General features: G+C 71.3%; 198 protein-coding genes and 8 pseudogenes (1 of these 206 cut by a window edge). 112 read left to right on the top strand and 94 right to left on the bottom strand.

What is annotated here, in order from left to right; translation table 11 throughout:
* Positions 1-14: 14 nt before the first annotated feature.
* Entirely contained in the window at positions 15-866 is an 852-nt protein-coding gene (locus ACZ63I_RS06555) for an ANTAR domain-containing protein (RefSeq protein ID WP_469335993.1), read from the bottom strand.
* Between the two features lie 149 nt (positions 867-1015).
* On the opposite strand from ACZ63I_RS06555, the gene ACZ63I_RS06550 reads away from it, so the two are divergent.
* Both ACZ63I_RS06550 and ACZ63I_RS06545 read left to right on the top strand, forming a co-directional pair.
* Positions 1016-2833: a thiamine pyrophosphate-requiring protein gene (locus ACZ63I_RS06550; RefSeq protein WP_469337012.1), complete on the top strand. Its 1818-nt coding sequence runs from the start codon at positions 1016-1018 to the stop codon at positions 2831-2833.
* On the top strand, positions 2830-3810 hold the full coding sequence (locus ACZ63I_RS06545; RefSeq protein ID WP_469335991.1) for a YihY/virulence factor BrkB family protein: 981 nt from the start codon (positions 2830-2832) through the stop codon (positions 3808-3810). The genes ACZ63I_RS06550 and ACZ63I_RS06545 overlap by 4 nt, the downstream gene beginning before the upstream one ends.
* 63 nt (positions 3811-3873) lie before the next feature.
* Here the strand turns inward: ACZ63I_RS06545 and ACZ63I_RS06540 are convergent, their stop codons facing one another.
* From ACZ63I_RS06540 to ACZ63I_RS06520, 5 genes are all read right to left on the bottom strand, one after another.
* Positions 3874-4374 carry a hypothetical protein gene (locus ACZ63I_RS06540; protein WP_469335989.1) on the bottom strand — a complete coding sequence of 167 codons (501 nt, stop codon included), beginning with the start codon at positions 4372-4374 and terminating at the stop codon, positions 3874-3876.
* Positions 4358-4849, bottom strand: coding sequence for an RNA polymerase sigma factor (locus ACZ63I_RS06535; protein ID WP_469335987.1), 492 nt, complete (start codon positions 4847-4849; stop codon positions 4358-4360). Before ACZ63I_RS06535 ends, ACZ63I_RS06540 begins: the two co-directional genes overlap by 17 nt.
* 161 nt (positions 4850-5010) lie before the next feature.
* Complete coding sequence (locus ACZ63I_RS06530; protein WP_469335985.1) at positions 5011-5634, bottom strand: class F sortase; 624 nt, start codon at positions 5632-5634, stop codon at positions 5011-5013.
* Entirely contained in the window at positions 5631-5993 is a 363-nt protein-coding gene (locus ACZ63I_RS06525; RefSeq protein ID WP_469335983.1) for a sortase-dependent protein, read from the bottom strand. Before ACZ63I_RS06525 ends, ACZ63I_RS06530 begins: the two co-directional genes overlap by 4 nt.
* 263 nt (positions 5994-6256) lie before the next feature.
* Positions 6257-9421, bottom strand: a complete 3165-nt coding sequence (locus ACZ63I_RS06520; protein ID WP_469335981.1) for a discoidin domain-containing protein — start codon at positions 9419-9421, stop codon at positions 6257-6259.
* A 201-nt stretch (positions 9422-9622) separates the two neighbouring features.
* On the opposite strand from ACZ63I_RS06520, the gene ACZ63I_RS06515 reads away from it, so the two are divergent.
* The 4 genes from ACZ63I_RS06515 to ACZ63I_RS06500 all read left to right on the top strand — a co-directional run bounded on the left by ACZ63I_RS06515 (position 9623) and on the right by ACZ63I_RS06500 (position 12290).
* The gene (locus ACZ63I_RS06515) at positions 9623-9961 is read left to right on the top strand and encodes a YciI family protein (protein ID WP_469335979.1); all 339 of its coding nucleotides are present in this window, start codon (positions 9623-9625) and stop codon (positions 9959-9961) included.
* Positions 9962-9963: 2 nt separating this feature from the next.
* A complete protein-coding gene (locus tag ACZ63I_RS06510; RefSeq protein ID WP_469335977.1) occupies positions 9964-11139 on the top strand; it encodes an RNA polymerase sigma factor in 1176 nt (391 codons plus the stop codon).
* A gap of 120 nt (positions 11140-11259) precedes the next feature.
* On the top strand, positions 11260-11823 hold the full coding sequence (locus ACZ63I_RS06505) for a YceI family protein (protein ID WP_469335976.1): 564 nt from the start codon (positions 11260-11262) through the stop codon (positions 11821-11823).
* A gap of 8 nt (positions 11824-11831) precedes the next feature.
* A complete protein-coding gene (locus ACZ63I_RS06500; protein WP_469335974.1) occupies positions 11832-12290 on the top strand; it encodes an ester cyclase in 459 nt (152 codons plus the stop codon).
* Position 12291: 1 nt separating this feature from the next.
* Here the strand turns inward: ACZ63I_RS06500 and ACZ63I_RS06495 are convergent, their stop codons facing one another.
* Entirely contained in the window at positions 12292-12930 is a 639-nt protein-coding gene (locus tag ACZ63I_RS06495) for a LysE family translocator (RefSeq protein ID WP_469335973.1), read from the bottom strand.
* A gap of 154 nt (positions 12931-13084) precedes the next feature.
* Here ACZ63I_RS06495 and ACZ63I_RS06490 point away from each other — a divergent pair, with 154 nt between their 5' ends.
* A complete protein-coding gene (locus tag ACZ63I_RS06490) occupies positions 13085-14167 on the top strand; it encodes an aldo/keto reductase (RefSeq protein WP_469335972.1) in 1083 nt (360 codons plus the stop codon).
* 65 nt (positions 14168-14232) lie between these two features.
* Here the strand turns inward: ACZ63I_RS06490 and ACZ63I_RS06485 are convergent, their stop codons facing one another.
* Together ACZ63I_RS06485 and ACZ63I_RS06480 are read right to left on the bottom strand one after the other, a co-directional pair.
* A complete protein-coding gene (locus tag ACZ63I_RS06485; protein ID WP_469335970.1) occupies positions 14233-14670 on the bottom strand; it encodes a hypothetical protein in 438 nt (145 codons plus the stop codon).
* A gap of 69 nt (positions 14671-14739) precedes the next feature.
* The gene (locus ACZ63I_RS06480; protein ID WP_469335968.1) at positions 14740-15915 is read right to left on the bottom strand and encodes a M20/M25/M40 family metallo-hydrolase; all 1176 of its coding nucleotides are present in this window, start codon (positions 15913-15915) and stop codon (positions 14740-14742) included.
* 217 nt (positions 15916-16132) lie between these two features.
* Here ACZ63I_RS06480 and ACZ63I_RS06475 point away from each other — a divergent pair, with 217 nt between their 5' ends.
* Entirely contained in the window at positions 16133-17086 is a 954-nt protein-coding gene (locus ACZ63I_RS06475) for a LysR family transcriptional regulator (protein WP_469335966.1), read from the top strand.
* Here the strand turns inward: ACZ63I_RS06475 and ACZ63I_RS06470 are convergent.
* Positions 17083-21069 (bottom strand): family 78 glycoside hydrolase catalytic domain, encoded by a 3987-nt coding sequence (locus tag ACZ63I_RS06470; RefSeq protein WP_469335964.1) that lies wholly within the window; start codon positions 21067-21069, stop codon positions 17083-17085. The genes ACZ63I_RS06475 and ACZ63I_RS06470 overlap by 4 nt on opposite strands.
* Before the next feature lie 252 nt (positions 21070-21321).
* Between ACZ63I_RS06470 and ACZ63I_RS06465 the strand changes: the two genes are divergently transcribed.
* Positions 21322-23526: an alpha-L-rhamnosidase-related protein gene (locus tag ACZ63I_RS06465; RefSeq protein WP_469335962.1), complete on the top strand. Its 2205-nt coding sequence runs from the start codon at positions 21322-21324 to the stop codon at positions 23524-23526.
* A 21-nt stretch (positions 23527-23547) separates the two neighbouring features.
* Here the strand turns inward: ACZ63I_RS06465 and ACZ63I_RS06460 are convergent, their stop codons facing one another.
* The 3 genes from ACZ63I_RS06460 to ACZ63I_RS06450 form a co-directional block, all read right to left on the bottom strand.
* Positions 23548-24330: an SAM-dependent methyltransferase gene (locus ACZ63I_RS06460; RefSeq protein ID WP_469335960.1), complete on the bottom strand. Its 783-nt coding sequence runs from the start codon at positions 24328-24330 to the stop codon at positions 23548-23550.
* A 142-nt stretch (positions 24331-24472) separates the two neighbouring features.
* Positions 24473-26020 (bottom strand): M81 family metallopeptidase, encoded by a 1548-nt coding sequence (locus ACZ63I_RS06455; RefSeq protein WP_469335959.1) that lies wholly within the window; start codon positions 26018-26020, stop codon positions 24473-24475.
* Positions 26017-27261, bottom strand: coding sequence for an ROK family transcriptional regulator (locus ACZ63I_RS06450; RefSeq protein WP_469335957.1), 1245 nt, complete (start codon positions 27259-27261; stop codon positions 26017-26019). Before ACZ63I_RS06450 ends, ACZ63I_RS06455 begins: the two co-directional genes overlap by 4 nt.
* A gap of 303 nt (positions 27262-27564) precedes the next feature.
* Between ACZ63I_RS06450 and ACZ63I_RS06445 the strand changes: the two genes are divergently transcribed.
* From ACZ63I_RS06445 to ACZ63I_RS06420, 6 genes are all read left to right on the top strand, one after another.
* A complete protein-coding gene (locus ACZ63I_RS06445) occupies positions 27565-29376 on the top strand; it encodes a peptide ABC transporter substrate-binding protein (RefSeq protein WP_469335954.1) in 1812 nt (603 codons plus the stop codon).
* A gap of 107 nt (positions 29377-29483) precedes the next feature.
* Positions 29484-30443 carry an ABC transporter permease gene (locus tag ACZ63I_RS06440; RefSeq protein ID WP_469335953.1) on the top strand — a complete coding sequence of 320 codons (960 nt, stop codon included), beginning with the start codon at positions 29484-29486 and terminating at the stop codon, positions 30441-30443.
* A complete protein-coding gene (locus ACZ63I_RS06435) occupies positions 30440-31354 on the top strand; it encodes an ABC transporter permease (RefSeq protein ID WP_469335951.1) in 915 nt (304 codons plus the stop codon). The genes ACZ63I_RS06440 and ACZ63I_RS06435 overlap by 4 nt, the downstream gene beginning before the upstream one ends.
* Entirely contained in the window at positions 31351-33054 is a 1704-nt protein-coding gene (locus tag ACZ63I_RS06430) for a dipeptide ABC transporter ATP-binding protein (protein WP_469335949.1), read from the top strand. Before ACZ63I_RS06435 ends, ACZ63I_RS06430 begins: the two co-directional genes overlap by 4 nt.
* Positions 33051-34034 (top strand): ROK family protein, encoded by a 984-nt coding sequence (locus ACZ63I_RS06425; RefSeq protein WP_469335947.1) that lies wholly within the window; start codon positions 33051-33053, stop codon positions 34032-34034. Before ACZ63I_RS06430 ends, ACZ63I_RS06425 begins: the two co-directional genes overlap by 4 nt.
* A gap of 11 nt (positions 34035-34045) precedes the next feature.
* Positions 34046-34477, top strand: a complete 432-nt coding sequence (locus ACZ63I_RS06420) for a glutaredoxin domain-containing protein (protein ID WP_469335945.1) — start codon at positions 34046-34048, stop codon at positions 34475-34477.
* 79 nt (positions 34478-34556) lie between these two features.
* Here the strand turns inward: ACZ63I_RS06420 and ACZ63I_RS06415 are convergent, their stop codons facing one another.
* Complete coding sequence (locus ACZ63I_RS06415; protein ID WP_469335943.1) at positions 34557-35618, bottom strand: saccharopine dehydrogenase NADP-binding domain-containing protein; 1062 nt, start codon at positions 35616-35618, stop codon at positions 34557-34559.
* Positions 35619-35735: 117 nt separating this feature from the next.
* Here ACZ63I_RS06415 and ACZ63I_RS06410 point away from each other — a divergent pair, with 117 nt between their 5' ends.
* Together ACZ63I_RS06410 and ACZ63I_RS06405 are read left to right on the top strand one after the other, a co-directional pair.
* Positions 35736-36302, top strand: a complete 567-nt coding sequence (locus tag ACZ63I_RS06410; protein WP_469335942.1) for a TetR/AcrR family transcriptional regulator — start codon at positions 35736-35738, stop codon at positions 36300-36302.
* 246 nt (positions 36303-36548) lie between these two features.
* Positions 36549-38012, top strand: coding sequence for a polysaccharide pyruvyl transferase family protein (locus ACZ63I_RS06405; protein ID WP_469335940.1), 1464 nt, complete (start codon positions 36549-36551; stop codon positions 38010-38012).
* Positions 38013-38032: 20 nt separating this feature from the next.
* On the opposite strand, the gene ACZ63I_RS06400 is transcribed toward ACZ63I_RS06405, so the two are convergent.
* Entirely contained in the window at positions 38033-38695 is a 663-nt protein-coding gene (locus tag ACZ63I_RS06400) for a TetR/AcrR family transcriptional regulator (protein ID WP_469335939.1), read from the bottom strand.
* A 63-nt stretch (positions 38696-38758) separates the two neighbouring features.
* Between ACZ63I_RS06400 and ACZ63I_RS06395 the strand changes: the two genes are divergently transcribed.
* Complete coding sequence (locus ACZ63I_RS06395; RefSeq protein ID WP_469335938.1) at positions 38759-39385, top strand: class I SAM-dependent methyltransferase; 627 nt, start codon at positions 38759-38761, stop codon at positions 39383-39385.
* A 52-nt stretch (positions 39386-39437) separates the two neighbouring features.
* Here ACZ63I_RS06395 and ACZ63I_RS06390 read toward each other — a convergent pair whose 3' ends face one another.
* Together ACZ63I_RS06390 and ACZ63I_RS06385 are read right to left on the bottom strand one after the other, a co-directional pair.
* On the bottom strand, positions 39438-39791 hold the full coding sequence (locus ACZ63I_RS06390; protein ID WP_469335936.1) for a DoxX family protein: 354 nt from the start codon (positions 39789-39791) through the stop codon (positions 39438-39440).
* A 120-nt stretch (positions 39792-39911) separates the two neighbouring features.
* The gene (locus ACZ63I_RS06385) at positions 39912-40298 is read right to left on the bottom strand and encodes a VOC family protein (RefSeq protein ID WP_469335934.1); all 387 of its coding nucleotides are present in this window, start codon (positions 40296-40298) and stop codon (positions 39912-39914) included.
* A 145-nt stretch (positions 40299-40443) separates the two neighbouring features.
* Here ACZ63I_RS06385 and ACZ63I_RS06380 point away from each other — a divergent pair, with 145 nt between their 5' ends.
* Positions 40444-41190 (top strand): TetR family transcriptional regulator, encoded by a 747-nt coding sequence (locus tag ACZ63I_RS06380; RefSeq protein WP_469335932.1) that lies wholly within the window; start codon positions 40444-40446, stop codon positions 41188-41190.
* 20 nt (positions 41191-41210) lie between these two features.
* Here the strand turns inward: ACZ63I_RS06380 and ACZ63I_RS06375 are convergent, their stop codons facing one another.
* Positions 41211-43406 carry an acyl-CoA dehydrogenase gene (locus ACZ63I_RS06375; RefSeq protein WP_469335930.1) on the bottom strand — a complete coding sequence of 732 codons (2196 nt, stop codon included), beginning with the start codon at positions 43404-43406 and terminating at the stop codon, positions 41211-41213.
* A gap of 282 nt (positions 43407-43688) precedes the next feature.
* Between ACZ63I_RS06375 and ACZ63I_RS06370 the strand changes: the two genes are divergently transcribed.
* The 4 genes from ACZ63I_RS06370 to ACZ63I_RS06355 are packed head-to-tail and all read left to right on the top strand — an operon-like array spanning position 43689 to position 48472.
* Positions 43689-44960: an ABC transporter substrate-binding protein gene (locus ACZ63I_RS06370; protein ID WP_469335928.1), complete on the top strand. Its 1272-nt coding sequence runs from the start codon at positions 43689-43691 to the stop codon at positions 44958-44960.
* A gap of 13 nt (positions 44961-44973) precedes the next feature.
* Entirely contained in the window at positions 44974-46992 is a 2019-nt protein-coding gene (locus tag ACZ63I_RS06365; RefSeq protein WP_469335926.1) for an ABC transporter permease, read from the top strand.
* Complete coding sequence (locus ACZ63I_RS06360; RefSeq protein ID WP_469335925.1) at positions 46989-47750, top strand: ABC transporter ATP-binding protein; 762 nt, start codon at positions 46989-46991, stop codon at positions 47748-47750. Before ACZ63I_RS06365 ends, ACZ63I_RS06360 begins: the two co-directional genes overlap by 4 nt.
* Entirely contained in the window at positions 47747-48472 is a 726-nt protein-coding gene (locus ACZ63I_RS06355; RefSeq protein ID WP_469335924.1) for an ABC transporter ATP-binding protein, read from the top strand. Before ACZ63I_RS06360 ends, ACZ63I_RS06355 begins: the two co-directional genes overlap by 4 nt.
* 97 nt (positions 48473-48569) lie before the next feature.
* On the opposite strand, the gene ACZ63I_RS06350 is transcribed toward ACZ63I_RS06355, so the two are convergent.
* From ACZ63I_RS06350 to ACZ63I_RS06330, 5 genes are read right to left on the bottom strand one after another with little or no spacing between them, the layout of a single operon-like run.
* The gene (locus ACZ63I_RS06350; protein WP_469335922.1) at positions 48570-49778 is read right to left on the bottom strand and encodes a CaiB/BaiF CoA transferase family protein; all 1209 of its coding nucleotides are present in this window, start codon (positions 49776-49778) and stop codon (positions 48570-48572) included.
* Entirely contained in the window at positions 49775-51103 is a 1329-nt protein-coding gene (locus tag ACZ63I_RS06345; protein WP_469335920.1) for a multidrug effflux MFS transporter, read from the bottom strand. Before ACZ63I_RS06345 ends, ACZ63I_RS06350 begins: the two co-directional genes overlap by 4 nt.
* A 13-nt stretch (positions 51104-51116) precedes the next feature.
* Positions 51117-52022 carry an SDR family oxidoreductase gene (locus ACZ63I_RS06340; RefSeq protein ID WP_469335919.1) on the bottom strand — a complete coding sequence of 302 codons (906 nt, stop codon included), beginning with the start codon at positions 52020-52022 and terminating at the stop codon, positions 51117-51119.
* Positions 52023-52068: 46 nt separating this feature from the next.
* Positions 52069-53223 (bottom strand): thiolase family protein, encoded by a 1155-nt coding sequence (locus ACZ63I_RS06335; RefSeq protein ID WP_469335917.1) that lies wholly within the window; start codon positions 53221-53223, stop codon positions 52069-52071.
* Entirely contained in the window at positions 53220-53636 is a 417-nt protein-coding gene (locus ACZ63I_RS06330) for a Zn-ribbon domain-containing OB-fold protein (RefSeq protein WP_469335916.1), read from the bottom strand. The genes ACZ63I_RS06335 and ACZ63I_RS06330 overlap by 4 nt, the downstream gene beginning before the upstream one ends.
* Before the next feature lie 140 nt (positions 53637-53776).
* On the opposite strand from ACZ63I_RS06330, the gene ACZ63I_RS06325 reads away from it, so the two are divergent.
* The 5 genes from ACZ63I_RS06325 (at position 53777) to ACZ63I_RS06305 (ending at position 59421) form a co-directional block, all read left to right on the top strand.
* Positions 53777-55087, top strand: coding sequence for a CoA transferase (locus tag ACZ63I_RS06325; RefSeq protein WP_469335914.1), 1311 nt, complete (start codon positions 53777-53779; stop codon positions 55085-55087).
* The gene (locus ACZ63I_RS06320; RefSeq protein ID WP_469335912.1) at positions 55084-56469 is read left to right on the top strand and encodes an amidohydrolase family protein; all 1386 of its coding nucleotides are present in this window, start codon (positions 55084-55086) and stop codon (positions 56467-56469) included. Before ACZ63I_RS06325 ends, ACZ63I_RS06320 begins: the two co-directional genes overlap by 4 nt.
* 124 nt (positions 56470-56593) lie before the next feature.
* Entirely contained in the window at positions 56594-57745 is a 1152-nt protein-coding gene (locus ACZ63I_RS06315) for an amidohydrolase family protein (protein WP_469335911.1), read from the top strand.
* A gap of 70 nt (positions 57746-57815) precedes the next feature.
* The gene (locus ACZ63I_RS06310) at positions 57816-58340 is read left to right on the top strand and encodes a DoxX family protein (protein ID WP_469335909.1); all 525 of its coding nucleotides are present in this window, start codon (positions 57816-57818) and stop codon (positions 58338-58340) included.
* Positions 58341-58350: 10 nt separating this feature from the next.
* Positions 58351-59421: an enoyl-CoA hydratase/isomerase family protein gene (locus ACZ63I_RS06305; protein ID WP_469335907.1), complete on the top strand. Its 1071-nt coding sequence runs from the start codon at positions 58351-58353 to the stop codon at positions 59419-59421.
* Between the two features lie 29 nt (positions 59422-59450).
* On the opposite strand, the gene ACZ63I_RS06300 is transcribed toward ACZ63I_RS06305, so the two are convergent.
* Positions 59451-60356: a VOC family protein gene (locus ACZ63I_RS06300; protein ID WP_469335905.1), complete on the bottom strand. Its 906-nt coding sequence runs from the start codon at positions 60354-60356 to the stop codon at positions 59451-59453.
* Entirely contained in the window at positions 60349-61452 is a 1104-nt protein-coding gene (locus ACZ63I_RS06295; RefSeq protein ID WP_469335903.1) for an MBL fold metallo-hydrolase, read from the bottom strand. The genes ACZ63I_RS06300 and ACZ63I_RS06295 overlap by 8 nt, the downstream gene beginning before the upstream one ends.
* Positions 61453-61589: 137 nt before the next feature.
* On the opposite strand from ACZ63I_RS06295, the gene ACZ63I_RS06290 reads away from it, so the two are divergent.
* The 16 genes from ACZ63I_RS06290 to ACZ63I_RS06215 all read left to right on the top strand — a co-directional run bounded on the left by ACZ63I_RS06290 (position 61590) and on the right by ACZ63I_RS06215 (position 77967).
* Positions 61590-62780 carry an MFS transporter gene (locus ACZ63I_RS06290; RefSeq protein ID WP_469335902.1) on the top strand — a complete coding sequence of 397 codons (1191 nt, stop codon included), beginning with the start codon at positions 61590-61592 and terminating at the stop codon, positions 62778-62780.
* A 6-nt stretch (positions 62781-62786) separates the two neighbouring features.
* Entirely contained in the window at positions 62787-63824 is a 1038-nt protein-coding gene (locus tag ACZ63I_RS06285) for an LLM class F420-dependent oxidoreductase (protein WP_469335900.1), read from the top strand.
* 166 nt (positions 63825-63990) lie between these two features.
* Positions 63991-64947 (top strand): DUF2889 domain-containing protein, encoded by a 957-nt coding sequence (locus tag ACZ63I_RS06280; protein WP_469335898.1) that lies wholly within the window; start codon positions 63991-63993, stop codon positions 64945-64947.
* On the top strand, positions 64947-66068 hold the full coding sequence (locus ACZ63I_RS06275) for an acyl-CoA dehydrogenase family protein (RefSeq protein WP_469335897.1): 1122 nt from the start codon (positions 64947-64949) through the stop codon (positions 66066-66068). Before ACZ63I_RS06280 ends, ACZ63I_RS06275 begins: the two co-directional genes overlap by 1 nt.
* 31 nt (positions 66069-66099) lie before the next feature.
* Positions 66100-67203 carry an acyl-CoA dehydrogenase family protein gene (locus ACZ63I_RS06270; protein WP_469335895.1) on the top strand — a complete coding sequence of 368 codons (1104 nt, stop codon included), beginning with the start codon at positions 66100-66102 and terminating at the stop codon, positions 67201-67203.
* Positions 67200-68396: a thiolase family protein gene (locus tag ACZ63I_RS06265; RefSeq protein WP_469335893.1), complete on the top strand. Its 1197-nt coding sequence runs from the start codon at positions 67200-67202 to the stop codon at positions 68394-68396. Before ACZ63I_RS06270 ends, ACZ63I_RS06265 begins: the two co-directional genes overlap by 4 nt.
* A gap of 82 nt (positions 68397-68478) precedes the next feature.
* Positions 68479-69699, top strand: coding sequence for a CaiB/BaiF CoA transferase family protein (locus tag ACZ63I_RS06260; protein WP_469335891.1), 1221 nt, complete (start codon positions 68479-68481; stop codon positions 69697-69699).
* 38 nt (positions 69700-69737) lie between these two features.
* Positions 69738-70688, top strand: a complete 951-nt coding sequence (locus ACZ63I_RS06255) for an SDR family oxidoreductase (protein WP_469335889.1) — start codon at positions 69738-69740, stop codon at positions 70686-70688.
* A 1-nt stretch (position 70689) separates the two neighbouring features.
* Complete coding sequence (locus tag ACZ63I_RS06250; RefSeq protein WP_469335887.1) at positions 70690-71547, top strand: MaoC family dehydratase; 858 nt, start codon at positions 70690-70692, stop codon at positions 71545-71547.
* A complete protein-coding gene (locus ACZ63I_RS06245; protein WP_469335885.1) occupies positions 71544-71966 on the top strand; it encodes a Zn-ribbon domain-containing OB-fold protein in 423 nt (140 codons plus the stop codon). The genes ACZ63I_RS06250 and ACZ63I_RS06245 overlap by 4 nt, the downstream gene beginning before the upstream one ends.
* Positions 71963-73099: a thiolase C-terminal domain-containing protein gene (locus ACZ63I_RS06240; protein ID WP_469335883.1), complete on the top strand. Its 1137-nt coding sequence runs from the start codon at positions 71963-71965 to the stop codon at positions 73097-73099. The genes ACZ63I_RS06245 and ACZ63I_RS06240 overlap by 4 nt, the downstream gene beginning before the upstream one ends.
* A gap of 31 nt (positions 73100-73130) precedes the next feature.
* Entirely contained in the window at positions 73131-73955 is an 825-nt protein-coding gene (locus tag ACZ63I_RS06235) for an enoyl-CoA hydratase/isomerase family protein (RefSeq protein WP_469335882.1), read from the top strand.
* Positions 73956-74073: 118 nt separating this feature from the next.
* Positions 74074-74385 (top strand): hypothetical protein, encoded by a 312-nt coding sequence (locus tag ACZ63I_RS06230; protein WP_469335880.1) that lies wholly within the window; start codon positions 74074-74076, stop codon positions 74383-74385.
* 15 nt (positions 74386-74400) lie between these two features.
* Complete coding sequence (locus ACZ63I_RS06225; protein ID WP_469335878.1) at positions 74401-75900, top strand: class I adenylate-forming enzyme family protein; 1500 nt, start codon at positions 74401-74403, stop codon at positions 75898-75900.
* Positions 75901-75920: 20 nt separating this feature from the next.
* Positions 75921-77192: a class I adenylate-forming enzyme family protein gene (locus ACZ63I_RS06220; RefSeq protein WP_469335875.1), complete on the top strand. Its 1272-nt coding sequence runs from the start codon at positions 75921-75923 to the stop codon at positions 77190-77192.
* A gap of 43 nt (positions 77193-77235) precedes the next feature.
* Positions 77236-77967 carry a hypothetical protein gene (locus ACZ63I_RS06215; protein ID WP_469335873.1) on the top strand — a complete coding sequence of 244 codons (732 nt, stop codon included), beginning with the start codon at positions 77236-77238 and terminating at the stop codon, positions 77965-77967.
* 79 nt (positions 77968-78046) lie between these two features.
* On the opposite strand, the gene ACZ63I_RS06210 is transcribed toward ACZ63I_RS06215, so the two are convergent.
* The 4 genes from ACZ63I_RS06210 to ACZ63I_RS06195 form a co-directional block, all read right to left on the bottom strand.
* Positions 78047-78871, bottom strand: a complete 825-nt coding sequence (locus ACZ63I_RS06210) for a DUF4253 domain-containing protein (protein WP_469335871.1) — start codon at positions 78869-78871, stop codon at positions 78047-78049.
* Between the two features lie 97 nt (positions 78872-78968).
* A complete protein-coding gene (locus ACZ63I_RS06205; RefSeq protein WP_469335869.1) occupies positions 78969-79865 on the bottom strand; it encodes an RNA polymerase sigma-70 factor in 897 nt (298 codons plus the stop codon).
* A 242-nt stretch (positions 79866-80107) separates the two neighbouring features.
* Entirely contained in the window at positions 80108-80581 is a 474-nt protein-coding gene (locus tag ACZ63I_RS06200; RefSeq protein WP_469335867.1) for a carboxymuconolactone decarboxylase family protein, read from the bottom strand.
* A gap of 85 nt (positions 80582-80666) precedes the next feature.
* Positions 80667-81266, bottom strand: coding sequence for a TetR/AcrR family transcriptional regulator (locus ACZ63I_RS06195; protein WP_469335865.1), 600 nt, complete (start codon positions 81264-81266; stop codon positions 80667-80669).
* Between the two features lie 102 nt (positions 81267-81368).
* Between ACZ63I_RS06195 and ACZ63I_RS06190 the strand changes: the two genes are divergently transcribed.
* Positions 81369-81665 carry a hypothetical protein gene (locus tag ACZ63I_RS06190; RefSeq protein ID WP_469335863.1) on the top strand — a complete coding sequence of 99 codons (297 nt, stop codon included), beginning with the start codon at positions 81369-81371 and terminating at the stop codon, positions 81663-81665.
* Complete coding sequence (locus ACZ63I_RS06185; RefSeq protein WP_469335861.1) at positions 81662-82063, top strand: alpha/beta fold hydrolase; 402 nt, start codon at positions 81662-81664, stop codon at positions 82061-82063. The genes ACZ63I_RS06190 and ACZ63I_RS06185 overlap by 4 nt, the downstream gene beginning before the upstream one ends.
* 25 nt (positions 82064-82088) lie before the next feature.
* Here ACZ63I_RS06185 and yicI read toward each other — a convergent pair whose 3' ends face one another.
* From yicI to ACZ63I_RS06155, 6 genes are all read right to left on the bottom strand, one after another.
* Complete coding sequence (yicI, locus tag ACZ63I_RS06180; protein WP_469335859.1) at positions 82089-84398, bottom strand: alpha-xylosidase; 2310 nt, start codon at positions 84396-84398, stop codon at positions 82089-82091.
* Positions 84395-85810, bottom strand: a complete 1416-nt coding sequence (locus tag ACZ63I_RS06175) for a GH1 family beta-glucosidase (protein ID WP_469335857.1) — start codon at positions 85808-85810, stop codon at positions 84395-84397. Before ACZ63I_RS06175 ends, yicI begins: the two co-directional genes overlap by 4 nt.
* Positions 85811-85899: 89 nt before the next feature.
* Positions 85900-86715, bottom strand: coding sequence for a carbohydrate ABC transporter permease (locus ACZ63I_RS06170; RefSeq protein WP_469335855.1), 816 nt, complete (start codon positions 86713-86715; stop codon positions 85900-85902).
* Positions 86716-86720: 5 nt separating this feature from the next.
* Positions 86721-87680, bottom strand: a complete 960-nt coding sequence (locus tag ACZ63I_RS06165) for a carbohydrate ABC transporter permease (protein WP_469335854.1) — start codon at positions 87678-87680, stop codon at positions 86721-86723.
* Positions 87681-87693: 13 nt separating this feature from the next.
* Entirely contained in the window at positions 87694-88929 is a 1236-nt protein-coding gene (locus ACZ63I_RS06160) for an extracellular solute-binding protein (RefSeq protein ID WP_469335852.1), read from the bottom strand.
* Positions 88930-89167: 238 nt separating this feature from the next.
* Entirely contained in the window at positions 89168-89638 is a 471-nt protein-coding gene (locus ACZ63I_RS06155) for a Fur family transcriptional regulator (protein ID WP_469335850.1), read from the bottom strand.
* A gap of 209 nt (positions 89639-89847) precedes the next feature.
* Between ACZ63I_RS06155 and katG the strand changes: the two genes are divergently transcribed.
* The 6 genes from katG (at position 89848) to ACZ63I_RS06125 (ending at position 98230) form a co-directional block, all read left to right on the top strand.
* The gene (katG, locus tag ACZ63I_RS06150) at positions 89848-92079 is read left to right on the top strand and encodes a catalase/peroxidase HPI (protein ID WP_469335849.1); all 2232 of its coding nucleotides are present in this window, start codon (positions 89848-89850) and stop codon (positions 92077-92079) included.
* Between the two features lie 181 nt (positions 92080-92260).
* The gene (locus tag ACZ63I_RS06145) at positions 92261-93979 is read left to right on the top strand and encodes a glycoside hydrolase family 13 protein (protein ID WP_469335847.1); all 1719 of its coding nucleotides are present in this window, start codon (positions 92261-92263) and stop codon (positions 93977-93979) included.
* Positions 93980-94020: 41 nt separating this feature from the next.
* On the top strand, positions 94021-95019 hold the full coding sequence (locus tag ACZ63I_RS06140; protein WP_469335846.1) for a TIGR03885 family FMN-dependent LLM class oxidoreductase: 999 nt from the start codon (positions 94021-94023) through the stop codon (positions 95017-95019).
* Complete coding sequence (locus ACZ63I_RS06135) at positions 95016-96710, top strand: alpha-amylase family protein (RefSeq protein WP_469335844.1); 1695 nt, start codon at positions 95016-95018, stop codon at positions 96708-96710. Before ACZ63I_RS06140 ends, ACZ63I_RS06135 begins: the two co-directional genes overlap by 4 nt.
* Before the next feature lie 105 nt (positions 96711-96815).
* A complete protein-coding gene (locus tag ACZ63I_RS06130) occupies positions 96816-97535 on the top strand; it encodes a DinB family protein (protein WP_469335843.1) in 720 nt (239 codons plus the stop codon).
* Between the two features lie 32 nt (positions 97536-97567).
* Positions 97568-98230 carry an O-methyltransferase gene (locus tag ACZ63I_RS06125; protein WP_469335841.1) on the top strand — a complete coding sequence of 221 codons (663 nt, stop codon included), beginning with the start codon at positions 97568-97570 and terminating at the stop codon, positions 98228-98230.
* Here ACZ63I_RS06125 and ACZ63I_RS06120 read toward each other — a convergent pair.
* The 11 genes from ACZ63I_RS06120 to ACZ63I_RS06070 form a co-directional block, all read right to left on the bottom strand.
* Positions 98208-99308 carry an HAD-IIIC family phosphatase gene (locus tag ACZ63I_RS06120; protein ID WP_469335840.1) on the bottom strand — a complete coding sequence of 367 codons (1101 nt, stop codon included), beginning with the start codon at positions 99306-99308 and terminating at the stop codon, positions 98208-98210. The two genes, ACZ63I_RS06125 and ACZ63I_RS06120, sit on opposite strands and share 23 nt — an antisense overlap.
* 29 nt (positions 99309-99337) lie before the next feature.
* Positions 99338-100444: an acyl-CoA dehydrogenase family protein gene (locus tag ACZ63I_RS06115; RefSeq protein WP_469335838.1), complete on the bottom strand. Its 1107-nt coding sequence runs from the start codon at positions 100442-100444 to the stop codon at positions 99338-99340.
* Complete coding sequence (locus ACZ63I_RS06110; protein ID WP_469335836.1) at positions 100437-100739, bottom strand: acyl carrier protein; 303 nt, start codon at positions 100737-100739, stop codon at positions 100437-100439. Before ACZ63I_RS06110 ends, ACZ63I_RS06115 begins: the two co-directional genes overlap by 8 nt.
* A complete protein-coding gene (locus ACZ63I_RS06105; RefSeq protein WP_469335834.1) occupies positions 100736-101632 on the bottom strand; it encodes a 3-hydroxyacyl-CoA dehydrogenase family protein in 897 nt (298 codons plus the stop codon). Before ACZ63I_RS06105 ends, ACZ63I_RS06110 begins: the two co-directional genes overlap by 4 nt.
* A 59-nt stretch (positions 101633-101691) precedes the next feature.
* Positions 101692-102798, bottom strand: a complete 1107-nt coding sequence (locus ACZ63I_RS06100) for a Rieske 2Fe-2S domain-containing protein (protein ID WP_469335832.1) — start codon at positions 102796-102798, stop codon at positions 101692-101694.
* A gap of 10 nt (positions 102799-102808) precedes the next feature.
* Positions 102809-104266: a cytochrome P450 gene (locus ACZ63I_RS06095; RefSeq protein WP_469335830.1), complete on the bottom strand. Its 1458-nt coding sequence runs from the start codon at positions 104264-104266 to the stop codon at positions 102809-102811.
* On the bottom strand, positions 104263-105315 hold the full coding sequence (locus ACZ63I_RS06090) for a 3-oxoacyl-[acyl-carrier-protein] synthase III C-terminal domain-containing protein (protein WP_469335828.1): 1053 nt from the start codon (positions 105313-105315) through the stop codon (positions 104263-104265). The genes ACZ63I_RS06095 and ACZ63I_RS06090 overlap by 4 nt, the downstream gene beginning before the upstream one ends.
* A gap of 25 nt (positions 105316-105340) precedes the next feature.
* Positions 105341-111463, bottom strand: coding sequence for an SDR family oxidoreductase (locus ACZ63I_RS06085; protein WP_469335826.1), 6123 nt, complete (start codon positions 111461-111463; stop codon positions 105341-105343).
* A complete protein-coding gene (locus ACZ63I_RS06080; protein WP_469335825.1) occupies positions 111460-113007 on the bottom strand; it encodes an acyltransferase domain-containing protein in 1548 nt (515 codons plus the stop codon). Before ACZ63I_RS06080 ends, ACZ63I_RS06085 begins: the two co-directional genes overlap by 4 nt.
* A 545-nt stretch (positions 113008-113552) precedes the next feature.
* Entirely contained in the window at positions 113553-114254 is a 702-nt protein-coding gene (locus tag ACZ63I_RS06075) for a 2-phosphosulfolactate phosphatase (protein ID WP_469335823.1), read from the bottom strand.
* A gap of 31 nt (positions 114255-114285) precedes the next feature.
* Entirely contained in the window at positions 114286-115500 is a 1215-nt protein-coding gene (locus ACZ63I_RS06070; RefSeq protein WP_469335821.1) for an MFS transporter, read from the bottom strand.
* A gap of 99 nt (positions 115501-115599) precedes the next feature.
* On the opposite strand from ACZ63I_RS06070, the gene ACZ63I_RS06065 reads away from it, so the two are divergent.
* Positions 115600-116685, top strand: coding sequence for a DUF5937 family protein (locus tag ACZ63I_RS06065; protein WP_469335819.1), 1086 nt, complete (start codon positions 115600-115602; stop codon positions 116683-116685).
* Positions 116686-117091: 406 nt separating this feature from the next.
* On the opposite strand, the gene ACZ63I_RS06060 is transcribed toward ACZ63I_RS06065, so the two are convergent.
* The 4 genes from ACZ63I_RS06060 to ACZ63I_RS06045 form a co-directional block, all read right to left on the bottom strand.
* On the bottom strand, positions 117092-117886 hold the full coding sequence (locus ACZ63I_RS06060; RefSeq protein WP_469335816.1) for a MerR family transcriptional regulator: 795 nt from the start codon (positions 117884-117886) through the stop codon (positions 117092-117094).
* Between the two features lie 14 nt (positions 117887-117900).
* Positions 117901-118662, bottom strand: a complete 762-nt coding sequence (locus ACZ63I_RS06055; RefSeq protein WP_469335814.1) for an ABC transporter permease — start codon at positions 118660-118662, stop codon at positions 117901-117903.
* Positions 118659-119477: an ABC transporter ATP-binding protein gene (locus ACZ63I_RS06050; protein WP_469337010.1), complete on the bottom strand. Its 819-nt coding sequence runs from the start codon at positions 119475-119477 to the stop codon at positions 118659-118661. The genes ACZ63I_RS06055 and ACZ63I_RS06050 overlap by 4 nt, the downstream gene beginning before the upstream one ends.
* Positions 119478-119779: 302 nt before the next feature.
* On the bottom strand, positions 119780-122944 hold the full coding sequence (locus ACZ63I_RS06045; RefSeq protein ID WP_469335812.1) for a penicillin acylase family protein: 3165 nt from the start codon (positions 122942-122944) through the stop codon (positions 119780-119782).
* A 307-nt stretch (positions 122945-123251) separates the two neighbouring features.
* Here ACZ63I_RS06045 and ACZ63I_RS06040 point away from each other — a divergent pair, with 307 nt between their 5' ends.
* Complete coding sequence (locus ACZ63I_RS06040) at positions 123252-124820, top strand: diacylglycerol/lipid kinase family protein (RefSeq protein ID WP_469335811.1); 1569 nt, start codon at positions 123252-123254, stop codon at positions 124818-124820.
* A gap of 131 nt (positions 124821-124951) precedes the next feature.
* Positions 124952-125107 (top strand): hypothetical protein, encoded by a 156-nt coding sequence (locus tag ACZ63I_RS06035; RefSeq protein WP_469335809.1) that lies wholly within the window; start codon positions 124952-124954, stop codon positions 125105-125107.
* Here ACZ63I_RS06035 and ACZ63I_RS06030 read toward each other — a convergent pair.
* Both ACZ63I_RS06030 and ACZ63I_RS06025 read right to left on the bottom strand, forming a co-directional pair.
* Positions 125104-126600, bottom strand: a complete 1497-nt coding sequence (locus tag ACZ63I_RS06030) for a pyridoxal phosphate-dependent decarboxylase family protein (RefSeq protein ID WP_469335807.1) — start codon at positions 126598-126600, stop codon at positions 125104-125106. The genes ACZ63I_RS06035 and ACZ63I_RS06030 overlap by 4 nt on opposite strands.
* Positions 126590-128011 (bottom strand): MFS transporter, encoded by a 1422-nt coding sequence (locus tag ACZ63I_RS06025; protein WP_469335806.1) that lies wholly within the window; start codon positions 128009-128011, stop codon positions 126590-126592. Before ACZ63I_RS06025 ends, ACZ63I_RS06030 begins: the two co-directional genes overlap by 11 nt.
* Positions 128012-128259: 248 nt before the next feature.
* Here ACZ63I_RS06025 and ACZ63I_RS06020 point away from each other — a divergent pair, with 248 nt between their 5' ends.
* Positions 128260-128922, top strand: a complete 663-nt coding sequence (locus tag ACZ63I_RS06020) for a lysophospholipid acyltransferase family protein (RefSeq protein ID WP_469335804.1) — start codon at positions 128260-128262, stop codon at positions 128920-128922.
* 1 nt (position 128923) lies between these two features.
* Here ACZ63I_RS06020 and ACZ63I_RS06015 read toward each other — a convergent pair whose 3' ends face one another.
* On the bottom strand, positions 128924-130048 hold the full coding sequence (locus tag ACZ63I_RS06015; RefSeq protein ID WP_469335802.1) for an LLM class flavin-dependent oxidoreductase: 1125 nt from the start codon (positions 130046-130048) through the stop codon (positions 128924-128926).
* A gap of 122 nt (positions 130049-130170) precedes the next feature.
* On the opposite strand from ACZ63I_RS06015, the pseudogene ACZ63I_RS06010 reads away from it, so the two are divergent.
* The 3 genes and pseudogenes from ACZ63I_RS06010 to ACZ63I_RS06000 form a co-directional block, all read left to right on the top strand.
* Positions 130171-130365, top strand: a pseudogene (locus ACZ63I_RS06010) (iron chelate uptake ABC transporter family permease subunit); the annotation flags it as partial.
* Between the two features lie 38 nt (positions 130366-130403).
* Positions 130404-131453, top strand: a complete 1050-nt coding sequence (locus tag ACZ63I_RS06005) for a phosphotransferase enzyme family protein (RefSeq protein WP_469335801.1) — start codon at positions 130404-130406, stop codon at positions 131451-131453.
* 51 nt (positions 131454-131504) lie between these two features.
* Positions 131505-131825, top strand: a complete 321-nt coding sequence (locus ACZ63I_RS06000) for a GatB/YqeY domain-containing protein (protein WP_469337008.1) — start codon at positions 131505-131507, stop codon at positions 131823-131825.
* A gap of 92 nt (positions 131826-131917) precedes the next feature.
* On the opposite strand, the gene ACZ63I_RS05995 is transcribed toward ACZ63I_RS06000, so the two are convergent.
* Genes ACZ63I_RS05995 through ACZ63I_RS05985 form a run of 3 tightly spaced genes read right to left on the bottom strand, consistent with a single transcriptional unit; the run spans position 131918 to position 133741 of the window.
* Positions 131918-132352: an SRPBCC family protein gene (locus ACZ63I_RS05995; protein WP_469335799.1), complete on the bottom strand. Its 435-nt coding sequence runs from the start codon at positions 132350-132352 to the stop codon at positions 131918-131920.
* 37 nt (positions 132353-132389) lie between these two features.
* Positions 132390-132863, bottom strand: a complete 474-nt coding sequence (locus ACZ63I_RS05990) for a MarR family winged helix-turn-helix transcriptional regulator (protein ID WP_469335797.1) — start codon at positions 132861-132863, stop codon at positions 132390-132392.
* Complete coding sequence (locus tag ACZ63I_RS05985; protein WP_469335796.1) at positions 132860-133741, bottom strand: N-acyl homoserine lactonase family protein; 882 nt, start codon at positions 133739-133741, stop codon at positions 132860-132862. The genes ACZ63I_RS05990 and ACZ63I_RS05985 overlap by 4 nt, the downstream gene beginning before the upstream one ends.
* Before the next feature lie 183 nt (positions 133742-133924).
* On the opposite strand from ACZ63I_RS05985, the gene ACZ63I_RS05980 reads away from it, so the two are divergent.
* Positions 133925-135022: a hypothetical protein gene (locus tag ACZ63I_RS05980; RefSeq protein WP_469335794.1), complete on the top strand. Its 1098-nt coding sequence runs from the start codon at positions 133925-133927 to the stop codon at positions 135020-135022.
* A gap of 85 nt (positions 135023-135107) precedes the next feature.
* Positions 135108-135977: a DUF3592 domain-containing protein gene (locus ACZ63I_RS05975; protein WP_469335793.1), complete on the top strand. Its 870-nt coding sequence runs from the start codon at positions 135108-135110 to the stop codon at positions 135975-135977.
* Positions 135978-136008: 31 nt separating this feature from the next.
* Here ACZ63I_RS05975 and ACZ63I_RS05970 read toward each other — a convergent pair whose 3' ends face one another.
* Entirely contained in the window at positions 136009-137511 is a 1503-nt protein-coding gene (locus ACZ63I_RS05970; protein ID WP_469335791.1) for a glycoside hydrolase family 3 protein, read from the bottom strand.
* Positions 137512-137958: 447 nt separating this feature from the next.
* Between ACZ63I_RS05970 and ACZ63I_RS05965 the strand changes: the two genes are divergently transcribed.
* From ACZ63I_RS05965 to ACZ63I_RS05940, 6 genes are read left to right on the top strand one after another with little or no spacing between them, the layout of a single operon-like run.
* The gene (locus ACZ63I_RS05965; protein ID WP_469335789.1) at positions 137959-139074 is read left to right on the top strand and encodes a phytanoyl-CoA dioxygenase family protein; all 1116 of its coding nucleotides are present in this window, start codon (positions 137959-137961) and stop codon (positions 139072-139074) included.
* Positions 139056-140387, top strand: a complete 1332-nt coding sequence (locus ACZ63I_RS05960; RefSeq protein ID WP_469335787.1) for a DUF6271 family protein — start codon at positions 139056-139058, stop codon at positions 140385-140387. Before ACZ63I_RS05965 ends, ACZ63I_RS05960 begins: the two co-directional genes overlap by 19 nt.
* Positions 140384-141574 carry a type III PLP-dependent enzyme gene (locus tag ACZ63I_RS05955; RefSeq protein WP_469335786.1) on the top strand — a complete coding sequence of 397 codons (1191 nt, stop codon included), beginning with the start codon at positions 140384-140386 and terminating at the stop codon, positions 141572-141574. The genes ACZ63I_RS05960 and ACZ63I_RS05955 overlap by 4 nt, the downstream gene beginning before the upstream one ends.
* Complete coding sequence (locus tag ACZ63I_RS05950) at positions 141571-142116, top strand: GNAT family N-acetyltransferase (RefSeq protein WP_469335784.1); 546 nt, start codon at positions 141571-141573, stop codon at positions 142114-142116. The genes ACZ63I_RS05955 and ACZ63I_RS05950 overlap by 4 nt, the downstream gene beginning before the upstream one ends.
* 4 nt (positions 142117-142120) lie before the next feature.
* Positions 142121-143347, top strand: coding sequence for an MFS transporter (locus ACZ63I_RS05945; protein ID WP_469335782.1), 1227 nt, complete (start codon positions 142121-142123; stop codon positions 143345-143347).
* A 13-nt stretch (positions 143348-143360) separates the two neighbouring features.
* Positions 143361-144383, top strand: coding sequence for an LLM class flavin-dependent oxidoreductase (locus tag ACZ63I_RS05940; RefSeq protein WP_469335780.1), 1023 nt, complete (start codon positions 143361-143363; stop codon positions 144381-144383).
* A 65-nt stretch (positions 144384-144448) separates the two neighbouring features.
* Here ACZ63I_RS05940 and ACZ63I_RS05935 read toward each other — a convergent pair whose 3' ends face one another.
* Together ACZ63I_RS05935 and ACZ63I_RS05930 are read right to left on the bottom strand one after the other, a co-directional pair.
* Positions 144449-144853: a nuclear transport factor 2 family protein gene (locus tag ACZ63I_RS05935; RefSeq protein ID WP_469335778.1), complete on the bottom strand. Its 405-nt coding sequence runs from the start codon at positions 144851-144853 to the stop codon at positions 144449-144451.
* Positions 144854-144858: 5 nt separating this feature from the next.
* Positions 144859-145305 carry a nitroreductase family deazaflavin-dependent oxidoreductase gene (locus tag ACZ63I_RS05930; protein ID WP_469335776.1) on the bottom strand — a complete coding sequence of 149 codons (447 nt, stop codon included), beginning with the start codon at positions 145303-145305 and terminating at the stop codon, positions 144859-144861.
* A gap of 222 nt (positions 145306-145527) precedes the next feature.
* Here ACZ63I_RS05930 and ACZ63I_RS05925 point away from each other — a divergent pair, with 222 nt between their 5' ends.
* Positions 145528-147033, top strand: coding sequence for a dihydrolipoyl dehydrogenase family protein (locus tag ACZ63I_RS05925; protein ID WP_469335774.1), 1506 nt, complete (start codon positions 145528-145530; stop codon positions 147031-147033).
* Between the two features lie 242 nt (positions 147034-147275).
* Here the strand turns inward: ACZ63I_RS05925 and ACZ63I_RS05920 are convergent, their stop codons facing one another.
* The gene (locus tag ACZ63I_RS05920; protein WP_469335772.1) at positions 147276-147881 is read right to left on the bottom strand and encodes a muconolactone Delta-isomerase family protein; all 606 of its coding nucleotides are present in this window, start codon (positions 147879-147881) and stop codon (positions 147276-147278) included.
* 123 nt (positions 147882-148004) lie between these two features.
* Between ACZ63I_RS05920 and ACZ63I_RS05915 the strand changes: the two genes are divergently transcribed.
* Together ACZ63I_RS05915 and ACZ63I_RS05910 are read left to right on the top strand one after the other, a co-directional pair.
* The gene (locus ACZ63I_RS05915) at positions 148005-148616 is read left to right on the top strand and encodes a GPP34 family phosphoprotein (protein ID WP_469335770.1); all 612 of its coding nucleotides are present in this window, start codon (positions 148005-148007) and stop codon (positions 148614-148616) included.
* A 78-nt stretch (positions 148617-148694) separates the two neighbouring features.
* Entirely contained in the window at positions 148695-149315 is a 621-nt protein-coding gene (locus tag ACZ63I_RS05910; protein WP_469335768.1) for a dihydrofolate reductase family protein, read from the top strand.
* A gap of 19 nt (positions 149316-149334) precedes the next feature.
* Here the strand turns inward: ACZ63I_RS05910 and ACZ63I_RS05905 are convergent, their stop codons facing one another.
* Positions 149335-150096 carry an SDR family oxidoreductase gene (locus ACZ63I_RS05905; protein ID WP_469335766.1) on the bottom strand — a complete coding sequence of 254 codons (762 nt, stop codon included), beginning with the start codon at positions 150094-150096 and terminating at the stop codon, positions 149335-149337.
* 265 nt (positions 150097-150361) lie between these two features.
* On the opposite strand from ACZ63I_RS05905, the gene ACZ63I_RS05900 reads away from it, so the two are divergent.
* From ACZ63I_RS05900 to ACZ63I_RS05890, 3 genes are read left to right on the top strand one after another with little or no spacing between them, the layout of a single operon-like run.
* Positions 150362-151528 (top strand): FAD-dependent oxidoreductase, encoded by a 1167-nt coding sequence (locus ACZ63I_RS05900; protein WP_469335764.1) that lies wholly within the window; start codon positions 150362-150364, stop codon positions 151526-151528.
* Complete coding sequence (locus ACZ63I_RS05895) at positions 151525-152589, top strand: Rossmann-fold NAD(P)-binding domain-containing protein (RefSeq protein WP_469335763.1); 1065 nt, start codon at positions 151525-151527, stop codon at positions 152587-152589. The genes ACZ63I_RS05900 and ACZ63I_RS05895 overlap by 4 nt, the downstream gene beginning before the upstream one ends.
* A gap of 37 nt (positions 152590-152626) precedes the next feature.
* Positions 152627-153316, top strand: a complete 690-nt coding sequence (locus ACZ63I_RS05890) for a hypothetical protein (RefSeq protein ID WP_469335761.1) — start codon at positions 152627-152629, stop codon at positions 153314-153316.
* Between the two features lie 9 nt (positions 153317-153325).
* Here ACZ63I_RS05890 and ACZ63I_RS05885 read toward each other — a convergent pair whose 3' ends face one another.
* Genes ACZ63I_RS05885 through thpR form a run of 5 tightly spaced genes read right to left on the bottom strand, consistent with a single transcriptional unit; the run spans position 153326 to position 157345 of the window.
* On the bottom strand, positions 153326-153898 hold the full coding sequence (locus tag ACZ63I_RS05885) for a YbhB/YbcL family Raf kinase inhibitor-like protein (protein ID WP_469335759.1): 573 nt from the start codon (positions 153896-153898) through the stop codon (positions 153326-153328).
* Positions 153895-154458, bottom strand: a complete 564-nt coding sequence (locus tag ACZ63I_RS05880; RefSeq protein ID WP_469335757.1) for an isochorismatase family protein — start codon at positions 154456-154458, stop codon at positions 153895-153897. Before ACZ63I_RS05880 ends, ACZ63I_RS05885 begins: the two co-directional genes overlap by 4 nt.
* The gene (locus ACZ63I_RS05875; protein ID WP_469335756.1) at positions 154455-156218 is read right to left on the bottom strand and encodes an MFS transporter; all 1764 of its coding nucleotides are present in this window, start codon (positions 156216-156218) and stop codon (positions 154455-154457) included. The genes ACZ63I_RS05880 and ACZ63I_RS05875 overlap by 4 nt, the downstream gene beginning before the upstream one ends.
* Positions 156219-156248: 30 nt before the next feature.
* Positions 156249-156689: a MarR family winged helix-turn-helix transcriptional regulator gene (locus tag ACZ63I_RS05870; RefSeq protein ID WP_469335754.1), complete on the bottom strand. Its 441-nt coding sequence runs from the start codon at positions 156687-156689 to the stop codon at positions 156249-156251.
* Positions 156690-156748: 59 nt separating this feature from the next.
* The gene (thpR, locus tag ACZ63I_RS05865; protein WP_469335752.1) at positions 156749-157345 is read right to left on the bottom strand and encodes an RNA 2',3'-cyclic phosphodiesterase; all 597 of its coding nucleotides are present in this window, start codon (positions 157343-157345) and stop codon (positions 156749-156751) included.
* Positions 157346-157565: 220 nt separating this feature from the next.
* Between thpR and ACZ63I_RS05860 the strand changes: the two genes are divergently transcribed.
* The 5 genes and pseudogenes from ACZ63I_RS05860 (at position 157566) to ACZ63I_RS05840 (ending at position 163392) form a co-directional block, all read left to right on the top strand.
* Positions 157566-158318, top strand: coding sequence for a (5-formylfuran-3-yl)methyl phosphate synthase (locus tag ACZ63I_RS05860; protein WP_469335751.1), 753 nt, complete (start codon positions 157566-157568; stop codon positions 158316-158318).
* A gap of 7 nt (positions 158319-158325) precedes the next feature.
* Positions 158326-159729, top strand: a complete 1404-nt coding sequence (locus ACZ63I_RS05855) for an aldehyde dehydrogenase family protein (RefSeq protein WP_469335749.1) — start codon at positions 158326-158328, stop codon at positions 159727-159729.
* Positions 159726-160817: pseudogene (locus tag ACZ63I_RS05850) on the top strand (NAD(P)-dependent alcohol dehydrogenase); the annotation flags it as partial. The gene ACZ63I_RS05855 and the pseudogene ACZ63I_RS05850, both read left to right, overlap by 4 nt.
* Positions 160818-160869: 52 nt before the next feature.
* On the top strand, positions 160870-161778 hold the full coding sequence (locus tag ACZ63I_RS05845; RefSeq protein WP_469335747.1) for a class I SAM-dependent methyltransferase: 909 nt from the start codon (positions 160870-160872) through the stop codon (positions 161776-161778).
* Between the two features lie 216 nt (positions 161779-161994).
* Positions 161995-163392 (top strand): discoidin domain-containing protein, encoded by a 1398-nt coding sequence (locus ACZ63I_RS05840; protein ID WP_469335745.1) that lies wholly within the window; start codon positions 161995-161997, stop codon positions 163390-163392.
* Positions 163393-163510: 118 nt separating this feature from the next.
* Here ACZ63I_RS05840 and ACZ63I_RS05835 read toward each other — a convergent pair.
* Positions 163511-163615: pseudogene (locus tag ACZ63I_RS05835) on the bottom strand (dehydrogenase); the annotation flags it as partial.
* On the opposite strand from ACZ63I_RS05835, the pseudogene ACZ63I_RS05830 reads away from it, so the two are divergent.
* The 3 genes and pseudogenes from ACZ63I_RS05830 to ACZ63I_RS05820 all read left to right on the top strand — a co-directional run.
* Positions 163613-164370: pseudogene (locus ACZ63I_RS05830) on the top strand (LysR family transcriptional regulator); the annotation flags it as partial. The pseudogenes ACZ63I_RS05835 and ACZ63I_RS05830 overlap by 3 nt on opposite strands.
* 208 nt (positions 164371-164578) lie before the next feature.
* Positions 164579-166237 (top strand): phosphodiester glycosidase family protein, encoded by a 1659-nt coding sequence (locus tag ACZ63I_RS05825; RefSeq protein ID WP_469335744.1) that lies wholly within the window; start codon positions 164579-164581, stop codon positions 166235-166237.
* Positions 166238-166423: 186 nt separating this feature from the next.
* Positions 166424-166966 (top strand): nitrobindin family protein, encoded by a 543-nt coding sequence (locus ACZ63I_RS05820; RefSeq protein WP_469335742.1) that lies wholly within the window; start codon positions 166424-166426, stop codon positions 166964-166966.
* On the opposite strand, the gene ACZ63I_RS05815 is transcribed toward ACZ63I_RS05820, so the two are convergent.
* Entirely contained in the window at positions 166893-167303 is a 411-nt protein-coding gene (locus ACZ63I_RS05815; RefSeq protein WP_469335740.1) for a cytochrome P450, read from the bottom strand. The genes ACZ63I_RS05820 and ACZ63I_RS05815 overlap by 74 nt on opposite strands.
* A complete protein-coding gene (locus ACZ63I_RS05810; RefSeq protein ID WP_469337074.1) occupies positions 167200-167928 on the bottom strand; it encodes a cytochrome P450 family protein in 729 nt (242 codons plus the stop codon). The genes ACZ63I_RS05815 and ACZ63I_RS05810 overlap by 104 nt, the downstream gene beginning before the upstream one ends.
* A 107-nt stretch (positions 167929-168035) precedes the next feature.
* Here ACZ63I_RS05810 and ACZ63I_RS05805 point away from each other — a divergent pair, with 107 nt between their 5' ends.
* Positions 168036-168524: a GNAT family N-acetyltransferase gene (locus ACZ63I_RS05805; protein ID WP_469335738.1), complete on the top strand. Its 489-nt coding sequence runs from the start codon at positions 168036-168038 to the stop codon at positions 168522-168524.
* Positions 168525-168528: 4 nt separating this feature from the next.
* On the opposite strand, the gene ACZ63I_RS05800 is transcribed toward ACZ63I_RS05805, so the two are convergent.
* Positions 168529-169794, bottom strand: a complete 1266-nt coding sequence (locus ACZ63I_RS05800) for an FAD-dependent monooxygenase (protein ID WP_469335737.1) — start codon at positions 169792-169794, stop codon at positions 168529-168531.
* An 80-nt stretch (positions 169795-169874) separates the two neighbouring features.
* On the opposite strand from ACZ63I_RS05800, the gene ACZ63I_RS05795 reads away from it, so the two are divergent.
* Complete coding sequence (locus ACZ63I_RS05795) at positions 169875-170435, top strand: TetR/AcrR family transcriptional regulator C-terminal domain-containing protein (protein ID WP_469337006.1); 561 nt, start codon at positions 169875-169877, stop codon at positions 170433-170435.
* 92 nt (positions 170436-170527) lie between these two features.
* On the opposite strand, the gene ACZ63I_RS05790 is transcribed toward ACZ63I_RS05795, so the two are convergent.
* Both ACZ63I_RS05790 and ACZ63I_RS05785 read right to left on the bottom strand, forming a co-directional pair.
* Positions 170528-170881, bottom strand: a complete 354-nt coding sequence (locus tag ACZ63I_RS05790; protein ID WP_469335735.1) for a VOC family protein — start codon at positions 170879-170881, stop codon at positions 170528-170530.
* Positions 170882-170967: 86 nt separating this feature from the next.
* Complete coding sequence (locus tag ACZ63I_RS05785; protein ID WP_469335733.1) at positions 170968-171645, bottom strand: NUDIX domain-containing protein; 678 nt, start codon at positions 171643-171645, stop codon at positions 170968-170970.
* 86 nt (positions 171646-171731) lie between these two features.
* Here ACZ63I_RS05785 and ACZ63I_RS05780 point away from each other — a divergent pair, with 86 nt between their 5' ends.
* Positions 171732-172490: a DeoR/GlpR family DNA-binding transcription regulator gene (locus ACZ63I_RS05780; protein WP_469335732.1), complete on the top strand. Its 759-nt coding sequence runs from the start codon at positions 171732-171734 to the stop codon at positions 172488-172490.
* Between the two features lie 43 nt (positions 172491-172533).
* Here ACZ63I_RS05780 and rph read toward each other — a convergent pair whose 3' ends face one another.
* The 4 genes from rph to ACZ63I_RS05760 all read right to left on the bottom strand — a co-directional run bounded on the left by rph (position 172534) and on the right by ACZ63I_RS05760 (position 177593).
* On the bottom strand, positions 172534-175131 hold the full coding sequence (gene rph, locus ACZ63I_RS05775) for a rifamycin-inactivating phosphotransferase (protein WP_469335731.1): 2598 nt from the start codon (positions 175129-175131) through the stop codon (positions 172534-172536).
* A gap of 304 nt (positions 175132-175435) precedes the next feature.
* Positions 175436-176329 carry an NAD-dependent protein deacetylase gene (locus ACZ63I_RS05770; protein ID WP_469335729.1) on the bottom strand — a complete coding sequence of 298 codons (894 nt, stop codon included), beginning with the start codon at positions 176327-176329 and terminating at the stop codon, positions 175436-175438.
* A gap of 98 nt (positions 176330-176427) precedes the next feature.
* Entirely contained in the window at positions 176428-177045 is a 618-nt protein-coding gene (locus tag ACZ63I_RS05765) for a TetR/AcrR family transcriptional regulator (protein WP_469335727.1), read from the bottom strand.
* A gap of 98 nt (positions 177046-177143) precedes the next feature.
* On the bottom strand, positions 177144-177593 hold the full coding sequence (locus tag ACZ63I_RS05760; protein WP_469335726.1) for a nuclear transport factor 2 family protein: 450 nt from the start codon (positions 177591-177593) through the stop codon (positions 177144-177146).
* Positions 177594-177714: 121 nt separating this feature from the next.
* On the opposite strand from ACZ63I_RS05760, the gene ACZ63I_RS05755 reads away from it, so the two are divergent.
* Positions 177715-178482, top strand: coding sequence for a class I SAM-dependent methyltransferase (locus tag ACZ63I_RS05755; protein WP_469335724.1), 768 nt, complete (start codon positions 177715-177717; stop codon positions 178480-178482).
* Positions 178483-178562: 80 nt separating this feature from the next.
* On the opposite strand, the gene ACZ63I_RS05750 is transcribed toward ACZ63I_RS05755, so the two are convergent.
* Together ACZ63I_RS05750 and ACZ63I_RS05745 are read right to left on the bottom strand one after the other, a co-directional pair.
* Positions 178563-179804: a COG1361 family protein gene (locus tag ACZ63I_RS05750; protein WP_469335722.1), complete on the bottom strand. Its 1242-nt coding sequence runs from the start codon at positions 179802-179804 to the stop codon at positions 178563-178565.
* A gap of 139 nt (positions 179805-179943) precedes the next feature.
* Positions 179944-180564 carry a CGNR zinc finger domain-containing protein gene (locus tag ACZ63I_RS05745; protein ID WP_469335720.1) on the bottom strand — a complete coding sequence of 207 codons (621 nt, stop codon included), beginning with the start codon at positions 180562-180564 and terminating at the stop codon, positions 179944-179946.
* A gap of 154 nt (positions 180565-180718) precedes the next feature.
* Here ACZ63I_RS05745 and ACZ63I_RS05740 point away from each other — a divergent pair, with 154 nt between their 5' ends.
* The 4 genes from ACZ63I_RS05740 (at position 180719) to ACZ63I_RS05725 (ending at position 184415) form a co-directional block, all read left to right on the top strand.
* Positions 180719-181684 carry a pyridoxamine 5'-phosphate oxidase family protein gene (locus ACZ63I_RS05740; protein ID WP_469335719.1) on the top strand — a complete coding sequence of 322 codons (966 nt, stop codon included), beginning with the start codon at positions 180719-180721 and terminating at the stop codon, positions 181682-181684.
* Positions 181685-181836: 152 nt separating this feature from the next.
* Complete coding sequence (locus ACZ63I_RS05735) at positions 181837-182487, top strand: hypothetical protein (RefSeq protein WP_469335717.1); 651 nt, start codon at positions 181837-181839, stop codon at positions 182485-182487.
* Between the two features lie 68 nt (positions 182488-182555).
* Positions 182556-183287: a 2OG-Fe(II) oxygenase gene (locus ACZ63I_RS05730; RefSeq protein ID WP_469335715.1), complete on the top strand. Its 732-nt coding sequence runs from the start codon at positions 182556-182558 to the stop codon at positions 183285-183287.
* A 63-nt stretch (positions 183288-183350) separates the two neighbouring features.
* Positions 183351-184415 carry a lipoate--protein ligase family protein gene (locus ACZ63I_RS05725; RefSeq protein ID WP_469335713.1) on the top strand — a complete coding sequence of 355 codons (1065 nt, stop codon included), beginning with the start codon at positions 183351-183353 and terminating at the stop codon, positions 184413-184415.
* A gap of 130 nt (positions 184416-184545) precedes the next feature.
* Here ACZ63I_RS05725 and ACZ63I_RS05720 read toward each other — a convergent pair whose 3' ends face one another.
* Positions 184546-185799, bottom strand: coding sequence for an amidohydrolase family protein (locus ACZ63I_RS05720; protein ID WP_469335711.1), 1254 nt, complete (start codon positions 185797-185799; stop codon positions 184546-184548).
* 136 nt (positions 185800-185935) lie between these two features.
* On the opposite strand from ACZ63I_RS05720, the gene ACZ63I_RS05715 reads away from it, so the two are divergent.
* Positions 185936-186430 (top strand): MarR family winged helix-turn-helix transcriptional regulator, encoded by a 495-nt coding sequence (locus ACZ63I_RS05715; RefSeq protein ID WP_469335709.1) that lies wholly within the window; start codon positions 185936-185938, stop codon positions 186428-186430.
* A gap of 36 nt (positions 186431-186466) precedes the next feature.
* On the opposite strand, the pseudogene ACZ63I_RS05710 reads toward ACZ63I_RS05715, so the two are convergent.
* A pseudogene (locus tag ACZ63I_RS05710) lies at positions 186467-187306 on the bottom strand (TerD family protein); the annotation flags it as partial.
* A gap of 5 nt (positions 187307-187311) precedes the next feature.
* On the opposite strand from ACZ63I_RS05710, the pseudogene ACZ63I_RS05705 reads away from it, so the two are divergent.
* Positions 187312-187502 (top strand): annotated as a pseudogene (locus ACZ63I_RS05705) (ATP-binding protein); the annotation flags it as partial.
* Here ACZ63I_RS05705 and ACZ63I_RS05700 read toward each other — a convergent pair.
* The 6 genes from ACZ63I_RS05700 to ACZ63I_RS05675 form a co-directional block, all read right to left on the bottom strand.
* Positions 187496-189010: a glycoside hydrolase family 88 protein gene (locus ACZ63I_RS05700; RefSeq protein WP_469335707.1), complete on the bottom strand. Its 1515-nt coding sequence runs from the start codon at positions 189008-189010 to the stop codon at positions 187496-187498. The pseudogene ACZ63I_RS05705 and the gene ACZ63I_RS05700 sit on opposite strands and share 7 nt — an antisense overlap.
* Before the next feature lie 256 nt (positions 189011-189266).
* Positions 189267-189659 (bottom strand): peptidase inhibitor family I36 protein, encoded by a 393-nt coding sequence (locus tag ACZ63I_RS05695; protein ID WP_469335705.1) that lies wholly within the window; start codon positions 189657-189659, stop codon positions 189267-189269.
* 271 nt (positions 189660-189930) lie between these two features.
* A complete protein-coding gene (locus ACZ63I_RS05690) occupies positions 189931-190083 on the bottom strand; it encodes a hypothetical protein (protein WP_469335704.1) in 153 nt (50 codons plus the stop codon).
* A 48-nt stretch (positions 190084-190131) separates the two neighbouring features.
* Positions 190132-191370 carry a cytochrome P450 gene (locus ACZ63I_RS05685; RefSeq protein ID WP_469335702.1) on the bottom strand — a complete coding sequence of 413 codons (1239 nt, stop codon included), beginning with the start codon at positions 191368-191370 and terminating at the stop codon, positions 190132-190134.
* A 65-nt stretch (positions 191371-191435) separates the two neighbouring features.
* Positions 191436-191636: a ferredoxin gene (locus ACZ63I_RS05680; RefSeq protein ID WP_469335700.1), complete on the bottom strand. Its 201-nt coding sequence runs from the start codon at positions 191634-191636 to the stop codon at positions 191436-191438.
* A gap of 62 nt (positions 191637-191698) precedes the next feature.
* Positions 191699-192295: a TetR/AcrR family transcriptional regulator gene (locus ACZ63I_RS05675; RefSeq protein WP_469337004.1), complete on the bottom strand. Its 597-nt coding sequence runs from the start codon at positions 192293-192295 to the stop codon at positions 191699-191701.
* Positions 192296-192533: 238 nt separating this feature from the next.
* Between ACZ63I_RS05675 and ACZ63I_RS05670 the strand changes: the two genes are divergently transcribed.
* The 4 genes from ACZ63I_RS05670 to ACZ63I_RS05655 all read left to right on the top strand — a co-directional run bounded on the left by ACZ63I_RS05670 (position 192534) and on the right by ACZ63I_RS05655 (position 198027).
* Complete coding sequence (locus tag ACZ63I_RS05670; RefSeq protein WP_469335698.1) at positions 192534-193703, top strand: hypothetical protein; 1170 nt, start codon at positions 192534-192536, stop codon at positions 193701-193703.
* Positions 193704-193743: 40 nt separating this feature from the next.
* Entirely contained in the window at positions 193744-196446 is a 2703-nt protein-coding gene (locus tag ACZ63I_RS05665) for an ATP-binding protein (protein WP_469335697.1), read from the top strand.
* A 128-nt stretch (positions 196447-196574) separates the two neighbouring features.
* A complete protein-coding gene (locus tag ACZ63I_RS05660; RefSeq protein ID WP_469335695.1) occupies positions 196575-197135 on the top strand; it encodes an NAD-dependent epimerase/dehydratase family protein in 561 nt (186 codons plus the stop codon).
* A gap of 31 nt (positions 197136-197166) precedes the next feature.
* A complete protein-coding gene (locus ACZ63I_RS05655) occupies positions 197167-198027 on the top strand; it encodes an alpha/beta fold hydrolase (RefSeq protein ID WP_469335693.1) in 861 nt (286 codons plus the stop codon).
* A 1-nt stretch (position 198028) separates the two neighbouring features.
* Here ACZ63I_RS05655 and ACZ63I_RS05650 read toward each other — a convergent pair whose 3' ends face one another.
* Positions 198029-198814 (bottom strand): CE1 family esterase, encoded by a 786-nt coding sequence (locus ACZ63I_RS05650; protein ID WP_469335692.1) that lies wholly within the window; start codon positions 198812-198814, stop codon positions 198029-198031.
* 83 nt (positions 198815-198897) lie between these two features.
* On the opposite strand from ACZ63I_RS05650, the gene ACZ63I_RS05645 reads away from it, so the two are divergent.
* The 10 genes and pseudogenes from ACZ63I_RS05645 to ACZ63I_RS05600 all read left to right on the top strand — a co-directional run bounded on the left by ACZ63I_RS05645 (position 198898) and on the right by ACZ63I_RS05600 (position 208648).
* Positions 198898-199524 (top strand): TetR/AcrR family transcriptional regulator, encoded by a 627-nt coding sequence (locus ACZ63I_RS05645; protein WP_469335690.1) that lies wholly within the window; start codon positions 198898-198900, stop codon positions 199522-199524.
* 154 nt (positions 199525-199678) lie between these two features.
* A complete protein-coding gene (locus tag ACZ63I_RS05640) occupies positions 199679-200917 on the top strand; it encodes an alpha/beta hydrolase family protein (protein WP_469335689.1) in 1239 nt (412 codons plus the stop codon).
* Positions 200914-201078: pseudogene (locus ACZ63I_RS05635) on the top strand (GntR family transcriptional regulator); the annotation flags it as partial. The gene ACZ63I_RS05640 and the pseudogene ACZ63I_RS05635, both read left to right, overlap by 4 nt.
* A 155-nt stretch (positions 201079-201233) precedes the next feature.
* Positions 201234-202004, top strand: a complete 771-nt coding sequence (locus ACZ63I_RS05630) for a helix-turn-helix transcriptional regulator (protein WP_469335687.1) — start codon at positions 201234-201236, stop codon at positions 202002-202004.
* A gap of 309 nt (positions 202005-202313) precedes the next feature.
* Complete coding sequence (locus ACZ63I_RS05625; protein WP_469335685.1) at positions 202314-203375, top strand: iron-siderophore ABC transporter substrate-binding protein; 1062 nt, start codon at positions 202314-202316, stop codon at positions 203373-203375.
* Positions 203372-204415: a FecCD family ABC transporter permease gene (locus tag ACZ63I_RS05620; protein WP_469335684.1), complete on the top strand. Its 1044-nt coding sequence runs from the start codon at positions 203372-203374 to the stop codon at positions 204413-204415. The genes ACZ63I_RS05625 and ACZ63I_RS05620 overlap by 4 nt, the downstream gene beginning before the upstream one ends.
* Positions 204412-205464, top strand: a complete 1053-nt coding sequence (locus ACZ63I_RS05615; protein ID WP_469335682.1) for a FecCD family ABC transporter permease — start codon at positions 204412-204414, stop codon at positions 205462-205464. The genes ACZ63I_RS05620 and ACZ63I_RS05615 overlap by 4 nt, the downstream gene beginning before the upstream one ends.
* Positions 205461-206294 carry an ABC transporter ATP-binding protein gene (locus tag ACZ63I_RS05610; RefSeq protein ID WP_469335680.1) on the top strand — a complete coding sequence of 278 codons (834 nt, stop codon included), beginning with the start codon at positions 205461-205463 and terminating at the stop codon, positions 206292-206294. Before ACZ63I_RS05615 ends, ACZ63I_RS05610 begins: the two co-directional genes overlap by 4 nt.
* 3 nt (positions 206295-206297) lie before the next feature.
* The gene (locus ACZ63I_RS05605; protein ID WP_469335678.1) at positions 206298-207605 is read left to right on the top strand and encodes an MFS transporter; all 1308 of its coding nucleotides are present in this window, start codon (positions 206298-206300) and stop codon (positions 207603-207605) included.
* 626 nt (positions 207606-208231) lie between these two features.
* Complete coding sequence (locus ACZ63I_RS05600) at positions 208232-208648, top strand: DUF6461 domain-containing protein (RefSeq protein ID WP_469335676.1); 417 nt, start codon at positions 208232-208234, stop codon at positions 208646-208648.
* Between the two features lie 115 nt (positions 208649-208763).
* Here the strand turns inward: ACZ63I_RS05600 and ACZ63I_RS05595 are convergent, their stop codons facing one another.
* On the bottom strand, positions 208764-209192 hold the full coding sequence (locus ACZ63I_RS05595) for an organic hydroperoxide resistance protein (protein ID WP_469335674.1): 429 nt from the start codon (positions 209190-209192) through the stop codon (positions 208764-208766).
* Positions 209193-209385: 193 nt separating this feature from the next.
* On the opposite strand from ACZ63I_RS05595, the gene ACZ63I_RS05590 reads away from it, so the two are divergent.
* Both ACZ63I_RS05590 and ACZ63I_RS05585 read left to right on the top strand, forming a co-directional pair.
* Positions 209386-209946, top strand: a complete 561-nt coding sequence (locus ACZ63I_RS05590) for a hypothetical protein (RefSeq protein ID WP_469335672.1) — start codon at positions 209386-209388, stop codon at positions 209944-209946.
* Position 209947: 1 nt separating this feature from the next.
* Positions 209948-210461, top strand: a pseudogene (locus ACZ63I_RS05585) (FAD-dependent oxidoreductase); the annotation flags it as partial.
* A 267-nt stretch (positions 210462-210728) separates the two neighbouring features.
* Here the strand turns inward: ACZ63I_RS05585 and ACZ63I_RS05580 are convergent.
* Positions 210729-211313 carry a TetR/AcrR family transcriptional regulator gene (locus ACZ63I_RS05580; RefSeq protein ID WP_469335670.1) on the bottom strand — a complete coding sequence of 195 codons (585 nt, stop codon included), beginning with the start codon at positions 211311-211313 and terminating at the stop codon, positions 210729-210731.
* 328 nt (positions 211314-211641) lie between these two features.
* Here ACZ63I_RS05580 and ACZ63I_RS05575 point away from each other — a divergent pair, with 328 nt between their 5' ends.
* From ACZ63I_RS05575 to ACZ63I_RS05560, 4 genes are all read left to right on the top strand, one after another.
* Entirely contained in the window at positions 211642-212925 is a 1284-nt protein-coding gene (locus ACZ63I_RS05575; protein WP_469335669.1) for a hypothetical protein, read from the top strand.
* 75 nt (positions 212926-213000) lie between these two features.
* On the top strand, positions 213001-213591 hold the full coding sequence (locus ACZ63I_RS05570) for an SMI1/KNR4 family protein (RefSeq protein ID WP_469335668.1): 591 nt from the start codon (positions 213001-213003) through the stop codon (positions 213589-213591).
* Positions 213592-213977: 386 nt separating this feature from the next.
* Positions 213978-214226 (top strand): hypothetical protein, encoded by a 249-nt coding sequence (locus tag ACZ63I_RS05565; RefSeq protein WP_469335666.1) that lies wholly within the window; start codon positions 213978-213980, stop codon positions 214224-214226.
* Positions 214227-214353: 127 nt separating this feature from the next.
* Positions 214354-214536, top strand: a complete 183-nt coding sequence (locus ACZ63I_RS05560) for a hypothetical protein (protein ID WP_469335664.1) — start codon at positions 214354-214356, stop codon at positions 214534-214536.
* Here the strand turns inward: ACZ63I_RS05560 and ACZ63I_RS05555 are convergent.
* On the bottom strand, positions 214514-217627 hold the full coding sequence (locus tag ACZ63I_RS05555) for an AfsR/SARP family transcriptional regulator (protein WP_469335662.1): 3114 nt from the start codon (positions 217625-217627) through the stop codon (positions 214514-214516). The genes ACZ63I_RS05560 and ACZ63I_RS05555 overlap by 23 nt on opposite strands.
* A gap of 201 nt (positions 217628-217828) precedes the next feature.
* On the opposite strand from ACZ63I_RS05555, the gene ACZ63I_RS05550 reads away from it, so the two are divergent.
* Positions 217829-219076, top strand: a complete 1248-nt coding sequence (locus tag ACZ63I_RS05550; protein ID WP_469335660.1) for a helix-turn-helix domain-containing protein — start codon at positions 217829-217831, stop codon at positions 219074-219076.
* Here the strand turns inward: ACZ63I_RS05550 and ACZ63I_RS05545 are convergent.
* The 4 genes from ACZ63I_RS05545 to ACZ63I_RS05530 all read right to left on the bottom strand — a co-directional run.
* A complete protein-coding gene (locus ACZ63I_RS05545; protein WP_469337002.1) occupies positions 219028-220458 on the bottom strand; it encodes an MFS transporter in 1431 nt (476 codons plus the stop codon). The genes ACZ63I_RS05550 and ACZ63I_RS05545 overlap by 49 nt on opposite strands.
* 71 nt (positions 220459-220529) lie before the next feature.
* Positions 220530-221567: a TauD/TfdA family dioxygenase gene (locus ACZ63I_RS05540; protein ID WP_469335658.1), complete on the bottom strand. Its 1038-nt coding sequence runs from the start codon at positions 221565-221567 to the stop codon at positions 220530-220532.
* A gap of 49 nt (positions 221568-221616) precedes the next feature.
* On the bottom strand, positions 221617-224436 hold the full coding sequence (locus ACZ63I_RS05535; protein WP_469335656.1) for an amino acid adenylation domain-containing protein: 2820 nt from the start codon (positions 224434-224436) through the stop codon (positions 221617-221619).
* On the bottom strand, positions 224433-225564 hold the 3' portion of the coding sequence (locus tag ACZ63I_RS05530) for a non-ribosomal peptide synthetase (protein ID WP_469335654.1). It continues 686 nt past the right edge of the window; only the last 1132 of its 1818 coding nucleotides appear in the window; the start codon falls outside the window, past its right edge; the stop codon is at positions 224433-224435. Before ACZ63I_RS05530 ends, ACZ63I_RS05535 begins: the two co-directional genes overlap by 4 nt.

Raw genomic sequence — 225564 nt, 5'->3', positions numbered from 1 at the left:
CCGCGGTGACGGGCCTATTCATCGAGGATCACTCTGTGTGCGATGACGTCCCGGGCGACCTCGGTCACCGTCCGGCCCTCCAGGAAAGCGTACGCGCGCAGTCTGGCCAGGGCGTACTGAGGATCTACGCCGAGCTGCACCATCACCATGCCCGTCGCGTAGTGCACTTCCTCGTGCTCGCTCTGCGCCGCGTCCAGCCAGGAAGTCACGTCCTGTCCGCCGACCGCCCCCGCGCCGGCGTCCGCTGCCTGCAGCCGCATCAGCGCCAGCGTGATGGCGTCCCCGGCCGGGAAGGCGAAGGCCATGTCACGCGAGCTGAGATTGCCCGGCTGCTCCCGGTAGAGGTCGAGCGTGCCGACGGTCATGGCCTCACTGCCGAGCGGCAGGGAGAAGACGGCCCGCACGCCCAGCTCCACGGCGCGCTGCGCGAACACGGGCCAGCGCCGCGCGTCGACGCCCTGGGTGAGATCGCCGGCGAGCACCGGAGCCGCGAGGAGCAGGGCGCTGTGGCACGGCCCGTCCCCCAGTGTGTACTGCGCCTCGGCCAGGGCCTCGGCCACCGGACTGCTCGACCACCACAACGTGCGCACCTCGGGCCCGCCCGAGAGGGAGACCGAAGCGCCGGTGATGTCGAGGACGTCCACGCACGCCCGGCACAGCGCCGCGGGAATCTCCTGCGCGTCCCGTCCGTCGACCGCGACGGCCAGCGCGTGGAACAGCCGGTCGCGACCGCCGGGGCCGGCCCCGCCCGGCGCGTACGCGCCGGACCGGCGCGTACTGCTCTCGTCGTCCCCGTCGAGACCGCCGGGATCCATCGCGTCCACCTCCGGCAACGACGCCCGATCGTCGTCGCATCCACTGCCCATACTATTCACCCCCGTCCGCTGCCCCCGGCCGGGCGAGCGCGCGTTAGGCCCTGGAAATCGCGGGTACTGCGGGATACGTCCCCCGGCGTCCTCAACCCCCACGATTCCGTCACCGCCCCGCGATTGCACCGAAAGGCCAACCCGTGTCGATCAAGGTGTCCGACTTCGTCCTCCAGCGGCTGCGCGAGTGGGACGTCGACCATGTCTTCGCCTACGCGGGCGACGGCATCAACGGCCTGCTCGCCGCGTGGGGGCGGGCGGCGAACAAGCCCACGTTCATCCAGTCCAGGCATGAGGAGATGTCCGCGTTCGAAGCGGTCGGCTACGCCAAGTTCTCCGGCAAGGTCGGGGTGTGCGCCGCGACCTCCGGGCCCGGCGCGATCCATCTGCTCAACGGCCTGTACGACGCGAAGCTCGACCACGTACCGGTGGTGGCGATCGTCGGGCAGACCAACCGCAGCGCCATGGGCGGCTCGTACCAGCAGGAGGTCGACCTGCTGAGCCTGTACCAGGACGTCGCGTCCGACTTCTGCGAGATGGTGACCGTCCCCCAGCAACTGCCGAACGTGATCGACCGGGCCATGCGCACCGCCTACGCCAAGCGCACCGTCACCGCCGTCATCATCCCCGCCGACGTCCAGGAGCTGGACTACACGCCGCCGACGCACGCGTTCAAGATGGTGCCCTCCAGCCTCGGCGTCGGCTCGTACGCGCCGGTGCCTGCCGTCGAGGAGATCAGCCGCGCTGCCGAGGTGCTGAACGCGGGCGAGAAGGTCGCCGTCCTGATCGGGCAGGGCGCGCGCGGCGCCCGCGCCGAGGTCGAGGAACTGGCCGACGTACTCGGTGCGGGGGTGGCCAAGGCGCTGCTCGGCAAGGACGTCCTGTCCGACGAACTGCCGTATGTGACCGGCTCGATCGGGCTGCTCGGCACCCGGCCCTCGTACGAGCTGATGCAGGACTGCGACACGCTGCTCGTGGTCGGCTCCAGCTTCCCCTACAGCCAGTTCCTGCCCGAGTTCGACCAGGCGCGCGCCGTCCAGATCGACATCGACCCGTTCATGGTCGGGCTGCGCTACCCGTTCGAGGTCAACCTCGTCGGAGACTCCCGCGCGACGCTCAGGGCGCTGCTGCCGCAGTTGGAGCGGAAGAAGCACGGCAAGTGGCGCAAGAAGATCGAGAAGGACACCGCCCGCTGGTGGGAGGTCATGGAGCGGCGCGCCGCCGTGGACGCCGAGCCCGTCAATCCCGAATACGTCGTGCACGCACTCGACGCGCTCCTGCCGGACGACGTGATCCTGACCGCCGACTCGGGTTCGGCGGCGAACTGGTACGCCAGGCATCTGCGGCTGCGCGGCGCGATGCGCGGCTCGCTGTCCGGCACGCTCGCCACCATGGGCCCCGGCGTCCCGTACGCCATCGGCGCCAAGTTCGCCCACCCGGACCGGCCGGCCATCGCCATCGTCGGGGACGGCGCCATGCAGATGAACGGCATGGCCGAACTCATCACGGCCGCCAAGTACTGGCCCGAGTGGCAGGATCCGCGGCTGATCGTCGCCGTGCTCAACAACCAGGACCTCAACCAGGTCACCTGGGAGATGCGCGCCATGACCGGCGCCCCGCAGTTCCTCCCCTCGCAGGAGCTGCCCGACGTCCGGTACGCGGACTTCGCCCGGTCCATCGGCCTCGAAGGCGTACGGGTCGAGGAGCCCGGTGAGGTGGAAGGCGCGTGGCAGCGCGCGCTGGCCGCCGACCGCCCCTTCGTGATCGACTTCCGTACGGACCCGGCCGTGCCGCCGATCCCGCCGCACGCCAGTCTCGACCAGATCGAGGCCGCCGCCTCCTCGATCGTCAAGGGCGACAGCGACCGGATGGGCATGATCCGGCAGGGCCTGAAGTCCAAGGCGCAGGAGATGCTGCCCGGCCACCGGCACCGCGACGACCGGCCGGGCACCGGGGAGGACGCATGAGTATCGGGCCTGACGAGCAGGTCGAGCGGCGGGCACCCGACGAGCCCACCGCACTGTCCGGGCGCTCGTGGTGGGCGGTGCTGAAAGGCACGGCCAAGGAGTTCAAGGTCGACGAACTCGGCGACCGCGCGGCGGCGTTGACGTACTACAGCGTGCTGTCCCTGTTCCCTGCGCTGCTGGTGCTCGTCTCGCTGCTGGGGGTCGCCGGGCAGTCGGCGAGCGACCAGGTGCTGGACAACCTCAAGCAGCTCACACCCGGCTCGGCGCGGGACATCGTCAGCGACGCGGTACGGCAGTTGCAGGGCAACGGCGGACTCGGCTCGATCCTGGCCGTGGTGGGGTTGCTGCTGGCCGTGTGGTCCGCCTCGGGGTACGTCGCCGCGTTCATCCGCACGTCGAACGTCGTCTACGACGTGCCCGAGGGGCGCCCGGTGTGGAAGGTGCTGCCGGTCCGCGTCGCCATCACCGTGGTGCTGATGCTGATCGCGGTGGTCAGCTCGCTGATCGTCGTGTTCACCGGCGGCCTGGCCCAGCAGGTCGGCACCTCGCTGGGGATCGGCGGCACGGCACTGACCGTCTGGTCGATCGCGAAATGGCCGGTGCTGGTCGTCCTGGTCACGGCCATGATCGCGCTGCTGTACTGGGCCTCGCCCAACGCCAAGGGCCGCGGCTTCAAATGGATCACCCCGGGCAGCCTCCTCGCCCTGGTGCTCTGGATGATCGCTTCGGCGGGCTTCGCCTTCTACGTGGCCAACTTCAGCTCGTACAACAAGACGTACGGGACGCTCGCCGGGGTCATCGTCTTCCTGGTGTGGCTGTGGATCAGCAATCTGGCGATCCTGCTCGGCCTGGAGTTCGACGCCGAACTGGCCCGTCAGCGCGCGGTCGCCGGCGGCTACCCCGCGGGCAAGGAGCCCTACGTCGAACCCCGGGACACCCGCACCTGGACCGAGGAGGAGAAGGAGCGCCTGGCCTGAGGGCGCATGCGGACCTGCCACATCGGCGGACCTGCCACACCGGCGGACCTGCCACACCGGCGGTCAGCGGCCGGAGCGGTCGGCGGCGCCGGGCCCCGGCACTTCCCGCGGCCGGGAGGCGCTGCCGCGTACCGGCGGCGATGTGACGGACCGGGCGGGGGCTGCCGTGCTCGCGGTCTGGGTAGCGCCGGTCCCCGGCCGGTCGGACGGGCCGGAATCCACGGGTCCTGGCCGCGCCGACGGGGTCACCAGGGGCGGTGCGGCGGGCAGGGTCGGTGTCGGCGCGGGTCTCCTCGCCGGCGGCGGCGCCAGCGGGACCGTCGGGGACGCGGGCCGCTGCGACGTCGACAGGTCGAGCGGCAGCGCGACGAGGACGGCAGCGGCGACCGCGCCCGACACACCGATCCCGGCCGCGGTACGCAGCAGCCGGCGGCGGCCCGCACTCCGGCGGATCGCCCGGTAGCCGCCGGGCGGCGGGGCGAGGTAGTCGGAGCTGGGCCGCAGGATGTACGTCAGCGGGTCGTCGGGTTCGAACTCCGGACCCTCGTCAGAGTGTGTGGTCAAGGCTTCTCCTCAGATGTGCGCGGAGCAGTTCTCTGGCCGCGTGGAGATCGGCCTTGACGGTCCCTTCCTTGCGCCCGGTCAGCACGGACACCTCCCGGATCGGCATGTCAGCGTAGTAGTGCAGCAGGATCGGGACGCGCAGCCGTTCCGGCAGCGACTGCACGAGCAGCCGCACCGAAGGGTCGGCCTGCTCCTCCCGCGGACGCACGGCCGCCTCGGCGGTGGCGCGGTGCACGGCCTTGCGCTCGCGCTCCAGTTTGCGCCAGTGGTCCCGGACGAGGTTGGCGGCGGTGACGTAAAGGAAGCCCCGCGGCTCGGCGACGGACGTCCAGCGGGCCCACAGCCGGGTGAACGCCTCGGAGGCGATCTCGTGGGCCGTCCCGTCGTCGTCGACGAGCCGGCGGCACCAGCCGGCGAGGCGCGGGTAGACGGCGGCGAACAGTTCGGACGCTGCCTTCTCGCGGGACCGTTTCAACGTTCTCCATGGTCGTGATGCGTGGTGGGGGGTGAGGGTGGGGGGACGGATCCCGGGCCGGTGGCGTACGGCCCGGGATCCGGGGGGACGGGGGCGGCGGGTCAGTGGCTCACTGCTCAGCGGCCGACTGCTCAGCGGCCGACTGCTCAGCGGCTGACTGCTCAGTGGCTGACCGAGTTGAGCGTGGCGAACACGATCACGTTGTCGCGGTAGCCGTCACCGGTCCGGGGACCGCCGCAGGTGATGAGCCGCAACTCCGGCCGGTCCACGTCCCCGTAGACCGCGTCCGTCGGGAAGTCCGCCTTGGACACCGTACGTACGCTGTCGACGGCGAACCCCGCCGCCGTACCGTTCGCCAGGCGCGCCACGATCCGGTCGCCCCGCCGCAGCCGCGCCAGGTGGCGGAAGATCCCGTCCCCGTAGGCGCCGACGGTGACATGCCCCAGGATCACCGAGGGACCGCGCTGGCCCGGTGTCGGTGAGTGCCGGTACCAGCCCGCGCGGTCGTGGGCCGTGACCGGTGGCACCTGCACACTGCCGTCCGGCGCCAACCCCAGTCGCATGAGCGGGGTTTCGACGCCGATGGCCGGGATCCGCAGGGTGACGGGGACCGAACGCCCCACGGCACGCACCGCTTTCGCGGAAGGCCGCACGGGCGGCCGCGCGGGCGGCGGCGTACTGCGGGGGAGTGCGTCCGTCGCACGCCCCTCGCCGTGACCGCCGCAGCTCACCAGCAACGAGGCCAGCGCCGCTGCGGCGAACGCGCGCCTGGAGAGCGGGGTCATGCCAAGGTCGCCCGGCGGCGGCGTACCACGAACACGGCGGCGCCGCCGGCGACGAGCGCCGCAGCGCCCGCGCCGATCAGCCCCTCGGTGGTGCCCGACCCGGCGGGCGCCGTGGCGACACCGGTGTCGGGCGCACCGCTCGGTACGACGGAGACCTCACCCGCGCGGTCGGTCGGACGGGTCGGGGCGGCGCTCGGCACCGCGCTCGCACGCGTGGCGGGCGCCTGGGTCACGGAGTCGGAAGGCCGGGCCGGTGCGGCGCTCGGGGACGGGGTCTGCCCGTCGGCGAACGCGGGCACCGTGCTCGCCAGCACAGCGGCGCACGCGAGTGCCATGGCGAAGGGGACAGTTCGGCGCATGAATCGCTCTCTTTCGTCGGTCCGCCCGCGCTCGTACGGCAGCGGGCCGGGTTGCGGATCGAGAGGAGAGACGAGGCGGCGGTGTGCCGAGTTGTAAAGAGACGGCAAAGCCGTCGGAGGCCGCCGCCCCGGGACGCCGATGCGCGGCGGATCGGCGTCCCGGTACGGCGATGCGGTGCGGGCCCGCACCTGTCTGCGGGCCCGCACCGCCTTTCCCGGCCTGAGCGCCCTGACGCTGCCCAGGCCGGAAGTTCAGCCGCCGCTCAGGCCGGAAGCACGGACAGCGACACGACACGGGCGTCGTGCGCGCCCCTGCCCCGCACCTTCAGCGCCACGTAGCGGGCGGTGCCCTTCGCGGCGAGAGTCGCGCTCTGCCCCTTCGTCCGCAGGGTGCCGGCGGCCTGGTACGACAGCCCGTCGGCGCTGAACTCGGCCTGCGCCGTGGGCGCGTGGCCACTCGTCCAGCCGACCCGGATCTCCTTGATCGCCGTCGGCGCCCCGAGGTCGACCACCATGCGGCCTTCGGCCCCCGGCGTCCACGAGGTGTGCGGGTCGCCGTCGACCGCCGCCGCCGGGTCGGACATGCCGTCCGGGAGCGGCGCCGTCGGGAAGGTGATGCGCCCGAGCGCCGCGTCGGCGAGCGGGTAGGCGGTCCCGGACACGGACACCCGCTCGGTGCGTCCGCGACGCACACTGGCGAGCGTGGTGCGGCCGCCCGGCGTGGTGACCACGAGCAGGCAGGACGGACCCGTCAGCTTGAGCGTGGCCGCGTCCACGACCTCGGCGCGCAGCCCGGTCGGCACCCGCCCGAGTCCGGCCGCGCGCAGGACGAAGCGGGCGGGAGCGACCGCGGCCCCCGCCGCGGGCAGTACGGCGCTGTAGTCGGTGCCGGCGGCCGTCACCGTCTGGGTTCCCGCGTAGAGCTGCACCGAACGGGTGTCCTGCGGCACGGAGACCGTGGTGGTCACGGCGGCGGCCGACAGGTTGAAGAGGCTGAGATGACCACCCGCGGTGCTCGCCCGCACATCGGCGTGCGCGGACGTCGGCGCCTTGCGGGCCTCGGCCGCCTTCACCTTCGCCGGGTCGCCGTCCGGGTACCCCTCGACGACCACGGACTCGGCCGGGCCGTCGGAGAGGACGAGCGTGTCGCCGTACACGGCGATGGGGTTCTTCGCCCCGCGCACGACAAGACCCGCCCTGCCGTCGACCGAGACCCAGCGTCCGGTGCTGGTGAGATCGGCGTTCGGGTAGCGCGTCAGGTCCGTCCAGGTCTTGCCGTCGGCCGAGCCCTGGACGATGTACGCGCGGCCCGCGGCCGACTCCCAGCGCAGGGTGACATGGTCGAACTCCCGCTCCTGCCCCAGGTCGACACTGAGCCAACTGTCCGTCTTGGGCCGGTCGGCCATGGAGACGGCCCAGCGCGTGGCGAGATCGCCGTCGACGGCGAGCGGCGCGCCCTTGCCCGTGTCGGCGGACGACGCGGTCGCTGTACCGCCCCGGGCGAGATCGGTGCCGTCGGCGCCGTCGCGCACCTCGATCGCGTACAGCGAGTAGCCGTACTTGGGATCGGGCGAGACCCCGAGCATCCGCACGTGCCGGAAGGACGCCTTGGTGAAGGTCGCCTCGTCCGTGCGCCCGGTGGCGGGCGGCGGCGTGGTGGAGCCGCCGTCCTTGGCCGCGACGGTCTTCTTGCCCTCCGCCGTGGTGTACGTACGGCCGCCGTCGAGCCCCGCGATGCCGGGCATGGTGTAGTTGTGCACTTCGAGGTGGCCCTCGCCCGAGCCCGTACCGCTCGTCGCGTAGACGACGGCGCCCGACGGGAGCGTGGTGAATCCCGCGAAGCCGGTGGGCAGGGTGAGCAGCGTGGCGCTGGCGTCGAGACCGTCGCGCAGTTCGCTGTACGTGACGGCGGACCGGGCCTTCGGCGTGCCGGTGACCACCGGCAGGAACATCGGCGTGGCGCCGCCGAGGGCGAACAGCCAGTCGTCGTGGGCGGGCTGCCAGGCGAACTTGACGAAGCCCGCCTTGCTGACGGCTGCGGCCCAGGCCGCGGGAGTCTGGTGCGCGACGAGACCGGGCGCGGTGCCGAAGTCCCGCACACCGCTGGCCTGCGCGAACAACTCCTTCTCGGTGAGCGGGCGTACGGCCTTGCCCTGCTTGGCCCGCCACTCGTGCAGCAGATAGCTGATGGCGACCTCGGCGCGGGCCTCCGGCTCGTACTTCGGCTCGCCGGAGAACTTGGTCAGCCGGTTGACCGGCGGGTACGCCTGGTACGCGGCGAGCCGCTCGGCCAGCGCCTCCTCGGCGCGGGCGGCGGCCCGGTCCCCGAGCACCTGCGCGAGGAAGGCGACGGGGATGACGTCGCGGCCGTACAGGTGCTCGCGGTCGTTGACCATCGGCATCAGCGGCTCACCGGAGTCGCTCATCACGGTGAGCAGCGTGTCCCAGAGCAGTCCGGCGTTCGGCTGGGCGGTCAGGACCTCGGGCAGCGGGCGGCCGGCGGTGATGAAGTGCGCCGCGTTGCGTCCGGACGTACGCCACAACTCGGACTGGTAGTGCGGCCCGAAGGAGCCGTGGTTCTCGACGATGAACGTGTCGTAGAGGTTCTGCGCGGTGTTGTCGCTGATCGGGACGCCGTCGACCGTGGCGGGATTGGCCCGGTCGGCGGCGGGCAGCCCCGTCTCGTTGCGGCTCCAGCGGCCGAAGGCGTCCTTCCACTGCGGGTACTTCGCGTTGCTGGAGGCCCAGGCGAGACCGGGCGCCAGCGACTGGGCGTAGACGCCCATCTCCTCCAGCTTCGTGTCCCCCACGAAACCGCCGGTCAGGCCGTTCGGCGTCCAGGTCCCCGAAGCGGGGTCGTTGCCCGTGCCGAGACCCGTGGTGAACTCGGCCTGCGCCTGCACGATCGTGTCCACGTTGGCGCGGGTCGCGTCGTCGAGCTGGTCCCAGAGCAGCCGCGCGGCGAGGACGAAGTAGAGCTGGAACGTGGTGTCGAAGAAGAGCGTGCGGCCCCATTCCGTACCGCCGGTGAGGCGGTTGGACGCGGCGAAGTGCTTGATGGTGTCCAGGGTGTGGGACAGCAGCGTCTTCTCGTCGACACCCGCGCTCTTGGCGTCGTAGGTACCGCGGGTGAGCAGCAGGGCGTTGCCGAGGACGACGGCGAAGCCGAAGTCCTTCGCCGTGTAGTAGCCCTTGGCGGCGTCCCACTGGGTCTCGGACCACTGGGTGTGGGTCAGCAGCGCCTGGTAGTAGGCGCCGGCGACATCGTCGGGAGCGGACGGCCCGCTACCGCCCGGCCGGTGGTCGCCCGACCGGTCGGCTGCGACGGCCGACGAGGAGCCGAGCGACGACGCTGCTCCCAAGGCCACGGTAAGGGCGCCCAGTTGGGCGAATCGGCGTCTGCTCAGCTCGGCCGGGTGGTGGTTCACGCGGATGCGCCTCCTGGGATCGAACTCAAGACAACGTTGTCAAGGTGGGCTCATTCTTCGTATACGGAAGCGAAATCGTCAAGAGTCGGGAGAGCGGAACTCGCGCGGCGGCGCCGAAGAAGTTCTCGGCGGGGGGTGTCCCTTACGCCGCTGCCCGTTCGTCGTCAAGATGAGAGATCACCGACTCCGGAGGAACCCCAGATGCGGTACGCCCTGATGATCCATGCCGAGCCCGGCCGCGGCGAGACGCTGTCGGACGCGGAACGCGAAGCCGCGTACGCCGACTTCCTGACCCTGGCCGACGACCCGAGGTGCGTCGGGTTCGCCCAGCTCGGACCGGCCGCGACGGCGACCGGGGTACGCGTGTCCGGCGGCCGGACGCTGCTGACCGACGGGCCGTTCGCCGACACCAAGGAAGTGCTCGGCGGGATCTGCCTGGTCGAGGCCGCCGATCTGGACGAGGCGATCGAGTTCGCCGCGCGCATCCCGACCGTCCGGCTCGGCGGCGGTGTCGAGATCAGGCCCGTGGAGCGGTACTGACAGTGCTGGCGGAGGTCTTCAGGGACGAGTGGGGCCGGGTGCTGGCCTCGCTGGTCGGGTATCTCGGCGACTTCGACAGCGCCGAGGACGCGGCGCAGGAGGCGTTCGCCGCCGCCGTGCGGAGCTGGCCCGAGACCGGTGTGCCGGCCAACCCCGGTGCGTGGCTGGTGACGGCGGCCCGCAACAAGGCGATCGACCGGATCCGCCGGGAGCGCACCCTGGCCGAGAAGATCCGGCTGCTACCGGTACCCGGGGCCGCCGTGGACGAGGCCGCGGCGATCGACGAGGCGGCGCTCACCGTGATCAAGGACGAGCGGCTGGAGCTGATCTTCACCTGCTGCCATCCCGCGCTGCCGCTGGACGGGCAGGTGGCCCTCACCCTGCGCGCCCTCGGCGGGTTGGCGACCGCCGAGATCGCCCAGGCCTTCCTGGTCCCGGAGGAGACCATGAAGCGGCGGCTGTCGCGGGCGAAGGCCAAGATCAAGGCGACCGGGATCCCGTTCGCCGTGCCCGGCGCGCATCTGCTGCCGGAGCGCCTCGACGCGGTGCTCGCCGTGCTCTACCTGATCTACAACGAGGGGTACCGGGGCCGGGTCGACCTCGGCGCCGAAGCCATCAGGCTGGGGCGCGTGCTCGCCGCGCTCATGCCGGACATGGCAGAGACGCACGGCCTGTTGGCGCTGATGATGATTCACCACGCCCGGCGGGCGGCCAGGTTCGCCGGTGACGACCTGGTGCTGCTGGACGACCAGGACCGGTCGCTCTGGGACATGCGGCAGCTCGCGGAGGGGCGGCAAGTGCTCGACCGGGCCGTCGCGTTGGGCGGGCGCGGTGCCTATGTCGTACAGGCGGTGATCGCCTCGATGCAGGCGCGGGAGCCGGTCGACTGGCCGCGCGTCGCCGCGCTGTACGGGCGGCTGGCCGCACTCACCGGATCGCCGGTGGTCGAGCTGAACCGCGCGGCGGCTGTCGCCCAAGCCGGCGACCCGGCGGGGGCGTTGCGTGCCGTCGACCGCCTCGGCCTGGACGGCTACCTCTACTTCCACTCCACGCGCGGCGAGTTGCTGCGGCGGCTGGGCCGCGGCGCCGAGGCCGGGGCGGCGTACCGCAGGGCTCTCGAACTGGCCACCTCGACCCCGGAGCTGCGGTTCCTGACCCGGCGGCTCGAAGAGCTGTGACCGGACCTGTCCCCCGGGCGGGTGCTCGTTCGTCGCCTTGGTGCGGGCGAACGTGCCTTCCGCACGTCGTCGCCCCGGCCGTGCCACCCGGGCGCGGCAGCACACCGACGGAGGAAGACCATGAGCAGCAACCCGGCGACCGCGGTGATCCCGGACTACCGGACCGGGGTCTGGAAGGGCGACCCGGTGCGTTCCGATGTCGCGTTCTCCCTGCGGTCCTTCATGATCGGCAAGGCCCGTGGCCGGTTCGCGGGACACGACGTCACGATCGTCACCGGCGACGACCCGCTGGACTCGTCCGTCACGGCGACCGTCGACGTCGCGTCGCTCGACACCGGAAACGCGGCGCGCGACAAGCACCTGCGCTCCGCCTCGTACTTCGACGCCGAGCGGTATCCGACGATGTCGTACCGGTCCAGCGGTGTGCGCAGGAGCGGGGAAGGCTGGCTCGTCGAGGGGGAGTTGGCGCTGCACGGCGTCACCCGGCAGGTGCCGCTGACCCTGGAGGTGCACGGGTTCGGCGCTGACCCGTCCGGCGGGCTGCGGGCCGGCTTCTCCGCGACCGCGCAGCTCAGCCGGCGCGCGTTCGGTATCGGCGACAGCGTCGCGCTGGACGGCGGGGGCGTCGTGATGGGCGACAAGGTGTCGATCAGCCTGGAAATCCAGGCCGTCCTCCAGAAGTGAGAAGCCGGATGCCAGAGACTCGTCCGAACGACGACAAAGCGGCCGACCACCGAGCGGTGCTGCGCCACTTGCACGCGGCCGTCAACAGCGGGGAGGCGGAGCTGATCCGGCAGGCCGTCGACGAGGTCTTCGCGCCGGACGTGGTGATCCGTACGCCGCTGCCGGTCCGGGCGGCCGGGGCGCAGGCGCTGAAGGAGGTCTTCACCACGCTGCTCGCGGCCTTCCCCGACCTTCATGTCGCGGTGGAGGACGTGATTGCCGAGGGCGACAAGGCCGTGTGCCGCAATACGGTCACCGGCACCCATCGAGGCACGTACCTGAATCTCGCGCCGACCGGAAAAGCCGTTGCGTACAACGAGATGTTCGTATTCCGTTTCGTCGGCGACCGCATTGTGGAAACGTGGGGAGTTGTCGACGTTCTCTCGCAACTGAGGCAACTCGGCGCGATTCCCGGGCCGTTTGCCTGAGTCAGTCCTTGCGGCCCGTCGCCGCCACGGTGACGCCCAGCCCGATCATCGTGAGGCCGCCCAGGCCGCCCACCGCGCGGAGCCGCTTCGGCGAGCGTGCGAACCAGCCCCGCGCGGTGGCGGCGGCCAGCCCCCAGACGGTGTCGGACGCCACGGCGATCAGGTTGAAGACCAGGCCGAGCACCAGCATCTGAACCGCGACATGCCCCTGCTCGCGGTCGACGAACTGGGGGAGTACGGCGGCGAAGAACACTATGGTCTTGGGGTTGGCCACGCCGACGGCGAACCCTTCCCCCAGCGTGCGCAGTCCGCTCCGCTCGGTCTTCTCGGCGTTGAACACGGCCTGCAGCGAACCGCGTTGGCGTACCGCCTTGACCCCGAGATACACCAGATACGCGGCGCCCACGAGCTTCAGCGTGGTGAAGACGAGGACGGACCGCTCGACCACGGCCCCGACCCCGAGGGCCACGGCCACCACGAGTACGTACGCCCCGAGGGTGTTTCCCACGACCGTGGTCAGCGCGGCGCGGCGCCCCTGGGCCAGGGCCCGCCCGATCACGAACAGCACGCTGGGGCCGGGAATGACGATCAGCAGGAATGACAGGGCGGCGAATGCGAGAAGCCGGTCGGTGGACACCATGAATCTATATAAGCATATGAACGGTGCGTGAATGGCCGTGAGTTCGCTTTACGTGGAGGATTGTGCACGACACAGCGCGGATTGATCTACCGGCCGGCGGGTGTTCCGCGTTTCGATGGAGGTATTCATTCCACCACGCCCCAGGAGCACTGCCATGGCACTCGACCACTACGTCACCCTGGGCCGCTCGGGACTGCGCGTCAGTCCTTTCGCGCTCGGCGCGATGACCTTCGGGGCGGACCCGGGCGGCGCCGGCTGCGACGTCGCGGAGTCGGAGAAGATCCTGGAGACCTACCTCGACCGGGGCGGGAACTTCATCGACACCGCCAACTTCTACACCAACACGCACTCCGAGCGGATCCTCGGCGACTGGTTCGCCGCCCGGCCCGGCCGGCGCGACCGCGTCGTCCTGGCGTCCAAGTTCTTCGCCAACCTCTTCCCCGGCGACCCGAACGGCGGCGGCGCCGGCCGCTCCTCGATCATCGCCCAGCTCGACGAGAGCCTGCGCCGGATGCGCACCGACCACCTCGACGTGTACTGGCTGCACAACTGGGACCGCAACACCCCGATCGAGGAGACGCTGCGCACGCTGGACGACCTGGTGCGGGCCGGGAAGATCCGCTACATCGGATTCTCCAACACCCCCGCCTGGGTCACCGCGCAGGCCCAGACGACCGCGCTGCTGAAGGGCTGGACCCCGCTGGTCGCGCTCCAGGTCGAGTACTCGCTGCTCGCCCGCACCGTGGAGGGCGAACTGGCCCCGCTCGCCCGTGACCAGGGCATGGCGCTCGTACCGTGGAGCCCGCTGAAGAACGGCTTCCTGTCCGGCAAGTACCGGCGGGGCGGCGAGGTCACCGACTCGGCCCGTACCGCCTTCGTCGGCGGCCCAGGCGAGGACGAGTTTACGGTCATCGACGCGGTCGCCGCCGTCGCCGACCAGCTCGGTACGACATCGGCCGCGGTGTCGCTGGCATGGCTGCGCGCCCGCGAGGGCACCGTGGTGCCGATCGTCGGCGCCAGGAAGGTGGCGCACCTGGAGTCCAACCTCGCCGCCCTGGAGGTGGTCCTGAGCCCCGAACACCTGCGGACGCTGGACGAGGTCTCGGCCCCCGCCCTGAACTACCCGGCGCCGATGCACGGGGCGCCGCGGGCGATGCTGCAGTTCGCCGGCGCGACGGTGGACGGGGAGCCGTCCACCGTCTACCCGCCGCTGCTGGAGAGCGACGTCCGCTACTGACCGCCCGGCGGTCGGTACCGGCACCGGGCAGCACGGTCCCGCCGCGCCGCCCGCGCCGGCCCGGCTCACTTCTCGGCCAGTCCCGCCCTGATCAGGGCGGGGACCTCGGCCAGCGAGCCGAGGCCGTCGAGCTGTATGGCCCGGACCCCACGGAACGCGCGCGATTCGTCCTCCGCCGCCGCACCGGCCACGCAGTCGGCCGCGCCCTTGCCCAGCGCGCCGAGCGCCGCCGACCAGGACCGCTGGGCGCTCTTGTCGGGTATCGGGTCCAGGGCCTGGGCCGCGGGCAGATCCTTCGCGAGTTCCTGGCAGGCGGGCCCCAGCACACCGAGGGTGGTCATGCTGAGCTTGTTGACCCTTCCCGCGTCGTCCGCCATCCGTCGGATCTGCTTCTCACCGCCCGACGCGTACCAGTCCTGAAGGTCGTCGGCGGGCGACGAGCCGCACCCGGAGGTCAGCAGGGCGGTGGCGGCGAAGGTGAGGGCGAGTGTGCGGGCGCGCATGGGCGTCTCCTGGGTCGGTGTGTCGGTGTGTCGGTGTGTCGGTGGGGCCGGTGTGCCGGTGGCGAGCGGTCACGCGGGGGTACGCCGGCCGGGCTCGGGCCTTCGCGATGTCCTGGACCGTGCGACGAGTTGGGCGAGCAGTCGCGCCCGGGGAACGAGGTACGAGACGTCCACGTACTCGGTGTCCGTGTGCGGGCCCGCGCCCACGCCGCCGAGACCGTCCAGCGTCGGACAGCCGGAAGCGGCGGTGTGGTTGCCGTCCGAAGCGCCGCCGACGGCGACACCGCGCAGCAACTCCTGGCCCAGCTCCGCCGCGATGCGGGCGGCGAGCGAGAACAGCCCGGCGGACGACTCCGGTTCCAGGGGCGGCCGTTGACCGCCGCCCCGTACCTCCAGCCGGGCCCCCGGCGTACGGGCGGTGAGTCCCCGGAAGAGCGCGTCGACCCGGCGCTGCGCCGCCGAGGTCGGTACGCGTACGTCCACCGACACCCGCGCCAGCGCCGGCACCGTGTTGCGCGAGCTGCCGGACGACAGCAGGGTGGGGGTGACGGTCGCCGCACCCAGCGCGGTGGGGGCGCCACCGGCGGCGGCCAGCACGGCCCCGAAACCGTCGATGGCCAGCACCTGGTGCGCGGCCTCGACCGAGGCGTTGACGCCCTTGTGCGGTTCCTGACCCGCGTGCGCCGCCCTGCCGTGCACCAGGACCTCGTACCGCGACGTGCCCTTGCGGGCCGTCTTCAGCGCGCCCCGCGCGTCCGCCGACGCCTCCAGTACGAAAGCGGCCACGCAGCCTTGCGCCGACTCCTCGATCAGCCGCCGGGACGTCACGGAGCCGACCTCCTCGTCCCCGTTCACCACCACGCACACCCCGTCCGGCGAGGGCAGTGAGGCCAGGGCGTGGAACATCTGCACCAGGCCCGCCTTCATGTCCAGCACGCCGGGGCCCCGGGCGATCCCGTCGGCCAGCGACCAGGGGCAGGACCCGAGCGAGCCCATCGGCCACACCGTGTCGTGGTGTCCCACCAGCAGGACCCGCGGTGTGCCGAAGGTCCACCGCAGATGGGTCACCCCGTCGACCACGATCGTCTCCGGATCGGCTCCCAGCAGCCGCGCGCCGAGGGCGCCGACCGTCCGCGCGCTGCGCGCCACCGCCGCGTGGTCGGCGGAGAAGGACTCGCAGAGCACGAGGTCGCGCAGATCGGCCAGCATCGCCGCCAAAGCCAGGGACTGCGGTCGTAAGGACATACTTCTCCCCTTGATCTCATGGGCCGTGGATGCGGCGGGCGCCTTCCGCCTCCGGTGCGCCGCCGTGTGTACGACGCTAGGGCGGGCCGAGGCATTCCACCAGCGACGGGATCGCATGGGATCTATGCGCTACGGGAATGTGTCGTGGCAGGATGGCGAAGGCCCGAAGGGGAGCCCTGAACGAGGGCTGAAGGGGAGCCCTGAAGGAGGGAGGACCGTGTTCGAGACCGACACACTGCGGCTGCTCGTCGCGGTGGCCGAGAGCGGATCGTTCACGAAAGCCGCCGAACGGCTCAACTACACGCAGTCCGCTGTCTCCCGGCGGATCGCCGCACTGGAACAGCAGTCAGGCGGACCGCTGTTCCAGCGGCTGCCCCGGGGCGTACGGCTCAACCCGGCGGGGCGAGCGCTGCACCGGCACGCCGTGGAGGTGCTTGACCGACTCGCGCGCGCCGAAGGGGAGTTGGCCGTGCTGCACGCGGGGCACGGCGGCCTGCTGCACATGGGCGCCTTCGCCACCGCCCACATCACACTGGTACCGACCGCCCTGCGGGCGCTCCAGCACGCCAGGCCCGATGTCGAGGTCGTCGCGGCCGAGGGCGGGACGGACGGGCTGATGCGGCGGCTCGCCGACGGCGCCCTCGATCTCGCCGTCGTCAGCGACTACCCGTCAGGACTGCCGACGGCCGACGGTGTCACGACGAGCATGCTGTGCGAGGACGAACTGCTCGTGGCCCTGCCGCGCACGCACCGGCTCGCCGGAGCGGGCCCGGTCGTCGACCTGCGTGAACTCCGCAACGAGGCATGGCTGCACAGCGCGTACGGCGACCGCCCGACGATGCTCGCCGACGCCTGCGCACGGGCGGGCTTCACGCCCAGGAAGATCATCCGGATCGCGGAATGGACCGCGAAGTTCGGCTACGCGGCGGCCGGACTCGGGGTGGCGCTGGTGCCGTCGCTGGCCGCCTTCGCCGTCCCCGACGACGTGGTCCTGCGCCGCCTCACCGACCCGGCCCTGCTGCGGACGGTCCATGTGGCCCTGCCCGCCGTCCCGTTGCCGGCGGCGCTGACGCTGCGGGACCTGCTGCGCGCCGCCGCCGACGACCGCGGGGAGCCGCCCGGTCGTACGGACGGCTCCCCTGGTCGTACGGACGATTCCTCCGCCTGCTAGGGCGCGAGTTCCGCTATGCGGCTCCAGCCGTCCTGCGTTCCGGTGATCACCACCCGTACCTGTGTCGTGGTCACCGGAGCTGCGAACGGGATCCGCAGGTCGAGCGCGGAGTTGCCCTTGACGGTCGCCTCCGTCGTCCACCGCGTCCCGTCCCACGCCTCGACGGTGAAGTCCGTGAGGACACCGTCCGGGTGCGAGACGAGGGCCACGCTGTCGAGCGTCACCGCTGTCGGTGAGGTGACGTTGAGACTGTCGGGGAAGGCGTTCTGGTTGTCGTCGTTCCAGAACGTGGCGGTGTTCCCGTCGGTGGCGTTCGCCGGATCGTACGTACGGGTCGCGCCGCCCACGACGTTGGGGGCGTGGAAGGTGGACGCCGTCGCCGCTGTGCCGGCCGGCCAGCTCCCGAACACCGAGATCCGCACCTCGCTCGTGGCGACCGTGCCGTCCGGGGCCGTTACGGTCACCGGCACGGCGTAGTCGCCGCTCCTGGCGTCGGCCGGTACGCCGATGTGCACGGTGCCGAGTGTCTCGGTCGGTGCCGGGGTCAGCGGGATGCTCGCCGGGGTCGCCGAAACGGTCCACCCGGCGGGTACGCGGGCACCGAGTCGGGCGGTGCCGGACGCGGTGGACGCGCCCTCGATCACCACGTTGACGTCACCGGACGTGCCCGCCTTGACCGGCGTCGAGTTGCCCGCCGTCACGGTGAGGTGGCTGACCGGCGTCCGGGGGGCGGTGACGGTGAAAGTGTAATCACCCGAGCCCGCCGTCAGGTTGAGCGTCCGGTCGGTGGCCTTGCCGACGGTCAGCCCGGGGTCGGACTGCGGGTGGCGGCCGGCGTCGTAGATCGTACGGCCGCTCTCGCGGACGGTGGATCCCGCGCCGCCCAGCAGCGGCAGCTCCACGGTGGCGGTCGCGCCGACCGGCACCACGGCGTGGTACGTCAGTGTGCTGCCGTCGCGCTTCCAGGAGCTTTCGACCTTGCCTCGTACGGTCTGCTGCGAGGCCGTGACCTGGGTCAGATCGCCGACCACGCCGGGCGCCAGCGTGAGCGTGCTGAAGCCGGATCCGGTCTCACCGGCCTGGATCCCGGCGAGCTGCTGGTAGTACCACTGGCCGATCGAACCGGCGAGACCGATGTGGTCCTTGGACGAAGTGCCGTCGGGGGCTGAGGAGTTGTTCCACTTCTCCCAGATGGTGCCGGGGCCCTGGGTGACCATGTAGCCGAAGCTCGGCTCGTCCTTGCGCTGCGCGAGGGCCAGGGCGACATCGTTGCGGCCGTACTTGCCGAGCGCCTGGAACACGTAACTGGTGCCGACGAAGCCGGTGGTGACGTGATTGTTGTGCGCGCCGATGTCCTGGACCAGCCGGTTCAGCGCGGTCTGCTCGTGTCCCGCGGGGACCAGGCCGACCACCAGCGGCATCGCGTACGAGAGCTGCGAGCCGTTGCCGAAGACATCGGTCGACGCGTTGAAGTACCGCTTGAGGAAACCGGCCTTCACCTGGGCGGCGACGTCGGTGTAGTGCGTGGCGTCGGCCTTGTTGCCCGTCACCGCGGCCATCTTCGCGAGCAGCGTCGCGTCGAGGTAGGAGAAGATGGTCTGGAAGTAGCTGTGCGGTGTGCTGACGGTCGACAGCCAGTCGTCGCCCCAGGTGGTCGGCGAGTGGACCACGACACGGTCGCTGTCGCTGATGGTCGCCAGGTAGTCGACCCAGGCTTTGACCTGCTGGTAGTTGTCGGTGATCGGCTTGGTCGACCCGTACTGCACGTAGGAGTCCCAGATGATCTGCGGGTACGCGTTGCCCCACGCCGGGTCGGTGGCCCAGGAGTTCTGGCCGCCGTTGGCGGGGGCGACGGACGGCAGGCTGCCGTCGGCGTTGGCACTGGTGCGGATGTCGCCGAACCACTTGTCGTAGAACGACTGCATGTCGAAGTTGCTTATCGCCTCCTGGTCGGTGTCGCCCGCGTCACCCAGCCAGCCGTGCCGCTCGCGCGTCGGGCAGTCCACCGGGATGGACTGCAGCCCGTTGAGCTGGGTCTGGGTGACCGCGCCCTGGATCTGGTTGAGCAGCGGGTCGGAGGTGCTGAACGAACCCGCTGCCGGTACGTCGGTGTGCGCCTCCTGCATCGCCACCGTGACCTTCGCGTCGGCGGGCAGCCCGGTGATCTCGGCGTAGCGGAACCCCGCGTAGTTGAAGTGCGGGGCGTACGACTCCTGTCCGGCGCCGCTGAAGACGTAGTGGTTGGTCTGCCGGGGCGGATCGGACGCGCTGAAGCTGATGTTGGCCGTCGACACCTCGCCGTTCGCGTCGAGGATCTCGCCCTGCTTGATGTCGACGGTGGTGCCGGCCGGCGCGGCGGCCTGGAGAGTGGTCCAGCCGGTGCGGTTCTGGCCGAAGTCGTAGACGCGCCGGCCGTTCGCCAGGGTGGTCTCCTTGACCGGCTTGTGCGTCTGGACGACCCGCGTCGGCGGTGTCACATCGGCCTGGAGAGAGGTCATCGCGTCGAGGGCCGTCGCGGGGTGCTCGCCGTACGCGCCGAGTTCGGCGAGCCGGAAGGTGCAACTGGTCCCGATGCAGGGCAGCTTGGTGGCGGTCACCCGGAGGTAGCGTCCTGTGGTGTCGGCCGGGATCAGCACCGGTGCGGTGCCGGGGTTCGGCTGGTCGGCCCCGGTGCGGTCGACGACGGTGGTCGACGAGCCGAACGCCGGGTCGTCACTGACCTGGACCTTGTAGCGGACCGGGAATCCCGCGCCGGGGAAGTCACCGCCCGTGTCGTTGGTGGGCCGCGCGGGGAAGAGCGTGACCTTGCGCAGCCTCTGGGCGGAACCGAGGTCCGTCTGGACCCACTTGGTGACGTCCGGCGCCGACTCGATCGCGGAGTGGTAGCCCTCCGAGTTGTCCGTCGACGCGTCGACACCGTCGGTGAGCGCGCCGGGCGACCAGCCGGCCGTGGTCGTGGTGTCCAGCGAGGTCACCGGCTTGCCCTGGGCCAGGCTCTTGTCGTGGGCGACCGGGAAGAGCGCGTGCGCCGCCGGCCAGGACGCGTCGTCGAACCCTGCGGTGTCCCAGCCGGCCGGGAGCTTGCGCGCGTCGTACGTCTCGCCGTTCCAGAAGTCGTCGGCCGTGACCGGGCCCGCCGTGGTCTTGGTGTCCGGTCCTGTGCCGAAGGCCGCCGTGGTGCCGTCGGTGTACGTGACGTCGAGCTGCGCCACGATCACGGGTGAACCGCTGTACTGGCCCTTGCCCGCCATCAGCGCGAGCGTGTTGTGACCCGTGCGGAGCTGCCCGGTGACGTCCAACGAGCGGTAGAGCACCCGGGAGTTGTAGTCGGTGACCGAGGAGTCCAGCACCTCGGTCGGATGCACCCGGGCGCCGTTGACGTGCGGTTCCACGATGCCCTGCGCGCCGAGGTGGAGCCGGGCGCGGGCCACCGGCTTCGCCAGGTCGAAGTCGCTGCGGGTGAGCGCGCCGTCGTCGGCGCGCAGCCACCAGGCCGACCAGTCCGCGGCGTTGAGCAGTCCGGTGTCGAAGGAGGAGGCGGCGGACCAGGGGGAGACCTTGCCTTCCTTGTTCCAGGTCCTGACCGACCAGGTGTAGGTGTGGTCACTGACCAGCGCGGGCCCGGCGTAGCGCACATCGGTGGAGTCGGCCGAGCGGACCCGGCCGGAGTCCCAGCCTGCGGGCACCTGGTCGGCCTTGCCCGACGAACGGGGCTCGACGCGGATCTCGTACGCGCTCTGCGCCTCTGCGCGGCCCGAGTCGCGGACCGTCCAGGCGAAGGCCGGCCGCGCGACGTCGAGCAGGGCGCCGGAGGCCCGGCCGTCCGCGCGCAGGTCGGCGGGGGCGAGCGCCGTTCCTTCGGCACGGTGCCGGGACGGTGGCTGGGCCGAGGCGACGGTGGGGACGGCCAGGGCTGTCGCGGCGAACGCGGAGAGCAGCGCAAGACGTCTGCGGCGCCCTCTCCGAGGTCCGACTGCGGTCATGGTGACGCCTCCTCAGGAGAAAAACGTTTCATTCCCGGGAATGTCTTACCGTTCGAACCGGGTCGCAGCAATAGTCACGACGAATAAATCCGAACGCGTTCATGTCAACTGGCGCTGCTATAGCTGCAAGTTATCGGGTCGGCATGGTTGCCATCGCGAGGTGGCCGTGGATACCGTGTGCCGCGGCTGAGCTTGAATCATTTCAATTCATTTCAAGCCACTGTCATGTACCCACCACAATCGGGAGCAGCGATGCCGGACACGACAGAACCGGGCGCGGGACCCAGGCGGCGCGCGCTCCTGAGAGCGGGAGCGGCGACGGTGGTGGTCGCCGCGGGGATGCGCGGGGTCACGGCGGAGGCGGCGCCCCGGACCGGCGGCGCGAGCCGGAGCGTCCCGGGTCCCGGCAGCCCGAGCCAGAGCAGCCCGAGCCACGGCGGCGCGAGTGGCGCGGGACATCGCGCCGCGCCCAGCGGCAGTTGGGACAGGTTCAACCTGTCACCCGCGGCGCGCACGGTGCGCCCGGTCGCCGTGCATGCCACCACCGGCCGCGTCGACAACGCCACGTACCTGGTCAAGAAGTCCGGCCGGGCCCCTACCCGGCTGACCGGCGCAGGAGCTTCGGTCACCCTCGACTTCGGCAAGGAGGTCGGCGGCTTCGTCACGCTGACCTTCGGCGACGCCTCGGACATCGGCCAGACGATCGGGCTGACCTACTCGGAGCTGTCCACCTACATCAGCACCGCGTCCAGCGACGGCTCCAACGGCGGCTCCAACAACGAGCCCCCGGTCACCTACGCGGTCGACCCGGCCGGCCGGGTGAGCACCCAGACCTCCGTACCGACCGGCGGCACCGACGCGGCCGGCACCCCGGTCAGCCAACTGCGCGGCGGCTTCCGCTATCTGACCGTGGTCAACCGCACGGCAGGCGCCGTGGATCTCAGCGACGTCTCGCTCGACATCGCTTTCGCGCCGAACGCCGCCGATCTGCGGGCGTACCCCAACTACTTCTCCTGCGACGACGATCTGCTCACCCGCATCTGGTACGCGGGCGCCTACACCGTGCAGACCAACATCGTGGCGAGCAACCAGGGCCGGGTCTGGGGCCCGCCGAACGTCGGCTGGAACAACAGCGCCCGGATCGGCGAGTCCGGCGACACGGTGCTGGTCGACGGCGCCAAGCGGGACCGTACGGTGTGGCCCGGCGACCTCGGCATCTCGGTGCTGACCGACTACGTCTCGCTCGGCGACCTGCGGACCGTACGCAACTCGCTGGACACGCTCTACAACCACCAGGCGGCGAGCGGCGCACTGCCGTACGCGGGCCCCGCAGTCAACTTCATCGGCAACTCCGACGCGTACCACCTGTGGACGCTGATCGGCACTGCCTCCTACCTCCAGTTCAGTGGCGACACGGCATGGGCGACGGCCGTCTACCCGAAGTTCAGGACCGCCCTCGACTACATCACCGCCAAGATCGGCTCCGACGGCCTGCTCGACGTGACCCAGTCCGCCGACTGGGCCCGTACCGACTCGGACGGCAAGAACCTCGAAGCCAACGCGATCATGTACCGGACACTGCTCGCCGCGGGCACCTTCGCGGAAGCGGCAGGCGATCCCGCGACGGCGACGGCCTGCGCAGCGAAGGCCGCCGCCCTGAAAGCGGCCGTGGAGGCGGGCGGTTACTGGGACGCGAGCGCCGGACTCTACCGCGACAAGCCGGGCTCCGCGCTCCACCCGCAGGACGGCAACGCGCTCGCCGTCTGGTTCGGCCTGACCGACGAAGCGGCCAGGACCGCCGCTATCGGCAAGGCGCTGGCCGCCCGCTGGACCTCGACCGGAGCGCTCACCCCGGAGAAGAGCGCCACGTCCGTGCACCCGTTCCCCGGCGGCATGGAGGTGCACGCGCACTTCGCGGCCGGACTGGACCGCAACGCGCTGGACTTGATCCGGCTGGAGTGGGGCTACATGCTCAACTCCCCGCAGGGCACGGCGAGTACGTTCTGGGAGGGCTACCGCACCGACGGCAGTTCGGACTACTCAGGCTCGTACATGAGCGCGGCCCACGGCTGGTCCACAGGACCCACCTCCGCCCTGACGTTCTACCTGCTGGGCATCGCCCCCGACCCGCACGGCGCCCCCGTCTACCGGATCGCCCCGCACCCCGGCGGAGTCCGGCACGCCGAGGGCCAGTTGACCACCCCGGCCGGTGTCGTCGCCGTGTCGTGGCAGGACCGGGGGAGCGACGGGTTCGACCTCGATGTCGACGCACCGGACGGCGCCGTGGAGGAGATCGCCGTGCCGGTGCCGGACGGTGCGAAATATGTCGTCCGGGTGGACAACAAAGCCGCTTGGGACGGCACTTCGCGCGCGTACGCGGCCCGGGTGGCCGGCGGCTGTGTCGTCCTGACCGGCATCCCCGGGGGCAGCCGGCGGATCACGGCCCGCAGGCGCTGACCGCGCCCGTCGGCCGCGGCCCTACGAAACGTAACCCACGGCCCCGTAGAGGTAGATGTCCTCGACCGGCGGGACGGGCTCGTCCCTGAACCACTCCGGGGCCCGGACGATGCCGGGTTCGACCACCTGGAGCCCGGCGAAGAAACGGCTGAACTCCTCGCGTGTCCGGGGCGCGAGCTTGATGCCGCCACTCCGGTATCCGGCCGTCCCCTTGCGGGTGAACTCGGGCGGGGAGAGGTCGGACGCCCCTTGGGACAGTACGACATAACTGCCCGGGGCGAGCGCGCCGACCAGCGTGGACACGATGCCGTACGGGTCGTCCTCGTCGGGAAGGAAGTGCAGCAGGCCGATCATGGACAGTGCGACCGGCCTGCTGAAATCGAGCAGTTGGCGTGCGTGGTCGGCGACCCGCTGCGGCTGCCGGACGTCGGCGTGCACGTAATGCGTCGCGCCGTCGGGATGGCTGACCAGCAGCGCCTCGGCGTGGGCCAGGACGATGGGGTCGTTGTCCGTGTAGACGACCTGCGCGGCCGGGTTGACCTCCTGCACGATCTGATGCAGGTTCGGCTCGGTCGGGATGCCGGTGCCGATGTCGAGGTACTGGTCGATGCCCTGGATGGCCAGCCAGCGGACCGCGCGGTGCATGAACGCCCGGTTCTGCTTGGCCTGTTCGGCCGCCCCTTCGGGCAGCGCCTCACCCACCGCCTGATCGACCGGGTAGTGGTCCTTGCCACCTAAGAGATAGTCGTAGACGCGCGCCGCGTGGGACACACCGGTGTCGACCTGAAGCTTCGGACCTGTCATGCGCCTGACGCTATGCCAGAAGTCCGTCACTCCGCCAGAGGCCCCCGTGACGCCGTGTCGCCGCCGTTCACCCGCCGATGCTCGCCCGTCGCCGCCGCTCGCCCGTGCTGCCGTTCACCCGTCGCCGTTCACCCTCCGCCGTTCACTCGTCGTCGCCCGTGAGGGGTTTGTCCGACGGCGCTATCAGCCGGGCCGTCAGGTCAGGGTCCGCCATGTCTGCGTCGAAGGGGAACATCGGGCGGCGGATCCGGTGGTGGCCGAGGCGCAGCAGGTCCTGGTCGACGCCGCCCGGGGTGAGCGCGAGCTGCCAGCCCGCGGACATGTCGAACAGTTCGGGTTCGAGATAGCCGATCTTGACGATCACGATGTCGGCGCCGCGCGGATCCAGCGCGAGATCGGTGAAGTCGTGCTCGTGGTGGTACGGCTTGCGCAGGGTGGTGAGGATCGCGAACACACTGCCGACCCGCAGCACGACCTCGGTCCGCGCGTCCGGGTCGCCGTGCCGGATCGCGTGCACCACGCCGGTCATGGTGAGCGGTCCCGCGTGCCGGTCGTCCACCTCCGCACCCGCCGTGACCGTGACGGTCGCGCCGACGCCCGCCCGCTGCGCGGCGGCGACCGCCTCGGGCCCCGGCACCGACGCGTAGATGACGGTGGGGCCTTCGGGGTCCTGGAACTCCGGCCTGGCGAGGACGTGCTGGAGTCCCCACGTGACGTCGCCCGCACCGCCGGCTGTGGGGTTGTCGCCCGAGTCGCTGATGAAGTAGGGCCGGTCGGCCGACGCGAGCGCGTCGTCGAGACACGCGTCGAGCGACCCGGTGGGCGCGACGAAGGCGAAGTCGCGGCGGCTCTCCCAGAATCCGCGGGCCAGCTTCTCCGCGCCCGCGCTCACGGCGGCCTCCGACGGTCCGGTCACCACGACGGCGGCCCGGTTGCGCGGCTCGTCGGCCCAGGCGTAGCCGACCCAGATCGCCGCGTCGATGACGCCGTCCGCCGCCTCGACGTCGGCCACGGCGGCGTAGACGCTCTTCGCCGGCTCGACGCGGGTCGAGGTCTGTTCGCCGGCGAGCAGCACCGGCACCGGGACCCACGCCTTGACCGGCCGGGGCGCGCCGGAGACGAGCAGGTCCACGAGGTTGCGTGCGGCCCGCTCCTTCGTCTCCATGTGGTCCTCGTGCGGGGCCATCCGGTAGCAGGTGATCAGGTCGCTCCGGTGCGCCAGCTCCCGTGAGACGTTGCCGTGCAGGTCCATGGAGGTCGAGACGATGACGTCGGGGCCGACCGTCTCGCGTATCCGGCGGAGCAGCAGGGCCTCCGCGTCGTCCATGCCCTCGACGGTCATGGCGCCGTGGATGTCGTACCAGAGTCCGTCGATGTGCGGCATGGCCGCCAGCCGCTCGATCAGCTCGTCCGACAGCGCGGCGAACGCGCCCGCCGTCACCTGGCCGCCCGGCAGCGACTTGCCGACGAGCGCGCCGCGCCACTGCGCGGCTGCGGCCAGCGGCTCGCCCGGCGCGAGGAAGGGGTAGCGCGCGAGCACGTCGGCGTCCCTGGCCGGACGGAAGGCCGGGGCCTCGGTCCTGGCGGGCGAGAAGGTGGACGATTCGATGCCGAGGCCCGCGACGGCGATGACGGGACGGGCGACGGGCGTGCGGGACGGCTGCACGGCTCCTCCTGCTGCGGTGGTCATGAGGTCAGCTCTCCGGTGGGTTCGGGATTCCGGCGCGCCGGTACGGGGCGCGGCGCCGGGTCGGCGAGCGCGTCGGCCGACTGCGCCGCCGCGCGCTGGAGCGCGAACTGGCCGGCGCCGAAGAGGCCGGCGTCCGCGCCGAGACTGGCGCGCTCGATCGTGAGGTGCTCGGTCACCAGCGGGTGGCAGGCCTCGTAGAGCTGGCTCCGCACCGCGGCCACCAGCGGTTCGAGGGTCGACAGGATGCCGCCCAGATACACGGCGTCGGGGTTGAAGAAGTTGACGTTCGCGGCGAGCACCTGGCCGAGGTGCCGGCCCGCCTGGCGGACCGCGCGTGTCGCCTGCGGGTCGGCGTCGGAGGCGAGGCGCACCACGTCCTCAACCGAGCCGATGTCGGCGCCGCTCTCCCGCAGGACCCGTACCAGCGCGGCCCCGGACGCGACGGTCTCCAGGCAGCCGGTGTTGCCGCACGAGCACGGGATGTCCCCCGCCGCGTCGATGCGTACGTGGGTGATGTCCCCCGCGGCGCCGGTCGCGCCCCGGTAGAGCCGCCCGTCGACGATGATGCCGCAGCCGATGGCGGAGCCGATCTTCACCATGATCGACTGGTCGCGGCTGCCGGGCCGTGCGGCGTGCTCGCCGACGGCCATGCAGTTGGCGTCGTTGTCGACGGCTGCCGTCACCCCGAACCGCTCCTCCAGCCACGTGCCGACCGGGAATCTGTTCCACCCCGGCATCCGGGAGGGCAGGGTGACGGCCCTGGACCCGACGTCGACCGGGCCCGGCAGGGACAGGCCGACCCCGCGCAGCCGCTCCCTGCCGCGCGCCTGCGCGAGCGCTTCGAGCGTCTCGGCCAGCCGCGGCAGCGCCGTTTCGGGGCCGTCGTCGAGCGCGAAGGGCACGGTCGAGACGTCGGTCAGATCGCCGCCGGGCAGCACGACACCGACCCGGGCGTGCCGGCCTCCGACGTCGGCGGCGACGGCGTACTCGTCGGTGCCGCCCACGCGCAGCACCTTGCGGGGCCGGCCGCCGCCGGACGCGCGGGTGCCCTGCTCGGCGACGAGGCCGCGCTCGACGAGCTGGCTGACCGTGAGCGAGATCGTCGACGGAGCGACGCCGAGGAGCTCCGCCAGCTCGGTGCGCGACACCGCCTGCCCGGAGGCGATGAGTTCGAGGACGCGCGAGGCGAGGGAGGGCACACCCCTGGCGCCGCTCCGGTGCGGTGCACTTATGTCAGACATGGGTGAACTAACTTCCGGAACGGGGATGATGGCGATGACAGTACGCCTGCGCCGCTCTCCGGCCGAGAGGTCAAGACCGCCCGAGTTCCGCCTCGTTACCGGCCAATAATGGACAAAGCGAACTCCTGCCAAGGGGTCGAACCGTCCGACGTGGGCTTTCTTCAGAAAAAAAGAAACCTTCTTTTTACGAAAGTTCGTTTGTTTTTTCGGGCGAGGCGGCCTTGACTGCTCTTCCAAGCGCCCACCGCGACGTCTCCCCGCCTTCCGCCGGGACGCAACGGGTCGTACTTCATCAGGAGAGTCATGTTCCCTGCTCGCGTGACGGAACGCCGTCGATGGGCACTCATAGCGGGCGCCGCCGCCTCGGCGTGCGCGCTGCTCGCCGGGTGCAGTGGGTCGACCGGTTCCGCGTCCGCATCGTCGGACTCGATCAACTACGCGCTGCCCGCCAACTTCACACCGAACTGGATCCTGCCGATCGGCACCGCGGCACACCTCAACACCAACAACGACTCCATAGCGGCCGCACTCTGGGAGCCGCTCGTCGCGTACGACGGGTCCAAGGGCAGCGTCGCCTGGAACAAGGAGGCGTCGCTCGCCACCGCCGCCGACTTCGCCAAGGACGGCAAGAGCGTCGATGTGACCCTCGGCAACCGGCACTGGAGCGACGGCAAGCCGGTCACCTCGCGGGACGTCGAGTTCTGGTTCAACGTCATCAAGGCCAACAAGACGCAGTGGGCCAACTACAACGAGGGCAAGGCCCCCGACAACTGGACCTCGCTCAAGACCGTCGACGCCACCCACTTCACCATCACGTTCGACCGCGCCTACAACAGCCAGTGGATGCTGGCCAACGAGCTGAGCCTCATCAAGCCCCTGCCGCAGCACGCGTGGGACAAGACGAGCGCGTCCGCCGCCGTGTCCGACGCCGACAGGACGCCGGCGGGCGCCAAGCAGGTGTGGACGTTCCTCAACACGGCGGCGAAGAACATCTCGGGCTACGCGACGGACCCGCTGTGGAAGGTCGTCAGCGGCCCGTACAACGTCAAGTCGTTCGCGACGTCGGGCAAGGTCGTGCTCGCCGCGAACAAGAAGTACGACGGCGGCGAGAAGGCGAACATCGCGACGGTCAACCTGCTCCCGTTCACCACGACGGACGCGGAGAAGAACGCGCTGCGCGCGAAGACGGTCGACTACGGCTACATCAACGCCGGCGACCTCGACCAGAAGGACTCGTTCACCAGCAACGGCTACTCGGTGAAGCCGTGGACCGGGTGGGCGATCACGTACATGCCGTACAACTTCAACAACCCCACCATGGGGCCCGTGTTCAAGCAGCTCTACGCACGCCAGGCCGTGCAGATGTCCATCGACCAGACCAGCCTCTCGAAGGTCATCTTCAACGGCACCGCGGTCAACGGCTACGGACCGATCCCGCAGGCCCAGAAGTCCGAGTTCGTCTCGCAGGTCCAGAAGGACAACCCGTACCCGTTCTCGACCGAGAAGGCCAAGGCGCTGCTGACCTCCCACGGCTGGAGCGAGCAGGGCGGTGTGCTGGTCTGCACCCAGCCGGGCAGCTCGGCCGCGCAGTGCGGCGCCGGTGTGGCCAAGGGGACGAAGTTCGAGATGCAGGTGCTGTCGCAGTCGGGCTCGCCGGTCACGGACAACATGATGAGCGCCGTCCAGTCGTCGCTGTCGAAGACCGGGATCAAGTTCTCGATCAAGACGGCGCCGGTCAACTCGGTGCTCTCGCAGACCCCGCAGTGCACGGCGAGCCAGTCGATCTGCAAGTGGCAGCTCTCTTTCTTCGGCACGGCGGGCAGTTGGTACTTCAACGCCTTCCCGACCGGTGACTCGCTGTTCCAGACCAAGGGCGGCTCGAACTTCGGGAACTACTCGAACCCGGACGTGGACAAGCTCATCACCGCGTCCACCACCTCGACGTCCAACGACGCCGTGCAGCAGTACAGCGAGGCCCTCGCCAAGGACCTGCCGGTGATCTGGCTGCCCGAACCCGACTACCAGATCTCCGTGGTCAAGAACGGCCTCGGCGGCTTCTCGCAGGACTCCCTGGCCAACTTCCACCCCGCACAGTGGAAGTGGACCGGCAAGTGATCAACACGCGGCGGGGGACCGGATGCTGTCGGGCGAACCGGCCCGCACACCGCCCGGCCCCCGTCGCGACCCGTACGCCCCACTGATCCGAACCGGCCGGAAACCAGATGCCAACCTTCCTGTACCTGACCCGACGAGTCCTTCAGGCCGTCGTGGTGCTCTTCTTCGTGACGGTGGTGGTCTTCTGCCTCCTGCACGCGCTCCCGGGCGGTCCCGCACGCGGGATCCTCGGACCGCAGGCCACGGCGCGGCAGATCGCGGACTTCAACCACCAGCAGGGCTTGGACAAGCCGCTGCCCGTGCAGTACGTCTACTACCTCGGCACACTGCTGCGCGGTGACCTCGGGACGTCGTACACGCTCAACGAGCCCGTCGCCCAGCTCATCGCCCAGCGCCTCCCGAAGACACTCGTGCTCACGGTGCTGTCGGCCGTCGTCGGGCTGATCCTCGCGATCCCGCTCGGGATGGCGCAGGCCGTCCGGCGCAACAAGCCCGTCGACTACATCGGCACCACACTGAGCTTCATCGCCTACTCGACCCCGGTGTACTTCCTCGGTCTCGTGCTCGTCCTGGTCTTCAGCCAGGTCCTGAACTGGTTCCCGGCCCAGGCACCCCAAGGCGACACACTGGGGCAGGTGTTCGCCGACCCGGCGGGGCTCGTCCTGCCGGTCGTCGCGGGCGCCGCCTCCATGGTCGCCGTGTTCAGCAGGTACATGCGCGCCGCCACCCTGGAGAACCTCTCCGAGGACTACGTGCGCACCGCCAGGGCCGGCGGCTCACGGCAGGGAGCCCTGCTGCGGCGGCACGTCCTGCGCAACTCCCTGACGTCCGTCGTCGCGATGCTCGGCTACTACGTACCCGTGCTCTTCGGCGGAGCGCTGGTGGTCGAGCAGCTCTTCAACTACCCGGGCATGGGACTGCTGTTCTGGTCCGCAGCCCAGTCGTCCGACTACCCGGTCCTGCTCGGCTGCGTCCTCGTCATCGCGATAGCGACCGTCGTCGGCACGCTCCTCGCCGACGTCGTCCAGCGGATCATCGATCCCCGAGTGAAGGCAGGTCGCGCATGAGCGCCGTACTGCAGCCGGGCCAGGCACCCGGCACCCGGGCGTCCGCCCAGGGCCGCCCCGGCGCTCCCGCCACCGGACTGCGCCTCATCGCGCGCAGATTCGCCCGCAACCGGCTCGCCGTCGTCGGGCTCGCCGTCGTCGTCCTGTTCGTGCTGTTCTGCTTCGTCGGACCGCTCGTGTACTCCACGGACCAGACGCACACCACGCTCTCCCAGGTGAACCTCTCGCCGAGTGGGAAGCACCTGTTCGGCACCGACGCGGTGGGACACGACGAGTTCGGCCGGCTGATGTTCGGCGGCAAGGTGTCGCTCATCGTCGGTCTCGCGTCCGGGCTGCTCGCCACCGTCATCGGCACCCTGTGGGGCGCGACGGCGGGCTACGCGGGCGGCTGGATCGACGCCGTCATGATGCGCATCGTCGACGCGGGCATCGCGATCCCCGCGCTCTTCATCCTGCTGGTGATCTCCGCGATCTCCAACCCGGGGGTGTGGGGCCTCGTCGTCATCATCGGGCTGGTCTCGTGGCTCGTCCCCTCCCGGCTCATCCGGGCGGAGACACTCACCCTGAAGAGCCGCGACTACGTGCTCACACTGCGCGCCATCGGCGGCACCCACAGCCGCGCGATCGGCCGCCACATCCTGCCCAACTCCGTGTCGACCATCGTCGTCGCCGCGACCTTCCAGGTCGCCGACGCGATCCTGCTCGTCGCGTACGTGTCGTACCTCGGCCTCGGTGCCCAGCCACCCGCGACCGACTGGGGCGGCATGCTCTCCGCAGGACTCAACGCCGCCTACTCCGGGCGCTGGTGGCTCATCCTGCCGCCCGGCCTCGCCATCATCCTGGTCGTGTGCGCCTTCAACGCCATCGGCGACGGCCTCCGTGACGCATTCGACGTGAGGGGACGCGGATGACCGCCACCGAAGCGACCGCAGCGACCGCCGAGCCCATCCTCGAACTCGACGACCTCGGCGTCACGTTCAGCACCGAGAACGGCGACGTGCCCGCCGTACGCGGAGTCTCGCTGCACGTACGGCCCGGCGAAACGCTCGCGCTGGTCGGCGAGTCGGGGTCGGGCAAGTCGACGGTCGCGCTCGCCGCGATCGGGCTGCTGCCCCACAACGCCCGCGCCACGGGCCGCGCTTCGGTCGGTACGACCGATGTCGTCGCCGCCTCCCAACCGGACCTCGCCAAGCTGCGCGGCCGCACGGTCTCCATGGTCTTCCAGGAGCCGGCGACCGCACTCGACCCGCTCACCAGGGTCGGCAAGCAGATCGCCGAAGTCGTACGCAACCACCGCGCGCTGTCCGCCGCCGAAGCGGCGAAGGAAGCCGTCACCCTGCTGCGCCGCGTCGGCATCCCCGACCCCGAACAGCGGGCGTCCGCCTTCCCGTTCCAGCTCTCCGGCGGACAGCGGCAGCGCGTCGTCATCGCCATGGCCATCGCGAACGGTCCGAGCCTGCTGATCGCGGACGAACCGACCACCGCGCTCGACGTGACCGTGCAGGCCGAGATCCTCGACCTGCTGCGCGAACTCGCCGTCGACTCCGGTACCGGCGTGCTCCTCGTCACCCACAACATGGGCGTCGTCGCCGACTTCGCCGACCGGGTGGCCGTCATGCTCCAGGGCGAAATAGTCGAGACGGGAGCCGTGGAGGACGTACTGCTGCGCCCGACGCACGACTACACCAAGCGGCTGCTCGCCGCCGTGCCCCGGCTGAGCGTCGCCGAGCGCGGGGCCGAACCGCCGGCGGCCGGGGCTCGTACCTCCGCCGACCCCGTGGTCGATCTGCGGGACGTGACCGTGCAGTTCGGACGCGGGCGTGGGGCCGTACGCGCCCTGGACGACGTGTCCTTCTCGGTCAACCCGGGAGAGACCGTCGGTCTCGTGGGGGAGTCCGGGTCCGGCAAGTCGACGGTGGCCCGTGTCGCACTCGGCCTCGTCCAGCCGGCCGCCGGAACGGTCTCGCTGTTCGGCACCGACCTCGCCAAGACCCGGGCCCGCGCCCGCCGGGCCCTGCGCTCCGGCGTCGGTGTCGTCCTCCAGGACCCCGTCGCCTCACTCGACGCGCGGATGAGCGTCGCCGAGTGCGTCGCCGAACCACTGCGCGTCCACCGCCGCGGCATGTCGGCGAAGGAGCGCAGGGACCGGGTCGCCGAGATCCTTGAACGGGTACGGCTGCCACGGGACTTCGCGCGGCGGGCGCCCGGTGAGCTGTCCGGCGGACAGCGCCAGCGGGTGAGCCTCGCCAGGGCGCTCGTCCTCGCCCCGCGACTGCTCGTCGCCGACGAGCCGACCAGCGCGCTGGACGTCAGCGTGCAGGAGACGGTGCTCGAAGTGATCTCCGAGCTGAAGGACGAACTCGGCTTCGCCTGCCTGTTCGTGTCCCACGACCTTGCCGTGGTGCAGCAGTTCTCCGAACGCGTCGTGGTCATGCGGGCAGGGCGCATCGAGGAGGAGGGCGCCACCGAGGCGACGCTCAGCCACCCCGAAACGGACTACACCCGCCGGCTGCTCGCCGCCGTGCCCGTACCGGACCCGGTCCTGCAAAGGCGGCGCCGCGCCGACCGCCAGGCGGCGCTCGCCGCGGGTGGATCGGACGTCGACGCATGAGCCGAACGGAGATCCACCGATCCGTGCGCGCCAGGTACGCGGGGATCGACATCGGAGGCACCACCACCCAGGTCGTGCTCTGCTCGGAAGACCTCGCCGTCCTCGACCACATCGAGATCGCGACCCCGGCCGCCGACGGCGGAACCGCCATGGTGGGCGCGGCGGTTGACGCGGCCCGGGTGCTTCTCGGCCGGGTGCCGTCGGAGCTGCGCGGGGTCGGGGTCGGCGCCGCGGGCGTGGTCGACGCGCGTACGGGACATGTCCTGGTCGCCAGCGACTCGTTCACCGGCTGGGCGGGTTTTCCCGTCACGGAAACCGTCGAAGCTGCCCTCGGCGTACCGGCGTTCCTCGACAACGACGTCAACGCGTTCCTGCGCGGTGAGGTGTCGAAGGGCGCCGTCGAGGGGGAGCCGTACGTCCTCGGGATGACGCTCGGCACGGGCGTCGGCGGGGCCTTCTGGATGGGCGGGGCACTGTTCGAGGGCCCGCACGGCGCGGCGGGCGAGATCGGCCACACCCCGGGCTTCGGCGACCTGCCGTGCACCTGCGGCGGCCGGGGCCATCTGGAGACACTCGCTTCGGGGCGCTCCATCGGCGCCCGCTACGAGGAGCGGACCGGCCGGCCCGCCACGGCCCGGGACGTCGCGGACGCGGCGGGCCTGGGCGATCCGGACGCGGTCGCGGTGTTCGAGGCGGCGGGCTCCGCCGTCGCGCGGGCGATCCTCATCACGGCGGGCGTCGTCGATGTCACGACGGTGGTGATCGGCGGCGGTGTCAGCGGCGCCTGGTCTCTGCTCGAACCGGCGATCCTGCGCGCCCTGGCGGCCGAACCTCCGGTGAGCGGGCACCCGGTCCGGCTCGTACGGAGCGCCCTCGGCAGCAGCGCGGTCGCGATCGGCGCCGCGTCCCGAGCCCGTACGGCGCGGGCGGACGACCGGCACCTGGGCCGGCCGACGGCGACGGCCCAGGGTCAGCGATAGTCTGCGGCATCATGACGCGTGCCTGGACTCTGCCGATGCTGCTTCTGCTCTGCGGCGCGGCCGTCGCAGCCGGGCTGGTCCTCGGGGGGAGTCCAGGCCCGGCCGCAGTGTTCCTGCTGGTCTTCGCGGTGGTCGCGGTCGTGCACTCGCGGCTGGTCTTCCCGAGGCCGGTCGGCGCGGCGGAAGCACAGCGCCGCAGCGCCGTTGACGGCCGCCCGGTCGTCTTCTGGCGGCCGGGCTGCAAGTACTGCCTGCGGCTGCGCTTCCGACTGGGCCGTCACGCCCGCCAGTTGCACTGGGTCGACATCTGGCGCGACCCGGCCGGCGCCGCGGTGGTACGGGCGGCGAACGACGGCGACGAGACCGTGCCGACCGTCGTCGTGGCGGGCCGGGCCCATGTCAACCCCGCTCCTGACTGGGTACGCGCACAGCTCACCCCTTGAGTGGAGTGCCACTCAACGGCCGCTCCCGGACTGGCTCCACAGGCTCCCGAGCTGAGCGCGTCGACCGCAGTGCCCGGCCTCAGTCGAGGATGAAGTCGCCCCCGGCCGCGACGGCGAGGTCGGGACCGAACGCCGCCGCCGGTGTGTAGGCGCCCGGCTCGGCCTCGCCGCGCGCGAGGCGCAGGGCGACCTCCGCGGCGACGTCGGCGGTGTAGTCCATGCCGTCGCCGACGCGCAGCCAGCCCTCGCGGCTGGTGCCGTCGGACCAGGTGGCGACGGCGTGCCCCCAGGAGTGGTGCCGGGGCCGGGGCGCGGCCTTGGTCGTGGTCCGGGCCATCTGCCGGACGGCGAACCGGCCCAGGGCTGGGACGGACAACAGCAGCCCGAGCGCGGGCAGTACGGCTCGTACGGCGGGTGAGGTCGGCGCAAGCGCGGAGGTGGCGGTGACGGACGGCGCCCCGCTCGCCCGCTGTGCGGCCAGGAGTTCGCCGGTCGGAACACCTGCGGATTTGACCCGCTGCCCGTCGGGAAGGGTGAGGTGCTGCGGGTTCGCGCCGAGCCGCGTCGTGACCAGGCGGCCGTCCTGGTAGCCGCGCCCGCCGGTGGTCAGCACCTCGACGAAGGTGGCGGCGAAGGCGGCGCCGAGCACTCCGTCCTCGGTGGCCGTCGACGACAGGGCGTCCACGCGCACCGCGTCCGGGGCGGGCCGGTCTGCGCACAGCTTCGCGACGACGGCCTCGGTCGCCAGCACGCCGAACCCCGCGCCGGTCACGAACGTGCTCCCTGCGGCGGTCGCCTCGTCGTGCAGGGCGAGCAGCCGTCCGACGGCTGCCAGGTCGGCGGCCAGATCCAGGTAGTGGCCGCCCGGCAGGCAGGCGCGGGCGATCGTCCCGGCCGTCCCGGCGTAGTCACCGATGGTGTTGACGACCACGGCGGGCCGCTCCCGGGTGATCGCGGCGGCGATACGTTCCGCCGTGTCGGCGACGACGATCTTCGCCCCGGCCCGGCTCAGCCGCTCGTGATCACGTCCGACCAGCACCAGTGGGACGCCCCGCGCGGCCAGCCGCGTCGCGACCGCACGGCCGATCCGGCCGGTGGCGCCCAGGATCCACACCTCGTCAGTCCTGCCGTTCGGTGCCATCGGGATTCCTCTCCGCGCCGACCCCACGCCGACGCCCACTCTGATGTCTCACTGTGTCATCACCCAGGTTAGCAGTACTGACGGCACAGTGAGACATCACTTGCTAGGGTTCGGACCATGGCGAGATGGGACCCGGGGACGGAAGAGCGGCTCACCAGGGCCGCGCTGGAACTCTTCGGCGAGCACGGGTACGACGCCGTGACCGTGACGCAGATCGCGGAGCGCGCCGGTATCACCCGGCGCTCGTACTTCCGCTACTTCCCCGACAAGCGCGAAGTGCTCTTCGCGGGCTCCGAACGCCTGCCCGCCGCCGTGGCCGACGCCGTACTCGCCGCCGCCGAGACCGCATCCCCCCTCCCGGCGGCCCTCGACGCCCTGGCCCAGGTCGGCACCCAGCTCGTCGAGCTGATCGACCACGCCGCCGAACGCCGCGCCGTGATCGACAGCAGCGCGGAACTCCAAGAACGCGAACGCACCAAGCTCGCCGCCCTCACCACCGCGCTGAGCGCCGCACTCACGCAGCGCGACGTGGCTCCTGACAGGGCTCTACTGGTCGCCCAACTCGCCACGATCGCCTTCCAGAACGCGTTCGTCCGATGGATCGAAGCCCAGGGCAGGACCGACTTCCCGACCTGCCTCGAATCAGTCGCCACGGCACTCCGGGACACCCTCCGGCCCGAGTAGCGCAAGCGCTTCGACCGCTGGTGCCCTCGCGCCCGCGTGCAGAGCGCTGCCGAAATGTCTTGCTGGCACACATGTGCGAGGCATGGGTGGCGCGGTTAGAGTGCCGGACGGACAAGTTGTGTTCTTTTGTTAACGGCTTCGTGAAGAGGATTTCGTGTTGAGTCAGGTTCCATCAGGTATGTGTGCCACCGACCACCAGGTGATGGAGGGGCCCGGTAGGCCGGTCGCAGGCATGGGGAGTGCGGCATGAAGCGCATCCTCATCCGCTCGGGGAAGAGCCCTTTCCGTGTCGCCACGCACGAAGAGTTCATCCACCAGGACCTGATCGGCACGAACAACGGAAACCTGCTCTTCAGTGACGCCGCACACAAACTGCTGCTCACCGACCGCACCGAGGTCACGTCCAACGGGATCAGGACCAACTCGTCGGCGGAGCGGGCGCGGGAGATCAACGAGCAGTACGACGTCTTCGTCGTGCCGCTCGCCAACGCCTTCCGCCCCTCTTTCCAGGCGTCCCTGGACCGGCTGTCCACGCTGATCGAGCAACTCACCATTCCCGTGGTGGTCCTCGGCGTCGGGGCGCAGGTCGGCGCCGACTACGACACGGAGCCGCTGCGGCCCATGGAGGCGTCGGTACGCCGGTTCGCGCGGGCCGTACTGGAGAGGTCCCCGGCCATCGGCGTCCGCGGTGAGCTGACCGCCTCGTACCTGCGCGGCCTCGGCTTCGGCGACGTCGACATCATCGGCTGTCCTTCGATGTTCCTGCACGGGGACACCTTCCCCACGCCCCGCGACCCCGGAGCCATCGACGCCGGCTCCCGTATCGCCATCAACCTCTCGCCGGACGCGATACCCGTCGGCGATGTGGGAGGGCTGGCGCGCCACGCGGTGGAGCGCTTCCCGCAGCTCACGTACTTCGCGCAGAACACCCTGGACGCCGAGATCCTCTTCTGGGGCGACACCACGGCGGCGGCGGGGAAGTACGACGCGTTCCCCCTCCAGCTCACGCACCCGCTGTTCCGGGAGAACAAGGTCAGGGTGCCGATGGATCCGACGGTCTGGATGCGGGAGCTGGCTGCGTACGACTTCGCCTACGGCACTCGCATCCACGGCAACATCGCGGCCCTGCTGGCCGGTACGCCGGCCGTGGTGCTGACCCACGACTCCCGCACCCTCGAACTCTGCCGCTACTTCGACCTCCCGCACCGGCAGCTTCCTGGTCTCCCCGGGGACATCCACCCCCAAGACCTTTACGACCAGGCCGACTTCAGCGGACTCCTCAAGGGGCACGCGGAGCGGTTCGACCGCTTCACCGCCTTCCTCGACAAGAACGACCTGGAGAACACCTTCACCCACGGCGACGGCGGCGCCGCCTTCGACGCACGGATCGCGGGCATCGAACTGCCGCCCTCGGTGGCGCTGTGGGACGGCTCCGACGACGGAGCGCTGCGCTACCGCTTCAGCCGGCTGCGCGAGCAGTTGGCACACAGCGACGCGGTGGCCGAACGCCGCATCAGCGGACTCACCAAGAAGAACAACGACTTGCAGAAACGACTCACCGCGGCGGAGCGGCAGTACACCTCCGTGCAGCAGGAAATCGCCGCGATGCGCAAGCAGTTGACGGCGACGGAGAAGCGCATGGCCGGCGTCGAGAAGCGACTGCTGGTCCGCCTGGGCCCGGCGATACGCCGCCGCGTCCGCCGCAAGTAACCGGCAGCGGCCCGGCGGGTCTACCCGTGATCGGTGCAGAGCTGGGCAGTCAGGGCAGCACGGGCCCACTCCTCCCAGGCGTCGGGTGACCAGCCCCGGTCGCGGACAAAGACCAGATAGAGCTCCGGGCTCAGCAGTCCGTACAGCAGATCGGCGGCGCGTGCGGTGTCGACGTCGGGGCGGGCGTCGGGCTTGGCGGTCAGTGCCTTCGCCGCGGCGTGCTGGACGGTGTAGCGCGGGTCGGGGCCGGCGGGCCACTGCGCGGCGATCTCCGGATCGGTGGCCGAGGCGGCCGCGATCAGCGGCATGATCGGGGCGACGCGGCCCAGGATGCCGCGTACGCCCCGCACGTGCGCGCGTAGTTGCCCGGCCGCGGTGGGCTCGGCGCACGCGGTGCGGAACCAGTCCCGGTCCATCGTGGCGACGGGTTCGACGTCGCCCGCGATGGACGTGTCGACGACGTCCTTGAACAGCGCGCGCTTGTTGCGGAACACGAAGTACACGGTCTGCACAGCCACTCCCGCGCGGTCCGCGACCTCCTGAAGGCTGGTCGCGCCGTACCCCTGTGCGACGAACAGCTCCCGCGCCGCGGCGACGATCTTCTCGCGGGTGTGCCGCGAGCGTTCGGCCCGCTTGTCGGGGCGCTTGGCGTTCTGTCCGTCGGATCCCTTGACCGCATGCATGCCAAGAGTCTATCTCTAGAGTCAGTCACTAGAGACGGACTCTAGTTTCTTTGAGGGGTAGCGATGAGTGAGATTCGGACGGCTGTGGAGCTCGACCAGGAGGCGGCGGTGCGCCGCGAGTTGGAAGACTTCTACCGGGACGGCAAGCCGCCGTGGGACAGCGGCGTCACGCCGCCCGAGCTCGTGGCCCTGGTCGAGGGGCCCGGCGCGCCGGCGCCGGGCCAGGCCCTCGAACTCGGCTGCGGCACCGGGACCAACGCGGTGTATCTGGCCCGGCACGGCTGGCGGGTGGATGCCGTCGACCTGGTCGACCGCGCGGTCCGGCAGGCGAGGGAGAAGGCCACCGCGGCCGGAGCGGACGTCACGGTGCTGTGCGGGGACGCGACCCGACTCGACGAAGTGGGCGTGCCCGGCCCGTACGAGCTGTTCTTCGACCTGAGCTGCTACTGCGGGATCCCACCCCACCGCCGCGACGACTACGCCGCCGGCCTCACGAAGCGCGCCGCCCCCGGTGCGCGACTGCTGATGTTCGGATACGGGCCCGGGGCGTTCGACGACCCGATCTCCGGAGCCACCGCCGACGAACTCGGCGCCAGGTTCACCGGATGGCGGTTGACCGACGTGACGCCCGGTACCAACCCGGTCCCGACGTTCTGGTTCACCCTGCAACGCGACGCTGCCACGGCGTGAGTTCAGTCGCGCCGTGGCAGCGCCGGGTCCCGGACGTCACGCACGACCGGTCTCAGGAGCCGTGGTACGCCAGGCCCAGGACCAGCGCCGCCGCCGCGGTGGCGAGGAAGACGATTCCGCCGACGATGTTGCGGGAGCCGACCCGCAGGTGGGCGATGATCGCGCCGATGAAATACAACACCAGGCCGGAAGCGGCGAGAGTCCCCAGCAGCGGCACAGCGAACCCGGCCACCAGCCCCACGGTCCCCGCCGCCAGCAACATCCCCAGCACCGGCACCCACTTCCTGGGCAGCCCCTTCATGTCCGCCTGGGACTTGGGGTATTCGTGGCCGATCAGATAGGTGACGGCGGCGGCGCCGTTGAAGACCGCGCCGAGCATGGTGACCGTGACATAGGCGGCGAACACGATTTCTCCGGTCTCTGCGGGGGAGCGCTGCTGCGCGGCGCCCCCTGGGGATGACGTCCTCCTGTATGAGAAACCGGCGGTTCGATGTGTGACATCGACCAGGTGCTGGTCGGTCCGGTGCTAGGTGGTCTGGACGATCTGGATCAGGTTGCCGCAGGTGTCGTCCAGCACCGCCGTGATGACCGGGCCCATCTCCATCGGCTCCTGGGTGAACCGCACCCCCAGCTCGCGCAGCCGCGCGAACTCCGCGCGTACGTCGTCCACGGCGAAGGCGGTGGCCGGGATGCCGTCCTTGACCAGGGCCGACTTGTACGGCTTGACGGCCGGGTGGCCGTCGGGCTCCAGCAGGAGTTCCGTGCCGTCGAGGTCGTCGGGCGAGACCACGGTCAGCCAGCGATCCGCCCCGACGGGGACTTCGACCTTCTTCACGAAGCCCAGCACGTCCGTGTAGAAGCGCAGCGCCTTGTCCTGGTCGTCCACGAACACACTGGACAGGTGGATCCTCATGGTTCTCCTCCACGGTTACGGGAACAGCAAGAATGCCGGGCGGCCCGTCCGCCGGGCGCCGCGCCGACCGTACCGCGCCTGTCGGGACGGGCTTCTGCGGTATTATCGATAGGCATACCGTAACGGTCGATGACTGGAGCATTGCATGGCTACCCAGACGAATCGGACCACGGCGCCGCGCCGTAGGCGAGCCCGTGGCTCGATCAGTTCGGAGGAAATCCTCAAGGGTGCCTTCGCGCTGTGCGAGGCGGACGGTGTCGACGGTTTGAGCATGCCGCGCCTCGCCCAGCACCTCGGTGTCGGTGTGACGAGCATCTACTGGTACTTCAAGAGCAAGGAAGAACTGCTGGACGCCCTCACGGAGGAGGGGTTCCGCAGGTTCTACGGGCAGATGCCTCCGCTGGAGGGCCGGGCGTGGGACGACGTCCTGCGCGAGTTCTTCTCGAACTTCCGGTCCATCCTGCGCCAGGACGACGTGCTCTGCGACCTCACCATCATGCGGGGCAGCAGCTACGCGGACGACACCATCAGACTGACCTGGTCGCGGATCGAGGAGATCCTGGAGGTGCTGGTCAAGGCCGGTTTCAGCGAGGCGTCCGCGAGTTACGCGTACTTCACCCTGTCGATCTACACCCGCGGCTCCCTCATGGTCGAGCGCCGGGTCCGTTCGCAGGGCGTGGTCGAGGAGTATCCGCATCCGCGTGCCCATCTCGCCAGCACGATGCCGGTCATGTCCCAGGAGGTCGAACGCCACTCCTGGTACATGGTGAGCGACGACGACTTCGACTTCGGCATCGAGAACAACATCAGGGGGCTGCGCACCCTGCTCGCCGCCGACCGTAAGGCGGCCAAGTCTGCTGCGGCCAAGTCGACGGCGAAGCAAGGAAGTTGAGCGAGTAGCGGCCCGGCTGATCAGACGTTCAGCGGGTCGCGGGGCAGGCCGAGGATGCGTTCGGCGATCACATTGCGGCTGATCTCCGAGGTGCCGCCCGCGATGCTCAGGCAGCGGTCGAAGAGATACGAGAAGGTGACCCGCTCCTCCTGCCCGGTCAGCGCGGCGGGACCGGCGAGTTCCATGGCGAGTTCGGTGACGCGCTGCGCGTGTTCGGCGGACAGCAGCTTGGTCACATTGCCCTCGGGCCCCGGGCCCGAGTCGGCCACCGCGCGGGCGATCTGGCGCAGATTGATCAGCCGCATGGCATGCTCCTCGGCGATCAGCCGCGCGACCCGCCGCCGCGCCTCGCCGCCGGCGCCCGATCGGCCGCCGTCGCCCGCCTCGCCGTCGCCCGCCTCCGCGTACCGTTCGGCCAGATCGATCAGCTCCACCGCCGACAGCCGGTCGCCGGACGTGCCGCCGCCGATGGTCACCCGCTCGTTGCCGAGGGTGGCCCGTGCCACCTTCCAGCCGTCGTTGATCTCACCGACCACATCGCCGTCGGGGACGAAGACGTCGTCGAAGAACACCTCGTTGAACAGCGCCTCGCCGGTGATCTCCCGCAGCGGCCGCACCTCGACGCCCGGCGCCCGCATGTCGACGACCATGGCCGTGATGCCCTTGTGCTTGGCCGCCGAAGGATCGGTGCGTACGGTCGCGAGGCCGCGGTCGCTGTGCTGCGCACCGCTGGTCCACACCTTCTGGCCGGTGACCCGCCAACCACCCTCCACCCGTACGCCCTTGGTCTGGACGGCGGCGGCGTCCGAGCCTGCGTTCGGTTCGCTGAAGAGCTGGCACCAGGTCAGTTCACCGGCCAGGCTGCGCGGGATCCAGCGCTCGACCTGCCCGGATGTCGCCTTCTGCAGCAGAGTGAGCAGCACCCACCCGCCGATGCCGAGTACCGGCGCATCCACCTCGGCCAGTTCGTCCTCGATGACCAACTGCTCCACCGGGCCCGCCGCGCGGCCGTACGGGCGCGGCCAGTGCGGTACGAGATAGCCGGACTCGGCGAGCACCTGGCGGCGTTCGGCCGGCGCAGCCGTACGGTAGCGGGCCAGGAACTCCCTGGCCTCGGCGCGGTATTGGTCGGCGTCCTCCGGCAGGTCCACACCGTAGTGCGGCCGGACACCGGCGCGGCTGTGCGCGTACAGGTCGTCCTCCGCGCTGCCCAGGGACCTGACCAGATGGTGCAGGGCGACGGCCCGCCGCAGATAGAGGTGAGCGTCGTGCTCCCAGGTGAATCCGATGCCGCCGAGGATCTGGATGTTCTTCTGGGCGTTGTCCTGGTACGCCTGCGGGGCGATGGTGGCCGCCGCGGCGGCGGCCACACCGCCGCGCTCGCCCGCCGTGGCCGACCGCGCCGCGTCCCAGCTCACCGCGGTGGCCAGTTCGGCGCCGACCAGCATGTTCGCCAAGTGGTGCTTGACGGCCTGGAAGCCGCCGATCGTACGGCCGAACTGCTCGCGCACCTTGGCGTATTCCAGCGCTATGTCCAGGCAGGCCCGCGCGCCACCCGCCGCCTCGGCCGCTGCCAGGGTACGGAAGAGCTGTACGGCGGTGGCGGCGGCGCCGCCGAGGGTGTTGTCCGGCGTGGGAGCGAGGCCGCTGACCGTCAGTGTGGACAGCCCGAGTGACGGGTCGAGGCCGGTGGCCGGCTCCAGGCGCACCGCGGGGTCGTCGCTGTCCACGAGCACGAGGTCGTCGCCCACCCGGAGCATGAGCCGCTTCGCCCAGCGGCCCGCGAGCACCGCGCCGCCCGACCCGCCGACCGTACCGTCCGCCGCGCGGGTCGGCCCGTGGGCCAGGGCGAGGCCGACGACGAGCGAGCCGTCGACGACTTGCGCGAGCAGGCTCTCGCGCTGCGCGTCCGTACCGTGCGCCGCGAGGACGGCAGCGGCGGCGGCCGAGGCGAGGAACGGGCCGGGGGAGAGGGCGTAGCCGAGTTCGTCGGCGACGACGGCCAGTTCGGGCAGGCCGTATCCCGATCCGCCGTAGGCGTCCGGGACATGGAGGCCGAGCCAGCCCAGATCGGCGAGCTTCTTCCAGGAGCCCGGCAGTGCGGCCGGCGTCCTGTCGAGCGCGGTCCTGGGCCAGGCGCGCAGCTCCTCCGCCGCGGCGAACGATCTGACCACACCGGCCAGAGTGCTGTGGTCATCGGTGATGGCGAGTGCCATGGGACGGCCTCCTGAGTTCCGGATGGCTATACCGTAACCATTACCGTGCATGCGTCAATACTTTGCGCAGAGGTGCTAACGGGCCAGGAAACAACAGCGAAACAAGCCGTTGACAGGTGTGACGCAGCCCACTACATTGCCGATACCGTTCGCTTTACGGTACGGGTTTCGGCAGTGTTGACGGGCACTCCCCACTCATTGATTCCCGAACGGCGACCGACCCGGTATCCGCACATCGCTCTTGCAGCAGCCACTCGACCCTGTTTGTGGGAGGAGAGTTCCATGCGCGTACCCTCATCCAATCTCCGGGCCAGGCCGGTCCTCGGACGACTGATCCTGGTGACGACCGCCGCCGCCCTCGTGGTGCCGGGCCTCACCGCGTGCGGCACCAGCGCCGTGTCGTCGGCCAACTCGTCGTCGGGCTGTTCGTCGCCCGGTGTCACAGCCAAAGAAGTCAAGGTCGCGGTCATCGACCCGGAGACCGGCCCGTCGGCCACGACGTTCGCCGGCTTCCTGGAGGCGGCCAAGGCCCGCTTCCAGGCGGAGAACGACGCGGGCGGGATCAACGGCCGCAAAGTCACCGTACTGACCGACGACGACCAGGGCGACGGCGCGCAGCAGGTCATCGCCGCCCGCAACGCCGTCCAGTCGCAGCAGGTGTTCGGTGTGCTGTCGGCGTCACGCGTCGACACCATGTACGACTACCTCAAGCAGCAGAACATCCCCGTCACCGGATACCCGGGACAGCCCGCCTACGCCACCGACAACAACGCCTTCGGCTTCGGCGGCGCCTCCTCCACCGGCTATGTCTCCACCGCGCAGGTGGAGCGGATGAAGGCGGCCGGAGCCACCAACGTCGCCAACCTGTCGCACAATTCGGCCGGCGCCATCAACAGCGCCAAGGGCTTCGACGTGGCGGCGGCCAAGGCCCAGCTCAAGGTCGGGGTACGGCAGTGGGACATCCCGCTCGGTGCCTTCGACGCCACCGCCGTCGCGATCAAGATGAAGCAGGCCGGGGTCGACGGGATCTCCGCCCAGCTCCTCACGGACTCCAGTGTGTCCGTGCTCAAGGCACTCAAGGCACAGGGCGTCAAGCTCAAGGCCACACTCGTGGCCGGTGTCTACGACCCGGAGGTCTCCGGCCAGATATCCGGCCTCCTCCAGGGCGCCATCGCCAGCCCCGTCGGCACCATTCCCACCGAACTGAACAACGCCGCCACCCAGAAGTACGTCGCCACGATGAAGAAGTACGCGCCGAAGATCCCGCCGAACGTCGGCTTCGCCAACACCGGTTACGTCTCGGCCGACCTGTTCATCCGCGGTCTTGAGGCAGCCGGTTCCTGTGTCTCCAGGACCAACTTCATCGACAGCCTGCGCAAGGTGAAGGGGTACGACGGCGGCGGCCTGCTGGTGCGGGCCGCCAACTTCGCCCCGGCCGAACTGCCCACCGGCACGCCGTACTCCGCCTGCTCCTGGTACGCGATCTACCAGGGCACCAAGTGGGTCCCCGACCCGAAGGCCACGTGCGGCGACCTCTACAAGTTCACCGGCTGAACGGAAGGTTGCCGTGTTCAGTTATCTCGTGGCCGGACTCGTCACAGGCGCGATCTACGCGATCTCGTCCCTGGGCCTCGTCCTGACCTACAACGCCTCACGCGTGTTCAACTTCGCCCAGGGCGGCATGGCGTTCTTCATCGCCTACTGCTTCTACTGGCTGCGCACCGAGCAGGGACTGCCGACCGTCCTCGCCCTCGTGATCGCGCTCCTCGTCATCGGTCCGCTCGTCGGTCTGCTCCTGTGGGCGGTGCTCCTCGGCCGGCTCAGCTCGGCCACCCCCATGGTGCGGATGGCGGCCACCATCGGCCTCTCCGTCGCCCTCGCCTCCGGCACGACCCTGATCTTCGGCAACAAGCAGGTCTTCCAGCCGAAGGGCATCGCCGGTACCGCCGAACGCGTCTTCAGCGTCGGCGGGGTCGCCATCAGCGACGAACAGCTCACCATCCTCGGCGTGGCCGCCTTCCTGTCGCTGGTCGCCTTCCTCGTACTCAAGCGGACCACGGCCGGGCTCATCACCCGGGGCACCGTCGACTCACCCCTGATGACGTCGCTGACCGGCACCAACTCCAACATGGTCGTGGCCGGCACCTGGATGGTCGGCGTCGCGGTGGCAGGACTCGCCGGAATCATGATCACCCCGCAGGTGGGGCTCAACGCCGGCGGGTTCTCCACCTCCGTCGCCGCCTCGTTCGCCGGAGTGGTGATCGGCCGGCTGACCAACCTGTGGTGGGCGTTCTTCGGCTCGCTCTTCGTCGGCGTCGCCCAGTCCGTCGTCATCCCGTGGCTGCCCGACAAGGGCTTCCTCGCCACCTCGCTCCGCCCCAGCCTGCCGTTCGTCATCATGGTGCTCGCCATCGTGATCCAGGCGGCGGTACGGCGCGGGGTCAGCGACGACGCGCAGACCAGCGAGGTCGCCTCCCTGGTGAGCACGTCGGAGAAGAACCAGGCGCGCGTGCTCGCCCTGCTGCGCGCACAGCGCGGCCGGTGGGACCGCTGGGTCGGCTTCGCGCTGCTGGTGGTCACCCTGGTGGCCGTCCCGTACGTGTTCACCGACTACTGGCTCGGCGTCATCACCCTCGGCATCTGCTACGCCGTAGCCCTGCTCTCGTTCCGGCTCGTCAGCGGCGAGGCGGGCATCATCGGGATCTGCCAGATCACCTTCGCCGGCATCGGCGCCGTCGCCACCGCCCAACTCGCCACCGTGCACGGCCTTCCGGTGGTCCCCGCGATGCTGATCGGCGCCCTGATCGCGATGGCCTGCGGTGCGCTGGTGGGAGCCGTCGCGCTGCCCCTGGGCCAGCTCTACGCCGCGATCGTCACCTTCGCGTTCGCGCTCCTCGCCGACCAGGTCATCTTCACCCGCGACACCTTCTCCCAGTACGACTCGGGCGTCACGCTCGCCAGGCCCGTCCTGTTCGGCCGGCTCTTCGACTCCAACCTGGCCTTCTTCCAGTTCGCCGTCGCGGTGTTCCTGCTGGTCGTCCTCGGCCTGTGGCTGCTGCGGCGCTCCAGCTTCGGACTGAAGTTCGCCACGATGCGCGCCAGCCGCAACCGCGCCTCGACGCTGGGCCTGCCGATCTACCGCTCCCGGCTCGCGCTGTTCGCACTGGGCGCCGCCGTCGCCGGGCTCGGCGGCGCACTCCTCGGCAGCTTCCAACTCGTCGCCTTCCCCGGCGCGTACAACGCCACCCTCGGCCTCACCTGGTTCGCACTGGCCATGGCGCAGGGCTCCTGGAGCATGGGCGGCGCCGCCACCGCGGGACTCTCGCTGGCCATCGCGCCCGCGATCTTCACCACGTACCTGCCGACCCGGCTCGGCGATCTGCCCGCCGTGCTGTTCGGTCTGATGGCGATCCAGGTCGTCGCCAACCCGATCGGCATCAACCCGCAACTCCGCTCGGGCTTCCGGGCCCTGGCGATCAGGCTCTCGCCCCTGCCACCACAGCCGGCCGGCGGCCCCCCGGCGCCCGTCCCCGACACCGTACCCAGAGAACAGCCCACCACCACGACCTCCGGAGGCGTCCAGTGACGACCGCACCGAGCACGGACATCGCGCTCTCGCTGCGCGACATCACCGTCCGCTTCGGGGGCGTGTGCGCCCTCGACCAGGTGACCATCGATGTGCCCAAGGGCAAGATCTCCGGACTCATCGGCCCCAACGGCGCGGGCAAGACCACACTGCTGGGTGTCGCCTCCGGACTCCAGCAGGTCGACTCCGGGCAGATCCTGCTCGAAGGACAGGACCTGACAGGCGCCCGGCCGCAGCGCTTCGCCCGCGCCCGCATGGCGCGCACCTTCCAACAGCCGCAGCTCGTACCCGAGTTGGACGTACGCCAGCATGTGCTGCTCGGCCTGCGGCTGTCCCGCGGGGACGGCAGCACCGGCCGGTCCGGTGAACTCGACCTCGCCGACCGGCTGCTGGCCGAACTCGGTCTCGCGGAGGTGAGCAGACGCGGGCCGATGGAACTGCCGCTCGGACTGCGCCGGCTGGTCGAGGTGGCCCAGTGCATCGCCAGCGACCCGCGGATCCTGCTGCTCGACGAGCCGTCGGCGGGCCTCAACCGGGCGGAGACCCAGGCGTTCGCCGCGATCGTGTCGCGGCTCGCCGCCGACCGGGGGATCGCCGTCCTGCTGGTCGAACACGACATGGATCTGGTCCTGGAGATCAGCGAGCAGTTGTTCGTCCTCGACTTCGGCGAGCTGATCGCCGCGGGCCCGACCGCCGAGGTCACCACCGACCGGCGGGTCAGGGAAGCCTATCTGGGTGTGCTGAAGGAGCCGGCATGACAACGCCATTCGTCTCGGTCGACGCGCTGACCATCACCTACGGCGACGCCGTCGCGGTCGACGGGGTCTCCTTCGCCCTCGGACAGGGCGAGTGCCTGGCCGTCCTCGGTCCCAACGGCGCGGGCAAGAGCAGTATCGCCAAGGCCTTCGCCGGGCTCATCGAACCGTCCGCGGGCTCCATCACGGTCGACGGGGCGGAACTCACCCATCGCCCGTCGCATCAGATCGCCCGCAGCAAGGTCGCGTATCTGCCCGAGGGCCGGGGCATCTTCCCGACGCTCACGGTCGCCGAGAACGTGACTCTGGGCATGCGGGTCCTGCCGCGCGCCGACCGGGCGGCGGCCGAGCAGGAGGTGTACCAGCTCTTCCCCGTCCTCGGCCGGCGTACGAAGCAGTTCGCCGCGACCCTGTCCGGCGGCGAGCAGCAGATGCTGGCCGTGGCCAGGGCGCTGGTGACCAAGCCGAAGCTGCTGGTGGCCGACGAGGTGAGCCTCGGGCTCGCGCCGCTGGTCATCGACGCCATCTACGAGGCGTGGAGCACGGTCAGATCCACCGGACTGACGATGGTCGTCATCGAGCAGTACGTCGAGAAGGCCCTCGGCTTCGCCGACCGCGCGCTGGTCCTGCGGCGCGGCCGGGTGCTGTGGTCCGGCGCCGCGGCAGGCGCGGCCGAGCACATCGCGCGCGACTACCTCGGCGACGGGATGGCCTCGCCGGTGTGACAGCGGGGGAAACCACTGACGAGCCGCGTACGGTGCGCCGTACGCGGCTCGTCGCTGTGGTGCGGGCGGGATGAGGCGGATCACGGGACTACGGGACTTACGCGACGACACCCGCCGAGCGGTAGCGGGCCACGGCCGCCTCGTCGTAACCGGCCGCCGTGAGCACCTCGGCGGTGTGCTCGCCGAACTCCGGTGCGGGCTCGGGCCGGTCGGCCACCTCGTCGAACATCACCGGCGGTGTCACCAGCGACAGCGGTCCTTGCGGGTACTCGACATCGGCGATCAGCCCGTTCGCCACCACCTGCGGGTCGTCGTGCAGTTCACGGGGTGTCTGGATCGGCGCCCACACCCCGCGCAGGGTGAGCAGGATCTTGCCCCACTCCTCGTACGTCCTGGCGGCGAACACCTCGTCCAGCACACCCACCAGCACGGCGCTGTTCGCCGCCCGGTCGGCCGTCGTCGCGAACCGCGGATCCTCGGGCAGGTCGGCCCTGCCGATGTGGCGGCAGAAGTCGAGCCACTCGTTCTGCCGGTCGCCCAGCATCGACAGGCACAGGAAACGGCCGTCGCCGGTGCGGTAGGTGCCGCTCGCCCAGTGGATGTCCTCGCGGGCGGGCCGGGCGGTGAACACCTGCTCCTCCGGCGGGAATTTGCTGCTGATGACGGCAGGCCCGTTGAACCAGAGCGCCGAGCCGAGCAGCGAGGAGTCCACCACCGGCGCCGTGCCGGTACGTTCGCGCTGCAGCAGCGCGGCGCTGATGCCGCCCGCCAGCACCAGACCGGACATCCCGTCGCCGTGTCCCACCATGCCGGTGGGCCGTTCGGCGCCGGTCACACCCATCGTCGTCGCGGACAGCGACCCGCGGCCCCACCAGGTCGCGCCGTCGTACCCGCCCCTGCCGGACTCGGGGCCCAGCGGCCCGTTGCCGCTGCCCTTCGCGTAGATGATGTCCGGGTTGACCGCACGGATCTGGTCGACGTCGAACCCCAGCTTCTGCCGGGTCGCCGGCAGGAAGCTGGTCAGGAACACATCGGCGTCCTCGACCAGCCGGTGCAGGATCGCCCGCCCCTCCGCGTCGGCGAGGTTGAGCGCGATACCGCGTTTGCCCCGGTTGTAGTGCTTGAACATCCAGTGGGCGCCGCCCGCTTCGAGCGAGCCGCCGGAGAACAGCCGCATCGGGTCGGGCGACGACGGATTCTCGATATGGATGACATCGGCCCCCCAGCCGGCCAGTACGGCGCCGGCCGAGGGGCAGAACGCCCACAGGGTCAGGTCCAGGACACGAATTCCGGCGAGTGGTTTCACACGGGTCTCCGATCGTTGTCGTTGTGAACGTCGTTGTGAACACCGTCGTGGGCGTCGGTGTGGTCGTCGTCGTGGGTACCGTGGTCGAGGGTGTCGGTGTGGACTCCGGCCGCAGCGCCCCCGCGGCCGGCCGTGAGCAGCGCCGCCACCAGCGCGGCGACCCCGCAGCCCGTCATGATCAGCGCCATCGGCACCTGGGTGGACCTCCCGAAGGCGCCGACCAGCGGCGCCGTGGCGGCGCCCACCCCGAACTGGGTGAAGCCGAGCAGCGCCGACGCCGTACCGGCGTGTTCCCGCGGGCCCGCCATGGCGACGGCCGATCCGTTGGGCAGTGCCAGACCCACCGGCGCGACGGCCAGCAGCAGGGTCGGTACGACCACCGGCAGCCCCGCCCCGGCCAATGTGCCCAGCAGCAGCCCGGCGCAGCCGAGCGTGCAGCAGACCGTGGCGGCCACCAGCAGCACCGGCGGCGGGTAGCGCGTGCTCAGTGCCGAGGAGAGCCGGCTCATCGCGATGATGCCCAGCGCGTTGAGGCCGAAGACCAGCGCGTACATCTGCTGGGTGAGATGGAAGGTCTGCTGGAACACGAAGGACGATCCGGCGATGTACGTGAACATGGCGCCGGTGGTGAACGCGCTGCTCAGCACGGCCCCCACGAACCGCCGGTCGCCGAGCAGCGCGGGCAGTACGCGCCCGGTGCCGGGCCGCCGCGCGGCGGTCGCCCGCTCGACGGCGGGCCGGGTCTCGGGTACGACCCGGTGGCAGGAGACGAGCAGGACGAGCGCGAACACGGTCATCGCGGCGAACAGCCCCCGCCAGTCCGTGCCGAGCAGCAGCAGCGAACCGAGGAAGGGCGCCAGGATCGGGGCGAGCCCCATCACCAGCATGAGCCGCGACAGTACGGCGACCACGGCGGCGCCGTCGTACAGATCCCGCACGACCGCACGGGAGATGACCAGCCCGGCCGCCCCGCTGAGCCCCTGCACCGCGCGCGCCACCATCAGCGCGGGGACGGTCGGGGCGAGCGCGCAGGCCAGGGAGGACAGCACGAACAGGGTGAGACCGATGAGCAGCGGCCTGCGCCGCCCGTACCGGTCGCTGAGGGGACCCGCCACCACCTGGCCGACGCCGAGCCCGACCAGACAGGTCGTCAGGGTCAACTGCACCGCTGACGTGGTCGCGTCGGCCTCGTCGGCGAGCCGGGGCAGTGCGGGCAGATAGAGGTCGGTGGCGAGCGGGCCGATGGCCGACAGGCCGCTGAGCACCAGGATCAGGCTCAGCGGCGCCGCCGGCCGGGCCGGGCCGCCGGTCCGGCTGCGGAACACGCGTCGGCCGCCGTCAGTAGGGCTTGTTGAGGGTGAACTCGACATCGGCGAAGCGCGCGGCGTCCTTGCGCAGCTCCTCGATCGTCCAGCGGTGGTCCGTCTCGATCGAGTCGACGATCGCCCACGGCTGGAAGAGGTGCACCGAGCCGCCGCGCACGAAGAACGAACGGCCGGCCAACGGGCAGTCGGCCGTTGCCAGATACGCGACGAACGGGGCGATGTTGGCGGGGTCGTCCTCGTCGAAGACGCCGTCGGCCGCGCGCTCCTCGTACTGCTCCGCGGCGCCGGGTACGGTCATGGTGAGCCGGGTCCTGGCGGCGGGCGCCACGGCGTTGCAGCGCACTCCGTACCGTTCCAGCTCCAGTTGGAGGATGCTGGTGAAGCTGGCGATCCCGCTCTTGGCCGCGCCGTAGTTCGCCTGCCCCACGTTGCCGAACAGACCTGAGGTGGACGTGGTGTTGACCAGGGCGGCCTGGCGCTGCCGGCCCGCCTTGGCCTCGGCCCGCCAGTAGCGGGCCGCCGCCCGGCTGGTGAGGAAGTGCCCGCGCAGATGGACGCGCATGACCGAGTCCCAGTCCTCCTCGGACATGTTGACGAGCATCCGGTCGCGCAGGATGCCCGCGTTGTTGACGAGGATGTCGAGCCCGCCGAAGGCTTCGACCGCGCTGTCCACGAGCCGCCGCGCGCCGTCGGCGTCGGCGACGTCGTCCGTACTGGCCAGCGCAGCGCCGCCGTCGGCGGTGATCTCGTCCACGACCTGCTGGGCCGGGCCGGTGTCCGACCCCTGTCCGTCGCCCGCTCCGCCGAGGTCGTTGACGACGACGCTCGCCCCTTCGGCCGCCAGCAGCAGGGCCTCCTCGCGGCCGATGCCGCGGCCCGCCCCGGTCACCACGGCGACGCGTCCTTCGAGTGCCCGCATGGTGCTCCCTCCTTGAATGTGGTTCCAGGTCATCGGGTGTCGCGAGTCATCGGGTGAGGACCATCGCGCCGCACTGCGGGCCGTGCGCGTTGGCCACCACCGCCACATGCGGGTCGGGCACCTGCCGGCTGCCGCAGTCGCCGCGCAACTGCTCGACGGCCTCGTTGAGGAACGCGAGACCGTGCAGCCGGCCCGCCGCGAGCTGCCCGCCGTTGGTGTTGAGCGGCAGATCGCCGCCGGGGCCGATCCGCTTGCCCGAGTCGACCCACTCGCCGAACTCGCCGATCCCGCAGAAGCCGAGCGCCTCGACCCAGGACATGGTGATGTGGGTGAACCCGTCGTACAGCTCGGCCACATCGACGTCGGCAGCCGTCACCGACGCGTTCTCCCAGAGGTGTTGGGCGCAGCCGATCGTGCCGCCGAACACGAAGTCGTCGGTGAACGTCCAGTCGGGGCGCGAGCCGGTGCCGAAGGCGACCGCGTCGACCGTCACCGGTACGCCGGCCAGGTCGCGGGCCCGCTCGGCGGTGGTGATGACGGTGGCGCAGACACCGGTGACCGGGTAGTCGCAGTCGTACAGCCGCAGCGGTTCGGCGACGAAGCGCGAGTCGAGGTAGTCGTCCATGGTGAGCCGCGTCCTGAGCACGGCGCGCTCGTTCATCGCCGCCCACTTGCGGGCGTTGACCGCGATCCAGCCGTAGTCCTCCTCGCTGCCGCCGTACTCCGCCAGCCTGCGGAACTTCTTCATCCCGATCGCCGGGATGATCCCGCCGAAGTCCCCGTAGGGCGTCTGGAACTGGGCGGGGCCGCTCGCGGGCGGCGCCACGACCGTGCCGGACTGCTGGCCCCACTCGCGGTCGACGGACCGGTAGACCAGCGCCGTCTCGCACACCCCGGACTCCACCGCGGCGACCGCGCTCATCGCCGCGGCGAGCCCGGAGGGACCCGTACCGCCGATGTCCGCGTACGCCTTCAGGTCCTCGATGCCGAGCAGCCGCTGCATCAGGGTCGCGTTCTGCGTGCCCATGCCCGGGTACTCGAAGATCGCGTCGACCTGCGACGTGGCGAGCCCCGCGTCGTCCAGGGCGCCGAGGCAGGCGTCCACGGCGAGCGGCCGGGTGTCGACCCCGAGCGCGCGGTGCACGGTCGAGTAGCCGACCCCGACGACGGTCGCGGTGCGTCCGGTGCGTTCCGTACTCATGCGTGCTCTCCTCGGACCGGTCGGAACTGCGGGATCGCGCCGTCGCCGCGCTGCTCGAAGGTGACCTCCAGCGGCTGGCCCGCCGTGAGCCCCGCCGGGTCCGCTTCGACGATGTTGGTCAGCAGCCGCACGCCGGGTGCGTCGTCGAGATCGACGAGCGCCACGGTGTACGGGACGGAGTCGGCGAAGTCCGGGTGGAACGCCTGGTGCAGGACCGTCTTCGCGTAGAGCGAGCCCCGGCCGCTGACCGGCGTCGGTGTCAGCTCACGCGCCTGACAGCTCTCGCACACCGGCGACGGCGGGTACTGGAAGCGCAGGCAACTGTCACAGCGCTGGACGAGCAGCTCCCCACGAGCGGCGCCCTCCCAATGGAAGGCACTGAACTGGTCAGGGATCGGGACGGGTTTGCCCATGGCTGTCTCCGCTCGCTCAAGGCTTTATCGACAGCAACACGGTACTGCTTACGGTAAAAAAGTCTATAGGCGTGAACAGGTCGGAACGCCCCTCGCACAACACTGCCGGCAACGGGTGTGCCGGACGTACGATCAGCCGCATGCTGCTCGAAGGGCGGTGTTACACCGTCGCCGACCGGAGCCGGGCCACCCGCCGGGCGTGCCGACTGCTCCAGCTCCTCGGTGCGCGCCCCGCACCCACCGGAGCGGACGGCCCGCGCCTTGCCCTGCCGGCCGGGCGGGAGGGGTCGGTGGCGGCGCGATGGGCGGCGTCCGGACTGCTCGGTCTGGCCACCGCCGAGCGCCCTGCGGCCTCGCTGCCGTCGTCGGTCGACGTGGTCACGGCAGCGGACGGAGCCGCCCACGCGTACACGGCCCTCGCCGGCGCGCTCGGCCGTACGGTCCGGCTCGACGGGGCCGCGCTGCTGGGGGAGCGGGCGGCTGCGGCCGGCCTCGCCGCGCGGCGCGCCGCGTCCGTGGGCGGCGGCACCCGCATGCTGCGGTGCGCCGACGGCTGGGTGGCGCTCGGGCTGCGCAGGGACGCCGACCGGGAGCTGGTGCCCGCCCTGCTCGGCCGGGAGTCGGCCGGCGACTGGGCCGACATCGCCCGCCGGGCGGCGGTGACACCGTGGGACGAGTTCGTCGGCCGGGCCCAACTGCTCGGGCTCTCCGCCGCCGGGGTCCGGCCGCCCGCCGCCGTCCCCGCGCCGTGGACGATCACCCCGGCGGGACGGCTGCCGGGCGCGGACGGCCCGCCGCTCGTCGTCGACCTCGCCGCGCTCTGGGCGGGACCGCTCGCGGCGTCACTGCTCGGCGCGGCAGGCGCGCGGGTCGTCAAGGTCGAGACCCCGCAGCGCCCTGACGGCGCGCGGCGCGGCCCCCGGCGCTTCTACGACCTGCTCAACGCGGGCAAGGAGAGCGCGGTGTGCGCCCCGGGCGATCCGCTGCTCGCGCGGCTGCTGGAGCGCGCCGACGTGGTGGTGACCTCGGCCCGTCCGCGCGCGCTGGAACAGCTCGGCTGGACCCCGTGCGGCGACCAGACCTGGGTCACCGTCACCGGCTACGGATGGACGGGACCACGGCGGGACTGGGTCGCCTTCGGCGACGAAGCCGCCGTAGCGGCGGGCATCCACAGCGGCCCCGCGCGGGAACCCGAGTTCTGCGCCGACGCGGTCGCCGACCCGCTCACCGGACTGCACGCCGCCGTCGCCGCGTTGGCGAGCCTGGTGTCGGGGGTGGCGGCCCACGTCGACATCAGCCTCTTCCAGGTCGGCGCCCATGCCGCCGCCGAACTGAGCGGTCCCGTACCGGAAGTGGCCGGCGCCGACGCGCTGCCCCCGCGGGCGCGTACGCCGGTGGCGCGGGCCGCCGCGTCCGGCGCCGACACCGCGCGGCTGGCGGCCGAGCTGTGACCGGCAGGCTGCTGTTCGAGCGGGTGGAGGTGGCCGGCCGTCCCGGGCGGTACGTGCTGGTGGCGGACGGCCGCGTCCGGTCGGTCTCCGGCACCAGGCCCCCGGGCGCCGCAGGAGCGACCGTCGTGGACGGTGCGGGCGGCGCGCTGCTCACCGGGCTCAACGACCACCATCTGCACCTCTTCGCGACCGCGGCTGCGACCGCCCCCGGCGCGGTGCCGCTGGACGGGGACGACGTACGGGACGCGGCGGACGTCGCGGCCACGCTCCGCTCGGCGGCGGCGGCCGTCGCCGCACCGGGCGGTTGGGTACGGGCGACCGGTTACGACGACGACCGCGCGGGGCCGCTCACCGCGCCCGTACTCGACCGGATGCTGGGGGAGTTCGCGGACCGGCCGGTCCGCGTCCAGCACCGCAGCGGACACGCGTGGATCCTCAACTCGGCGGCGATGCGGCTGCTCGGGGTGGCCCCGCCGGACGGCGTCCTGCTCGACGCCGACGACATCCTGCGCGGCACACCGGGCGACGGCTTCCCCGCGCTCACCGCGCTCAGCCGACGGCTCGCCGCGTACGGGATCACCGGGGTCACCGACGCGGGCGTCAACAACGGGCCCGCCGAACTGGCCGAGCTGCGCAGGGCCGCCCGCGCGGGCGAACTGGCGCAGCGCTGCCTGGTGATGGGCGGCCCCGGGCTCGACACGGCGGATGCGGGCGGTCTGGTCACCGTGGGCCCCCGCAAGATCGTGCTGGCCGACCACCGGCTGCCCGCCCTCGACGAACTGGTCGGCGAGATACGGGCCGCAGGCCCGCGCGGGGTCGCCGTGCACGCCGTCACCCTCGCGTCGCTGCTGCTGGCCGTCACGGCGGTGTCCGCCGCCGGCGGCCGGCACCGGATCGAGCACGCGTCGGTCGCGCCGCCGCCCGCCGTCGCCGCGGTGGCACGCGCGGGGGCCCGGGTGGTCACCCAGCCGGGCTTCGTCCCCGCGCACGGCGACCGCTATCTGCGTACGGTCGACCCCGCCGACCTGCCGTGGCTGTACCGGCTGCGCGGCTGGCTCGACGCGGGCGTACCGGTGGCGGCGGGCAGCGACGCGCCGTACGGTCCCGTCGATCCGTGGGCGGTGATGCGCGCGGCGACCGACCGCCGCACCGCCTACGGCCGGCCCTTCGGCCCCGGCGAGGCCCTCACCCCGGAAGAGGCCCTGCGCCTGTTCACCGCCCCGCCGACCGACCCCGGCCGCCCCGCCGGGAGCGGCCCGGTCCCGGGCGCCCCGGCCGACCTCTGCCTGCTGCGGGTGAACTGGGCGGAGGCGCGGCGGGAGTTGACCGCCGGGCTGGTCGCCGCCGCCTTCGTCGCCGGCCGCCCGGTGCGGACCGACTGAGGGCGTCCTAAGAAATACCGTGCACGCCTGGTGACTTTCCTCGCCCGCCATGCCTACCGTAAGCACTACCGCAGGGCTTCCTATAGTCACTGCCCCGGCAGCAATTTGTATTCGGAGGAGGCCAATGCTCCCCAAGGACGCGCAGATCATCTCGGTCGACGATCACGTCATAGAGCACCCCCGTGTCTGGCTGGACAGGCTGCCCAGCAAGTACGCGGACGTCGCTCCCCGTATCAACCGCCTCCCGGACGGCAACGACGCCTGGATCTACGAGGGCGCGGTCGCCGGCAACTTCGCGCTCAACGCCGTCGCGGGCAAGAATCCCAAGGACTACGGCCTGGATCCGCGAAGTTACGACGACATGCTGCCGGGCTGTCACGACCTCCAGGAACGGCTCAAGGACATGGACGCCGAAGGCGTCTGGGCCCAGCTCTGCTTCCCGAACATGGGCGGCTTCGCCGGCAGTGTCTTCGCCAAGTCCAAGGACAAGGCACTCGCCAACGAGTGTGTGAAGGCGTACAACGACTTCATCCTCGACGAGTGGTGCGGCGGCGCCCCCGAGCGCCAGATCCCGCTCATGCTGACCCCGTACTGGGACGTCGAGGCGACGGTCGCCGAGATCCACCGTACGGCGGCCAAGGGCGCCCGCTCCGTCACGTTCCCCGAACTGCCCGACCGGCTCGGCCTGCCGTCCTGGCACAGCGACCACTGGGACCCGGTACTCGCCGCCGCCCAGGAGACCGGGCTGCCGCTGTCGCTGCACTTCGGCTCCGGCGGCTCACCGCAGGCGTCACCGGAGGCGCAGACCACCAACTTCACCGTGGCCATCTCGCTCTTCGGCCTCAACTCGATGAGCGCGACGGCGGAGTTGCTGCTCTCGCCGGTCTTCCACAAGTTCCCGAATCTGAAGATGGCGCTGTCCGAGGGCGGCATCGGCTGGATGCCGTACATGATCGAGCGGATCGACTACGTCTGGGAGCGGCACCGCTGGTACAACAACGTCAACCGTGACGTGCGCCCGTCGGAGCTGTTCAAGGACCACCTCTACGGCTGCTTCATCTCCGACAACGCGGGCATCCACGGCCGGCATCTGATCGGTGTCGACAACATCATGTTCGAGAGCGACTATCCGCACTCGGACAGTCAGTGGCCGCACACGCGCAAGGTCCTGGAGAGCGCGCTCGCCGACGTCCCCGACGACGAGGCGCACAAGATGGTCGAGTGGAACGCGCGCAAGTTGTACAACTTCCCGCGCGCGGGATCCGCTGCCGCCTGACGTCAACACCCCGCTCCTGCCGCGCTGTCCGAGGCGGCAGGAGCTTCGGCGTAATCCTAGGGAGACTGCCATGACAGCCATCGACGTCGGACTGCTGCTCATCCGGCTGGTGCTCGGGGCGACGATGCTCATGCACGCCTGGAACCACTGGTTCGGCGGCGGCGGGATCGCGGGCACGGCAGGCTGGTTCGAGGGGCTCGGCCTCAGGCCGGGCCGGGTGCACGCCTGGGCCAGTGTGGCGGCCGAACTGGCCGCGGGATGCGGCCTGATACTCGGTCTGCTGACACCGTTCGCCTGCGCCGCCGCGATCGGCACCATGTCGGTCGCCGGGATCGTCGCCCACCGGAAGAACGGCTTCTTCGTCTTCCGCGACGGATACGAGTACGTCCTGATGATCGCGGTGACCGGTGCGGCCCTCGCACTGACAGGTCCCGGCCGCGCCTCGCTGGACCACGGCTTCGGCATCGTGCTCGACGGAGGTGTCGGACTGCTCGTCGCCGCCGTCGGCGGCCTGGGCGGTACGGCGCTGCTGCTCGCTACGAGCTGGCGCCCCGACCGCGAACCGGCGCGCGAGCCTTCCTCGACCGGCAGTTGAGGCCCCCGCCATGCACCGGATCACGGTCCGGCAGGCCGCCGAGGCGTGCTACGGCAGCGGTACGGGAGCCGTCGGGCTGGACGGCAGCGGCCGGGTCGACCACCCGCTGACCGTGCTGGATCTCGACACACCGGCCGACCGGGGAACTGCGGCGGTGGTCGCGGCGGTCGGTGGTGGCGCCGGGGTCGTGGTGGGTGTCACCCGGCGGCCCGAGCGTGTCCCCGACGCCCTGCTCGACGCGGTCACCCTGACACTGGCGCCGTCGGTACCGGGGCCCGGGACACCACGCGATCCGCGGCTCGTCCCCTGCCAGGACGTCGAGGCGGAGCTGAACCGCCTCGCCACCGCCGTCGAGCGCCATCCGGCCGCGAGTGCCGTGCTCTGCCAAGTGCTGAGCGCCGGGGCCCGGTTGCCCGTTGCCGACGCGCTGCGGCTGGAGTCCTTCGGGTACTCCACCCTGCTCGCGGGACCGGAGTTCGCCGACTGGCTCCAGCGGCGCGGTCCGCGTGCCGTTCCCGTACCGCCCGAGGACGTGGTCCTGGCCGAGCGCGCGGGCGACCGGCTGCTGATCACCCTGAACCATCCCGCCCGGCGCAACGCGTACTCGGCGGCGATGCGGGACGCGCTGGTCGGTGCGCTGGAAGTGGCTGTCGCCGACCCGTCCGTACGGGAGGTGCGACTGCGCGGCAACGGACCGGCGTTCTGCGCCGGCGGGGACCTGGCCGAGTTCGGCACGGCGCCCGACCCGGTGAGCGCGCACGTCATCAGGACCGGCCGCTCCGCCGCCGCGCTCCTCGCCCGGCTCTCCTCGCGTACCCAGGTACGGCTGCACGGCGGCTGCGTGGGGGCGGGCATCGAACTGCCCTCGTTCGCCGGGCGGGTGACCGCGGCTCCCGATGTGCTGATCCGGCTCCCGGAGGTCGCCATGGGGCTGATCCCCGGCGCCGGGGGTACGGTCGGGCTCTCCCGGCGGATCGGCCGCTGGCGCACTGCTGCGCTCGCCCTGACCGGAGCGTCGGTAGATGCGCAACAGGCTTTGGCCTGGGGCCTGGTGGACGCGGTCGAGCCCGCCGCCCGCTGACCCGGGCGGCGGGCTCGCGGTCCCGGTGGTCAGGGCAGGTCGGTCCACTCCAGCCGCAGCCCCAGGGTGCTCGCCGGGTCGGTCCACGCCCGGCCGCCCTCGCGGCCCAGCACACCCAGACCCTCGCGCTCCAACGTGGCGAGTGTGTCCGTCAGGTCGTCGACCACCAGACACATCGAATGCAGCCGCTCGCCGTGCTCGTCGAGAGCCGGCGCGTAGCGGCTGCGGCTGTCGCGCGGCGCCACCAGCCGGATCACCACATCGCCGACCCGCAGGTCGACGGTGTCCTCATGGTCCGGTTCTCCGGCGGCCGCGCCCCGTACCTCGGTCGCCGCCATCAGCGAACCGAGCAGCGCGGCGCCGCGCCGCGCGTCCCGTACGATCACCGTGAGCCGCGCGACGGCACGGACGTCGACCAGCGGGTCGGGGACCTTCGGCAGGGACCCGCCGTCCCGCGGGTCGTCGGTGAACTCGGTGTCGGACCACTCGGTGAGCAGCCCCGACGTGTCGGCCGGATGCATGAAGAAGTGCCGCCCCGGCAGATCGACACCGGTGACCCGGATGCCGCGCCGCCGCAACTGCGTCTCGGCGCCCCACAGATCGTCGACCGTCCAGGCCACCGAGTGCAGCCCGGCGCCATGCCGGGCGACATAGCGGCCGAGCGGCCCCTCGGTGTCGGTCGCGATGAGCAGGGCGAGCGGGATGCTGCCGAGCCAGAGCATGGTGGACGTGGCCCCGGACTCCAGCGAGGCGTCCGTTCCCGGCGGATGCATGGGCAGTCCGTGGACCTGGCGGATCGGTGTGTCCAGCGGCCGGGCGCCGAGGACGGTACGCAGCCACTCGTCCATGTGCTGGGCCGCGTCGGAGGCGATGGCCAGCCGGTGGAAGTACCCGGGACGGACAACAGGCGGCAGGGGGGTCTTTGCGTCACTCATCGACATCGTCCCGCCCCTCGTTCCCGTCCTCGCGTACGCGCCACGCGTCCACGTCGCCGCCGCTGTCACTGATCAGGCCGCGCCGCTCCAGGTGGACGAGATGGGCGTACGCCTCACCGATCGCCGAGCGGCGGATGATGCCCAGTGTCTCCGCCCAGGGGCGGCTCCAGCTCAGCCGCTCGGCGACCTCGACCGTGCTGGCGCCGGGCTGCGCTTCGAGCGCGCGCAGCACCTCGCGCAGCCGTGCCTCGTGGTGCAGTTGGAGCCCGCGCACCCGCTCGCGCAGTCCGGCGAACCGGTATTCGTGCGCGGGCAGCACCTCTTCGACGTCGAAGCCGGTGAGCAGATCGAGGGACGCCAGATACTCGCCGAGTGTGTCGGTGTGCACCGAGGGCGAGGGACTGATGTTGGGAGTGATACGGGGCAGCACGTGGTCGCCGGTGAGCAGCAGACCGCGTTCGCCGTCGTGGAAGCACAGATGGCCCGGAGTGTGTCCCGGCGTCCAGACGGCCGTGAGATCGACACCGGGGAGCGGTTTGCTGCGGTCCTCGATGAGGACGTCAGGCTCCGCCAGTCGCTCCCGGAACATGTCGTCGCTCCCGGCGGGCGCCGTGGCCCGCGGGCCTGATCCGCCCAGCGGAGCGCCGCCGCGCCGGCGCAGCCAGGCCGCCTCCGCCGTCCGGTAGCCGTCGGGTTCGCTGTAGGAGCTGATCAGCCGGGCGTCGGCCTCGTGCATGCCGATCCAGGCGCCGGACGCCTCGCGCAGCCGGCGGGCGAGGCCGAAGTGGTCGGCGTGGCCGTGCGTGATGAGGATCGCCCGGACGTCGGTGACGTCCCAGCCGGTCTCCCGCAGCCCGGACACCAGTCCGTCCCAGCCGCGCTCGGTGGGCCAGCCGGTGTCGACGACGGCCACACCGCCGCGTATCTCGTAGACGTAACTGAGCACGTAGCGCAGTGGGTTGTCGGGGAACGGGGTGGGCACCGACCACAGCCCCTCCCGCACCCGCTCCACCGGTGGCAGCACCCTGTCCTGCCATGCCTGGTGCTGCAGTTTTCCCGTGACGACGATGTCAGGGGGATCGGCGGACGGCGTCATGTGCGGCTCCTTGAAGGGTCGTTGACTTCGGACCGAGTGGCTGCCACCATCTATCAAAAATAATACCGTACTCCTTACGGTATTGCGTGCCGCAGCACTGCGCGCGCCGACTCTGCCGGTGACAGAAGCGTGGAGATATGACAGCGACGGAGAGAGAACTGCCCGTGGGCATGGTCACCCCGAGCTTTGTCGGACTGCTCGCGGCCGCCATGTGCTTCTTCTTCGCCTACGGCATGACCATCCCGATCCTGCCGCCGTTCGTCAAAGACCAACTGCACGGCTCGGACCTGGTCGTGGGTGTGGTCATCGGGATCATGGCCGTGTCGTCGATCCTGATCAGGCCGTGGGTCGCGGCGCGGACCCTGTCCTGGGGCTCCCCGCGGCTCGTCCTGCTCGCGGGGCTCGTCGGGGCCGCCGCCTTCGCCTGCTACGGCATCGTGGGCGACACGGTCCAGCTCTCCGGACTGCGGCTGGTGACCGGCGCCGCGCAGGCCACCCTGCTGGTCGCGGCGATCACCAAGGTGACGGCCGAGGCGCCGCAGGACCGCCGCGGCGAGGCCATCAGCTACTTCTCGGTGGCGCCCTACCTCGGCATCGGCCTCGGCCCGGTGCTCGGTGAACCCCTGTACCAGCACTTCGGGTTCCGGCCGGCGTTCGCCGTCGCCGGTGTGATCGGTCTGATCGGCGCGGTGCCGATCCTCTTCGTCCCCAACACCCGGCAGCCCCGCCCCGCCGTGCCGGTACGGCGGAGCATCGTGCACAGGGCGGCGCTGTGGCCCGGCGCCGTGCTCGCCCTCGGCACGGTCGGCACCGTCGCCATGAGCGCCTTCATGCCGCTGTTCGTCTCCGACCTCGGGGCCTCGGGCACCCAGTGGATCTTCCTGTCGTACGCGGCGGTGGTGCTCCTCGTCAGGATCGTCGGCGGCAAGATCCCGGACACCATGGGCCCCGCCAGGACCGGTTGGCTGTCCACCGGGCTGATCTGCCTCGGCATGATCGGCTTTGCCGTGACCCCTTCGGTGCTCGGCATCTACGCGAGCCTGCTCCCGCTCGGGATCGGCATCGCCCTCCAGTACCCCGGGCTGCTGGCCCTGACCGTCAACCGGGTGCCCGAGGACGAACGGCCGCAGGCCGTCTCCACCTTCACCATGTTCTTCGACATATCCACCGGGCTCGGCGGACTCTTCGTCGGTGGGGTCGTCGCCGTCGGCGGCAACCGCAGCGCCTTCGCGGCATGCGCCGCCTGCGCGCTGCTCGGCCTGCTGTTCCTGCGGCTGTTCGTCCTCCGGCCGGTCACCGGTACGCCCGCGGCAACCGCAGAGGAGTGAGCCCCCATGGACCTGTCCATGACGCTGGACTACACACAGGACGTCGTCGCCCGGCTGCCCGGCATCCGCGATCTGGAGGCCGCAGGCCTCGACGCGCTGTGGGTGCAGGAGGGATACAGCTTCGACGCGGTGTCCGCCATCGGCTTCCTCGCCGCGCACACCAGCCGGATACGGCTCGGTACCGCCATCCTGAACGTGTACAGCCGCAGCCCCGCACTGCTCGCCATGACGGCGGCCGGCTGTGACCAGCTCAGCGGCGGCCGGTTCTGCCTGGGGCTCGGGGCTTCGGGGCCTCAGGTGGTCGAGGGCTTCCACGGCGTGCCGTACGAGCGGCCGTTGGCGCGGATCCGCGAGACGATCGACGTGTGCCGGACGGTGTGGCGCAGGGAACCGCTCAGCTATCAGGGCCGCAGTGTGGTCGTCCCGCTGCCGCCCGGCCGGGGGACCGGCCAGGGCGTACCGCTGAAACTCGTCAACCGCCCCCGCCGGGCGGACATCCCGGTGTACTGGGCCGCCCTCGGCGATCTGTCGGTCGCCGCGGCCGCCGAGACGGCCGACGGCTGGCTGCCGTTCTTCTTCGTGCCCGAGCGGGCCGGGCAGGCGTTCGGCGAGCCGCTCGCCCGCGGCGCCGCGCTGCGGGATCCGGCGCTCGGCCCGCTCGATGTGGTGGCCCCGGTCGACGTGGCGGTGGGAGAAGGACTCGACACCGAGGAACTGCTGCGGCCCGCCCGCGAGCGTATCGCCCTGTACGCGGGCGGTATGGGCTCGCGGACGTCGAACTTCTACCACACGCTGGCCTGCCGGATGGGCTGGGAGAAGGAGGCCGGGCTGATGCAGGACCTCTTCCTGGCAGGCAAGCGCGCCGAGGCGGCGGCCGCCGTACCGGCCGACTGGCTGGCGCTGGGAAACCTGGTCGGCCCCGAGGGCCACGTCGCCGAACGGCTCGCCGCGTTCGCCGCCGCGGGAGTGACGACGCTCGACATCCGGGTGGTGGGCGGCGCCGACCCGGTACGGACTGTGGACACACTGCGCCGCCTCATGTGAACAACAGCCCTCCGGGGCTGCGTTGTGAGGCCGGACCGTTGTCCCGGAACGGCTTCCGAGGTAGCCTACCGAAAGCTATTCGGTATCTATGACTATAAGGGGTCGGATGTCGGTGGGACCGAGCGCGGCCGGTGCTCCGCAGGGGACTTTGTCCACCGTTCGTGACGTGGCCGCGCGGCTGCCCGCGCGCCGCCCCTCGTCGGCGCGGCGCACCGTCGACCTGCGGATCGTGCCCGGCGGGGGCTGGGACGGCGGCCTGACGGTGGACGGCACGGCGCGCGACGCCCTGGTGGACGGGCGGGGCGCGCTGAGCGCCACCGCCTCGGCCCGTACGCGCGTCACACTCGACCGGAAGTCCGCGGTGACCGGCCTGTCCGGCACCCTGCCCGACGCCGTGGCAGCCGCGCTCGTCGGCAGACCGGCGGTCAGCGGCTTTCGCGCCCAGGTGCGCGCCGTCGACGCGAGCGAGCTGCACCCCGACTCGCTGCCTGCCGCGCTGCTCGACGACCTGCCGACGGTACGGCTGATCTCCGGATACGCCCGGATGATCGAGATGGACCACCGCCCCGGCCCACCGCCCGCGGCCCTGCTCGGCGTCTGCCGGGGCTGGGCCCCCGGCGACACCGCCCACCGCACCGCCCGCACCGGCGAGAAGCTGCTGGACCAGGCCCCGGCGGCGCCCCCGTTCGACGCACTGCTCGCCGCCCCTGACGACTTCCACCCGCAGACCCCTTCGCCGCCCAGCTCCATGCGCAGACGGCGCATCCTGGAAGTCGCACGCGACGGCGAACTCCTCGACATCTACGAGTACTTCAGAGACAGCCACGTCGACGCCACGGGCCGGGAGGGCTCGCTGCACGAGTACGAGGTGCGCGCGAGCGTCGACCCCGGCTCGCTCGTCGTCACCGGCATCTCCGTACGGCCCCGGGCGCTGCCGTTCCCCGAATGCCCGCTGGCCGCCCCCAACGCGGGCGCGCTGCGCGGCACTTCCCTGGACGACATCGAAGCCTCGGTGAAGAACCGGCTCTCCGGCACCCGCGGCTGCACCCATCTGAACGACGTCCTGCGCTTCCTGCGGTTCGTGCGACCCCTCGCCGACCGCCTGCCCCGAGGGGAGAACTGATGGAGCAACTCCTGCAAGAACTCGGCTCGTTCCTGGCGACCGAGGTGCCCCGGTTCCGCGAGAAGTGGCAGGACGGCGCCGACTCCTGGGAGGCGCGCTGCGACTGGCAGCGCACCATGGCCGCCGGCAAATGGGCGGCACCCGCCTGGAGCGAGGAGCACGGCGGCCGGGGCGCCGGCGTCGCCGAACTGCTGGCCGTCGAGGAGACCACGGCGAGCTGGGGCATGCCGGCGCTGCCCGGCATGCTCGGCCTGAAGAACGTGGGCCCGACGCTCGCCGTCTGGGGCACCGAGGAGCAGAAGCGGCACCTCCCGAGGATCCTGACCACCGACGACGTGTGGTGCCAGGGCTTCAGCGAGCCGGGCGCCGGCTCCGACCTGGCGGGGCTGCGCACCCGCGCCGTACGGGACGGGGACGACTTCGTCGTCAACGGCCAGAAGGTCTGGACGTCCAACGGCATGTACGCCACGCATATGGAACTGCTGGTGCGCACCGACCCCGAGGCGCCGAAGCACCAAGGCATTTCCGTACTGCTCGTCGCGATGGACACCCCGGGCATCGAGGTGCGGCCGATCCGGCAGATCAACGGGGAGGCCGAGTTCGCCGAGGTCTTCTTCACCGACGTACGGGTGCCCGTGACCGCTCTGCTCGGCCCGCTCAACGAGGGCTGGCGGGTCACCCGCACCACCCTCGGCCATGAGCGGTCCGGCGTCGCCATCTTCACCGCGCGGTTCGAGCGCCAGGTGCGCGAGCTGATCGCCGAGACCGTACGGGACGGCGGCGCCGCCTCCGTACCGCCCGCGCTCGTCGACCGGCTGACCGCCCTCTACGCCGAGGCCCGGGTGCTGGGGATGCTCAGCCGGCAGATGATGTCCCGCCTTGAGGCGGGCCAGGACCCGGGCCCCGAGCAGTCCGTGATCAAGCTGGCCTGGAGCGAAGCGCTCCAGCGCCTCGCCGAACTGCGCTTCCAGCTCGCGGGGTTGGACGCCGTCGCCGCTGAGGACGGCATCGAGGCGGGCGTCGAGTATCTGACCTCCCGGTCGGCGACCATCGCCGCCGGCACCTCGCAGATCGTCCGCAACATCCTGGCCGAACGCGTGCTCGGCCTGCCCCGCGGCTGAGGCCGGCCGTCCATCCGCCCTGGAGGGATCCATGCAAACCACCACACCCGACGAGCGCGAAGAGTTCCGCGGCGTCGTCCGGGGCTTCCTCGACCAGTGGTCGACGGAGTCCGAGGTACGACGCCTCGCCGCGGACCCCACCGGCCACGACCCGGAGGTCTGGCGGAAGCTGACGGGGGAGCTGGGACTCGGCGCCGTACTGGTCCCGGAGAGCGCAGGCGGGCAGGGGCTCTCGCCGGCCGAGATGGCCGTCGTACTGGAAGAGACCGGCCGCGCGCTGCTGTGCGCGCCCGTCCTCACCAGCGCCGCCGTCGCCACCGCCGCGCTCCTGCACGTACCGGACGGTTCGCTCAGCGGCCCGCTCCTCGCCGCACTCGCCTCCGGCGCCGTCGCCACGCTCGCCTCGGACGACGTCCACGGGCATGGCGCGACGGCGGAGGAGTCGGCGGCGGGCTGGCGGCTGACCGGCGCCAGGACCCATGTGCCGGACGCGCATATCGCGGCCCTGCTGCTCGTCCCCGTCACCACCGGCTCCACGACCCGGCTCTTCGCCGTCGACACCGCCGAAGCGGCCCCCGGCACCACCCCGCTCGCCGTACTGGACACCACCCGCAAGCAGTTCCGCGTCGACTTCTCCGACACCCCCGCCCAGCTCGTCGCCGACGACTTCGGCCCCGGCCTGCGGGCGGCCCTCGACACGGCGGCGATCATGGCCTGCGCCGAACTGCTCGGCGCCGCGGAGAAATGCCTGGAGCTGGCCGTCGCGTACGCGCTCGACCGCGAGCAGTTCGGAAAGCCCATCGGCAGCTTCCAGGCCGTCAAACACCTGCTGGCCGACTGCCTGGCCGCCGTGGAGCAGATGCGGGCGGCCGTCGGCGCCGCCGCCGCGCTCGCGGGACCGGGCGGCGACCCGGCGGAGCTGTCGGAGCTGGCCTCGGTCGTCAAGAGCTACTGCTCGGACGCGGCGCCCAAGGTCGCCGAGACCCTGATCCAGGTGCTCGGCGGTATCGGTTTCACCTGGGAGCATCCGGCCCATCTGTATCTGCGCCGTATCAAGTCCCTGGAAGTGATGTACGGCAGCGCCACCGAGCACCGCACCCGGCTGGCCCGCGCGCTGGACCTGGTGACGGCATGACGGGGCGGGAAGCGGTCATCGTCGGGGCCGTCCGCAGCCCGCTGGTCCGGGGGCGGGCGAACGGCGCTTTCGCCGGACTCCACCCCGTCGAGCTGCTGGCCCAGGTCATCGGCGCTCTCGTCGACACCCTCGGGGTCGACCCGGCGCATGTGGACGATGTGATCGGCGGCTGCGTCACGCAGATCGGCGAGCAGAGCACCAACATCACCCGCAGCGCCGTGCTGGCAGCGGGGTTCCCCGAGTCGGTGCCGGCGACGACGGTCGACCGGCAGTGCGGCTCCAGCCAGCAGGCCGTCTCCTTCGCCGCGCAGGGCATCGCGTCCGGCGCGTACGACCTCGCCATCGCCTGCGGTGTCGAGTCGATGAGCCGGACCCCGATGACCAGCAACATCGCGGGAGCCGACCCGTACGGACCGACGATCGCCGAGCGCTACGACGGCGGCCTGGTGCCGCAGGGCATCTCCGCCGAACTGGTCGCAGCCAAGTGGGGGATCAGCCGCGCCGCCCTGGACGAGTACGCCGTACGCTCGCACGCCCGCGCGGCCCAGGCCCAGGCGGACGGCAGACTCGGCCGGAGCGTCGTGCCGATCGCCGTGGGCGACGGCGAGCCGCCGGTGACCGCCGACAACGGCATCCGCGCCGACAGCGACGCGGCCCGACTCGGCGCGCTGCGCACCGTGTTCGACGACGAGACGTACGCGAGGCGGTTCCCGCAGATCGACTGGCGGGTCACGGCGGGCAACTCCTCGCAGATCAGCGACGGTGCCAGTGCCGTCCTGCTGGCGAGCAGGGAGCGCGCCGAACAACTGGGCCTGCGCCCGCGCGCCCGCGTCCACACGTCGGTCGCCGTCGGCGACGACCCGGTCATGATGCTGACCGCGATCGTCCCCGCGACCGCCAAGGTGCTCGGCAGGGCCGGTCTGGACATCCGTGACATCGACGCCTTCGAGGTCAACGAGGCTTTCGCCAGTGTGCCGCTGGCATGGCTGGCCGAGACCGGGGCCGACCCGCGGCGCGTCAACGCGCTCGGCGGCGCCATCGCCCTCGGCCATCCGCTCGGCGCCTCCGGCGCACGGCTGATGACCACACTCCTCGATGTGCTCGAAACCGGTGGCGGCCGCTACGGGCTGCAGACGATGTGCGAGGCGGGCGGGCTCGCCAACGCCACCGTCGTCGAGCGCCTCGACGGCTGACGTTCTCCCGGTGCACAGGTCTTGTCCGACCTTACCGATGGCTATACCGTAAGCATTACTATTGCGAGGGGAGATGAGGGACATGGCAGGCGTACTGCAAGGGGTCCGTGTCGTCGAAATCGCGTCGTGGACCTTCGTCCCGTCGACCGGCGCCGTGCTCGCCGACTGGGGCGCCGACGTCATCAAGGTCGAGGACGTACGCGGCGGCGACCCCGGACGGAGCCTGGTCATCTCGGGGCTGCGGCGCGACGAGGCCAAGGCCGACCGGGACTTCATGATGGAGATCGGCAACCGCGGCAAGCGCAGCATCGGAATCGACCTGCGCACCGAGAAGGGCCGGGAGATCCTGGCCAGACTCGTGAAGAAGGCCGACGTGTTCCTCACCAACTGGCTGCCCGAGGCGCGCGGCCGGCTGAAGATCGACGTGGCGGACATCCGGGCGATCAACCCCGACATCATCTACGCGCGCGGCTCGGGCCACGGCCCGCAGGGGCCGCAGGCCCACCAGGGCGGCTTCGACGCGGCCAGCTACATGGCACGCGGCAGTGTGGCCTTCGCGCTGACACCGCCGGAGAGCGGGCGGCCCATCGCGCAGACGCCCGCGTTCGGTGATCTGCCCAGCGGGATGACCCTGGCCGGCGGTATCGCGGGTGCCCTCTACCGCAGGCTGGCGACCGGCACACCGAGCGTGGTGGACGTCTCCCTGCTCGCCCAGGCGGTGTGGACGATGAGCCCCGACATCATGGCCGCCGAATTCTTCGGCGTCGAGCGCACGGCGATGACCGACTCCAGCCAGTCGCCCAACCCGGTGGTGCAGAAGTACCGCACCGGCGACGGGCGCTGGGTGCAGCTCGTCTTCCTCCAGCCGGACCGCTACTGGGCGCCGTTCGTCCGCCGGATCGGCCGGCCGGACCTCGCGGACGACGAGCGGTTCACCCCGTCCGCCAACCTCATCGCCAACTCCGCAGCGGCAACGGCCGAGTTGAACACCACCTTCGCCGAACACGACCTGGAGCACTGGACGAAGGTCCTCGCCGACGAAGAAGGCGTATGGGCGGTCGTCGCGTCGCCGCGCGACGTGCTCAGCGATCCGCAGGCCCTGGCGAACAACTACTTCATCGACAACGTCGACGAATCGGGCGCCGAGTACAAGATGGCCGGCAGCCCCGTGCAGTTCGACGAGACACCGCCGGCGCCCGCCCGCTCGCCCGAACACGGCGAGCACACCGAGGAGATCCTGCTCGAATCCGGCTACGGCTGGGCGGAGATCACCGAGGCGAAGGACTCCGGAGTCGTGCTGTGACCAGTCGCGCCGCGACCAATCGAAAGGGAATCACGCACATGGCTGAATCTGCTGGATCCGCCGGATCGAAGGGTCCGCTGAGCGGGCGTGTGGTCATCGTGACCGGAGGCGGCCGGGGCATCGGGCGCGAGCACGCGCTCGCCTTCGCCCGCGCCGGAGCCTCCGTCGTCGTCAACGACCTCGGCGGCGCGGGCGACGGCACGGGCTCCTCGGCGGGCCCTGCCGAGGAAGTGGCCGCGCTCATCCGCTCCGAGGGCGGCGCGGCCGTCGCCAACGGGGACGACGTCTCCGACGAGCAGGGCGCCGCCCGTGTCGTCGCCCAGGCGGTCGGTGAGTTCGGCACCCTGCACGTCCTCGTCAACAACGCCGGCATCCTGCGCGACAAGACCCTGCTCAACATGAGCTTCGAGGACTGGGACAGCGTCGTCAGGGTCCATCTGCGCGGCACCTTCGCCATGACCCAGGCCGCAGGACGCTTCTGGCGCGACCAGTCCAAGGCCGGCACCCCGGTGGCGGCCCGCGTGGTGAACACCTCGTCCGGCAGCGGACTCTTCGGCAACTTCGGCCAGGCCAACTACGGCGCGGCCAAGGGCGGTATCGCCAGCCTCACCGTCATCGCGGCGATGGAGCTGGCCCGTTACGGTGTCACGGTCAACGCCATCGCCCCGGTGGCGAAGACGCGGCTGACCGCGACGGCCGGCATGCCGCTGGAGATCGACGAGGGCTTCGACCCGCTCGCGCCCGAGCATGTCTCACCCTTCGTGGTGTGGCTGGGCAGCGAACGCTCGGCCGCCGTGACCGGCCGTGTGTTCAGTGTGGTGGGCGGCTACGTCGGTGTCGCCGAAGGCTGGAACATCGGCCCGGCCCTCCAGGTCGAAGGACCGCTGACGTTCGAGGCCGTCGACGAGCGGTTCCCGGCCGTCTTCGAGAAGGCCGCCGAGAACTTCTCCGTCTTCGACTCCCACCCGTACGGCCCGAAGCGGAGCTGACATGGCGCTCGACTTCTCCATCGTCGGCAGCACGACCGACCCGCACCCCGTCGAATGGACCTCCGACCAGGCCCTGCTCTACGCCGTCGGGGTCGGGGCCGGCAGCGACGAGTCGGTCGACGAACTGGCCTTCACCACCGAGAACACCGAGGGCGTGCCGCAGGCGGTCCTGCCGACGTTCCCCGTGGTGCTCGGCCACGGAGCGCCCCGGCTGTCCTACGGCGACATCGACCTGACCCGGATGGTGCACGCCTTCCAGTCCGTCGAGATCACCGCGCCCCTGGCGCCGCACGGCAGCGGCTTCTACTCCTCCACCGTGACCGGGATCCACGACAAGGGCAGCGGCGCCCTCATCACCACCGAGTCGCTGCTCACCGGCTGGGACGGCGCACCGCTGGCCCGGATGGCGGGCGGCGCCTTCCTGCGCGGCGAGGGCGGATTCGGCGGCGACCGCGGCCCCAGCACACCGTGGGCCGCCCCCGACCGGGCCCCCGACGCCGAGGTCGAACAGCGCACCGTCCCCTGGCAGGCGCTGCTCTACCGGCTCTCCGGAGACCGCAACCCGCTGCACTCCGACCCCACGTTCGCGGTCGCAGGCGGCTTCCCCCGGCCGATCCTGCACGGGCTGTGCACGTACGGCTTCGTCGGCCGCGCCCTGCTGCACGCGGCGGCCGGCTCCGACCCGGCCAGGCTGCGCTCGATCCACGCCCGCTTCTCCAGTCCGGTCATGCCGGGGGACACCCTCACCACCTCGCTGTGGTTCGAGGACGGCGAGACCCTTTTCACCACCCGCACCCAGGACGGCACACCCGTGCTCACGCAGGGCCGCGCCGTGGTCGAGCAGGGGAGCAGCCGATGAGCGGACGTTTCGTACCGGTGCCCACACCGGAGACCAGGACCTACTGGGACAAGGCGGCCGAGGGCGAGTTGTGGCTGCCCCGCTGCGGCCCCTGCGCGCGGTTCTTCTTCTACCCGCGGGCCTTCTGCCCCGACTGCGGCTCCGACGACGTGAGCTGGGCCAGGGTGTCGGGGCGCGGAACCGTCGAGTCGTTCGTCATCAACCACCGGGCGGCGCCCGGCTACGAGGGCGAAGTGCCGTACGCCATCGCCTTCGTGAAGCTCGCCGAGGGCCCCAGGCTGACGGCGAACATCCTGGATGTCCCGCAGACACCGGAACACATCAGGGTCGGTCTTCCGGTCGAGGTCGTCTTCGAGCAGCGCGGCGACTTCACCCTGCCGCAGTTCCGGCCCACCGCCGGGGAAGGAGCACACCAGTGACCTCCACGGTCGTCATCGCGGGAGCGGCCGAGTCCGCCGAGATCGGTGTCGTGCCCGACCAGTCGGCGATCTCGCTGGCCGCCGAGTCGGCCCGTACCGCACTGGCCCAGTGCGGCCTCACCCCGGCCGACGTGGACGGTGTGGCGAGCACACTGCCGCCCGTCGACCTCGCCCACTACCTGGGCGTCCGGCCGCACTGGCTCGACGGCACGATGGTCGGCGGCTGCTCCTACATGCTGCATGTCCGGCACGCCGCTGCGGCCATCCGCTCGGGCGCCGCTTCGGTCGTCGTGGTCGCCCACGGCGAGTCCGGCAGGTCGCGGGTCGGCGCGCCCGGCTGGAGCCCCAACCCGTCAAGCGCCGTGGGGCAGTTCGAGCAGCCGTACGGAGTGTCGGGCACCTTCTCGTGGTTCACCCTTCCCGCCATGGCCTATCTGGACAAGTACGGGCTCAGCCACGAAGCGCTCGCCGCCGTGCCGGTCGCCCAGTCGGCCTGGGCGTCGCAGAACCCGCGCGCCCTGCGCAACAAGCCGCTCGACACCGAGGCCGTGCTGGGTTCCCGGCTGATCGCCTGGCCCTTCCATGTGCTGGAGTGCTGCCCGCTCACCGACGGCGGCGGCTCGCTCGTCATGATGTCGGCCGAACGCGCCGCCGACCTTGAGCTCCAGTACCGCCCGGTGACCCTGCTGGGGTCGGGGGAGTCCGGCGAGGGGCCAGGCCCTTCGTCCATGGCGGACCTCACCACCTTCGCCGGCTTCCGGGACGCCTCGGCCGACGCGCTGCGCGAGGCGGAGCTGACCACGGACGACATCGACCATCTGATGGTCTACGACGCCTACGCCCACATCCCGCTCTACGGTCTTGAGGACCTGGGATTCGTCGGCCGCGGCGAGGCGGTGCCCTTCATCGAGAGCGGCGCGACCCTGCCCGGCGGCTCCCTGCCGATGAACACCAACGGCGGCGGGCTGCTCTACACCCACACCGGCATGTACGGCATGTTCGCCATCCAGGAGGCGGTACGCCAGCTCCGCGGCGACGCCGCCGTCCCGATCGACGGCGTGCGCACCAGCCTCGTCCAGGGCATCGGCGGCATGTTCAGCGCCGCAGGGACGCTCGTGCTGGCCAACTCCTGAACGACTGGACCCAACAGAACGGCGGACAACCATGCTTGACGACTTCTCGGCCGACGGGCTGGAGTTCGAGGTGGCCGACGGCGTCGCCTGGATCACCCTGAACCGGCCGCATCTGCGCAACGCCGTGCACCACCCCCTGCGCGACGCGCTGATCGCCGCCATCGCCGAGGTCCGCGACGACCCGGAGATCAGGGCCGCCGTACTCACCGGCGCCGGGCAGGCGTTCTGCTCCGGCGCCGACCTCTCCGAGCCGGAGCACATCGAGATCGCGGCGGACCGCAGGCGCGGCGCGCAGTCCAACATCGCCCGGGAGGACGGCCGCCGGTACGGCTGGTGGCGGCTGATCCGCGATCTCCGCGAGAACGAGAAGCCGTTCGTCGCGGCGGTGAACGGGGCCGCGTACGGCTTCGGCTGCAACTTCGCGCTCGCCTGCGACCTCGTGATCGCCGCCGAGTCGGCCCGCTTCAGCGAGGTCTTCGTCAAACGCGGGCTGCCCGTCGAGGCGGGCGGCGCGTATCTGCTGGCCCGTTCGGTGAGCCCGGTACGGGCGAAGGAGATCGCGCTGCTCGGTGAGCCGGTGACGGGCGAACAGGCGGAGCGGTGGGGGCTGGCCAACCGCTGTGTGCCCGACGACGAACTGATCAAGACCGCGGGGGAGTTCGCCCGCCGGCTGGCGGAGGGGCCGACCGTCGGGCTCGGACATATCAAGGGCCAGCTCAACGACGCGTACGAGAGCACCTTCGAGCAGGTCTGGAAGACCGAGGTGACCCTGCTGGGCCTCGGCATCGGGGACGACGGCCAGGAGGCCATGCGGGCGTTCCAGGAGCGCAGGGCGCCGCGGTTCCAGGGCCGCTGAACAGGCCGGCGCGCGGGCGCAGATCCGGCGGCCAGAACTATAGACAGGCTTACGGTAGTTGTTACTATAAGTGGGACGGTGCCGCTCGGGCGGCCACGCGACACAGGGAGCGTCGACCATGGCAGATCTCGCAGTGGGAACACACCTGCACAGTTCCGTTGGCCCGGTCGAGGTCATCGTCGTACGAGGACCGTCCCGGCCCATCGACGTGCACCACGCGGGCGCGCCCCTGCTGGGCCCCGAGGAGACGGTGGAGGCGACGGCCGGCGGCGCCGGTCCCGAAGGCCCGGCGACCCTGCTCGGCAAGCGGTACGTGCACGAGGCGTCCGGCCTCGAACTGCTCTGTGTGAAGCCGGGACCCGGCGCGCTGTCCGTCGACGGCGAACCGCTCCCGGTGAAGTCGGCCAAGCAACTTCCCGCGTCGGATTAGCGAAGGACCGCTGCTGTGAACCTCCTGACTCTGCTCGACATGGTCGCCGAAGGCCACGGTGAACGCGTCGCCCTCGGCACCGACAGCACCGGCCTCACCGGCGCGGTGCTGCGCGACCAGGCGTACACCGGCGCCTCGTTCGTCCGGACGTACGACGTGGAGACCGTCGTCTTCATGGGCGAGAACGGCCCGGCCTTTCCCCTCGCGCTCTTCGCCGCCGCCGCGGCGGGCGTACCCCTGCTGCCGCTCAACTACCGGCTGGCCCCTGAGCAGTTGCACGCCGCCGTCGCCCGGCAGGGCCGTACGCTCCTGATCACCGACGACGCGGCGCTGAGCGGACTCGACAACGTCGTCAGGACGGTCGGACTGCGCGAGTGGCTCGCCGTGTGCGCGGCCCGGCCCCGCACCCTCGCCGCACCGGCCCAGCCGGACGCCGACGACGTGGCCGTCCTCCTGCTGACCAGCGGCACCACCGCGGCCCCCAAGAGCGCCGTGCTCCGCCACCGCCATCTCACGGCCTACGTGCTCGGCAGTGTGGAATTCGGCGGCAGCGACCCCGACGAGGCCGTCATCGTCAGTGTGCCGCCGTACCACATCGCGGCCATCGCCAATCTGCTGTCCAACCTCTACTCGGGCCGCCGGGTCGTCTACCTGGAGCACTTCACCGCGGCCGGCTGGCTCGGCGCCGTCACCGCGCAACGCGTCACGCACGCCATGCTCGTACCGACCATGCTGACCCGGATCGTGGACGAACTGGAGCGCCCGGGAGCGCCGGTGCCCACCACCCTGCGCTCCCTGTCGTACGGCGGCGCCCGGCTGCCGCTGACCGTGCTGGAGCGGGCGCTGACCCTGCTGCCGCACACCGGATTCGTCAACGCCTACGGCCTGACCGAGACTTCGTCGTCCGTGGCCGTCCTCGGCCCCGATGACCACCGGCACGCCCTGTCCAGCACCGACCCCGCCGTACGCGCCCGGCTCGGCTCCGTCGGCTGCCCGCTGCCCTCCGTGGACATCGAGATCCGCGACGGGAGCGGCCGGCCCTGCCCGCCGGGATCCGTCGGCATGATCTACGTTAAGGGCGCCCAAGTGGCGGGCGAGTACCGGGAGACCGGTCCGGTCACCGACGCCGACGGCTGGTTCGCCACCCGCGACGAAGGCCATCTCGACGCCGGCGGCTACCTGTTCGTCCGGGGCCGCGCCGACGACACGATCATCCGGGGCGGCGAGAACATCGCACCGGCCGAGATCGAAGCGGTGCTCCAGCGCCACCCGGACGTCCGGGACGTCGCCGTCGTCGGCATCGCCGACGAGGAGTGGGGCCACCGCATCGGCGCCTTCGTCGTACTGAAACCGGGCGCCCCCGCGACCGAGGACGACCTGCGCGCCTTCGTACGGAGCAGGCTGCGCTCGTCGAAGACACCGGACGAGGTCCGCTTCCTCGACGAACTCCCGCACACCCCGACCGGCAAGATCCTGCGCAGGGAACTGCTGGCGTACGTACCCCAGTCCGCGTGACAGCCAGGACCGGAGAAGCCATGCAGACGCGGAGCCGCACAGCACCCTTCGAAGCACCCGCCAAGAGATTCGCCACCGCCCTCTCGGCGGCCGTCCGCGAACACCCCTCCACCGGAGTGGTCTTCCCCGGCCGGTTCGGCACCAACGTCGTCAGCGCCGCCGAACTGGAGCAGCGCGCCCTGCGGGTCGCTGCGGGACTACGGGCCCTCGGTGTCACCCCGGGCGCCGTCGTCGCCGTCCAACTCCCCGCCGGACCGGAGAACATGATCGCGCAGGTCGCCGTACTGCTCAGCGGCGCCGTCCTGCTGCCCCTCGACGCCGCCTGCCGGGACCGCGAACTCCTGCGCAGGCTCAGGCGGTTCGGCGTCACGGCACTGGTCACCCCGGCCGGGCGCGCCCACACCGTGCTGGGCAGCAGGGCGCTGCCGGGCGTGCTGCCCGAGCTGCGCCAGGTGATCGCGGTGACCAGCCCCTGGGAAGCGTCCTGGATACCGGCCGACGCGCTGGACTGGGCGGTGCTGGAGGCGTTCCGGCCGCTGCCCGAACCCGTCACCGCCCAGCCCGACGACGTATGCCTCATCCTCGGCCCCAAAGGCGTACGGCACACCCACCGCGGCCTCCTCGCCGAACTCGAAGCGCTCCAGGGCCTGCGCTACGGGCGTCCCGTCGCCGGCGCCCACCTCGACCTGCTGCCGCCGGGACGCCCCGGCGCCGTGTACGCCCTGCTGCGCGCCTTGGTCTACGGCGTGCCGACCGTCGTCCCCGAGCGCAGGGACCCCGACGCGCTGCTCGCCCTCATCGGCCGCCACGGCGTCACCACGGCCGCGGGGGATCCCACCCAGCTCACGGCCGTCCTGGACGCGGCGGACCGCGCGGGCAAGGAGACCGGGCTGTGCGAGTTCCTCGCCCACGGGACCATGCTCTCCGCCGCGCTGGTCAGACGCGCCGAACGGTCCGGCGTCGCCGCCTTCCGGTCGTTCGGCCTGCCCGAGCACCCGACCGCCGCTTCCGGGTCGTGGGCCGACCCGCTGCACAAGCGGACCGGCACCGCGGGGCGGCCGGTGCCCGGCACCCAGATACGGATCGTCGACAGCGCGGGCGGAGTCCTGCCCGCCGACGAGCCGGGCGAGATCCAGTCCCGGGGCCCGGGACGGTTCGCCGGCTACGCGGGCCGCGCGCGCGAGACGGCGGCGCTGACCGCCGACGGCTGGCTGCGCACCGGTGGGACCGGGCTGCTGGACGGCGACGGCTTCCTCGTCGTGACCAGCCAGACCTTTCCGCCGGCCCGCTGACCACGTAGCTTCGTCCCCCATCAGGTCCGAGCCAGGAGGTCCCGTGCCGACGACCGTACGAGTCGAACGACTCGACCGGATCACCATGTCCGTGCCCCCGCACACCGAGGTGCCCGGCCGCCACCGGGAACTCTTCGGCCCGGCCCGGCTCGCCGCCCGCACCCCGACCGCGCCCGACGGGCCGGCCGGCTGGCACTCGCTGCGCTGGACCGTACCGTCGACCGACGACGCGTCCGACACGCTCAAGGAGCACGGCGTCCGGGTGGCGGAGCGCCGCCCGAGCGGCGAACTGCTCACCGCCCCCGAGGATCTGCACGGCCTCTGCCTGGAGATCGCGCAGGCGAGCGCCGAGACCGGCGAGCCCGGCACCGGGAGCGCGCCGGCCAACCCGCTCGGCCTCACAGGGCCGCCGACGGTGAAGCTGACGGCGGCGGACCCGGCCGCCGCTGCCGCCGCGCTGGCCGCGCTGGTGGGACAGCCGACGTACACCACCGAGAGCGGCGCGCTCAACACCACCGGCCACGGCGTCGCCCTGGCCGACCACCGGGTGGAGTTCACCGGCTCCCGGTCGGGCAGCGCGCTCGACAGAGCCGGCGCGTTCCTGGCGGCACACGGCGAGCGGATCTGCTGGCTCACCCTCCAGGTGGCCGACTTCGGTGCGGCGCGGTCGTACCTGGTGGAGCGGGAGATCCCGTTCACCCAGTGGGGAGCGCGCTCGCTGTTCCTGGAGGAGGACACCATGTCGGGCGCCCCCGTCGAACTCAGCTTCGGCTGACAGCGAGGCTGACAGCGAGGCCGAGAGCGAGGCCGGGAGCGGTGGCCGTTTCGCCTGCCCGAAGATGCTGAGCGGCCCGTCAGTCCCACCAGAACGTCCAGTGGGTGTTGCCCACCAGCGCCTCCTCCGCGTAGCGGCGCAAGGTGTCGTACCCCTGCCAGATGGTGTCGGGGCAGAACGCGAAGTGCTCCACGGCGACCGCGAGGGCCTCTTCCACCGACTCGGGCGGCGCCGCCACGGACAGGTCGAGCCGGTCGTGGGAAAGGGCGACCACCCGGACACCGAAGCGGTCCTCCCACGACCGGAGAACGGCACACAGCCGAGCCACGTCGTTCTCATGGTTCATCGGCCCCGTCCAGCCGATCGCCGCCGGAAGGTCCGCTGACCGCAGTACGGGGGCCAGGGCCAGCCGAGGTCGCGAAAGCCGGTGCTCCGTGAGTCCGGCGGCGACTTCCGCGGCGACCGCGTCCGGATCCTCCACCGGGGCTCTCCGCGCGCCCAACCCCGGCCAGATGCCGCTGTACGGGGCGAGGGCCGGCTCCTCGTCGTCCTCTTCCTCGTCCTCGTCGGTGTTCGCCACCGCGTGGTCCCAGAATTGGCTGAGGACGGCCTCGGCGTCGTGATCGCCGGGATCCGACATCATGCCGGGGTCCAGCCCGGTCTTCCACCAACCCGCCAGGTACCTGTCGTTGTCGAGGAGCACCGGCCGAAGCCCCACGGCATACCGGCCCGACGCGAACCGCGCCCAGTCGGCCGGCGCGGCAACGCCGTCGGCAACCCACAGCAAGGGCTGCGGCCACGGGCCCGTGTACGTGCGAGTGACGAGCGACCCCGACGGCAAGCCGAGGCCCGCCGCCGGGGGTCCGGCCGACAGCGCGGAAAGGGGAGCGGCATCAATCAACATGACGCCGAACGTAGCGGCACCCACTGACAATCCGGTCCCGACACCGACCGGGCGCACCTGACCGAACTCGGGCCGACGCGTCTTCCGGGTGCCTGGCTCAGTTGGTCAGCGACTCCACGTACGGCGCCAGCTTCGCCGGGTTCATCACCCACAGGATCCGGTCGATCCCCTCCGCCGACGCGTCGATGCTCAGCAGCGCCACCGCCTTCCCGGCGGACCGGACGAGCACCGCCGGGGCGCCGTTCGCCTCGACCCGGCGGATCTCGGCCTCCGGCCAGAACCGGGGTGCGAACGCGACGAGGTACTGCGACACGTGCTGGAGTCCGACGACCGGGATCCGCGAGGCGCCGCGTACGCCTCCGCCGTCGGAGTAGCTGACGACGTCCGCAGCGAGCACGTCTTCGAGCACCTTCAGATCGCCGGTCTGCGCGGCGGCGACGAAGACCTCCAGCAGGCGCTGAAGCTCGGTGCGGCTGACCCGCTCCTTGCGTTCGGCGGCCAGGTGCTTGCGGGCGCGGCTCACCAACTGGCGCGCGTTGGACTCGCTCGTCTCCACGATCTCGGCCACCTGGCCGTACGGGTAGTCGAACGCCTCCCGCAGGACGTAGGCGGCCCGTTCGACCGGATTCAGCTTTTCCAGGATCTGCAGGACCGCCAGTTCGAGCGCCTCGGCCCGTTCGGCTCCCACCTGCGGGTCCTGGCTGGTGTCGACCGGCTCGGGAAGCCACGGCCCGACGTACGACTCGCGCCGCACCCGCGCGGACGTGGCCGTGTTGATGGCGAGGCGCGTGGTGACGGTGGCCAGGAACGCCTTCGGCTCGACGATCTCCGTACGGTCGGTGTTCTGCCACCGCAACCAGGCGTCCTGGACGATGTCCTCGGCCTCCGCCGCGCTGCCGAGCACCCGGTAGGCGATCCCGAAGAGCTGCGGACGCGCCGCCAGGAACTCCCGTGTCGCGCCGTCGAGGGAGTCGGCGTCATTCTCCGTGTGCATGGTCGTCCCTTCCCGCACCGGGGCCCACCGGGGCCGCACCGGGACCACCACGCTACAGCCCTCCCGGTCCGGAGTGTGTGTGCGGCACGGACCGTCCGCGGGGCGTGAAGTGACGGCGCGTCAGCCCACCGCGAAGCGCGCGACGTACGTGTCGAGCGGCTCGACGCCGGCCTCCGCGCGTCCCCCCGTCGACCAGCGTCCGGTCCCGCAGGACCCGTCCCCCCCCCGCCCCCCGCCCCGCGTCAGCCGAACTGGCCGGGCTGGTAGCCGCCCGCCGGCTGCTGGTTGATCACGTTGATCCGGTTGTACGCGTTGATGACGGCGATGAGGGAGATCAGCGCGACAAGCTGGTCCTCGTCGTAGTGCTTGGCCGCGTTCGCCCACGCCTCGTCACTGACGCCGCCCGCCGCGTCGGCGATCCGCGTGCCCTGCTCCGCCAGCTCCAGCGCCGCGCGCTCCGCCTCGGTGAAGGCCGTGGCCTCGCGCCAGACGGCCACCAGGTTCAGCCGCGCCTGGGTCTCCCCGGCGGCGGTGGCGTCCTTGGTGTGCATGTCCGTGCAGAAGCCGCAGCCGTTGATCTGGCTGGCGCGGATCTTCACCAGTTCCTGTGTCGCGAGCGGCAGTCCGGAGTCCGAGACGGCCTTGCCCGCCGAGTTGATGTGCTTCAGCACCTTGCCCGCGAGGGCGTTGCCGAAGAAGTCGAGACGCGATTCCATGGTTATCTCCTGGCTGAGTTGCGGATACGTATCACTGACCGCGCAGCCGGGAGATTTGTGACAGGAGAAGACCGGGGGAGTCGGCTCAGCCGGACAGCGCCGCTCGGGTGAGGGTCGTCGCGGTGTGCACCGCACTGGCGACAGCGGCATCCGGGTCCAGGCCGCACAGGTCGGTCAAGGTGAACAGCGCCTCCGCGCTGATGACGACGGCGAGGTCGCGCTTCAGTTGGGTGAGCGCGGCCGGATCGGTGGCGCCGAGGGTGTCGTCCAACGGGGCGAGCGCGTAGTCGATCAGTCCGACCCGCAGGGCAGGCCGCGCGGCGGTGGCGGCAGGCCGGGTGATCGTGGCCGCGATCATCGCGCGGGTCGCGCCCTGGTGGCTCAGCACCATACGCAGCAGATGCTCCGTCGCCGCCGCGATGCGCTCCACCGGGTCCCGGGAGCCCGCGACGGATCTGAGTGCCTGCGCGGGCGTGGGCGACTGCCCGGCCATGGCCTCCTGGAGCAGGCTGGCGAGATCGGGGAAGTAGCGGTACGCCGTGGCCTCGGACACCAGGGCGGCCCGCGCGACGCCGGGCATCGTCATCTCGCTCCCGGTGCGCATGAGTTCGGCCGCGGCCCCCAGGATCGCGGTGCGGGTGCGCAGCTTCTGATTGGCCCGGCCACTCGGCTTCTGGGATGCCATCCGTCGGCCCTTCTGCTCGTCACGGCTGAGGGACCGTAGCTGGTTGACTCCTGTTATGAGAGCTTACTCGCATTCATTCTCACAGCATCAGCGGGAGCACTCATGAACAACGTCTCCGTCGTCGCCCCCGACGCCGGCGAAGTGATCGATCTCGGCGGCGCCCGGATCCGCATCCTGGAGGACGGCTCCACGACGGCGCACCGGCTCGGCATCGGCGAGATCACCCTGGCCCCGCACACCTTCGCGAACCCGGGCGACGAGCCTGACGGGCCGGTACGGCACCGTCGCCGCGACCGACTTCGCGTGACCCCGGTCGAGCGGGTGCGGGGGAGAGTTGAATCTCTTCGTGAGAGTGCACTTGCACGAGTGGGGATGCGGGGCTGTCTTCATGACAGTTGACTCTCACGAACCAATGGCAAGGAACCCCGCACCATGACTGTCTCCGCCCCCGCCGGCCCGAGCTGCGGCCCGACCCGGCCGGCCTCGGCGCGGAGCAGAAGGCCGCGACGGCGGCCAACCAGGTCACGCTCGCCGTCTATGCCGGCGACCCCTTCCGCAGCGACCCCAAGCTGCGCGGACGCCTGCACCGCGTCACCGTCACCGTGCTCGTCCTGCCCGGTGAGCAGGACGGGATCGTTCCGCTGGAGTACAGCCGCGCCCTGGCCGGCTCCTTCCCCCGGGCGACCTTCCGCCCGATCGCGGAAGCCGGCCACTTCCCGCAGCTTGAGCAGCCCGCAGCCGTCCCCGCCGCCATCGGCGACTTCGTCCAGTCCGAGGTGAAGCCCGGTCCGAGGTGAAGTGGGGCGGAGACGTGCCGAGTTGCTACGACCAGCGGGCCGCCAGCCTCGGCGTACCGGCCGGGCAGGCGTACAGCGTGCCCAGCGGATGTGACGTGCCGCCTTCCGCGGCTTCGACGCCCACGAGCATTACGTTCCACGGCAGTTGGCTCGCGGTCTCCACGACGATCTCGTCCCCCGACCGCCGCGTGGTGAAGACGGCCGCCTCGCCCGAACCGTCCGGCAGCGGCACGGCCGTCACCGTTGTCGACCCGTCGGCCGGCGTGTGTACGCGCAGTGTCACCCCGTCCGCCCAGTCGTACGCCGGCCGGTCGGCGACCGCGCCGAACGGTACGACAGCGCCCTCCCTGGCGAGCAGCGGAAGCGCGTCGAAGCCGTGGGTCTCCCGCTGCCATCCTGGCCCCGAGACCCGTTCCCCGGTAAGGACGTTGGTCCAGGTACCGGCCGGCAGGTAGTACTCGACCGTGCCGTCCTCGGTGAAGACGGGAGCCACCAGCAGGTCGTCCCCGAGCATGTACTGCCGGTCGAGGAACCGGCAGGCCGGGTCGTCGGGGAACTCCAGCACCATGGCGCGCATCACCGGCGTCCCCGCGTCGCGCGCCTGGACGGCGGCGCGGTAGAGGTACGGCATCAGCCGGTGCTTGAGCCGGGTGAAGGCGCGGGTGACGGCCACCGCTTCGTCGCCGTAGTCCCACGGCACCCGGTACGACTTGCTGCCGTGCAGGCGGCTGTGCGACGACAACAGCCCGAACTGCACCCAGCGTTTGAACAGCGCGGGCGTCGGTGTCCCCTCGAACCCCCCGATGTCATGGCTCCAGAAGCCGAAGCCCGAAAGGCCGAGCGAGAGCCCGCCGCGCAGCGACTCGGCCATCGCCTCGAAGGACGACTCGCAGTCGCCGCCCCAGTGCACCGGCAGCCGCTGGCCGCCGGTGGTCGCCGAGCGGGCGAAGACCACGGCCTCACCCTCGCCGCGCACCTCCCGCAGCAGCTCGAAGACGGTCTCGTTGTACAACTGCGTGTAGTAGTTGTGCATCCGCTCCGGGTCCGAGCCGTCGTGCCAGGCCACGTCGACGGGGACCCGCTCCCCGAAGTCGGTCTTGAAGCAGTCCACCCCCTGGTCGAGCAGCAGCCGCAGCTTGCCCGCGTACCACTCGCGTGCGGCGGGGCTGGTGAAGTCGACGAGCGCCATGCCGGCCTGCCACCTGTCCCACTGCCAGACGTCGCCGTCCGGCCGCTTCAGCAGATGCCCCAGCGCCATGCCCTCGGCGAAAAGCGCCGACTTCTGGGCGATGTACGGATTGATCCAGACGCAGATCCGCAGCCCCTGCGCCTTGAGCCTGGCCAGCATGCCGACCGGGTCGGGGAAGACGTCCGGGTCCCAGACGAAGTCGCTCCACTGGTACTCGCGCATCCAGAAGCAGTCGAAGTGGAAGACGCTCAGCGGGATTTCGGCCTCGGCCATGCCCGTGACGAACCGGGTGACCGTCGCCTCGTCGTACGAGGTCGTGAACGACGTGGAGAGCCACAGGCCGAACGACCAGTCCGGCGGCAGCGCGGGCCGACCGGTCAGCGCCGTGTAGCGGGCGAGGATCTCCTTGGGCGTCGGACCGTACACGACGAAGAACTCGAGAGACTGGTCCTCGACGCTGAACTGGACCTGCCCGACGGACTCCGAGCCGACCTCGTACGACACCTGTCCGGGATGGTTGACGAAGACGCCGTATCCCCGGTCGGTGAGATGGAACGGGACGTTCTTGTACGCCTGTTCGCTGCTCGTGCCGCCGTCGGCCTGCCAGATCTCGACGCTCTGGCCGTTGCGTACGAAGGGCGTGAAGCGCTCACCGAGCCCGTACACGCTCTCGCCGACGCCGAGCGCGAGCTGCGTGAGCATGAAGTGCCGTCCTTCGGCGTCGGTCGCGAAGCCGGTGCCCCGCCTGCCGACGGAGGTGAGGGTCCGGCCGCCCGCGGTGAAGTCCAGCCGCCACGGCGCTTCGGTGTCGACCTTCAACGACAGCTCTCCGGAGGTGAGTTCGACGGTCGAGCCCTGGCGTACGGTCTTGCCCGCCGCCTCCTCCGAGGTGCTGAGGGCGAACTCGGGCCGCCGGGCCGCCCGTCCGCCGTGGTGGGTCGTACGGACGCCGATCACGCCCTCGGCGGGCGACCAGCACTCCACGGTCAGCAACGGCCCGTTGAGCGTGTCGCCGCGGTGTGCGACCCGGCCCACCGGCGCGTACAGCGTCAGCCGGTCGTCGGTGACCACGGCATCGGCCACGGACGCCGCGTGATGGGTGCTGACGCCGGGGCGCATCAGCCAGTAGCCGTCGGTGAACTTCATCGGCTCTCCTGTGCGGTGGCGCGGTCGGCTTCGTCGATGGCGCGGTGTCCGGCGATCAGCCGCCGGAACCAGTGATAGCTGTCCTTCGGTGTGCGTTTCTGCGTGTCGTAGTCGACGCGTACGATCCCGAAGCGCTGCCGGTAGCCGTGCGCCCACTCGAAGTTGTCGAGCAGCGACCACACGTAGTAGCCGCGCACCTCCACCCCCGCGTCGATCGCGGCCGCCACGGCGGTCAGATGGTCGTGCAGATACGTCACCCGGTCCTGGTCGTGCACCGCGCCGTCCGCGGCGACGGTGTCGGCCTCGGCCGAACCGTTCTCGGTGATGTACACCGGCGGCAGCCCCGGGTAGCGCGCCACCAGACCGGTCAGCAGGCTGGTGAACGCCTCGGGTACGACCGGCCAGCCCATCGTCGTATGCCTGCTGCCGTACGGATCGGTCGGCCGCACGCCGATGTCGACCGCGCTGCGCCGGCTCTCGTCGGGCTCCGTGTGCGGGGCGTCGGCGAAGGTCAGCGGCCGGTAGAAGTTGATGCCGACGAAGTCCAGCGGCGCGCCGATCAGCGCCAGATCGCCGTCCTCGCGGTACGAGCAGTCGGCGAGCGCGCCCCAGGTCTCCGCCTCGGCCGCCGGGTAGCGGCCGGCGAACAGCGGCTCCGTCCAGACGTCGTTGTGCAGCGTTTCTGCCCGGCGCGCCGCCGCGAGATCGGCGGGCGCCCGCGAGGCGGCCTCGACCAGGTCGATGTTGAGCGTGATGCCGACCTCGCGCGCACCCGCCTCGCGCAGCACCCGCACGGCGTTGCCGTGCGCGACCAGCAGATGGTGGGCGGCGGCCAGCGCCGGTGTGCCCTCCTGCGCCCCGGGGGCGTGCCGGCCTTCCGCGTAACCCGAAAAGGCCGTGCAGAAGGGCTCGTTGAGGGTGATCCAGCGCGCGACCCGGTCCCCGAGCCGCTCCGCGACCAGCCGGGTGTACTCCGCGAAGTGCTCGGCCGTCTCCCGTACCCGCCAGCCGCCCCGGTCCTCAAGGGCCTGCGGCAGGTCCCAGTGGTAGAGGGTGACGGCGGGCGCGATGCCGGCGCCGAGCAGTTCGTCGGTGAGCCGGTCGTAGAAGTCGAGGCCCCGGGCGTTCGCGGGGCCGGTGCCCGCCGGCTGGATCCGCGGCCAGGCGACGGAGAAGCGGTAGGAGTCGACGCCGAGTTCGCGCAGCAGCGCCACGTCCTCGGGGTAGCGGTGGTAGTGGTCGCAGGCCGTGTCGCCCGTGGCACCGTCCTTGGTGCGGCCGGGGGTGTGGCTGAAGGTGTCCCAGATCGAAGGACCGCGGCCGTCCTCGTCGTGGGCGCCCTCGATCTGGTAACTCGCCGTCGCGGTACCGAAGGTGAAGCCCCGGGGGAGGGCGGGGAAGGGTGTGCTCATGGTCGTGCCGGGCCCTTTCGGGTCTGTGGTCTGTGGTCCGTGGGTCTGGTGAATGCGGTGCGATGTGGTGAATGCGCGGCGCCGCCGGGCTACTTGACGGAGCCGCCGGTGATGCCGGCCGCCACGTACTTCTGGGCGACCACGAGCAGGATCGCGGCCGGCACGGCGGACACCACCGCCGTCGCCATGACCGCGCCCCAGTCGCTGACATGGGCGCCGATGTACTCGTACATGGACAGGGTGATCGGCTTGACGTCGTCGGTGGTGTTGAGGGTCAGCGCGAACATGAAGTCCGACCAGGCGAAGAGGAAGGCGAACAGGCCCGAGGTGATGAGGGCGTTGCGGCTCATCGGCAGCACGATCCGCCAGAACGCGGTGAAGCGGTTCGCCCCGTCGACCAGCGCGGCCTCCACGACCTCCCTCGGTATGGACACCATGAAGGCACGCAACAGCACGATGGAGAACGGCAGTCCGAGCGAGGCGTCGGCGAGGATGAGGCCGAACGTCGAGTTGACCAGGTTCAGGTCGACGTAGGCGCTGTAGAGCGCGTTGGCGATGACGATGCCCGGCACCATCTGGGTGATCAGCGTGCCGAAGACCATCGTGCGGCTGCCGCGCAGACCGAGCTGCGCGAGGCCGTACGCCGCGGGCGCGGCGAGCGCGAGACACACCACCACGGCGCCGAGCGCCACGACCAGGCTGGTGCCGAGCGAGCCGCCCTGGCTGCTGAGCGCGCGGTGGAAGTTCTCCCAGCCGGGCGCCGTCGGGAACCAGTCCGTCGAGGCGAGGCTCTCGCCGGGCTGGAGGGCGATGTTGAGCATCCAGTACAGCGGGAACAGCAGGACGACCAGAATGACCAGGGCGACGACGGTGTTGGTGCCCCTGCGCAGTTGGCGGGTGGACATGGCGATCACTTCCCCTGGCCGAAGTCGGCGCGGTTGAGGCGCAGATAGAGCACGGCGAACACCGCGCTGACAAGAATGAGGATGTTGCCGACCACCGCGCCCTGCCCGAAGTCCAGTTGCTGGAAGGAGAGCTGGTAGGTGACGGTGCCGAGGGTCTGCGTCGAGTCGGCGGGGCCGCCGCCGGTCAGCGCCAGGATCAGATCGAGGATCTTCACCGTCGACATGAAGCCCAGCACCAGCACCACGGTCACGACGGGACGCAGCAGCGGCAGGGTGACACTGCGGAACGTACGCCAGGCGCCGGCGCCGTCCAGGGACGCGGCCTCGTACAGATCGCGCGGGATCTCCTGGAGCCCGCCGTACAGGATCACCATGTTGAACGGGATGCCGATCCAGACGTTGACCAGGATCGCCGACAGCAGGGCCACGCTCGGGCTGCTGAGCCAGGAGACCGGTGACGAGACGAGGTGCAGGTCCATCAGCAGGCTGTTGACCACCCCGGTGTCCTGGTCGAGGAGCTTTCGCCATACGACCGCAGACACCACCATCGGTACCAGCCAGGGCAGCAGCAGTACGGCGCGCACGAATCCCGACAGCCGGAAGCGGCGGGAGAAGAACACGGCGAGCGCCAGGCCGACGGCGAACTGGCCGAGCAGCGAGCCCAGGGTGAAGACCAGGGTGTGCCAGAGGGAGCCGGTGAACAGCGGGTTGTCGAACACACCGCGCCAGTTGTCGAATCCGTTGAACGGCGACTCACCGGTGAAGAAGGTGCGCGGTGTGTAGTGCTGGAAGCTCATCACGATGTTGCGGACGAGCGGATAGCCGAAGAAGGCCAGCATGTAGAGGACGGCGGGAGCGACGAAGCCCCAGCGCAGCAGTGCGCTGCGGCGCCGGTTGGCCCCGGGGGTCCCCGTGGCCGCGGTGCTGCCCGTCGAACGCGCCGGAACGGCGGCGGTGATGGTCATGGCAGTCGTCTCCTCACTCGCCGGCCGTGGCCCGTGACTGGGCCTGCTTCAGAGCGGCTTCAGGGGTGGAGCGGCCGGTCAGTACGGACTGGAAGGCGCCGGACAGGGCGTCGGAGACGACCGGCCAGTTCGCGCCGACCCGGTCGGTGCGCGAGCGCGCCGTCGCGACCTCGTCGGCGAAGGCGCCGAGCTTCGGGTTCTTGGCCTTGTACGCGGCGGCGGCCGAGGTCCGGGTGGGTACGTTGTTGACGGCTTCGCCCCAAGCGACCTGGTTCTTCTGCTCGTTGAGGCAGTTGATGATGTTCGCCGCGATCCGCTGCCGCCCCTTGTCCTTGGTCTGCGGGACGGTCATCACCGTGCCGCCGATGGGCGGCACCGGCGGCCGGCCCGCCTCGGGGACGGGGATCGCCGCGACCGCCCAGTTCAGGTCCTTGTGCTCGCTCAGCACCGGGACCTGCCAGGGGCCGTTGATCATCATCGCCGTACGGCCCGCGATGAACTGGTCGTTGACGTCCTGCTGGTTCCAGGTGACCGCGGCGCTCGACGCCGACTTCTGCCCCACCAGGTCCTTCCACAACTGCAGGGCCGGCGCGCCCTTGCCGTCGTTGAGATGGGCCTCGTCACCGCCGGCCGACCAGAAGAACGGCAGGAACTGGTAGACGCCGTCGGCGTCCGGCGTCGCGCTGAAGGCCATCCCGTACGTCTTGCCGCGCGTCAGGGTCTTGGCGGCCGCCTTGAGTTCGTCCCAGGTGGTGGGCGGCTCGACGCCGGCCTTCTTGAGCAGGTCCACGTTGTAGAACAGGGCGAGCGAGTTGACCGAACGGGCGATGCCGTACAGCGTGCCCCGGAAGCTGCCCATGGTGATGGCGCTGCCCGACATCCCCGCCACGTCCACACCGGCGCTCTTCAGCGGTACGAGCCCGCCCGTGTCGGCGAACTGCGGCACCTCGGAGCCGTCCAGCTCCAGGATGTCGGTCAGCGAGTGGGACGAGGCCATGCGCAACGCCTTCGACACCACCTGGTCGGCCGGCACGCTGGTCTGCCTGACCTTGACTCCGAGCGGCTTGGCGCACACATCGAAGAACTTCTGTTCCTGATCGTGTTCATGGGTGTCCGTGGCCGAGTTCAGCACGGTGATCGTGCCGGGGTCGGGGACGTTCCCGCAGCCGGTGAGAGCGGCCAGGGTCAGGAAGGCGGTGGCGCAGGCGATCGCGGCCGACGCCGGTGGGCGTCGGCGGGGGAGGTGCATGGTGGCGGCTCTCCGTTCGGTCTACGGCTCTGTGAGAAGACGGAGGTTCAACGTGTCGTCGAACGTCCGTCGAATCGATTCGATTCGACGGAATGCAGCGATGCTAAACGCTCCCGGACATGCCGACAAGGGGTTGGGCAACGCCGAAGCGCGGGAAGCGGCGGCCTGCCGCTTCCCGCGCGTGTGTACGCCTACGGGCGAGGTGTGGACGTACGGGGTGTGAGCGTGTCCGGCGCCGCTAGGCGGGCGCCCCGGAGCCGTCGCCCCGTGCCGGGGCGTCGGTGCCGGCGGCCTGATGGACGCCGCACGACGGGCACAGCCCGCGGTACGTGACGTCGGCCGCCGACACCGTGAAGCCGAACCGCTCGTCGGCCGGCAGGTCCGCCAGCGGGTCGCCGGTCGGGTGGACGTCGCGTACCGCCCCGCAGCCGGAGCACACCAAGTGCTGGTGCGGACGGTGTGCGTTGGGGTCGTACCGCTTGGCGCGGCCGTCGGTGGCGACCTCTATGACCTCACCGATGGAGACCAGTTCACCCAGGGTGTTGTAGACCGTCGCCCGGGAGATCTCGGGCAGCAGCCGAGCCGCCCGCGCGTGCACCTCGTCGGCCGTGAGGTGCACATGGTCACCGTCGAGGACCTGTGCGACGACACGCCGCTGCGAGGTCAGCCGCCAGCTCCGCCCCCGCAGCCGCTCCAGCAGGTCGCTCATATCGGTTCACCTATTCAGGTCCGTGGGATATTCGAAGTTCACCTGTGAACGTCCGAGTTATGACGACATATACACTTGGTACTCTTCTTGACTTGGACAGCATCCATCGTAGGATCGGTTCCGGCAATAACCAAGGGACGGGGAAGACTCCAGTACGGCAGGGGCTATCTGCTTTGTCCGGAAAGATTCCCATGTCTGAGAGGATTCCCATGTCTGAGAACCATGACGCGATCGTCGTAGACGCGAAGACCGACGGGGCGGAGAGCGGCGGCTGCCCCGTCGCGCACGACCGCGCTCCGCACCCCACCCAGGGCGGCGGGAACCGCGAGTGGTGGCCCGAGCGGCTCAATCTGAAGATCCTCGCGAAGAACCCCGCCGTGGCGAACCCGCTCGGCGAGGAGTTCGACTACGCCGAGGCGTTCAGCTCCCTTGATCTCGCCGCCGTCAAGCAGGACATCGCCGAGGTGCTCACCACCTCGCAGGACTGGTGGCCGGCCGACTTCGGCAACTACGGCCCGTTCATGATCCGGATGGCCTGGCACAGCGCCGGCACCTACCGGATCAGCGACGGCCGCGGCGGCGCCGGGGCCGGGCAGCAGCGCTTCGCCCCCCTCAACAGTTGGCCGGACAACGGGAACCTGGACAAGGCCCGCCGGCTGCTGTGGCCGGTCAAGAAGAAGTACGGCCAGCAGCTCTCCTGGGCCGACCTGATGGTTCTCACCGGCAACGTGGCCCTGGAGACGATGGGCCTGGAGACCTTCGGCTTCGCCGGCGGCCGCGCCGACGTCTGGGAGCCCGAGGAGGACGTCTACTGGGGTCCCGAGACCACCTGGCTCGGTGACGAGCGCTACACCGGCGACCGCGAGCTGGAGAACCCGCTCGGCGCCGTGCAGATGGGCCTCATCTACGTCAACCCCGAAGGCCCGAACGGCAACCCGGACCCGATCGCCTCGGCCCGCGACATCCGCGAGACGTTCCGCCGCATGGCGATGAACGACGAGGAGACGGTCGCCCTCATCGCCGGCGGCCACACCTTCGGCAAGACCCACGGCGCGGGACCCGCCGAGAGCGTGGGCGCCGACCCCGAGGCCGCCCCGATCGAGGCGCAGGGCCTCGGCTGGGCCAACACCTTCGGCACCGGCAAGGGCGCGGACGCCATCACCTCCGGCCTTGAGGTCACCTGGACCGGCACGCCCACCCGCTGGAGCAACGGCTTCTTCGACAACCTCTTCGGCTACGAGTGGGAGCTGTTCAAGAGCCCCGCCGGCGCCAACCAGTGGCGGCCGAAGGACGGCGCGGGCGCGGGTACCGTCCCGCACGCCCACGACGCGTCGAAGAAGATCGCGCCGTCGATGCTCACCACCGACCTGGCGCTGCGCTTCGACCCGGTCTACGAGCCGATCGCCCGCCGCTTCCACGAGCACCCCGACCAGTTCGCCGACGCCTTCGCCCGCGCCTGGTACAAGCTGACCCACCGCGACATGGGCCCGAAGTCGCTCCACCTCGGCCCCGAGGTCCCCGCCGAGACCCTGCTGTGGCAGGACCCGCTGCCTGAGGCGGAGGGCGCGGCCATCGGCGCCGACGACGTGACCGCCCTCAAGGCGAAGATCCTCGGCTCCGGCCTTTCGGTGTCCCAGCTCGTCTCGGCCGCCTGGGCCTCGGCGTCCACCTACCGCGGCAGCGACAAGCGCGGCGGCGCCAACGGCGCCCGGGTGCGCCTCGCGCCGCAGAGCGGCTGGGAGGTCAACAACCCCGACGAGCTGGCCGCCGTGCTGCGCGTCCTGGAGAGCGTCCAGCGCGAGTTCAACGCCGGCTCGGGCGCCGCGAAGGTGTCCCTGGCCGACCTGATCGTGCTCGGCGGCACAGCGGCGGTCGAGAAGGCAGCCAAGGACGCCGGCCACGCCGTGGAGGTCCCCTTCGCCGCGGGCCGTGTCGACGCGACGGAGGAGCACACCGACGCCGAGTCGTTCGCGGCGCTGGAGCCGGCGGCCGACGGGTTCCGCAACTACCTCGGCAAGGGCAACCGGCTCCCCGCCGAGTACCTGCTGCTGGACCGCGCGAACCTGCTCACCCTCAGCGCTCCCGAGCTGACGGTCCTCGTCGGCGGCCTGCGGGTCCTCGGCGCGAACTACGACGGGTCGAAGCTGGGCGTCCTCACGGAGACCCCGGGCACGCTGACCAACGACTTCTTCGTCAACCTGCTCGACCTGGGTACGACGTGGACGGCGACGTCCGAGGACGCGAACACGTTCGAGGCCCGTGACGCCTCGGGCGCTGTCAAGTGGACCGGCAGCCGTGCCGACCTCGTCTTCGGCTCCAACTCGGAGCTGCGCGCGCTCGCCGAGGTCTACGCGAGCGACGACGCGAAGCAGAAGTTCGTGAGCGACTTCGTCGCGGCCTGGACCAAGGTCATGAACCTCGACCGGTTCGACCTCGTCTGATCGCAGTCCGGCGCAGAGCGTCCAGGCCGGCCCGTGCGGTCGGCCTGGACGTTTTTCGTGTGCGGGGTACGGACGAATCCTGGGTGCGGGATACGGACGAGCCGGCGCGCCCCGGTACAACCGCGCCGTCCCGGGCAGGTGAACCACGTCCTGTGATCCCCGAGCCGAGAAGAGGGCGTCGATGACCGGCCAGCGCGTGGAGCCAGGCGAGGACGCGGCACAAGGCGACGACGCCTGGTGGCGGTCCGCCGTCGTCTACCAGGTCTACCCCCGCAGCTTCGCCGACTCCGACGGAGACGGCATCGGCGACCTGGCCGGTCTCACCGGCAAGCTGGACCACCTCGCCGACCTGGGCGTCGACGTGCTGTGGCTGTCCCCGGTCTACCCCTCGCCGCAGGACGACAACGGCTACGACATCAGCGACTACCGGAACATCGACCCCGTCTTCGGCGACCTGGCCGCCTTCGACCGGCTGCTGGCAGCCGTGCACGAGCGCGGTATGCGGCTGATCATGGACCTGGTCGTCAACCACACGTCCGACGAACACCCCTGGTTCCAGGAGTCGCGCGATCCGGACAGCCCCAAGCGCGACTGGTACTGGTGGCGGGCGCCGCGCGACGGCGCCGAACCCAACAACTGGGGCTCGTTCTTCTCCGGTTCGGCCTGGGCGCACGACGCGGCGAGCGACGCGTACTACCTCCATCTGTTCTCGCCCAAGCAGCCCGACCTCAACTGGGAGAACCCCGACCTGCGCCAGGCCGTCTACGCCATGATGCGCTGGTGGCTCGACCGGGGCGTGGACGGCTTCCGGATGGACGTCGTCAACTTCATCTCCAAGGACCCGGCCCTGCCCGACGGCGCGCTGCACGGCGACGGGCCGTTCGGCGACGGCTCGCCGTACTTCGTCTGCGGGCCGCACATCCACGACTACCTCCAGGAAATGCACCGCGAGGTGACCGCCCGGTACCCCGGGCGGCTGCTGACCGTCGGGGAGATGCCGGGCGTGACCGTCGAACAGGCCCGGTTGTTCACCGATCCGCGGCGCGCCGAACTCGACATGGTGTTCCAGTTCGAGCATGTCGGACTCGACCACGGCCAGGGCAAGTTCGACCCGCGACCGCTGCGGCTGACCGACCTGAAGGCATCCCTGGGCCGCTGGCAGACCGGCCTCGCCGGCGTCGGCTGGAACAGCCTCTACTGGAACAACCACGACCAGCCGCGCGCCGTCTCGCGGTTCGGCGACGACAGCCCCCGGCACCGCACCCGGTCGGCGACGATGCTCGCCACCGTGCTGCACCTGCACCGGGGTACGCCGTACGTCTACCAGGGCGAGGAACTGGGCATGGCCAACGCCCCGTTGCGCACCATCGAGGACTTCAGGGACATCGAATCCCTCAACTACTACACGCAGGCACTCGACGCGGGCCAGGAGCCCGAGGACGTCCTGCGCGGGCTGCGGGCCATGGGCAGGGACAACGCCCGCACCCCCATGCAGTGGGACGCCTCCGCGCAGGCCGGCTTCACCACCGGCACCCCCTGGATCCCGGTCAACCCCGACCACACCGAGATCAACGCGGCAGCCGCGTACGCCGACCCGGCGTCGGTCTACCACCACTACCGCAGGCTGATCGAGCTGCGGCACAGCGAACCGGCCGTCGTGCACGGCGACTTCACCATGCTGCTGCCGGACGACGAGCGGATCTACGCGTTCACCCGCCAATACGGCGGCACGACGCTGCTGGTCGCCGGGAACTTCACCGGGGACATCGTCGCCGTGGACCTGCCCGAGGGCTGGGCGGGCGCCGAACTCCTCCTGGACAACGGCCCGTCCGCCACGGACGAGCCCGGCCGGCTCGTCCTCGCCCCCTGGGAGGCGAGGGTGCACCGGCGTACCCGGTGACCCGCACCGATGATCCCGGACTCCCCGGGTACGCGGACTCCATGACCGTTTACGGATTCCACGCCTCACACGAACAGGTGCCCCCCGCCGACCTGTTGGCCGCCGTCGTCCACGCCGAGAACGCCGGCTTCACCGCCGCCATGTGCTCGGACCACTTCTCGCCCTGGAGCGTCCGGCAGGGCGAGTCGGGCTTCGCGTGGTCCTGGCTCGGCGCCGCCCTCCAGGCCACCGACCAGGTCCCGTTCGGCGTCGTCAACGCGCCCGGACAGCGCTACCACCCGGCGATCATCGCCCAGGCCATCGCCAGCCTCGCCGCCATGTACCCGGGCCGCTTCTGGGCCGCCCTCGGCAGCGGCGAGGCGTCCAACGAGCACATCACCGGCGGCGGCTGGCCCCGCAAGGACGTCCGCAACGCGCGGCTGCGCGAGTGCGTCGACGTCATCCGGGCGCTGCTGCGCGGCGAGGAGGTCAGCCACGACGGACTTGTGACCGTGGACCGGGCCCGGCTGTGGACCCGCCCCGACACCATGCCGCCGCTGATCGGCGCCGCGTGCAGCGAGGCCACGGCGCGCTGGTGCGCGGAGTGGGCCGACGGCCTGATCACCGTCAACGCGCCGCACGAGACGCTGCGCCGGATCGTCGACGCCTACCGCTCAGCCGGCGGCGCGGGACCGCTGCACCTGCAGGCCCATCTGAGCTGGGCACCCGACCTGGAGGCCGCCCGCGCCATCGCGCACGACCAGTGGCGTACCAACGTGCACGGCCCGCCGGTCAGTTGGGACCTCGACTCAGCGACGCTCTTCGACAGCGTCAGCGAGGACGTGTCGCACGAGCGGGTGGCCGAGTCGGTCAACGTATCGGCGGACCTCGGCCAGCACGCGGCCTGGCTCCAGGAGTACGCGGACCTCGGCTTCGACGCGGTCATGCTGCACCATGTCGGCCAGGAACAGGGCCCCTTCATCGACGCGTTCGGCGCCGACGTGCTGCCGCAACTGGACGTCACCCGCCCCAAGCCGTACTACGCGGAGAGTGCCCGATGAGGCTGACCAGGACATCCGACCTGTGGTGGAAGAACGCCGTCGTGTACTGCCTGGACGTGGAGACGTACCAGGACAGCAACGGCGACGGCACCGGGGACTTCGCCGGGCTGACCCAGCGGATCGACCATCTCGTACGCCTCGGCGTCACCTGTGTGTGGCTGATGCCCTTCTATCCGACCAGGGAGCGCGACGACGGCTACGACATCACCGACTTCTACGCCGTCGACCCGCGGCTCGGCACGCTCGGCGACTTCACCGAGTTCGTCCGCACCGCACGCGACCGGGGCATCCGGGTCATCGCCGACCTGGTCGTCAACCACACGTCCGACCACCATCCGTGGTTCCAGGACGCCCGCTCCAGCCGTACGTCCGAGCACCGCGACTGGTACGTCTGGGCCGACACCCCGCCCGAGGACGGCCCCAAGGGCGTCGTCTTCCCCGACGTCGAGAAGAGCGTCTGGGAGTACGACGAGGGCACCGAGCAGTACTACCTGCACCGCTTCTACAAGCAGCAGCCCGACCTGAACGTCGCCAACCCGGCGGTGCGCGACGAGATAGCCCGGATCATGGGCTTCTGGACGCAGCTCGGACTCTCCGGCTTCCGCGTCGACGCCGTCCCGTTCCTGCTGGAGACCGACGGCCAGGAGGACGCGGACCAACTGCCCGACCCGCACGAGTACCTCGCCGATCTGCGCGCCTTCCTCGGCCGCCGCAGCGGGGACGCGGTCCTGCTGGGCGAGGTCAATCTGCCCTATCCCGACACGGCGAAGTTCTTCGGCAGCCAGGAGTCGTCCCGCGGCGACGAGTTGACGATGTGCTTCGACTTCATCGGCATGCAGCGGATGTATCTGTCCATGGCGCGCGGCGAGGCGGCGCCGCTGGCCGCCGCCCTGCGGGAGCGCCCCGACGCGCCCCGCGACGCGCACTGGGCGACGTTCGTCCGCAACCACGACGAACTGACGCTCGACAAGCTCGACGACGACGAGCGCGCCGAGGTGTTCGCGGCCTTCGGCCCCGACAAGGACATGCAGCTCTACGACCGCGGCCTGCGCCGCAGGCTGCCGCCGATGGTCGAAGGCGACCGGCGCCGCGTGGAGTTGGCGTACAGCCTGCTCTTCACCCTGCCCGGCACCCCGGTCCTCTTCTACGGCGAGGAGATCGGCATGGGGGAGAACCTGGCGGCCGAGGGCCGGCAGGCCGTACGCACCCCGATGCAGTGGACCCCGGACAAGGGCGGCGGCTTCTCCACCGCTGACGCGGGACGCCTGCCCAACCCCGTGGTGGAGGGCGCGTTCGGGCCGAGGCGGGTCAACGCGCACGACCAGGCGCAGGACCCCGATTCGCCGCTCGGCCGGATGCGGACCCTGATCGAGCGCTACCGCGAGGCACCCGAACTGGCCTGGGGCGACTACGAAGTCCTCGACACCGACGACACCGGCGTACTGGCCCATGTCAGTTCACTGCCCGAAGGCGCGGTGCTGGCGCTGCACAACTTCTCCGACGGGCCGGTCACAGCGACCACAACGGTCCCCGGGCTGAAGGGCGGCCGGCTGCTCACCGACCTGTTCACCGCCGACACGGTCAAAGCGGCGGCGGGCGGCCAGGTGAGCGTGGACCTGGCACCGTACGGCTACCGCTGGCTGCGGGTGAACACCCCGCTGGACGACCCGGACCGGACGACCGCCGCCTGAGCGAGCGGCCACGCCGCTGAATTCGGTCGCTTCTCGTGGGGCGAGCCGTTACCTTCTGCCGGAGCGCGGTGACGTGCACGGCGCTCCGGCGAAGGGAAGCCGCCCGTGGAGACCGAGAGCCTGCGGACCGACCGGCTGGGCTTGCTGCTCGACCAGTTCGACAAGGCCAGGGAGATGGCCCAGGTGCGGCTGGCGGGCCTCGGCGACGAGGAGTTCCGGTGGGAACCGGCGGCCGGCGCCTGGTCGGTCCGGCGCCGGGAGGAGGCGCGGACACCGAGGGCCTTCGGCCCCGGCGCCTGGGTGCTGGACCTGGGCGCCCCCGACATCCCGGCGAACGAGTACGCGGAGGTCGCCCGGCAGGCGGCCGGCGGCATGACCGTCGCGAAGATCGCCGAGGACTGGAGCGTGAGCACGGAGCGGGTCGAGGAGGTCCTCGCCCACACCGGCCCGCTCCCCGCCGACGACGCGCCGGTCACGACCATCGCCTGGCGGCTGGCACATCTGCACTTCCACTTCGCCGGCGGCTGGGAGTGGACCTTCGGCGAACGGCGGCACGAGCCGAAGGAACTGGTCGACTTCACCCCCTCCGCCGCTCTGGCGGTCGACCGGTTCTGGGCGCTGACCGACCGCTGGCGCGAGAGCGTCGCCACCGTCACCGAGGAGCAACTGGACACGGTCGGCTTCTCCCAGTACCCGTACGGCTCCGACCCCGACGACCCGTTCGTGTCCGTACTCGCCGGGTCCAATCTCGAATTCATCCACCACATGGCCGAGATCGCGCTGCTCCGCGACTTGTGGCGGTCCGGCGCCGCAAGGCGTTATTGAAACTCCTCGCAAGCTCATCTACCCTTCTCGGTATGGCGAATCAAATAGCGGCAGGACCGGAAATCCTCGCCTATGTGCGGGAGTTCTCGCTCAGGGAAGACGAGGTTCTGCGCGAACTGCGCCAGATGACCGCGGAGCTGCCCGGTGGGGAAGCGATGCAGGTCATGGCCGAGGAGGGGCAGTTCCTCGCATTTCTGATAACGACCACCGGTGCCACGGACGTCCTGGAGATCGGTACATTCACGGGATACAGCACCCTGTGGATGGCTCGCGCTCTTCCGCCGCACGGAAAACTGGTCACCTGTGACATCGCCGACCGATGGCCGGAGATCGGTGCCGATTATTGGCGGCGTGCGGGTGTTTCCGAGCAGATCGATGTGCGCGTCGGTCCGGCCGTCGAAACTCTGGAGAAAATGCTCGCCGACGGTGGTGCGGATCGTTTCGGTCTCGTTTTCATCGATGCCGACAAAGCGAATTATCCGCAGTACTACGAGCTGGCTCTGCGGCTGGTGCGGCCGGGCGGTCTGGTGGTCGTGGACAACACGCTTTTCTTCGGCCGGGTCATCGATCCCCGCGCCGACGACGCGGACACCACCGGTGTCCGCGAGGTCAATGCCAGGATCCGGGACGACCAGCGGGTCGACATCTGCATGCTCCCGATGGCCGACGGCATCACGCTGGTCCGCCGGCGGTGAGATCCGGAGCGACGAGCCGGGCCGTCGTAGGGGCCGCCCGGCGCTCCGCGGCAAGGTGCAGCACCTGGACGTCGTCGCCGGGACTCCCCGGGACCGCGCCCCGGCACTCGCAGGGCTGCTCGTCGAAGCCGCCGAACCGGTAGGCGATCTCCATCATCCGGTTGCGCTCGGTGGCGCGGAAGTCCGCCAGCAGATGGACACCGGCCTGCCCCGCCTGGTCGACCAGCCAGTTCAGGATGATCGTCCCCGCGCCGTACGCCACCACGCGGCACGAGGTGGCGAGCAGCTTCAGATGCCAGGCTGACGGATGCTTCTCCAGCAGCAGCACCCCCACGGCGCCGTGCGATCCGAACCGGTCGGTGAGCGTCGTGACCAGCACCTCATGGCCGGGGTCGGCGAGCAGCGCGCGCAGCGCCTCGTCGGAGTAGTGCACCCCGGTCGCGTTCATCTGGCTGGTGCGCAGGGTCAGTTCCTCCACCCGCGACAGCTCGTCGTCGGTGGCCCGCCCGATGCGCATCTCCAACTCCAGCGAGCGGAGGAAGTCCTCGTCCGAGCCGGTGAACCGGGACTGCTCGTCCGTGCGCCGGAAGCCGGCCTGGTACATCTCGCGGCGCCGCCGCGAGTCGACGGTCACCGAGCGGGGGGTGAACTCGGGCAGGTCGAGCAGTGTCGCGGCGGCCTCCGCCGGGTAGCAGCGCACGTCCGGCAGATGGAAGGCGACCTCGGCCCGCTCGGCGGGCTGGTCGTCGATGAAGGCGACGGTGCCGGCGGCGAAGTCCAACCGCTCGGTGATCCGGCGTACGGCGTCCGACTTGCGTCCCCAGCCGATCTCCGCCACGACGAAGTACTCGGCGACGCCCAACTCCTCCAACTGGGCCCAGGCGAGGTCGTGGTCGTTGCGGCTGGACACCGACTGGAGGATGCCCCGCGCGTCGAGGCCGACGATCACCTCACGGATCTCCTCGGACAGGACGACCTTCCCGTCCTCCAGCAACGTGCCCTGCCAGAGCGTGTTGTCGAGGTCCCAGACCAGGCACTTCACGGTCACGGGCGGGACGACCGCCGCGGTGTCGCTCATGTTCGGCTCCTTGAACGGGGTCGGCGGGGTCACCGGCGGCCGAGCGCGTGCTCGGCCAAAACGAGCTGGCACATCTCGTTGCTGCCCTCGATGATTTCCATCAGCTTGGCGTCGCGGTACGCCCGCGCCACCACATGGCCGTCCTGCGCCCCGGCCGATGCCAGCACCTGGACGGCGGCGGCCGCGCCCCTGGCCGCGTGCCCGGCGCTGACGTACTTCGCCAGCACGGCCGAGGTGACCAGGTCGGCGTCGTTCTCGTCCCAGCAGCGGCTCGCGTGCTCGCAGGCCCGGGTGGAGACCTGCTCGGCGGTCCACAGGTCGGCCAGATGCCGGGCCACGAGCTGGTGCTGACCAAGTGTCTTGCCGAACTGCTCGCGCGTTCCGGCGTGTTCGACGGCCGCGGTCACACAGGCCCGCAGGATCCCGACACATCCCCAGGCGACGGAGAGCCGGCCGTACGCCAGCGCCGTCGTCACGAGCAGGGACAGCGGCTGCCGGCCGCCGCCCAGCAGACTGCTGAGCGGCAACCGCACGTCGGTCAGCCGGACTTCCGCATGCCCGGCCGCCCGGCAGCCCAGCGGATCGGCCACCCGCCGCACCTCGACCCCGGGCGCCGCGCTGTCCACGACCACCACCGCGCCGCCCTCGTCCATCCGGGCGACGACCAGGATGAGATCGGCGTAGTCGGCGGCGGTCACCCACTTCTTGCTGCCGTTGAGCAGCAGCGTGTCCCCTTCGACGGTGACGGTGGTCCCGATGGCCGACAGGTCGCTGCCCGCCTGGGACTCGCTGAAGGCCACGGCCGCCGTCTCGCCCGACACCAGCCGGGGCAGCAGCTCCGCCGCCTGCGCCGGGTCACCGAGCCGTTCGACGGTCCACGCGGCCATGCCCTGCGAGGTCATGACGCTCCGCAAGGAGCTGCACAGACTGCCGACATGGGCGGTGAACTCGCCGTTGTCCGCGCTGCTCCAGCCGGGGCCGCCGTACGCCGCGGGGATCTGGGCGGTGAGCTGCCCCGCGGCGCCGAACTTGCGCACCAGGTCCTCGGGCAGCCGGCCGGCCCGGTCCCAGCCGGCCGCCCGGTCACCGACCAGTTCGGTGACCGCCGAAGCGGCGGCGGCGACGCCGTCACGCACCGGGACCGCCGGGGGCGGGCTGCCTGAGCCGTTCGACCAGCGCGGCCATCCGCTGCACCGTGCGGAAGTTGTCCACCCGCAGATCGCCGCCGCGGATGGCGATGCCGTACGACTTCTCCAGATGCACCACCAGCTCCATGGCGAAGAGCGAGGACAGCCCACCCGTACCGAAGACATCGGCGTCGGTGGCCCAGCTCCTCCCCGTACGCTTCGCCAGGAAATCCAGCATTTCCTTCTCGACGGCTTCGGAGCCGCCGAAGGGCTCCGGCTCCGGCCGGTCGGATGGCGTGGTCATGCCTGTTCTCCTTCGTACTCGTACTCGTAGAAGCCGCGCCCGCTCTTGCGGCCGAGGTGGCCGGCCCGCACCATCTCCAGCAGCAGGTCGCAGGGGCGGCACCCTTCGTCGCCCGTCCTGCTGTGCAGCACCCACAGCGAGTCGACCAGGTTGTCGAGACCGATGAGGTCGGCGGTGCGCAGCGGGCCCGTCGGGTGGCCGAGGCAGCCCTGCATGAGCTGGTCGACCGACTCGGTGCTCGCGGTACCGGCCGCCACCACCCGTACCGCGTCGTTGATCATGGGGTGCAGCAGCCGGCTGGTGACGAAACCCGGTGCGTCGTCGACCACGATCGGCTGCCGGCCCAGCGAGGCGAGCAGCGCCCGCAGCGCGTCCAGCGTCGCCGCCCCCGTCTGAGGACCCCGGATGACCTCGACCGTCCGGATCAGATACGGCGGATTCATGAAGTGCGTACCGACCAGATCGGCCGGCCGCGCCGTCGCCAGGGCCAGCTCGGCGATCGGGATCGCCGAGGTGTTCGAGATGATCGGGGTGCCCGGCGCGACCAGCCCCGACACGTCGGCGAGGACCTTCGCCTTGGCGTCGGCGTCCTCGGTGACCGCCTCGATCACCGCGACGGGGGCGCTGTCGCCCGCCGGCAGGTCGGCGAGCGACAGACCGGTGACGAGCGCGCCCGGGACCGCTTCCTCGGGCAGCGCGCCCATCAGCCGCGCCGTCCGCACCTGGTGGTCGATCTTCGCCGGAGCCTCGTCGAGCCGGCGCCGGTCCAGGTCGACCAGCGACACCGCGATCCCGTGCCCGATCGCCAGCGCGGCGATCCCCGAGCCCATCACTCCCGCTCCGAGCACCACAAGTCGTGGCCCGGCACCCGGCGTACCGTTCTCCGCTGCCATGTCGCTCTCTTTCCGTCCCGGAAGCTCGCCGGCCTCCGGGGCACGTGGGACGCCGGTGGTCACTCCTCCGAACTGACCCCGGTCCGCCGGGGCCGCGGTGGTACGAGATCGTCCGCGGGGTCCGTGTAGAACTGCTGCGCCCACTGCCGGTAGCGGCCGATGGGCCCGTCGCCCTTGGCGAGCTTCGGGTGCTCGACATGCTCCTGGTGGTGCCACATCAGCAGGTCGGCGCCGGTGTCCATGCTCCCCACCCGCTGCAGGACGCTGCTGAGCAGCCGGGAGGTCGGCAGGGTCACCCTGCGGCCCACCGCACCGGGCACCCGGGGGATGTCGGCCAGCTCCAGCTTCGTACCGAACCTGAGCTGGATGCGGCCAGGACCTGTGGGGGTCGCGTGGAGCATCACGTACATGGTGCCGAGCCCCGCGGGCAGCACCGTGCGCGCAGCGATGCTGGCCAGTCCGATCACCGTGAGCGTGTACGACTGGTTGAAGCCGCGCACCATGGTGCCCCGGGCGGTCGCCGTGACCGTGCTGGTCTGCTCGCCCGCCACCGGATTGCCGCCGATGTCGAGGCCCGTCAGACCGTGCAGCGCCGGCAGATGCCCCCAGTCGAAGGCGTTCTCCATGACGTCCTGCGGGTGGCCCGCGATGTCGAACGTGTTGTGGCTGAACGGCTGCCGGTCGTCCATGGGGAAGGCCGGCACCTCCCACTGCGGGGGCAGGCCGAGGGCGTGCCGCCACACATAGACCGAGCCGTTGGCCTCGCACACCGGGTACTGCGTCAGCGACGCCTTCGGCGGCGGCTGGTCGTAGGCCGTACGCACACAGGTGCCGGACGGGTCGAAGGCGAACCGGTGGAAGGGGCAGACGATGTCCTCGCCCTCGACCGATCCGCCGACCCCGAGATGCGCGCCCAGATGCGGGCACTGCGGCCGGACGGCCCGCAGTACGCCCTTGGACGTGCGGTAGAGGACGACCTCCGCGCCCGCGAGCGGGCGGGTGGTGACGGTTCCGGGCCGCACTTCGGAGCTGAAGGCCAGACAGAACCACCCGTTCGGGTAGGGGAGGGAGGAAGCGCGCAGACTGTCGGCCGGGGCCGCGGTGGGCAGGCTCACCTCCCTGTTCGTGAGGAGGTGCTTCACCAGAGGCTTCAGGTGAGGCTTCACGGCATCACTCCTAGTGCTTCACCGGGCAGGTGCCGGCGCCCGGCTGTGTGGACGACTGGACAGGGGTGGCCAGCGGTGCGGCCGTGTGCGCCTCGGCGTCGTTGCCGCCGCCGGTCCGCCGCTCGCTGAGCCGCATGCGTACCCCGCGCGAACTGAGGCTGGTCTCCACCTTGGGCTTGAACGGCTGCTCGCCGACGGGGGACAGCTCCCAGCGGGAGACGACGGCGGTGAGGGCCAGGATCGCCTCGGTGAGGGCGAACTGGTCCCCGATGCATTTGCGCGCCCCGGCGCCGAACGGGATGTAGGTGGCCCGGTCGGGCTGCCCTTCGAGCCAGCGGTCCGGGTCGAACGTGTCGGGATCGGTGTACAGATCGGGCCTGCGGTGCAGCAGGTACGGGCTGAGCACGATGGTGCTGCCGCCCTTGAGCCGCACCCCGCCCAGCTCGGTGTCCGACCGGACGGCGCGGGTCATCATCCAGGCGGGCGGATACAGCCGCAGCGTCTCGGTCACCACCCGGCCGGCCAGGCCGAGCGCGGGCAGATGCGCGGCGTCGAGCTTCCCGCCGGCCAGGACCTCGTCGCTCTCGGCCTGGAGCCGGCGCTGGATGTCCGGGTGCGTGGACACCAGGTGCAGGGCCCAGGCCAGGGTGATGGCCGTGGTCTCCATCCCGCCGAGGAAGAACGTGAGGGCCTCGTCGGCGAGTTCGGCGTCGCTGAGCTGCTTCTGGCCGTCCTGGCTCTCCTCGTCGACCGCGGCGACCAGGGTGGAGAGCAGGTCGGCGTGGTCGGTCGGATCGGCGCGCCGCTCGGCGATGATCTCCGCGATGGTGGCGGCCAGCCGGTTGGTGGCGTTCTCGTACTGGCGCTTGCGTGGCGTCGGCACCCGGCGCAGCAGCGCCGGGGTCATCATCCGGCGGAAGAACGCGGTCACGATGGTCGCGGTGTCGGCCAGCGCCCGCCGCATGGTCTCTTCCGGCAGTGCGCCGCTGAACATCGTCTCCATGGTGGCGCGGGTGGTCAGCGTCATCATTTCCTGGGTGACGTCGAGGACGTCGCCGTCGTGCCAGGAGTCGGCCTTCAGCGTCGCCGCGCGGGCGAACACCGCGCCGTACCCGGGGAGCCGGGTGGGGTGGAACGACGGCTGGCACAGCCGCCGTTGGCGCCGGTGCAGGGGGTACGCGCAGGTGGACAGGCCGTCGCCGATGACCTCGCGGATCCGGTCGTAGATCGGGCCGCCCTTGTCGAAGACGCGGTCGTTGAGGAACACCTGCCGGGTCAGGTCGGGGTCGCAGATCATCATGGCGGTGCTCGGGCCCAGCCGGACGCGGACCATCTTGCGGTAGCCGGACAGGGACATGATGAACGCCAGTGGGTCGCGGAGCAGCGGCAGCGCGTGCCCCAGCAGCGGCAGCGCCCCCGGCGCCAGCGGAACCGACGCGGCGGTCGCCGTGGTGGTGGTGTCGGTCATGAACGACTTCCTTCTGTGGGTGAGTGGCCGGCGGATCCGGCGGCGGGTACGGGTACGGCGGCGACGGGGTCGCGGGTGATTTCGAGCAGCGCCGTGGTCCAGCGGAAGCCGACCCCGAAACTCACGACGAGGACGCGTTCGCCGGCCCGCAGGGTGCCGGAGCGGAACATCCGGTCGAGGGCGAGCAGGTTGTCGCTCGGCCCCGCGTGGCCGAGGTGCCTGCCGAAGATCCAACTGGTGTCGTCGCAGCGGCGGCCGAGCGGTGAACCGGTCAGCAGCAGATCGAGCACGGCCGAGCCGATCGCGATGGCCGCGACGTGCGAGACGTCCCGCGCTTTCACCCCGGTCTCGTCGAGAACGGTCTGGATGCAGCGGTGGGTTGCCCGCTGCATCACCTCGATGTGGGGCATGAACCCGGTGTCCTCGACGATGAACTGCCGCTCACCACCACCGGCGTGGTAACCCTTCCTGGTCCGGGTCAGCACCTCCAGTTGCGGCTCCGTGGCGTGCGCGGTCGCCAGCAGCCGGGCGAAGCCCGTCCCCCGGGTGACCACGGCCGCCGCGCCGGCGTCACCGGCCACGTACCCCATCTCCCGTACATGGCCCCACCGTTGGTCGGAGAAGCGGGCACCAGCCGTGACCAGCGCGGCTTTCGCGGCCGGCCGGGCGGTGAGATGTTCGGCCGCGGCGACGAGTCCGGCGACCCCGCCGTCACTGGCGGCGCCCAACTCGATCCCGGCGGTGTCCTTTCCGCCGAGCACCCGCAGGATGTACGGCGCCGGCGTGAAGTGGTCCTCGTCCTGGAAGTTGGCGTGCACGAGCAGACTCAGGTCGGCACTGGCGACGTTCGCGTGGCGCAGCGCCTTGAGCCCGGCCCTGACCGCCATCTGCGTCGGCGTGTGGTCCCTCGAGACGGCGGCCGACGTGAAGCCGTTGAGCCCCGCCACGGAAGGCTGTTCGGTGACCGGTCCGCCCCACGGCCCGTGCTCGGGCTTGATGGGAGGGATCCACGCACCGGTCCCTGCGATCGTGATGTCCTGCCACAACACTGCTGTCTCCTCGGCTGTCAGCGGGTCACGAGAGGTGCGTCTGCGGAACGCGGGCGCGCGGCCTGACCAGCTCTCCGCTGTGGTCCAGGGGGTGTGCGGCGACCCCGGCGATCCGGGCCAGCACCCGGCCGCCACCGGTCACCGCGGTCAGGTCCCCGGTGTCGAAGTCGCAGTGCAGCCGGATGTCCGGGTTCTCCGCGCTGAGCCCGCAGTCGTTGCCAGGACCGCCGAGATCGACCTCGTCGAGGCCGGCCATCGGGCCGACCAGCGGCGGTTGGTCGCCGCGCGGCGGCAGCAGCAGCAGATGCACCATCGCGTCCAGCAGGATCGCCGGCACGGTCATCCCCGCCAGCGCCGGAGCCCAAGTGGCGTGGTCCAGAGCCCACTTGGCGCTGTTCCCGGTCCGTCCGCGCGTGTAGTCACCGGTACCCGCGAACGGGCCGGTGAGCGAGATCGGCGGATCGGGGGAGTAGACCGGCGGCGCGAAATCGGGTTCGGGTTCGTACGACGAGGTGTCGGGCGGTCCCGCGAGCGCGGGATAGCCCTGCGCCAGCAGCACCTTCGTCTCGCACAGCAGGTCGTTGAAGCGCAGCACCTTGCCGTTCTTGCCGATCCGGTGCGCCGTCATCCGGACGGCCACCTCGGTGCGGTCGCGCTCGCGGCCCGTGACCCGCGCCTCGACCGCCACCGTGCGCAGCGGCCCGGCGAGTCTGACCGTGATCGACGTCCGGCAGACGAGATCGCGGAACCCGGTGACCACCAGGCCGGGGCAGAGCGCCGAGGCAGCGGCCGCCGCCGCTTCGAGCGTGAACGTACCGGCCAGCGTGTACTCGCCGTTGACCCGGTGATGGCGCATCCAGCGCCCGTCCCGCTCGGCCAGGGTGCTCGGGTCCCAGGTCTTGGTGAACACCGCCCAGTCCTTGCCGCGGTGCAGGACACCGTCGAGCAGCGGACTGGCCAGCGACGGGTCCGGCGCCGCGGGCGCGGGCGCGTCCGGCGCGGGGACCTGCGGTTCGCCGGCGGAACCGTACGTGCTGATACCGCGCCGGGCCAGCAGGACGCGCTCCTCCTCCCGGATGAAGAACGAGACCCCGCCGGCCGGCGGACCGGTCACGGTGGAGAGGAACTGCGCGCAGCCCTGCGCGGTGCTGATGTAGGCGTCCATCTTGTTGCGTTCGAGCGTCTCCCGCATGGTGGCGCTGCTGGCGACGCCGACCTCCCGCCAGCCGCTCCAGAGGACGGAGAACTCCTGATGCCCTGCGGGGCCGTGCCGCTGGGCACTCGCGCCCGCGTAGGCGAGGTACTCGTTGACGGCGCAGTAGTCGATGTCGCCGGGCGCGGGAGCGAGCGTCGCCAGGGTGCTGAAGTTGCACCAGATCCGCGGCAGCCGCCCCGCCAGGGCCCGTTTGAGGTTCCGGTAGCCGATCGCCTTGGTGGCCCTGACCGCCCGGAAGTCGGTGAGGGTCTTGGCGTGCAGCGCGCGCGAACGCAGGTCCAGGACGGTGTTGATGAGCAGGTCGATCCGACCGTGCCGGTCCAGCACCTCGTCGAGGACGGCGGTGGTGCGCTCGGCGTCGAGGATGTCGCACACGCGGTGGTGGACCCGGTCCTCGCCGCACAGTTCCGTCAGCCGCCGTACCGTACGGCGCACCTCCAGCCGGCCCTGGGCCTTCTCGTACGCGGCCCGCAGCTCACCCACCGAGGCGCCGGGGCGGTTGCGGCGCTCCGACGCGATGAACTCCGCCTGGGGCGGCAGCGGTTCGTCGGTCTCCGGCAGCGGGGTGCGGCCGATGACGTACACGTACGGGCGGTCGCTGGTGCGGGCCACCGCGTGCAGCAGCTCGGGCGTGATGCCCCGGGCGCCGCCGAAGGCGACCACGACGGCGCCGGGCGGCAGCGAGCCGGCCCCCGCCGGGGGCGGCGCCGCGTGGTCGTCGGTGACGGCCAGGGTGAGCCAGTCGTCCCCGCGGCAGACCAGCGTATGGGTCGGCACCTGCGCGGTGCCGGCCCGCGCCAGTTGGTCCAGGGCGGTCGCCATGTCAGGGGCGTCGCTGAGCAGGGTCACTCCGCCGCACTGCGGGACCTCGGCCCTGACGGAGCGGACGAGCCCGGTGAACAGCCCGCTGAGCGGGGGCGGCAGGTCGTCGGGTACCGCGCCGAGCAGCAGGACGCCGAGCGAGCCGCCGGAGCGGAGCGCGGGCAGAGCCGCCTGGAGCGTGGTGAACGCGAGGTCCTGAAGGTCCTCCATCCGCCCGGCCTCGGCGTCGTCGTACGCGTCGATCCCGTCCGGCAGCCGGGACAGGACCCGGATGTGGCGCGGGATGAACGGCAGACCGGCCAGGGCGCCCGGCGCCTCCTCGGGCGGTACGTGGGTGACGCTTCCGGTGCCGGCGCGCGGCGACCAGACGGCGATGTCCGGGCCCGCGGCGGCCTCGGCGAGGTCCGGGGCGTCGGTGATGACGACGGTGCCCGGCGGGATCGGCGGCGTGGCCGAGGCGTTGCGGGGCGGGGCCGTCGGGACGAGCTGGAAGGTCTGGCGGCGGCCGGTGAACTCCTCGGTGTGTTCCGGTGGCCCGGCCGGGTCGGGCGCGGTGGCCGGGGCGGTACCGTCCGAAGCCGTACGGGGCGGCTCGGCGTGAGCGGCTCCGTCCGCCTCGGCGGGGTCGCCCTGACGCGGTCCGGCCGGCCGGGTGAACCGGATCAGCGGTGATCCGGACACGGTGGGCGCCACGACGGTGTCCGTTGCGGTGGACACGGCCTTGAGTACGGCCAGCATGGCGTCCAGCGACAGATAGGTGCGACCGGAGTCGGCCAGCGCCGAAAGGGCGTGCGCGGGCGTGGCCGGGTGCCCGGCGTCCGCAGCGTCCACGGCGGTGGAGAGCGCGCCCAGGACGGGCAGATTGTGCTCCAGCGCGGTGGAGAGCCGGGTGACCGCCATGACGGCGGCGCCTTCCGCGATGGACCTGCCCTCCGGCACCAGATCCTCCAGGTGCAGGTCCCAGCCGCTGATCGGCCGCTGGCACACGGCACCGACGATGGCGAGGTCGCAGGCCCGGTGCCGGAGCTGGCGCAGCGCCAGGTCGAGCGCGGTGTGGGTGGAGTCCCGCTGGGCGTACACGCTGGTGCCCAGGCCTTGGAAGTCGTAGTAGTTGGCGGCGCGGCCCGACAGGATGCAGGAGACCGCGCCGGTGAAGTCGTCCTCGTTCAGATCGCCGGGAATCACCCCCTTGGCCTCCGCCATGCCCTTCGCCAGATAGTCCTTGAGCGTCTGCGCCTGCGCCGGGTCGGGCAGGATGTCGAACGTCGTGGCGCACTCACCGGCATGCACCCGCAGGGCTGCCCGGGTGTTGTGCGTGGTCGGGAGCGTCGCCCCCACCACGATGGCCGTGGACGGCCGCAGGCTGAGGCCCGGCTCGCCGAGCTGCTCAAGCAGCGGGCCGACGGCCTGGAGCATCATCAGGTGGGCGGGGTCCATATGACGCATCGTCAGCGGTGGGATACGCACCTGGCGCGGCGAAGGCAGCGGGTACGGCATCCCGAAGTCGGCCTCCGGCAGCGGGCCTTCACCCCGCAGCCAGGCCGGCACCTGCGCGGTGTCCAGTCCCGGCAGATGGGTGTTCCAGCCCACGACGACCAGTTCCTCGGTGTCCGTGGAAGCGTCGACGCCCGGCCGCAGCGCGGGAATTGACTGCGACACGCGGTCGGACAGGACCACATGCGCGTCGGCGCCGCCGAGACCGAACGACGACACGCCGACCACACGGGGCCGTGCGTCGTCGGACGGCCAGGGCGCGTCCTTGACCGGTACGGTCAGCCGCGCCCCGTCCTCCAGCAGCGGATGCGGATCGGTGACCACGGGCTGGCCGGGGACGGCGCCGCGTTCGAGCGCGACCAGCGCGTGCGCGACCGAGACCAGCCCCGCCAGCACCCCGGTGTGCCCGAAGACCTGCTTGTTCGACGTCAGCAGGCACGCCCGCTCGCGCGGCCCCAACTTCGAGAGCAGCGAGCGCAGTTCGATCTCGTCGCCGACCGGTGTGCCGGTGCCGTGCGCCACCACCCAGTCCACGTCGTCGGCCTCGACGCCCGCGTCGGCCCAGGCCCGGGAGATCGCCATCTCCTGCCCGCGCGTGGCGGGGGCGTGAATGCCCTTGCCGCGCCCGTCGGCGGCGAGACCGGTGCCCCGGACGACCCCGAGCACCCGGTCGCCGTCCGCCACGGCCCGTGCGTACGACTTCAGCGCGAGGACGATGGAGCCCTCACCGATGAGGGTGCCGTCGGCCGCCTGGTCGAAGGGGCGGACCTTGCCGCTCATCGAGATGCCCTGGGCCCGGCAGAAGAGCGTGAACCCGATCGGCTCGATCACCGACGTGCCGCCGGCCAGCGCCACGTCGCAGGAGCCCTCGCGCAGCGCCTTGACGGCCGCGTCGATGGCGAACAGCCCGCTCGCGCAGGCCGCGTCGAGAGTCAGGTGCTGCGACTCGTCGGGGACGAGCCCGCGCAGCGCGTTGCGGGAGACGGACGCGGGCAGATAGGCCTGCGGGTCCCCGCCGTCGCCGCCGTAGTGCGCGGTGATCGCGTGGTCGGCCAACTCGGCCAGCCAGTCGCCTTCCTGGTCGGCGGGCAGCGCCTCGCGCATCATGCGCCGGTACTCGTCGCCCAGGATGACGCCCTGCGAGCCGAGTCCCGTCTGGTCGTGGATACCGGTGGTCGCGGCGAGCCAGCGGTCGTCCGGGCGCCGGTGCACCCCTTCCAGGGCCTGGACGGCGCAGTGCCGCAGCCAGCGAGTGGTGCGCGGCCAGCCGGGGTGTCCCGCGTTGCCGTCCGGTTCGGCGATCGAGGCGGGGTCGGGGACGAAGTCGTGGAGATATCCGGCCTCGCGGACGTAGAAGGCGTCGGTGTCCTGCCGGGTGGGCGCCCAGAAGTGCTTCAGGTCGAAGGCGGACGGCTCGCTGGAGAGCAGGACGCCCTCGCGCAGCCGGTCCCAGAACTCCGACGTGTTGTTCGCGCCGGGCAGGGCGACACCGAGGCCGACGACGGCGACGGCTCCGGGGTCGGTCTCCGGCGCCGGGGACGCAACGGGGGCGGGCGCGGGGGCCGGTGCGGATACGGGCGCGGGCGGAGGTGTGGGCGCCGGCGCCGGTGCGGATACGGCGGCGGGCACGGGCACGGGCGCGGGTGCGGACACGGGGGCGGGCGCGGGTCGGCTCGCCTCGGCCGGTACCGCTACCGGGGCCGTCACCGCGGCAGCCGCAGTTGGGACTGCCGCCGCTACCGTCGGTGCTGCCGCTGCCGCTGCCGCTGCCGCCGGAACCGGCTCCGGCCGGCGCTTGGCCGGTTTGCTCACCTGGTCCGCCAGCCTGCTGTGCAATCGCATGCCCTGCATCCCGCCGATGCTGATGCCGCCGTCGGCGACGATGGTCTCCCCGGTGATGAAGGCGGTGTCCTCGTGCAGGAGATGGACGATCAACTTGGCGGCTTCCGGCGTCGAGAGCGCGCGGCTCATCAGCTCGCTCTCGGCCGAGCCGCCCGGCGTCGCCGCCGGCGCGCCGAGGTTGACCAGGATCTCGCTGGCGACGGAGCCGAGCAGCACGGTGTTCACCCGCACGCCCTGGCCGACCAGTTCGAGCGCCAGATAGCGGACCAGGGACTCCAGCGCCGCCTTCGTGACACCACCGGGGCCGTACCCCGGCACCGGCTGGCGGGCCCCGACGCTGGACAGGCAGAGGATGGTCGCGCCGTCCCGGCCCGCCATCAGCTCGGCCGCCCGGCGGGAACAGTGGTACGCCCCCATCACATTGGTGGACCACGCCCGCTGCCAGTAGGTGTCGTCGATGTCGAACAGTGGCAGGAAGGCCCCGCCCGCCGCGTTGTTGATCAGGATGTCCAGACCGCCGTGCCGCTCGGCGACCAGGTCGAACATCCGGTCGACCTCGCTGGTCTTGGCCACGGAGGCGCGGATGAACTCGCAGCTATGACCGGCCGCTTCCAGCTCCGCCTGGAGCGATGTGGCCTGCTCGACCGAGTGGAAGTAGTTGACGATCACATGGGCGCCGCGCTCGGCCAAGCAGCGCACGATGTCCGCGCCGAGGCTCTTCGCGGCACCGGTCACGAGTGCGACCTTGCCCCGTAGATTCTCCGTGGAGCTCATCGGGCGGCAGCCTCCGCCCGGCCCTCTACGACGGCGTCCGCGATCCGGCGCAGGGTGCCCATGGTCAGCAGGGCGGAGTTCGCCCGCAGACCGGGCAGGTCGAACCGGTCGGACACCCGGCCGAGCAGGGCCACCTGCTTCAGCGACTCCACACCCAGCTCGGACTCCAGGCCGTCGTCCTCACCGAGCAGGTCCGGCGGGTAGCCGAGGAAGTCGCCGTAGAGCGACCGCAGTTCCGCCAGCACCGTTTCGTAGTCGAGCCCGGCGGAGGGCGGTGAGGCGACGGGAGCGACGGCGACGGGGGCGACGGCGACGGGGGCGGCCACGACCGGAGCGGCGGGAGCCGCCGGGGCCGGCGCGGCCACCGGAGCGGCCGGGGGAGCCGGCGCCACAGGTGCTGCGGGGGCAGCGACCGAAACAGGAGCAGCGACGGTGACAGGGGCCACGTCGGACACCGGCGCCACGTACGACACCGGGGCCGCGGGCGCGGTGGCCGGGATCAGCACATCGGCCACGGGGAGCGTCGCGACCGCTCCGGCCGGCGCGGTCTCACGCACCGGTACGACGGGACCGCGCCCGTTGCTCGACGGTGCCGCTGGGCGCGTGCGGAACGGGCCCATCTCGGCGGAATCGGCGACCAGCGCCCGTACGGCTTCGACCGGGTCGCTCTCGCTCAGCGGTACGACACATCGCACGCCCGGGACCGACCCCTCGACGAACTTCGTCACGACGGGCCACTCACCGCACTCGACGAAGACGTCGGCGCCCGCCGCGTGCAGCTCACGGATCGTCTGCAGCATCCGGACCCGGGCGGTGAGTGCGCCGGCGACCAGGTCGACCGGGTCGTCGTCACCGATGTCCCGACCCAGCCAGGGCGAGCACACGCGCCAGCGCCCGGCCCCGTACGGAACCCGTGGCGCGGTCTCCCGCAGGTCCCGCGCGGCCTGCGCCATCGCCGGCGTGTGGGTCGGATGCGGGACGTCAAGTCGCAGACTTGGCCAGTCCAGCGCCTGCGCCACCCGCTCCACGTGCTCGATCAGCGCCTCGGGGCCGCTGATGACGCTCTGCCGGGGGGCGTTCTCGCAGGCGAGTACCAGATGGGGATGGTTGATCAGCCCGGCGAGCGACTCGGCCCTGCGGCCGTCCACGCCGACGGCGAGCATCTTCCCTTCCCAGCTCTGCCGGGTCAGCACCTGGGACCGGGCCACGGCCAGCCGCGCCGCGTCCTCGACGGACAGATGCCCGGCGGCGGCGAGGGCCCACAGCTCCCCGATGCTCTGCCCGACGATCGCCACGGGCTTGGCGCCCTCGGCGATCAGCATGTGGTGCGTCGCGATACTGACCGCGAATATCTCCAGATATTGCACCTCCGGGCCGCGCCTGTCGCTTGTCCCGTTCTGTTCGATCAGCCGTTCGCTGATGTTCGGCAGCCCCATTTCCTGGGCCGCCTTGTCGATGCGGGCCAGCGCTTCACGTACGGTCTCGTAACGGTTGTGCAAATCGCGCAGAATTCCTCCGCGCGGGGCAGCCACCGTACCGGGCATGACAAAGACAGAATCCACCACGTGCATCAGCCTCATCTCGTCCCGACTGCCGGCGTTTATCGCATCGGCTCGACCGGGGGCCTGAAACGCCGCGACAGTGCGACGAAATCAACGACATACGTCCACTTGCTGCGCTTTACGGGGCGGCGAGTCAGGGGAAATTCGACCCTGACCGCACATCGTTGGTTGCCATTCCCGTACCTGCGTGACCCTGAATAGGATTTTTCTTCGCCGAACGGGTTGCTATTCAAGGTAGCTGTGCATCTTTCGGAGGGTCAACGATCTCAGGGTCCCAGTTTCAGCCGTACTCGGGCCGCGCCGAACACTGGTGAAGTACATGGTTCCGGATGGCCTATGCGGTCTTGCTGCTCGGCGAGCACCCGTGTTAGCCGCAGCGGGTCACTTGTGGCATTAATCGCCGCCATGTCGGTTTTGTTGCCGGGTACATGCAGTGCCTGGGGAAGATCCGTCCTGACGGGTTCGATCACCGTTCGGCGAACCGACTTGGCTGAGAGTGTCGGTTTGAGAACGTCCCCGGCGTGGGATCAGGCCGGATCCTCGTCGGTCGGCGAGGGCATCGCGTGGGGACGCAGGACCATGAGCGGAGCTTCCGAGGCCGCCACGATGGCGAAGGGGAACCGGTCGAGCTCCAGACAGAGCGCGACGTCATCGGGGTAGACCCCTTGGCGTACCCCCTGCGCCAGTTCGGCGGCGGCGCGCGAAGCGGAAGCGCGGCGAAGGAACCCGGCGGGGTCCGTCGCGGCCCCGGCGGCCCTGCGGGCGATGTACTCGGCGCACGCCAGGTCTTCATCGGCCCGCCCGTCCTCGCCGGTGATCACGAACGTGACGCTGTCACTCGCGCGCGTCCGCAGGAGTCGGGCCGTCGCCTCGGCCACCACGAAGCCGGCGCAGAGCACCAGCGGCGCTTCCTTGACCGCGAGGGCGCCCACGGTCCCTGCCGTGGTCTTCTGTACGACGGTGCGTCCGCCCAGGGCGAGGGAGCGCAGCAGACCGGGGGAGTTGACGGCGTCGAACCCGGGCGCGGCCGGACCGTCCTTGACCGACACCCAGTCAGGGTGGCGGGCCTTGAGCGCCAGAGCGTCGTCCAGCGACTCGGCGAGAACGATCTTCTCCGCCCCCCGGTCGAAGGCCCAGGCAGCCACGGTGAACGCCCGCATGACGTCGACCACGACCGCCACGGACGGGACTTCGGCCAGCTCGGCGATGCCGAGGAAACGAGCGTCCATGCGGATCATGATCGCGCATGCCCCGGCGGCGTCACGCGCCGAGTCGCTTCGCGTCATCCTTTTCGGTGACGACCGCGCCGGCGGACAGGAGCGTCGCACCGGCGAGGCTGCCCCAGAGGGCCGTCGGGCCGTGCGGGGCGAGAGTGGTGATGACTGCCGGGGAGACGGCCAGGCCGAAGCCCGTGGAGAGCTGGAAGCGGGCGAGGGCGCGCCCCAGGGCATGGGCCGGGGCGAGGACGGTGACGAGCGCGGTGGCGCTGCCCGCGTAGACGATCTCGCCGACCGTGCAGACCACGGACACCGCGGCGACGGCCGGGGCACCCCAGCCGTGCCCCAGCGAAGTGGCCACGAGGAACCCGAGATACGACGCGGTGAGCACCACGCCGGCGAGAGCGAGCACGGTCCGCCGGGAGAAGCGGGACATCAGGACGGTGACCGGTACCTGGAGGGTGACCACCAGTACCGTGTTCGCCACGAAGATGGCCGCCGACCACACCGGGGACGCGTGCAACTCGGTCACCAGGACCAGCGGGAGCGCGATTTCGGGGACGTTGAGGCAGAAGGCGTAGATCACGTTGGCGGCCAGCAGCGCACGCATACGGGGTGCGGGCACGTCGTCCCTGTCCGCCGCCGGGGTCGCGGCCGGACCGGCGTGCAGATGGACCGACCACGCCAAGGCCGCCGCGGTGAGATAGGCGAGTCCGGTGACGCCTGCCAGCAACCGCAACGCGGTGGCGCCCCCCGTCAGGCATACGGTGGCGAGGAGCGCGCCCGCGCCCATACCGGCGTTGCGCAGCGCGCGGCCCGCCGCGAGAGCGGTGTCGCGGTCCCGGCCATGGGCGACGGTCGCCACGAGAGCCGCGTGGGCGGCGGGCCACGCCTGGTTGCCGATGCCGAGGAAGAGCGCCGCCGTCGCGAACAGCCACGGGTGCCCCGCGGGGGTGGCCAGCAGCAGCGCCACGCCCACCACCCGCACCAGCATCGACGCCGCCACGACCGTGCTGCGCGCGCCCCGGTCCAGCCAGCGGCCGACCCCCGGCATGCAGACCAGGCCCGCGACGATGCCGAGCGTCATCGCGACGCCGGTGGCCGGCGCTGACAGCTTCAGCACCGTCACCCCGTACAGCAGCAGAAAGGGCCGCAGCAGGCCGGTGCCGAGCGCGTCCACGGCCAGGGCGACGGCATAGCGGGGGCCTCCGGAGGCCCGGACGAGGGCGGCGGGCCGGGTCTTGGTGGTGGTTGCCATGGCGCCAACGGTGCGCTCGGCCGCCGGGCCGGCTGAGTCGGTTGACGGACACCGTCAACCGACTCCACCCCCGGCCGTGCGACCAGTGATGATGTGGGTATGACGCTGCGGATCGACATCAACGGCCTGCCGCCCGAGCGGCTGCGGTTCGCCGCCTCCCCGCTGGCCGAGCTGACCGCGATGCTGCATGTGCTGGCCGAACCCGGGCATCATCCGCGACTCGCCGGCTGGGCGGGTGACGTCTGGGCCGGGCTGCGGCCCGAGCTGGCCGAGCGGTTGCGGGAGGCGGAGTTCCTCTGGCGCTCCTCACGAGCCGATTTCCTGGTCCCCGCCCGCCCCCGGGCGACCCTCGCCGACGAGCTGGACGACGTGGACCTCATCGACGACGAGACGTACGTGACGTCCGCGCTCGTCACCACGTGCGGCAGCAACCGGCTCCACTTCGGCGCGCCGTCGCCGCTCGCCGACGCGACCGCGCGCGAGCGCGCCCTGGGCCTGGCCCAGGCCCGCGGCGCACTCCAAGGTGCCTTCGCCGAACGGCTGCTGGCGGACCCGGCCGTCGTACGGGCACGGGTGCGCCACACCCTGGAGCAGTGCGCCGAGGCCTTCTTCGACGCCGCCTGGACAGACGTCGCCCTGCGACTCGCCAGCGACCTGCGCCTGAAGAACGACCTGCTGAAGCGCCAGGGCGTCGGGGCCGCCCTGGCATCGGTCTCCGAGGCGGTCACCCTGGCACCGGACGGCGGCCATATCGTCGTGGACAAGCTCCAGGACAAGTCGACGTCCGCCCAGGGCACCGGAGTCACCTTCATCCCCAGCGTCTTCGGCCACCCGCACCTGGTCGCGGTCTACGCGCCCGGCTGGCAACCGGTGATGCAGTACCCCGTGGCCGGCCCCGACCCGTCCGAGCCGGTGTCACTGGAAACCGTCACCCTACGACTGGAGGCGCTCGCGCACCCGGTACGGCTACGGCTGCTCCGCACCCTGGCCCGCGGCCCGCACACCACCGGCGAACTGGCCCACGCCTGGGAGCTCTCCGCCCCGGAGGTCTCCCGCCACCTCGCCGTCCTGCGCCGCGCGGACCTGCTCGCGGCGCGGCGGCACGGTCGTTACGTCCACTACACCCTCAAACTGCCCGCTCTGACGGCGTTGGGTTCCGACCTGCTGGCAGCCGTACTGCGCTGAACGCATCCGCCGACCCGCAACGCTCCGCCGGAAAAACACAACACACCGGTCGGCCATCCGGGCGTTGTCCAGTCGGTGGGTGACCACCACGGTGATCCGGTCGGGTGCGGTGGTCCGCGGCTCGCGGAAGATCTGGTGTTCACCGCGAGCGTCCACCTCGCCGACGAGCGCGACCCACCTCGCCGCGGTTGAAGGTGAGCGTGATCGGCTGCACCGCCGCGGAGTCCCTGTTCGGGTACGTGTACGACGCGTTCTCCAGGCGGATCCGCCGGGGCGCCGCCGCCCGGGTGCTGCCCCGGGCTCAGTCCCCCCACCGCGCCGGCCCCGTTCCTCACCGAGGCAGACGGCCGCCCCCGGCCCGCACGTGCACCCCCGAACAGCGTCACTCCAGGACCCGGACCTGCCCTCAAGACGGCGGCAGCTCAGTGTCGAGTCTGTTGGCAGGCACTCGCTCGATGCGGGTCCAGCCCCTCCAGCCCCGCTCCTCCAGGATCTCCAACAGCCGTGCGGCGTGCGGCGAGGACTCGACCATGGTTGCGTCCAGCAGGTCGACGAACTGATCGTCGATGCCGTCGTCGGCACCCACCTCGCCGGCCTCCACAGCGCGAATCATCAAGCGCTCCATGATGTCGGCGACCTCGACGATCCGCGGATCGTCGGCCGGCCAGTCGAGTGCCCCGCTGAGAAGGCTGTAGAGCTTCACCATGTCGGGTTCGTCCAGCTCCTCGTGCTTCTTGGCGATCACGGAGTCGATCGAATGCGGCACCTGGGCGGCGATCATGATCCAGGCGTCCCGCTCCATCTCGATGTACCGCTCCTCGACGCCGAGACCGCGCAGCCGGTCGAGGTAGTCCACGACGCTCTGCGGGAGCGCCAGTTGCTCTCCGGCGGCAAGCCTGGCGAGTCGGCTGCGAGTGTTCTGCAGCCGCCGGATCTCGGCGCGCAGGGCCTTGTCGACCTCCTGGACGCCGTCGGCGAACTCGTCCGGGCCGGCGTCGAGGAGTTCCTGCACGCGGGCCAGCGGCACGCCGGCGTCTGCGAGGGTGCGGATCCGGATCAGTCGCACGACCGCGACAGCGTCGTAGGTCCGGTATCCGGACCGGTCGCGCTCGGGCTCCGGCAGCAACCCGATCCGGTGGTAGTGGCGTACCGCCCGCACCGTCACCCCGGCGTACGCCGCGAGCTGGCTGATGGTGAGCATGGTCTCAGCCTGCCTCAGGCGATCTTCCGGCGATAGGCGGCCATCGCGAAGATGTACGCCACGACGAGGATGCCGACGCACCACGCGAGGGCGGTCCAGATGTCGTCGCCGACCGGCTGCTGGGCCAACAGGTCGCGGATCGTGTTGACGATCGACGTCACCGGCTGATGTTCGGCGAACCAGCGCACCGGGCCGGGCATCGTCCTTGTGGGCACGAACGCCGAACTGACGAACGGCAGAAAGATGAGGGGGTAGGCGAACGCACCCGCTCCCTCGACCGACGACGCGGAGAGCCCGGGGATCACGGCGAGCCAGGTCAGCGCCAGGGTGAACAGGAGCAGGATGCCGGTGACCGCGAGCCATGCCGGCACTCCTGCCCCGGAGCGGAAGCCCATGAGCACAGCGACGCCCACGACGAGCACGAGAGCGATCAGGTTGGCGACCAGAGAGGTGACGACGTGGGCCCACAGCACACCCGACCGAGCGATCGGCATGGACTGGAAACGTTCGAAGATCCCGCTCTTCACATCGGTGAACAGCCGGTACGCGGTGTAGGAGATGCCGGAGGCGATGGTCATGAGCAGGATGCCGGGCAGCATGTAGTTCACATACGAAATCGACCCGGTGTCGATGGCGCCGCCGAACACGTAGACGAACATCAGCATCATGGCGACCGGCGTGATGGCGGTCGTGATGATGGTGTCCATGCTGCGGGTGACATGGCGCAGGGTCCGCCCCGTGAGCGCGACGGTTTCGTTGAAGAAGTACGCGGTCATCCTCGTCCCCCCATTGTCGTGCCGGTGACGTCGCTCTTGTCGATGCCCCCGATGCCCCCGACGACCGCGAGGAAGATCTCCTCGAGAGTCGGCTGCTTCTCGACGTACTCGACCTTGGCGGGCGGGAAGAGCTGCTTGAGTTCGGCGAGGGTGCCGTTCACGATGATCCGACCCTGGTGGAGGATCGCGATCCGGTCGGCCAGATGCTCGGCCTCGTCCAGGTACTGCGTGGTGAGCAGTACCGTCGTTCCGTAGCCGGCAAGCTCCTTGACCGCATCCCACACCTCGATGCGCGCCTCGGGGTCAAGACCGGCCGTCGGCTCGTCCAGGAAGATCACCGGCGAATTCCCGATGAGGCTCATCGCGATGTCCAGCCGGCGGCGCATCCCACCCGAATACGTGGACACTCGCCGCGCGCCGGCCTCGCTCAGCGAAAAACGCCTCAGCAGGTCATCCGCGATCGCGCCCGGGTCCTCGACGTGGCGCAGCCTGGCGACGAGAGCGAGGTTCTCCCGACCGCTGAGGATCTCGTCGACGGCCGCGAACTGCCCGGTGAGACTGATGGACTCCCGCACGTTCGCCGGTCGCGTGGCGACGTCGAAGCCATTGACGCTCGCCGCCCCCGCGTCGGCTTTCAGGAGCGTGGCGAGGATCCTCACGGTCGTGGTCTTGCCCGCCCCGTTGGAACCGAGCAGGGCGAAGATGCTGCCCGGCGCCACGTCGAAGTCCACACCGCGCAGCACGTCGAGCTTCCCGTACGACTTCTTGAGACCTTGCACGCGAATCGCCGGACCGGCGATCGACTGGGCCGTCATGGTCATCTGCCTCCTTCGCGGAGCTGTTCCACGCGACTGCGCGGAACGTCCTCCCGGAAGGATGGAGGGTTGACCCGGCGTCAAGGTCAAGCGCGTTCCGACCGCGGCACCCAGATCGCCGACCGGCCGGACACACCGCAGCGATGACGGACCGCTCGCCCCGAGCCCGTTCGGCCGCCAACCCGCCCAACGAACCCGCCTGCGGTGCCCGGCGGGACGGTGGAGCCGGGAGAGTGTCGTCGCGGACGAGCACGGCCGCATCCGTGCGTACGCACGGATGCGGCCTGCCGGTCAAACCGTCATCAACTGCCGTAGATCCCGATCTCGTTGAGCGAGTACCGGTTGTCCGTGCCGCGCTGCGTGCACGTGATCCGTACGTACCGGGCGCTGCCCGGCGTGAACGCCCGGTTCTCCACGCCGCCCCGGCCCGCCGTCGTGGTGTGTACGGTGCGCCAGGTCGCGTTGTCCGTCGACACCTCGATGCGGTACGCGAGCGCGTACTGGTCGGACCAGTTGAGGGTCACCCGGCCTACCTGGCGGCCCGCGCCGAGGTCGACGGTGATCCAGGCCGTGGGGGTGGTCTTGCTCGCCCAACGGGTGGTCGGGTCCTGGTCGATCGCCTTCTTCGGCGGGTACGAGACGACGATCGCGTCCTGGTAGTCGGAAGCGCTCACACTCGCGCCGGCCGCCAGGTTGGTGAGGTTGTCGCCACGGCGGGCCGGGAATTCGACCACCTGCTGATACGTCGGCCGGTTCTGCCAGGCGATCCGGGGCACGGTGATGCCGCCCATCGCCCGGTGGACGATCGAGTCGGCGCAGACCTGCTCGCCCGCCGCGCATTCGTCGTCGGCCGGGTAGACGGTGGTCGCGGGCGCGGCGGCCGCCGCGGCCAGCGTCGAGAGCAGCACCGCGCGGCAGTCGGACACCGAACCGGCCCCGCAGTACGTCTTGTTGAGCGGACTGCTGACCGGCTTGCCGAGCACGGACCTGAGGTCCTTGTCCACATACGACCACCAACCGTGCTGGAACGAGGAGCCCTTGTGCGCCTCGCCCGCCGCTATGCCGGTCGCCGCGCCACCGGTGCCGTTCTGGCCGCCCGACGGCGACTCGTTGATCGGGGCGACGGCTGTCAGCGCCTGGTAGAGGTCGTTGCCGAGGTCGGACTTGAACTCGCCCTCCACCAGCAGCGGCCACCACGCGTCCAGGATGCGGATCGCGTCGGCGTCCGCGTAGACGCGTGATCCCTTCGCGGTCTCCCTGCGGTGCGAACCGGCCGCGTACCAGGCCCGCAGCTTCGCCACGGTCGAGGCCAGGGCGGGGTCGGTGATCTGCGCGGTGTCGATGACGTCGAGCAGCGAGGGCAGCACGCTCTCGGCGCGCAGGTCGACCGTCGCGCCTTCTTCCATGGCCTTCACGAGCTGGACGCGGGTGACGTTGCCCGCGGCGACGAGGGCCGAGACCCGCTTGTCGAGGATGTCGGCGCGGTGCACCGAACCGTTGCCCCAGTCCGAGGCGAAGCCCTTGGCCTGCTTGTTGTTCCAACTGACGTAGTAGTCCTGGTCGACGGACTGCGGGTGCTCGGCGGGCGGCGTCACGGCGGAGGTGTTGCGGACCGGGTCCCAGTCCTGCCACTCGTGGCCGGCCCCGGCCAGGATCGGCTGGTCCGGGTCGGTGCCCGCTGCCCGGACCGGATTGATGCCCGAGTTGTAGTACGCCGTGTGATCGGCGTCGACGTAGAACCAGTTGAAGGTGTAGCCGACGTCACGTGCGGCGTTCTGGAAGGTCTGGGCCGAGGTGATCGCGTTCGGGTCGTTGAACTGCTGGAAGCCGATCACCGAGTCGATGTCGTGCTGGTACGTGGAGCGCAGCGCGGTGAAGGCCACCGGCCGCCCGCCCACCTCGCCGGTATGGGTGACCAGCCCGTACGCACTGCGCTTGCTGACCAGGTCGTAGGCGCCGGTGGCCGTGGAGTCCGCCACCGTCGCCGACCAACTGTTGTGCTTGGTCAGGGTGTCGAAGGGGGTGCACACGCCGCGCAGCAGGTAGTGGTCGGAGTTCTGGGTGGGCGCAGCGCCCGACGGCTCGCAGAGGTCGACGGCGAAGGTGTCGGTGATGTCCTGGTTGGCGGAGGTGGCGCTCCAGGAGTAGTCGAGGCCGCGGCCGATCTCCACGTAGAAGCTCAACCCGGGGAAGGCGGCGCCCCGGACGCGCAGCCCAGGCCCGTCCAGTTCCTGGATCATCAGCAACTGCGGCGCGTAGTAACCGGTCTGCGGCCCGTAGACCGCGATCGGGTGGCCGGAGGCGGTGTGCTCGCCCGACACCACCAGGGCGTTGGACATGCCCTTCTTCGCGGTGATCAGATCGCCGGGCAGTACGCTCGCGGCCGAAGAGGCGTTCGCCGCGGCGCCCGTACCCGTACCGTTCTGCGCGTGGCTGAACGCCCGCACCGTGTCCGGATCCGGCACGGCGACACCCGTCGGCGCGGCCGGGGTGTTCCCGTACGGGAAGGTGCCGCTGTGTACGGTCGTCACGGCTTCGGAGTCGTCCTGCGCGCGCCACGCGGTGTACGCGGCGTTGCCGGCCGCCGTGCCGTACCGCTGCTGGAACTCCAGTTTGGCGAGCGCGTTCCCGACCTCGCCGCCGCCACCCCCACCGAAGATCGCGCCGACGACCGACGCCATCGCCACCACATCGGTGGCCGTGAAGTCCTTGATCGTGGAGCCGTGGCCGGTCAGCACATACTCACCGGGATAGGTGTTGGCTCCGACGGTGTCGTCGATCCACGCGTTGATGCCCGCCACGTAGTTCTGGATGTCCTGATACGCCTGCGCGCCCTTGGTGCCTGAGTCGCGGACCCGTTCGAGCTGGGCCGTGAGATCGCTCTCGGTGTACGGAGCCACCGCCCACAGGCTCTGCTCCAGGGCGCGGTTGCCGGCCGCGCCGCCCGCGAAGGACGACAACTCGCCCCTGCCGACGTGCCGCAGGACGTCCATCAGCCACAGCTTGTCCTCACCGGCCGCGTACCCGGCGCCGAACTCGGTGCCCGCGCGGGTCGTTCCCTTGATGTGGGGGGTGCCCGTCGCCTTGTCCCGGGTGATCGTGACGTCGGACCTGGGCGACTTCGCGCTCTCCACCTGGTCGGCCGCCACCCCGAACGACGCGTCGTTGAAGTAGGCGGCGAGCTGATCCTCCGTCAGGCCCGAGTAGTCGTGCAGGAGGTTGTCGTACGGCTCTATCTGGTCCGCCGAGTGCTTGGGCCGGGTGCCGACACTCTGGTGCAGCAGGATGCCGGCGAGCGTGGCGTGCCCGTTCTCACCGGCCGGGAGAATGTCCTGGCACTGGCCGAGGCAGGGGTCACCGGCGGCCGGAACCGGGTCAACTCCCGCCGCCGCCTGGGCCGGTGAGCCGACCACGAGCGTCGCCAGCAGCGCGGAGGCCGCGACCACGGAGAGGACGGCCGAGCGCAAGGACGCTCGGCGGCGTCTCGAAGCTGGAGCAGGAGCAGCGGTCACCGGAGCCTCTTCCGTCAAGCTGTCGTGGGGGACACGGTCGGGCGCGCGGGAACACTATTCCCGCTTTCACCGCAACCAGGAAGATCCTGCGGGCCAACTTCCACAGGACTGCAATATTCCGGAACGGCTGAGAGCCCGAGTTGGGGGCATCCGTCAGACGACCATCTCGTCGACGGTGGGGCGGGGCGCAATAGGGTGAGGCGCCGCGGTCCGGTCCGGTCGCGTACAGCGGATTCACTAGGTGCAGAGGTGTGGCAAGTTCATGAAGCGACCTGGACGGCTGTCGAAGATGTCGGGGCCGGGCAGCGCAGTGGCCGCGTCCCTCGCCATGGCCCGCCCCGCGCAGGGCAGTTCCCCGACGCACCTGCTGCGCAGGGCGGCCGGGCACGACGCCGTATGGCTGGCCGCCGCTGTCGCGCTCGGGGCCTCCGGCGGCAGGAGCGCCCGCAGGGCCGCCCTGCGGGGCGTCGGATCCGTGGCGATCGTCGCGGTGATCAACCACACGCTCGGCAAACCGGCCGCCCGCAACGCCCGTCCGGTCCTCGACCGGCTCCCCGGTGTGTTCCCCCGGCCGAACACCGCGTCGCTCCCGTCGAGCCCCATGGCGTCCGCCGCCGCCTTCGCCTCGGGCGTCGCCCTGGAGTCGCCGCGCTACGGCCTCGCCGTGCTGCCGGTCGCCGCGGGGCTCGCGTACGTACGCAGCAGCGAGGGCCTCACCCATCGCGGCCGGGCCGCTGCGGGTGTGATCGTCGGCGTGGGCGCCGCACTGCTCACCTGCCGCTGGTGGCCGGTGAAGCCCGACGCCGCCGCGTCCGCCCCGCCCCCGCGCAGGCCGGCGCCCGCGCTCCCGGACGGCGAGGGGCTGCATCTGCTGGTCAACCCGTCGTCCGGCATCTCCTGGTCCAAGGACACCGCCGAGACGCTGGGCGCCCTGCTGCCCAAGGCGTCCATCACCGTCCTCGAACCGGCCGACGACCTGGTGAGCCTGCTCGACGAGGCGGCGCGGCGCGCCGTCGCCGACGGCGGGGCGCTGGGAGTGTGCGGAGGCGACGGTACCGTCAACGCGGGCGCCACGACGGCCGCCCGGCACGGTGTGCCGCTGGCCGTCTTCCCCGGCGGTACGTTCAACCACTTCGCCGTGGACCTCGGCAACCAGACCCTGGAGGACGTGGTCCGTGCGATACAGGCGGGCGACGCCGTCACCGCCGACGTGGGCCGTGCCTCGTCACCCGAGGGGCCAGGCACCCACCCAGAGGAAGGCGCACCGGACAGCTCACCCGCCGACTCCGCGGCCCCTCCGGAGGGGCCGGGGCAGCAGTTCTTCCTCAACACCTTCAGCATCGGGGTGTACTCGGAACTCGTCCACGCCAGGGAGCGCCTGGAGAAGCACATCGGCAAGTGGCCCGCGCTGGCCGTCGGCCTCGCCAAGGTCCTGGCCACCGGCAGCCCGCTCTCGGTGGTCATCAACGGCCGCGCCCGCCGCATCTGGCTGCTCTTCGCGGGCAACGGCATATACCACCCGGCCGGTTTCGCCCCGACCTACCGCACCCAGCTCGACGACGGACTGCTCGACGTCCGCGCCGTGGAGGCCGGCACCCCGCTGGCCCGCACCCGGCTGCTGCTCGCCGTCCTCACCGGCACCCTGCACAACTCGCGCGTGCTGACCACCGCCCAGGTGCGCCGCCTGGACCTCGAAGTCCTGCGCGGCGACCCGCACTTCGCTTACGACGGCGAGGTCACCGACGCCACGTACCGGCGCCTGGTCCTCGACAAGATCCCCAAGGCGGTCACCCTGTACCGCCCCGCCGACCAGGACCAGTGGCTGCGCTGAGCGGTGCCGCCGGAGATTCGCCGGAACGGCGTGTGCATGAGTGGCCGAAGTCAGGGCACCCGGAGGAAGCACAACGAGAGACCGACAGCCACCGACCGGGTGGCCGCGGAGACGAAGAGATCGGAACCGACATGATTGTCCTTGGCGTCATTCTGCTCCTCATCGGCCTGCTGGTCGGTGTCTCGCTGCTGACCACCATCGGCGGCGTGCTGGTGGTCGTCGGTGCGATCCTGTGGATCCTCGGCGCGAGCGGTCGCGCGGTCGGTGGTCGCAAGCACTATTTCTAGAGCCGGTTGTCGAAGACCGAGCCGATGAACTCCGTGAGCAGCCGCTCTTTGAGCGGCTGCTCAAGTGCGTCGAGCAGCACCAGTACGGGGGCCATCCGGCCGGGCAGCCCCGCCGCGCCGTCGAGCCCCGCGTAAGCCAGTACGCCGGCGATCTCCTCCGGAGTCAGCGCCGCCGGGTCGAGTCCGGCGGCGAGTTCGGCCAGCCCCGGGTCCACGGACACCGGCGGCAGCACGCGGGCCGCTCGCAGCGCGTCGGCGAGATCCTTCACCAGCGCGTCCACCTGGCCGACCGTGGCCGGTGTCAGGGTGAGGTGGAGATTGGGCGGCAGGCCGTCGAACGACAACTGCGGCTGGAGGTACCAGCCCCGTACGCGCATCTCGTCGGCCAGATGCAGCAGCAGACTCAAGTCGGGCCCGGCGCCCGCCGGTTCGCCCGCGCCGCCGCCGTGGACCGTGAACGCGACGAGTCCTGCGGCCGGTTCACCGAGCACCTGTACGCCGGGTATGCCACGCAGGCCCGCCAGCAGCCGGTCCGACGCCTCGGCGACGCGGGCGGCCAGGGCCGTGTAGCCGTCCTCACCCACATGCTGGAGGACCGCCCACGCCTGCGCCAGCAGCCCGCCTGACTTCGTCCCCTGCACCGTGGGGTTGACGACCGGGTAACCGGGCCAGCCCGCGTGGGCGAAGTACTGGTACCGGCGCAGTTCCGCGTCCCGGTAGAGCACGACGGACGCGCCCTTGTCCGCGTACGCGTACTTGTGCAGGTCGACGGAGAGCGATGTGACTCCCGGGACCGAAAGACCGAACGGCGGCACATCGCGCCCGGCGCGCCGCAGGTAGGGCAGGAGCCAGCCGCCGATACAGGCGTCGACATGGCAGAGCACCCCGCGCCCGGCAGCGGCGGCGGCGATGTCGGCCACCGGGTCGATCACCCCGTGCGCGTACGACGGCGCCGAGGCGACCACGAGCGCGGTGCGGTCGGTGAGCGCCGCCGCCACCGCATCGGCGTCGGCGCGGAAGGTCAGCGGATCGACCGGCACGACGACCGTCTCCAGGCCCAGATAGTGGGCGGCCTTGTGGAAGGCGGCATGGGCGGTGGACGGCAGGACCAGTTGCGGCGCCGTGACCCCCCGTACCGAACGCGCCTGGTCACGGGCCGTCTTGACGGCGAGCAGGATGCTCTCCGTCCCGCCGCTGGTGAACGTCCCCTGCGCACCCGGGGCGCCCAGCAGCGCCGCCACGGCCCGCACCAGGTCGTTCTCCAGCCGCGCCACGCTCGGGAAGACGGTGGGGTCGAGGCCGTTGACGGTCGCGTACTGCGTGTACGCGGCAGCCGCCAGCTCGTCGAGCCCGTCAAGGCCCGCGTCGTAGACGTACGCGAAGGTGCGCCCGCCCCGGGTGGGTGCGTCGGACTCCCGCAGACGGCGCAGCTCGGCGAGCACCTCGGCCGCCGAACGGCCTTCGGGGAGGGCGCGGTTGGGTTCAGTCGACACGGTCGGTCTCTTCCTGCCGGGATTCGGGCGCCACGGGCACGGGCGCCACGGGCACGGGTGTGGTGGACGTATGGCCGGCGGCGTCCTCGCGGTAGCGGTACAGCAGCCACAGACTCGCCGCGGCAAGGACGGCCGGCAGCACACTCATGCCCGTGGTGATACCGGTCAGCGCGGCGGCGGGCTGGTCGACCCGGTGATCGGCGTCCGACGAGCGGAACCCCGTCACCGCGAGCACCAGCGCGAACGCCCCCGCGCCCAGCGCGAAGGCCAGATTCTCCGCCGCCGTCCACAGCCCGGTGAAGGTCGCGGCCCGCCGCTTGCCGGTACGGGCGACATCGGCGGCCAGCGTGTCGGCGAGCATGGTCAGCGGCAGCAACTGGAGCCCCGCGTAGGCGATTCCGATGACGACCACCGCCCCGAAACCGAGGGCGTTCCCCGCCACGGGGGTGAAGGCCAGCAGCACGGCGCCGCCGAGGAAGAGCACCGAGGCGCCCCACTGCGCCGCCTTCGCCCCGTACCGGCGGGCCAGCCGGTTCCACAGCGGCATGACGAGCACGAGCGGGCCGATCAGACACGCGAACAGCGGCGTGACCGCGTCGGCCGAGCCGAGTGTGTACGTCGCGAAGTACTGGACGCCCGCGAGCATCACGCCCACGGCAAGCGCCTGGAGGGTCCACATGCCGGCCAGGAACAGGAAGGGCCGGTGCGACCTGGCGGCGGCCAACTGGGCCCGGAGCGAGTGCTCCGCCTCGCTGCGGGCCACCGCGGGCGCCCACCGCGTGGTGAACCAGGCCCCGAACATGCCGAGAGCGAGCAGGAGGGCGACGGCGATCCCCATGGTCCGGTAACTGCCCGGTCCGTCGTCGCCCGCGTGCGCGATCGCCGGCGCGAGCCCGCCGGACAGCAGGATCGCGACGCCCAGAAAGCCGACCCGCCAGCCCAGCACCCGGCCGCGCTCGACCGGGTCCTCGGTCATCTCGGCGGGCATCGTCACGTACGGCACCTGGAAGACGGCGTACGCGGTGGCGGCCAGCAGGAAGACCACCGCCACATAGCCGGCGGCCGCCGCGCCCCGCAGCGGAGGCGCGGCGAAGAGCAGGGCGAAGAGCGGCGGGAGCGTGCAGGCACCGATGAGCAGGAACGGCCGACGCGGTCCGCCGCGCAGCCGGCTGCGATCGGAGACCGCCCCGACCAGCGGATTGACCAGGACGTCCCACGCCTTCGGCAGGAAGACGGCCGCACCGGCGACGGCGGCGGGTACGGCGAGCACGTTGGTGAGGTAGTAGAGCAGGATCAGCCCCGGCACGGTGGCGAACGTGCCGGTGCACAAGGAGCCGAGCCCGTACCCGATACGCACCCTGCGCCGAAGGGGCGGAACCGGCTCGCCCTGTGCGCGGGTGTCTGCTGCCATGCCGCAGATCATGGAGGAACGGCGAAGCCGGCGGCAAGAGCCGGGTGTGAAGGCGGCATGAAGTCTGCCGCGAGCGGCGGCGTTCGCCACGTTGGTGTGCGCGGGTCCGGGTGCCGATCGCCGCATCCGAATCCGGGGATGTCTTCCCTGGGTACCGCGCCGGGAAAGATGCGCTCGGCTACTCATGACCCGGCGGCGGTCACGGCCGATGATGAAGGCCAGCGAACGCCGAACCCAGGAGACAGCACATGCTCAGCCGCCTCGCCGACGTATTGGTGCCGGTCGCCGGCCGTCTGACGGTCACCACCGACCCGGGAGCCAAGGTCGCTCCGGGCAGCATCATCGCCGCGAACCACACCTCGTTCGCCGACCCGGCTGTCGTCCTCGCCGCGCTGCACCGTCTCGGGGTCCGTCCGGTCGTCATGGCGGCGGCGGGCCTGTGGCGCGTCCCGCTGCTCGGCCGCGCGCTCGCCGCTGAAGGGCACATACCCGTCCACCGCCGCGACCGGCGCGCGGCGAACGCCCTGGACGCGGCGGCCGAGGCGCTGGAGCAGGGCCGTTCGGTGCTGATCTACGCCGAGGGCGGTCTCCCGCATCGGACCGACGCCGGCGAGACGGCCCCCGAGGCGTTCCGCAGCGGGCTGTCCCGGCTCAGCTCCCGCAGCGGCGCTCCGGTGGTGCCCGTCGGCCAGGCCGGCGCCCGCCGGATCACGTCGGGCAGCACGGCCAAGCAGCTCGCGGGCCTGCTCACGGCGCCGCTGCGACGCCCCGACCTGCACGTCCATGTAGGGACGCCGGTGCATCTGACGGGCGACAGCGCGGACCGCACGGCGCAGGCCCGTACCGCGGTGACGGCCGCGTGGCGCACCGCCACCGGCCGGCTCGGCGAACCCGCCGCGCTCGCCGCGTAAGTCAGCGAACGGGCGTCTCGTGATCGGTGTCGGTGTCGGTGTCGGCTGCGGCCAGAGCCCGCAGCCGTGGCGCGACCTCCTCACCGACCCGGAACGCCTCCTCCAGATGCGGATAGCCGGACAGCACGAACTCGTCGACACCCAGCCGCCGGTACTCGTCGAGCCGGGCCGCCACCTCGTCGTGCGAGCCGACCAGCGCCGTGCCCGCGCCCTCCCTGACCAGGCCGATCCCCGCCCAGAGGTTCGGCGAGACGGTCAGCCGCTCCGGGTCGGTCGAGCCCGCGTTCAGAGCTGCCATGCGGGCCTGCCCGGTGGAGTCCATCCGGGCGAAGCGCTCCTGGGTGGCCCGTACCGTCTCCGGGGCGAGACCCTTGAGCATGCGGTCGGCCTCGCGCCACGCCTCGTCGGCGGTGTCGCGGCTGATGATGTGCAGACGCAGCCCGTACCGCAACGCGGGGTTGCGCACCCGCAGTTGCTCCACCCTCGCGGCGATGCCGGCCGGCGGCTCGCCCCACAGAAGCTGGACGTCGGCGCGCCGTACGGCCACGTCCTGAGCCGCCGGGGAAGCGCCGCCGAAGTACAGCGGGACCGGGTACTCGGTGGCCGGGTCCGTCAGCCGGGCGTTCTCGATCCGCAGATGACGTCCCTCGTGGTCGACGCGCTTCCCGTCCAGCAAGTCCCGCAGTACGGCCATGATCTCGTCCGTGCGCGCGTAGCGCTCGTCGTGGTCGAGATGGTCGCCGTACGCCCGCTGCTCGGCCGGATCGCCGCCGGTGACGATGTTGAGCCGCAGCCGCCCTCCCGCGAACCGCCGGAACGAGTCGGCCTGTTGGGCCAGCAGCGTCGGGCTGGCGAATCCGGCGCGGAACGCCACGAGGAACCCGATCCGCTCGGTGTGCTGGGCCAGCGCCGAGGACAGGATCCACGGATCGACGCAGCCGAGACCCACCGGGGTCAACAGGGAGGCGAACCCGGCATGTTCGGCGGCGCGCGCCACCTGCGCGAGATAGCCGATGTCGGCGGGCCGCCGCGTGGCGGCGGCGGTGCGCTTCTGTACGGCGGTGACGCCACCGGGGTCGCGGCCGTCACCGCCCGTGGGCAGGAACCAGTGCAGCAAGGGGGCCATGTCGGCATCCTGGCCGGTCGGCGCGGTACGACACAAGATGCGTCTGGCATCCGGGCTTCGCCGTATCAGGGTGTGAAACGGCTCGCGGCCAGTGAGCATGGCCGATTTTCGACTACAGCAAAGGTCAGGCACTGGGCGCGGCCGGCGCCGTACTGCAGTCGGTGTCACGCAACGTACTCGCGTCGCCCGGCACCCTCGCCGTGGACGCCGGCGCCTGTCTCACGGTCGTCGCCGTCGCGGCGTTCGGGATCACCCTGCCGCCGTTCCTGGCGGGCGGTACCGCGCTGATCGGCGGACTGCTCGCCGCCGGCCTCGTGCGATGAGATGACGCGGTGGGGCCGGTAGGGTCCGCACCATGAAGGACCGACTCCAGGACGTCGACGACGCACAACTGCGCCGTGCGCTGCGCGCGTGGGACATCGACGCCGTCTCGCTCACGTACGCGCCCGTCGGCTTCGGCGACCACCACTGGACGGCGACCGGCGCCGGGCGGCGCCGGTGGTTCGTCACCGTCGCCGACCTGGCGCACAAGCCGCACTGCGGCGCGGGACCCGAAGCCGCCTTCGACGGCCTGCGCCGCGCCATGGACACCGCTGCCGCCCTGGCCGACGGCGGGCCGAGCGACCAGGGGCTGGGGGACACCGTCGTGGCGCCGCTGCGCTCGGCCGGCGGCGAGACGCTCCGCCGGCTCGGCGGCCGGTACGCCGTCAGCGTCTTCCCGTACGTGGACGGCGCCGCCGGTGACTTCGGCGACCGGCTCACCGGCCGCGAACGGCGCGGCGTCCTGGACGTGTTGGCGGAACTGCACCGGACGCCGGCCCCGGCCGACACCCCCGAAGCCCCGCTGGGGCTCCCGGCGCGCGTACAACTGGACGACTGCCTCGCCTCGTTGGACCGCCCGTGGGAGGGCGGACCGTACGCCGAACCGGCCAGGGCGCTGGTGGCACGCCACGAGGCGGCCCTGCGCCGCCGGTTGGCCGAGTTCGACCGGTCGGCCGCAGCGTTGGACGCCAGGGCGGGCGAGCGCGTCGTCACCCACGGCGAACCACACCCCGGCAACCTGCTGCGGCGCGGCGACCGGCTCCACCTCGTCGACTGGGACACCGTCGGTAGGGGACTCCCCGAGCGGGATCTGTGGCATGTGGCCACGGACCCCGGCGACTTGGAGTACTACGCGGCGGCGACCGGCCACCACCCCGACCCGGCAGCGATCGACTTCTTCCGGCTGCGCTGGGCACTGGACGACGTGGCCGCGTTCCTGGCCGACTTCCGCTCGGCGCACGGCCGTACGCCCGACGCCGATGAATCATGGGAGTTCCTTTCCGCCACCCTGGCGGAGCTGGCCCGACAGACCTGTGAAGCCCGCCGCCCACCCTGCGAGAGCCGTAGCGTCACGAGGCCGTAGAGTCACGGCATGTCCTTGCGAATCCGTATGCGCCAAGCCCTGCCGGAAGCGATGCGCGCCCGCGACAAGGTCGCGATGCGCGCCCTGCGCTCGACACTCTCGGCGCTCGACAACGCCGAGGCGCTTCCCGTGGACGAGGCCGACGTACGCAGCGGGGCCATCGAACACTCACCGGTCGGGGCCGGTGCCACGGAGGCGGCGCGGCGCGAGCTGAGTGAGAGCGACGTACGGGACATCGTCAGCGCCGAGGCCGCCGAACGCCTGGACGCGGCAGCGCAGTTGACGTCCCCGGCCCACGCGGACCGAGCCGCGCAACTGCGCGAAGAGGCAGCCGTGCTGCGCCGATTCCTCGACGACTCCGAAGCGGCCTAGCGCGACAGGGCGCGCAGGCGGCTCGCGGCCAGGCGCGCGCCAGGCGGGTCACGACGACGGCGCCGCCCCGAACCGCGGAAGGTCCTCAAGCCCTAGTACGCCAGGAGTGAGGCCAGCGTTCCGAGGTTGTCCCGCATGCCGCGCTTGAACAACTGCTCGGCCACAGGCCCGAGCAGGGCGGCCGGCCCCGGAAGTCCTGATGCGCTGATCGTGCCTTCCAGGGCGAGTCGGGTCGCACGCCGATGGGGCTGGGCACGGAAGCGGTAGACGAACGGGGTCGGCCCGCTCAGCGAGGTGAAGGTGACCTCTTCGCCCGCCGAAAGGCTGGTGATCGCCACCTCGTTGAGCGTCGGCCCGCCAGGGAGGTTCCGGTGCACCTCGTACCGGGTGCCGAGGCCGCCGGTGCCTTCGACGCGTCGTACGCGCTGCACCGCTGAGTACCACTTCGGCATGGTGGTGAAATCGGCCACGAAGGCGAACACCTTGGCCGGCGGGGCGGAGATGTCGAGGCTGAGCTGGAACGTCACGGGGTCCTCCACGTGCGTACGGGGTTCGGTCAGACGGTCATCGGGCCCGGCCCTCCTCGGCGGCGAGGCGGTTGGCCAGCGCCAGTCCTGCCGGTGACTGCCGGGTGAACGCGTGCAGGAACGCGATGAGCGCTTCGGTGTCCGTCGTCGCGCTCGCCCGGTCGATCAGGTCGTAGAGCCTGTTCTCGATCTCGGCGACCCGGGCGGCCTTCTCGCGGCCCTGCGGGGTGAGCGTGAGGCTGACCTGGCGCCGGTCGTGCTCGCTGATCGTCCGCTGTACGAGACCCGCGGTGACGAGCCGGTCCACGATCCGGCTCGGGCTCGTGCCCGTGTCGCACACGAGCATCCCGCCGAGTTCCCGCAGGGCGAGCGGGCCGTGATCGGCGATGATGCGCAGCGCTTCCGACTGGGCGGGAGTGACGTCGATCTCGGACAGCAGCACGGTCAACTGGCGGTTGCCTTCCCGCTGCGTGGCGAGGATGAGGTAGCGGATCTGTTCTGCTGTTCTCAACTGAGTTCCCTTTCGTACTGCCGCCGCCGCAGCGCTTGCGCCAGGAGCCCGGCTGCGGCCGGGTCGTGGGCGGCGAGAACCGGCATGCCGGGGTGGCGTGCGGCCAGCTCGTTGATCCGCCGGGTCGTCTCGTGCAGTCCGGCCGCGTTCCCGACCCCCGGCACCCGGTCCGCCGCCAGCAGCCGCACATCGTACGTGACGTCGCCGACGAACATCATCGTCGGCAGCCCCTCGCCGCGCAGCAGCAGCGACATCGAGCCCGGCGTGTGTCCGGGCGTGGGCAGGAGCAGCAGCGAGCCGTCCCCCATCACGTCGTGCGCGTGGGTGAACGGTGCGATCGCGGGGTCCGCGACGGGCTGCGGGGTGACAGGGCTCCAGTGCACGCCTGGGAGTTGGATGTGCTCGCGCAGCAGACCGGCGAAGGCCGCGAACTTCCTGTCCACCTCGGCGAGTTCGGCCGCGCCGACCAGCACCCGCGCCGAACTCGGCAGCTCGCGCAGGCCGCCGATGTGGTCCTGGTGCAGATGGGACAGGATCGCCACGCGCACGTCGGCGATGTGGTAACCCAGGGCGCTGAGTCGCTCCGTCAGCGTGGCGTCCGCAGGGACGTCGAACTTGGCGAGGCGGCGGTAGACATGTCCTGCCGGGCCGCCGGGGAAGTAGCCGGGGTCGGTGACCGAGCGCCGGTCCTGGCCGGTGTCGAACAGCACCAGACCCTGGTCGTGCTCGATCACGTACACGTTGATCGGACGGGGGTCCGTCCAGCGACGGGAGGTGTTGAGCCACCACAGCAGCGGGGTGCCGTTGGTCTCGACGTGTTCCGGACGGATCTGGACGGTGCCGGTGCTGATGACCGAGACCCGATTGACCTGGCGCATGAGAAGCCCCCTTGTGTTTACGTGTCACCACATGTATGCCGCGACATGTATGTCGTGACACCTATTGGACTCCGACGCGACACCCCTGTCAAGCGCCGCCGCTGTGAGCAGCGCGGACGCCCTCTCCCAGAAGCTCACCCCGAGGTCTACCGGCCGTCACCGCGGCCCGGCACAATCGCCCGTATGACGATCACCACGGCCGCACCGCCCGCGCACCGCACCCCCGTCGCCCTCGTGCGGGGGTTTCTGACGGGCGGTGTGATCGGGGCGTCGCTCGCCGCGCTCGTGGTCGGCGCCGTCATCAAGGAAGTGCCCCTGTTCGTCGCGGGGTTGGTGCTGCCCGTGGTCTACGGGCTGCTCCTCTTCCTCGCCGGTGTGCCGCGGCGCGCCCGCGAGGCGGCCGTCCCGCCCCGCACGGCGCTCGCGATGATCGAGAGCCTGCGGGCCATCGGGGGAGAGTCGAGCGACATACCGGTGCGGTTCGACCTCACCGTCGCACCGGACGACACGCCGGCGTACCGGGTCGAGACCACGCAGGACATCAACCTCGTCGACCTCCCCGACTACCGGCCGGGCGGCATCCTGGTGGTCCAGTACCCGCCGGACCGGCCGTGGAAGGCGCGCATCGTGAAGCGGCCGACACCCGAGTGGGAGGAGCGGGCGGCCGGCGCCCGCATCGACTCGGCGCCCAAGCCGGCCGTGGCGCGTGAGGCCCCCGAGGGCTGCGGCTTCGGATTCCTCGTGCTCCTCGGGCTGCTGCTCGGCGCCGCCGCCGTGATCCTGCTGTTCCGCGCCGATCTGTTCGACCAGGAAACCACCGCCGGCCCGTCCGCTCCGGTGCTGCCCTCCGTCTCCTCGACGTCGTCGACCACGGTCGTCTCGTCGTCGTCCGGCACGGTCGCCGTCGGACCCGGCCAGTCGCTGCTCGACCAGGGCGAGTTGCGCCGGGCCGTCGACTCGCTCACCAAGGGCAAGGACGAGAGCGGGCGCCAGGCCCTCACCGTCGTCCTGCAAGAGCGCCTGCTGTCGGTCGTGTTCGCCCCGACCGGCACCAAGGCCCCGCGGTTCGACCTGAAGTTGCTTCCCTACGAGCGTTTTCCCGCCCTGGTCGAAGAGGCCCGCACCGGTCTCGGCGTCCGCTCACCGCAGACCTGGCAGCTCACCGCCGACAGCCTCACCGGCTCCCTCGTCATCAGGGTCGGCGTGACCGGCCCCGAAGGATCGGCCTCACTGGAGGCCGACCGCGACGGCAAGGTGGTGCGGCGCGTCGCCGCGCGCTGAGCGCTTCGGCAACCGCGCACCGGGCAGTGCCGTCCCTGAAAACGGCACGGACGTCATCGGATCGGCAGGAGCAGGAGGAGGACGCGTGGGCTGGCACGGTTATCTGGCGCTGTGGTGCGCGGTGTTCGGCGCGGTCGCGCTGGTCGGGTACGGCAGGTCGCTGGCCGGGGTGACCCGGGCCCAGCGGACGGTCCGGGTCATGGGACGCATCGAGCGGGTGCGCGAGCCCAAGCACGGGGCCTCCCAGGTCGGCGGAGTGTCCGTGGTCGTCACCTTCCAGGACCCGTCCACCGGCGAGGAGTTCACCGTGACCAACGACGGTGAGCGCGGTGAGAGCATCGCAGCGGCCTGGACCGGCCGGGAGGTCGGAGTCCACTACCCGCCCGGCAGGCCGCACGCCTTCCGGTTCATCAACGACCTGTGGGAAGGCCGGCACGGACTCGGCCTGCCGAACTGCGCGGTCTTCCTCGGCTACGCCGGGCTGGTGGCCGCCGTCGTGATCGACCGCGGCTGGCAGTGGGCCCTGCTCGGCTTCGGGGTGCCCTGGAGTGTGTCCGTGGCGTACTTCCTGCCGCAGAGCGCAAGGAAGTTGAGCCGCCGTATCGACAGACTGACGTCCCGGGCCGCCGTCCCGGGGCGCGTCATCGCCGTGCTCAAGGACGTCAACACCGACGAGGAAGGCGACACCCTCACCAGCCACACACCGGTCGTCGCGTTCACCACCCACGAGGGTGCGGCCGTCACCGCCTACTGCCGCTCAGGTCTGCCGGACCCCGTCGGCTCGTACGGCCGCGACGTCACCATCCACTACGACCCCGACGACCCGGCCGTCTTCACCCCGGACCTCGCAGCCGAACGCCGCTCCCGGAACCACGAAATCGCCTTCGGCGCCGTGGCACTCGGCATCGGCGTGGCGGCCGTCGCCGTGGGAGCGGCGGCGCTCCTCGGCGGCTAGCGCGGCTTATCAGCCGCCTTGCCCGTCCGGCTCAGGCGTTCACCCCGGCGAGCAGCGCGGCGACCGCCCGCGCCGAAGCCGTCGACGCTCCGTGGGTGCAGATGTGCGCTGTGCCGGGCAGCAGTCCCGGCAGTCCCGTTTCCACGATGACGGCGTCCGGGCGCGCCGCGACCAGTTCCGCGAGGGACTCGGACATCCAGGAGTGGCGTGCGGCATCCCGTACGACAACGACCAGCGGACGGTCGGCCGTTGCCTCGATGCCGCTGAGCCGCAGCACTCCGGCGTCCGCGCCCAGATCGTCCTGGCCGAGCCGGACGCTGCTGGTGCCGGGCATCAACTCGCTGAGGGGGGCGGCCACACCCCAGGGGGTCTGCTTGTCGATCGCCAAGTGCGTCGCGGGCGCCAGCTCGACCACGTGCGGCGCCGCGGTCAGGGGAGTGCGCGCGCGGGCCGCCTCGCTCAGGAGTACGGCCCGGCGCGCCGCGCCCAGACCGACGGCCGGGTCGGGTGCGCCGGCTGCGGTGGTGCGGCGCAGCTCCGCCGACCAGTCGGCGAAGTCCGCCACCCGGCGCGCCGCGTCAGCGAGCCGCTCCTCGGGCAGGTCGCCGCTGAGCACGCCGTTCACGAGCGCGTCGATCAGCCGGCGAGCCGTCCCCTCGTCGGCGTTCTCGCCGCCGACGCAGACGGCGTCGGCACCCGCCGCGACGGCCCGGACGGTCGCGTTCTCGATGCCGTACCGGTTGGAGACGCCGCCCATCTCGATCGCGTCGGTCACGACGAGCCCGTCGAAGCCCAGTTCCTCGCGCAGCAGAGTGTGGAGGATGCGGGGGCTGAGGGTGGCCGGGGCGTCCGGGTCGAGCGCCGGCACAAGGAGGTGCGCGCTCATGATCGCGCGGGCCCCGGCGGCGATGGCCGCGCGGAAGGGCGGCAGCGCGTTCGTCGCGATGTCTTCGACGCCGGCCTCGTAGGTGGGCAGACCGTGGTGGGAGTCGACGGCCACGTCACCGTGCCCGGGGAAGTGCTTGGCGCACGCGGCGACGCCGGCCGCCTGGATGCCGCGTACCCACGCGTCCGTGTGCCGGGAGACCACCTTGGGGTCGGCGCCGAAGGACCGTACGCCGATGATGGGGTTGTCCGGGTTCAGATTGACGTCCACGCTCGGTGCGTAGTCCAGGGTCACCCCGGCGGCCCGCAGCTCGTGGCCGAGGTCGGTCGCGACGGCGCGGGTGAGTGCCGTGTCATCCACATAGCCAAGGGCGTGGTTTCCGGGGCGCGTTGAGCCGGTACGCGCCTCGATCCGCGTCACGTCGCCGGATTCCTCGTCGATGGCGATGACGAGATCGGGGTTCTCCGCGCGCAGTTGGGCGGTCAGCCGGGCCACCTGCGCGGGCGACTCGATGTTCCGGGCGAACAGCACCACGGAACGCAGGCCGTCCTGGATGGAGTTGAGCAGCCAGTCGGGGGCGCTGGTGCCGACGAATCCCGGTTGCAGGAGTGCGAGGGCCAGGCGTCGAAGCTCCTTGTCGCTGCTCACGTTGGTGTGCCTTTCGCGTAGGGCGCGGTGGAACGGCCCAGGGCGCGGCGACCGGCGGCACCGCGTTCCAGGTCTGGACCATTGATTCTGGGCCTACGACACGCGGACCTGTCAAGTGGTCTGGACCAGAGTTGACCCAGGGTTGGGCAGCGCTCCCCGCTGTTACCAGGCGAGAGAGCCAATTGTACTGCTCAGTAGCGTGATTGATGTGGCGTGAGAGGGACGTGGGGCATTGACAGGCGCGCATGGTCTAGTCCAACTTTATGGGCACACGGGGTTCGACACAGCGTTTGGAGCGCACCTTGCTCGGCCCTCTTCGCGACCCCTGCTCACCCCTCTCTCCCTCCGTCACACCATCGCGTCCGCCCTTACCTGATGCTGCGGTACGGCGCGGTGATGTGACGCTCCGCCTTCCCACTCCCTCTTCACCGAGCCTTGGAGTCACTCATGGCAACGGCTGAATCCCATCTGCACCGCGCCGCGACGGACCGCCCCTACTTCAGCGCGGACGGCGAGACGTACCTCGCCCAGACCGCCCTGCGCGACCTGCGCAAGAACCGCCCCCTGCGCGTCCTGACCGAGGAGCAGTTCACCTTCTGGCAGACCTACGGCTACGTGGTGGTCAAGCAGGCGGTGCCCCGCGAGGACGCCGAGCGGCTGCTCGACGTCGCCTACGAGTTCCAGGGCCTCGACCCTGACCGGCCCGAGACGTGGTACGGGGAGCGCGAGCACCGCTCGGAGCTGGACCAGGAACTGCACATCTACGGCTTCGTCGAGGCGTACCACCACCAGTTGATGTGGGACAACCGGCAGCGCCAGCGCGTCTACGACGCCTTCGTGGACGTATGGGACTGCGAAGAGCTGTGGGTGACGCTCGACCGGCTCAACCTCAACCCGCCCAACATCAAGGACCGCGACCGGTCCCTGATCGAGTTCCGGCCCACCGGCTTCGACATCGACCTGCACTGGGACGTCGACAGCACCCAGCGCATCCCTCCGCAGCGTGTGCAGGGCATCATCGCCCTCAACGACACCGTGGCCGAACAGGGCGGGTTCCAGTGCTGCCCCGAACTGTTCCGGCAGTTCGACCACTGGAAGGCCCACCAGCCGGCCGACCGCGACCCCATCAGGCCGGCCGTCGACCGTACGGAAATGCCGGTGATCCGCCCCGAGTTGGAGGCCGGCGACCTGCTGATCTTCAACGGCCACCTGGCCCACGGTGTGGCGCCCAACCTCTCAGCCGCCGGTGTGCGGGCGGTGCAGTACCTGTCGATGATGCCCGCGCTTGAGGGGCACGAGAAGATACGGCGCTCCCGCGTCGAGTCCTGGCGCGATCTCAGCACGCCGGACTGGAACCCCACCCTGGTCGGCGACCCGGTGCGGCCGGAGGCCGAGCGCTACGGGCAGGCCCGGCTCGACGACTTGGGCGAACGGCTGCTCGGCCTGAAGTCCTGGCACGACGACGGCACGCAGGACGGCGACGGCACGAAGAACGACGAAAGCACGCAGGGCGGCGCAAGCACGCAGGCGAGCGAGGGAGCGTCGTGCGCAGAGTCTGCCTGACCCTTCCCACCAACCGGGAATGCTCCGCCACGATCGCCCTCCTCGCCGACGAAGCGGCCTACGCCGTCACGCACTTCGAGGCCGAGGTGCACCTGCTCGTACTCGACTCGTGCGAGCCGGCCGTGTACGCCGAGCACGCCGAGGCGGTCGCCCGGCTGCCGCACCACCCCCGGGTGGTGGTCCACCACCTCGACGAGGACGCACAGCGCCACTTCCTGCGCGAGGTCGTCACCCGCTCCGGGAGCACGAAGAACGACCTGCTGCTCGACCTGATGCTGCCCGCGGGGATCTCCTACGGCGCCTGCACCAACCGGGCCTTCCTCATCGGCGAAGCCCTCGGCTGCACGTCCGTGCACCGCAGGGACTCCGACAGCCGCTACCAGCAGCGGGACGGTGCGTGGGCCTTCCCCATCCACCACGAGCTGCTCGCCATCGGCCTCACCGCGTCCGACGTCGCCGAGCGCGTGGACGAGTGCGACCTGACCCCGCAGGAGGCGGGCCGCCGCGTGGCCATGGTGGGAGCGTCCTTCGTCGGCGAACCCTCCGTGGACCTGGCCGAGATGGCGGCGGCCGACCCCGCCACGTACGAAGAAGTGGTGGGTCTGTGGGCGCCGCTGGACGCCACGGAGGAAGCCAGGCGGGAACTCGTCGCCGAGTCCTTCCTCGGCGCGGGACAACGGTCCTTCCAGGGCGACCACGCGCTGCTCACCCGCGTGGACCCCATGCGGGTGGACATGTGCAACATCGCCTTCCACGGCGTACACACCAGGGTTCCGCTGCCGCCCGCCACGGACACCATCGGCAGTGACTACTTCCTGATCCATCTCGTGCACGACGCGGGACTGCCCGGCGTCCTGCACAACCGCGACATCGTCAACTACTACACCAACGAGCGGCGGACCGACGCGGGCTTCGTCGCGTACCAGACGCGGTACGTGAAGTTCCTCCTCTCCATGCTCCATCTCCACTTCTGCTACGCCGAACTCGCCGCGGCCGGAACCGAACTGCTGCTGGCCGACGGAACGGTCGACACCGCGCGGGTGGCCGCGATCGTCCGGCGCAGCACCCAACTCGACCTGGCGGAGAACGAGGAGCGCCTCGACCGGCTCGACGCCGCCTACCGGAGACTCGGCGGCCGGTACGCCGACCTCGCCGACCACCTCCGGCCGCGGCGCGCGCGACTGCTGGAGGAAGCCCGCGCCGACATGGCCGACTTCGCCCTCCTCGTCGAGTCCTGGCAGGGACTCGTCCACGCCGCGGGACAGGTGGGCCTCAGTGCCACGTCCGACGGCGGACGGACAGGTGCGTCGTGACGGACTCGCGGACGTCCCCCCGTACCACGGAAGAGGACCGCATCGTCTACGACCTCGACGCGGTGGTCGCCGCCTATGCGGAACTCCGCGCCGAACTGCCCGGCGTCGACGTCAGGTTCGCCATGAAGGCGGCGCCCGCCGACGAGATCCTCGGCGCGCTCGCCGCCGCAGGCGCCGGGGTCGACGCGGCAGGACCGCAGGAGGTGCGCCAGGCGCTGCGCGCCGGCGTCCCGGTGGCCGACATGCACTACGGCAACACCGTCAAGTCCGACGAGGACATCGCCAACGCCTACGCCCTCGGGGTGCGCACCTTCGCCACGGACAGCCTGGAGGACGTGGCGGCCCTGGCCGAATTCGCCCCGGGGGCCCGGGTCTTCTGCCGGCTCGCGGTGGACGGCGGTGGCGCGCTGTGGGGGCTGAAGAACAAGTTCGGCTGCTCGGCCGCCGACGCCGTACGCGTCATGCGGGCCGCCCGCGACTCCGGACTCGTACCGTCCGGGCTCTCGGTGCACGTCGGTTCGCAGCAGATGGACTCCGACGCCTGGCGCAACGCCTTCGACCGGCTCTCCGACGTGCTGGGCACCCTCAGCGAACACGGCATCGCCCTGGACCACGTCAACCTCGGCGGGGGCCTGCCCGCCCGCGGCTACCTCGACCGCGACGGTGTGCCGCTCGACCCGCCGCTGGACAAGATATTCGCCACGCTCCGCGAGGGCACCGAGCGGCTGCGCGCCGCGTACGGGAAGCATCTGCGCCTCGTCGTCGAGCCGGGCCGGGCGCTGGTCGCCGAGCACGGGACCATCCACGCGCGCGTGGTGCGGCTGACCCGGCGCGAGATGCCCGACGGCGAGATCCAGCACTGGCTCTATCTGAGCTGCGGGAAGTTCAACGGCCTCTACGAGATGGACGCGTTGCAGTACCGGCTGCGCTTCCCCTCGCACCCGACCGGCCGCTACGTCCCCGCGGTCGTCGCAGGCCCCACCTGCGACAGCGACGACGCGTACGCGCACGACCACGGCCTGGTACGGGTTCCGGAGAACCTCGCATCCGGCGACCCGGTCGAGGTGCTCTCCTGCGGCGCCTACGCGATGAGCTACACGACCCAGGGGTTCAACGGCTTCCTGCCGCTGACCACGGCCTTCACCGGGGGCGCCGCCCCCGTACCCGGGCCGGACGGCGCCCGATGACGCAGTCCACGACGATCCGCGTCCTCACCGAGGAGGACTGGGACGACGTCGTAGCCCTGGAGGCCGGTGCCTACGCCGCGCTGGGGCTGTCCGAAGGCCGGGCGGCCCTCCGCTCCAAGGCGGCGGCCTCGCCCACCACCTGCTTCGTCCTGCGCGCCGACGCGCTGGTGGTGGGCTACCTCCTCGCCCTGCCCTACCCCGCGAGCCGGGCACCCGCCCTCGACCAGACCGAGACGAGCCGCTACACCTCGCGGAACCTGCACCTGCACGACGTGGTCGTCGCCCCCGCCCACCGCGGTCGCGGGCTGGGGCGCCGGCTCGTCGACCACCTCGAAGACACCGCGGCGGCGCACGGCTGTACGGAGGTCTCGCTGATCGCCGTCGCCGGAGCCGAGAGCTACTGGTCGGCGCTGGGCTACACCGCCGCCCCGCACGTCCCCACCGCCGGCTACGACCGTACGGCGGTCTACATGTCCCGTTCCCTGCTCTCCCGTTCCCCGCGTTCCCGCGCCGACACACCAGCCGATCACCGACGGAGTTGACGACGTGCCGTCCCCTGTTCCCTCCTACCGCCGCGGCCAACTCGCGACGGCCGCCCTCTTCTGCGCCCTCGGCTTCCAGTACGCCACCTGGGCCGCGCGAATCCCCGCTCTCAAGTCGGAGCTGGGTCTCAACGCGGCAGGAGTCGGGGTCCTGTTGATGGCGGCGGGGGTCGGATCCTGCGTCTCCTTCCCGCTGGTGGCCCTGCTCATGAGGCGGCTGGGCTCCCGGCGGCTCGCCCTCGTCTCCACGGTCGGGCTCGCCGTGGTCCTGGTGGCGCTCGCCGCCGCCCCCAACTACCCCGTCGCGCTCCTGGTGGTGTGTGTGGACGGGGTGGTCGTGGGCTGCCTCAACACGGCGATGAACGCCCAGGGCGCCGCCCTGGAGGCACACCACGAGCGGCACACCATGGCCAAACTGCACGCCGTCTTCAGCGGGGGCTCCTTCCTCGCCGGACTGCTGGCCTCGGGAGTGCGCCTCGCGACCCCGTCGCTCACCACGCACTTCGCCGTGGCCGCCGCGCTGCTGCTGCTCCTCGCCGCCGCAGCGGCGACCGGGCTGCTGCCGGACGCGGAGCAGGCGGTGGCAGCGAAGGCGGACGACAACACCCCGCTGAAGCCGGCGGCCGGCCGCAGGTGGGCGCTGCCCACCGCCCTGGTCTGGTGGATGTGCTGCGCCATGGTCTTCGGCACCATCGTGGAAGGGGCGATGAACGACTGGTCGACCCTCTACCTGGAAGGCGTCGTGAACGCCTCGGCGCAGGTCGCCCCGCTCGGCATCGCCGTGGTGTCCGGCATGATGGTCCTCGCGCGGCTGTGCGCCGACAGGTGGCGCCGGCGCTGGGGCGACGGGCGGGTCGTCCTCGCGGGCAGCACCCTCGCCGGGCTGGGACTGGCGCTCGCGCTGGCCACCGGGGGAGTGGCCCCCGCCTTCGTCGGCTTCGCCTGTGTCGGTCTGGGCATCGCCGCCGTCACACCGTGTGTGTACGTGGCAGCCGCACGCCAGGGCGGCAACGCGCTGACGCTGGTCGCCGCCATGGGCACCACAGGACTGCTGGCCGGGCCCCCGCTCATCGGATTCGTCGCGAGCGCGAGCAGCCTGCGCTGGGGCCTCGCCTGCGTGTCGGGCGCGGCGCTGGTGGTGGCCGTGTGCAGTACGCGTATCCGCTGGCAGCGCGAGACGGACCAGGCCGCCCCGACCTCAGTAGTTGAGGAATCAATCAAGTCGGTCTGACGTTGTCCCGGGCATGAAGCGCATCGGTTTTCTGTCTTTCGGGCACTGGTCCGACACCAGGCACTCACAGACCAGGTCGGCGGCCGACGCCCTGCTCCAGGCTGTCGACCTCGCTGTGGCGGCCGAGGAGCTGGGGGCCGACGGTGCCTACTTCCGCGTCCATCACTTCGCCCGGCAGCTCGCCTCGCCGTTCCCGCTGCTCGCCGCGATCGGCGCCAAGACGTCGCGGATCGAGATCGGCACCGGCGTGATCGACATGCGGTACGAGAACCCCCTGTACATGGCCGAGGACGCGGGCTCGGCCGACCTCATCTCCGGCGGCAGGCTCCAGCTCGGCATCAGCAGGGGATCCCCGGAGCAGGCCGTCGACGGCTGGAGCTACTTCGGCTACGCCCCGAGCGGCGACGACACCGAAGCCGACATGGCGCGCAAGCACACCGAGGTGCTGCTGTCCGTCCTGGAGGGCAAGGGCTTCGCCCAGCCCAGCCCGCGGCCGATGTTCGCCAACCCGCCGGGACTCCTGCGCGTCGAGCCGCACTCCGAAGGGCTTCGCGACCGCATCTGGTGGGGCGCGGCGTCCAACGCCACCGCGATCTGGGCCGCCAAGTCGGGTATGAACCTGATGAGTTCGACCCTCAAGAACGACGAGGGCGGCGCCCCCTTCCACGTACAGCAGGCCGCGCAGATCCGCGCGTTCCGCGAGGCGTGGGCCGAGGCGGGCCGGCAGCACGAGCCCCGGGTCTCCGTGTCGCGCAGCGTCTTCGCGCTCACCACCGACCAGGACCGCGCGTACTTCGGCGGTGAGGGCGAGAGCGAGGACCAGATCGGCCATATCGACGCCGAAACGCGCGCGATCTTCGGCCGTACGTACGCCGCCGAGCCCGACGTGCTGGTGAAGCAGCTCGCCGAGGACGAGGCCATCGCCGAAGCGGACACGCTGCTGCTGACCGTGCCGAACCAGCTCGGCGTCGACTACAACGCCCACGTCCTGGAGAACATCGTCAGCCACGTCGCCCCGGCGCTCGGCTGGCGCTGATCCCCCAACCGGCCGGGGCCCCGCGTGTCAGGAGCGGGGCCCCGGCCGGTCGCGGTCAGGGCGGGTCAGGCCCTGGTGATCGTCCTGCCCGGCATCGGCTCGGCGAGCGCCGCCCGCGACGCCGGCGCGCCGAAGGTGTCAGCGAAGTACTGCGTCTCGTGCACGACATGCCCGTCGGCGAATTCCATGACGCTCACCGAGCAGGTGGGCACTCCGTCGTACGTGATGACGCACTCGCTCACCCACAGATCCCCACCTCCGGTGATCCGCCGGACGCTGAAGTGCCGGCTCGCGGGGTGTCCGCCGCGCTGCGCCGAAATCGTCGTACGGCCCCGGAACCGCTCACCCGACTGGGGGTAGTCGAGGACGGCGTCTGCGGCGTAGATGGCGTGCTCGGCCGCGATGTCGCCGCGCTCCGACGCGCGCCAGTGCTCCTCGACGGCGGCTCTGGTCCGGGCATCGGGATCCATCGGGATCAGTTGGCCTCGGCCGCGGGCTCCAGCACGAAGACGGGGATCACCCGGTCCGTCTTCGTCTGGTACTCGGCGTAGTCCGGCCAGACCTCGACGGCGCGGGACCACCACAGGTCGCGCTCCGCCCCCTCCACCTGACGGGCCGTCATGTCCTGCCGTACGGCGCCGTCCTGGAGCTCGACGAGCGGGTGCGCGACCAGGTTGTGGTACCAGGTCGGATGCTTGGGCGCACCGCCCTGCGAGGCCACCACGGCGTACGTCCCCTGATGCTCCACCCGCATCAGCGGGTTCTTGCGGATCTTGCCGCTCTTGGCTCCGAGGCTGGTGAGGACGATGACGGGTACACCCCGCAACGTCGTACCCTCGGCGCCCCCGGAACCCTCGTACAACGCGACCTGTTCGCTCACCCACTGCTCGGGGCTCGGCTGGTACTCGCCGCTGAGAGGCATGCTGTCCTCGTTTCCCTGGTGGGGGGTCAGGGTGACCGGCGCGCTGCCGGCTGCCTCGGCCCCTCGGTCGGATCTGCCACCTCCATGATCCCTCACCTGCCGGCCTGCGCCGGGCCGGCCTGCTGGCCGAGCCCCGTCGTTGTGCCAGGCGCATACTGGGGATGTCGCGGCGACGTTTTGTGCCTCTGATCCGCAATTCACCGGAAGAGAGAAGTGAGAGCCGTGCACCTGACGGCAGCGCTGAACTCCGCGAGGTCGGAGTGGGACGTCATCGTGCTGGGCGGAGCGGCGGCAGGCGAGAACGCCGCGCAGTACGCCACGCAGTTCTCCGACCTGGACGCGGTGCTGGTGGAGGCGGATCTCGTCGGGGGCGAATGTTCGTACTGGGCCTGCATGCCCAGCAAGGGACTGCTGCGCCCGGTCGAGGTCCTCGACGAGGCGTCGCACGTGCCGGGCATGGCCTCCCTGGTCGACGGGGGAGAGCTGGACGTACCGGCGGTGCTGGCGCACCGGGACGTCATCGTGCACGGGCTCTCGGACGACTCGCAGGTGGCGTGGGCGCTCGGCGCCGGCATCGACGTGGTGCGCGGGTACGGCCGGCTGACGGGGGAGCGCCGCGTCGAGGTGACCGGTGCTTCGGGGGAGACCCGCACCCTCACCGCCCGGCACGCCGTGGTGATCGACACGGGATCCGCACCCGCCGTCCCTCCTGTCCCGGGTCTTCGCGAGGCCCGCCCCTGGACCTCGCGGGACACCACGAACCTCCACCACGTGCCGCCTCGTGTCGTCATACTCGGCGGTGGTGTGGCGGCATGCGAGGCGGCGACATGGCTGAGCGGCCTGGGAGTCGCCGAGTTGAGCCTCGTCCACCGGGACTCCGGCCTCCTCGCACGGCAGGAGCCCTTCGCGGGCCAGTTGGTCGCGGAGCGTCTGGAGGCGGCGGGCGTGCGCCTGCTTCCCGGCCGGACCCTCACCGAAGTGGACCGCCACAACGTGCGTGACACGGGCGCGGGTTGGACGCACGGCGGGGAGGTCGCTGTCCATCTGGACGACGGAAGCACCCTGCGCGCCGACGAGATCGCCGTCATGGCGGGCCGCGTTCCGTGCACCGACGACATCGGGCTGGAAACCGTGGGGATCACGGGCGGCGGATTTCTCGACGTGGACGACCAGCAGACGGTCCGGGGCTCCACCGGCCAGTGGCTGTACGCCATCGGCGACGTGTGCGGCCGGGCGCTGCTGACCCACATGGGCAAGTACCAGGCCCGCGTGGCGGGTGAAGTGATCGCGGCGCGGGCGGCCGGCGGAGATGATGCCTTCGGGCCAAGGAGTCGCCTCAGCAGCGGCGAAGGCCATCGCGCCGTACCCCAGGTGACGTTCACGGTCCCCGAGGTCGGCTCGGTCGGTATGACGGAGGCGGCGGCGGACGCCGCGGGTGTCGACGTCGAGACGGCGGAGTACGACATGGCCGGCCTCGCGGGCACCTACGTCATGCGCGAGGACTACACGGGCCGGGCCAAGCTCGTGATCGACCGCGCGACGGACACGCTGGCCGGCGCGACCTTCGTGGGCGCGGGAGTCGCGGAGCTGGTGCACTCGGCGACGACGGCGATGGTGGCGCGCCTGCCGGTCGCGGACATGTGGCACGTCGTACCGAGCTACCCGACGGCGAGCGAGGTCTGGCTCCGCCTCCTGGAGACCCTGGACGCCGATCGACGAGCCGCCTAGGGCCTGTCTGACACATGCCGCCTGGCTTGCGACGCCCGGCACGCACGCTCGCCGCGTTGTCAGGCTCGGCGGGCTCGTCGGCGTATGTCCAGTACGTGGACGACCCTCCGCCTTGCGATCGCACGCACCAGACGCCGCAAGCCCCGCCCTGAGGGCGGACGGCGCTATGTGTCAGACAGGCCCTAGCCGACGGTGCCCGCCCCAGGCCCCTTCGGCGGCCCTTTCGGTAGCCCCTTCGGCCGTCAGCTTCCGGCTCGGCCGGGGTCGCTCGGGTGCTCGCTCAGCCGCGTCGTCCGTGCGAAGAGCCACCCGGCGAGCGGGAGGGTGCTCAGGACGGCCTGCATCTCGCCGGTGTCCCGGGCGCGCCACAGCCCGAGCGCGCGGCTCTCACCGGGCGTCCGCCAGAGGCGTACCAGCTTGCCCTCCCCCGCCAGCTCCCGGGTCCGTACCGCCTCCGCCGCTGTCGCGTCCTCCCGCGCCTGGGACGGGCCGACGTCCGAGGCGATCGGGGAGAAGGTCACCAGGAACTCCGTGCCGGCTTCCGGCGCACCGGCCCGAGCCGGTCCCGGGTCGTTGGGGTGAGGGGTGAGAGGCGTGATCTCGTCGCTGCGCCACACCCGCAGGGGCATCGAGGCAAGCGTCTCTTCGAGCCGTAGCGCGTCCGACGCGGCGAACAAACCGAGCGTGCGCCATTCGCCCGGTTGCAGCGGCGGGCGCCACAGGCGCAGCAACTGCCCCTGCTCGGCGAGCCGGCGGGAGTTCACCGCCTCCCGGGCGCGGACGGCGTCGACCTCCGCCTGCGAGGTTCCGTCCGGAACGCTCGTGGTCATCGTGACGAGGAACTCCATGAACTCATCCTCCGGCGAAGGCCGGTTGATCGCACCCCGTGATGGCTGCGGGCCGCAACCCGGTATACGGTGAAAAGTGGTGGTTGTGCACGACGGCACCACCACCGGACGGCGGTGTGAGCTGTGACGACATCATGCGACCTGCTCTTTGTGGTGATGGATTCGGCTGCGACGACACCGGTCGAGTCGGGTGATCTGTCGCTCGCGCTCGCGGGGGCCGAGCTGATCGATCTGGTGGCCGACGGCTCGGTGCGGGTGGTGGACGACCGCGTCCTGCCCGGGAGCGGGAGCACCGGGCCTGACCGCCTTCTGGGCGGGGCCGTCTCCTCGATGGTGCGGGAGGCGCCGTTCGAAGCGGTGGAGGAATGGCTGTGGCGCCGGGGGCGCGGCCTGTCGTGGCGGTACGTGGACGCTCTCGAAGCCGACGGGCTGCTGACCCGCCCGCACCGGCACCGGCCGCATGTGCGGGCCGAGGAGAAGACCCTGACCGACTCGCCGGTCCGCAGGGCAGCGCTGGACCGCTGGGAGTCGGGCGACGCGACGCTGGTGCGGCTCGCGCACAGCCTGGGGGTCGAGCAAAAGCACACGGGCCGTCCGCCCGCACCGGTCGGCGAGGCTGTCGCCGCGGTGGTCGCGGCGGTGGACCGGGCCGTGGCCGAGCTGGCGGACGAACGCGACAAGCGCGTGCACCGACTGGAGGACGCGGCCGCCGAGAACCGGCGGCGGGGATACTGATCTCCGCCGCGGCGATGAGTGCGCCGGTCTCCCGGGGTCTACCTACTGACCGGAACGACCGCCACATCGGGAGTAGGCATGGGCCGCATCGACATCGAACTGTTCGCCACGCTCGACTTCGTCGGGCAGGCGCCCGGCGGCCCCGAGGAGGACCCGGTGGGGTTCCCGTTCGGCGGCTGGCAGGCGCCCTTGGTGGACGAGGTCACCGGGGCGCAGATCAGTGCCGCGTACGAGGGCACGGACGCCCTGCTGCTCGGCCGGCGCACCTATGACATCTTCGCCGCCTACTGGCCGCACCAGGAGGACGGCGAGATCGCCACGCTCTTCAACAGCATCCCCAAGTACGTGGCCTCGCGCGGCAGGCCCGACCTCTCGTGGGCCGGATCCAGCCTGCTCGGCCCTGATCTGGCCGGCGCGGTACGCGAGATCCGCGACCGGCACGAGCGGGTGAAGGTCGTCGGGAGCCTGCACCTGGTGCAGACGCTCCTGCGCGAGAAGCTGTTCGACCGCCTCGACCTCTGGGTGCACCCGGTGGTGCTCGGCGTCGGGAAGAAGGTGTTCGACGGTGGCGCCGTACCCACGAACCTCACACTCCTCGAACCCCCGGCCGCCGGTCCGAAGGGCACCGTGCACCTGCGCTACGGGCTGGCCGACGGCATCCCGAGGACGGGCGACATGGGCGCGCCCGAGCGCGACTGACCTCGGAGCGCGACCGGCCTCAGTGGGGGAGGAGCTGCTGGCCCCCGTCCACGTCGAACGTGGCGCCGGTGAGCGCGTCGTTGGCCATGATGTGCAGCGCCAGCGCGGCGACATCGGCCGGGCCCACCACTCGGCCGATGGGCAGTGTGTTGCGCAACTCCTCCCGCCGGGCGTCGAGTTGGTCGCCGAGGAGCGATGCAGACAGCGGAGTGTCCACAAATCCTGGTGCGATGAGGTTCACCCGTACCGGCGCCATCTCCAGGGCGAGATTCGCGGTGAGCGCGGGCAGCGCGGCGCTGAGCGCGGTCGCCACCGCCATGCCCGCTCCGGGCCGCCGGGCTCCGGTGCCGCCGATGAACAGCAGTGTGCCCCCGGCGCGGACCTTGTCCCGGCTGTGGAGCGCGACCCCGAGGGTCACGGCGAAGCGGTCGCCCACCTCCTGCCGCACGGTGGCGAGGTCCAGGTCAGCCAAGGGCGGGTAGGACGGCCGTCCCGCGGTGACCATCACATGGTCGACAGGTCCCCGCAGATCCTCGAAGAACTGCCCGAGACGCTCGTTGTCGGTGGCGTCGAACACCGCCGTACTGCGGGGGTCGAGTTCCAGCGCGGCTTCGCGCAGGCGTTCGGGATTGCGGCCGACCAGCACCACTTGACCGCCGGCCGCGCGCACCTGGCGCGCCGTTTCGAGCCCGATGCCCGCGCTGGCACCGATCACCACGACGGTCTGACCGGCGAAGCCCCCGGTGCTGTGGGCCCCGGTAACAACAGGTACGGCAGCCATCCAGACCTCCGGCTTCTCGTCCCCCCGCCCCCTACCGTTCGCCCTTCCCCGTACCATCGTCGCCCCTCGGGCCGCTGACCGCCTCCTCGGGCTCCTCGGGCCTTTCCCCCTGATGGGGCGGGGCGGACGGGGTGGGGCGTGCGAAGCGCGCACACCGCGTGCGTGTGCTTCCGCACGCCATGAGGCGTGGCGTTCCCGGTTCCGGGCGGCAGGGCAGGGATAGCGCGTCGGTGGGGCCCTTCCCGCCGGGGGGTGGGGTGCGCGGATGCCGGCGGAGCACGCGGATGTGATCGTGGTGGGGGGCGGCGCCATAGGCATGGCGTCCGCCTGGGAGGTGTCGCGGCGCGGACGCACGGTCATCGTGCTGGAGCGGTTCGGTACGGGACACGACCGGGCGAGTTCCGCCGGTCTCGAACGGCAGTGGCGGCTCCAGTACAGCGAGGAGCAGTGGTCGCGGCTCGCGCTGGAGACCCTGCCCCGCTGGCACGCGCTGGAGTCCGCGGCAGACAGGCGGCTGCTGCACCGGACGGGCAGCCTGTGGTTCGGCCGGGTCGGGCTGGCGACGAGCGAAGGGGAACTGCACACGGCTGCCGCCGTCCTGGCGCGTCTCGGCGTGCCGTACGAGTGGCTGTCGGCGGCCGACATCGAGTCCCGCTTCGGCTTCGCCCGGCTGCCCGCCGACCATGAGGGCTTCCACCAGCGCGACGGCGGTGTCATCGACGTCAAGGGGACGGTCGAAGCGCTCTCCCAGTTGTGCGCGCGGGCGGGTGTGCGCGTCCGCGAGCAGGAGCGGGTACGGGCCGTCGAGCCGGACGGCGAGGGCGTCACCGTACGGACCGACTCCGGCACCTACCGGGCGGATACGGTGATCGTGAACGCCGGCGCGTTCGCCAACGAGCTTCTCGCACCGCTCGGTTGCCCGCTCGATCTGCATGTCTTCCGGATGAGTTCCGCGTACTTCGCCCGGCGCGCGGCCGATGTGGACCTGCCGACCTGGTACGCCTTCCTCGCCCCGGAACAAGGCGACGGCAACGGCTCCTTCTACGGATTCGGCCACAACCCGTGGACCGGAAGCGATCTCGTCAGGGCCGCTTCCGATGCCGAACGGACCGTCAAGGACGAGGATCCGGGGGCGCCCGCCGTCCCGGACGGTGACGACCTCGGCAGCGCCGCCCGATGGGTGCGCGAGCACATCCCCGGTCTTGTGCCCCGGGGCGTGCGGGCGGGCAGTTGCCTGGCGGCGCTGCCCACCGACCCCGGGCGCCAGTTCTACCTCGGCACACTGCCCGCATCGGTGCCCGACGGTGAGCGGGTGGTGGTGCAGTCGGCGGGATGGGCCTTCAAGTTCGTGCCGATGTTCGGCCGGATCTGCGCCGACCTGGCGGTCGACGGCCACAGCGCCCACCACGATCCCGCGCTGGCCCTCGCATGACCGGCCTGGCCGGAGCCGTACGGGTCAGCCGGTTCAGCGGCCCGCGTGGCAGCCTGCTCCATCTGGCGCTGGCCACCGGCGACCCGGCGTACCCGCTGCCCGCCAACGGCGGACTGCGGGTGGTCTGCGGCGGGTCGGTTCCCGATCCTCGGGGCCTCACTCGCCGGCTGGCCACCGAGATGCTGCTCAAGCACCAACTGCACCGCACCGGCTTCTGGGGAGCCAAGATGCTGGTGACGGGTGCGGACGTGGTCGACGACGAACTGCTCGCGACGGTCGCGGACGTACTCAACAGCCGCGCCGGCACGCTCTACACCGGCGCCGACATGGGCGTGGGCGCGGCCGACATGGAGCGGCTGTCGCTCATGACGCCGTACGTGCTGAACGCGATCGGCAGCCGCGTCGAACCCAACACCGCCACCGCCTTCGGTGTGCTGGGCGCCGTCGAGGCCTGGGCCGGCGGCCCGGTCGCCGGGCTGCGCGTGCTGGTGCACGGCGTGGGCAAGGTGGGCGCCGTACTGGCCACGGAACTCGTGGCGGCGGGCGCGTCGGTCCTGACCTGCGACACCGCGCCAGGGGCCCCGGACATCCCGGGCAGCCGCCCCGTAAGGAACTGGGCCGCGCAGGACGTGGACGTCCTGATGCCCTGCTCGGTGAGCGACCTCATCGACCCGGCGCTGGCCGAGCGGCTGCGCTGCGGCGCCGTCATCGGCTCGGCCAACGCCGTACTGGCCGACGAGATCGCCACCGCCGGAATCCTGCACAGCCGCGGCATTGACTACGTGCCGACGCCGCTGGTCAACGCCGGTGCGGTCATCGTCGACTCGATCGAGCACTACGCGCGCGACGCGTTCGGCGCCGCGCCGCCCGAGCGGGTGTACGCGTTCGTCAGGCAGACCGTACGCGCTGCGGTCTCCGACCTGATCGCCGCTGCGGCGGGAACCCTGTCCTCGTCGGCGATCCCGCACCAGGTACCCGATCCGGTCGCACGGCCGTTCTGCGGTCTGCGCTTCCTCCCCAGCGGACCGGCCATGACCAGTGATCGAAAGGTGGGACGATGACCGTCGATGCGGTGCGCACGACGCTGGAGGCCGTGAGATGACGTCCCCGTACGGCGACACCGTGGACGCCGTTCGCGCGGCGCTGGCTCAGGGCCGGGCCGCGGTGCTGCCCAACCCGGACCCGCTGACGTACGTCGTCGCCGCCACGACCCCGTACGCGGTGAACCGGGCCAAGGACCGCCCCGCCGACCAGCCCGTCGCCCTGTGGAGCCACCATCCCCGCACAACCGACCTCGTCCTGCGGGCACTTGACCTCACCCCGCAGGCCGCCCGCACGGCCCGGTCGCTGCTCACCGACGAGCGCGTGACGCTGCTCGCCCCGGTGCGTCAGGACTGTACGCCGCCGGCCTGGCTGGAGCCGGCGACCCACGCCGGGTGGACCCTGCTGTTCGGCGTCCGCTGGGCTCCTGTACTGCCCGTCCTGGACGACCATCCCGTGCTGTACGTGAGCAGCGCCAACCGCACCGGCCGGCCCCCGGTGCCGACGGCAGCCGCCGCCCGCGCCATGTTCCCCGACCACGTTCCTGTCCTCGACCCCGACACCCTCCCCGGACATACCCCGGCCGGAAACACCCCGGACACCGCCGACGCAACGCGCCGCGCGGCGACCACGACGATCCGGCTGCATCCCGACGGCCGCGTGGAACTGCACCGCTCCGGCGCCCAGGACGGCGCGCATCCCGACCCCGCCGCCTATCTGCGGCATCTGCGTGCCCGGGTGGGGTGAGATCAGCGATCAGCGCTCGTAGACCCCGGTCAGCCGCCCTCGGCCGAGGACGGTCGCGGTGACGGCGGGCAGAAGCGCACGGGGCCGTGCCCGGTCCACCGGCGTCCCGGCCGGACCGCTGTCCACCGGGGCGGAGAGGGCGAACAGCTCGAAGACGTAGCGGTGCGGACCGTGGCCTTTGACGGGCGCGGGACCGTGGTAGCCGCGGCCGACGGTGGACCGCAGCACCCGTACTCCAGCTCCTGGCTTCCGCCCGGCCAGGGCGCCGGCCTCCAGGTGCCCGGCCGCCGCGTCGATCAGGGCGAGGCAGTGCACGGCCGGCTTGCCCATGGGGACGTCGATGTCCTCGACAACCAGCAGGAGTTGTGCCGTGCCGGCCGGCGGCGCGCTCCAAGCCAGCTCGGGAGACACGTCTGCACCGCCGATGTGCTTCGCGCACTGCTCCAGCCGCAGGGAGCCGCCGTCGTCGAAGTGCCGGCTGGTGAGCGTCAGCAGCTCAGGGCCGCGCAGGTTGGGCAGGTGCCACGCCAGGTGCGTCTCGCCCGCCCTGCGGTTCTTCAGGAGTCGGCCGAGCAGGCTCATCGCGTTGCCCCGGCCTTCTCGACGACCTCGGCGGTGGTGGCGGTTTCGCCGAGCTTGGGAAAGACGCGTTCGACGCTGTGCCGGTGCGCTTCGGTGTCGGGGTCGGTCATGGCGTCGGTGGCCAGCACGACGTGGTAGCCGTGGTCGGAGCCCGAGCGCGCGGTCGACTCGACACCCGAACTGGTCGAGATCCCGGCGAGCACGATCTGGGTGACGCCCAGATCCCGCAGGAGGGTGTCGAGCCCGGTGTCGTGGAACGCGCTGCGCCGCCGCTTGGTGACCAGGTGGTCGGACGGCTGTACGTCCAGTTCGTCGATGAGGTCGGCCCAGCCGGCCGGCAGCGCTGCGCCGCCCCTGGCCCGGCCGTCGGTGCGTCCCGGCGCGCGTCCGGTGACGTTGACCAGGACCACGGGCAGATCGCGCCGCCGGAACTCGGCCGCCAGGCAGGCCGCTTGCTTGACGGCGGCGGTGACCGCCGGGTCGCTGTGGGCGGACACGATGCCCTTCTGCAGGTCGATCACGACCAGCGCGGGGGTGGGATCGAGCGTTGTCAGTGTCACGGTCGTTTCTCCTGTGGGTGTCGGCCGGTTGCCGGGGCCGGTGCGGCCTTGTGCGGTCCTGGGGCGTTGGCGGCGGTGCCCGTGCCGCGTAGCAGAGACGCGACGGCGGCGAGAAAGGCGAGCGTCGCGCCGAAGGCGAACACGACGACCAGACCGGAGTGGAAGGGGCCGGCGATCAGGGACGGGAAGAACTCCCGTCCGGTCAGGGTCTGTTGCTGCGCCGCCGTCAGACGGTCCAGGGCGCCGGTGGGCTGGAGCAGGTGCTGGACCGGGTTGACGCCCAGTTGGGCGGCGAACAGCGAGGAGACCGGGGGCAGATCGCCGACCTGGCCGGCGATATGGGCGGGTACGCCTTGCTGTCGCAGTCCGCCGGTCAGGGTGTGCGGCAGGCTGCTGGCCAGTCCGGCGATCATGAGGGAGAAGAACACCCCGATCGAGACGGCCGTCCCGGAGTTCTGGAACGTGGCACGCATCCCGGAGGCGACACCGCGCAGGTGCGCGGGCACACTGCCCATGATCGAGGACGAGTTGGGGGAGGCGAACATACCGCTGGCGACCCCGTTGAGCGCGATCAGCAGCGCGAAGATCCAGTAACTGAAGTCGATCGGCAGGACCATCAGCCCCAGGAAGCTCGCGCCGAACAGCAGCGCACCGCCGGTGGCGAGCCCCCGGGAGCCGAGCCGGTCCGACAGATAGCCGGAGACGGGCCCTGCGGCGAGGAACCCGGCGGTCAGCGGCAGCATGAAGATGCCGGCCCACAGCGGTGTGTCGCCGTAGTCGTAGCCGTGCAGCGGAAGCCAGATGCCCTGCAGCCAGATGATGAGCACGAACTGCATCCCGCCGCGGCCGATCGAGATGGCCAGGCCCGCCAGGTTGCCGAACGTGAAGGCCCGCAGCCGGAAGAGGCTCAGTTGGATCATCGGCGCCGCCACGCGGTTCTCGATGACGACGAACGCCGCGAGGAGCAGGAGCCCGCCGGTGATCAGCACGTCGACCAGCGGGTTGGTCCAGCCCATGGTGTGTCCGCCGTAGGGCTGGAGGCCGAAGGTGACCGCGACCAGGACCGCGCTGAGGCCCACGGCGAAGGTGATGTTGCCCCACCAGTCGATCCGGCCGCCGCCGCGCGTTCCGGTCTCCCGCAGGGTGCGGTACGCCCACAGCGTGAAGAACACACCGACCGGCACGTTCACCCAGAACACCGCGCGCCAGTCCCAGGCGGCGAGCAGACCGCCGGCGACCAGGCCGATGAACATCCCCGCCAGGGCGGCGACCTGGTTGATGCCGAGCGCGAAGCCGCGCTGTTCGTCGGGGAAGGCGTCGGTGAGGATCGCGGCCGAGTTCGCGGTGAGCATCGAGCCGCCGACGGCCTGCACGACCCGCCAGCCGATCAGCCACATCGCTCCGTGACCGCCGTCGAACGGGTCGAAGGACAGGAGGACGGAGGCGAAGGTGAAGACCGCGAACCCGGCGTTGTAGATCCGGACCCGGCCGTACATGTCGCCCAGCCGGCCCACCGTGACCACCAGAACGGCCTGGACCAGCCGGTATCCCATGATCATCCACAGCAGATACGCGATGTTGCCCGGCGCCAGGGGATCGAGATGGACGCCCCGGAAGATCGCGGGCAGCGCGATCAGCACGATGGAGCCGTCCAGCCCGGACATGAAGACCGCGGCGGTGGTGTTCGTCAGCGCCGTCCACTTGTACCGGTCGTCGTCGACCGGGCCGCGCGGGGCACGGGTTGGGGGAGGGTCCGTCATCGGCCTGCTTCCTCGGGTGTTCCGTCGGCGTCAGATGTTCTGGGCCAGCCGCTCCAGCAGCGGCGCCGCCGCCGCGAGGTGCGCCAGCTCGGCCTCGGTGAAGGTGCCGCCGGTCAGGGCGCGTGCGATGAGTTCGGCCCGCGCGTTGCGCTTGTCCTTCAGCGCCTGCCGGCCGGCGTCGGTCACGGTCAGTACGACACGCCGGCCGTCGTCCGGGTCCGGCCTGCGTTCCACCAGGCCGCGCTCCCGCAGCGTACCGAGCGTCGCTCCCATGGCCTGTGCGGTGATCTGCACGTCCCTGGCCAGCGCGGACGAGGTGGTGGGACCCGACCGGTCCAGATGGGACAGGGCGGTCCGCTCGGGCATCGTGAGCCCGCCGTCGACCGGTACCTGCCGCACCCGCCGCACCAGCACGCTGAGGCTCGCCAGCAGGGCGGCGGCGACCGCGTCCGGGTCCAGATCATCGCTCATATACTAAGGCTACTTTATAAGTTGACCTTAGTACATTCATCCGGTCCTACCGGGGTCGGTCACGAGCCGTTCGAGATCCCGTCGCCGAGGGCCCACGCCTCGATGTCGCGGTAGCGGACCGGGCCGCCGTCGCGGCCGGCATTGCTGCCGACGAGATGCAGGCGCGACGCGGACCAGCGGCAGCCGGTGAATTCGGACAGTCGTCCGGCGATCTCCGCCGCCGAGGATCCGTCGCCCCTGCGGGCACGGGCCAGCGTCAGATGCGGCCGCAGCGGCCGGTCCTCCAGGACGACACCGCGGTCCTTGACGGCGCCGCGCACATCGGCGGCGAGCTGATGCAGCTCGTCGAGGTCTCCGTCGATTCCGCTCCACAGCACCCGCCCGTCGAAGGTCCCGCTGCCGCGCAGTGCCAGGCGCGGTGGCGGGTGCCCCGCCGCGAGAGCCGCGAGCGGCGACCGCAGGAGCGACACCGTCCCGATGGGCACCTGCCCGAGGAACGCCAGCGTGATGTGCCAGTCCTCGACGCGGTTCCATCGCATGTCAGGGTGCGTGTCGTAGGCGGGGCGCAGCTCCCGGGCCAGTTCCTCCTTGGCGTGGTCGGGCGGGGCGAGGGCGATGAACACGCGAACGGTCGCGGGCCGAGTCTGATCCTTCACACCGGACTTCGTACCGCATCCGGAGCGCCACCGGAGTGTTCCCCCCCCGTGGACCGGCGCGCACGGCGCACCGGTGCGGGCGTCGGCGTGTCCGTTCGACTCCGCACGCCCTACCGGCGGCCACGGACCGGAGGCAATGATGAGCAGACCGTAACGGACCCATTCGACTCCGCATAACTGCCGCGTGGCCGGGCGGACATGCGGTGGAAGGAGTGCCACGTTGTTGCTTCTCATCTCCCCGGACAGCGTCACGGAAGCCCTCGACTGCGCGAAGGCGGCGGAACATCTCGACATCGTCGACGTGAAGAAGCCCGACGAGGGTTCGCTCGGCGCCAACTTCCCGTGGGTGATCAGAGAGATCCGTACCGCGATCCCGGCGGGCAAGCCCGTGTCCGCCACCGTGGGAGACGTGCCGTACAAACCAGGCACGGTGGCCCAGGCGGCGCTCGGCGCGGTCGTCTCGGGAGCCACGTACATCAAGGTCGGCCTCTACGGATGCACCACGCCCGAGCAAGGCGTCGACGTCATGCGAGGCGTCGTGAGGGCGGTGAAGGACTACCGGCCGGACGCGTTCGTGGTCGCCTCGGGTTACGCCGACGCCCACCGGATCGGCTGCGTCAACCCGCTGGCGCTGCCCGACATCGCCCGCCGCTCCGGCTCCGACGCGGCCATGCTCGACACCGCGATCAAGGACGGCACCCGGCTGTTCGACCACGTTCCGCCCGAGGTCTGCGCCGAGTTCGTCCGGCTGGCGCACGAAGCCGGCCTGCTCGCCGCCCTCGCCGGCAGTGTGAAAGTGGGGGACCTCGGCACGCTGACCCGGATGGGTACGGACATCGTGGGGGTGCGCGGGGCGGTGTGCGAGGGCGGCGATCGCAACACCGGAAGGATCCGGCCGGAGTTGGTGGCCGCCTTCCGGGCGGAGATGGACCGGCACGCCCGGGAATCGGCGGCCGTCGCCGCCGCGAGCTGACCCCGGCATGCCGGCGCGTCAGCCCCGCCACGCGACCGCGATCCGCGGGGAGCGCTTCGCCGTCGTCGATCCGGCGACGGGCGAGCCCTTCGAGGACGCTCCCGACCAGCACCCCGACGAGTTGGACGCCGTCGTCGGCCGGGCGCACGACGCCTGGCGGGTCTGGCGGACCGACCGCGTCGCCCGCGCCGCCGCGTTGCTCGCGGCAGCCGACGCCGTGGAGGCGGCAGGCGCGGACCTCGCTCCGCTGCTCACCAGGGAACAGGGCAAGCCGCTCGCCGAGTCGCGTGCGGAGATCGCCCGTACGGCCGCCCGCTTACGGCACTTCGCCGAGCCGGCCCCCGGCCCCGAGCCGATCACGGACGGACGGCCGGTGCGCAGCGAGGTCCGCTGGCGACCGCTCGGGCCCGTCGCCGCGATCGTCCCGTGGAACTTTCCGCTCCAACTCGCCTCGGCGAAGGTCGCGCCCGCGCTCGCCGCGGGCAACACGGTCGTGGTGAAGCCCTCGCCCTTCACACCGCTGGCCACCCGGCTGCTGATATCCGTCATCTCCACCGCCCTGCCCGACGACGTGCTGACGGTCGTCACCGGTCGGGACCCTCTTGGCGCCCGGCTCGCCACCCACCCGGGGATCCGCCATGTGACCTTCACCGGTTCGATCCCCACCGGACGGGCCGTCGCCGAGGGCGCGGCGGCGGCGCTTCGCCGCGTCACCCTGGAGCTGGGCGGCAATGACGCCGCCATCCTGCTGGACGACGTCGATGTGGAGCGGATCGCCGACCGGCTGTTCTGGGCGGCGTTCCGCAACTGCGGCCAGGTCTGTATGGCGGTCAAGCGCGTCTACGCCCCGGCCCGGCTCTACTCCGACGTGGTCGAGGCGCTCGCGCAGCGCGCGAAGAGCACCGTCGTCGGAGCCGGTCTGGCGCCGGACACCCAGCTCGGCCCCGTCAACAACGGACCCCAACTGGCCCGCGTCGAGCGCTACACGGCCCAGGCCCTGGCGGACGGCGCGCGAATCGCGGCCGGCGGCCACCGGCCGGACCGGCCGGGCTACTTCTACGCACCGACGGTCCTGGCCGACGTCCCGCCCGACAGCGAGGTGGTGACGGAGGAACAGTTCGGCCCTGTGCTGCCGGTGTTGCCGTACGGGAGTCTCGACGAAGCCGTCGCGGCGGCCAACGACACCCCGTTCGGGCTGGGCGGTTCCGTATGGGGCACCGATCTCGACCGGGCCGAGGCGGTGGCCGACCGGCTGGAGTGCGGGACGGCATGGATCAACCACCACGCCGAACTGTCCCTCGCCCAGCCCTTCGCCGGCAGCAAGGACAGCGGTCTCGGTGTCGCGGGCGGGAAATGGGGGCTCTACGGAAACCTCAGACCGTTCGTCGTGCACCGCCCGGAGGAGGCATGACGCGGCGCTTCGCAGCGGCGGTCCTGCGCGGGTACGAGAGCCGGTTCACCCTGGAAGAGGTGGCCCTGGACACAGCCCCGGCCGACGGCGAGATCCTCGTCAGGATCGCGGGCTGCGGAATGTGCAGGACCGATCTCGCGGTCCGGCGCTCGGCGGGCCGTTCGCCGCTGCCGGCCGTGCTCGGCCACGAGGGCTCCGGCGTTGTGGAGGAGACCGGCGGCCCGAACACCGGCCTGAGCAAAGGCGATCACGTCGTCCTGAGCTTCGACTCCTGCGGTGGCTGCCGGAGTTGCCTGGACGCCGCCCCCGCCTACTGCGACTCCTTCGCCCCGCTCAATCTCTTCGGAGGGCGCAAGGAGAACGCCGCGCGGTTCACGGACGCGTCCGGGATCGCACTGGCCCCCCGGTGGTTCGGCCAGTCCTCCTTCGCCGAGTACGCGGTGGTGGCGACCCGCAACGCCGTCCGCGTCGACCCCGCGCTGCCCGTCGAACTGCTCGGACCGCTCGGCTGCGGCTTCCTCACCGGCGCGGGAGCGGTCCTCAACTCCTTCGGCGCGGTGCCCGGCGACACCCTCGCGGTCCTCGGCGCCGGGGCGGTGGGGCTGGCCGCCGTGATGGCGGCCACCGCCTCCGGAGCGGTGGTCGTGGCCGTCGACCGGCACCCCGAACGGCTCGCCCTCGCCGAACGGTTCGGCGCCATCCCCGTACCTGCCGCGTCGACCGACCTGCCGGGCCGCATCCGGCAACTGACCGACGGCGGGGCGCAGTACGCCCTGGACACCACGGCCTGCGCCCCGCTCATCAACGACGCGCTGCGCTCCCTGCGCCCCACGGGCCGGCTCGGCCTGGTGGCACGGCTCCACTCGGCGCTGCCGCTCGAACCGGGGGCACTGGACCGGGGCAGGACGATCTCGCACATCTGCGAGGGCGACGCCGTGCCCGGCCTGCTGATCCCGCGGCTGACCGCGCTGTGGCAGGCCGGTCGGTTCCCCTTCGACCAACTCATCCGTACGTACCCACTGGCCGACATCAACGAGGCCGAACGCGACTGCGAAGCGGGCCGGGTGGTCAAACCGGTCCTGCTGCCCTGCGGGAGCGGCCCCGCTCCCGATCTCAACTCGCCCGTCCGAAGGAGGACATGTGGTCAGCACAACGTCTCGTAGCCCCGGCGTGGAAGGGGTGGAAGGAGGTGTGGGTGTGACGGCTCTGCTGGTCGCCGCAGCACGTGCGATCGAAACCCACCGCCACGACACCCTGGCGCAGGACGCCTACGCGGAGCACTTCGTGCGCGCCGCACCGGCGTCCGCCCACTGGCCCGTACGCATCCAACAGGTCGCTGACGGCGACGCGAACCCGCTGTGGGGGCGGTTCGCGCGGTACTTCGGTCTGCGCACCAGGGTCTTCGACGACTTCCTCCTCCGCTCGGTGCATGACAACGACGCCCGCCAAGTGGTCCTGTTCGGCGCGGGGTTGGACTCCCGGGCGTACCGTCTCGACTGGCCCCCCGGCTGTGTGATCTTCGAGATCGACAGGGAAGGCGTGCTGGCCTTCAAGCACCGGGTCCTGGACGGGCTGTCGGCCACCCCGCAGGCGACGCGCGTACCCGTCCCGGTCGATCTGCGCGCCGACTGGGTGGGCGCGCTGGCCGACGCCGGCTTCGACCCGGCCGCACCGAGCGTCTGGCTCGCCGAGGGGCTGCTGTTCTACCTGCCGACCGCGGCCGAGACGTATCTCCTCGACACGGTGGACCGGTTGAGTACGCCGGGAAGCGCCCTGGCCTTCGAGGTCAAGCTCGACCCGGACCTGCTGGAGTACCGCGACAGCCCGCTCTACACCTCGACGACCCACCAGATCGGCATCGACCTGCTCGACCTGTTCGACCCGGCGCCGCGGCCCGACTCCGCCGGTGATCTGGCGCGCAAGGGCTGGTCCACCTCGGTCCGCACCCCCTACGACTTCACCCGCCAGCACGGACGCGGCCCGCTGCCCGAGCCGAACGACGCGCTGGCGGGCAACCGCTGGGTCTTCGCGGACAAGCCCCGGCCGTAACGCCGCCGCAGCGAGGGGACGGGTGTGACGGCTGTGGCGTACAAGCCGGCGGCCCGAAGCCCGTCCAAGCGGATTGTTGCGCGACTCCTTGACGCCGGATGACCGGGGTTATAGACATCACCCTGCCTGAGAGCGCTCTCACGATGTTCCACGCTGGACGCGGCTCCACCCGGTCTCCACCCCCCATCTGGTGCATCGCGAACAAGGAGAACGCACATGTTCCGCAGAAAACCCTTACTGTCCCCGGCGCGCGCCGCCCTTGTCACGCTGACCGTCGGCGCGCTGAGCCTCGCCGGTCTGACCGCAGCCGCCTCGCCGGGCGCCGCCGCACCCGCGCCCGTCGGCGCGTCGGCGCAGGCGGCGCACCCGGCCGCCGTACCGGCCCCCGCCGCGGTCCCCGCCCCTCCCGCCGGGTTCACCACCACCTGGAGCGACGACTTCAACGGCGCCGCCAACACCGGTGTCGACACCGGCACATGGAAGTACGACACCGGCCCCGGCAGCAGCTTCGGCACCGGCGAGATCGAGACGATGACCAACAGCACGGCCAACGTCTTCCACGACGGCAACGGTCACCTCGTACTCAAAGCCCTGCACTCCGGCAGCGATCCGGGCGCGGGCTGGACGTCGGGACGCATCGAGACCCAGGCCGCCACCTACGGCGCCCCGGCCGGCGGTGTCGTGATGATGCAGTCGTCGATCCAGCAGCCGAACGTCACCACCGCCAACGGCGCCGGGTACTGGCCCGCGTTCTGGATGCTGGGCGCCCCGCTGCGTACCGGCATCCCCTGGCCGACCTCGGGCGAGGTCGACATCATGGAGGACATCAACGGCCGCAGTTCCGTCTTCGGGACACTGCACTGCGGCACCAACCCGGGCGGCCCGTGCAACGAGAGCACCGGCATCGGCAGTGGTGAACGCGCCTGCTCCGGCTGCCAGACCGGGTATCACACGTACGCCGTGCAGATCGACCGGTCGGTCTCGCCCGAGCAGATCCGCTGGTACCTCGACGGTACGAACTACTTCACCGTCAACTCCACCCAGGTGAGCGCCTCCACCTGGGCCAGCGCCGTCGACCATCCGTTCTTCATCATCTACGACCTCGCCATGGGCGGCGGTTTCCCGGCCGCGTTCGGCGGCGGCCCCAACGCCGCCACCGTCTCCGGCGGACAGATGAACATCGACTACGTCGCCGTCTACAACAAGGCGCCCGGTGGCGGCGGCAGTTCGACCAACCTCGCGCAGGGCAAGCCCGTCACTGCCTCCTCGACCGAGAACGCCGGCACCCCCGCCTCCGCGGCCGTGGACGGCGACAACGGCACCCGCTGGTCCAGCGCCTTCAGCGACCCGCAGTGGCTGCGGGTCGACCTCGGCGCCACCCACTCCATCAACCAGGTGAAGCTCAACTGGGAGGCCGCGTACGGCAAGGCGTTCCAGATCCAGACCTCGGCCGACGGCACCAACTGGACCACCGTCTACTCGACCACCACCGGAACCGGCGGCGCCCAGACGCTCAACGTGACCGGCTCCGGCCGCTACGTCCGCGTCTACGGAACGCAGCGCGGCACCGCGTACGGATACTCGCTCTACGAGTTCCAGGTCTTCGGTAGCTGATCGATCCGGGCCGGCAGCCCGTCGACCCGCCCCGTGATCCCTGGCCCCCCGCACCTCGGGGGGCCAGGGCTTCCGCTGTACGGGGGGCGTCTCGACCATGATCACCACAGGCTCGGGGTCACCAGGGAACCACCCCGTCGTCCTCGAAGAACGAACCGGTGGGCCCGCCGTCGGGCAGCGTCGCGAGCCGGATCGCGGTGGCCGCGCCCTGCTCGGGGGTGCGCGGGCGATCCAGCAGCTCGAACGGCGCCTCGGCGTCGCCCTGCTGGACCGCAACCGCAGGGCGTGTCGCTGACCGGCGCCGGAGAGGTGCTGCTGTACGAGGGCGCCGCCGCGCTCGACGCGGCCATCGCCGCCGTACGCCGTGCCCGCCGGGCCGGCGGCGCCGGCGGTCCTGGCGGCCCCCGCAACCGCCTGGTGCCGGCGGTGAAGGCCGCCGCCTCCCACGAACTGCTGCAGAAGCTCCTCGCCGCCTACGCGGCCGAGCCCGACGCCGCCGAGATCGAGGTGCTGCCGAGCGGCATGTGCGAGCAGGAGGCGATGCTGCGCGACGGACGTGCCGACGTGGCGCTCATGCACGCGCCGTTCAACTCCCTCGCCGGGTTCGACAGCGAGGAACTGATGACCGAGGGGCAGATCGCCATCCTGCCCGCCGGGCACCCGCTCGCCGCGCGCACGACGCTGACCCTGGCCGACATCACCGACGTACCCGAGCTGCCGCTCGCCCGCTGGCCGCGCCACGACACGTACCCGCCGGGGCCAGGACCCGAGATCCACGACCAGACGCAGTTGGCCCAGCTCATCGCCCTCGGCCGCACCGCTGCCGTCTTCCCCGAATCCGCCCGCGCCTGGCTCTGGGCCGAACACACCGGAGTCCCGCTGACCGACGCGCCCCCCGTGGTCACCGACATCGCCTGGCCCGCGCACAGCCGCTCGGTGGCGCTCGCCGGTCTGGTCCGCACGGCCACCCAGCTCTGACCGGCGCAGATCCCTGAAATACAGCGCAGACCGCCGCCGGCGGAGCTGTGCCCGACTGCACGCACGGCACCGCGTCGTCCAATGTTCGCCTCTCCTTCGGCCTGGCGTGTCCGCCCCCTCGCTCCTCACGGTTCTCATCGTGACCTGTTCGGACACCCGGCCGAAGCGGTCCCTGGCCGGGTCGTCGCCTTCGTCCCGGTGAGGATCAATGAACCAAGCACGCACGGCAGTCCGGAACACCTCGGCCCCGTCCCGTCGTCCCAACCGTCCGCGTGCCGCGCTGATGACGGCCGCGGTCCTGGTAGGGGCCACCTCGCTGTGCGCCCTCGGCAGCGCCCAGGCGGCGACGCCCGGCACCACCCTCGCCGCGGCGACCCGCACAGCGGTCACATCCCACTGGACGACGCAGCACGTGGCCCGGGGCGTCGAGGTGCGCACCGGCACGGTGACGAACGCCGAGGCGGCGCCCGCCTGGACGATCACCGTGCAGGCGCCCACCACCGGACGGCTCTCCGGCGCGGCCACCTGGGCGACGGTCGGTCCGCGCTCCTGGGCCGACACCACGGCGGAGAAGCTGCGCGCGACCGGCTTCGCCCCGCGCGTCGACCGGATCGACTGGCCGGCGTACAGCGACACCCCGCACGGCCTCATGGGCCTGCGCGTACGCGTCGGTTCGTACGCCACCCAGGCCGAGGCGGCCACGGCGGCCCAGGCCGTCACGGCCGCCGGTTTCCACCCCGCGGTGGAGTGGACCGGCTACGACGCCGACCAGCGGGCCGACGTGGAGAACCTGCACGTCGCGATCGTCGACCCGGACACCTTCACCGGTACGGTCACCGGCACCCACGACGGCAGTGTGACGCAGCGCGGGACCACCTCGTCCGTGGCCGCGAAGCTGCGCTCGCTCGTCGGCGTCAACGCGGGCTTCTTCGTGACCTCGGACAGCGACGGCGTCCAGGGGATCCAGTCGGGCATCGCCGCCTACGACGGGCGCCTGGAGTCGATGGCGGCGGGCGCGCGCGCCGCGCTCGTCCTCACCGACGGCGGTCGGCACGCCCGCATCACCGACCTGACCAGCACCGCCGTCGCGCGGGTCGGTGGCGCGCGGTACGCGGTCGAGGGCATCAACCGGGTACCCGGCACGGTCCGGGACTGCGGGCGCCCCGGCGGCACGCCGAGCGAGCGGCCCTGGCAGGACGTCACGTGCCACAAGACCGACGATCTGGTGCTGTTCACACCGCGGTTCACGGCAGCCCTGCCCACCGGCGCGGGCAGCCAGGCCGTGCTGGACCGCGCGGGCAAGGTCGTCTCGGTGGGCGCCCGCGGCGGTGCGGTGCCCGACGGCGGTTCGGTGCTCCAGGGCATCGGGTCCGCCGCCGACTGGCTGACCGCCCACGCCACCCCCAAGAGCCGGGTCGACGTCGACGAGACCGTACGCGACGAGCGCGGCCGCAAGGTCGTCCTCGGCAAGGGCGACAGCATCGTGAGCGCCGCGCCGACCCTGGTCGAGAACGGCCGCGTGAGCATCGACGCCGCCGCCGAGGGCACGGTGGACCCCAAGGACCTCTCGTTCGGCTACGCCTGGGCCAACACCCGCCAGCCGCGCACCATGGCGGGCATCGACAGGCACGGCCGGCTTCTCCTGGCGACGGTGGACGGCCGGCAGGCCGGCGGCAGCGAGGGCTTCACACTCCAGGAAGCGGCCGAGTTCATGCGCTCGCTCGGCGCTGAGCAGGCGCTCAACCTCGACGGCGGCGGCTCCACCGCGATGGCGGTCAACGGCACGCTGGTCAACCGCACGTCGGACGCCACCGGCGAGCGGGCGGTCGGCGACACACTCCAGGTGCTTCCCCGCACGCGTGGCTGAACCCTTCCCCCCACATAAACACGCAACGCCGCCGCCCCGCCAAGTCGTCGCGGGGCGGCGGCTTTCGCGTGACCATGCTGGCCTTTCCGTTCCTGGCACCGGCGGTAAGAGGTCACGCCGCGAACCGCAACGCGGGAACGCCATAGGCTGCACGCGGCAGTCGGCCCCGACCAAGGAGCACCCCTCATGTCATTCCCCGCCCCACCGCCCCCGTATCCCGACGCCTTCGGCCCCGAGGAGACGCCCGCCCCGCACGCCCTGCTGGCGCCGGTGGCCGGACTCCTGGGGACATGGACCGGCCGGGGCCGCGGGGGATACCCGACGCTCGCGGAGGACTTCAGCTACGGCCAGGAGGTCACCTTCAGCCACGACGGCCGGCCCTTCCTCCACTACGAGGCCCGCGCCTGGCTGCTCGACGCGAACGGCACCCCGCTGCGACCGTCGGCCCGGGAAAGCGGCTGGTGGCGGCTGCAGCCCGACGGGCGGGTGGAGGCGCTCATCACCCAACCCACCGGCATCGCGGAGATCGCGACCGGCCAAGCGGACACCGAAGCCGTCGACCTGACCACCCACGAGGTCGCCCTCACCCCCACCGCCAAGAAAGTCAACGCAACCCGCCGCCGCTACCACCTGGCGGACGACGGCACACTGCACTTCACCCACGACCTGGCGGCCCTGGGCCAACCGCTACAGCACCACCTGTCGGCCCAACTCCGGCGCGTGGCATGACGACCGGTAGTTCGCGCACGGCACGGCTTCTCGGTGAGACGACCCATCGGAGATCACCGGGGAGGCACCGGAGCGAGACCGCCGGGAAACGGCGCATCAGGGAAGTCACGGCCACACTGTTCTCCAGGCGGGCAAGAGCCGCGCCGGGGCAGTAGTGGGGGCCATGGCCGAAGGCCAGGTGCGTTTCCTCTCGGGAGGGGTCAAAGACGTCGGGACGGTCGAACCGCCGCGGATCACGGTTCGCCGACGCCCAGGAGAGCCAGACCCGGTCCCCGGCGGCGACCGTGATGCCGCCGACGCGAAGACGCTCCGTCGCGAACCTGCGGACCGAAACCATGGCCGGTGAGTTCCAGCGCAGTGCCTCTTCCGTCAACGCGTGGGCGGACAGGTCGCCCGCCTGGAAGCATGTGCCGCATGGCCGCACGGGACTGCTGAGCCGAGCCGGCCGCAGGGCTGAGGAGCGTGTTGGTCCACGACCTGAAGTCGGGCCGGTGCTCCTGGGGGACTCCCAACAGGCCGCAGATGACATCCATGGACAGCGGCAGCGCGAAGTCGGCCACAATATCCGCATGTCGACGTGACGACACGTCGTCCAGCAGCCGATCGGCGACCTGCTGGACATCCGCCCGCATGGCCGCGACGCGGCGCGCGGTGAAGGCGCCGTTCACCAGGCGTCGCAGCCGCGTGTGGTCCGGCGGATCCGTATTGAGCGGGTGGGCGTCGAGTTCAGGCGGCATGGAGCTTCCGTCAGGTCCGGACGTACCGGCATGGCGCTTGTCGACGGAGAGCCTCGGATCCTTGGCGGCCTCGCGCACCTCCTCGTGGCCGGTGACGAGGAGGACGGGGAGGCCGTCCGGCGTCTCGGCCCGGTGGACCGCACCCTCGCACCGCAGGGACGCGAAGGACGCATGCGGGTCCGAGAAGAAGTCCTCGTCGAGGAGGACGGGAACCTGAGTCGACATGACGCCCGAGCCTACGGGGCCGGGCCGGGCCGGGCGTGGGCGCGGGCAGCGGGCGTGGGCGCGAAAAGCGTTGGCCGCCGTGCGGGCCCCACCGGCATGCTGTCCGGATGTTGATCAGGGAAGCCACAGCCGACGACTGGTCCGCCATCTGGCCCTTCTTCCACGAAATCGTCGCCGCGGGCGAGACCTTCACCTACCCGCTCGACCTCGGCGAGGACCAAGGCCGCGACTGGTGGCTGCTCGCGCCGCCGAACCGTACGGTCGTCGCCGTGGACGACGCCGGAACGGTCCTCGGCACGGCCAAGATGAACAACAACCAGATGGGCAACGGCGCACACATCGCGAGCGCCAGCTACCTGGTCGACCCGGCGCACTCCGGACAGGGGGTGGGCCGGGCGCTGTGTGCGTACACGGTGGACTGGGCGCGCGAAGCCGGCTTCCGGAGGATGCAGTTCAACGCGGTGGTGGAGTCGAACGCACCCGCCGTGCACCTCTACCGGTCCCTCGGATTCGAGGTGCTGGGCACACTCCCGGAAGGCTTCCGGCATCCTGCCCACGGCTACGTCGGGCTGCACATCATGCACCGCGCCCTCTGACGGCCTAGCGGCCCAGGGGAGAGGCGTCCAGCGGCGCCGGGCTCCGGGGGAGTCGCCAGTCGCCGCCCCGGTCCTCCTTCGAGTAGCGGGCGACGAGGTCGGGGACCCGTAGGAAGCAGGCCAGCGCGGTGGCGGACTGGAACGCGGTGATCGCGCGCTGCGTCTTCGGCATCCCCAGCCGCAGGATCCGCGGATTCACCGCGGCCTGGATCGTGTCGACGAACGGCCGCAGTACGGTGTCGTAGTTCGCCAGCGCCTTCGGCAGGTCGTGCGGATGCCGGTTGATCTCACCCGCCAGGACATGCGCACCGACAAGTCCGCCCGAGATCCCCATGCCGCTGTACGGGGATGCGCAGTGCGCGGCGTCCCCGGCCAGGACCACCCGGCCCTCGGACCAGGTGTCCGTGCGCACCTGCACGATCTCCTGCGAGTAGAAGAACGGGCTCGTCCTCATGCCCGCGACGAAGCGCTCGGTCTGCCATCCGGCGTCCCGGAACCGGTCGGCCCAGAAGGCCTGTTGACGCTCGACGGACTCGCGGTGAACCGCCGACGCCTCCTCGGACTCCTCCCGCAGCACGAAGTACGCCTGCGTCTCGGTCGGACTGTGGCTGCGCCGCATGATCTGGCGACCGCCCGGGACCATGTAGGTGTCCCGGACGTTGCTGTCCGACGCGATGCGCGGGACGAACCAGTACGCCATGTGGATGCCCAGCCGCCGGTACGGATCGGTGCCCTCGGGGAGCAGCGCCCGTCGGATGCGCGATGCCTGCCCGTCCGCGCCGACCAGCAGGTCGAACTCGCCGCTCGACCCGTCGGAGAAGTGCGCGACCACCTTGTGCTCGTCCTGCTCGAAGCCGTCCACGCTCTTGCCGAAGACGTACTCCGCGTCGTCCTTCGACGCGTCGTGGAGGATGCGCACCAGGTCCCCGCGCATGATCTCGTACCCGGACGTCAGCGTCTGCCGGCCCCGCCCCGAGGTGTTGGCCATGATCGTCGCCTTGGCCCGGCCGCGCGCGTCGACAAAGGCGACGCCCGCCTCGTCCACGAGCTTGCCCCGCACGGCGTCGAGGAGCCCCATGGCGGTGACGGCCTCGATGCCCTGGCCCCGGAGGTCTACCTGGGCGCCCGAGGCGCGGAGCGCCGGGAAGCGCTCGACGACGGTCACCCGGTGACCGCCGCCCCGCGTCAACCAGAAGGCGAGCGCCTGTCCCGCGATGCCGCCACCCGCGACGAGGACCCGCAGGGACTGCCCTCCCGATATCTGTGTCATGGCCATCCGCTCCAAAATCTATCGGTGAATGGTTCCTTTTCAGAGTCATCTATCAGCGATAGATTGTCAACGTGACCAAGATGAACCGTGAGACCGTCGTCACCGAGGCGCTCGACCTGCTCGACGAGGTCGGGTTGGACGCCGTCAGCACACGCCGGCTCGCGAAGCGGCTGGGCGTCGAACAGCCGTCGCTCTACTGGCACTTCCGCACCAAGAAGGAACTACTCGACGCGATGGCGGAAGCGGCCATGGCACCGCACGCGACCGCTCCGCTGCCGGCGCTGCCCGACGACTGGCGCGCCTGGTTCCTCGACAACACACGCGGCTTCCGGCGGACCTTGCTGATGCGCCGCGACGGAGCACGGCTCCACGCCGGGACCACCCCCACCGCGGACCTCGACCGGATCGCCCGCAAGATGGACTTCCTCATCGCCTCCGGCGTGCCCGAACGCGACGCCCGGATGGCGATGCTGGCGGCGAGCCGCTTCACGGTCGGCAGCGTCCTGGAGGAACAGGCGGACACCGGTCCGGCGGACGGCGCGGATCAGCCGGCCGGCACGCCGGTCATCGACCACGAGTCGGCATTCGAAGCCGGACTGGCCCTCATCCTGGACGGCCTGGCCGGTCGTACGAAGGGCTGAGCCGGGTCGCACGCGGCACTGAACCAGGCCGCGCGCCGTACGCCACCGGCGGAGCGGCACCAGCCCCGCCGGTCACCGGACTTCGCGTCGGATCAGGCGGGCTGCCAGAGTTCGATCCGGTTGCCCTCGGGGTCGGTGACCCAGCCGAACCGGCCGACGCCCGCCATCTCCTGCGTCTCCTCGGCCACGTCCGCACCCTTGGCCCGCAGTTGCGCGAGCATCGCCTCCAGGTCGCTGACCCGGAAGTTGAGCATGACCTGCTGGGTTCGGGAGCCGAAGTAGTCGGTCTCGGACTCGAACGTCGCGAACACCGTAGGCCCGGCCCCCTGCCGCCACAGGCCGTTCTCGTCGGCGTCCAGGCCCAGACAGTCGCGGTACCAGGCGTTCAGGGCCGCCGGATCGGCGGCGCGCAGGAAGTACCCACCGATTCCCGTCACACGTTCCATACCGCCATCCTGCCAGGGATCCCGGCCGAACCGGCGTATCGGCGCCTTTGACGCTCCGAGCAGCGCCCGGAAGCTGTCGCGCCTGGTCAGCGACCGTCCGCCGCAGAGGCGAACGGGCCGGTCAGGGCCGCCCATTGCAGCAGCAGGACCGTCTTCGCGTCGATGATCCGGCCGTCGCCGGTCATGGCGAGGGCTTCGGTGAAGGGCAGTTCGAGGACGTCGATGTCCTCGCCCTCCTCCTCAAGACCGCCGCCCGTCCCGGTTCGGTCGGCGGGGGTGTACGGGGCGGCGAAGTAGTGCAGCCGTTCGGTGATGGACCCCGGGCTCATGTACGCGTCGAGTACGTGCGTGAGCGGGCCCAGGGTGACCCCGAGTTCTTCGGCGGCCTCGCGGCGGACGGCGGTGTGCGGATCGTCCTCGTCGAGCAGTCCCGCCGCCGCTTCGACGAGCATGCCGTCGGGGTGGCCGTTGACGTAGGCCGGGTAGCGGAACTGGCGCGTGAGCAGGACGCAGCCGCGCGCGGTGTCGTAAGGCAGGACGACCGCGCCGTTGCCGCGGTCGTACGTCTCGCGCTGCTGCGTCTCCCAGCGCCCGTCGCGGCGCCGGTAGTCGAAGGTGGTCCGGCGCAGCACATGCCAGCCCTGCGAGGTCAGTTCGACGTCGCGGATCACCACGTCGCGGTTGCGGTCCAGCTCGCGCCCGGCCTGGTCGAGGCCGGTACGGCCGCGGTGGTCGGGGACGTCGATGCCGGGGCGGCCAGTCATGCGGTCTCCTGCGGATGCGGCGAGGGCTTGTCGTTCACGTGCGCTACCGTACATGCAGAAACGTGCAAGAACAGGAGAGAATGTGCATGCTGGCCGCTGAACGGCACGACCACCTGCTCGCTCTGCTCGCCCGCGAGGGCAAGATCGTCGCCAAGGACGTCGCCGCAGGACTGGGGATCTCCGAGGACAGCGTCCGGCGCGACCTGCGTGAACTCGCCGCCGACGGCCTGTGCCAGCGGGTCTACGGCGGTGCGCTGCCCGCTTCACCCGCGGTGGTCGACCACGCCGCCCGGCAGGCCGTCGCCCCCGACGGCAAGCGGAAGGTCGCCGCCGTGGCCGCCGCGCTGGTGCGGCCCGGCGGTTCGCTGATCCTCGACGGCGGCACCACCGCCCTCGCGGTCGCCCGCGCGCTCCCGCACGACCTCGCCTGCACCGTGATCACGCACAGCCCGACCGTCGCGGCGGCCCTGCTCGACCACTCCGGGGCGGACCTCTTCCTCCTCGGCGGCCGTATCTTCAAGCACTCGGCGGTCGCCTGCGGCGCGGCCGCCGTCGAGGCAGCGCAGAACGTCTCCGCCGACCTCTGCCTGCTCGGCGTCACGGGCGTGCACCCGGAGGCGGGACTGACCACGGCGGACGCCGAAGAGGCGGCGATGAAGCGCGCCTTGGCGGCGCGGGCGGCGGAGACGTACATCCTCGCCTCGGCCGAGAAGATCGGCACCGCTTCGCAGTACCGCGTCCTGCCCTGGCCGAAGGTCAGCGGCCTGATCACCGACGCCGACCCCCGCGACCAGCTCGTCGCGGAGATCGGAGCGCTCGGCGTGGAGATCCTGGCCGCCCGCTGACTCCCCGGTGCGGTCCGTCAACTCTCCGCAGCGGTGCGGTCCGTCAGGGCAGGATCTCGACGTACCCGTCCGTTCCGTACACCCGGATCCGCTGCCCGTCCCGGATCAGCCGCGTGGCCTGCTCGACGCCCACAACGGCGGGCAAGCCGTACTCCCGCGCGATCACCGCACCATGCGTCATCAGGCCGCCGACCTCCGTCACCAGGCCCGCGATTCCGACGAACAGCGGCGACCAGCTCGGGTCGGTGAAGGGGGTGACCAGGATGTCGCCCGCTTCCAGATCGGCCTCCGCCATGTCGAGGACGACGCGGGCCCGCCCCTCCACGGTCCCGGCGGACACCGCCAGGCCGGTCAGGGCACCGGCCGGCACGTCGTCCCGCCGGTACGCCCCGGTGACGGCCTCACCGTCCGAGGTGAGCACTCGGGGCGGTGTGAGCGCGTGGTACGACCGGAACGCCTCCTTGCGCTCCTGGACGAGCCGCCCGTCCGCCCGGTTCGCGCGTACGACGCCGTGCAGTTCCTGGAACGTGAGGTAGAAGATGTCCTCCCTCTCGGGAAGCACACCGGCCCGCACCAGGCGCTCGGCCTCCTGCAACAGAGCCTGCTTGTAAAGGAAGTAGCGGCTGACGATGTTGTACTTCGGATACTCCCGGTACCCGATGAAGGTCCTGACCCGGTCGATCATCCGCTTGGTCTCGTCGGCCTTCCGGTCCCCGTCCGGCAGGGCCCGCAGCCGGGACAGCACGTCCGCCTCCTTCGCCAGCGCCTTCTGCCGCCCCTGCTCGAAGCGCCGTCCGGCCGCGCCCGGCTCGAAGTTCCGTACGTTGTCGAGGATCGCGGGCACGAGCGTGGTGGGACGCTCGCGCCACCGCGGCCTCGTGATGTCGATCTCGCCGACGCAGCGCATGCCGTACCGGTCGAGATACGCCTCGACGGCGTCGCGCGCCGCCGTTCCGCCCGGGAGCTTCGGCAGCTCGTCCAGGAAGTTCTCGTCCGCGACGTCCCGCAGGAACGCGACCACCTCCGGCCGCGCGCGGATCACGTCGGCGACGTCGAGCAGCGCCAGTCCCATCTCCGACGTGATGTTGTCGGGGGCGGACAGCGTGAGCGTGTCAGCCGCGTTCCTCTCGCCCAGCCACTCCATCAGCTTGTCGTTGAGCCACCACGTGGCCTCCATCCCCGCCATGATCGCCTGAATGCTCAACGGGTCACTGAGGACCCGCTTGTGCTCCTCGAACGCCTCCAGCAGGAAGTCGAACAGCGCCGGTCCTGTCTTCGTCCCGATGTCGCGCTTCAGGGCGGCGGTGGACACCCGGCTGCGCTCGATCAGCTCGGTGACGACGGCCGGATCGGTCTCGATCGGCGCGGGCGCGCCACCGGCCGGCGGCCTGCCGGGAGCCGCGTCCGGGAGCGACGGGACGAAGTCCTCGCGGGCGAGGACGGTCTCCAGCGCGTCCCTGATCAGCGGATCGCCCTTGCCCATGACGTCCAGAAGTCCGGCGCGGCTCGCGGGCGACGCCAGGCGCCCGGTGACGTCCACGAACAGCCGCCCGCCGGCCTCGTGCATCGGCGCCATGGCCGTCAGTTGCCACATGGAGAGCCCCAGCGGCCGCATGGGGTCGGTCATCATCTGCCCGTGACCGACGGAGACATAGACGTGATTCTCCTGGTCGCCGCACTCGGGGACGGGGAACAGCGTCGTGATCGGCCTGCTCTGCACGATCTGGAAGTCGTCGCCGACCAGGCACCATTCGATGTCCTGCGGCCGGCCGAAGTGCGCCTCGATCCGCCGCCCGAGCCGCACGAGCCGTACGACCTGCTCATCCGTCAGCGCCTGCTGCTCCCGCCGCTGCGGGTCGATCGCCACCTCCCGCGTACCGCCGGCGGGCAGCGCCTCAACGGCACGCTCCTTGGCGGCGATGGCCTTGGCGACGACCTCGCCGTGTCGCACCGTGAAGACGTCCGGGTTCACCAGGCCGGAGACCAGGGCCTCCCCGAGACCGAAACCGGCGTCCACGGTGGCGACCGTACGGTTGCCCGTGACGGGGTCGGCGGTGAACAGGATCCCGGCCGCATCCGGGACGGCCATCCGCTGCACGACCACGGCCATGTGGACCGTACGGTGGTCGATCCCGTTCCGGCGGCGGTACGTCACGGCGCGCTCGGTGAACAGCGAGGCCCAGCACCGGCTGATGTGCTGAAGGATCGCCGCACTCCCCATGACGTTCAGATACGTGTCCTGCTGCCCGGCGAAGGACGCCGTCGGCAGGTCCTCCGCCGTCGCACTGGACCGGACGGCGTACGCGGCTCCCTCGCCGTGCCGGCCGAGCGCGCCGGTGACCGCCGCCGCGAGATCGTCCGGCATGGCGGTTTCTTCGACGGTCCGGCGGATCTCCGCGCTGAGCGTACGGATCGCCTCCCGGTCGTCCGCGTCCAGCAGCGCCAGCCGATCGAGCCGATCGCCGATCGACGGCGCCTGTGCCACGATCCGCCGGAAGGCGTTCGTCGTGACGCAGAAACCGTCCGGCACCCGGATGCCGTCGATCCGCGACAGCCCGCCGAGCTGCGCGCCCTTGCCGCCGACGACCCCGACCTGCGTCTCGTCGACCTCACGAAGATCCCGTACGTACCGCTCGCTCACCGCGATACCCCCGAGGCGGCCGTGCCCCGCGGCACCGCACCGGCTCGCCGGATCACCGGCCCCGCCGCTGATTCGACGTCACCGCGTCCCCCACACGTCGACAACACACGCACGTCGTGCCCTCATTTCCGCAGGTTGTAGCCTTGGCCGCCGATTCTGCGGCACCACGGGGGCCTTGCCGCAAGCCCCCCGGTGCGCTATAAATTAAGAGTGGCGAGGAGAGGGTTCTCCTTGCCTTTCCTTTTGCCCACCGTGACCGGCACGATCGGCCGCCACCTCGCACACGTGGGTCAAGGCAGCCGTGTCACTCGTCAACGCCCATGGGGATGTTGAGCTGGTCGGCGATGCTGGTGAGGGCGGTGCCCAGCGGGAGGGTGACCCGGGTGTCGGCATAGCGGTCGCCGCGGGTGGGGTCGCGGTTGACGATCAGTACGGGCTTTCCGGCCTGGGCCGCCTGGCGGACGAACCGCAGCCCGGACATGACCGTCAGGGAGGACCCGAGGACCAGGATCGAAGCTGCCTCGTCGACCAGGGCGCGGCAGTGTTCGACCCGTGCGGGAGGTACGTTCTCGCCGAAGAAGACCACATTGGGTTTGAGGATGCCGCCGCAGTGTGAGCAGGGCACCACGCGGAAGTCCCCGATCTGTTCGTCGGTGAGGTCGGCGTCCCCGTCCGGGTTGATGACGGCGGCCCGCGGCTCGAAGCCCGGGTTGGCCTCCTCCAGTCGTCGGGCCAGTTCGAGACGGGGTGTGAAGGACCGGCACGACAGGCAGACGACGCGGTCCAGGCTGCCGTGCAGTTCCACGACGTCCAGGCTGCCGCCGGCCTGGTGCAGGCCGTCGACGTTCTGGGTGATGACACCCGACAGGATTCCGTGGCGCTGGAAGGCGGCGACGGCGCGGTGTCCGGCGTTGGGCCGGGCGCGGCCGAACGTGCGCCAGCCGAGATGGCTGCGCGCCCAGTACCGCCGCCGGGCCTGGGCGCCCGCGGTGAAGTCCTGGTACGTCATCGGGGTGTGCCGGCTCAGGCTCCCGCCCTCGCCCCGGTAGTCGGGGATGCCCGACTCCGTGGAGATGCCGGCCCCGCTCAGGACCAGCACACCGCCGGCGCGCAACGCGTCAGCGACCGGCTGCAGTTGGGTGCTGCCCGGCGGCAGATCCTCGGTGGGCGTCCAGCTCAGGGTGGGGCGCATGCGCATACGGCCAGGATACGGGCAGGCCCGCCGCGCTCCGTGGGCGTCGCGGGCATGGCCCCGCGACGCGGATCTCGTACTCTCCGTATCCGCTCTGCCACGGGTTACGCGCGCACCCGCCGCGTCGCCAGCGACGCGAGGATGATCTCCCGCGACGCGCGGACCGTGGCCGCGAAGGCGGCCGGGTCCCGCCCGATGCGCTCGGCGCCCGCCCGCATGACACCGGACAGCAGCTCCACCGCGAGAGGTACGTCGCCCACATCACGGAACTCACCGCGCGCGACGCCGTCCCGGACGACGTTCTCCACCTTGACCACGATCGTGTGGAACGGGCTCTCCGGCCCTTTCGGCACCTCGTCGACCAGCGGACCGGAACCAGGCCGGAACATCAGTTGCATGGACTGGTCCGTCGAGGCCTCCAGAAACGCCTCGATGATCTCCCCCATCCGCTCGGCGGCCGGACTCCCGGACCGGGCGGCGATCCGGGCCACCTGCTCGACGGCGGGCCGGCTCGCCCGCTCGGTCAGCGCCAGGACCAGCGTGCCCTTGTCGCGCGCGTAGTTGTACAGGGTGTTGCGTGCGAGGCCTGCTCGGGCGGCGATATGGCCCATGTTGATCGAGTCGTAGTCCCGTTCGAGCATCAACTCCCGCATCGCCGAGGCGAGGTCGGACCACACCATCTCGTGGTGTTCCTCGATGCTGGCTCCCCGGATTCGCGGCATCCGATCATTGTCCTCCCACGACGGCTCTCCTGTCGCCCAGGGCCGGGAACCTGTCGCCCAGGGGCGAAGACCGCCTGTACCAACGCCGGCCGGGCCTGCTAGACGCCTGTCCGAGGCGCGTTCTCCTGGTACGTCGCGGTGAGTTTCACGCGGCTGAGGCGCCAGCCGTCCGGAGTGCGGACCGCTTCGTTGTCGTAGAAGCCGACCACCAGCCAGCGATTGGGTCCGCCGCTGGTCAGCTCGTCCGGCAGCCAGTGCTCGGCCCGCACGTGCGCGTGGATCGTCGCAGAGTCGCCGTTGATGTCGACTACATGGCCGGTGACGGCGTGGTGGGTCGCCAGGAAGGGCGCGAACGCTGCGCGGACGTTCTCGACGTATTCAGCGAGCGGCACGGTCATCGGCGGCATGCCGGCAACCGATTCGAAGTCGACCGTGAGCGGGTCGGTGAAGACGAGCTTGGGCAGCTCGGCGAACTCCTTCAGGTCCGCGATGTCGGCATAGCGGCCGAGCAGTTCGATGAGATCGGCGCGATCACTGAGCGTATTCATAAGAAAGGCTCCACTTCATTCACGAGATGGCTCGCGAGATCATTCACACTCTTTGCGACGACCTGTCGTAAAGATTACGACAGGTCGTCGCGAAAATTAAGTGTGTGCCAGGATGCTCGGCATGTCTGATCGCGCACTGAGCTTCGGAACGGTGGCGGCGGCGTACGAACGGTTCCGGCCGGGGTACCCCGTGGAGCTCTTCGACGCGGTGACGGCGTACGCGGGTCGGCGGCCCCGTACCGCCCTGGAGATCGGCGCCGGGACAGGCAAAGCGACCCGCCTGTTCGCTCGACGGGGCGTCAGGGTCACCGCGACCGAGCCCGACGCGGCCATGCTTGCCGAGCTGCGCAAGCATGTGCCGCCGAGCGTCACGACGGTGCGAGCCGCGTTCGAGGACGTGCGACCGGGTGCGCGGTACGGGCTGGTCTACGCGGCGGCGGCGCTGCATTGGACGCGCCCGGAGGACCGGTGGTCACGCATGGCCGCCCTGCTGGAGCCGGGCGGCGTGTTCGCCTCGTTCGGCGGGCCGATTGAGTTGGCTGACCCGGCTGTTGAGGAGGCCGTCCGCGCGGCGCGGGCGCCGTTCCTGGCGAGCGACTCGGTTCCGTCCCCGGACGGCACGCCTCCGGAGCACGACATGCAGTGGCCGGGTACGGAACTTCTCCGGTCCGAGTGGTTCGCCGACGTTCAACAGTCGGTGATCGAACGGCGCCTGACGATGAGTGCTGCCGACTACGTCGGTCAGCTCTCGACCATCTCGGCCTATCTCGTACTGCCGCCCTCGCGGCGCGAGCAGGTGTTCAGCCGGATCACGCGGGTGCTCCCCGAGACGGTCGAGATCGCCGCCGACATCACCCTCCATCTCGCGCGCCGGCGCTCCGAGCGGTAGGTCAGCAGGGCGGCGAGGCCCGGCGTCGTCCGGCCAGGACGCCCCAGGGGGTCCCAGGACGTCCTAGGACGTCCCAGGCGTCAGTGTGCCGAGGACCATTGGCCCTGACGCCGTACGACGAGTACGCCGCCGGCCGTCAGCAGGAACGCCGCCGCCGTTCCCCCGATGAGCAGGCTGCTGTCGGTGCCACTGGCGGCCAGGGTGTCGGTCTGCGTCACGGCGCCCTGCGTGCTCCCGCCCGACGTGGCGGCACTCGACGGGCCACCGGTCGGCCCCGAGCCCCCGGTCGCTCCGGAACCGCCGCCCGCAGCGGTGGGGTTGACGACGACGCGGGCCGCGTTGTTCTTCGGATTCTCGTCGAAGGGCAGTGTGCCCGAGCGGTGATCGCCCTTGACGAAGGCCACCCTTCCCGTGGCGTTCTTGACGACCTTGTCGATCCGCAGCCGGAAGGGATACGCGCGCTCGCTGTGCTCGTCGGCGTAGTCGTACGGCGTCGTGCAGTGGTACGCCGTCGGCTTGGCACCTGTCCCTGCCGGAGCGCAGAACTCGGGGGCCTGCACCACCGTCGTACCGCTCGGGACACCGACGTCGAAGACGCCGATGGGGGAGGGGGCGTCGTTGGCGACCCAGGCGGGGCCCTTGTTGGCGAACGACACGTCCGCCGTGACCGTGTCGCCCGCCTTGCCCCGTACGGTGGAGCCGGTCAGCGCGAAGTCGGCCGTGTTCTTCGCGGTGATGTCGACGTCCAGCCGCTCGTACCCGTAGGTGGCACCGGGATCGGCCGGCGGCTGCTGTTCGACGAGCCGCAGCACCGCCTTGCCGTCCCCACCGTCGTCAGCTCCGCCGGGGAGGCCGGCCGGATCCTGCTGGATGGTGAGACTGAGCTGCTCGTACAGCGCGCGGTCCGCGAGCGTCACACCCACAGGCTTCTCGGGCGCGTAGACCGAGCCCGGCTCCAAGGTCTGGTCGACGGCGCAGACCGCGTTCACCTGGGCAGGCCCCTCGTCCTGCGCCGGGGTGTTCTCGTAGCGGCAGTTCGCGTACTTCTCGGCGAAGGCGAGTCCTTGCGAGCCGTCGATGTACAGCGCGACGTGCGTCGCGGGTGCCGTTCCTCGGTTCGTCACCGTGAACGACACGGCCTGCGCGCTTCCGGGGCGTACTCCCTCGATGGGCGCGGTCACCCCGAACGCCAGCTCGGCGCCCGGCTCTTCGCGGCCGGCGGCGGTGGCGGCGGGAGCGGAAGCCAGCGCCCAGGCGAGTGCGGTGGCGGTGCCCACCGCAGCCGAACAGCGCAGCGCGGCGGCCATGGAGACGGGTCTCATGGAGCTCCTTCGAGGACGTGCGGCCACGGACCACCGCCCCGCACGGGTGAACAGTTGCGAAAGAAGACTCCTCCGGATGCTGAACAGTTGTACGGATGCGGTACATGCGCCATTCATCGAGGAGCGGGCCCCGGGGAGGTCAGTCCGTCGCGTGGCGGTGGCGCTGGTAGTGGCGGGCCGAGCGGGCGCGGTTTCCGCAGCCCGCGGAGCACCATTCCCTGCGCGGGTGGTTCTTGAGGAAGTACAGGACGCACCCCGGTGCGAGGCAGGCGCGTAGCCGGCGGCGGGTGTCCTCGCCGAAGAGTGTGACGGCGTCCTCGGCGATGGCGGAGACGGCGGCCGCGGCGGCCTGCCCGCTGGTGCGGGTACGGCGTGCGGGTTCCTGACCGGGTGTCCAGGAGAGGGCCGACCAGCGGGGTGTGTCGCCGGAGGCGCGGTTGAGCGCGGTGACGGCCGCGTGCAGTTCCCGGGTGCCGGAGGCGGCCGCAGGGCGCGGATCCGCGGTGGCCTCGGCGGCCAGTCGGCGCAGGGCGTCGCGCAGGCCGACCAGCCGCCCGCCGAGGCCGTCGAGGTCGGACGCGGTGAGTGCGTCGAGGTCGCCGGGCGCCAGCAGGTCGGTACGGGAGCAGACGGCGTGCAGCCAGGCGCGGGTGGCGTCGGGGTCGCCCAGCGCGTCGTGCACGCCGTCCCGGTCCGCCCAGATGGTGTTCATCAGCTCCACGGGGAGCGGTTCGCCCAGGAGCGGTGCATTGGTGTCCACGCTGCGAGGTTACCGCGCTTCTAACGGTTACGTATGGCCCCAACCGTTTGACATGGCGGGTGGCGGATGCCACGCTGCTTCTAACGGTTGGTGTGGTATCCAAGCGTCAGAATGTAGCGTCAGAAGTCCGACAGGTCGAAGGAGTGCTGCTGTTATGACCGGTTCCGCCCTCGGCGACGACACGGCACGACGATCGACCGCGGGCTTCCACGAGGGTGAACTCGCCGTACAGCGGCAGGCGGGGGTGGCGAGGGACGCGGCCCGGCTCGCGGGCATGCTGGCCCCCGCCGAACTGCGCGGCGGCGTCGCCCGGTTCCTGGGGGACAGGTCGTTCGCCGCGATCACCGCACGCGACACCGAAGGCACTCTGTGGACCTCCCCGCTCGCCGGGCCGCCCGGTTTCCTCCACGTGGCCGCACCGGGTGCGCTCGACGTACGGACCCTGCCCGCCGACGGTGACCCGCTTCGCCACCTTCCGGTGCCGCAGCCGGTCGGGCTGATCGTCGTCGAGTTCGCCATCCGCAGACGCCTGCGGATCAACGGCACCCTGTCCCGTACGGACGGCGAAGGACTGCGCGTCGAAGTCGAGCAGGCGTACGGCAACTGCCCCCAGTACATCCAGAGCCGGCACCTCCACCTCGCGCCGACCACGGCCCGCGGCGCGGTGCCGGTCCGGCACGCAAGCGCCCTCACCCAGGCGGACACCGACCTGATCCGCCGGTCGGACACGTTCCTGATCGGCACCACCCATCCCACCCGGGGCAGCGACGCCTCACACCGCGGCGGGCCGCCGGGTTTCGTCCGCGTCGAGGACGGACGGCTGTGGTGGCCGGACTACTGGGGCAACAACATGTTCAACACCATCGGCAACCTTCAGACGGACCCGACAGCCGCCCTGCTGTTCTGCGACTTCACCACCGGTCGCACCCTCCACCTGTCCGGTCGGGCCGATCTGGAGTGGACCGATCCCGGTGTCCCGGGGGACGACGACGGGACCGGGCGCCGCGTGCATTTCACCCCCCGGCGCGTGGTGGCCGGCCACCTGCTGCCCCTTCTGGCCGACACTGTCACCGCGGCGCCCGACAATCCGCCGCTCACCGGCCGGCACTCCGCTCTGTGAAGGACCCCCCGCCGAGGCGGACCGGGGGGCCTTCAGGTTGCTGCGGTTGCGGTTGCCGACCTCACGTATCGCGATGCCCCGGCGTCTACTGAATGTGTCCCTGGACGGCGGCCCGCACAGCCGATCACGCGGAGAGCGTCAGGAGGTCGACCATGCCCGAACGCAACCGAGTCACCCCCACCGGCGAGATCATCGCCACGCCTCTGCGGGGCGCCTGGACCGGCAACCGGGGGATCCTGCACGAGGGGCACGACATCGTCCGCTCCCACGCGGGCAACCTGTGGATCACGTGCGCACTGCGGTTTCGCAACCGGCGGCGCGAGCAGTGGGCCCCGCACCACTGGACGAGTCTCTACTTCCACGACGAGGCGGTGTCGTTCGCCGCAGGGCACCGGCCGTGCGCCGAGTGCCGTCGCGAGAGCTACCAGGCGTACCGGGACGCCTGGGCCGAGGGCCTGGGCGTCCAGCCACCCACCGCCGGTGAGATGAACCGCCTGCTGCACGCCGAACGCATCCACCGAGGCACCCACCGCCGGCGCTACCACGCCCTCGCGTGGCGTGATGTGCCGGAGGGGGCGTTCGTCCGCACCGAGGACGGGGTGCCCGCCCTCGTACTCGACGGGCACCTCGACGGGCATCTCGACGGGCACCTGGACCGGCACCTCGCGGAATGGACGCGAGAGGGGTACGGGAGACGCCGGGAACTGCCCGCGTCCGGTACGGCGACGGTCATCACGCCTCCCGCGACGCTGGCCGCCCTGCGCGCCGGCTACCCCGTGCAGATCGACGAGTCCGCCCGGTGACGCGGCCCGGAGACCACCGCCGGAGCAGCACAGCACCCCCCGGCACACCACACACGAAGGACGATCACATGCCCAGCGCACCCAAGCCCACCAGCAGCATCGACGAGCGCGTCGCAGACCAGGACTGGGACGCCGTCAGCGCCGAACTCGACGCGTACGGCAGCGCCCTCACCGGGCCGCTGCTGTCGGACGCCGAGGTCTCCGCCCTCAAGGACCTCTACGAGGACGAGGGCTCCTTCCGGACCACGATCGACATGGCCCGCCACCGGTTCGGCTCCGGGCAGTACAAGTACTTCACACACGACCTGCCGACCACCGTGCTCGGTCTGCGTACGGCCTTCTACCCGCACCTGCTGCCCCTCGCGCGGGAGTGGGCGCACAAACTCGGGCGCCCCGCCCCGTGGCCCGACCCGCTGGACGAGTGGATCGCCGCATGCCACGCGGCCGGACAGGAACGGTCCGCGCAGATCCTGCTGCGCTACGGGCCTGGCGACTGGAACGCCCTGCACCGCGACGTGTTCGGGGAGATGGTCTTCCCCCTGCAGGTCGTCGTCGGCCTGGACGAGCCTGGCGTGGACTACACGGGCGGCGAGTTCCTCATGACCGAGCAGCGGCCCCGCGCGCAGTCCCGAGGTTCGGCGACCAGCGTCCCGAAGGGCCACGGACTCGTCTTCACCACCAGGGACCGGCCCGTGGCGTCCAAGCGCGGATGGTCGAACGCCCCGATGCGCCACGGAGTCAGCACCGTACGCTCCGGTTCCAGGCACACCCTCGGCCTCGTGTTCCACGACGCGGCCTGACAGGCGTCCCGACCGGACCGCCGAGCCGGACTAAAGACCACGGCGGGAACGTTGTGAATCGGTATGCACGGAGAATATAAGGTGCCCGGCGGGAAGCTGGTCGTGGTGGATCTCGACGAGCGTGACGGGGTGCTGCGCGACGTCCGCGTCGCCGGCGACTTCTTCCTCGAACCGGACGAGGCGATCATGGCCATCGACCGCGCGCTGGAAGGCGCTCCCGCGGACAGCGAAGCCGCCGAGCTGGTCAGGCGGGTGGTGTCGGCCCTCCCGGAGGACACGGTCATGTTCGGGCTGACGGCGGAAGGCATCGCCGTCGCCGTCCGCCGGGCCCTCGCCCAGGCCACGGACTGGCGTGACTACGACTGGCAGTTGATCAGCGAGGGCCCGCAGTCGCCTGACCTGCACATGGCCCTCGACGAGGTGATCACCGCCGAGGTCGCCGCAGGCCGGCGCCCGCCGACGCTGCGCGTGTGGGAGTGGGGCGGACCCGCGGTGATCATCGGAAGCTTCCAGTCCCTCCGCAACGAGGTCGACCCGGCGGCCGCCCAACGGCACGGTGTCACCGTGGTGCGGCGGATCTCCGGCGGCGGGGCGATGTTCGTGGAGCCCGGCAACACCATCACCTACTCGCTCTCGGTCCCGGCGTCGCTCGTATCCGGGCTGTCCTTCGCCGATTCGTACGCCTACCTGGACGACTGGGTCCTGGACGCCCTCGGTGACATGGGCATCAAAGCCTGGTACCAACCGCTCAACGACATCGCGACCGAGGTCGGCAAGATCGCAGGCGCGGCCCAAAAACGCGTCGTGGGACCTGACGGCGGTCCGGGCGCGGTTCTCCACCACGTGACGATGTCCTACGACATCGACGCGGACAAGATGCTGGAGGTCCTGCGGATCGGCCGGGAGAAGCTGTCCGACAAGGGAACCCGGAGCGCGAAAAAACGCGTCGACCCCCTGCGCCGCCAGACAGGGCTGACGCGCGAGGCTGTGATCGACCGCATGATCGAGTCCTTCCGGGCCCGCTACGGCCTGGCGCCGGGACAGGTCACCGAAGCGGAACTCGCCCGCGCCGAGGACCTGGCGGCCACCAAGTTCAGCAGCCCGGAATGGACCGCCCGGGTGCCGTGAGACCGCCGGTACGGCCGCCGGTCGGCCGTTGAGGCCGCTACCGAGCGCGTGGAGATCTCGATACGGAACTCGCATTCGTCGATCGGTCATCCAGTTTTCCTCGGTAGCCCAGGGCAACGCTGAAGGCGCCTCAGGCTGCGCTGAGTTGGGTGCCGCGGCGCCAGACGGCGCGGGTGTTGAGGGTGTCGGAGATGGTCGTGGTGGGGTCGCCGTCGACCAGGAGCAGGTCGGCGCGCAGGCCCGGGGCGATGCGGCCGCGGTCGGTCAGGCCGAAGCGGCGGGCGGTGGTGGCGGTGGCCGCGTGCAGGGCCTGGCTCGGGGTCAGGCCCGCTCGCACGAGGTACTGCAGTTCGTGGTGGACACTGGCGCCGTGGGCAAGGCCGCCGAGGAACGGCAGCGCCATGGAGACATCGGTGCCGACCAGGATGTCCACGCCGGCATCCCGCAGGGCGAGTACGGAGCCGAGCACATCGGTGAGCTTGCCCTGCGGGTAGTGGTCGAAGCTGCTGCGCAGCGTCGTCGTCCAGGCCTCGTCCAGGCGGGCGGCCACCCGGGGGTCGTCAGCCAGTGCGTCGCCCGTGATCCCCATCATGGAGGCGTTGAGCACGACGCAGGGCACGACGAACGCGCCGGAGTCCTTGATCAGGGTGATGATCTCGTCGGTGTGGGGTCCGTCCATGAACAGGTGGACCAGTCCGTCGATGCCCGCCTCGACGGCCATGCGGGTCGCCTCGATGGTCAGGGCGTGCGCGACGGTGAGCTTGCCGAGCCGCTTGGCCTCCGCGACGCCGGCGTTCAGTGTGGCCTGGTCGAGCATGGGCAGGCCGGGGTGGCCCTCGACGGAGCCGTCGTCCACCATGAACTTGATGTAGTCCGAGCCGCGTTCGATCAACTGCGGGATGAACGCGACAGCCTGCTCCGGGGTGGTGGAGAACGGCATCAGGGGCGCCGGTCCTGACGGCCTGCCGGACCCGGCCCCGGCGCTGTCGTCGGCGCCGGGCGGCGGGCCCGGACGGAAGCCCTCGGGGAACAGCTCGCTGGGGTGTCCGCCGGGCGGGGCGATGCCGAACCCGGCCGAGCGTACGTCGGCCACGGTGTCGTCGCCGGTGATGTGCGCGCGGTTGTCGGCCGTGTGCGTGCCCTGCATCTCCAGCTCGGTCGTCACCCCGAACCGCAGCGCCAGGGCCAGGGACTCCGCATTGGTGTGGACGTGGGCGTCGATCAGACCGGGCAGCAGCGTCGCACCCGCGCCGTCGACCACCTCCGCACCGGCCGGGACGTCCCCGCCCACCGCCAGGATGCCGGTCCGGTCGAAGACGACGGTGGTCGCCTCCAGCGTCCGGCCGCCGTCGAAGATCCGTGCATTGATGATGGCGGTGCTCATGGCTGCTTCCTGTCCGTTGTTTGAGCCGAGGTGACGCAGGGATCTTTGGCGCGCCACGAGTCTCATGCTGTCTTGCATACGCGTGCAGTATTGCACGTAAATGCGAACGGCATCGATCTGCGGATATGCTGCGGGGGTGAACAGGACCGAACCACCGGGCCCGGACCAGGTGCCGGACGCGTTGCTGGACGCCGTCGGTGCCGCGTTCGCCCGGATGCGCCGGCGCACCGCGCTGGTGGATGTCGACCCGCCGGTGACCCGCAAGGACATCACCCGCAACCAGCTCATCAACATCGTCGACGAGGCCGACGGCGAGATGACCGTCGGCGGCGTCGCGTATCAGCTCACCGTCGACCCGTCGGTCGCCAGCCGCATGGTCACCGACTGCATCAGCGCCGGATTGCTGGAGCGGGTCGCCTCCCAGGCCGACGGCCGCCGTACGGTCCTGCGCCTGACCGAGGAGGGCATCGCGCTGCGGGACCGCTTCCGCAGCCAGCATCGCCAGGCCTTCGTCCACCTCACCCGCGACTGGCCGGAGGCAGAACGACGCGAATTCGCCCGACTGCTCGTCAAGTACGCGGATGCCACCGCCGAACTCGGCCCCCGCACCGGCCCAGGCACCGGCTCCTGAAAACCGCCCGCGGGCGGCAACAGGGTTCCCCGTCGTTCAGTCGGTGATGTCGACGCCGTAGGCGCGTGCGAGGGCGTCGAGGCCGTGGTCGTAGCCCTGGCCGACAGCGCGCAAGCGCCGGACCGGGCCCCTGCGGTAGATCTCCGCCAGCAGCAGGGTGCGTTCGGTGGTTGCGGCGTCCAGGGTGGCTCGGGCCAGAAGCGCGCCGTTGCCGCCGGGTGCCGCACCGATCCGGATCGCACCGACCGTCCCGAAGCTGGCGGCGCCGTCGATGGCGGCCGCGACGACGACCTTGCGTGTGGAGGGCGGCAGTGAAGCCAGGTCGAGGGCGATGGTCTGTTCGGCGGGGCCGCCGGTCAGCAGCCGCACAGTACCGGCCGGGCTCTCCGGAGCCCCGTAGAAGACGAAGTCCTCGTCGAAGGTGACCTGTTCGTCCTCGTCGAGCAGGAAGGCGACGACGTCGATCTCGTACCCGGACTGCGGGGCCCAACCGGCGGTGACGTACCACTCCGGTGCGGGTCCGCCGTGCGGCATGGGCAGATCGACGACGCCGCCTCTCGGCACCACCAGCGGCTGCTGAGGCCGGGGCCCCTGCTCAGCCGTGGCCATGGTGGCGGTCGGCGCTGCGAGCCGGCTCACCGAGGTCATCATGTTCAGCCCGGCGGCAACCGCCCGACCGACAAGCTCAGCGCGGGCGTGGGCGGTCTCACCCGTGATCGCGATCTTCATTCCTTGCCGCAGAGGCCCGCGTGGATCCGGCCGTCCCCGATTGCGGTACGCGCACGGGGTTTTGGGCGGCTTCGGAGTGAACTGGGACTCCGCCCTGGGCGGACAGCTCACCAGGGGCAGGGGCAGATCGAGCCGCGCCGCCGCCCGTCCCCGAAGACCTGCCGCATGTCTTCGACCGCTTCTGGCGGCCGAGAAGTCCCGCAACCGCCGCACCGGCGGCAGCGGGCTCGGCCTGGCCATCGTCCGCCAGATCACCGAGGCCCACGGTGGCACGGTCGAGGCGCGCAGCACCGTGGGCGAGGGGTCGGTGTTCCTGCTCCGACTGCCGCGGCACGCTCAGTGATAGACCTGCTCGTAGAAGTAGAGGAACGCGCCCAGGCCGTGGAAGTCGTTCGTGGCCTGGGGCCGGTTGATGTAGTACGCGTAGTCGCCGACGTTGGTTCCGACGGAGATCGACGTGAGGTACGTCAGCCCGTCCGGGTGCAAGGAGATCCGGTTCAGCGCGCCCCGCTTCCCGGCATCCACCGTCGCCTGGTAGTCGTCGCGTGAGACATATCCGCCCTTGATCGCCGCGTCGACCGTGAGCGTGTACATCGCCGAGCATGACGTCTCGGTCCAGTTGCCGGCGCTTGCGCCCTTGTCGACGACTTGGAACCAGCGTCCGCTGGACGGGTCTTGGTAGGCGGCCATGCCACGGACCAAGTTCCGCACGATCGAGACCAGTTGGGCCCGGCGCGGGTGATCGGCCGGGATCAGGTCCAGCAGCTCGGTGGTGGCGACTCCGACCCATCCGATGGCGCGGCACCAGTACTCGGGCGAGAGACCGCTGCTCGGGTCCGCCCATGAGGCTGACTTGGACGCGTCGTAGGCGTGCTTCAGCAGCCCGTTCGGCTGCTGCAAGTGGCTCGCGTAGATGACCAGTTGCTTGGTCGCGATGTCGAACGACTGAGTGCTGTCCCCGATGTACTTGCCGTACTGCGCCATGAACGGGTCGGCCATGAACGCCCCGTCGGACCACAGTTGGTCGGTCCGGTCGGCGCTGTCGCCGTGCCAGAATCCGCCGTCGCTCGTGGTCGGGTAGCCGCCGGCCGGAAGCAGCCGGTCATGGATCTGCTGGGCGGCCAGCCGGTACTTGGCCTGGCCCGTCTCGCGGTACATCGCGATCATCACCTGGCCCGGCATCATGCTGTCCAGGGTGCCGAAGCCGTTGTCGATGTGTCCGGAGGCGTTCACGAACCGGTCGGCCCACGCCTTGATGTACGCGATCAGGGCGGCCCGGCGCGCGGGGTCCGTCGTACGCTGCGCGACCTGGTACTGCCCCATCATGTACAGGGCGACCGGATAGCTCCATCCGCCGACGCTCGCGGGTGTGTACTGGCGCATGGTGGAGTCGATCATCGCGTCCGACCAGTCCGTGCTCTGCGGGTCGGCGACGGTCAGCGAGTCGAGATTGGGCAGACCACCCGTCGTCGTGCTGACGACACGGACCCGATTCGTTCCCGCCTTCAACGTCACGGGCACCCTGGCGGCGGCCCAACTGTCCCAGTTCGGGGTCGGGATGAACTCCGGGGCGGCCACGGCCGCGCTGTTGACGCTGACGCTGCTCTTGCGGCTCGTCGCCGTCCCGTTCGCGTACCGCAGGGTCAGCGTGGCGGCCCCGGCGGCCGGCGCGTTGACGGTGAACTCCACATACGAGCCAACCTCGTTGGCGGTGTTGACGAAGCCGGTGCCGGTGAAACCTGGGTGATCGGAATCCACCGTGCCGTGGAAGACGGTCGCCTTCTCCGCCTCGTACGCCGTCGCTGCCGCGTGTGCCGGGCTCACCGTCACCGCGTAGCTCGTGGCGATCATCCCGATCACCAACGCTAAAGCCCTGATGCGCATTTGAGACTCCCTTTCCAGTCATTCTTGACACCGCCCCGGGGGGAGGTGTGCGGACAGACCGACAGGTGTTCACCACGAACGTGTACGCACTGAGCAACGTGAGGGATGGTGGCTCCGCGCTCCAGGGAAGTCAATAACTAATACGTATTAGTTGGCCGGGCGCGCGCAGGGCCCGCCGCCGCCTGTTCGGATCGAACGGGCAGCGGCGGGCGTGAGGCGGCACTCAGCAGGTGGGGCCTACAGCGTCGATCCGCTTGCCGAAGTTGGTGTCGTAGGCCTTGGCGTAGTCACCGGGACCGACCCTTCGCTTCTCCTGCGGCGCCCAGTCGATGAAGCAGCCGTTGGCGTTGGAGTAGAACGAGTAGACGTGGTCGTGCAGATACGCCGGCATGTCGCGGTATCCCGCGCCGGGCGTCCACCGCCACGGCGTACCCGAATAGTTCCTGTCCTGCCAGAAGCAGATTTCCCCCGCCCCGCACTGGTCGGCCGCGCGTCGCAGAGCGGCGCTCGCGCTCTCTTCCGACGCGGAATTATGGGCCTGAGAGGGATTTGCCGCGCCGGTGAGGGCGACGCAGGCGGCGGCCGCGACAGCGGCCAGAGTCATGCGCATACGCATGGCGGAACTTCCTTGCGGTAGACGTCCTTTTCCGGCCCGTACATATCCATGCGCAATTCAATCGATGCGGTACCGCCCGCCTGCCACCCGAACGAATTAAGCGGACAGATAAATGAAAAGGATGACGAGAATATGAACACGACTTTTCGGATATTTCAGGGCAAACCGAAACCGTGACGTGTGGTCGATGCGCCCGGGGTGTGTGTGGGGGGCGGTGAAGCCCGGCGTCCCGTTGCGTGCGATGTGATCTGGTTCATGACGTAGGCCACCGTCATACGCGAGTCGGGGTCGCACGCGACCAACGAGCCGCCCAGCCGCCCCAGTCGAAGGTGTTGCCGAACTTGCCGACGAGCCGGCCAGGTCCGATCGGCGCGGAGACCGACTCCCAGTTGTGGATCCCGATCGAGTGGAGCAGGGGGAACACCGGCCCGTAGGCACCGTACCGCGCCGGTTTTCTGGCCGGCTCGTTCTGCTACCAGGTGACCGGCAGCGCGTGGAGGCCGTAGATGACGGCCTCGTACTTGAAGGGGATGGTGTCGAGGTCGCCGACCGTGCGGAGGGTCGGGATGCGGCGGAAGAGCGTCGGGTAGAGGACTTGGAGTTCCATCCGGGCCAGGGGCTGGCCGACGCAGTGATGGGTTCCGGCGCCGAACGCCTGGTGCTGGCGGGCGTTGCGGGTGAGGTCGAGGCGGTCGGGTTCGGGGAAGACGGCCGGGTCGCGGTTGGCGAGTTCGCCGAGGAGTATGACGCCGTCGCCGGCCCGGATGGTGTGGCCGGCGATGTCGATGTCTGCCAGGGCGGTGCGGCGCCGGCCGAGGTGGACGATGGACAGGTAGCGCAGCAGCTCCTCCACGGCGCCGCGGATGACGTCGGGGTCGTCCGTGTCGCGGAGCAGGGCGAGTTGGTCGGGGTGGTGCAGGAGCAGGAGCGTGCCCAGGCTGATCATGTTGGCGGTGGTCTCGTGTCCGCCCAGGAGGAGGAGCACCCCCATGGTGGCGGCTTCGCGGCGGGTGAGTTCGCCGGCCTCGATCTGCGTGCAGAGGCTGGAGAGGAGGTCGTCGCCGGGTTCGGTGAGTTTGCGGCCGATGAGGTCGTCGAGGTAGCCGGCGAGGTTGGCGTGGGCGGTACCCCGCTCCTCGGGGGTGGCGACGGTGGAGACGATGGTCTTGCTGTTGGTCTGGAAGAAGCCGTGGTCCTTGTAAGGGACACCGAGCATGTCGGAGATGACCAGGGAGGGGATCGGCAGGGCGAGGTCCCGGACGAGGTCGGCCGGTCGGGGACCGGCCAGCATCGCGTCGATGAAGTCGTCGACCATGTGCTGTACGCGGGGGCGCATCGCTTCGACGCGTTTGATGGTGAAGGCTCCGCTGATCATGCGCCGCAGCCGGAGATGCTCGGGGTCGTCCATGCCGACGAAGCTCAGATCGGTGCTGCCGGCGTGGGCGTGCGCGGGGTCGACAGGGCTGGGGAAGCCAGGATGGGAGAAGTCGACGCTGAGGCGGGGGTCGGACAGCAGGGTCTTCTGCTCGGCGTGACCGGTTACGGCCCATGGGGTGCTGCCGCCCCAGGAACGGACCCGGGTGAGCGCGCCCCGGTCGGGAAGCGCCCGCATCTCGGGCGACAGCCCGAAGGGGCAGCCGGAGGAACGGGGGTGGGGGAAGTCCGGCAGGTCGAGGGTGTCGGTTCCGGGATCGGCGGGGGTGCTGGTCATGGCTTTCTCCGTGGTGTGGGGGGTGGCCTTCGGCGCCGGGGGTCAGGGCGCGGTGGCGGGTCTGTTCACCCGTCATCGCCGAGGCGGATGGCGGCGCCGGGGCAGACGCCTGCGGACTCGCGTACCGCCTCGTGCTGGTCGGCGGCAGGCGCGGCGTCGAGGAGGATGACGATGCCGTCCTCGTCCCGCTGGTCGAACACCTCAGGCGCGATCAGTACGCACTGTCCGGCGCCGCAGCACTTCTCCTCGTCCACGGTGATCTTCACGGGGGCTCCCTTGTCCGGTGGGGGATGGTTCTCGGGGGGGCTTCAGTGCGCTCGGTGGTGCTTCAGCGCGACGACGTGGGCGCGGTGAACAGGCCCACCAGCGCGTCCTCCAGTGAATCGGCGGTCCGCTCCCAGGACGCGCCGGGCCCGGCGGTGCCCTCCGCCAGGGCGCGTTCGCGCTCCGCGCAGGTATGGGTGATCAGATGACGCGCCATCTCGCCGCGCTCGCGGCGCACGGCCTCGGGAACGGTGCCGCACAGGCTCTTGTGGAGTCCTTCGAGGGTGCGGCGCAGGCTGTCCCGGGTGAGGGACTCGTCGGTGACCAGCGCCCGCATCAGCGGATCGGTCATCACCTGGACCGCGAAACGGGCCTGCCAGGAGGGCACGCCGAGGGTCGCGAGGTGCTCGGGTACGGGCCGCACCAGGCACCGGGTCCAGTCCCGCACGTCCGTGCTGCCTTCGGCCGCTTCCACGTACCGCCGGCGGATCGCGGCGATCCGGTCCCCCTGCGCGGCCATCATTTCGCGCACCAGTGTTGCCTTGCTGCCGAAGTGATAGCTGACGGCGGTGTTGTTGCCCTGTCCTGCGGCCTCGCTGATCTGCCGGTTGGAGACGTTGGACAGGCCGTGTTCGGCGTAGAGCCGCTCGGCCGCCGCCATGATCGCCTGACGGGTGTCGGCGCCCCGGCCGGTGCGCGGTTCGGTCCGGTTCACGATGCCACCGGCGCTTCCCGCGAGGTGTCGCTCACGCCTGCCTCCTCGACAGCCCGACTCGCTTGTGCCTGCGGGACGAGTGAATCTTGGATCCCCAATTGAGTCAATCGACTGACTTAATCGGGAGGATGAGTGACCGGAAACGTTCGGGGGACTGTCAGTGGCTGGTGGCAGGATCGCCGGCATGGTTCTCGTACGTACCACTCCGCCCCGGTCTGTCGATGTCACGGCGGTCTTCCCGGAGCTGGCTCCGCTGGCGCGTGACGCGATCCGGCTGCATCCGCGTCCCGGATCGCCTTCGGTGCGCGACAGCTCGGTCGGAGGGCCGCTGCTGTGGCCGGCCGATGAGCCGTGGCCGTACTGCGAAGGCCCGCACGTGGACAGCGGACACCGCCGGCCGCTCGCGGAAGTGCGGCTTGCGCGGCGTGAGTTGGCCCGGCGGCACCGTGATCCGGAGGGTCCCGGTCGCACACCCGAGGAGAAGGCGGCAGGGGAGCGGAACGCCGCCATTGCCGCGGAGCGGCTCGATGCCGGCCCTCCGTGGCCCGCCGAGCGCCCGGTCCCCTTGCTGCCCGTGGCCCAGTTGTATCTGCGCGACGTACCCGTGTTGCGGCCGCCAGGACGGGCCGATCTTCTCCAGGTCCTCTGGTGCCCCTACGACCACGAACCGCGCTACGCCCCGTCGACCGCGCTGTTCTGGCGGGCCGCCGCCGATGTCGTCGACATCCTCACCACACCGCCGGAGCCCTGCGAGGCGGACTGGCCGGGCTATCTGCCGGAGCCGTGCCTGCTCGCACCGGAGGCGATCACCGACTACCCCCACAGCCTGGACACGGACGCGGAGATACAGCGCGCGCTGGAGGACTGGGACAGATGGCAGGCACCCGACGCCGACTTGAGCACGGAGATCCTGAGCACGGAGATCCGCAGTACGGAGATCCTGAGCCCGGAGATGCGGTCCAAGCTGGCGGACTGGAAGCGGCTGCAGGCAACCGACGACGACTACGAGGGGTATCCGACCGAGTTCTACGACCGCTGTCTGGCGTACGCTCCCGGCTGGAAGGCCGGCGGCTGGCCCCCGTGGGGCCGCACCGACCCGTACCCCCGGTACTGCGCCGTCTGCGCCGCCCGGATGGTCCCGCTGCTGACCGTCGCCTCCTTCGAATGGCACGGTTACGAGGGACGAAGCTGGGCGCCGGACGAAGACCAGGCCGCCGCCTACGCCCCTCCTGGCCGCCCGGCTTCGCCGAATCTCTCGCAGCCGACGGCGGTCGAAGTCGGCAGCACCGACAACCTCCAGCTCTACGTCTGCCCGCGATCTCCCGAGCATCCGCACACCGACCTGGTCCAATGAGCTGTCGGGCAGGTGGTGCGCGCCGTCTAACCTATGGGGAATGACCTCGGACCACTTCTCCGCTCCCCTTATCGGCAGACAGGACGCGGTCCGGCAGGTCGACGAGCTGACCCGCGCCGCGCGTTCGGGCCGGGGCGGGGTGCTGGTGCTGCGCGGTGAGGCGGGCATCGGCAAGAGCGCTCTGCTGGACCACGCCCGGCGCGCCGCCTCGGGGTTCCGGATCGTGCGGGCGTCCGGGTCGCAGTACGAGACGGAACTGCCGTTCGCCGCCCTGCACCAGCTCTGCGTACCGATGCTGGGGCACCTCGACGCGCTGGCCGCCCCGCACCGCGACAGCCTCCAGGCCGCCTTCGGCTCGGGTACGGGCACCCCCGACGTGTTCCGTGTCGGTCTGGCGGCCCTGGAGCTGCTGGCCTCCGAGGCCCGTGAGCGCCCGTTGCTGTGCACGGTCGACGACGCGCAATGGCTGGACGCGGCCTCGTTGAAGGCGCTGGCCTTCCTCGCCCGGCGCATCACCTCCGAACCCGTGGCCATGATGTTCGCCGTACGGCTGCCCTGCGACATGGGACGACTCGACGAGCTGCCCGGCCTGCTCCTCGACGGCCTGAGCGACGCCGACGCGCGGAAGCTGCTGGCGGCGCGCAGCCATATGACGCTGGACGAGCAGGTACGCCAGCGGATCATTGCCGAGGCGCGCGGAAACCCGTTGGCACTGCTCGAACTGCCCAGGGCCGGCGGGTTCGCCCCGCCGGACACCACGTCGCTGCCGACCCGCCTGGAGCGCGGCTTCCAAGCCAGGCTCGCCGAACTACCCACCCCGGCAAGGCTGTTGCTGACCGTCGCGAGCGCCGACCCGACCGGCGACCCCGGTCTGCTGTGGCCTGCGGCGCGCCGGCTCGACCTGGACGTGGCCGCAGCCAGTTCGGCCGCTGCCGCCACCGGACTGGTCGAGTTCGCCACCCGCGTCCGGTTCTGCCACCCGCTGGCCCGGTCGGCCGTCTACCGCGCGGCGGAGGCCGCTCAGCGCCGTACGGCGCACCGTGTGCTGGCCGACGTCACCGACCCGGTCACCGATCCCGACCGGCGGGCCTGGCACCGCGCACAAGCCGGCGCAGGTCCCGATGACGACCTCGCCGCCGAACTGGAGCGCTCCGCTTCCCGCGCCCGCTCGCGCGGCGGAGTCGTAGCCGCGGCTGCCTTCCTGGAACGGGCAGCGGCGGTGTCGTCGGACCCCGCCGTACGGATCGACCGGACGCTCGCCGCGGTGCGGGCCAAGCTCGATTCCGGCGACACCGACACCGCCGCTGAACTCGTCTCGACCGTGGAGAGCGCGGCGCCGGACGGACTCCAGCAGGCCGAGGCGGACCTGCTGCGGGGCCAGATCGCCTTCACGCGGCACAACGACGGCGACGGGCCCATGTACATGCTCCGCGCGGCGCGGCGGCTCGCGGATCTGGACCCCGTACGGGCACGCGAGTGTGTTCTGGAAGCCCTCGAAATGGCCTTGGTGGTGGGCCGGCCCGGCGGTGTGACGGACAAGGTCCTGGCAGCGGCGGCGCAGTCGGACGGGCCCGCACACCGCCCACTGGACGTACTCGACGCGCTGGTCCGGCTGGAAGCGGAAGGGTACCGGGCCGCGGTTCCGCTGATACGGAAGGTCCTCCACGGCGACGACGGCGACGACGGCCCGCTGTGGACGCGCCGGCCCGCACTCGCCGTCCTGTTCGCCGGCGAACTGTGGGACGTCCACGCCCACGGAGCGATCATCGAGTGGCTGATGAAGACCGGCAGGGAGTCGGGCTCGCCCCTCGTGCTGCGACTCGGACTCGCCCAGGCGACGACCTACGCCACACTGACCGGAGACCTGGATCAGGCGGCGGCGACGGCCGCCGAGGAGGAGGCGATAGCCGACGCCGTCGGCGGACCTCCGGTCGTGTATCACCGCCTGCAACTCGCCGCGATGCGCGGCCGCCGCCGCGAGGCGTTGGAGCTGTTCGCCGCGGCCACGGCCGCGGCGACAGCGGGGGGTTCGGGGCAACTGATCGCCAACGTGCACTGGACGGCGGCCATGCTGCACAACGGCTTGGCCGACTATCCGGCCGCACTGGCGGCGGCGCGACAAGCCGTGGGCCACGGCGACCTCTTCATCGCCGGCATCTCCCTGCCGGAGCTGGTGGAGGCGGCCGTACGGTGCGGTGAGCACGAAGTCGCCGCCGCAGCCCTGGAATCGCTGACCGAGCGCACCGAAGCCAGTGGAACGACGTCGGGCCTGGGCATCGCGGCGTACGCACGCGGGCTGGTGACCGGCGTCGAGGACCACTACCGCGAAGCCGTCGAGTGCCTGGACAAGAGCCCGTTGCTGCCGTACCGGGCCAGGGCCCATCTCCTGTACGGGGAGTGGCTGCGGCGCGAGGGCCGCAGGCGCGACAGCCGCCAGTACCTGCGCACCGCGCACGAACTGCTCTCCGGGGCCGGTCTCGAAGCGTTCGCCCGACGCGCAGCCGACGAACTGCGCGCCACCGGCGAGAAGGTCCGCAACCGCTCGGGCGGCGCCTACGACCAACTCACCTCGCAGGAGGCGTACATCGCCCGGCTGGTCGCCACCGGCGCCACGTCCAACGAGGTCGCGGCCCGGCTCTTCCTCAGCCCGCGCACCATAGACGCGCACCTGCGCAACATATTCCGCAAACTCGGCATCACGTCCCGCAGACAACTCAGGGACCAGCCCTACCTGGACGCCTGACGGACAACACGTCCCCGGCGCCGCCCACGACAGGGAACACCGCGACAACGCCCGCTGGTGTACGTGGAGAACGGCCTCTACAGCAACGCCGAGGTCAGCGGCCCGGCACCCTCGACCCCGCCCGGCCCTTGGGCTCTCTGGGCGAAGGTGACCCCTTCACCGTCGAACCCCTGGCCGCCACCCGGAAATCCGCTGAGGACAACGTCCTCGCCGCAAGCACCGACCGATTGCGCAGCATGGTGGTCCGCCCCGGACTGATCTGGGGTCCGGGTGACCACGGCCATGTACCCATGGTCTACCGGTCGGTCGCCGCGACCGGGGCGGCCTGCTACATCGGGGAAGGACTCAACACCTACAGTCACGTCCACATCGACGACGTGACTCGCCTGTTCACCCTTGCCCTGGAATCGGGACGCGCGGGAGGGCTTTACCACGCCGTCGCCGGTGAAGTCCCCAATCGGTGGATCGCGGAACGAGTCGCGGATGACCTCGGGGTCGAGACCCGGAGTATCACCCCGGAAGAGGCAGCCGGTGTGTGGGGCGAGTTCGGGGGCCTGATCATGGGCGCCTCCAGCCGTCTGCGAGCTGTCAGCTCTCTGCGGGAACTGCGATGGCGCCCCGAGCGTACGGACATGCTCCGCATGATCGGTGAACCGCGCCTGCGGAAGCTGGCTCAGCGCACTTCATGACAACTCGACTACTCGATGGAGGAGAAACCTTATGAGCGCTGACGGTTGGCTTCCCGACGGCTTCCAGTTTCAACGCGTCGCCACCAACGGAACGCACCTCTCGGTTGCCGTCGGCGGCAGCGGGCCCGTCCTGGTCCTGCTGCACGGCTGGCCGCAGACATCGCGCGCCTGGGCCCGAGTCTTGTCGGACCTCGCGCGGACGCGCACGGTCGTCGCTCCCGATCTGCGGGGTACCGGCCTCAGCGACCGGCCCGAAGACGGCTACACGAAGAGCAACCAGGCACGCGACATGCGCGGGGTGTTGCGGGAACTGGGCCTCACCGGCCCCGTGGCCGTGGCCGGCCACGACATCGGTTCGATGGTCGTGCTGGCCTGGGCGGCCGCACATCCCGATGACATCTCCCATCTCGTCCTGGTCGACGCGTTCCTGCCCGGATTCGGTCTGGAGGAGGCGATGAACCCGGCGGAGGGCGGCATGTGGCACTTCGGACTCTTCATGGCGCCGGACGTGCCGGAGATGCTCTTCGACGGGCACGAGCTGGAATTTCTTAACGCCACGTTCACTGCCATGTCCAACCCCGGCACCTTCAGCCCCGAAGACCTCGCCGCCTACGCCGAGGCATACACAGGGCGGGAGCGGCTGCGCGGCGGGTTCGAGCACTACCGCACCCTGCTTGAGGACGGACGGGAGAATCGCGCGCTCCTGGCCGAGCGGAAGCTGCCCATGCCGGTCCTGGCCATCGGAACAGCCCTGTCCGGCACCACCGACACCGCAGAGATACTGAGTCCGCACGCGGACCATGTGCGGGGAAGGATCGCATCGACTGGGCATTTCGTCGCCGAAGAGGACCCGGACTGGTTCACCAGGACAGTGACCGAGTTCCTCGCCTGACTCACTCGCCCAGGTGGAAGAACGCGCGAATCTCCTCGCCCGCGTCGATGTCGTGGTGGGACGGGCCGACGAAGCGGGGGCTCGGGGACGTCTTCCGGTTGGGGATGACGTGGCCCGCGCCGAACTGGCTGATGAGGCGGACGCCGGCCCAGTCGCGGCGCTCGACGTCCCCGGTTCGGGTTACGACCGGGTCGCCGGCGGGGGCGTAACTCCGGGCCGTGTCCAGCGCGGACCGTACCGTGCCGCGGGTGCGGCCCAGCAGTTTTGTGGCACCTCCCTCGTAGGGGACGACCGGGTCGCCGGTGCCGTGGAGCAGCAGCATCGGGATCCGGGCCGGGGCCACTGCGGTCAGGGTGAAGTCCTCGTCGACAGGAAGTCCCGCGGCGATCAGGACGGCGCCGATGAAGGTCTCCGGGATCTCGCGCAGCAGCCGGTGAACGAGCTGACCGCCGTTGGAGTAGCCGATGACGATCGCGGGCTTTCCGAAGCGCGCGACGACCTCCCTGACGAACCGCACGTCGTCCACGTCGCGCTTCTGGGCCGCGGAGGTCTTGATGCGGCGCGCATCGTTCCAGGCGCGCCTGTAGCCGTTCAAGTAGACGAGATCGGCGCCGATCTTCTCGGCCAGGGCGTCGATCGTGCCGCCGCTGAACTTTCTCATCGCCCTGGCGTTCTGCGTGGTGCCGTGCAGCGCGACGATCAGTGGGGCGGTCGGTGCGGGGCGGCTGGGGGCGACGTGGAGGTAGGTGCGGCGACGGCCGCCGACCTCGATGGTTTCGCGTGACATGGCTACACCCTAGCGCCTGAACGGATGATGTATCCGTATGGATCGCTCATCCGTTTCGATAGGACCTCCGGTAGAGTGCGGCCATGGCAGCGATCGAACCTCCCGCAGCACCGGGATCGGGGCTTCGCCGGGATGTGGCCAGGAACCGCCGCCTCATTCTCGAAGCGGCACGGGCGATCCACGAGGCGGGCGAGCCGCTTCAGTTGAACGCGGTCGCGCGCCGTGCCGAGGTCGGGGTCGGCACGGTGTACCGGCACTTCGCCACGCCCGAAGCCCTGCGCGAGGGCCTCGTCGAACACCGCTTCGTCGAACTGATCGAGCTGGCCCGCGACGCGGCAGAGGTCGCCGATCCCGTGGCCGCGCTCCGCCTGTTCCTGGCACGGGCCTTCCGCGTGTACGCGGACGATCCGGCATTCGCGGCCGTAACGACCGGCGGGCGGGCCGAGCGCGCCGAGACCGAGGAACTGCGCGCGGTGCTCCTGGGCGAGTTCAGCGAGATCGTGCGGCGAGCAGCCGCGGAGCTGCGACCCGGTCTCGACGGCGCCGACCTGCTCCTCCTGATGTGCGGAATCGGTTACGCGGCGCGCCGCCGCCCGGAGAAGGCATCCGAGTACCTGAACGCGCTTCTCGCCGGCCTCTTGGCCGACGACCAGGTTTCTCGCACAGAACCCACTGAACGGCCTTCGCCGGGCGGCACCGAAAGTCGTTGACGCAGGCGATCCCGGCCGCGTGTCTGGGGCAGTGCTGGTGCGTCAGGTGATTCGGGGGCGGGTGGCGTCCCTCTCGGTGTCGTCACACCGCACCGCCCCGGGCCCGGCGGTATCCGCGTACCGGGCTCCGACCGCCGCAAGGAGATGTCTGTCCATGCTCAGTCGCCGCACCACCCTGCTGTCCGCACTCGCCGCGGGCGCGGGGGCCATCTCCCTCTCCGTCTCCGCCGCCTCCGCCTCCGCCGCTCCGCGCGCGGCGCGGTTCGCCCTGCCTCGGCCGAGCGGCCCGTGGCCGGTCGGCGCGGCGGCGTACCGTCTCGTCGACACGACCCGCGGCGACCCCTGGGTGTCCTCGCTCCCGTACCGGGAGCTGATGGTGAGCGTCCGCTACCCCGCCGCCCGTACGGCCGGGATGCCCGCCGTGCCGCAGTTCCTGCCCGGCGAGGCGGCCGGTTTCGCCGCCGTCAACAACCTCTCAGGTGTGCCCGGCGACGCCGTCGACTGGGCCGCCACCCGCACCCACGCGCGGCAGGGGGCCCCGGTGGCGCGGCAGGGTGGGCCGTTCCCCGTGGTGCTGTACTCGCCGGGAGTGCTCGACCCCCGCTCCCTCAACAGCACGCTGTGCGACGACCTCGCGTCGCGCGGGTACGTGGTGGTCACCGTCGACCACACCTACGAGGCGTCCGCCGTCGAGTTCCCCGGCGGCCGGGTCGCGACCACGGTCATGCCCGCCGAGTTCGCCGCCACGGGGCAGGATCCGGTGAAGGTCACCGCTCTGCTGGAGAAGGTCGTCGCCGTCCGCGTCGCGGACACCCGCTTCGTGCTGGACCGGATGCCCGCGCTGCTGCGCCGCGCGGTCGGTGGCGCGGCCGACCCGCACCGGGTCGGGATGTTCGGCCATTCCGCCGGGGGCTTCACCGCCCTTGAGACGATGTACGAGGACGGGCGGATCCGGGCCGGCGTGAACCTCGACGGCGTCCTCGCCTACGTCACGGACGACGCCGAGCCGGGCAACCTGTCGTCGGTCGCCGCGCACGGCCTCGACCGCCCGTTCCTGCTGGCCGGCGACGACACCGACGACCTCGACACCGAGCCCGCCTGGGCCTCGCTCTGGCGGCGCAGCACCGGCTGGCACCGCGGCTTCCGCCTGGAAGGCGCCGCGCACGCCTCGTACACGGACGTCCAGAGCATCGTCCCGCAGCTCGCGAAGCCGCTGGGGCTTTCCGCGCAGACCGTCGAGAGCAACGTGGGGACGATCCCTCCGCATGCCTCGATCGCGGCCCAACGGGCCTACCTAGCCGCGTTCTTCGACCGCCATCTGCGCGGGAGGCCCGACCGGGGCTTGTTCGACACGCCTTCGGCGCGCTATCCCCGGGTGCACCTCTTCGGTTGAGCCACGACGTCCTGACGCGGTCCGGCGTCCGGGCCGCGCTGATCGATCTGGCGGCCGAGCGCATCCGCAACCGCGGGTCGCGCGTACGGGTCGTGGGGATCGATGAGGTCGTCGCCAACACCGAGTGCCACATGGCTCTGGAAGGGCTGTGTGCCGCCAAGGAGCGTGGGCGCCGTCTCCCGCAACACGTCGACCAAGCTCTTCACGGTCACCCTCACAGCGGCGGCAGCCGGCGACACGGCGGTCGTCACCATCGCCCCCTGACGACCCCCCGCCCGCGGAGTCCGGCCTGGTCGGCGCCCGTTAGCCTCGGTACATGCGCGTCACCAGAGAGCTGCCCACGCTCGCCGCAGGCGAGGTGGACGTGCCGTTCGTGATCCAGGGGTACGAGGAGGTCGTCACCGCCGACACGGCGTGGAACGAACACTCCCACCCGTGGCACGAACTCCTCTGGAACGAGCGCGGGGCGTCGACGGCCGTGGTGGGTTCCCAGGTGTGGTGCATCACACCGACCCTGGGGCTGTGGATGCCGGCCGGGCAGTTGCACTCCGCGTCCGCGGTCGCGGGCACCTCCTACCGCGCCCACTTCTTCCGGCACGGCACCCGGTCGGCGCTGTCCGACGAGCCGGTGGCGGTGGAGATCACCCCGCTGCTCCGCCTCCTGCTGGAGCGGCTGGATGAGGCGGAGCTGCCGTCGCACTCCAGGACCGTGACGGAGACGATGATCCTCGATGTCCTGCGGCCCTCTCCCCGTGCGCTGCTGGTCCAGTTGCCCACCTCCGCGTTGTTGCGGCCGGTCGTGGACGTGGTCCGGGCCGACCCCTCCGACCAGCGGACGCTGAGCGGCTGGGCCGAGGTCCTCGGGTGCAGCGCCCGCACCCTGACGCGCGCGTTCAGGGCGGAGACGGGTACGAGTTTCGCCCGCTGGGTGGCGTCGGTCCGGGCCCAGCACGCCGTGCGACTGCTGTCCCTCGGATTCGAGGTCGACGTGGTGGCCGACGCGGTGGGCTACCGCTCGGCGAGCGCCTTCGGGGTGGCCTTCCGGCGTACGACGGGCATGACGCCGGGCCGGTTCCGCGCCCCCTGACCTGTGCGGGCCCATTGACCTGTGCGGGCTCACTGACAGGTGCGGGCCCCCTGACCTGTGCGGGCCCACCGACAGGTGCGGGTCGGTAGACGGCCCCCGACACCGCCTGGCAAGCCGCGCATGTCCCGATCGCTACAAGGGCTGTCGAAAAAGCTCGATTGATCGGCGACGTCCGAATCCATACGCTGTGCAGGTAAGCCTTACCTAAGTTTCTGGTGTGGGTGTGGTGCCCTGCTCCACGACCCGCGTCCCGCGGGTTCCTCGTGTGTGAGCCCGCCCAGCACCCTGAATGAAAGTGGACCACGGGCCATGAGAACCCCTCGCCTTCGCGCGTTCGCCCTCGCGGCGACCCTCCTGCTCGGCCTCACCGCCTGCGGCGGCCAGTCCGGCGACTCGGACGACAACGGCCCTGCGGAGACCGGCGCCAAGACCTCCAGCCAGTTCCCCGTGACGATCAAGCACGCGCTCGGGACCACCGTCATACCCGCGAAGCCCCAGCGCGTCGCCACCGTCAACTGGGCCAACGACGAAGTCCCGCTGGCCCTCGGCGTCGTCCCCGTCGGCATGGCCAAGGCCAACTTCGGCGACGACGACGGGAACGGGGTGCTGCCCTGGACCGAGGCCCGGCTCAAGGAACTCGACGCCAAGACACCGGTCCTGTTCGACGAGACCGACGGCATCGACTTCGAGGCCGTCGCCGACACCGAGCCGGACGTCATCCTCGCCTCGTACTCCGGGCTGACGAAGCAGGACTACGAGACGCTCAGCCAGATCGCCCCCGTGGTCGCCTACCCCGAGGCCGCCTGGGCCACCCCGTGGCGCGACATCATCCGGCTGAACAGCGAGGCCATCGGACTGTCCGACGAAGGCGACGAGCTGATCGGCGACCTGGAGGGCCGGATCGCCAAGACCGTCGCCAAGTACCCCCAGATCAAGGGGAAGTCGGCGATGTTCATGACCCACGTGTCGTCCAAGGACGTCAGCGAGGTCGGCTACTACACGACCCACGACACCCGCACGCAGTTCTTCACCGACCTCGGCATGAAGATCCCGGCCAGCGTCTCCGGGCCGTCCGGGTCGACGAAGAAGTTCGTGCTCACCAAGAGCGCCGAGCGCATCGACGACTTCAACGACGTCGACATCATCACCGGCTACGGCGACGACAAGGGCGAACTGCTGGCGGCCCTCAAGAAGGACCCGCTCACCTCGAAGCTGGCCGCGGTCCAGCGGGACTCCCTCTACCTGCTGCCCGGCAGCACCCCGCTGGCCACTGCCGCGAACCCGACGCCGCTCTCCATCCCGTACGTCCTGGACGACTACGTGGCAGCGCTCGCCAAGGCCGCGGACAAGGCCGCGGACAAGGGCGCGTGAGAGCCACCGATGCCCCGCACGCGCCGGACGCCGTCCCGGTACGGCGTCCGGCGCGCGTGCGGGTCGGCTGGCTCCTCGTGGTCGCCGGGGTGCTGCTCGCCGCCATGACCGCGTCCCTCGCCTTCGGCTCCCGCGACGTCGCCTGGTCCGACGTATGGTCGGCGCTCGGCGGCGCGGACCACACCCTGGAGCAGGCCGCGGTCGCCAAACGCATCCCGCGCACCCTCCTCGCCGTCGTCGTGGGCGCCGCCCTCGGCCTCGCCGGTGCGGTCATGCAGGGGGTGACCCGCAACCCGCTGGCCGACCCCGGCATCCTCGGCGTCAACATGGGCGCCTCCCTCGCCGTGGTCACCGCCATCGCCTCCTTCGGCCTCGCCTCGGAGGCCGGCTACATCTGGGTGGCGATGCTCGGCGCGGGCCTGACCGCCGCGTTCGTCTACGGCGTCGGCTCATTGGGACGCGGCGGCGCCACCCCGCTGAAGCTGGCCTTGGCCGGCGCCGCCATCTCGGCGGCGCTCGCCTCCCTGGTCAGCGCCGTCGTACTGCCGCGCAACGACATCGCCGACACCTTCCGGCTGTGGCAGATCGGCGGCGTCGGCGGGGCCTCGTACACGCAGCTCGGCAGCGTCGTGCCGTTCCTCGCCGTAGGGTTCGTGCTCTGCCTGGCGTCCGCCCGCGCCCTCAACTCGCTGGCCCTGGGCGACGATCTGGCCGCCGGGCTCGGTGAGCGTGTCGCCCTGGTCCGGGCCACCGCCGCACTCGGCGCCGTCGTCCTGTGCGGGGCCTCCACCGCCGTCGCGGGACCGATCGGGTTCGTCGGACTCGTCGTCCCGCACGCCTGCCGGCTGCTGGCCGGTACGGACCACCGCTGGCTGCTGCCGTTCGCCGCGCTGAGCGGCGCCGTCCTGCTGACGGTCGCGGACGTGGTGGGCCGGGTCGTGGCACGGCCTTCCGAGATCGACGTGGGGATCGTGACCGCGCTGGTCGGCGCCCCCTTCTTCATCCACATCGTCCGCCGACAGAAGGTCAGATCCCTGTGACTGCCCCCGTCCACCCCGGCCCGCCCGCGGTGCGGACCGTCACCCGCACCCGGGTGCGCCGCGCCCGCCGGAGGCGGCTGACCGTCCTCGTCCTGCTGATCCTCGTCGTCGCCGCCTTCGCCACGACGCTGATGGCCGGGCACACCTTCTATCCGGCGCGCGACGTGCTGCGCGTGATCACGGGGGAGCAGGTGCCGGGCGCCTCCTTCACGGTCGGCACGCTGCGCCTGCCGCGCGCGGTGCTGGCCCTGACGGCCGGGTTCAGCTTCGGGATCGCCGGAGTCACCTTCCAGACGATGCTGCGCAACCCGCTCGCCAGCCCGGACATCATCGGTATCAGCGCGGGCGCGAGTGCGGCGGCTGCCGTCGCCATCGTGGTCCTCTCGCTGGGCGGGTCCGAGGTCTCGGTCCTCGCGATAGCCGCGGCGCTCGGGGTGGCGCTGCTCGTCTACACGCTCGCCTTCCGCGACGGGGTCGTCGGCACCCGGCTCATCCTGATCGGCATCGGCATCTCCGCCCTCCTCGACAGCGTCACCTCGTACGTCCTGTCGCAGGCCGCCGAATGGGATCTCCAGGAGGCGATGCGCTGGCTCACGGGCAGCCTCAACGGGACCACCTGGCAGGAGACCGTGCCCTGCGTCCTCGCCGTGCTCGTACTCACTCCGGTACTGCTCTCCCAGGCCCGCAACCTGGGCGCGCTGAGCCTCGGCGACGACACCGCGTCCGCGCTCGGCGTCCGCGTGGAACGCACCCGCGTCACCGTGATCGTCGTGGCCGTCGGGCTCATCGCGTTCGCCACCGCCGCGGCAGGACCCGTTGCCTTCGTCGCCTTCCTCTCCGGCCCGATCGCCGCCCGGCTGGTCGGCGGTGGCGGATCCCTGCTGGTCCCGGCGGGCCTGGTCGGCTCCCTGCTCGTCCTGGTCGCCGACTTCACCGGCCAGTACGCCTTCGACGTCCGCTATCCCGTCGGCGTCGTCACCGGCGTCCTCGGCGCCCCCTACCTCGTCTACCTGATCGTCCGCACCAACCGGGCCGGAGGCTCACTGTGACCGCGTCCCACACCCTCTCCACCGAGAACCTCACCCTCGGCTACGGCGACCGCGCCGTCATCGAGGGACTGGACCTCACCCTCGCGGCGGGCCGGATCACGGTGATCGTCGGCGCCAACGCCTGCGGCAAGTCGACCCTGCTGCGCTCGATGTCCCGGCTGCTCAGCCCCCGTACCGGGCGGGTCGTCCTCGACGGCAGGGAGGTCCACCGGACCCCCGCCAAGGAACTCGCCAGGACCCTGGGCCTGCTGCCGCAGTCGCCGGTCACCCCCGAGGGCATCACGGTCCTGGACCTGGTCGGCCGGGGCCGCCACCCCCACCAGCGCGCGTTCTCCCGCTGGACGGCGCGGGACGACGAGGCGGTGGCGGCCGCGCTGGAGGCCACCCACACGGCTGAACTCGTGGACCGGGCGGTCGACGAACTCTCCGGCGGTCAGCGCCAGCGCGTGTGGATCGCCATGGCCCTCGCCCAGCAGACCGATCTGCTGCTGCTCGACGAGCCCACCACGTTCCTCGACATCAGCCACCAGATCGAGGTCCTCGACCTGCTGACCGACCTGAACCGGACCCGCGGCACCACCATCGTCATGGTCCTGCACGACCTCAACCTCGCTGCCCGCTACGCCGACCGCCTCATCGCCCTGGCGTCCGGAGGGCTGCACGCCGCCGGGACCCCCGAGGAGGTGATGACCGAGGACACCGTCCAGGCCCTGTACGGCATGGGCAGCCGCGTCATCGAGGACCCGCTCTCCGGCAAGCCCCTCGTCCTGCCGATCGGACGCCACCACTCGACGGCCGACCGCCGCGAGACTGTCGACGAGGCCCGCTGACCCATGACGTCGAGACTCGCCGCCCTGCTGCCGGACCTCGCGCCCTGGCGCACCTCACGGGACTTCCGCCTCCTGTGGGTGCAGGGCCTGATCACCTACCTGGGCAGCGTGATGGCGCTGATCGCGCTGCCGCTCCAGATCAAGGACCTGACCGGCTCACCGCTGGCCGTGGGCGCGATGGGCGCCGTGGAACTCGTACCGCTGGTGGTTTTCGGACTGTACGGCGGCGCTCTCGCCGACGCGGTCGACCGGCGCAAGGTCATCGTGCTCACCGAGACGGGACTGGGACTGCTCGCGGTCGTCCTGCTGGTCAACGCGACGCTGCCGCAACCCCTGCTGTGGCCGCTGTACGTGGTCGCGGCGGGCGTGGCCGCGCTCGCCGGACTCCAACGTCCCGCCATGGACTCGCTCCTGGCCCGGATCGTCCCGCACGACCAACTCGCCGCGGCGGCAGCGCTGAACGCCCTGCGCTGGCAGATCGGCGCCATCGGCGGACCGGCGGCGGCGGGACTGGTCGTGGCGTACGCGGGCAACGTCCCCGCCTACGCCGCCACCGTGGCCGGCTTCGCCGTGTCGGTCCTGATGTGCCGTCGCCTCTCGGCCGTGCCACCCGTCGAGCACGCGGCGAAACCGTCCTTGCGCGGCATCGTCGAAGGGGCCCGGTACGCCTGGTCCAGGCCCGTACTGCTCGGCACGTACGCCATCGACCTGGCGGCGATGCTCCTCGCGTTCCCCAACACGATTTTCCCCTTCCTCGCCGACGAACTCGACGCCGACTGGTCCCTCGGCCTGATGTACGCGGCGGGCTCCGCCGGCTCCCTCCTCGTCAGCCTGACCAGCGGCTGGGTGTCCCGCACCCGGCGCCACGGGCTGCTGGTCGTCTTCGGCGCGGCGGGCTGGGGCCTGGCCATGGCGGCGGCCGGCTGGACGGCCAACATCTGGCTGGTGCTGGTGTGCCTCGCCCTGGCCGGAGCGGGGGACATGCTGAGCGGGCTGGGCCGCTCGACCATCTGGAACCAGACCATCCCCGACCGGCTCCGCGGCCGGCTCGCCGGCATAGAGGTCCTCTCCTACAGCGTCGGCCCCCAGCTCGGACAGGTCCGCGCCGGAGCGATGGCAGGCTGGACGGGCGCCCGCCCGGCGATCTGGACCGGCGGCCTCGCCTGCGTCGCGACGGTAGGAGTGCTCGCCACCGTCCTGCCCAGGCTCCTCAGCTACGACGCCCACACGGACGAGGACGCTCGCCGCCACGCCGCCGAAGCGGCGGAAGCCGCCGAAGGAGGGGGCACGACAGTACTCCCGTCGGTGTAGGGGGAGTTCAGCGTCGGCTGGGCGGGTCTGCCGGGGCTCACGGCGGTGAACGCGCCCTACGCGCGCGGGCACGTTACCGGCGTCCGCGCGGGTGCTCGGTATTCAGCCGGTGTGTGTCCCAACACGCGTGCCTGGTCCAAGGAGAGGTGGAGGGTTTCGCGCAGGACTCGCGGAACGGGGACCGGGCTGGGCGTGTCGTCAGCAAGGTGAAGTCGGGCCGCCCCGTGCTCTGCCGGCAGGACCTGCCGAATCGCCTCTCGGAGAAGTGCCGTACCGCACCCCCAACGCCGCCCGCGAGGGCCTGGGAGCCCAACCCACCAAGGCCGTCGTCGACATGAGCCGGTTCTGCTTCTCCGGCCAGAACTGACCCGCGGCACCTCCAGGACACCCCGTCCGCCGGAATCGAAGACCCGGCCGTCTTCGAGGAGGCCCCTGGGCACCTCCACCCGCCCCCGCTCCCCTCCAACGCCCCCCAGGTAGGCGCATAGTGGGGGAGTGGCCGTTGGTTGTGCTCCCTTCGGGGCCGGCTGCTTTCGCTGGAGGCGTCCCTTCGGGTTGGGCTCCGTGGTCCCCGGCGGCATGTTCCATGCCGACCACCGGGCCTCGGCCCAGATCTGGAAACGCTCATGGCCACCGAGCCGACGTCCTCGCCGGATGGCGCCTTCAGCGCTCCGGGCGAGAACGGCGACTGGACACTCGTCCTCGGCTTCGACGGCGGCCTCGGGATCGCGGCGCCGTGCGCGCAGACGTTGTCGAAGGGCGGCCGGGTCGTGGCTCACTCGACCAACGGCGGCAAGCCCATCCAGCTCTTCCACTGGTTCGAGGACGGTCAGCTCCGTACGACGTTCGAGGGCGTCTCGTCGCGTGACGGCGACGCCCCCGATGAACTGGTCCCCCTGCTGCGGGAAGTCGGCTTCCCTCTGACCGCCGAGGGAGCGCACGACGAGAACGCCCCCGGCGTACGCGTCACCGAAACCCTCCTCCGGGACGAGACCTACGAGTTGGGACTGGTCCCCGAACAGCCCGCAAACGCGCTGTCGTGATCACCGACAACGAGCCGCCGGCACCCGGGGCTTGCTGATGCGGCAGCGTTGTACGCGGGCCGTGCGGACCGTAGGGCCGGGGCGGACGTCCACACGTCGTCCCGGCCCTGCGGCGTCACACCACGGTGGCGTCGAGGGCAACCGGAATGTTGCCGCGCGTCGCGTTGGAGTACGGACACATCGCGTGGGCTGCCTTGAGCAGTTGGTCCGCCACCGCCTGCTCCACGCCGGACAGTTCGACATGCAGCGCGGCGCTCAGCGCGAATCCGCCCTCCGGCGTGGGGCGCACCCCCACCTCCACGATGACCGCCGAGTCGGCGATCGGAGTCTTCTGCTGCGCCGCCACCGCCTTGAGCGCCGAATGGAAACACGCGGCCCAGCCGGCCGCGAACAGTTGCTCGGGGTTGGTTGCCCCGCCGGGGCCACCCATTTCCTTCGGGATCGCCAGCGCCATGTCGAGCAGCCCGTCGTTGGTCCGGACATGACCCCCTGCCCTGCCGTCGCCGGTGGAGGTGGCAATGCCCGTGTAGATCTCTTTGGTCATCTTCATCCTTTCCGCGTCACCTGAAGACCGCTCGCCACGAGAGGGAGAACGGTCTATCTGTTTGCAGTCTCACCTTCGAGCCGTCCGCTGTCAAGGTAGAACGTTCTCTCTTGACAAGTGACCGCGCCCCTTGCCAAGCTGATGCGACAGAACGTTCGTTCTCTCGGGCCGTCCACCAACCGAAAGGTTCACCATGACCACCCTTGCTGCTCCGTCCGGCGTCGCCGGGACCGCCTCCGCTCTGCGGCGGCTGTACTTCGTCCGGTTCGCGTTCGCCATCGTCTGGGCCCTCGTGATGGTGCCGATGGCCTCGGAGCTGAATCCGGTCGTGGTCACGTTGCTCGTGCTGTATCCGCTGTTCGACGTGGGTGCGGCCGTTTACGACGCGAAGGTTTCCCGCGCCACGGGATCGGCGAAGCTGCTCTATCTGAACGTCGCGGTCAGTCTCGTCACGGCAGTCGGCGTGGGCATCGCCTGTGCGTCCGGCATTCCGGCGGTGCTGCGCGTGTGGGGGGCCTGGGCGATCGTGGCGGGACTCGTCCAACTCATCGTGGCTGTCCCGCGCCGCAAGATGGGTGGCCAGTGGCCGATGATCCTCAGCGGTGGCATCTCGGTCCTGGCCGGTGGGTCGTTCGTCGCCTCGGCAGGCGCGGACAAGCCGAGCCTGACCAGCGCCGTCGGCTACGCCGTTCCTGGCGCCATCTTCTTCCTCATCTCGGCCTTGCGCCTGGGCCGCACTGCCAAGGGGAACTGACGTGGAGGCCAACCCGTACGACGTCGTCGTGATCGGCGCCGGACCGGTCGGGGAGAACGTCGCCGACCGGGTGGTGCGGGGCGGGCTGACCGCCGCGATGGTCGAGCGGGAGCTGGTCGGTGGTGAGTGCTCCTACTGGGCCTGCGTGCCGACCAAAGCGCTCCTGCGGAGTACGGCCGCGCTTCGGGCGGCCCGCCAGGCACCGGGGCGCGTGAGGCGGTGACCGGAGACCTGGACGTCGCGGCCGTGCTGCGCCGCCGCGACTCCTTTGCCTCGGACTGGAAGGACGACGGGCAGGCGTCGGCGGCGTGCTGGCCTCGGAGATGGCGACGGCGTTCGCCGCGCTGGGGTCGTCGGTGACGATGCTGGCCCGTGACGGCGTCCTGCCGATGGCGGAACCGTTCGCCGGTGAACGGGTCACCGCGTCACTGCGGGACGCCGGCGTCTCCGTACTGCTCGGCGCGGAGGCCGGATCCGTCAAGCGCGACGGTGACCGTACGGTGCACATCACGCTCGCGGGCATGGGCGTACAGAACGCCGTTCTGTTCGGGGCCGCGGTCCAGGGCGAACAGGCTTTGCGTACCGCCGTGTTGCGGATGGGCGGAGCCCTCAGGGGCAGCGGGCCGGCCGACCTCGCCGCCGCGATGGCGAGTCTGCTCCCGGCGGTCGACAGCGTCGATCGGCGTCGGAAGCCCCGGCGAGAAGCTCGACCGGCTCGTGACGAGGACGTCCCTGACCGGACCGGTCTGAGGACCCGCGACGGGCGCCGTCGTCCGGGGTGGTCAGGCGGTGCGTGTCTTCAGGATTCCCTCGACGCCGTCGAGGAAGGTTTCGGAGATCAGTTCCGGGTCGAAGAGGCAGCCGGCCGCCATGGCGCCGTCCCGGAGCATGACGAGGTGTCGGCCCGCGGGCTCGGCGGTCGTGGGGTGTGTTGCTGTCAGCAGCTCCGTGACGGTCTCCAGGAACCACTGCCGGTGGGCCAGGACAGCCTGGTGGATCGGGTGACCGGGGTCGGGGTATTCGGCCGCGGCGTTGAGGAAGGCGCAGCCGCGGAATCCGTCGGACCGGATGCCTTCGGCGATGGACGCCGCGACGGCCCGTACCTGGTCGGGCGCCGACGGGCTGCTCGCCCGCGCGGCGGCGACCTGGTCCCGGATGCCCTGGTCGGCCAGACCGAGGTAGCCGAGGACGAGCTCGTCCTTCCCGGCGAAATGCCGGTACAGCGTGGCTCGGGTCACCTGTGCTTCCACGACGATCCGGTCGACGCCGACGGAGTGGATGCCCTCCGCGTAGAAGATCTGGGTGGCCGTGGTGAGCAGCCGCGTCCGTGCCTCCGAGGTGCTGCCGCTCGCTGTACTCCGACTCATAGCCCATAAGCGTAACAAACGGTAGAACGTTCGGTCTCGGCAGCGGGGAAAGGTGGACTCGTGCGGATGTCCGGCGGTGTCATGCTCGGTGGCAGAACGGTGTCACGGATGGCCCTGGGCGCCATGAGGCCGGCAGGTCCGGGCTCGGCGACCGCCCGAGTGGTGAGCCTTGAGGTGGACGGGACGCAACTTCCGACAGCCGGGCACCGGCACATCGCCGGAAGTGATATCACCCCCATCATGACAGGTCAGGGGGTGTTTTCGTAGGACGAACGGCACAGGTGAACAGCCTTGTTGGGCCCCGGCCGGGGCACCCAGAATCTCCGTCATGAATCACTCGGGGAATGTTGATCAGGACGACATCATGCGAGCGCGGAATGTGCTCCTCGCGTCGGGACGCCGCACGCCGCGTGAGGAAGTCGACGCCTACCGGCTGCTTGCCCAGGTCAGCCCCGCCGCGTACCTGCCGCGCCTGGCCAAGGCGCTGCAACGTCTGAGCTACGACACCGGCGCCGGCAAGAATCATCCGGCCTCTCTCGCGCTGCGCGAGGAGGCGGTGGCCGTGGCACGGTCCATCGATCCGGCCGAACCTGCTCGGGCGGATGTTCTGTACGAGGCCCTCAACACGTGCCAGAGAGAGCTGTACAGCCTGGGGCGACGCGCCGAAGGCCTCGCGATGCGTGCCGAGATGCTCGCCATCGGCCGTGCACAAGCCGAACTGTCCGGAGAGCCCGTGGTCAAAGGGCTGCATGAGTGGGCTGCCGGACTCTCCGTGGAAGGCCGGTACACCGAGGCCGCGGATGCCATGACCGAGTTGGCCGCGGCGATCCTGCCCGGTGGGCCCGACAGCGGGGCTCGCGCCTGGTCACTCCTGGACTGGATCGCCGCCCTCCACGACGCGGGCCGGTCCGGCGAAGCACTCGCGGCGTTCGGGACCCTCGTCAGCATGGAAGCGGCCGAAGCCACGAACGACCGCGGCACGATGCCCTGCCGCCTCTACTCGCTCGTCGGGTACGCGCAGATGCTCGACACCCACGGCCGAGGCGAGCAGGCGGCGTTCGTGCGGCAGGAAGCACTCGCCTTGCTGACGGAGTGGGCCGATACCGGTGAGCGGATATTCGGGAGTAACTACGAGACGTCGTTTTGGGCGGTGCTGCTGACCTTCTCCGGCGCCGAAAGCGATCGCCCCGCGCCCGACGCCCCGCTTCCGCCTTCGGGTACGGCGCCCATGCAGTGGTCGCCCGACGCCAAGCGACGCTACTTCGACAGCGTTCCTGGCCTCCGCGAAGAGGTGGACGCGCTTGCTCCGCGAGCAACCGAGGATCCGAACCACCACCTGGCCGAACTGGTCCGCCTGCACCGCGTCCTGACCATCCGCTCCGCCGTCTACTGGCAGAACCGCACCCATCCCTTCACGGAGCGAGTGCGCTCCCTGTTCGACGACGGCGTGGTCCTGGCCCGCCGACTGTCCGAGCACAACCCGGCAGAGGGAACGCGAACCCTGGCCAGGATCCTGATCGACCGATCGACCTTCCACACCGTCGCAGGTGAGTTCAGACCCGCCCTCGATGACTTCCGCCAGGCCCTGAGCTGCCTGGGGGAGGCCAACTGAGTACTCCAACCGGACCTCTTGGCAGTCCCAGCGGACGACGAACTCGTCGGCTCTGAACTGGGCTTGCGATCTTGCATGATGAGCGGCATGAACACAGAAGCCTGTGACCCGGCCGAGTTGGCCGCCCTCCGCGAGATCTTCGCTTCGCGTCCCGAGGCGGTGCCGCCGGTCGGCTCGGAGGCGGTGCGGTCCTTCGAGACGGAACACGGCATCGTGCTCCCGGAGCCGTACCGCACATGCGTGGCGGAGATCTGCGACGGGCTGCGCGCCGGACCGCCCTACTACGGTCTGCTGCCCCTCGCGCAAACGCCCTCGGACTGGGGCTCTCACCGTCCCGAGCGCCTGCTCGCCGAGCCGTTTCCGCTCACGGCGGCATGGCTGTGGGCGGCGGAGGGCGACGAAGCGGCCCTGTCTGAGCGGGAGTTCGAAGACCGGGTGGACTCCGTGTTCGGCCACGGCTCACTGCTGCTGGGCACCGACGGCTGCGGCATGTACTGGCACCTCATCGTCACCGGCCCGCAGCGCGGTCACGTCTGGCTGATCGACGAGAACGGCGCGGTGCCCTTCGGCACCGGGCCGGGCACCTCCCTGATGCCGGGCACGCCCGGTTTCGCGGGGTGGGTGACCCACTGGGCCCAGGGCCGCTCCTGGTTCGCGGATGCCTAGGGCGTTTTCGCGCTGTGCTCCGTGGTGTCAGCGGCGGTCGGAGTCGGACCCACCGTCGCGGTCCCGACGGGGATCCGGTGGGTTTCACCCGCGCTGCCGCGCGGCGGAATTGCCGGGTGGCGTCCGGCATTTTGCCGACGGATTTCCTGGTGCTCGCGCCCGCGGGGGCCGAGAATCGTCGGCGGTGAAGGACGACGGCGAACCGGGGTCGGTACGCGCCCGCACCGGACGGCTGTTGTGCCGCGGGGCGGAACTCGTCGGGGGAACGGGCGCTCCGTACGGCGCTCCGCGGGCAGGCCCGGTGGCGCCGCGCCCGCCGGCGTTTGCGCGCGGCCCCCGGTTTCGGGCACGACGATGCGCCGTCGCTCGACAAGAGGAGGAATGGCATGTTCGCAGTGGAGACGGCGACGACCGACGGTATGCATGAGGTCGTCCGGATCCGGGAGATGGACGGCGAAGACGAATCCGGCAGGGCTGAGGGCGTCCAGCTCAGTGAAGCGGAGCGGGCGGAGATTCACACCGCCGTACGCGCGAACCTCGATCTGCGGGGGCACGAATCAGGCCCGGCGCTGACCGAGGTGATGCTCTCCGAGACGGGGGCAAGCATTCTCGGCTGTCATATCGGACGGCGCTGACCTGCGAATTCGTTGGCTTCGAGGCAACCTCTTGACCATCGGGATTGCCACGGTACCGGATCAGGAATGGGCTCGGGAAACGTAGGCGGCGTCGAAAGAACGACCCCCCACATTTCAGGAGTCCACCATGCAGCGCACCCCGGTCACCCTCCTCGATCGCCTCGCCGTACTCCTCGTCCTCGTGGCCGTCGTGGCGCTCGGTGGAATCGCCTCGTACGGGCCTGACGGCAGTGCCGGCGGCTATACCCAACTGCGGGCGGACGACAAAGTACCCACCGGCGACCCCATCACGGGAGTGGAGTCGGACTGACCGGTTCAGGTGGCCGCCGACGGCGCTCCGCCGGCACCCCTAAGCGTGCGAACACCTTCTCGGCGGCGGCGCGGTGCGCACCGGCGGTGTCGTCGTCGCCGAGCGCACCCGCCGCCGCGGCCATGCCGGCGAGTGCGTACGCCTCCTCCGTGCGGAAGCTGACGGAGGTGGCCGCCTGGTAGGCCTCGCTGTGCTGGCGCATCGCCTCCTCGTGCCGGCCACGGCTGTGGAACAGGCGGCCCAGGATGTTCCGCGCCTTGGCCTGGCGCAGCGGCGACCTGCACTGCTCCACCTGCTCCTGGGCCTGCTCGGTCAGACGGTCCGCCCACGCGGGATCCCCCGAGCAGTAGCCGATCTCGGCCGACAGGGCCATGGCCAGGGCCATCAGGCCGGGTTCGTTGCTGTCCTCGCACAGGCCGCGCGCCTGCGCCAGGCACTCCTCCGCTCCGTCGAGGTCGCGCAGGCCGATCCGGGCGAGAGCCAGATCCGTCTGGATCGACAGCGCACTCTCGTGCCGGCCCAGCCCGTCGAGCAGCGAGACGGCACGCTGCCCCGCCTCGGCCGCTTCCCCGTAGCGGCCCCACTGCTCGTAGAGCGTGCTGAGCGCGGTCAGTGTGTCCGCCTGGGCACGGGGGCTGTCGAGGTGCTGTTCCAGGGCTTCCGCCTGCTGAAGGTGGTCGAGCGCTTCGGGGAACCGTCCCAGTAGGCTCTTGCACAGGCCCAACGTGCCCTGGGCGTGCGCCTCGGTGTGCCGGTCGCCGACCTCCACGGCGAGATCCAGACCCGACGTGGCCGCCTCGATGCCTTCGGCGAAGCGGCCCAGTTTCCAGCACGCGACACCGAGGTTGGCCAGGCTCACACTGAGCAGCCGCGTGTCGTCCAGCTTCCGCGCGCACTGCACCGCGATCCGGGTGAATTCCTCGAACTCGTCGAGCGCGCCGAGTGAGTTGAGGTAGAAGGCGAGGTTCCGGCTCAGGCACACGGCATGCCGGTACTGTCCGACGGAGGCGGCGTAGTGGACCACGTTGGCCAGGGCGGTGTGCTCCCTGGCGAACCACGTCTTCGCACCGTCCGCCCGCACCAGTGCTCCGAGCTGTACGGGCGGCAGATCGAGCCCCGTCGGCCGGTGGCTGCGGCCCGGGTACAGGATGTCGCAGGCAGCCTCGGTGGCGGCCAGGAAGTAGTCCAGCAGCCGCTTCGACGTGGCGTCCCGCTCCTCGGCGGCCACGTCCTCGCACAGACTGCGGGCGTAGCTGCGCACCAGGTCGTGGTAGGTGTACCGGCCGGCCTCCGGCTGCTGCAGGAGGTGCGCGTCGAGCAGGTGCTCCAGTTGGTCCTCGGTCGCCTGCTCGCCCTGAGCCAGCACGGCCGCTGCCGAGTACGCGTCGAAATCGGGACCGGGGTGCAGCGACAGGGTGCGGAAGGTACGGCGGCAGTCCTCGGGCAGCACCTGGTAGGACAGCCGCAGGGTGGGAGCCACCCCGCGGCGTCCGGAGCTGAGCTCGCTGAGCTTGCGGTTCTCGTCGCGGAGCCGCTCGACCAGATAACTCAGCGCCCAAGTACGCCGGTTGCTCAGCCGAGCCGTCGCGATGCGGAGCGCCAGCGGCATGTGGTCGCACAGTTGGGTCAGTTCCCGACTGGCCTCCGGCTCCGCCCCTACCCGCTCCGGACCGAGCAGCCGGGCGACGAACTGCATGCTCTCCCCGGGCTCAAGCACGTCGATGGAGATCCACTCCGCGCCGTCGAGTTCGACCAGGCGCGCACGGCTGGTGACCAGCACCAGACAGCCCGGGGTGGTGGGCAGCAGCCTGCTCACAAGCGCGGTGTCGTTGCCAACGTTGTCGAGAAGCAGCAGGACACGGCGCCGGGCCAGGACCGCGCGCCACAAGAGTTCCTTGTCGACCACATGATCGGGGATGCGATCCTGGGCGACACCGAAGGAGCGCAACAGGATCTCCAGCGCGGTGCTGAGCGTGACCGGCCGCTCGTCCCGCGAGAAGCCCCGCAGGTTCAGATACAACTGGCCGCCCGGGTACTCGTCGGCGAGTTGGTGGGCGGCGTGCACCGCGAGCGATGTCTTGCCGGTGCCGCCCATCCCGTCGATGGCGATGACACGGGAGCACAGGGCGTCCTGGCGTGCGGTCTCAAGCAACTGGCGCAGTTCCTTGGCCCTGCCGACGAAGTCGACGAGGTCGAACGGGAGCGTACGGGGCACGACGGTCACCGCGGGCTCGGACTCCGCCAACGCCCGTTGCTCCGCCTGCGCGTTGCTGTGGGCGGGGGCCTCCACCGGGTCGACATCCGTACGCTCGACCAGGATCTCCTCGTACAGCTTGACCACGTGCGGGTCGGGATCCACGCCGAGTTCCGCGGCCAGCGCCCTGCGCAGCCGCTCGTACTCGGTGAGCGCCTCGGCCCGTCTGCCCGAGTGGAACAGCGCCTGCATCAGCAGGCCGCACAGCTTCTCCCGGAGCGGATGCCGACCGGTGTACTCCCGCAGCTCGCCGATGAGTTCGGCGGACCGCCCGGAGGCCAGCCGTAAGTCGAAGTACCGTTCCACGACCGAGAGATGATGCTCTTCCATCGCCCGTGCGACGGACTCGATGACGCCGTCGCCGATCCCGGAGAGCACCGGGCCGCGGCGCAGCGCGATCGCGGCGCCGAGCAGGTCCGCTGCTTCCTCGTTGCTGCCGCGCCGGGCGAGCGCTTCGCCTTCGCGGACCTTGGCGGTGAACTCGGCCGCGTCCAGCGGCGTTTCCCTGGCGATCGCGTACCCGGGGCCGTCGGTGATCAGTACGCGCGTTCCGTCGGGGATACGACGGCGCAGCTCGCTGATGGCCTTGCGGACCTGGTGCGAGGCGGTAGCCGGAGGGTCCTCCGGCCAGGCGGCGTCCACCAGCCGATCCACCGTCAGCAGCCGCCCCGGTTCCAGCAGGAGCACGGCCAGGATGCGCCTCGGGATGGGGCCGCCGAGATCGAGCCGACGCTCGCCGGCCCAGCCCTCCAGCGGGCCGAGGATGCGGAAGCACAGTGCCGGCGCGGACTCCGGGCCCGCGAGTGCGCCTTCGGGCGTGCCGCCACGTGTGCTCACGAGCACTCTCCCTCCAGCGCACGAGTACGAGGCCCGCTTGCTCCGCCCGAAGCATAGACGCGGTTACTGGTCAGCGGTACACCGCTCAGCGGTACCCCGACGGGAGCGGATCAGGAATGAGCCGTCGAAGAATGCGGCGACTCCCCATCCGAGTGAGCGCCGCTTCGCCGCGGTGTGCTCCGTGCCCCGAGGGTGAACGACATGAAGGAAAATCTGCTGTTGGGCCTGCGGCTCCGGAGCGGTCTGACACAGGAGGAGCTCTCCGATTCCTCCGGGATCAGCGTCAGAACCATCCGCAACTTCGAACGCGGGGTGATCCGGCGTCCGCGCCGCAGCTCGGTGGACATGCTGCTGGACGTGCTGGACCCGAGGCTGAAGGAGAAGTTGCGGTCAGCCGCCGTGGAGGAGCTGGGCACGCCGGTCGGAATGGCCGCAGAGTGGCTGAAAGTGCTCGGTGACGAGCCGGCGGCATGGCGGGGCGGCCGCCCTCCGCGCTCGTCCCTGGTCGGGCGGGACACCCAGGTGGCACTCCTGAGCCGGCTGCTCCTGGAGCAGCAGGTCGTCGTGGTCACCGGCGCGGGCGGTGCGGGCAAGTCCCGGATGGCGCTCGCCGCCGCCGAGGAGGCCGGCGGACGGCTCGGCGAGGGAGTGGCCGTCGTCGAACTGGGACGGATTCCCCAGGAGCGGAGCACGGGTGTCGACGCGGCACTGGAGCGGGCCGACGAGGCCGTCGCCGAGGTGCTCGGGCCGCAGTTCGTCGCGGGCAGCCGACAGCGGCTGGTGCTCGTCCTCGACAATGCCGAGCACCTGCGAAGGACGACCGCCCGGCTGGTCGACCGGCTGCTGGCGCGCTTTCCCGAGGCACACGTACTGGTGACGGCCCGCCGGCCGCCCGACCTGGCCGGCACCACCCTGCACGAAGTGGCGCCGCTCGCCCCGGACGCGGCGGTGAAGCTGCTGGTCAGCCGGGTCGGCAGCGAATGCCAGGACCTGGACCTCTCGGGGAAGGGAGAGCGGCTCGACGCCCTGGTCTCCCTGCTGGACGGCCTGCCGCGGCTCATCGAGTTCGCCGCGCGCAGGCTGCGGATCGTTCCGCTGGACCTGCTGCTGACGGGTGGTCGGACGCTTCGACTGCTCGGCTCGGACGACCCGCGCGTCCTGCCGCACCAGCGCAGCCCCGAGGCCAGCCTCCGGTGGAGCCTCGACCTGCTGGGGGAGCGGCACGAACGCCTGCTCGTGCGGCTGGCCCGCGCTGCTGACGCCGGCCCCGTGGCGGGCGGGGAGGAGGCGGCCCCGGGGAGGATCACCGAACTGGAGGACTTCGGGTTGCTGGCGGACCTGGCCGAGACCTCGCTGCTGCGGGTGGACCGGGGCAGCCGCTACCGGTACCGGATGCTCAGTCATGTACGAGCGCTGCTCGACGAGTCGGAGGCCGTCGCCACCCCCTGACCCTCCGCTTCCCGGTTCGGACCGCGACCTTCCCGGTTCGGACCGCGACCTTCCCCGTCCGGACCGCGACCTTCCCCGTCCGGACCACGGCCTTCCCTGTCGGGACCACGGCCTACTCCGTCCGGACCATGACCTTCTTTACCTGGATCGTGACCTTCCCTGTCGGGACCACGACCAGCTCTGTCCGCATCAGAACGCTCCCTGTCCATCTCCTTCCACTCGGGTCGCAGGACCGGCAGCATGGTCGCGGCGAATGCCAGGATGCCCCCGCCGAGCAGCACCGGCACCAGCCCCACCGAGCCGACCAGCACGCCCGCGAGGGCCGCGCCGGCCGGGATGCCGGCCCACGCGAGTGAGTCACCCGTGGCCACCACCCGGCCCAGCAGCTCGCGGGGGATCCGTTCGAAGATGACCGCGCTCGTGATCGGGTTGAGGAACCCGGCCCCGAACCCGCCGATCGCCACCACAGGGGCCGCCACCCACAAGGGCGCCCCTGTGGCGAGCACGATGAACCGCGGCGCGCCCGCGATCACGAAGCCCACAATGAACACCAGCCGGCGCGGCAGGCGTTGGGCGACCGCGGTCGCGACGAGGCTGCCGCAGACGGCGGACGCGCCCAGGACCGTGCTCAGCACGCCGATCGCCGCAGGACCGCCGTGGCCCGAGCGGGCCCAGACCGGGACGAGCACACTGGTCCAGCCCGCGCTCAGCAGGTTGGTGAACCCGATGACGACGAGCATGGAGAGCACCAGCGGCTCGCCGCGCAGCCACCGGAAACCCTCCGCCATGCTCCGCCAGTAGCCCGCCCGCTCAGGCCCTCGCGCCTCCTGCTCGGCAGCCTCCCTGACGCGCCGGCGCGGCGCCAGCACCGCGATGAGCAGCGAACCCAGGGCGAACGCGCAGGCGGTGACGACGATCCCGGTCATCGGGCCCGCCACCGCGATCAGCGCCCCGCCCAGCCCTGGCCCGACCGTCATCGCGCCGTTCTCGATGACACCGCCCACCCCGGTCGCCCGCTCCATCGCCAGCCCGGACCGCTCGGCCGCCTCGGGGATCATCACATCCTTGGCCAGGTCCCCGGGGCCGCGCGCCGCGCCGATCACCGCGACCAGTCCCAGCAGCAGGCCGAAGTGCAGCATCCCGGCCGCGTGCAGGGCGGCAAGGCTCCCCGCCGACAGCGCGCTGACCACGTCCGTACCCAGCGAGAGCCGCCGGGGGCCGATCCTGTCGACGACCGGCCCGGACAGCGCCTTGACCGCCACGTAGGGCGCCAGCTCGCAGAACGAGACCAGGCCCGTCAGCGCGGCACTCCCGGTGGTCACCAGCACGAACCACGGAAGGGCGACGGCCGAGATCCGGGTCCCGGTATTGGCGACGGCCATCGCCGCCCACACGCCGACGATCGGCCGCCAGCTCCGCACGGCCGGCGCCGGGGCCTGCTCCGGCCGCGCGCTCACACTGCCCGCGGCCGGCACAGCTCGCTCCCGTTCGTCAGGCGCTCGACGGGGTTGCCGAGTGCGACGGTGAGGGTACGCGGGCCGCGGAAGGGCTCACGGCTGTGCGCGGTACGGAGGTTGTCCACCACCAGCACGTCGCCCGCGCGCCAGGGCTCCCGCACGGTGTGTGCCGCGTAGACCTCGTTGATCAGGTCGACGGTCGCCCGGTCCAGCGGCCCGCCGTCCCCGAAGCGGGTGTTGTACGGCAGCCCGTCCTCGCCGAACTCCTCGACCAGGAAGGAGCGCACACCGGGGTCCATCGTCCACTCGTTGAGGAAGGCCAGTTGGTTGAACCACACCGGTACACCGGTGACGGGATGGCGCAGCACCGCGGCCGAGCGCCGTGTTGTCGTCAGGCCGTCGGCGCCCTCCCACCGCCAGTCGATGCCATGGGCCGCGCAGTGCCGCTCCACGGCCGCGCGGTCGTCCGTCCCGAAGGTGTCCCGCCAGCCCATGCCGACCAGGCCGTTGTGGTTGCGGGTCAGCTCCCAGCCGCCGGCCTCGGCCCGTGAGCGCACCTGCGCGGGCAGCGCACGGAGCACGGCGGCGCCGTCGGCGAGGGCGGTGGCGCCTCCCTCGTCGGGCGCCTCAAGGCAGCAGTGGACGAGCCGGCTCGGGAAGGAAGGCGCGTAGCTCAGCTCGTGGTGCATGCACATCGGCTGCTCGGAGGGCCACTCGTTCGGTGACAGCAGGCCGGCGCCCAGCGCCCGGCGTGGCGCGAAGGGCTCGTGATCGCCCGTCAGCTCCTCGATCAGGGCGCTGCTGACGGCGGCGGCCTCGTCGGTGTCGCGTACGGCCAGGCCGCGCACGAGCACGCAGCCGTGCCGCAGGACGGCCGCGTCCAGGGCGCCGCGGTGGAGCGCGACCCAGGCGGCGGGGGAACGGGAACCGGGCCGGGCGGTGACGATCGGCGGGCGTCCCGGCTCGACGCTGAGGTCGAGTTCCGGGGCGGCGTCCCTGACCGGGGCGGCGCTCGGGTGGGCGGGCAACGGCATGGGATACCTCCGGGAGTGGTGGTGGGGGCCGCGGCGGTGCGGCCCTGCCTCAGCCGGCCGGCCAGGCCGCCGGGCGGGGGAGTCGCGCTCGGTCGCGCTTGCCGGTACGCGTACGCGGCAGTTCGTCGATCAGGACGATGAGGTCGGGGACGGCCGCGGCGGGCAGCCGGGATGCCAGGTGGCGGCGGAGGTCCGACGGCGTCGCGGAGCCCGCGACCGCCGCGTAGCCGACCAGTCGCCGCTCGCCCGCCCCGAACGCGTGCGCGGCCACCGCGGCCTCGCGGACGTCGGGACACTTCTCCAGTACGGCCTCGACCTCCTCCAGCTCGACCCGGTTGCCGCGCACCTTGACCTGGTTGTCCCTCCGACCGGCGAAGGCCAGTTCGCCGTCGGGCAGCAGATGGCCGAGATCCCCGGTCCGGTAGAGCGTGCCGCCGGGCCGCCACGGGTCGGGCAGGTAGCCGAGGGCCGTCTCACGGGGCCTGCGGTGGTAGCCCCCGGCGAGGAAGTCGCTGCGCAGATGGATCTCGCCCGTCACGCCGACCGGGCAGGGGCGCAGGTGCCGGTCGAGTACGAGGACGTCCCGCCCGTCGATGGGGCGCCCGATCGGGACCGTGGCCGGGAACTCCTCGCCGGGCGCGAGCGGCCGGTGGGTGGCGAGGATGCACTCGGTGGGCCCGTAGAGGTTGTGCAGCCGGGGCGGGTCCGGCCAGCAGCGGTGCCACTGGTCGACCAGATCGGGCGGGAGGGCCTCGCCTGCGAGCAGGACATGCTCAAGGGCAGTGGCAGTGGCAGTGGCAGTGGCAGCGGTAGCGGCTGTGGCGGTGGCAGGGTGCGGTGACCCGGCCGGCCCTTCGTCCTTCTCGTCGGCGATGGCCTCCAGCATCAGCCGGAGGAAAGCCGGCACCGTCTGGAGCTGGGTGACGCGCTCACGGCGCAGCCACCGCAGCACGGCGCGCGGATCGCGCCGTGCGCCCTCGGGAGGCACGCACAGCGTGGCTCCGGTGGACAGCGCGGCGAACACCTCGGTGTACGCCGCGTCGTAGGTGAAGGGTGCCCACTGGGCGATTCGGCTGCCCGGCCCGATCGCGAACGTCTGCCGCTGCCAGGCGGCGAACTGGCTGAACGAGGCGTGCGGAAGGGCGATGCCCTTCGGGACGCCGGTCGAGCCGGACGTGTGGACCAGGCACAGGGGGGTGTCGGGACGGACGGCGATGTCACCGGGAGGAACATCGGTCCCTGGCGGAACCAGTGGGCCCGGGGCGGCGGACACGACCGGCAGCCCGGCCAACGGGCCGACCAGGCCGCCCGGTTCGCGGGCGCCGCCCCCCGGCTCCGGGGCGGTCAGCAGACACACCGGACGCGCGTCGGCCGTGATCGCCGCGATGCGGTCCGCCGGGTCGGCCGGGTTGAGGCACACGAACGCCGCGCCCGTGCGGGCGACCGCGATCAGCGCCGCGGCCTGGACGGCCCCGGCGGGCAGCCGGAGCGCGACGAACCGGCCGGGGCCCGCACCGGCTCCGCGCAACCGGTGGGCGATGCGGTCGCTCCACTCCGCGAGTTCCCGGTAGGTGGTGTCGTGTTCCTCGTGCCGGACGGCGACGGCGTCGGGACTGCGCTCGGCATGGCGGCGCACGAGTTGATGGATACCGACGATCCCCGGGTCGTCGGCCGAGCGACGGGACGCGACCGGGCGTGCGCTCGGCACACCTGGCGGGTCGATGCCGTCGAGGGGGGCGTACGGGTCGGCGGCGACCGCGCGCAGGACGGTCGTGAGGTGCGCGGCGAACCGGTCGGCGGGTGCGAAGGACAGCCAGGCGGACGGCCAGGACAGGACGGTACGCGGCCCGTCGGCGCTGAGATCGGGCAGGCGGCGCCGGGAGTCCGGTGGAGCCGTTACGAGGGTGGCGGTGACGCCGGGCAGGTCGAGCCGGGGCGGCGCGGGATCCTCGCGGTGGCCGAACAGGGCGTGGCACACGGCCTCGGGCGGCGCTCCCAGGACGCCGGTCAACGCGGCCGCGGGGACGGCCCGATGGGCCCGAGCCGCGGCCAGCGCGTCCTCGACGCGCCGCACCAGCCGGTCGAAGGACGAGCCCTCGGCCGTGCCGAGGTGGACGGCCAGCGGCAGTGTGTGGGGGAGGTGGGCAGGATGATCGGGCCTGCCGGGCGGGCAGTGGGGGTCGGCCGGCACCCCGACGACCAGGTCGTCGCTCGGCAGGTAGCGGCCGAGCACGGCGGCGAAGGTGGCGATCAGGACGGCTTCGGGCGTCGTACCCAGCGCGTCTGCCGCCCGGGTCGGCGCGTCGTCGGAGGCGAGGTACGCGGTGCCCGGCGGTCCTGCGCCTTCTCCGTCCGATCGCTGTGCTGCCGCCGGCAGGCCCGCGATGTCGGGGAGGCCCGCTCCGGCCCGGGTCCAGTGGGCCAGGTCGGCGGGCGACGCCTCGGTGAGGTGCGGGGGCCCGGTCCGCCCGCCGTCGGAGCCCGGGGTTGCCGCCGGGGCCCCTGCCACCCGGCGCGCGTAGCGTGCGCCGAGTGCGGCCAGAGCGTTCGGCAGGTTCCAGGCGACGAGCCCGACGGCGTGGGCGGGAAGTGTCAACTGCCATGACGAGTAGCCGAGTCGGAGCAGATGGGCGGCTCCGCCTGCGCCCTGTGCGGCCACGAGATCGGCGGCGACCCGCCGCTGCCGCCCTGCGTCGAGCCGCGAGAGGTCCAGGGTCCGCAGTGCCGGGCTGAGGCGGCAGGACGGGGGGCCCTCGGTGAGGGCCGCCTCCAGCGCGCCGACGTCCAGCGCGCCCGCCAGCCGGGCCGTGACGACCGGCATGCCGCTCGGCTCTTCCCCCGGCCCTTCCCGCGCGGGTGCGGCGCTCACCGGCCGTGCTCCGCGCCCCGGGCAGCGAGCACGTGCCCGGCCGTGCCGCCCGGGTCCGCCGTGCCGCCCGGGTCCGCCGAGCCCGCCGCCATGACCGTGGCGGCGAGCCCCGCGACCGTCGGCGCCGACAGGAACACCCGCAGCGGGATCTCCACCCCGTGCCGGGTACGGAGGCGGTCCAGCAGGCGGGCGGTGGCCAGGGAGTCGCCGCCGAGGACGACGAAGTCGTCGTCGCGGCCGATCGAGGCCAGGCCCAGCAACTCGGCCCAGATCGCGGCGATGTCGCGCTCAACGTCGTTCTGCGGTTCGCTCCCGCGCGAGGTCTCGGCGGCGCTCGTCGGTCGCGGCAGCCGGCGCCGGTCCGCCTTGCCGTTGAGGGTCCTGGGGATCTCCGCCATCCGCACGAACACCGTGGGCACGGCGGCGGCTGCCAGGTAGTGCTGGGCATGGGCCCGCAGCCCCGCCTCCTGCGCGGTGCCGACGTGGTAGGCGGCCAGCACCGTTCCGGGCCCGTTCGCCACGGCGGCGACGGCGACGTCCCGTACCCCCTGGTGGAGCCGCAGCACGCCCTCGACCTCGTTGAGTTCGACGCGGACGCCGTTGACCTTCACCAGGCTGTCGCGCCGCCCCAGGACCTCCAGTTCGCCGTCCGGCCGTATCCGGCCCAGGTCGCCTGTCTTGAAGCGGTGGCCACCGGGGTCGAAGCCGCCCTGTTCCCCGCCGAGATAGCCGGGCAGCGGGAAGGGGACCTCGATCTCGACCTCCCCGATGCCGCCCTCCGCCCCCGGCGAGCCGGGCTCGGGCCGGCCGAGGACGCGGAAGGACACGCCGGGGAGCGGCCGCCCGACCGGGACGGGCCTGGCGCTCGCGTCGTCCTCGGTGGTGCGGCGGAAGAACTTGGTCATGGTGGTCTCGGACGGACCGTAGAGGTTCACCAGGTCGGCCCGGTCGCCGAACAGCCCGCGCCACCACGCCACATCGGAGGCGTGCAGGGGCTCGCCCGCCAGCAGGGCGGCCCGCAGCCCGGACAGCCGGTCCGGGTCGACCCGCGCGGAGCCGAGCGTGCGGAACACCGTCGGGACGCAGTGCAGGATCTCGACGCGGGCGGTCTCCAGCCAGCGGGTCAGG

This window comes from Streptomyces sp. NPDC087906 (assembly GCF_055584925.1).
Note: the sequence above shows the minus strand (reverse complement) of the source record. Positions and strands in the feature narration are given on the sequence as shown.

What these genes read in the sequence shown, in the direction of transcription:
- ACZ63I_RS06450 (WP_469335957.1), bottom strand. Translation starts at nt 27,261, where the DNA reads ATGTCTGACATAAGTGCACCGCACCGGAGCGGCGCCAGGGGTGTGCCC.
- ACZ63I_RS05940 (WP_469335780.1), top strand. Translation starts at nt 143,361, where the DNA reads ATGAAGCGCATCGGTTTTCTGTCTTTCGGGCACTGGTCCGACACCAGG.
- ACZ63I_RS06260 (WP_469335891.1), top strand. Translation starts at nt 68,479, where the DNA reads ATGGCAGGCGTACTGCAAGGGGTCCGTGTCGTCGAAATCGCGTCGTGG.
- ACZ63I_RS05550 (WP_469335660.1), top strand. Translation starts at nt 217,829, where the DNA reads ATGAAGGAAAATCTGCTGTTGGGCCTGCGGCTCCGGAGCGGTCTGACA.
- ACZ63I_RS06075 (WP_469335823.1), bottom strand. Translation starts at nt 114,254, where the DNA reads ATGGACGCTCGTTTCCTCGGCATCGCCGAGCTGGCCGAAGTCCCGTCC.
- ACZ63I_RS06400 (WP_469335939.1), bottom strand. Translation starts at nt 38,695, where the DNA reads ATGCATGCGGTCAAGGGATCCGACGGACAGAACGCCAAGCGCCCCGAC.
- ACZ63I_RS05825 (WP_469335744.1), top strand. Translation starts at nt 164,579, where the DNA reads ATGAACCAAGCACGCACGGCAGTCCGGAACACCTCGGCCCCGTCCCGT.
- ACZ63I_RS06245 (WP_469335885.1), top strand. Translation starts at nt 71,544, where the DNA reads ATGAGCGGACGTTTCGTACCGGTGCCCACACCGGAGACCAGGACCTAC.
- ACZ63I_RS06285 (WP_469335900.1), top strand. Translation starts at nt 62,787, where the DNA reads ATGGACCTGTCCATGACGCTGGACTACACACAGGACGTCGTCGCCCGG.
- ACZ63I_RS06120 (WP_469335840.1), bottom strand. Translation starts at nt 99,308, where the DNA reads ATGAGCGACACCGCGGCGGTCGTCCCGCCCGTGACCGTGAAGTGCCTG.
- ACZ63I_RS06515 (WP_469335979.1), top strand. Translation starts at nt 9,623, where the DNA reads ATGCGGTACGCCCTGATGATCCATGCCGAGCCCGGCCGCGGCGAGACG.
- ACZ63I_RS06205 (WP_469335869.1), bottom strand. Translation starts at nt 79,865, where the DNA reads ATGCACACGGAGAATGACGCCGACTCCCTCGACGGCGCGACACGGGAG.
- ACZ63I_RS05730 (WP_469335715.1), top strand. Translation starts at nt 182,556, where the DNA reads ATGCCCAGCGCACCCAAGCCCACCAGCAGCATCGACGAGCGCGTCGCA.
- ACZ63I_RS05950 (WP_469335784.1), top strand. Translation starts at nt 141,571, where the DNA reads ATGACGCAGTCCACGACGATCCGCGTCCTCACCGAGGAGGACTGGGAC.
- ACZ63I_RS06375 (WP_469335930.1), bottom strand. Translation starts at nt 43,406, where the DNA reads ATGGCACTCGCCATCACCGATGACCACAGCACTCTGGCCGGTGTGGTC.
- ACZ63I_RS05980 (WP_469335794.1), top strand. Translation starts at nt 133,925, where the DNA reads ATGACGATCACCACGGCCGCACCGCCCGCGCACCGCACCCCCGTCGCC.
- ACZ63I_RS06065 (WP_469335819.1), top strand. Translation starts at nt 115,600, where the DNA reads ATGACGCTGCGGATCGACATCAACGGCCTGCCGCCCGAGCGGCTGCGG.
- ACZ63I_RS06105 (WP_469335834.1), bottom strand. Translation starts at nt 101,632, where the DNA reads ATGGCAGCGGAGAACGGTACGCCGGGTGCCGGGCCACGACTTGTGGTG.
- ACZ63I_RS05675 (WP_469337004.1), bottom strand. Translation starts at nt 192,295, where the DNA reads ATGGCGGCGGCCGAGCGGCTCTACGCCGAACACGGCCTGTCCAACGTC.
- ACZ63I_RS06085 (WP_469335826.1), bottom strand. Translation starts at nt 111,463, where the DNA reads ATGAGCTCCACGGAGAATCTACGGGGCAAGGTCGCACTCGTGACCGGT.
- ACZ63I_RS05985 (WP_469335796.1), bottom strand. Translation starts at nt 133,741, where the DNA reads ATGCGCCAGGTCAATCGGGTCTCGGTCATCAGCACCGGCACCGTCCAG.
- ACZ63I_RS05545 (WP_469337002.1), bottom strand. Translation starts at nt 220,458, where the DNA reads ATGGCCGTCGCCAATACCGGGACCCGGATCTCGGCCGTCGCCCTTCCG.
- ACZ63I_RS05810 (WP_469337074.1), bottom strand. Translation starts at nt 167,928, where the DNA reads ATGTCGACTCAGGTTCCCGTCCTCCTCGACGAGGACTTCTTCTCGGAC.
- ACZ63I_RS05790 (WP_469335735.1), bottom strand. Translation starts at nt 170,881, where the DNA reads ATGGAACGTGTGACGGGAATCGGTGGGTACTTCCTGCGCGCCGCCGAT.
- ACZ63I_RS06175 (WP_469335857.1), bottom strand. Translation starts at nt 85,810, where the DNA reads ATGAGCACACCCTTCCCCGCCCTCCCCCGGGGCTTCACCTTCGGTACC.
- ACZ63I_RS05700 (WP_469335707.1), bottom strand. Translation starts at nt 189,010, where the DNA reads ATGATCGCCACGAGCTACGCGGTGACGGTGAGCCCGGCACACGCGGCA.
- ACZ63I_RS06310 (WP_469335909.1), top strand. Translation starts at nt 57,816, where the DNA reads ATGACAGCCATCGACGTCGGACTGCTGCTCATCCGGCTGGTGCTCGGG.
- ACZ63I_RS05735 (WP_469335717.1), top strand. Translation starts at nt 181,837, where the DNA reads ATGCCCGAACGCAACCGAGTCACCCCCACCGGCGAGATCATCGCCACG.
- ACZ63I_RS06465 (WP_469335962.1), top strand. Translation starts at nt 21,322, where the DNA reads ATGCCGGACACGACAGAACCGGGCGCGGGACCCAGGCGGCGCGCGCTC.
- ACZ63I_RS06060 (WP_469335816.1), bottom strand. Translation starts at nt 117,886, where the DNA reads ATGCTCACCATCAGCCAGCTCGCGGCGTACGCCGGGGTGACGGTGCGG.
- ACZ63I_RS06315 (WP_469335911.1), top strand. Translation starts at nt 56,594, where the DNA reads ATGCTCCCCAAGGACGCGCAGATCATCTCGGTCGACGATCACGTCATA.
- ACZ63I_RS06385 (WP_469335934.1), bottom strand. Translation starts at nt 40,298, where the DNA reads ATGAGGATCCACCTGTCCAGTGTGTTCGTGGACGACCAGGACAAGGCG.
- ACZ63I_RS05780 (WP_469335732.1), top strand. Translation starts at nt 171,732, where the DNA reads ATGCTGGCCGCTGAACGGCACGACCACCTGCTCGCTCTGCTCGCCCGC.
- ACZ63I_RS06155 (WP_469335850.1), bottom strand. Translation starts at nt 89,638, where the DNA reads ATGAGCGACCTGCTGGAGCGGCTGCGGGGGCGGAGCTGGCGGCTGACC.
- ACZ63I_RS06165 (WP_469335854.1), bottom strand. Translation starts at nt 87,680, where the DNA reads ATGACCATCACCGCCGCCGTTCCGGCGCGTTCGACGGGCAGCACCGCG.
- ACZ63I_RS05920 (WP_469335772.1), bottom strand. Translation starts at nt 147,881, where the DNA reads ATGGAGTTCCTCGTCACGATGACCACGAGCGTTCCGGACGGAACCTCG.
- ACZ63I_RS05760 (WP_469335726.1), bottom strand. Translation starts at nt 177,593, where the DNA reads ATGAATACGCTCAGTGATCGCGCCGATCTCATCGAACTGCTCGGCCGC.
- ACZ63I_RS05800 (WP_469335737.1), bottom strand. Translation starts at nt 169,794, where the DNA reads ATGACACAGATATCGGGAGGGCAGTCCCTGCGGGTCCTCGTCGCGGGT.
- katG (WP_469335849.1), top strand. Translation starts at nt 89,848, where the DNA reads ATGTCTGAGAACCATGACGCGATCGTCGTAGACGCGAAGACCGACGGG.
- ACZ63I_RS05645 (WP_469335690.1), top strand. Translation starts at nt 198,898, where the DNA reads ATGGCAGCGATCGAACCTCCCGCAGCACCGGGATCGGGGCTTCGCCGG.
- ACZ63I_RS05685 (WP_469335702.1), bottom strand. Translation starts at nt 191,370, where the DNA reads ATGACCAGCACCCCCGCCGATCCCGGAACCGACACCCTCGACCTGCCG.
- ACZ63I_RS05600 (WP_469335676.1), top strand. Translation starts at nt 208,232, where the DNA reads ATGGCCACCGAGCCGACGTCCTCGCCGGATGGCGCCTTCAGCGCTCCG.
- ACZ63I_RS06530 (WP_469335985.1), bottom strand. Translation starts at nt 5,634, where the DNA reads ATGACCCCGCTCTCCAGGCGCGCGTTCGCCGCAGCGGCGCTGGCCTCG.
- ACZ63I_RS05670 (WP_469335698.1), top strand. Translation starts at nt 192,534, where the DNA reads ATGGTTCTCGTACGTACCACTCCGCCCCGGTCTGTCGATGTCACGGCG.
- ACZ63I_RS06255 (WP_469335889.1), top strand. Translation starts at nt 69,738, where the DNA reads ATGGCTGAATCTGCTGGATCCGCCGGATCGAAGGGTCCGCTGAGCGGG.
- ACZ63I_RS06000 (WP_469337008.1), top strand. Translation starts at nt 131,505, where the DNA reads ATGCGCGCCCGCGACAAGGTCGCGATGCGCGCCCTGCGCTCGACACTC.
- ACZ63I_RS06275 (WP_469335897.1), top strand. Translation starts at nt 64,947, where the DNA reads ATGGAGCAACTCCTGCAAGAACTCGGCTCGTTCCTGGCGACCGAGGTG.
- ACZ63I_RS05605 (WP_469335678.1), top strand. Translation starts at nt 206,298, where the DNA reads ATGACGTCGAGACTCGCCGCCCTGCTGCCGGACCTCGCGCCCTGGCGC.
- ACZ63I_RS06545 (WP_469335991.1), top strand. Translation starts at nt 2,830, where the DNA reads ATGAGTATCGGGCCTGACGAGCAGGTCGAGCGGCGGGCACCCGACGAG.
- ACZ63I_RS06480 (WP_469335968.1), bottom strand. Translation starts at nt 15,915, where the DNA reads ATGTCCTTACGACCGCAGTCCCTGGCTTTGGCGGCGATGCTGGCCGAT.
- ACZ63I_RS06210 (WP_469335871.1), bottom strand. Translation starts at nt 78,871, where the DNA reads ATGTTGATTGATGCCGCTCCCCTTTCCGCGCTGTCGGCCGGACCCCCG.
- ACZ63I_RS06080 (WP_469335825.1), bottom strand. Translation starts at nt 113,007, where the DNA reads ATGCCCGGTACGGTGGCTGCCCCGCGCGGAGGAATTCTGCGCGATTTG.
- ACZ63I_RS06270 (WP_469335895.1), top strand. Translation starts at nt 66,100, where the DNA reads ATGCAAACCACCACACCCGACGAGCGCGAAGAGTTCCGCGGCGTCGTC.
- ACZ63I_RS06415 (WP_469335943.1), bottom strand. Translation starts at nt 35,618, where the DNA reads ATGGCACCGAACGGCAGGACTGACGAGGTGTGGATCCTGGGCGCCACC.
- ACZ63I_RS06440 (WP_469335953.1), top strand. Translation starts at nt 29,484, where the DNA reads ATGCCAACCTTCCTGTACCTGACCCGACGAGTCCTTCAGGCCGTCGTG.
- ACZ63I_RS05560 (WP_469335664.1), top strand. Translation starts at nt 214,354, where the DNA reads ATGCAGCGCACCCCGGTCACCCTCCTCGATCGCCTCGCCGTACTCCTC.
- ACZ63I_RS05595 (WP_469335674.1), bottom strand. Translation starts at nt 209,192, where the DNA reads ATGACCAAAGAGATCTACACGGGCATTGCCACCTCCACCGGCGACGGC.
- ACZ63I_RS06095 (WP_469335830.1), bottom strand. Translation starts at nt 104,266, where the DNA reads ATGACCGACACCACCACCACGGCGACCGCCGCGTCGGTTCCGCTGGCG.
- ACZ63I_RS06190 (WP_469335863.1), top strand. Translation starts at nt 81,369, where the DNA reads ATGAACAACGTCTCCGTCGTCGCCCCCGACGCCGGCGAAGTGATCGAT.
- ACZ63I_RS05765 (WP_469335727.1), bottom strand. Translation starts at nt 177,045, where the DNA reads ATGCCGCGAATCCGGGGAGCCAGCATCGAGGAACACCACGAGATGGTG.
- ACZ63I_RS06035 (WP_469335809.1), top strand. Translation starts at nt 124,952, where the DNA reads ATGATTGTCCTTGGCGTCATTCTGCTCCTCATCGGCCTGCTGGTCGGT.
- ACZ63I_RS06230 (WP_469335880.1), top strand. Translation starts at nt 74,074, where the DNA reads ATGGCAGATCTCGCAGTGGGAACACACCTGCACAGTTCCGTTGGCCCG.
- ACZ63I_RS06445 (WP_469335954.1), top strand. Translation starts at nt 27,565, where the DNA reads ATGTTCCCTGCTCGCGTGACGGAACGCCGTCGATGGGCACTCATAGCG.
- ACZ63I_RS06395 (WP_469335938.1), top strand. Translation starts at nt 38,759, where the DNA reads ATGAGTGAGATTCGGACGGCTGTGGAGCTCGACCAGGAGGCGGCGGTG.
- ACZ63I_RS06070 (WP_469335821.1), bottom strand. Translation starts at nt 115,500, where the DNA reads ATGGCAACCACCACCAAGACCCGGCCCGCCGCCCTCGTCCGGGCCTCC.
- ACZ63I_RS06300 (WP_469335905.1), bottom strand. Translation starts at nt 60,356, where the DNA reads ATGAGTGACGCAAAGACCCCCCTGCCGCCTGTTGTCCGTCCCGGGTAC.
- ACZ63I_RS06435 (WP_469335951.1), top strand. Translation starts at nt 30,440, where the DNA reads ATGAGCGCCGTACTGCAGCCGGGCCAGGCACCCGGCACCCGGGCGTCC.
- ACZ63I_RS05575 (WP_469335669.1), top strand. Translation starts at nt 211,642, where the DNA reads ATGAATCACTCGGGGAATGTTGATCAGGACGACATCATGCGAGCGCGG.
- ACZ63I_RS06420 (WP_469335945.1), top strand. Translation starts at nt 34,046, where the DNA reads ATGACGCGTGCCTGGACTCTGCCGATGCTGCTTCTGCTCTGCGGCGCG.
- ACZ63I_RS06410 (WP_469335942.1), top strand. Translation starts at nt 35,736, where the DNA reads ATGGCGAGATGGGACCCGGGGACGGAAGAGCGGCTCACCAGGGCCGCG.
- ACZ63I_RS06025 (WP_469335806.1), bottom strand. Translation starts at nt 128,011, where the DNA reads ATGGCAGCAGACACCCGCGCACAGGGCGAGCCGGTTCCGCCCCTTCGG.
- ACZ63I_RS06425 (WP_469335947.1), top strand. Translation starts at nt 33,051, where the DNA reads ATGAGCCGAACGGAGATCCACCGATCCGTGCGCGCCAGGTACGCGGGG.
- ACZ63I_RS05740 (WP_469335719.1), top strand. Translation starts at nt 180,719, where the DNA reads ATGACCGGTTCCGCCCTCGGCGACGACACGGCACGACGATCGACCGCG.
- ACZ63I_RS06485 (WP_469335970.1), bottom strand. Translation starts at nt 14,670, where the DNA reads ATGCGCGCCCGCACACTCGCCCTCACCTTCGCCGCCACCGCCCTGCTG.
- ACZ63I_RS05820 (WP_469335742.1), top strand. Translation starts at nt 166,424, where the DNA reads ATGTCATTCCCCGCCCCACCGCCCCCGTATCCCGACGCCTTCGGCCCC.
- ACZ63I_RS06330 (WP_469335916.1), bottom strand. Translation starts at nt 53,636, where the DNA reads ATGGGCAAACCCGTCCCGATCCCTGACCAGTTCAGTGCCTTCCATTGG.
- ACZ63I_RS06235 (WP_469335882.1), top strand. Translation starts at nt 73,131, where the DNA reads ATGCTTGACGACTTCTCGGCCGACGGGCTGGAGTTCGAGGTGGCCGAC.
- ACZ63I_RS06160 (WP_469335852.1), bottom strand. Translation starts at nt 88,929, where the DNA reads ATGCACCTCCCCCGCCGACGCCCACCGGCGTCGGCCGCGATCGCCTGC.
- ACZ63I_RS06325 (WP_469335914.1), top strand. Translation starts at nt 53,777, where the DNA reads ATGCTGCTCGAAGGGCGGTGTTACACCGTCGCCGACCGGAGCCGGGCC.
- ACZ63I_RS05840 (WP_469335745.1), top strand. Translation starts at nt 161,995, where the DNA reads ATGTTCCGCAGAAAACCCTTACTGTCCCCGGCGCGCGCCGCCCTTGTC.
- ACZ63I_RS06495 (WP_469335973.1), bottom strand. Translation starts at nt 12,930, where the DNA reads ATGGTGTCCACCGACCGGCTTCTCGCATTCGCCGCCCTGTCATTCCTG.
- ACZ63I_RS05590 (WP_469335672.1), top strand. Translation starts at nt 209,386, where the DNA reads ATGACCACCCTTGCTGCTCCGTCCGGCGTCGCCGGGACCGCCTCCGCT.
- ACZ63I_RS05750 (WP_469335722.1), bottom strand. Translation starts at nt 179,804, where the DNA reads ATGAGACCCGTCTCCATGGCCGCCGCGCTGCGCTGTTCGGCTGCGGTG.
- ACZ63I_RS05910 (WP_469335768.1), top strand. Translation starts at nt 148,695, where the DNA reads ATGGGCCGCATCGACATCGAACTGTTCGCCACGCTCGACTTCGTCGGG.
- ACZ63I_RS05815 (WP_469335740.1), bottom strand. Translation starts at nt 167,303, where the DNA reads ATGGTTTCGGTCCGCAGGTTCGCGACGGAGCGTCTTCGCGTCGGCGGC.
- ACZ63I_RS05695 (WP_469335705.1), bottom strand. Translation starts at nt 189,659, where the DNA reads ATGCGTATGCGCATGACTCTGGCCGCTGTCGCGGCCGCCGCCTGCGTC.
- ACZ63I_RS06265 (WP_469335893.1), top strand. Translation starts at nt 67,200, where the DNA reads ATGACGGGGCGGGAAGCGGTCATCGTCGGGGCCGTCCGCAGCCCGCTG.
- ACZ63I_RS05855 (WP_469335749.1), top strand. Translation starts at nt 158,326, where the DNA reads ATGCCGGCGCGTCAGCCCCGCCACGCGACCGCGATCCGCGGGGAGCGC.
- ACZ63I_RS05625 (WP_469335685.1), top strand. Translation starts at nt 202,314, where the DNA reads ATGAGAACCCCTCGCCTTCGCGCGTTCGCCCTCGCGGCGACCCTCCTG.
- ACZ63I_RS06380 (WP_469335932.1), top strand. Translation starts at nt 40,444, where the DNA reads ATGGCTACCCAGACGAATCGGACCACGGCGCCGCGCCGTAGGCGAGCC.
- ACZ63I_RS05965 (WP_469335789.1), top strand. Translation starts at nt 137,959, where the DNA reads ATGGCAACGGCTGAATCCCATCTGCACCGCGCCGCGACGGACCGCCCC.
- yicI (WP_469335859.1), bottom strand. Translation starts at nt 84,398, where the DNA reads ATGAAGTTCACCGACGGCTACTGGCTGATGCGCCCCGGCGTCAGCACC.
- ACZ63I_RS05895 (WP_469335763.1), top strand. Translation starts at nt 151,525, where the DNA reads ATGACCGGCCTGGCCGGAGCCGTACGGGTCAGCCGGTTCAGCGGCCCG.
- ACZ63I_RS05665 (WP_469335697.1), top strand. Translation starts at nt 193,744, where the DNA reads ATGACCTCGGACCACTTCTCCGCTCCCCTTATCGGCAGACAGGACGCG.
- ACZ63I_RS05725 (WP_469335713.1), top strand. Translation starts at nt 183,351, where the DNA reads ATGCACGGAGAATATAAGGTGCCCGGCGGGAAGCTGGTCGTGGTGGAT.
- ACZ63I_RS06460 (WP_469335960.1), bottom strand. Translation starts at nt 24,330, where the DNA reads ATGACAGGTCCGAAGCTTCAGGTCGACACCGGTGTGTCCCACGCGGCG.
- ACZ63I_RS05805 (WP_469335738.1), top strand. Translation starts at nt 168,036, where the DNA reads ATGTTGATCAGGGAAGCCACAGCCGACGACTGGTCCGCCATCTGGCCC.
- ACZ63I_RS06505 (WP_469335976.1), top strand. Translation starts at nt 11,260, where the DNA reads ATGAGCAGCAACCCGGCGACCGCGGTGATCCCGGACTACCGGACCGGG.
- ACZ63I_RS05650 (WP_469335692.1), bottom strand. Translation starts at nt 198,814, where the DNA reads ATGTCACGCGAAACCATCGAGGTCGGCGGCCGTCGCCGCACCTACCTC.
- ACZ63I_RS06250 (WP_469335887.1), top strand. Translation starts at nt 70,690, where the DNA reads ATGGCGCTCGACTTCTCCATCGTCGGCAGCACGACCGACCCGCACCCC.
- ACZ63I_RS06050 (WP_469337010.1), bottom strand. Translation starts at nt 119,477, where the DNA reads ATGACGGCCCAGTCGATCGCCGGTCCGGCGATTCGCGTGCAAGGTCTC.
- ACZ63I_RS05890 (WP_469335761.1), top strand. Translation starts at nt 152,627, where the DNA reads ATGACGTCCCCGTACGGCGACACCGTGGACGCCGTTCGCGCGGCGCTG.
- ACZ63I_RS06405 (WP_469335940.1), top strand. Translation starts at nt 36,549, where the DNA reads ATGAAGCGCATCCTCATCCGCTCGGGGAAGAGCCCTTTCCGTGTCGCC.
- ACZ63I_RS06125 (WP_469335841.1), top strand. Translation starts at nt 97,568, where the DNA reads ATGGCGAATCAAATAGCGGCAGGACCGGAAATCCTCGCCTATGTGCGG.
- ACZ63I_RS05870 (WP_469335754.1), bottom strand. Translation starts at nt 156,689, where the DNA reads ATGAGCGATGATCTGGACCCGGACGCGGTCGCCGCCGCCCTGCTGGCG.
- ACZ63I_RS06340 (WP_469335919.1), bottom strand. Translation starts at nt 52,022, where the DNA reads ATGCGGGCACTCGAAGGACGCGTCGCCGTGGTGACCGGGGCGGGCCGC.
- ACZ63I_RS05655 (WP_469335693.1), top strand. Translation starts at nt 197,167, where the DNA reads ATGAGCGCTGACGGTTGGCTTCCCGACGGCTTCCAGTTTCAACGCGTC.
- ACZ63I_RS05580 (WP_469335670.1), bottom strand. Translation starts at nt 211,313, where the DNA reads ATGAGTCGGAGTACAGCGAGCGGCAGCACCTCGGAGGCACGGACGCGG.
- ACZ63I_RS06005 (WP_469335801.1), top strand. Translation starts at nt 130,404, where the DNA reads ATGAAGGACCGACTCCAGGACGTCGACGACGCACAACTGCGCCGTGCG.
- ACZ63I_RS06140 (WP_469335846.1), top strand. Translation starts at nt 94,021, where the DNA reads ATGACCGTTTACGGATTCCACGCCTCACACGAACAGGTGCCCCCCGCC.
- ACZ63I_RS06295 (WP_469335903.1), bottom strand. Translation starts at nt 61,452, where the DNA reads ATGACGCCGTCCGCCGATCCCCCTGACATCGTCGTCACGGGAAAACTG.
- ACZ63I_RS06135 (WP_469335844.1), top strand. Translation starts at nt 95,016, where the DNA reads ATGAGGCTGACCAGGACATCCGACCTGTGGTGGAAGAACGCCGTCGTG.
- ACZ63I_RS06525 (WP_469335983.1), bottom strand. Translation starts at nt 5,993, where the DNA reads ATGCGCCGAACTGTCCCCTTCGCCATGGCACTCGCGTGCGCCGCTGTG.
- ACZ63I_RS06430 (WP_469335949.1), top strand. Translation starts at nt 31,351, where the DNA reads ATGACCGCCACCGAAGCGACCGCAGCGACCGCCGAGCCCATCCTCGAA.
- ACZ63I_RS05770 (WP_469335729.1), bottom strand. Translation starts at nt 176,329, where the DNA reads ATGCGCATGCGCCCCACCCTGAGCTGGACGCCCACCGAGGATCTGCCG.
- ACZ63I_RS05900 (WP_469335764.1), top strand. Translation starts at nt 150,362, where the DNA reads ATGCCGGCGGAGCACGCGGATGTGATCGTGGTGGGGGGCGGCGCCATA.
- ACZ63I_RS05755 (WP_469335724.1), top strand. Translation starts at nt 177,715, where the DNA reads ATGTCTGATCGCGCACTGAGCTTCGGAACGGTGGCGGCGGCGTACGAA.
- ACZ63I_RS06015 (WP_469335802.1), bottom strand. Translation starts at nt 130,048, where the DNA reads ATGGCCCCCTTGCTGCACTGGTTCCTGCCCACGGGCGGTGACGGCCGC.
- ACZ63I_RS06200 (WP_469335867.1), bottom strand. Translation starts at nt 80,581, where the DNA reads ATGGAATCGCGTCTCGACTTCTTCGGCAACGCCCTCGCGGGCAAGGTG.
- ACZ63I_RS06305 (WP_469335907.1), top strand. Translation starts at nt 58,351, where the DNA reads ATGCACCGGATCACGGTCCGGCAGGCCGCCGAGGCGTGCTACGGCAGC.
- ACZ63I_RS05640 (WP_469335689.1), top strand. Translation starts at nt 199,679, where the DNA reads ATGCTCAGTCGCCGCACCACCCTGCTGTCCGCACTCGCCGCGGGCGCG.
- ACZ63I_RS05795 (WP_469337006.1), top strand. Translation starts at nt 169,875, where the DNA reads ATGAACCGTGAGACCGTCGTCACCGAGGCGCTCGACCTGCTCGACGAG.
- ACZ63I_RS05905 (WP_469335766.1), bottom strand. Translation starts at nt 150,096, where the DNA reads ATGGCTGCCGTACCTGTTGTTACCGGGGCCCACAGCACCGGGGGCTTC.
- ACZ63I_RS05720 (WP_469335711.1), bottom strand. Translation starts at nt 185,799, where the DNA reads ATGAGCACCGCCATCATCAATGCACGGATCTTCGACGGCGGCCGGACG.
- ACZ63I_RS05875 (WP_469335756.1), bottom strand. Translation starts at nt 156,218, where the DNA reads ATGACGGACCCTCCCCCAACCCGTGCCCCGCGCGGCCCGGTCGACGAC.
- ACZ63I_RS06145 (WP_469335847.1), top strand. Translation starts at nt 92,261, where the DNA reads ATGACCGGCCAGCGCGTGGAGCCAGGCGAGGACGCGGCACAAGGCGAC.
- ACZ63I_RS06040 (WP_469335811.1), top strand. Translation starts at nt 123,252, where the DNA reads ATGAAGCGACCTGGACGGCTGTCGAAGATGTCGGGGCCGGGCAGCGCA.
- ACZ63I_RS06020 (WP_469335804.1), top strand. Translation starts at nt 128,260, where the DNA reads ATGCTCAGCCGCCTCGCCGACGTATTGGTGCCGGTCGCCGGCCGTCTG.
- ACZ63I_RS06290 (WP_469335902.1), top strand. Translation starts at nt 61,590, where the DNA reads ATGACAGCGACGGAGAGAGAACTGCCCGTGGGCATGGTCACCCCGAGC.
- ACZ63I_RS06470 (WP_469335964.1), bottom strand. Translation starts at nt 21,069, where the DNA reads ATGACCGCAGTCGGACCTCGGAGAGGGCGCCGCAGACGTCTTGCGCTG.
- ACZ63I_RS06170 (WP_469335855.1), bottom strand. Translation starts at nt 86,715, where the DNA reads ATGTCCACCCGCCAACTGCGCAGGGGCACCAACACCGTCGTCGCCCTG.
- ACZ63I_RS05565 (WP_469335666.1), top strand. Translation starts at nt 213,978, where the DNA reads ATGTTCGCAGTGGAGACGGCGACGACCGACGGTATGCATGAGGTCGTC.
- ACZ63I_RS06195 (WP_469335865.1), bottom strand. Translation starts at nt 81,266, where the DNA reads ATGGCATCCCAGAAGCCGAGTGGCCGGGCCAATCAGAAGCTGCGCACC.
- ACZ63I_RS06490 (WP_469335972.1), top strand. Translation starts at nt 13,085, where the DNA reads ATGGCACTCGACCACTACGTCACCCTGGGCCGCTCGGGACTGCGCGTC.
- ACZ63I_RS05570 (WP_469335668.1), top strand. Translation starts at nt 213,001, where the DNA reads ATGATGAGCGGCATGAACACAGAAGCCTGTGACCCGGCCGAGTTGGCC.
- ACZ63I_RS05630 (WP_469335687.1), top strand. Translation starts at nt 201,234, where the DNA reads ATGCGCGTCACCAGAGAGCTGCCCACGCTCGCCGCAGGCGAGGTGGAC.
- ACZ63I_RS06110 (WP_469335836.1), bottom strand. Translation starts at nt 100,739, where the DNA reads ATGACCACGCCATCCGACCGGCCGGAGCCGGAGCCCTTCGGCGGCTCC.
- ACZ63I_RS06370 (WP_469335928.1), top strand. Translation starts at nt 43,689, where the DNA reads ATGCGCGTACCCTCATCCAATCTCCGGGCCAGGCCGGTCCTCGGACGA.
- ACZ63I_RS05540 (WP_469335658.1), bottom strand. Translation starts at nt 221,567, where the DNA reads ATGCCGTTGCCCGCCCACCCGAGCGCCGCCCCGGTCAGGGACGCCGCC.
- ACZ63I_RS06335 (WP_469335917.1), bottom strand. Translation starts at nt 53,223, where the DNA reads ATGAGTACGGAACGCACCGGACGCACCGCGACCGTCGTCGGGGTCGGC.
- ACZ63I_RS05935 (WP_469335778.1), bottom strand. Translation starts at nt 144,853, where the DNA reads ATGGATCCCGATGCCCGGACCAGAGCCGCCGTCGAGGAGCACTGGCGC.
- ACZ63I_RS06500 (WP_469335974.1), top strand. Translation starts at nt 11,832, where the DNA reads ATGCCAGAGACTCGTCCGAACGACGACAAAGCGGCCGACCACCGAGCG.
- ACZ63I_RS06055 (WP_469335814.1), bottom strand. Translation starts at nt 118,662, where the DNA reads ATGACCGCGTACTTCTTCAACGAAACCGTCGCGCTCACGGGGCGGACC.
- ACZ63I_RS05885 (WP_469335759.1), bottom strand. Translation starts at nt 153,898, where the DNA reads ATGAGCCTGCTCGGCCGACTCCTGAAGAACCGCAGGGCGGGCGAGACG.
- ACZ63I_RS05930 (WP_469335776.1), bottom strand. Translation starts at nt 145,305, where the DNA reads ATGCCTCTCAGCGGCGAGTACCAGCCGAGCCCCGAGCAGTGGGTGAGC.
- ACZ63I_RS06355 (WP_469335924.1), top strand. Translation starts at nt 47,747, where the DNA reads ATGACAACGCCATTCGTCTCGGTCGACGCGCTGACCATCACCTACGGC.
- ACZ63I_RS06455 (WP_469335959.1), bottom strand. Translation starts at nt 26,020, where the DNA reads ATGACCACCGCAGCAGGAGGAGCCGTGCAGCCGTCCCGCACGCCCGTC.
- ACZ63I_RS06555 (WP_469335993.1), bottom strand. Translation starts at nt 866, where the DNA reads ATGGGCAGTGGATGCGACGACGATCGGGCGTCGTTGCCGGAGGTGGAC.
- ACZ63I_RS05785 (WP_469335733.1), bottom strand. Translation starts at nt 171,645, where the DNA reads ATGACTGGCCGCCCCGGCATCGACGTCCCCGACCACCGCGGCCGTACC.
- ACZ63I_RS06220 (WP_469335875.1), top strand. Translation starts at nt 75,921, where the DNA reads ATGCAGACGCGGAGCCGCACAGCACCCTTCGAAGCACCCGCCAAGAGA.